This window comes from Microbacterium sp. NC79 (assembly GCF_019061125.1).
Taxonomy (GTDB): Bacteria; Actinomycetota; Actinomycetes; order Actinomycetales; family Microbacteriaceae; genus Microbacterium.
Window position 1 is genome coordinate 1 of record NZ_JAHQYI010000001.1, and the last position, 230,686, is coordinate 230,686.

Here is a 230,686-nt window from a genome sequence, read left to right on the forward strand (position 1 = left end):
TTTTTTTTTTTTTTTTTTTTTTGTGGGGGGGGGGGGGGCCCCCCCCCCCCCCCCCCCCCCCCACTACTCAGCCCTCGACAACACGGGAGTTTGCGTGCTGCGAACCATTGGCAAGAGGATCCTTCTCCTCATACCCACCCTTTTCGGACTAAGCCTTCTACTATTTTTCTGGGTCCGCGCCCTTCCAGGCGGACCAGCCGTTGCCCTTCTCGGTGAGAAGGCAACCCCCGAAGCTGTGGAGCGAATCAATGCGCTCTACGGCTTTGACCGCCCCATCTACGAGCAGTACTTCACCTGGATGGGTCGCCTGTTGCAGGGAGACTTCGGCAACTCGATCGGAACCGGTCGTCCTGTTGTTGAGGAATTTCTCCGTCGCTTCCCTGCGACCATTGAACTTTCCGTCCTCGCCCTGATTTTTGCCGTTGGCATTGGTGTGCCGCTCGGCTACTGGGCGGCTCGCCGCCACGGCAAGATGAGTGATCACGCCGCCGTGATCTTCAGCCTTGTTGGCATCACGATCCCGGTCTTCTTCCTGGCCTTCATGTTGAAGTACGTCTTCGCCGTACAGCTGGGCTGGTTGCCCAGTGATGGCAGACAGAATCCGCGCATCAACGCAACGCACGTCACGGGCTTTTACGTCTGGGATGGCGTCATCACGGGGGAATTTGATGCGGCTTGGGATGCCATATTGCACCTGATTCTGCCGGCGATCGCCCTCGGAACCATTCCGCTCGCCATCATCGTGCGCATCACGCGCGCTTCGGTGCTTGAAGTACAAAACGCCGACTACGTTCGCACGGGGCGCGCGAAGGGTATCGCTACCAGCACCCTGCGTAACCGCTTCATCATGCGCAACGCCATGCTGCCGGTTGTCACCACGATCGGTCTGCAGACGGGCCTGTTGATCTCCGGCGCAGTCTTGACCGAAACGGTGTTCGCCTTCCCTGGCATTGGTTCTTTCCTCGCGAGAGCCATCTTCACGAGAGACTTCCCTGTTTTGCAGGGATTCATCATCTTCATTGCCATCGCGTACGCGCTCATCAACCTGCTGGTTGATATCTCGTACAGCCTGATCGATCCGCGCGTGCGCGTTCAGTAAGGAGGCTCGACATGACTAACGCACTTCCTCCGCACCTGGGCGGCGAGCCCGAGGCATCGACCGGCCTGCCGGAGACCGTTGCCGTTTCCACGTCAGCGAAAGAACGCACAGGCGGCTTCTGGCAAGACACGTTCCGTCGTTTGCGCCACAACCCGGTTGCCTGGATTGGCGCCGCCATCGTCTTGATCTTCGTGATCATCGCGGCTTTGGCTCCGTGGCTGGCTCCGTACCCGGAGACGGCACTGCCGGGCGCGAAGAACATCACGCCCACGCACATCCCCGGCCCTGGTGAGATTCCAGAGTTCCCGCTTGGCCTTGACCGCTTCGGTGGCGACGTGCTCTCCAAACTCATTTGGGGTGCACGTGCGTCGCTGATGATCGGTGTCATTTCGACAGCGTTCGGTCTGCTCGGTGGCCTACTGCTCGGCTTCCTTGCCGGCATGTTCGGCGGCTGGGTTGACAACGTGCTGATGCGCTTCGTTGACATTCTGCTGTCGGTTCCGAACCTGCTGCTGGCTGTTTCGATCGCTGCGATTCTTGGCCAGAGCCAATTCGCCGTGATGATCGCCATCGGTGCCAGCCAAGTGCCGATCTTCGCCCGATTGCTGCGTGCATCCATGCTCCAGCAGCGTTCGAGCGACTACGTGCTGTCAGCGCAGACGCTCGGTCTTGGCCGTGGCCGCATCACGATGAGCCACGTGCTGCCAAACTCCGTCGGACCTGTCATCGTGCAGGGCACGCTGTCGCTCGCGACGGCCGTGATCGACGCCGCCGCGCTGAGCTTCCTCGGTCTCGGTGGCGGTCGCCCAGAGACGGCTGAGTGGGGTCGCATGCTCACCTACGCTCAGGCTGAACTTGCCATCGCGCCACAGCTCGCGTTCTTGCCCGGTATCTGTATCGCCATCACGGCGCTCGGTTTCACCCTGTTCGGTGAATCCTTGCGTGAGGCGATGGACCCCCGCACCCGCGCGCGATAGACGACGAAAGGATGGAACGTATGACGAATCCCCATCACGGAGATGCCGCCAGCCCGCTGCTGATTGTGCGCGATCTTGCGGTCGACTTCCAAACCACCGATGGCGTTGTACACGCCGTTGAAGGCGTCGACATTGAGGTCTACCCGGGTGAAACCGTCGCGATTGTTGGTGAGTCGGGATCGGGTAAATCGACGACGGCGATGGCCGTTATTGGGTTGCTTGCCAAGGGCGGAACCGTTGCCAACGGCAGCATCACATTTGACGGCCGCGAACTGGTCGGGTTGAGCGAAAACGAGCTCCGCAAGGTGCGCGGCAATCAGATCGGCATGGTTCCGCAAGACCCGATGTCGAACCTGAATCCGGTCGCCAAGATCGGAACGCAAATCGCCGAGACGCTGCTCGCGCACGGTCAGGCCACGCGCCACAACGTGAACGAGCGGGTTGTCGAGACGTTGACCGCGGCGGGCCTGCCTGATGCGGAACGGCGTGCGAAGCAGTACCCGCACGAGTTCTCCGGCGGTATGCGCCAGCGCGCACTGATCGCGATCGGTCTTGCTTGCCAGCCGCGTCTGCTCATTGCCGATGAGCCGACCAGCGCCCTCGATGTGACCGTGCAGCGCACAATCCTCGATCAGATTGCGACCATGACGCAGGAGATCGGAACCAGTGTGCTGCTGATTACGCACGACCTCGGGTTGGCGGCAGAACGTGCCGCCCGCGTCGTTGTGATGCACCGCGGACGCGTCGTCGAGCAGGGCCCGGCGCAAGACATTCTGAACAACCCGCAACACCCGTACACGCAGGCGCTCGTGAAGGCCGCCCCGTCGGTTGCAGCCGCGCGGCTCCAGCCGCAGGCTTTTGTCACCGAGCGTCCTGCGGATGCCACAGCTCATGGTTCCGCAGCCGATGGTTCCGCCCCCGAGGCGAAGCCGGTCGACAACATTGTCGAGATTGAGGGTCTGACCAAGGTCTACCCGAAGCGCGGTAGCAAGGAAGACTTCTACGCCGTGAAGGATGTGTCGCTCGCGATTCCGCGCGGCGAGACGGTGGCGATTGTGGGTGAGTCGGGGTCGGGTAAGACCACGACAGCGCGCATGCTGCTGAAGGTGATCGAGCCGACCGCGGGCGTCATGCGCTTTGATGGCCAGGATGTCGCGCAGTTGAAGGGCAAGGAGCTGCGGTCGTTCCGCCAGAAGGTGCAGCCGATTTTCCAAGACCCGTACTCGAGCCTGAATCCGATGTTCACGATCGAGCGCATCATCGCTGAGCCGTTGGAGTTCTATAAGCGCGGTAACGCGTCAGCGCGTCGCACGAAGGTGCGCGAGCTGATGGAGGCCGTGGCGCTGCCGACGTCGATGCTGCACCGCTACCCGTCTGAGCTTTCCGGCGGACAGCGTCAGCGCGTCGCGATCGCGCGGTCGCTGGCGCTGGATCCGGAGCTCATCGTGTGTGATGAGCCGGTATCGGCGCTTGACGTGCTGGTGCAGGATCAGATTCTGACGCTGCTCGGCGACCTGCAGCGTGAGCGCGGCCTCAGCTACCTGTTCATTTCGCACGACCTCGCGGTCGTGCGTTTGATCAGCGACTACGTGTGCGTCATGAAAGACGGCGAACTGGTCGAGGCGGCGTCGTCTGAGGAGATCTTCACCAACCCGCGCGACCCGTACACCCGTCGTCTGTTGGCATCGATCCCCGGCAACGAGCTGAAGATCGCGTCATAGCCCCGGCCTGTTTCGACCCGCGGGGGCCGGAATCTTTTCAGGTTCCGGCGCCCCGCGGGCGTACGGTGAGGGAGACCGGATCTGGCGCCATGCGCCGCCGACTGCGCGTTATGCAACAACGCCGCGCCCCGATGCCCGTAAACATCACGAATCTTGGCGACATAACGTCATTTGCGCGACATAACGTCGCGGTAGCCGCAGCTGCTGGCTACACCAGCCGGAAGCCAGCGCCGCGAACGGTCTCGATGCGATCAGACCCGATCTTCTGTCGTAGGTAGCCGACATACACGTCGGCGACGTTGGATCCCGGGTCAAAGTCGTAACCCCACACGCGGCTCAGCAGCTGTTCGCGGCTGAGCACCTGGCCGGCGTGGCGGATGAACTCCTCGGCGAGGGCAAACTCGCGCGCCGACAGCTCGACCGACGTCTCCCCCACGTGCACCCGTCGCGTGCGCACATCGAGCGTGAGGTCACGGTGCGAAAGCTCCTGCGTCACGACCTGATCCTGGTTCCGCATCCGCAGCCGAATGCGCGCAAGCAGCTCATCGAAGCGGAACGGCTTGCCGAGATAGTCATCGGCGCCCGCTTCGAGGCCTGCCACCGTGTCATGCAGCTCGACGCGTGCGGTGAGCATGATCACCGGAATGCGGTTGCCGGAACCACGCAGCTCGTCAAGAACAGCGAAGCCATCTTTGCCCGGCATATTGATGTCGAGCACCAGCAGATCAAACTCCCCGGTCTGGGCGAGCGCGAGCGCGTCGAAACCGTTCGTCGCGACCTGCGTGGCAAAGCCCGCCGCCCGCAATCCCTTGCTGATGAATCCGGAGATTCGCTCTTCGTCATCGGCGATGAGAATCGACGCCATGGGGAGTCCTTTCGTGATTCGCCTGCGCAATGCGCGGCAAAGACAGGTAGAAGAGGGAGCCGGAACCGGAGGGCGGGTCGGTGACGCCTGCGGTGCCACCATGGGCGCGAGCGATCACGTCGACAATGTTCAGGCCGAGTCCGCTGCCGCCCGATTCGGAGCGGGAGAAGCGTTCAAAGATCGTGTCGCGAATCTCGGGAGGCACACCGGAACCATGATCGCGCACCCAGAGGTACACCGTGTCACCCTGCACCGTGCTGCCGATCTCCAGCTGGCCGCCGCCGTGCGTGACGCCGTTCTGCGCAAGTTGTAGCAACGCCTGCGTGATGCGGGCAGGGTCAACAGGGAAGACAACGTCGGCAATCGGCCCCGCCGAAACCGTTGCCCCGTCAATACCCTCCGCCTTGCGGATGATCTGGTGCATCAGGTCGCCGGCGTCCGTAGCGACGGGAGAAATCGGTGCGGGGCCGTGCAGGCGTGCCGCCGACGCGAGGTCTTGCACGAGCTGAGCCATCCGGTCCAGCTCGTCGATTGCGAGGTTCTGAGTGTCACGCACATCGGCGGGGTCGTTCGGATCCATTACCTCGAGGTAGCCGCGCACGATCGTCATCGGCGTCTTCAGCTCGTGACCAACGTCGCTGACGAGCTGGCGTTGCGAATCCATCGCCGCATCCAGCCGATCCAGCATCGCATTCATGGTTCCGGCCAGCTCAGACACATCATCACTACCGTGCACAGGCAGACGCTCGCTCAGTGACCGCGCCGAAATTTGCTCCGCCGTGCGGCGCATGTGTCGAAGCGGACGCAACAGGCGTCCGGCGACGATCCACGCGGCACCCGCCGTCAGCACCAGAACAATTCCCGCCGTCACGAGGTACAGCACGGCGAGTTCGTTGATCTCCTGAAGCTCGGCGTTGATGTCGTACACCATTACAAACAGCACGGTTTCTGGCGGTGGCGAGCCGGCCAGTGTGATGGGAATTCCGACGTACCGCCACGTCACGCCCTCTTCTGCGTAGGTTCCGCGCCGGGGTTCGTCGGTGATGGTGGCATTGAGGTGGTCGACGAAGCCGGGTGCGGTGAGCAGGTCAACGTCGAGCGGAACGCCCGGAACCAGGGCGGCACGCCCGTCAACAATGCCAGCGGCGCCGGTGTTGTCGTCCGGGCTCATCCGCTGCACGACCGTCTCGAGAGCAGCCGTGGCACTCGGCCACGCCTGCGTGGTTCCGTTGCTCACCGGCCCTTGCCCCACAATGAAGCGCGCCGATTCGAGGTTTGCCTCGAGGCGCTCGTCGACCTGCGCGAGAATCTTGCCGTGCTCAACGACGTACAGGGTCACACCGACCGCGAGCAGCCCGATCGCGGCAACCAGCGTGATCGTTGCCACAATGCGCGTGCGAACGGAGACGATGCGCCGGCGTTTGCCCGGTGTCGCCTCGGTCGTGCTGGTCGCGCCCACACAGCCAGTATGGCGACTTTGTGGCCGGAGATGGGGGCCAGCATAAGAGAGTTCTTATTCTTATCGCGGACTTATCCGGGCATGGTCAACTGGTGTCATGACACACGTGAGTGCCGAAGCTGCGCTGCTGCGCGACGCGCTGGAGATTGACTCTGCGGAGGAGTTCTCACGCGAGCCGCTTGGCAACGGAACCGTGGCCGGCTTTCACGTGCAGGATGGCGATCGCACGGTGGCGCTGTACGTTGACACGTCCGGCATCGCGGTCGAGGCGGAGACGGGGCTTGCGCAAGACGGTGTCGGTCGAATTTGGACGCACCCCGCCGACCCGCACTTGCCTGCCCTTGCCACCGCAGCTTTTGGTTCCGCCGCTCAAACCCTGTTGGCGCGGCTCGGCATTGACGGTGTTGAAGCGCCCGAGATGGTTGCGTACCGGCCAGGGCGTCGTGCAGTGCTGACGGTTATGACCGGTGAGGGGCCGCTGTGGATCAAGATCGTGCGGCCACGCCACGTGGAACGAATCGTCGCGGCGCATCGCGCCCTGCGTGATTCAGGTGTGGCCGTGCCGAAGGTGCGGGCGTGGTCGCCGACTGGGCTGTTGGTGATTGACCAGGCCGAGGGCACTCCCGCGACGCATGCTGACTGGACTCCCGCCGGGCTGGTTGACGCCGTTGAGCGCGTGCGTGTGGCCATCGGCGCGACCCCGACCGATCAGCGCACCCGCAGTGCCGCGCTGACGCGAGTTGATTGGTATGCCGATCGGCTGGCATCGTTGGACGCTGTGTTTGGTGAACGGGCGTCAGCGCTGCGCGCGGTGTTGGCGACGACGCCAGCGTCTCGCGAGACCACGGTGCATGGCGACCTGCACTTCGGACAGCTGTTTATGAACGCGGATGCTTCGGAGATCACCGGTCTCATCGACGTCGACACCCTCGGCCGCGGCGATGCGGCGGAAGACCCGGCAGCATTCGTGTCGCACGCGGTGGCGTCGTGGGCGCTCGCGGTAGATTCTGCGCCGAGTGCCGTGCGGCGTCTGGCCGATCTGGTTGCCACGGCGGGTGAGCGCTGGGGCAGTGACCCCGCGGTGGCCGGGCGCACGGCTGCCCAACTGCTCGGACACACCACGAGTGCCCTCGAGAGCGGGCATCGTGAGCGCGCCGAACGGTTGCTGGTCGAGGCCGAGGCGTGGACGAGTCGCGTAGGAATATAAGAACACTCTCAAGAATGACTTTCGCGCGGCTTACACCGGGCGGGCATGCTGGGTACAGCTCGAACAAGGGGATGAAACGATGGCAGCGAAAAATTGGGTCATGTACGGCGTGAGCGGTGTGCTCGGGCTGGGCGTGCTCGCCGGCGCTGCGTCGCTCGCGGCATCCGCGATGGAACTCCACACCAACGACGGCAACGTCCTTGATGGCGGTGGCGTCGACGCCGGAACCGTTGTCAAGGTTGATAAGAATGGTTCGACGCAGTCTCCGAAGCCGACGCCTTCTGTAACGCCGTCGCCGTCCGTGACACCGACGCCGGGCGCGGGCACGGGCGGTCCGGCCCCCGCTCCCCCCGCACCAGCGCCCCCGGCACCGGCACCCGCGCCCCCGGCGCCCGCGCCGGTTCCAGTCGACCCGGCCAGCCCGATTTCGGTACCGTCCGCCGACAGCGTCGACTAGGTGACAAGACCCCGGTTCGCCGGGGTCTTTTCTTTTGCCGCGAAGCTCCACGGGGGTGGATTTCGATGAATCTCACAGTTTCTTGCATAAGTTTTCACGCCCGTGGGATGTGATAGATCCCCGTGATTCCGCGGAATTTCGGGCCCGATACGCGTCTACCTAAGGTCTCAGATGAAAACTTAAGGCGCGTCTCACGATTACCTATGATCGCGCTTAGACCCAGCGGGGAGAGTGGAATCACACAGCAAGGGACAGGGCCGAAAAGCCCGCAAGCAAGGAGATAGACAATGAACAAGAAGAAGTGGATCGCCTACGGCGTCACGGGCATCGTCGGACTCGGCCTGATCGCCGGCGGCGCCAGCGCAACGGCAGCATCGATGAGCCTGAACGACGATGACGGTCAGCAGATTCCTGGCGTTGACGTTCCCCAGGGCAAGTCGGTTCTCGATGGCGCGGTTTCCCTGCGCGTCACCGACGGTGCGGCTTCGGTTGTCACCGCGATCAGCGCATCGGTATCGGCCACGGTCTCGGCCGCAACGGCCGCATCGGTTGCAACGCCGTCGCCCGTGACCGCCGTTTCGGCCCCGCAGGTTTCCGCCCCGACGGTTGCCTCGCAGGTTTCGGCTCCGACGGTAGCGTCAGCGCCGGCGCCGTCGCCCGTTTCGGCCCCCACGGTTGCTTCGGTCGCGTCCGCACCCGCACCGTCGGTAGTTTCGGCGCCGTCGGCACCGGCACCGGCGCCAGTACCAGCACCAGCACCGTCGCCCGTTTCGGCACCGTCGGTCCCGACCCCGGCATCGGCCCCGTCGGTTCCGTCGGCTGCTTCCAACTGAAACGTCAAAACCGTCACCTTCGGGTGGCGGTTTTGTCGTTAACGCTACAAACCGAAAACCCCGCCGGTATCGATGGCCATCATCACAAGGCCAAACAGCGCATAGGCGAAAAGAATCGGAACCACCAACCACAGCCACCACGGATACCGCGCCTTCAGGCGGCGTCGCTCGTACGCGACGAAGCGACGGTCGGGCGCGAGGGAACTCTCGACTGTCGAAGCGCCACGCGATTCGCGCCAACGCTCCCACTGATCGAGCTTCTCCCCCAGCGCGTTGATCGTGGTTCCGACGGCCTGCCAGCGTTCCGGATCAGCCTCCAACGAGCGCTTCGGTGAGTACAGATAGATCTCGTCGTCGATGATCTCGACGTCCCAATCGTTCGGGCAGTACAGCGAACGTCTCATTGAAGTCGCCCTCGAGGCGCAGCTGTTGTTCGCGATCGAACTGTGCGCCGAGCCGGCCGTTCAAACCGAGGCCATCGTTGCTCTTTGCGTCGAGCACGATGTGCGGCAAGCGCCGATTGAGGCTCAGCGTCACGAAGTCGGTCATCGTGACCGAGCGGTTCTTGCCGGCACCAGTCTCCACCCGCAGCGTGCCGACCATGAGGTTGCGCGCACCCGGTGCCGCAATGACATTGAGGGCATCGAGGCGCCCCGGAACCGTGAATTTCGTACCCGAGCGCAGGCCCTCAGCCCGAACCAGCGGATGAAACTGCAGCCCGTTCGCCTCAGCAAACGGGCGTAGGCGATACCAGCGCCGCGCGGCTTGGCGCCGCAAAACCCACACGCCGAGGGCGATCACCCCGGGGATGCCGAGAATGGCGAGCGCCACCAGTCCGCCGAGCGCCCAGTTGGGCTCATCGTCCATCATCACGACGCCGAGCACGATGCCCAGAGAGCTCGCGATCAGCGCTGATCCGGCATGCAGAACGTGACGCCAACCCGCACCCGGCAATACCCCGCGCGGCACGGTGCGCTTCGCCACCGTCGCGTACGCCCGCACATCACGCCGGTTCAGCCGCGCCGTCAGCGGTGTCGTATCAAACGGAATCTTCAACAACCCCACGATTACCGCCTGCCCCACACGCTACTCAAGTTCCGCTCCGTGCACCTTCCCATGGCTCCGGATAGCCGTCACGAGAGGAGGTAGGTAACGCGAGAGGAGGTGATTTCTCGCATAATCACTTCCCCCGGCGACAGATACCTCCCCCGTGACACAAACCCCGTGGTTCCGTCCCCGAAAACACCAAAAAATGGTTCCGGAACCAGGGGGCTGTGACCGGGGGAAAGTTGCGCCCGCAGAGTTTGCTAGACTGTACAGGTTGTCTGGGCAGACTTATGCCCGGGCACGTGCAACACACCCTCCTGCTGTGGGGAAAGTCCTCACAGCCGTTCAAGTCCGAAGGAGGTGGGACAGTGACGCACCAGTACGAACTCATGGTGATCCTTCACCCGGAGATCGACGAGCGCACGGTAGCCCCCAATCTCGACAAGTTCCTCAAGGTCATCACCGAAGCCGGTGGCACCATTGAGAAGGTCGACATTTGGGGCAAGCGCCGTTTTGCTTACGAAATCCAGAAGAAGAACGAGGGCATCTACGCCGTCGTTAACTTCACCGCTACGAGCGAAGCAACCAACGAGCTCGACCGCCAGCTGAAGCTGAGCGAACTCATCATGCGCACGAAGGTTCTGCGCGCTGAAGAGGCAATTGCTCTCGTTGCTGCCGAGGCTAAGCGCGCCGAAGAGAAGGCCGCTCGCAAGCCCAAGGCCGCTAAGAAGGACGCGTAACGACGATGGCCGGCGAAACCGTCATCACCGTCGTGGGCAACCTCACGGCAGACCCCGAGCTGCGTTACACGCAGAACGGCCTGCCCGTGGCAAACTTCACGATCGCCTCAACTCCGCGTACTTTCGATCGCCAGGCGAACGAATGGAAGGACGGCGATGCGCTGTTCCTGCGTGCGAGTGTATGGCGTGAATTCGCCGAGCACGTCGCTGGATCGCTGACGAAGGGCATGCGCGTTATCGCGTCAGGCCGCCTGCGTCAGCGTTCGTACCAGGACAAAGAAGGCAACAACCGCACCGCAATTGAGCTTGAGGTCGATGAAATCGGCCCCTCGCTGCGCTACGCAACGGCACAGGTAACTCGTGCTGCCAGCGGCGGCGCAGGCGGCGGATCCAACTTCGGCGGCGGCGCACCCCGTCAGCAGGTTGCAGAGGAGCCGTGGGCAACCCCGGGCTCTGCAGGAGCTGACGCGTGGAGCGCACCTGGCGCTTACGGCGACGACACCCCGTTCTGATCTACGCGATCATCACAAACGTTTACTGACAAAGGATAACCATGGCTGGAAAGTCAAGCGGCGATCGCCGCAAGCCGCGGAAGGGCGCTAAGAACGCCGCTCCCGCGAAGGCAATCCGCGTTGGCGTCATTGACTACAAGGACGTCGCAACGCTTCGCAAATTCATCTCGGAGCGCGGGAAGATCCGCGCCCGTCGTATCACCGGCGTTTCGGTACAGGAGCAGCGTCTGATCGCCAAGGCAATCAAGAACGCACGCGAAATGGCGCTCCTGCCTTACGCTGGCGCTGGCCGGTAAGGGGTACGACAATGGCAAAGCTGATTCTGACGCATGAAGTCACCGGGCTCGGAAGCGCCGGCGACGTAATCGAGGTTAAGGACGGGTTCGCTCGTAACTACCTCGTTCCCCAGGGCTTCGCCGTGGCATGGACCAAGGGTGGCGAGAAGCAGGTCACGTCGATCCGTGCCGCTCGTGACGCTCGTGCAATCCACAGCCACGAAGAGGCCGTCGCACTGAAGAACGGTCTTGAGGGCACGAAGGTTCGCCTCACCGTCAAGACGGGTGGCGAAGGCCGCCTCTTCGGTTCGGTCAAGCCCGCCGATGTTGCTGACGCAGTCAAGGCTGCTGGTCTCGGCGACCTCGACAAGCGCAAGATCACCATCCCGACGCCCATCAAGGTCGTCGGCGAGCACACTGCAGTCGTTCGCCTGCAGGACGAGCTCTCGGCAACGATCAAGCTCCAGGTCATCGCAGCCAAGTAAGGCTCGATGATTGGCTGAGGCCGCTCTCCTTCGGGAGGGCGGCCTTTTGCTTTGCCCCGGGAGGGGTTTGGGTTTGCGGTGGGCTTGGGCTTGGGTTTGGTTTGGGCTTGTGACCGCTGTCGGCGAGGTGGCTGACGCGAGGGAAGGTAATTGACGTGGTGGGAGGAGATTTTGCGCATCATCGCCGCCTGCGGTGTCACTTTCCTTCTCTCCCGGCAGTGATGGTTCCGGAACTATGTGCCGGGTAGGCAGGAGCGCCCGCGGAACCAGGTGTACGAGAAGCGGAACCAGGTGTGAGGGTTGGCCTGCCGCCGCGGTCAACCCCTTGTCGCGAGAGCGATAGATTCACGCGACAGCCACACATTCTCGCGAAAATTCTCTGGCAGTCGCGCTGTTTTGTCGCTGTCGCGACACGAGCGCCGGCGAAACTGCGGCCTGAACCCCGCGGAACGATTGGTGTGCGAGCGGGAACCATGGGTGCGAGAAGCGGAACGATGAGCGCCGCGCGATGCTGGCGAGCCTCACGATCGATCTCCCGTCCATCGACCTCGCAGCCATCACGCCCACGCCGTTCTGGCAGAACGGTCTCGACTGGTTCGCGACGCCCGATGATGTGGTTGCTATCCATGCAGCGCTCGCCGCGCTTTCCGACGCCGATGTTGCGGCCGCACTCACGACCAACCCGGGAGTCATCGTCGACGCTGAGGCGTGGCCCGCGGTGGCATACAAGGGCGGATCCTCACTGGGTGTCGTGACCGGCAGCTGGCATGCGGTTGCGGCTGACGGAACCACATTGACGGTGGTCGTGATGGCGGCAGATGACGATGCCGAAGCAGTCGCGCTCCGACAGATCGACCTGTTTTCCCTGATGACCGACATTTTCACGCTCGCGGCCAGCGAGTAACACCCGAACCCCGAATAGCCAACGCGTTAACAACCAACGACTGGCGTGCGATCGGGAAGGAAATTGTAGGGGTTCCATGGGTCGCGCGTATAGGGGATAACAACCACACTTTGTGAGAATTGTCCACCGAATTGTGCACACCCGGGCGCGTCGCTCCACAACCTTAAATGTGAAGTTGAGGGGGATAGATTTGGCGCCCTGTGCACAAAAGAAACACCAGGTCAACGGATCGAAACAAAGAAACGTTAGAAAAGTTATCCCCAGTTATCCCCAGGGGTTATCAACAAAATCGCCCGAGTTCCTCCCAGGCTGTCCACAGAGTTATCCACAGGCTGGGAGGAGGGGCTTTTGACGGCCTGATGAACCGGGCATAGCGTGGAGGCTCAGCCCACTCACCCGTGCGCGCGTGATGCTCTCAGCGCCGCAATGTCGGAGGTTCGTGGTGGACTGCGATCCAGAGAAATCAGCGGCACTCTCTGGATCATTGCGTTGTTGTGCCGCGATGAAAGGGGAGTGCTCCGTGTCGATCGCAGACATCTCGGACGAGCGTATGGGCGGTCGTCGAGAGGCTGAGCGCACACCCCCGCACGACCTTCTGGCAGAACAGTCCACCCTCGGCGGCATGCTTCTGTCAAAAGACGCCGTCGCCGACGTTATTGAGTCACTTCGTGGCACCGACTTCTACGTGCCGAAGCACGAGGTCATTTACGAAGCCATCCTGTCGCTGTACTCGCACGGTGAGCCCACCGATGTCGTTGCCGTCACCGATGAACTGATCAAGACCGGCTCGCTGCAACGCGCCGGCGGTGCCGACTATCTCCACACGCTGACCTCCATTGTTCCGACGGCGGCAAACGCGGGCTATTACGCCGGTATCGTCAGCGAGCGCGCACAGCTGCGTCGATTGGTTGACGCGGGTACCCGCATTGTTCAGCTTGGTTACCAGGGTGAGGGCGATGTCACCGAGCTCGTGAACTCTGCGCAGGCGGAGATTTACAACGTCACGGGCGCACAGACTGCCGAAGACTACGTGCAGCTTGAGGTTGCCGTTGACGCGGCTCTCGAAGAGATTGAAGCGGCCCGTGGCCGCGATGGTTCGATGACGGGCGTGCCGACCGGGTTCCGTGGGCTCGATGAGCTGACGAACGGTCTGCACGGCGGCCAGATGATCGTCGTTGCCGCCCGTCCTGCCATGGGTAAGTCGACGCTCGCGCTTGACTTCGCGCGAGCCGCTTCTATCAAGCACAACATGCCCTCCATCTTCTTCTCGCTGGAAATGGGGCGCGCTGAGATCGCGATGCGTCTGCTGAGCGCCGAGGGTGGCATTCCGCTGCAGTCGATTCGTAAGGGGCAGCTCGACCAGCGCGACTGGACGACCGTTGCAGCCACGCGTGGCCGTATTAGCGAAGCGCCGCTGTACATTGACGACAGCCCGAACATGTCGCTCGTTGAGATTCGCGCGAAATGCCGCCGCCTCAAGCAGCGCGAGGGCCTGCGCATGGTGATCATCGACTACCTCCAGCTCATGTCCAGCGGTAAGCGCGTCGAGTCACGTCAGCAAGAGGTGTCGGAGTTCTCGCGTGCCCTCAAGCTCCTCGCGAAGGAGCTGCAGGTTCCGGTTATCGCGCTCTCGCAGCTGAACCGTGGCCCGGAGCAGCGCCAAGACAAGAAGCCCGCGATCAGCGACCTGCGTGAATCGGGCTCGATTGAGCAGGACGCCGACATGGTGATCCTGCTGCACCGCGAAAACGCCTACGACAAAGACATTCGCCCCGGCGAAGCCGACCTGATCGTGGCCAAGCACCGTAACGGTCCGACGGCGACGATCGAGGTGGCGTTCCAGGGTCACTTCTCGCGCTTCACCGACATGGCAGGCGGCGACCCCGGCTACGGCGGGGGAGCACCCGGCGGCGCTCCGGCACCCTATGGATCCGATGCTCCGCCGCCTTACGACGCTCCACCTCCGTACGACGCCCCCCCGCCGTACGGCGCATAGCGAACTGCCCACCCCCTCGCACCGAGCGGGTGGGCAGTTGCTGTTCCGGCGCCATCATGGTGCGGCCGGTTTCGGAACCGGGGGCTGCGGAACCAGGGGAGCGGGGCAGGAAGAGCCGGATCGGCCGAGAGATTAGGTGCTCGTGACGCTCACGGCCTAAGGTATAGCCGGACGATTGGCCCGAAAGAGCCGGAGGTGATGCACGATGTGTGGTGATAGTCCGCGCGCCATTGCATCGCCGGAGAGCGTCTGAACTCATCTCCGCGAGCAATGGCTGGTTATGGCAATTCTCGCGGCGCTCATCGCGTCGCATGCGAGCGAATCTCGAGGTGAGACATGATGACACTGATCGACAATGCGGTTTATGTAAACGGGCAACGCACGGCTAACCCTGCCGATCTCGACCAAACCTTCGATCTGATGCGTGAACGTCAGGGCATGGCATGGATTGGGCTGTACCGGCCGGATAACGACGAGATTCGACGCCTTTCGGCCGAATTCTCACTGCACGCCCTCGCCGTGGAAGACGCTCTGGCGGGGCATCAGCGCGCCAAGCTTGAGCGATACGGCGACACGCAGTTCGTTGTTCTTCGCCCGGCGCGCTATCTCGATGATGTGGAAGAGGTCGAATTCGGCGAGTTGCACGTTTTCGTTGGGCCGGACTTCGTCGTCACGATCCGTCACGCCGAATCGCCCAACCTCGCCCGGGTGCGCAAGCGCCTGGAAGGAACCCCGGAGCTGCTTGCGATGGGGCCAGCCGCCGTGCTGTACGCCATTCTCGACGAGGTCGTTGACGAGTACGCCCCGGTGATCGCTGGGCTCGAAAACGACATCGACGAAATCGAAGACGAGCTATTTGCTGGTGATGAGAACGTCTCATTGCGCATCTACAAGCTGTTGCGCGAGGTCATCAACTTTCAGCGTGCCACCCAGCCGCTTGTGCTCATTCTCGAGAACCTGCTGCGTGGTTCCGAGCTCTATCAAGAACGTGTTGAACTGCAGCGATCCTTGCGTGACGTGCTCGACCACGTGCTGCGCATTGTGGAGCGTGCCGACGCGTTTCGCGCGATCCTCGAAAACGGTCTGACCGTGCAGGCGGCGCTTGTCGCGCAGCGGCAGAACGAGGAAATGAAGCGCCTCACCGAGCACAGCGTTGCGCAGGCCGAAGACATGAAACGCATCTCGTCGTGGGCTGCCATTCTGTTCGCCCCGACGCTCATCGGCGGCATTTACGGCATGAACTTTGACGAGATGCCTGAGCTGCACTGGGCCTGGGGCTATCCGTTTGCGATCGGCCTGATGGCGGCGCTCGGCGTCGGCCTGTACGTCGTATTCAAGAAGAAACGCTGGCTGTAGCGACGTCGCGAGAGAAGGAAATCGACGCGAGAGAAGGAAACGCGGCGGATATCTTCCTTCTGCCGCGGCATTCTCCTTCTGCCGGAACCACGGGGCGGCGTGTGGGGGCACCGGAACCACGGGGCGGCGTGTGGGGGCACCGGAACCACGGGGCGGCCTGCGGGGAGCCGGAACCGCTGGAATCAACAAGCATGGCCCGCTCTTGATCAAGAGCGGGCCACACGCTGCCCGGTGTCAGTGCTTGGCGTTAGCCTCGATGAAAGCGCGCAATGCCGCTTCGTCGTTGGCGATGTCGGTGGTGCGCTGGGGGAGTGTCAGCAGCGCCTGGTGCTCGGCCGACACGACGGGCGCTTCACCGAGCGCCTCGGTGACGGTCGCGGCGAACTTCTCAGGCAGTGCCGTTTCCAGCACCAGCATCGGCACATCGGGCTCGACGAATGGGGCAGCCACGTACACGCCGTCGGCGGTGTGCGGGTCGATCACAACGCCCGAAGACGCGTGCGTTGCCTGCATCGTGTGCAGACGATTCTGGTGCGTCGAGGTTCCGCTGACGATGCCGTACTCCGCACTAAAGCGAGCCAATTCGCTTGACAGGTCGAAGGTTCCGGTCTCATCCAGTTCGCGCCAGAGCGCTGCCGTGCGCTCGGGATCGCGGCCGACAACTTCGTAGACGAAGCGCTCCAGGTTCGAGGCTTTCGACACATCCATCGACGGGCTCGACGTCGCCGGCGTCGCCTCTGCCGAACGCGGGCGGTAGATGCCGGTGGAGAAGAACTCGTGCAGCACGTTGTTTTCGTTGGTGGCGAGCACGAGCTTGCGGATCGGAACACCCATGCTGCGTGCGTAGTGGCCGGAGAGAATGTTGCCGAAGTTGCCAGACGGAACCGCGAAGGAGACCTCGAAGCCAGCGGGGTCAGCGACGGCATCCGTTGCGCGCAACCACGCCCACACGTAGTACGTGATTTGCGCGGAAATACGGCCAAAGTTGATGGAGTTCACGGCACCAATGTGGTGCGTGCGCTTGAACTCGAGGTCTTGATTGACGAGCTTCACAAGGTGCTGGCAGTCATCGAAGTTGCCCTCGACGGCGAGGTTGTGGATGTTGTCGTCCAGCAGCGAGTACATTTGCGCGCGCTGGAAATCGCTCATGCGACCCTGCGGCGACAGGATGATCGCCGACAGCGTCGAGCGTCCGCGAATCGCATATTCGGCGGCAGAACCGGTGTCGCCCGACGTTGCGCCGATAATATTGAGCACATCGCCGCGCTCGGTCAGCACGTAGTCGAGCGCGCCGCCCAAGAACTGCATGGCGAGGTCTTTGAACGCCAGCGTCGGGCCTTCAGACAGACCGACGAGCGTCATGCCGCCATTAATGGGCTTGAGTGGCACAATCTCAGGCGTGCGAAACTTCTCGTCGTTGTACGATTCGTGCGCAATGCGGGTGAGCTCGGCGGCGGGCACGTCCGTCGCGAACAGGCCGATGATCGTCGCGGCAAGCTCCGGGTACGTGAGTGCACGCAACTCTTCGAGCCGGTCACCGATCTGGGGGAGTGACTGGGGAACGGCGAGACCGCCGTCTGAGGCCAAGCCCTCAATGATGACGTCCTGGTACGGACCCATGGCCGTTCCGCGTGTCGATACGTACTGCACAGCGCCGCCTTCACTCAACGATTTCGGTGCCCTCAGCCTACCGAGTGCCGCCCGGTGCGACGCGCCAGGTTTCAGCCGGTGACGATGGGGGAGCGGACTTAACAGCCGGCCTACTTACTCAGCTCCGGGTTCCGGAGCCCCGCGCGGCGTTGAGCACCTGGTTTCGTGGCGGATTGACGACGGAACCGTCACTTTTGACGTCTCGGATGCTGGCGCCGCTGACGTGCAGGTACCGCCGGGTGGCCCGGCCGCTGAGCCTGTCGTCGATGGCGCCGAAGTCGTATCGTGGGACGCAGAATCTGGAATCCTCGAACTACGCACCTCCGGTGCGGGAACGGTGACCGTCACCCGATGAATCGTCTCGACCGCAACCCCAACGATCCGCCCACGCCGGGCGAAATGCGAGCGCGTCGGATCGGCACGGTCGCGCTTGTGCTCGCTGTCATCGCACTCGTTGTGTCGATCGCGTGGCTGGGCTTTGCGCGGTGGACACTCTTCGTCGGTGGCCCGGGCGCAGAGACGCTTCGCGGCCTGGGCATCGCCCTCATTTCGTTTGGGGTGCTGATGGTGTCATTTGTCGCGATTGTGCTTGCCGTTGCACTCAAAAACACTGTCGTGCAGCGCATTGGCACCGTGGTCGCCGTTATCGCCACGATCAGCGGTGCTGCCGCTCTTCTCGGCGCTTAGCCGTTGGTTCCGAAAAGCGGTGTCTGCTGATTCCGCAATTGCGATGCCCGCTGGTGCCGCGGAACGTATCGCCATACGCGCGCGAACGAAAGCTCAGGCGACGAAGAAGCCCAAGGTTCCGACGCCGTCGATGCTGCCGACGACCGTTTCTCCTCGTTCTACCGGGCCCACGCCCGCGGGCGTGCCGGTCAAAATGATGTCGCCGGGCAACAGCGTGATGGCGTGCGAGAGGGCAGAGATGACTTCGGCGACATTCCAGATCTGCTGGTTGAGGTCGCCGTCTTGGCGAGTGACGCCGTCAACCGCGACGGTGATGCGCCCAGCGGTCGGATGGCCGATTGTCGCGGCGGTGGCGAGGGCGGAGATTGGGGCTGACTCGTCGAACCCCTTGGAGAGGTCCCATGGCCGGCGCAGGGCCTTGGCGTCATCCTGCATGTCGCGGCGCGTGAGGTCGACGGCGACGCCGTAACCCCACACGGCGTCGAGCGCCTGTTCTGGTGTGACTTCTGCGGCTTGTGTGCCAATGGCCACGGCAAGCTCAATCTCGTGGTGCAGGTTCGCCGTCTGCGTCGGGTAGGTGACGGAGGCGACGGAACCAACGGGGCAGGCGACAACGGCTTCTGACGGCTTCATAAAGAAGAACGGCGGCTCGCGGTCGGGGTCGTGTCCCATTTCGCGGGCGTGATCGGCGTAGTTTCGCCCCACGCAGTACACACGACGCACCGGGAATCGGTCGTCTGATCCCATGATGGGAAGCGAATGGGGCTCGGGGGCATCAATCACGAAAGCCATGGCTCCATCTTGGCACCGCTCGGCTACTGGGGTGTTGGGGCGTAGTGTCGCCCGAGCGTCACCGCCCGAACGTGAACTCCACCATGAGTTCGTCGGCGAGGTCTTCGAGCTTGGACTGCAGGCTCTCGGCTTCGGCATCGTCGAGCAGCACGGTCGCGGTCGCCGTGAACAGGTTGCCGCCCGCCATCGGTGCTTCAACGACGTCGCTCGAGAGAGTCTCAATGCTCGCACCCGTGCTGCTGATCACGTCGGTGATCTGGCGCACAATGCCGGGGCGATCCGTGCCAATGAAGTCAATCGTGAGGCGGTTCGTCGACGGAATCGGTGACGAGGTTCCGCGCTGCACGGTGATGGCGAGCTGGTTGCTCTCCAGCGCTGCGGTGAGATCGTCGACCTGATCGTCGGCGACGTCAACGAGCACGATGCCAGCAAACTTACCGCCGAGCTGCGCCATCTCCGACGTTGCCCAGTTGCCGCCGTGCTCTGCAATGATCTCCGACAGGTCGGCCACGAGGCCCGAGCGGTCGTCGCCGATAACAGTCAAAACAAGTGTCGTCACACTCGTGAGTCTAAGGAGAGCGGAACCAAATAGACACCCCCACATTGAGTGTCGGCAGTGCGTGCTAGCGTGAATTCTCCGATCAATGAGGCCCCCGGGAGTCACGAAAATGCAGACGCAACAACAGTTTGAAAGTTCATTGCGCAAGCAGGGTCTCGACGCGCAAGCGGCGGCGGCACTCGCGTCGCGTGGGCTCGAGCTACGCCTCATTCCGACACCCGCGTCGGCCGATGATATTCCGGCAGACCCCACCATTTCAGAGGCTTTCCCCGAACTCGTCGCCGTTGCCGACTGGTTCCGCAGTCTCGCCCGCGGATTCCTGGACGCTGAGCCCGACGAGAAGAATCTGCCTTCGCGATATGGTGCGTCCGTCGCGCGCCGCAATCTTGGCGTGTTTGATGCGGATACCGCGCAGCCGCAGTTGCCGGTCGGAACCTTCGGTTCGTTTGTGACTGAGCTGACGGTTCCGGGTGAAGCGGTTGTTCCGGCATTCGCGATCACGGCCGTTTCGGTTGCCGCCACGCATCGGCGCCGCGGGATTGCGCGCCAGCTGATGGAGGGCGAGTTGCGGGCGGCTGTCGCAGCGGGGCTTCCCGTCGCGGTGCTCACCGTGAGTGAGTCGTCGATCTATCAGCGGTACGGTTTTGCGCCCTCAGCGTCGGCGGCGACGTGGGTGATTGATCGTAAGCGTGCCGGATTCTCGGCGCCAGCGACCGAGGGCCGGGTGGACTACATTTCGCGCGAGCAGTTCCGCGAGCTTGCGCCGGTGCTGCACGAGCGCATTCGGCTGACGTCGCCGGGTGAGATCATCCCGACGCCGATGCACTGGGATCGATTCGCGGGCTTGTTGCCTGGCGGCAAGAACACCGAAGCGCAACGCTTTGTGCAGTACCGCGATGCCGCGGGCGACGTGCAGGGTCTCATCGTGTATTCGCTCCGCGAGCATGCGACCGACTACTCGAAGACGGGTCTCGACGTTTCGTTGCTCATGACCGCGACCGATGACGCGTATGCCGCGATGTGGCGATACCTGTTTGAGCATGACCTCATTGGTGACATCACGCTGGAGTTGCGCAGTGTCGACGAGCCGGTGCGATGGATGCTCGCCGACCAGCGCGCGGCCACGGTCACGGTGGTTGATCACCAGTACGTGCGCATTCTCGATGTTGCCGCGGCCCTGCAGTCGCGCACCTATGGTTCCGCCGGCCGCATTGTTTTTGACGTGACTGATCCGCTGGGTCTTGGCGGCGGGCGCTTCGCGCTTGACGTCAATGACGCGGGGCGCGGTGTGGTGACGCGCGGTGTTGCCGATGAGCCTGACGTCAAGCTGTCGACGGTTGAGCTTTCGGCGCTGTTCATCGGCGGAACCTCGGCGCAGACGCTCGTGTCGGCCGGGCGCCTGTCGGCGTCGGGTATTGACGTTGTGTCGCTGGTCGATGCGATGTTCCGCACACCGACGGAGCCGCGGCTGAGCTTCTGGTACTGAGCCAGCGGTGAGTGAGGGTGCGCAGCGTTCGAGGCGAAACGCACCGGCGCCGGCACGATCGATACGATCCGCCTATCTCAGCTCGTGTCGTTTTGCCCCATGACCTTGGAAACACCCCGCCCGACCGTGCGCGACAATGAGACATGGCTACCTATACGCACGGGCATCATGAGTCGGTTCTTCGGTCGCACAGCAACCGGAACATTGCGAACTCCGCGGCCTACCTGAAGCCGTACCTCGACCCCGGCGCGCGACTTCTTGACGTGGGGGCGGGCCCCGGAACCATCACGATCGACTTTGCGAGTCACGTCGAGCATGTGACGGCTACGGAAGTTGGCGACGCTGAACTTGCCCTCGTGAAGGGTCTCGCCCAGCGCGAGGGTGTGCGGAACATCGACTTTGCGGTCGAGGACGTGCACGCCCTGAGCTTCGCCGATGGCACTTTCGACGTTGTGCACACACACCAGGTGTTGCAACACGTTGCCGACCCGGTGCAGGCCTTGCGTGAGATGAAGCGCGTGACCAAGCCGGGTGGCATCGTCGCCGCTCGCGACGCCGACTATGCCGGATTTCTTTGGTTTCCGCTTGCACCCGAGCTGACCGATTGGCTTCAGCTGTACCGGGATGCAGCTCGCGCCAACGGCGGCGAGCCCGATGCTGGCAGGCGGCTGCTGTCGTGGGCACGCGCCGCAGGCTTCGAAGACGTCAAGGCGAGCGCATCGACCTGGTGTTATGCGACCCCCGAGGAGCGCGAGTGGTGGGGTGGCATGTGGGCTGACCGGATTCTCGAATCTGCGCTCGCTCGTCAGTTGGTCGACAGTGGGGCGGCCGACCGGGCGCGCCTTGAAGGGATCAGTGCTGCGTGGCGCCGATGGGCAGAATCGAGTGACGGGTGGTACCTGATTCCGCACGGTGAGGTGATCTGCCGGGCCTAGAGTTCTGGCCGCGGCGGGCTGTGCCGCACGCATGCGAGCGCGACGACTTCTGCTGCAACGACGGAGCCAAACGCTCGGTTCCGAACGCTCAGGAAACTGTCAGATAACTAGCCTGTGATCTGCCATTTTCCGCCCTGCGATGTCGGAGGTTAGTGAGATGCTTACGGCATGAAAACGACAGGGCAGTCACCGGCATCGCGAGTCCGCGACGCCATCGGTGCGCTGACTCTTGTCATTCGAGATTTCCATGAATCCGAGTGCGTTTCGCTCGTTGAGGATGAAGAGCTGGTGGGTTTGCTGACGGCCGCGGGGGAGGCGCTACGAAGTGCCGAGTCTGTTGTCATTGTTGGTGCTTGCGAGGTACAACAGCGCTCGGCGACGGCAGATGTTGCTGAGCGGCTGTCAACGCGACTCGGGTGCGCGTCGGCCAGCGAGGTAGTGCAGCAAACCACGCGGGTCAGCTCGGCGGTCGCACGTTCGATGTTGCGGGTGGCTGAGGCGACGAAGCGAGCGCGTTCGATTACGACAGGCGAGCTCCTCGAGGCTTCGCTTCCCGCACTGCGGCAGACGATTCTCGACGGCGAAATTGGCGCAGGGGCAGCGGCGAGTGTGGTCGGGGCGATACGCCCTCCGGGCCGTTCGTTCGACCCCGAACTCGTTGCCCTCGCCGACACGGCGCTCGCGGCAGCTGCCCGCGGCTATGAGTTTGACCCCGAGACAGGTGAAACCTCGACCGAGGCGACGATGCCGGCGACGGCTGACACCTTGCGAATGCACGCGAGCGTGTGGGCGAGCGTAATCGATGCCGACGGTGCTGAACCGGTCGAGCATGCGGCGCTCCGTAAGCGTGGTGTCACGCTCGGCGCGGTGAAGGACGGCCTCGTGGAACTCCGCGGCCACCTCCTCCCGGAGGGTGCCGAGCAGATTCAGCGTTTCTTCGACGCGATGGGCATGCCCCGCGACACGAAAGCGTCGCGCGTGAGCTTCCGCCCCAGCGACGAGGTTGAGCGCGACCAGCATGCGCAGACCCGTAGCGACGAGTTTTCCCGCGACGGCAACGCAGATGTAGGCACAGGTGTCGGCGCCGGTGTAGGCGCGGAGCAACGTGCGCGCGATGGTTACTGTGGGTGCGAAGATCCGTCCCGCTGCTCATGCGCACCGCTTGAGGTCGCCGACTCCCGCACCGCGGCGCAAAAGCGACATGACGCGTTCATCACGGCGTTCATGGTTGCCGCAACCAGTGAAGATGCACCCACGATTGGTGGTGCCGCGCCCACGCTCGTCGTGATGGTTGATGATGAAGCCCTGGCGACGGGCAACGGAACCGCATTCCTCCCGTCGACGGCAGCAATGGTTCCGCTGGAAGCAGCCCATCACGCCGGATGCGCCGGAACCACGCAGCGCGTCAGCATCACAGGCGACGGCCGGATCACCCACATTTCCACCGAGAACCGCATCTTTAACGCCCATCAGCGCCGTGCGATCGCGCTACGTGATGGCGGATGCGTCATCCCGGGCTGCACAACCCCGGCCGCATGGTGTGAAATCCACCACGTCAACGAACATGCGCACGGTGGCGCGACTCATACCGATAACGGGGTCATGCTGTGCTGGTTTCACCACCGATACCTGGCGATTTCCGGGTGGACGATACGCATGGCGTCAGGCATCCCCGAAGTGCGTGCCCCGAACTGGATAGACCCCACCGGTCGATGGCGTCGCAGTACGTCCTCAGCGCTCCGACTCACCCGACGCGCGAAGCGGTTCAAGCAAAAACCGCCCGGGGTAAAGCCACCACCGCGGATCACTCCGCAGCAGGATTAGTTTCCCTCCGCGGCAGGAGTAGGTGGTCGGTAGCGTAGCGGGCCTGGCATCCGCGGGCGTGGTGAATGAGGCCAGGCGCGGCATCCGCTGGACAAAACGAACGTGGCCATGCGCGGCATCCGCTGGACGAAGCGAGCGTGGCCAGCGTCGCGAGGCGGCGAGCGTGGAATGATCGAGGGGTGAAGATCATCGCGGCGGCAGACGGTTCGGCACTCGGCAACCCGGGACCAGCCGGCTGGGGATGGTACGTCGACGACCAGCACTGGGCCAGCGGCGGATGGCCGCACGGCACCAACAACATGGGCGAACTCATGGCCGTGCTTGACCTCCTCCAGCAGACGGCGCACCTCGACGCCCCGCTGCACATCCTGTGCGACTCGCAATACGTCATTAACTCGGTCACCAAGTGGATGCCCGGCTGGAAGCGCAACGGCTGGAAGAAAAAAGACGGCAAACCCGTCCTCAACGTCGACCTCATGAAGGCGATTGACGAAGCCATCGCTGGCCGACCCGTCACCTTCGAATGGGTCAAGGGCCACGCCGGCCACCACCTCAACGAAAAGGCAGACGACCTCGCAAATGCGGCCGCCACCGCCTACCAGGCTGGCCGCGCCCCAAACGCTGGCCCTGGATTCCTTGAAACTGCCCCATCGACCGGCGCCGCGGTCCTCGATCAACGCGACGATGCGATGCCAACACGGGCCACGCAACCACTGGCCGCACCGCAACCATCTGCACCGGAACCATCAGCACCAGCTGCAGACATGGTTCCGGCCCCCGAATTCGACCTGTTTTCGCACTTCGACGACCTCGACACGACGGCCCCCGAAGCTCCCAAGCACGCCCCCGAAGCTCCCAAGCACGCCCCCGAAGCTCCCAAGCACGCCCCCGCAGCATCCGAGCACGCCCCCACCACCCCGATCGACACCGTCATCGCCAGTGAACGTGCCCTGCTCGACGCCGACGTCCGTAGCAACCCGAACCGCGTCGCGGCGCTGCTGCACACCCAGTTCCGCGAAATCGGAACCTCGGGTCGCCTCTACACGCGCGATGACGTCCTCGAGCACATCGCGCCGCTTGACCCGCCGGTCGAACTTGACGTGATCAGTGCCGAGCAGATCGATGCGAACACGATCATGCTGCTGTGGCGATCCGTCGGCATCAAACCTGCACTGCGCTCGTCGATCTGGGTGCGCACCACCACCGGCTGGGCGCTGCGATTCCACCAGGCAAGCGCAGCGCCCGAAAGCTAAAGCACCCGAAAGCTAAAGCGCCCGAAAGCTAGAGCACCCGAACGCTAGCTACGCCCCGCGTTCAGTCGCTCAGCGGCAGCGCGAATGTCTGTGATCACGGCCGGCTCTTCAATCGTCGCCGGAATCATGACATCAGCCTTGCCATCCACAATTTCGCGGATCGTCTTGCGCAGCACCTTGCCCGAGCGGGTCTTGGGAAGACGCGGAACCACGACAACGTCGCGGAAAGCGGCAACAGCACCAATGTCGGCACGCACCTGAGCGACAAGTTCCTTTTTCAGGTCTTCCTCGCTTATGTCGACGCCAGCCTTCATCACAACGAAGCCGACAGGCACCTGGCCCTTTAGTTCATCGGCGGCGCCCACAACCGCGCACTCGGCGAGAGCCGCGTGCTCCAGCAGTGACTGCTCCATGGTTCCGGTCGACAAGCGGTGCCCTGCCACGTTGATCACGTCGTCGGCGCGACCCATGACGTAGAGGTAACCCTCATCGTCAAGGAAGCCGCTGTCACCCGTCGCGTAATAGCCGGGGAATGCGTTTGTGTACGACGAAGCGAAGCGCTCGGCGCCCGATTCCCCCGTTCCCCACAGCGTCGACAAGGCGCCGGGAGGCAACGGGAGTTTGATCGCAATGTTGCCCTCTTCGCCGGCAGGCACCGGCTTGCCATCCGAATCCAACACCTCGACGTTGAAGCCCGGAACCGGCACCGAGGGGGAGCCCGGCTTCAGTGGCATCGGGTCGAGGCCCTGGTGGTTGGCGCAGATCGGCCAACCGGTCTCGGTCTGCCACCAGTTGTCCACAACGGGCTTGCCGACGATATCGGAGGCCCACTGCCACGTCTCCGGGTCCAGGCGCTCGCCTGCGAGGAAGAACGTGCGCAGACTCGACAGGTCACGCGTTGCCGCCAGCTCAGCGTTGGGGTCGACGCGGCGAATCGCGCGCAAAGCCGTGGGCGCTGTGAACAGGGCTGAAACCTTGTGCTGCTCAACCACGCGCCAGAACGCACCCGCATCGGGGGTGCCGACGGGCTTGCCCTCATACATAATCGTCGTCGCACCCGCCAGCAGCGGCGCGTACACAATGTAGCTGTGACCAACGACCCAGCCGACATCACTCGCGGTAAACATGACGTCGCCCGGCTGAATGTTGAAGATGTTCTTCATCGACCACGCCAACGCCACGGCGTGCCCGCCATTGTCACGCACCACGCCCTTCGGGATGCCCGTGGTTCCTGAGGTGTACAGCACGTACAGCGGATCAGTCGCGCGCACCGGAATTGCCGGGTACGGCGTCGTCGGAATCGAGCGGCTCGCCCAGTCCCACCACTGCGTACCAGGGGTGGTTCCGTCGTAGTCGGCAGCGGAACCAGGAATCTCTGGGCGGTCTTTCACGACGACCGTCTCGACACGATGTTCCGCCATTTCGACGGCATCACGAATCGTGGGCAGGTACTCGACCACACGGTTCGGCTCGATACCACCAGACGCGGTAATGATCACCTTGGGCTTCGCGTCATCGATGCGAACCTTGAGCTCTTTCGCGGCGAAACCACCAAACACCACCGAGTGCACCGCGCCGAGGCGGGCGCATGCCAGCATGGCGACGACCGCCTGCGGAATCATCGGCATGTAAATGATGACGCGGTCACCCTTGGCAACGCCGGCGTCGGCGAGCACGTGGCTGAACCGCGCGACGCGGCTGAGCAGGTTCTCGTACGTGTATTCACGCACCTTGCCGACGACGGGGGAGTCGTAGATCAGCGCGACCCGGTCGCCGTGCCCGGCCAGCACGTGCCGGTCAAGCGCGTTGTAGCTCGTGTTGAGCTCGCCATCCGGATACCAGCGCCCGTACGGCCCTGATGAGGCATCGAAGGCGCGGGTCGGCTCGCGGTACCAGTCGATGGCCTGCGCTGCCTCCAGCCAATAGGCCTCCGGATCCTGCACGCTGCGGTCGAAAGCGGCGCGGTAAGCGGTTCCTGCTGTCTGCGTTGAACTCATGTCGTTCTCCATCGAACATCCCGTCACGGTTGCAGAGAGTGTCGCACGCTACCCGGTCTACCACGAAGACGAGAGCGGCGAAACTGCCAACTTTCGGCAGTACTCACGCTGCGGAGGATGAGCGGAACCAGGGGGTTGCGTAAGCGCGAATGTGGGTGATTCAGCGCGTAACGTCGCGCGAAAAGCGCCACACGGCCGCACGATTCGTGATGTGATGGTGACATCACCGCAGACCTTCCCTTGGTGGGTGGGAAAGGGCATCGTGTGTGCGCCTCGTGCGCAGCCCGTGATGCTGTGCTCGATGGCGATGTTGTTCGTGTGGAACGACACCGCATTGGGCGCCGGAGTGGGGGGTCGCCGTTTACTCGGCGCCCCACTCCGCAATTTCAGAGACCGTCACACCGCAATAACAGGCGTGAAGCGGCCCGATCACAGACGCCCAGCGCCGACCCCCAGCGCCCTCATGACAAATGCTTCAGCGCTTCGCGCTTCGACAGGCCGCTGAGTTCCGGGTGGGCATCAACAAACGCGCGCACCCAGTGTGCATCGGTCTTGCCGTATTCGCGCAGCGCCCAGCCGATCGCCTTTCGAATGAAGAACTCGGTGTCGTCGATGTTTGATTCGATCGCAATGCTCAGCAGCTCTCGATCGGTGTCGTGCTTGCGACGCAACTGACAGATGATGCTGGCCCGTCGAATCCACACGTCGTCATCCGCACTCCAGATGAGCATCAGTTGAGTGACTTCGACTGGATGAGCGATCAACACCTCGCCAAGACGCGCGGAGACCTCATCAACCAGATCCCACCAGGCGCCGACCCGAATCATCTCCTCGTACAGATCGAGCATGTCCAGGCGCGCCCGCAGCGGCCGCAGCGACAGGATCGTGGTCGCGGCATAGCGCTCCTCCCGATTCGTCGCTTCGCGCCACAGGGTTTGCGCGACCTCCCGCAGCTCATCGGCATCACCAGATCCGCGCGCCGCTTGCTTTGTGAGGGCGCGAACAGTCGGAACCTTGACGCCGAGAAAGGGCATCGCCGACTTCATATACGCCTGCTGTCCGGGCGCGAGGAGCGGGTTGGCGGCATCCCGCAGCGACACTCGAATGGCATCGACAAGCTCGGCGGCAGTCACGGGCTGATTCTAGCTCGCGGCGCGAACGGCGCACCATTAACCGATATCCCGGTCGCGGGGCAGAATGGAGGGGTGTGTGCCGTGCGCTTGATCCCGATCGAAAACGATGTCCAGCCCTACGCCTGGGGAATGCCTGGCGGCGTTTCGCGCGCCCTAGGGTGGCCAGACACGACCGACACTCAGGCGGAGCTGTGGCTGGGCGCGCACCCGAGTTCGCCCTCGCGCCCCGTCTCACCCGAAGCCTTTACTGCGCTTGACACGTGGGAGACGCAGAGCGGAACCACGCTGCCGTACCTGCTGAAGGTCCTGACGGCCTCCAAGCCGTTGTCGTTGCAAGCACACCCCAACCCCGCGCAAGCTGCAGCAGGCTTTGCGCGCGAAGAAGCGGCAGGCATTGACCGCGCCGCGTTCAACCGCAACTACAAAGACCCGTATGCAAAGCCCGAGCTCATCGTTGCCCTCGACGATGGGTTCCAGGCGCTGTGTGGTTTTCGCCCGATCGATCAGACCGCCGAGCGTCTGACGCGCCTCGCCGCAGTTGCTGAGGCTCCGGAACCAATCCTCGCGTTTAGAGATTTGCTGGTCACGCGCGGATTGCGTGAGGCAGTCGCCTTCACGCTTTCCGGTCACGAGAATGTGGCCGCACTTGTCGCCGCGCTGGTCAGCGCTGACGTCGCCGACCCCACGATCGCGCCGGTCATCTCCGTCGTGCAGCTGGCTTTCCCGAACGACAACGGCCTACCGTTCGCCCTGCTCCTCAATCACGTCACGCTCCAGGCAGGCGAGAGCCTCTGGTTGCCTGCGGGCAACGTGCACGCCTATCTGCAGGGCAGCGGCATGGAACTCATGGGTCCGAGCGACAACGTGCTGCGAGGCGGTCTCACCCCGAAGCACGTCGACACGGTCGAGCTCATGAACACCCTCGTTTTTGAAGAGTCGGTCGATCCACGATTGGCGCCCATCGACCTGGCGGCAGGAGTACGCGCGTATCGTCCGTCTACCGTGGCGTCCGGTGAGGGCGTGCCGTTCGAGCTGTGGGAGGTCACCGCCGACGCCCAGATCACCGTGCCCAGTGCCGCGATTTTTGTCGTCACCGATGGCGACTTCACCATCACGCTCGATGGTTCCGATCACCTGCTTGCCCGCGGCACCACGCACTTCCTGTCGGATGCTGCCGACGTCGCCGTCACCGGTTCCGGCCGTCTGTGGGTGGCGACCGCCCGCTAACCGCTCGCGCACAGCAAGGCGCTCCACCCGAACGATAGAATTGCACCATCGCAGGCGCCCGGACGACCGGCCTCGCCTTCATCACCAGCGGACGGCCGCACGAAAGACCCGCATGTCTGTTCTTCGCGCTGTTCTCACTCCCGCAGCCACCGTCAGCCTTCTCCTGGGCTGGATCGGCGTTGTCGCGCTCATGGTATTTTCTGACGCGATCGGTGCCGCAGAACCCCTCATCACGTGGCTCGCGCTCGCCGCGGTTGTCGCCGTCATCCTGGTCGCCGCCTTCGGCGTCGTCGCTCAGGCCGAGGCGCTCGCCCACAAACTCGGTGATCCGTATGGCTCGCTCATCCTGACGATCTCGATCGTGCTGGTTGAGGTGATCCTTATCGCGTCGGTGCTGCTCGGTCCCGGTGAACACGCGACGATCGCGCGGGACTCCGTGATGGCCGTCACGATGATCATCCTGGGCCTCGTCGTCGGTGTCTCACTCCTGATCGCACCGCGCCGTGAAAGCATCGTCAACCGCCCTGGCACCACGAGTTACCTCGTAATGATCATCGCCCTCGCCGCCATTGCCTTCGTGGTTCCGTTCTTCCTTCCGGCCGGCACCTACACCGGTCCGCTCGCGTTCATCGTGGCCGCCGTGGCGATCGTCGGTTACGGCCTGTTCCTGGTTCGCCAGATGGGCCCGCGTGCCGCTGACTACCGCGAGAACGATGCGGCAACCGACGAGCACCGCGACGTTCGCGACGTGGTGCGGAACCACGGGGCTGAGCTGTGGGCGCGCACGCTGCTGCTGATTGCCACCGCGGTTCCGATCGTGATCATGAGCCACGACATGTCGACGCTCATGGACACCGCGTTCACCGAAGCCGGGGCGCCGCTCGCGCTGTCTGGCGTGGTGATCGCCTTCATCGTGTTCACGCCCGAGACCATCACGACGCTGCGGGCGGCTCGCGCTGGCGAGGTTCAGCGCGTCGTCAACCTGTGCCTTGGGGCACTCGTGTCGACGGTGGGTCTCACGATTCCGGTGGTGCTCGTGATTGGGGAAGTTACCGGGTCTACCATCACGCTCGCGCCCGATGCGACGCAGCTCCTGCTCATGATCGCCATGGTGCTCGCGACGATCTTGGCGTTCTGGGGCGGCAAGACCACCCGCGCTCGCGGCGTGGTTCCGGTGCTCCTCTTCGCCGCTTACTTCGCACTCATCACGCTCTGACCCCCGCCCTCACGCATCTCTTCTCCTCGCGGGGGGAGCTGCGGAACCGGAACGTGCGGAGAGCGGAACCAGGACGTGCGGGGAGCGGGGGGAGCGGGAACCAGGACGTGCGGAGTGTGGGAAGCGGAAGCCCGGCAAGCCTTAGTTGGCGCGGAGCGCTTCGACGGGTTCGATCTTGGCGGCGCGGCGGGCCGGATACCATCCAGACGCCCAACCAACGACCGCACCAAGCAACGCGCCGACGATCGCGACGACCGGGTTCACCACGGGCGTCCAGCCCTGCGTTACCGCCACAACGACCACGCCGATGACACCGAGCGCCGCGCCGATTAACCCACCCAGCAGACCGATCACGATCGACTCCACCAAGAACTGCCCGGCGATCTGTCTGCGGGTTGCCCCGAGCGCCCGCCGCAACCCGATTTCACCCGTGCGCTCCATCACGCTGAGCAGCGTCACGTTGGCAATACCGAGACCACCCGCGAGCAACGAAATAGCGCCGAGAATCAGGAAGACGATGTTGATGTCGGCCTGCACGTTGCTGCTCAGGTCGCTCGCGCCCTGGGGCGCTTTCACCTCATACGAGTCTGGCTTTTCCGGGGCGAGCGCGATGGGCGCCTGTTTTGCGACGACGGGGCCGGCACCGTAGTCAATCTTGATCTGCAATTGCGTGGGTGCGACAAGGCGGAAGTCATCCCGCGCCGCGCCCATCGGAATCCACACGGTCTCCAGCAGTGACGCGCGGGAGTCCAGGGCATCGACAATGCCGATCACGCTGTACGCGATGCCGTCAATGAAAATCGACGGCTGGGTCTCGACGCGGGTCACGCCGAGACGCGTTGCCGCGTTCTTACCCAAGACGGCGACGCGATCGCCGCGAGCATCATGCCCCTCGTCAAACATGCGTCCGGTCTGCAACGAGCCACCCAGCACAGAAAGGAGCTCGCTCGATGCGGCCGTCACGCCGGGCGGTGTCTTAGCCGCGATCGAGGGGTCGTTGATCGGAACCGCGGTGACGTCGGTAATGCCCTCAACGTCGGCAGTCAAAGCAGCGCCGGTAACGCCGACAAGCGTCTGCACGCGCGAGGGAGAATCCCACGGCAGCGTGCCCGTCGCGATCGTCGACTGGCCACGGCTCGCTTCACCCGGCGTCACGATCACCTGCGTCGCTGCAGCCGCGTTGAACTGCGTCGCGATCTGGTTTGCCGCCGTCTGCGCAAACGCCAGCGTCGCCACCAACGAACCAATACCGAGCACCGTGCCAAGCGTCGTCATAAACAGACGAGCGGGGCGCGACCCAATATCGGTCGTCGCCTCCACCACGAGGTCTTGGAAGGTAAAGCGATCCGCGCGCTTCACCGGCGTCAGCAACTGCACCGTCGTTTCCAACTCAGCCAATGGTTCCGTGCTTGTGCCCTTCTTGTCGCGCTTGTTGCGCTTAAACGGCCACATCAGTCCAGCTCCGTGAGTCGGCCATCGCGGATTTCAATGCGACGACGAGCACGGTCAGCGACGTGCTGATCGTGCGTGATGATGACGAGCGTCAGGCCATCGGCATTGAGCTCTTCGAACAGCTCCATCACTTCGCCAGACGTGCGCTGGTCGAGGTTTCCGGTGGGCTCATCGGCCAGCAGTAGCTTGGGTCGCGACACGACGGCACGCGCCACGGCAACGCGCTGACGCTCACCACCGGAGAGCGAACCAGGCAAGAAATCGACACGGTGGCTCAGCCCTACGCGATTCAGCGCTTCGCGCGCGAGGCCATCGCGCTCGCGGCGGGGGATGCCGCTGTAGAGCATCGGCATCAGCACGTTATCGAGCACCGTTCGCCTGGGCATGAGGTGAAACGACTGGAAAACGAAACCAATAAAGCGTGCGCGGGCCGCGGCACGGTCGTCTTCTGAGAGGTTGCTCGTCAGGGCGCCGGAGAGCTTGTACTCCCCGACGGTCGGACGATCCAGTAGGCCCAGAATGTTGAGCATCGTGGACTTTCCGGAACCACTGGGCCCGACGATGCCGACGTAGTCACCGGCCTCGATCGTGAGGTTGATGCCCTTCAATGCTTGAACTTCAGGTGGTCCGGGAAAAGACCGGGTGACGTCACGAATCTCGACGACGGGGTCGGTCATGAACCCACCACAACGAGATCGCCCTTTTCGAGCTCACCCTTGATCGGCTTCACCTCGACGTACCCGCCAGCGGCGAGCCCCGTCTCCACGGTCACGAGACGCGTCTCAGCCTTGTCGCCGTCGCGGGGATCCCCAACGGCCACCTCGACGCGGCTTTCACCACCGGGGCCAGCCGTGAGCGCCGACGGCGGAACCGACAGCACGTCGCCCTCTGTCGCGCCGACCGGAATCTGCACGCGCACGTTACTGCCCTGCACCTGCTGAATCTGCTCAGGCGTAAATGGCGCTGGCTCCAACGTCACCGCCCAGCGATCCGTCGCATTCTTGCCAGGCTCAACCTTGGTGATCGTCGCGGTGTGCTCAGAGTCATCAGGCATCGCAAACGTAGCGACGGTTCCGACGGTCAGAAGCTTGCCGTCAGCGGCGGCAACGGAACCAGAAAGCTCGAGGGACGCGCCTGACACTGACATGGCGACGCCCTCGGGGGCGGAACCACGGGCAATGTTGACGGCGTTCACCAGGCGTGGCAGCTGAGTCAGGTAGAGAACTTCGCTTGACGGCAGGTACGGCTGGATGGCCTCGCGGGCATCGGCCAGCGACTCCTGCGCGGAGGTCAGACCCGAACGAGCTGACTCCAGCGCCGCCCACTCATTGGAGGCATCGGGATCGGCAAAGAGTTGGTCGCGGATGAGCTGTTGGAGCGCGAGGTTGTCTTTGGCGCTGGCGACGGCGGAGGCATTGTAGGGGTCAGCCTTCTCGGCATCGTCGACAGCGCGCTGTGCTTCAGCCACCGCGTTGTCAGCCTGCTTAAGCGCTACCGGGTCGACCGTGCCAGACGCGGCGTTGTCGTATGCGGACTGCGCCTGGTTGACGTTGGTCTGGGCATCGGTGACGGCCTGTTGCGCGGCGCGGAAGTTCTCGTCAGCGCCCTCCTCGTTCGGGGGCAACGGATAGCCGACCTGCGCATACAGGGCCGCGATGCCATCAGCGAGCGCTTGGTCGAACACATTGTTGGCGACGTCGCCTGCGGCAATGCCGAGCGACGCCAGCGCCTGCTTGAGCTGGAGAACGTCTGGTCCGGAGACACCAATGCGCAATGTGCGGTAGGAAGGCAGATCTCCTGGCAACACGAAGACCGGGCGTCCTGAAATCTCGGCCACGATCGACAGCGGCTTGAGCTCAGCACCAACAGCCGGAACCTGGCCGGTGACGATGGCTCCACCGCTGAACGATGAGGTGTCCAGTTTGACGTCAACGGAGTCGGCAAAACTGATGTCCGAGCGGATCGTGACGTCGTTGGAGAGCTTGCCATACTCGACCGGAACCGTGATGAGGCCGGGGTCTGGTGCCTTCGCATTGTTGGCGGCGTCAGCAGGTGATGTGATGAAGTGACCGATCAGAAGGCCGCCGATGAGCGCGACGATCGCGATTACGGCGCTGACCCACAGCCCCTTGTTTCCGCGGAAGACGCGGCTCCAGCCTGCGCCCTTCTTCCCCTTACCCGTACCGTCAGCGTCACCGAGGTCGTCGAACTCGAGAACTTCCTGGCGAGGCGCGTCGTCTTCGAGCTCAGCGATGACTGCCGTCTCTTCGTCGGAGCCGTCAGCCCCACCAAGGTCAGAGCTGTCTGTGCGATCCTTCGGGGTCATCCCTTGTCAACCTGTTCTTGAGCTGCGTTGAACTCTTCGAGTTCGTTCTTGTTGTCGGCCATGCGCTAGCAGTCAAGCTGCTGACAGTCCGTTAGCCCTTGTTGGCCTGTTCCTGCGCCGCCTTGAACTCGTCGAGTTCCTTCTTGTTTTCCTTCACGAACTGCTCTTCAAGCTTGAACTGAATCGTCATGCGTGCATCGTTGTAGTTCGTCTTCGAGCGGCACTCCAGGTCTGCAAGAGCGGTCTTGATTTCGCGCTCGCCGATTTCCTGTGCTTCCGGGGACTTCATCGGGTCCGTGCCGGTCTCCCAGTCTTCCTCGGTCATGTTTTCGTAGATCTTGTTGACCTCGTCGTAGAAGCCCTGCTGGGCGTCCATCATCTTGCCGAAATCAAAACCGGCGTCTGCCATGCAGGCGGACCATTTGGCGTCGAGCTCGACGACCTCGGGTGACTCTTCCATCTTCTCGTAGAGCTCGCTCATGCGCGTAGTGAGATCGTCGAACTGCGTGTAGACGTCGTTGGAGGAGCCGTACACCTCGTTGTCGGCGAAGCCCTGGCACCCGTATTGGGTCCAGTCGTACTCAACGGGTTCGTCCGAGTTCATGTCCTCGGCCTCTTCCGGCGTCATCGAATATGACGAACCGTACAGGGCTTCGTAGAAGGCCTCTTGCTCAGAGGGCGACAGGGTGTCCAGGTAGTCCTGGTTGGGGTCAATCCATTCGGACGGCTCCGGCTGGGGCTCTTGCTCCGCTTGCGCGTTGTATGGGTCGTTGATGATGCCGTAGCCGTACTTCTCAACCCATTCCTTCTTGTCTGGTTCCCACTCAACGTCGTCGCCGAAGGAGATCATGGCGCCGGTGTCGGTGGCGGGCGTGTACTCGAACCCTTCGTCGACCATGCACTGCGCAATGAGTTCTTCGCGCTTCGTGTTTTGCGCGTCGAACTCGGCCTGCATTTCTTCTTCGGTCTGGTTCGGGTCGTATCCGGCGTTCCAATATTCAGCGAGCGGGGAGTCCTCCCACTTCAGCCTTCCGTCACCGTCTGTGCCACCAGAGCAGGCAGCAAGGGGGAGTACGAGCGCGGCCGTTGCCGCCGCGGCGAGAAGAAATCGTGTGGTGCGCATGAGTGTGTCCTTGGCTCCGAAGTCAGCGTGCGGCGAGTTCGCACAGTGTCCATCTAACAGGAGTGCGTTCGGTCGCGCCCAAATGTCTCAGCAATGTGGGGGATATTTCCGGGATAGCCCTGAGTGCCCCGCGCCACACCGCAGAACAGGCCCGAAACGGACTGACGCGGTGCCCAGCCATAAGGCCGGGTCACCGCGTCGGTTGATCCCCCACATCCAACTTACGGAGCCTTCTCGCTCTGTGTCTGTCCCCCTTTCGGAGGACATTTTCGGGGGGAGTCCGTCTTTGTCTGCCAGGCGAGCGTTGAGAGAGCGCGCGGGTAGACTGGAACCACCGCGAAATTGTGAGGACACATGCCTGCCGCCAAGATTCCGACGTTCACTGTGCGTCACCTTCAGCTCGCGCGTGCCCTTTTCGCCGCGATGGCTGCGGTGATGATCACGTTTACGAGTGACCACTCCGCAACAATTGGCCTCGCCGCCTTCAGCGGATTCGCCGTTGCCACAGGCCTGGTGTGGGGTCTTTCCGCGTGGCTGGTGTATCCAGCCGGCCGCCGCGCGGTTCCGATTCTGCTCGCCCTCATCAACGGCAGCGCTGGCATCATCGCCTCCTCGCCGATGGCGCGCACCACGACCATGTTCTTTATCGTGGTCATCATTTGGGCGGCGCTTACGGCGATCGTCGAAGGCTGGTGGGCGCTGCACGAGCGTCGGGGCGCCTATGCCGCTGAAGCAAAAGACTCGCTCGGCGTTGCAATCATCACGACCGTTCTTCTCGCCGCGATTGCGCTTATTCAGCCCACATTTGCCCTCGAGTACTTTAACGAGACGATCAATGAGGGCGGCACTCTTACCGGCATCACGATTGCTGTCGGAGTTTTCGGTGGCTATGCAGCCATCATTGCTGTGTTTCTCGGCATTGCCGGGTTCTCACCCAAGAACGACGCGGACGCACCGGACCTTGCGCCTGCGCAGGAGGTTTCGTCATGACCGATAAGAAGACTTCGCGTCGCGAGCTGATGCGCCCGGTTCAGCTGCTTGGCCTGGCATTCGGTGCCGCTCTCTTTGCCGGGTTCATCACCGCCATGTCCTCCGGACTCTTCCAGGGCGAGAACGTCTGGACCCTCACCCTGGTGATGACCGGTTCCACCTTCATCGTGGTGCTGTTGGTGCTGTCGATGTTGTTGCTCGCGGTCAACCCCGACGACGTCAAGAAGCAGATCGACCGTCCGGTGTTGCTCGACAACGACGACAAGTAAGCAGAATTGCGAAACGGGCCGCGTGCATCAGCACGCGGCCCGTTTGCTTGTGGTCTGGCTCAGACGCGAGCCGCGGCAAGTGACGCGGCAATCTCGATGAGCTGGTCTTCCTGACCGCCCACGAGACGACGTCGGCCTGCTTCTCGCAGAATGAGGGCACCAGGAACCTGGTAGCGCTCCGCTTGAATCTGCGCGTGACGCAGGAAGCTGGAGTACACCCCGGCGTAGCCCATCGTCAGTGACATGCGATCCAGCGTGCATTCGGTGTCCATGATGGGACGCACAATGTCTTCAGCCACGTCGATGGCAGCGATCGGGTCAACGCCCGTGCGGTAGCCGAGACGCTCGGCGACCACGGCGAGGGCTTCGGTCGGTGTATTACCTGCACCTGCGCCGAGGCGGCGCGTGCACGCGTCGATCTGTACCGCGCCAGCGCGAACAGCGATGATCGAGTTCGCGACGGCAAGCGCCAGGTTCTCGTGGCCGTGGAAGCCCACCTGCGCGTCGTTGCCGAGCTCAGCCACGAGCGCGCTCACGCGGTCCGAGACCTCTTCGAGTACGAGCGCTCCTGCAGAGTCAACGACGTACACGCACTGGCACCCGGCGTCGGCCATGATGCGGGCCTGCTCGGCAAGCTTTTCGGGCGTCACCGAGTGCGACATCATCAAAAAGCCGACCGTCTCAAGGCCCTTGTCGCGGGCGAGACCGAAATGCTGAATCGATACGTCAGCCTCGGTCGCGTGCGTCGCGATACGTGCGACGCGCGCACCCCGGTCGGCTGCCGCTGAAATGTCGTCCTTTACGCCCAGGCCGGGCAGCATCAGGAAGGCGATCTTCGCCCGCTTCGCGGTCTCCACCGCCGTCGAGATCAGGTCGAGGTCGTACTCGGCGCCAAAGCCGTAGTTGAACGATGAGCCGCCGAGGCCGTCACCGTGGCTTACTTCGATGACGGGCACGCCAGCGGCATCGAGTCCGCCGACGACGTCGCGAACGTTTTGGTGCGTGAAGCGGTGCCGTACGGCGTGCGAACCGTCGCGGAGGGAAGAGTCGGTGATCCGGAAGTCGAGATCAGCGCTAAAGGGCATCAGTTGCTCCGTTCGTCAAGAATGCGCTGGGCGATAGATTCGCCGGCTCGCGTGGCAGCTGCCGTCATGATGTCGAGGTTGCCTGCGTACGGCGGCAGGAAGTCTCCTGCTCCCTCGACCTCGAGGAAGACCGCAACGCGGGCGGGGGAGCGCGTCTCGGCGCTCGCGTCAAAGAACTGTGGTTCGGCACGCAACCGGTAGCCCGGAACATACTCCGCAACTTCGGCCACACGGTCAAGGATCGCCTGGCGAACCGCGTCCTTATCAACGTCGTCAGGCACCTGCGCAAAGACGGTGTCCTGCATCAGCATCGGTGGTTCCGCTGGGTTCATGATGATGATCGCTTTGCCGCGCTGCGCGCCGCCGATCTCCTCGATGCCACGTGACGTGGTGCGGGTGAACTCATCGATGTTGGCGCGCGTGCCTGGGCCAGCGGAGGGAGAAGCCACCGATGCCACGATTTCGGCGTACGGAACCTCGGTGACCGCGCTGATGGCCGCGACGATCGGGATGGTGGCCTGGCCACCGCATGTGATCAGCGAGACGTTCGGTGCGGTGCGGTGCTCGTCAACATTGACAGCCGGAACCACGGCAGGGCCGACGGCAGCGGGGGTGAGATCGACCGCAGCAATACCGTGCTCGGCGTAGCGCGGTGCGTTCTCACGATGCGCGTACGCGCTCGTTGCTTCGAACACGATGTCCGGCTTTTCATCCTGGGCGAGCAGCCAATCAACGCCCTCGGCCGAGACCGTGAGGCCGGCATCGGCGGCGCGGCGCAGACCCTCACTTTCGGGGTCGACGCCGATCATCCACTTGGGTTCGATGAGGGGCGAGCGCAACAACTTGTACAGCAAGTCAGTGCCAATGTTGCCTGACCCGACGATGGCGGCGGTGACCGTCATGAGTGTCCCTTTCCTTCAAACTGAACGGCGATCGAGCCGAGGCCCGCGAACCGTCCGACAACGTTGTCGCCTGGGGCGACGTCAATGGCGCGAGTGCACGAACCGCTGAGCACGACGCTGCCTGCGTCGAGCGTCGTGCCGAACTCGGCGAACTGGCGCACGAGCCAGGCAACGGCACCGGCAGGAGCGCCGATGACATCGGCGGAAGACCCGGTAGCCACCTCGACTCCATTGATCTCCAGTCGCGCCTGGCAGTCGGTGACGAGGGGATCATCGGCGCTGAAGCGCTCGGTGCCGAGCAGCACACCGGCCGACGAGGCGTTGTCGGCGACCGTGTCGAGCAGTCCGATCTTCCAGTCTTCGATACGACTGTCGATGAGCTCAAGGCACGCAACCACGTGATCGGTTGCGGCGATCACATCAGCGGCGGTTGTGTCTGCACCGCTCAGCGGGCGCGCGAGGACGAAAGCGAGCTCGAGCTCAACGCGTGGCTGGATGAAACTATCAAGGCTCACCGGAGCTGAGGCATCAAACATCATGGTGTCGAGCAGGTGACCAAAGTCGGGGGTGTTGACGCCCATCATCTGCTGCATCACGGGAGACGTCAGTCCCAGCTTGTGACCGACGAGACGGGCGCCAGCGTCAACCTGACGCGCGATGTTGATTTGCTGGATCGCGTAGGCGTCGGCGAGTTCAAGCTCAGGCAGGTGGGGTGCGATCGGCGGGATCGGCGTTTGCGTGCTGGCGGCAGCCCACAGGGCGTCGGCCAGGGCGGCGCGATGGTCGGCAGTGATCATGTGCCCATCGTGCAGGGCGAGGATACCCGGGGCGATATCGCGTTCCGGTGACCGGGACGAGGCGGCTGGGCGGTTCGCTACGCGGAACGAATTGCGAAGTGGGCGCCGCCGAGCCGGCGTGAGATCGCGATTGCTGCCATGCGTACGCTGCGTCCAAGCAGTTGTTGATCAACGTGGCCGGTCGGCCCGCTCACGCTGATTGCGGCGCACACCCCGTTGGTGTCAAAGAGTGGTGCCGCAACGCACTCCACACCTTCGACAGCCTCGGAGAGGTCAAAGGCAAGGCCGACTGCCCGAATCTTTCGAAGTGCAGAGCGCAAAAGTGTCGGATCAGCGAGTGAGTGTGGTGTGCGAGCCTCGAGGCCGCCAGAAAAGTACGCGTCCACCACCTCAGGCTCCGAGTACGCGAGGATCGCCTTGCCGACACCCGTGCAGTGCGCGGGGAGCCGCCCGCCGATACGCGAGGGGAGTTTGCCTGCGAACGGGCCGCCCACCTTGTCGAGGTACACCACGTCGCGATCATCCCGCATGCCGACGTGAACGACATAGCGCCCGGCGGAGAGCTGCTGCATGAAGGGGCGCGCAGCCGTGACGATTCGGTTGCGGTCGGCGACGAGCGAACCGAGCTCAAAGATGCCGAGGCCAAGCCGATACCCGCCTTCGCACCGATCAAGCCAACGCGCGGCCAACAGCTGCTGCACAATGCGGTGCGTACTGGAGCGTGGCAGGCGCGTGACCTCGGCAATGTCGGCGAGCGAAAGAGTTGCGGAACCGCGCTGGAAAGCCTCGAGAATGAGCACGACGCGGTCGACCATTGACACCGGTGCGGTTTCGGACATCGTTGTACTCCAGCCAAGCGAGCGTTTGCTCAACTTACTATGCAACGCGCTGAAGCGAAAGTTCTCCTCCGACGAAGTGACAGTTTGCGACGTGGTTCTCGCCGACAATCGTCGGTTCAGGCGCGACTTCTGCGCAGATGTCTTGCGCAAACGGGCAACGGGCGCGGAACCGGCAGCCGCTGGGAACATCGAGGGGCGAAGGCGGCTCACCGACAATCGCGGCCGGTCCAGAATCGTCCGCGTCCACCGTCGGCACTGACGCAATCAGGGCCCGGGTGTAGGGGTGTTGCGGGTTGTCAAAGACCTCAGCGGCGGGGCCTGCCTCGACCACGGTGCCGAGGTACATCACCAGAATGCGATCAGACACGTTGCGCACCACGGCGAGGTCGTGCGCAATGAAGACGATGGAGAGACCGAGCTTAACCTTGAGCTCTTCGAGAAGATTCAGCACTGTCGCACGAAGCGATACGTCGAGCGATGAGATCGGCTCGTCACACACCAGCACGCGTGCGCCCGCCACGAGGGCCCTGGCGATCGCGACGCGCTGGCACTGACCACCGGAGAGTTCGCTGGGCCGACGCGGCCCGTGCACCTCGGGGTCGAGGCCAACGGCGATCAGCATTTCGCGCACCTTTTCGCGACGCTCTGCCTTGGTTCCGATCTTCCAGATGCGCAGCGGCTCTGACACGATCTGTTCAATCGTCCACAGCGGGTGCAACGACGACCGTGGGTCTTGGAAGACCATTTGAATGTCGAGGCGCGCGCGGCGCAGTTCGCTCGCGGTGAGCGTGGCCATATTGGTGCCGCGGTACGTCACGGTGCCGGCGGACGGCCCCGGCATGTGCACGAGCGCGCGGCCCATTGAGCTCTTTCCACAACCCGATTCGCCGACCACACCGATCGTTTCGTCTGCGTGCAATTGGAAGGAGACGCCGTCGACGGCACGAAGTCCGGAATAGTCGACGGCAAGGCCCTGAACATCGAGAACGACGTCGGTCATTCGGAACCTCCGATGAAGGCGAGCGGGTAGTGGCAGCGAGCGAGGTGCTCAGGATCGTCGTGCACAGGCAATAGGTCGGGCTCGATCTCGCGGCAAATGTCGGTGGCAAGAGCGCACCGCGCGGCAAAGCGGCATCCGACCGCGTCGGCGCTTGGCGTCGGCGGAGCGCCGGGAATTGCGGCAAGCGTGACGTGCGTGGGGCCGCTCATCGGCGGTACGGCATCAAGCAACGCGCGCGTATACGGCATTGCGGGGGAAGCGAACAGCGTGCGGGTGGGCGCCTGCTCGACGATGCGTCCGCCGTACATCACGGCAACGCGGTCGGTACGGCTGGCCACCAACGACAGGTCGTGCGTCACCAGGATGACACCCATGGACCGCTCATCGCGCTGCGCGTCAAGCAGATCGAGAATCTGCGCCTGCACCGTGACGTCGAGCGCCGTTGTTGGCTCATCGGCAATCAGCACGCGCGGGTTACCCGCCAGCGCAATCGCGATCATGACGCGCTGGCGCATGCCGCCAGACATCTCATGCGGGTACACATCGAGGCGACGCACCGGGTCGGCAATGCCAACCTGACGCAGCAGATCAGCCGCGCGCTCGCGAGCCTGCGCCTTACTGATCTTCTGGTCGTGTTGGCGAACCGTTTCGGCCACTTGCACGCCGACCTTGCGCACCGGGTTGAGCGATGCGAGCGGATCTTGCAACACGATTGAGATTTGCGAACCCCAGCGCTTACGCATCGCTTTATTGGAGGTTCCAACGACCTCGTCGTTTTCGATGAGAACGGAACCGGTCACCCTGATGGTGGGATCGTCAGAGCTGAGACCCATCATGTTGCGCGACAGCACCGACTTGCCCGAGCCCGACTCGCCGACGAGACCGAGGGCTTCGCCAGCGGCAAGTTCGAGATCCACTCCGCGCACGATCGGCAGGGGCGTGGCACCCGAAACAACGTCGACGCGGACGTCCGTCGCCCGCAACACCACCGTGGTTCCCCTCGTCGTCTGGAGCGTATCAATTGCGGGAGAGGTCATGAACGCTTTCCTCCTCGTTCCAGGCGGTCACCGAGCACGTTGAGTGCCATGACCGTGCAGATCAGGGTGAGCGCGGGGAAAGCGACGATGTACGGCGCCTGCGCGATGAACTGCCTGCCAGACGCGATCATGGTTCCCCAGCTCGCCGCGGGCGGCGGCACGCCGTATCCGAGGAAGCTCAATGAGCCCTCGGCGATCATCAAGATGGCCGCCATGATCAGGCTGTACACCAGCACGGGTTGCAAAATCACCGGAAGGATCGAGCCGAACAGCAGGCGAGGCGTGCGAGCACCGAGCCCCATCGACGCCGTGACAAATTCGCGTTTTGCCCACGTTTGGGTGTGCGCTCGAGCGATTCGGGTGAATGCCGGAACCGTGGCGATGGCGAGGCCGATGACGAGACCCTCGAGGCTCGCGCCACGCACCGCGACGATCACCATGATGAGAATCAGCACGGGGAAGGCGAGCAGAATGTCGGTGAGAACGCCGATGAGGGTATCCACCCACCCGCGGAAGTATCCGGCCAGAATGCCCAGCGTGGTTCCGATCGCCAACCCGCCTGCAATCGCGGACGCCGCCAGCAGGCACGACACCCGCGCGCCGTGCACGAGACGGGAGAGGATGTCGCGGCCCAACTCATCGGTTCCCAGCCAGTGCGCCGCCGACGGCGGCTGCATGTATGCGGTGTAGTCGGCCTCTTCCGGCGACCACAGCGGCAGCACGTCAACCAGGATCGCGGCGAGAACCACAATCATGACCCATGTTGCCGCAATGATTTCGACGGCAGACAGGGTGCGGCGGGTGCGGGTCTTTTCAGCGCGCACCGGAGTCTTAACGAGCATGACGTGCCCTCGGATCGATCAGCGGGTAAAGAAGGTCGGTGACGAGGTTGATCAGCACGTAGACCAGTGCGATGAAGCACACCACACCCTGCACCGTGATGATGTCGGAGTTATTGATCGACTCGACGAGCAAGCGCCCGACACCCGGGATGCCGAAAAGTGTTTCAATGACGACCACGCTGCCGAGCAGGCGGGCAGTGTTGAGGCCAGCGACCGTGGCGAGCGACAGGGAGGACGGCCGCAACGCCTGGCGGAACAGCAGGTTGCCGACGCTCATGCCCTTCGCCTTCGCGGCGAGGATGAAGTCTTGGCTCAGGGTGCGCGACATGTCAGAACGAAGCAGGCGTGCGTAGGCTCCCATCGGTTCGAGGGCAATCGCCATGGCAGGCAGGATCACCGTGAGAAGGTTCGGGCCGAGGCCGTCGCTGAGGGGCGTGAAGCCGGTGGGCGGGAACCAGCCGAGGGTGAGTGAGCCGATGTAGATGAGGCCGAGAGCGAAAACGAACTCGGGGGTCGAAATTGCGAACGATGTGACCGGGGTCAGCACGCGGCCGACAAAAGAGCGGGGGCGGTAGGCGGCGAAGACGGCAGCCGGAACCGCGATAGACAGGGCGATGAGCTGCGCGATGATCATCAGCTCGAGGGAGACCGGAAGGCGCTGCAGGATGGCTTCGCCGACGGGCTGGCTGGTGCGGTAGGAGATACCGAAGTTGCCCTGCAGAACGTCGCCCATCCAGAGGAAGTAGCGCACGATGACGGGCTGATCGAGATTGAGATCACGACGGACCATCTCGATCTGTTCCGGGGTGGCTTGCTCTCCCGCGATGACAGCGGCGGGGTCACCAGGCAGTAGGTCGAGCATCAGCGAAACCAAGAAGGTCACGCCGATCAGCACGATCAGCAGATGTGCGAGGCGGATGAGTGCGCGCTTTGACCGCACCGGGCGAGACTGCGCTCGCTTGGCGGTCATGATCGTCACCGTGTTTTGCGTCACGGACGGCCTTTCTCAGGGTTCGCTGGGCCGGGGAGGTCCCTCCGACCCCGGCCCAGCGAAGGATTACTTACCGCTGACGGTGATGTCTGCGGGGTAGAAAGCGAAGCCACCGAGGTAGCCGTCGCCCATGTCGACGTTCTTGTTCGTCACGATGAACTGCGGCAGCGGGCCGAGCCACGTGACGTAGCCGTTCTCGTTCCAGAGCTTCTGAACGTCACGCAGACCTGCGTTGCGCTCGTCAAGCGTCGGTGCGTTCACACCCGCCTCAAGCGCGGCGTCGAATGCCGGGTCCGACTGCTTGATGACGTTGCGAGCGTTGCCGCTGAAGATCGTGTATCCGAGCGGGTAAAACGACTCGAACGGAACCATCTGCCACATGCCGAGCTGGAATGCACCCGAGTAGAGCGACGGAATGTGCTCAGCAGGGCCGACCAGCTTGATGGTCGAGGTCAGGCCGATCGACTTCAGTACCTGGTCAACGTACTGTGCGTGCGTCTGCTGGAACGTGTTGCCGAGAATTTCGATGTCGACCTTGTTGCCCTCAGCGGCGTATTCCGCGATGAGCGACTTTGCCTTCTCCAGGTCAGGCTTGACCGACGTCGGCTCGCACTGGTCGCCCGCGCCGAACGGAACACAACCGAGGTTGCCGTCCCAGATGTCGGCCGAACCAAACAGCACAGCCTTGGAGTTCTTCGGGTCGAACGCGAGCTGAACGGCCTCACGCACGCGCGGGTCGTCGAGCGGAGCAACCGAGGTGTTCGGCAGCAGTGCGAGACCACCGCGGGCACCGTCCGTCTGCACGGTGAGGTTCTCATCGCTTGCGACCTTCTGGAAGTCGCCCGAGATCGAGGTGATGTCGATCTGCCCGGTCACGAGTGCGTTCTCGCGCGACTGCGGGTCAGGCAGCACCTTGTACTCGAGGGTCTTGATGGCAGGCTCGCCAGCCCAGTAGTCAGGGTTCGCGGTCATCGTGACGTGGTCGTCAGCAACCCATTCCTTGACGATGTACGGGCCGGCACCGATCGGGGCGCGGTTGAAGCCAGCGGCATCTGCTTCCAGAGCGGTGGGAGATCCGATGAGGCCGACAGCACCTGAAACCGTGAACAGGTACGGGAACGAGAAGTTTGCCTTCGACAGCGTGAAGACGACCGTCTTGGCGTCTGCAGCCTCCATCGAGGTGACGTCAGCAAGCAGGTACTTGCTCGACGACGGGGAGTCTTCTGCACTGTGGCGACCAACGTTGTAGATGACGGCCTCAGCGTCGAGCGGGGTGCCGTCGGTGAAGTTCACGCCATCGCGGAGCGTCAGCGTCCAGACCTTACCGTCTTCGCTCGTCATGCCCTCGGCCAGCTGGCCGATAACGTCACCGTTGGTGTCGACGCGCAGCAGCGTGTCAAATACCGGAACCAAACGCTCGCCGTTGGCGGAAGCCGACAGCGGGTTCAGCGGGTCAAAGCCGTCGTGCTCGTAGTTGGAACCAATCGTCAGGGTGTCGACGGTGGCACCAGCGCCAGCGTCTCCACTTTCGGACGGAGCAGTCGTCGCGTTCGGCGTCGTGGTTCCGCCGCACGCCGTGAGCGAAAGCGACACGGCGAGCAACGCTGCTGAGACGAGTCCAATCTTCTTCTTCATTGTTTCTCCTGTGTGATTGCGCTGATGCGCGGTGAGGGTCTTGCTATCGGGTAAAGAATTCGGTGACGAGGCGTTCGAAGTCGGCCTTGCGCTCGATCTGCGCCCAGTGGCCGCAGCGGGAGAACATGTGCAGTTCAATGTCTGGCATGTGGCGGGCAGCGAAGTGCGCCTGCTCGTAAGGCAGCATGCGGTCATCGCGCCCCCACATGATGAGCGTGGGGGTAGCAATCGTCGACGCGCGCTGCCACAGCGGCTGTTGCTGCGCGGCAAATTCGGGGTTGAATACCGAGCCGAAAATCGTCTTTGCCCGTTCGATGGCGCCGGGCTGGAGTGCGTTGGCCATGCGCTCGTCGATGAGGGCGTCGGTGATCGCGGAGTGGTCAGAGACCATGCACTTGACCCACTCGATCATGCCCGCGCGGGTCGGGTTGTCGAGGAATTCGAAAAGACGCTTGGCACCCTCGGACGGGTCCTGGTTGAACAGCGAAATCGCGAGCCCACCCGGCCCCATGAGCGCAATACGGTCGATGCGCTCGGGCGCGAGGGCGGCCGTCTCGGCGGCAACGTAGCCACCCATCGAGTTGCCGACCAGGCTGGCGTTGCGAATGCCCACGGCGTCCATGAACGTGAGGAGCCAGCGAGCGGTGAAGATGGGGTAGATCGCGTCGATCTCGGGCAGGTCGCTCTTGCCGAAGCCCGGCATATCGGGCATGAACACCCGGAAGCTCTGGGAAAGCACCGGCAGGTTGTGCTGGAAGTTTGACCAGCTGGAGACACCGGGGCCGGAACCATGCAGCAGGATGACGGTCGGCAGGGACTCGTCACCGGCAACGTGGTAGGAGAACTCAGCGCCATCAATCGTTACGTTGTGCCGAGTCTCTTCGTAGGTAAGCGTGCTCAAATCCACTCCACATCGTTGGGGTCCTGCCGCCAGTTTGCTGGACGCCCAACCAAGCGACCGCTTTGTGTCCCAGTGAGTGGAATGGCAATGTCCCCGGGCCGCGTGAGCGGGCCGGGGACATCACATGTGGTCGTTACGGCTTGGTGACCGTGGGGTCGAGGTGCGCTGTCTCAACCGAGGGTTTTTCTTTCGCTTGCGCCCGCGCCCACACGAAGAAGCCGATCGCGGTGAAGACCCCGTAGAACAGGTACATAAACGCGGTCGCGAAGTATCCAGCGCTGAACAGCAGGGGAACACCCACAATGTCGACGGCGACCCACACGAGCCAGAACTCCGTCCAGCCCTTCGCCATCGCGAACGTCGCGAGCAGTGAGCCCACGAAGGTCCACGCATCGGCCCACACCGGCTCGTAGGAGCCGAGAGCGGAGAAGAGCGGTGTCAGGGCCACGGTTCCGATCGCCATGAAGGCGATCATGCCGATGCGCACCGGCCAACCCGCCCAGCGCGGAACGATCGCGGTGTCACCTGATCCGCCCTCGCCCTCGCGCTTGGATTGGCGCCAGCGCACCCATCCGTAAATGGAGACGGTAATGAACATGATCTGGCGGCCAGCCTGACCCAAAAGATTGGGCGTCGAGGCCGACGGATCAATGATGCTCGCGATAAACACCGTGAACAGGAGCACGTTGCCGATAATGCCGACGGGCCACGCCCACACCTTGCGGCGCATGGCGCCGAGGGCGGAGAGGAGGCCGAAGATATTGCCGACGACTTCGCGCGTATTCAGCGTCTGCCCACCAGGCAGCGCGATCTGTGAATTGAAGAGGTCAATGAACCATTGCAGGACAGTCACTGTCTTTCCCTTTCGGATAGCCAGGCGTCCGGGGGAAATACGAGTGCCGTCGCGGTCAGCAAAGACCGTACAACAAACGCATTCGTGCTTCTCTCATCCAGACTTTAACTGTCGGTCTCGGAATTTCACCGAGTCAACCTCAGCCTCGAAAGGCCTCGGGTCGCGGACTATCACCGCCGGTTCGGAATTACACCGACCCCGGAGCACGTATGTGTACGACACTATTCTCGCACCATATTCTGTGCCAGCGGCCCGTGTTGCCATTCTCCGGAACATTCCGGCCCGCAGAGATGGTTCCGGAACCACGGTGAAACGAAACGCCCCCGCTGGCAGAACCAGCGGGGGCGTTAGCGAGAGCGGTTAGATCTCGTCGACGAGCTTCTCGGCGAGACCCGTGTAGGTCGCGGGGGTCAGGGCGATCAGACGCGCCTTAGCCTCGTCACCAATCTCCAGGCCCTGCACGAATGCGCGAAGCTCGGCGCCACCGACCTTGTGGCCGCGGGTGAGCTCCTTGAGGAGGGCGTAGGGGTCACTGATCGTCGAGCGACCGGCAACAACCTCGGCACGAACCACCGTCTGGATGGCCTCGCCGAGCACCTCCCAGTTGACGTCGAGGTCGGCAAGCAGCACGTCGCGAGCCAGCAGAATCTCACCAAGGCCGCGGCGCAGGTTGTCGATGGCGAGCAGCGAGTGACCGTAAGCGACGCCGATGTTGCGCTGCGTTGACGAGTCGGTCAGGTCGCGCTGCAGGCGGCTCGTGACGAGCGTCTGTGACAGCGAATTCAGCAGGGCACCCGAGATTTCGAGGTTTGCCTCTGCGTTCTCGAAACGGATCGGGTTGATCTTGTGCGGCATCGTGGACGAGCCGGTGGCACCGGCAACCGGGATCTGAGCGAAGTAGCCGAGCGAGATGTAGGTCCAGATGTCGGTCGCCAGGTTGTGCAGGATGCCGCCGACGTGACGGATCTGGTCGTAGAGCTCGACCTGCCAGTCGTGCGACTCGATCTGCGTGGTCAGGGTGTTGAAGTCCAGTCCAAGCGACTCGACGAACTCGCGAGCAATGCTCGGCCAGTCCTGCGCAGGGTCGGCAGCCAAATGTGCCGACCACGTCCCTGTTGCGCCGGAGAACTTGCCGAGGAACTCGTTCTTCTCGATCTTGTTCGCCACGCGCTCCAGGCGCCACACGAAGACAGCGAGCTCCTTGCCCATGGTCGACGGCGTTGCCGGCTGACCGTGGGTGCGCGAAAGCATCGGGGCATCGGCCTGCTCGCGAGCAAGGTCAGAAAGCTTGGCCATCACCTGGCGAAGCGCAGGCAACCACACGTCGAGCGTTGCACGCTTGACGGTGAGGGCGTACGACAGCGAGTTGATGTCTTCACTCGTGCACGCGAAATGAGTGAGCTCAGCGATCGCGTCAAGGCCGAGCGTCGCCAAACGGTCGCGCACCAGGTATTCGACAGCCTTCACATCGTGACGGGTGACGGCTTCCTTTGCGCCGAGCCAATCAATTTCTTCCTGCCCAAACTCCAGGTAGAGAGCGCGCAACTGCGCCTTGTGATCGTCGCTCAACGGCGACGTACCGAACACCGAGCGGTCGGTGAGGGCGATCAGCCACTCCACCTCGACCTCTACGCGTGCACGATTGAGACCTGCCTCAGAGAGGAAGTCAGACAGCGGGGCGACGGCGGCGCGGTAGCGTCCGTCGAGTGGGCTAAGCGGCTGTGCCGGCAGGGAAGTCAGAGCAATTCTCCCGTGTTCAAGACCGAGGGTCGGATGGCTGGTTCAAGCTGTTGAAACAACGCTTTCACCGCACGTTCAATCATACCCAGCACGTCGTCAAACATTTGTTGCCCGGCGTAGTACGGGTCAGGCACATCGGCGGCGCCGTCTGCATGCGGATCAAACCCGAGCAAAAGCGCGACCTTGTCTTTGTCGCTCTCCTCGGTGGCCCAATTGCGCAGCACGCGTTCGTGCGTGCGATCTAAGGCAACGATGAGGTCGCTGTCGTGGAGTTGCGCTGTCGTGAACTGGCGAGCGCGATGCGTGGTTCCGTCGAATCCGCGTGCCGCTAAAGCGGCCAGAGTGCGGTCATCCGCACGTTCCCCGACGTGCCAATCACCGGTTCCGGCGCTTGAGGACACGATGCGATGCGCGAGCCCCGCCCGCTGCGCATAGTGCCGAAAAACGATCTCAGCCATCGGGGAGCGGCAGATGTTGCCAGTGCACACAAAAACCACGCGAAAGCGAGTGTCGTGCGGGACCATTCCCCCATTCTCTCGATGCCGCGCCGTGATGCAAGCCCAAGTTTCTACTTTTGCTGGGGAGCGGAACCATGCGGAGGGCTCAGCGGAACCAGGTGGCGGGTTGTGAGTCGCGTCCTGCGCCGCTGTGTGCTGGCGAGGACGGCCGTCGTTAAAGGTTCCTCCCCGATTGCCTCTCTCGTCGTGGTTGTCCCCAGGCGGCCGGATTCTTCGTACCGTGGCGCGTACAGCGCGCACGATGGCGGCATGACTTTCACGATCGACCTTTACAACGCCAACAGCGGCTACGTCGTGGCCGCTGCCGATCAACTCGACCTCGCATGTGGCGAGGTGGGGCTCGCAGCGCAGGGCATCGGTACCCTGTTCGATGACACCAGGTGGGATGCGCCATCGTTTCGCGCTGCTGCTGCGCTCATTTTGGAGTTTCATACCCAGGTCGTGCGCCTGCACGCACTCATCGGCGACACCCGTAGCGCTGTGTGGCTGGAGTTTGATCGGGCCGCGATGATGTGGGGTGTGTCATGAGCGACGGCCTGTCGATTTCAGAGGGCGGATACACGGCGGTCTCCTCCGACTCATTGCGTGATGCGGCGAATCGTGCGCTCGCCGTCGCGAACCTGCTGCGTGAGGCGGTGACCTCAGGCAATCGAGCGCACGACAGTCTCGAATGCATGACGGTCAGGTTGCCGGTCGCAGACAGCGTGCTGCAGGCGGTTGGCATGTCGGCAACGGTTGCGCAGCTGATCGAGGTTCTTGCCGCACAGCTGGCGCGCGCCGCCGATGTGTACGAGGCCGTTGAGCTCATGATCGCGGTCGACATGAACGGCATGACTCCCGCGATTGAAAATCGTCTTGCCGCCCTCGAGGCCGCCAGGCCCGGGCTTACCGAATCAGCACTGGCGACGGCGTTCTTGACAGGCGGATTGCGAAACTTTGCGTCGCTGAGTGCGCTCCCGCGCACGGGCAAAGAGGTGTACATCGTTGACCGCAAAATCACTCGCACATCGAATGCGGCGTCGGTAGCGCCCAAGGGTGCCGCTGACCTTGTCAAGACGATTCCGACCGGCGCCGCGCAGATTCGAGTTGACCGGTACAACATGCCGGATGGCTCGCGCCGCTTTGTGGTTTCGGTCTCCGGCACTCGCGCCTTGTTGTCAGAGCTCGACCCGTTCGACATGCACTCCAACGCTGATCTCTATACCGGCAACGATTCGACCTCGGCGGAGGCGGTGCGAAAAGCGCTGGAAGATGCGGGCGTTGAGCCGGAAGATTGGCTGCTGATGAATACGCACTCGCAGGCGGCGATGATCGCCGACCGGCTCGCACCAGACCCGAGCGTCGATCCTGAGATGGTCGTGACATGGGGTAACCCGGGCGAGCGGCCAATGCCAAGCGACGTCGTCAATATTGATATCAAACACGCGAACGACCCGGTTGGCTGGCTTGGCGGCAGCGAGTATCCGATACCGACAGGCGCAGACGGAAGTTTCGAGGTCACCCGCGACACCAACGATGGCAGGCCAGGCTCAGGCGTTTCTGACGCGATGAATGCGCACTTCCTCGATGCCTATGCCGAGACCGGAGCCATGATGGACGCGTCCGATGATCCGCGCATGGATGCGTTGCGTGAGCCGCTCGCTGAGCTCGCCGAGGCGGAGAGTGTGACCACCACCGAATACGTCGTGTGGGAGAAGGATCTGAGGGATGACACCCACGGGCGCAGCATGGCGCCTTTCCCGGAAGGGCAGCGCGGCGCTACCCCCGCACCGAGCCCAGCGGTTGGGCCCCAGCCGGGCGGCCCGCTGTTTGAGTTCACTGATCCGGTGGCCCCTGACCAAATCGGGATTGCGCCACCACCTGAACCGGGCGAGACCCGTTTTCGGTTTGGCGAGGTGCCTGTTTCTCCGCCTGAGCCACCCGTCACGCTCCACGCCGGTGAGGGGTTGCCGCCAAAGGAAGATAACCATGCCGGCCCGTGGCGGCTCTAGAGGCGAGCGTCAGCGCTTCTTCAGCTGCGGGCGCAGGATGATTCCCATCACGAAGTTGATCAGCGAGATCACGACGGCTGCGACGACGCCCCACCAGAAGTGTTCGACCCGAAGGCCCCAGCCCCATGGCGTGGTGATCCACGCGGTGATCCACAGCAGCAGGCCGTTGACCAGGAAGGAGACGAGGCCAAGCGTCAGTAGGTAGATCGGAAAAGCGACAATCTTGATGACCGTGCCGATGACGGTGTTGACGACGGCGAAGACAGCACCAACCGCCAGCAACGTGAGGACGAGCTGCAGGGTCTCGGCTGGCGCGAACGCCACAATAGACACCTTCAGCATCGGCAGGAGGGTGACAACCCACAGGGCAAAGGCGTTGATGGCAACACGAGTAATGAATCGCATAGTGACCAAAGTCTCCCACAGGCCCCAGTGCAGCGGCCAGCGTTCCGTTCGATGAGCGCCCGTGCGCCTGTCGTGCGGACTACTGGGGCGCTGTCACCACGTACGGCTCGCGCCGCAAAATGCGCGTCGTGCGTTCGGTGAGCATCTCATCGGCGCGCGAGTCGTCCGTAAAGATCCACAAGTCTCCCGCCGCAGCGCCAGCCAGAATGATGCGCGCGGCTTCGACGGGCTGCAGCCCGGCTGCGACAAACTCGGCCATCTGATTACGCAACGCGTCACCCGATGGTGCCGCGCTCGCCTCGGGCCGGAAAATCGACGTCGCGACCGAGCCAGGCAACACCGCACACACACTGATCCAGGGGGCGACGACGGCAAGTTCCATATAGAGGCCCTCGGTGAGCGCGAGTACCGCGTGCTTTGTCGCACTGTACGGCGTCATGAGCGGCATCACGCTGAGTGCTCCGACCGAGGCAATATTGACGATTGTGGCCGGCTGTTCTGCGGCAATCATGTCGGGCACGAAGGCGCGCACACCGAAGTAGACGCCGTTGAGATTAACGCCCACTGTCTGTTCCCACCGTTCTGGTGAAATTTCCCACAGCGCGCCCGTCGTCTCGATCCCGGCGTTGTTCACGACCAGCCGCACAGCGCCGAAGGCTGCTCGCGTCTCGTCGGCGAATGCGGCAACGTCGTCCCACCGTGTGACGTCTGTCACCCGGGCGAAAACCTCGGCGCCACCGGCGCGGAGCTCGGCGCTGATGCGATGCAGCCCGGCCTCGTCGATGTCGGCAAGCGCGAGGCGCGCACCTGCCAGCGCTAGTTGGCGTGCCAGCGCTTCGCCGATACCCGACGCAGCTCCGGTAACAACGGCAACGTCACCCGATTCGATCATGGCTTCCTCCTCATTGAGACGCCTTGAGCGTAGAGGCAACAGCGCCGGCGCGCACGGTGCGTTCCGGCTACCGGGCCAATGCGTCCGTTATCGCCGAATGTGACAACGCGATCCCGCACAGTGCACAGACATGCTGACGAGGGAATAGAGGGCGCAATAGACTCGCCCTCGTGACCAACGAAGCTTCTAACTCCGCTCCGGTACGCGTCCGCCCCGAAATTGCCTCGCTCCCGCCCTATAAGCAGGGCAAGCAGGCGGGCGCCGATGCCTTCAAGCTGTCGAGCAACGAGAACCCGTATGAACCGTTGCCCGCCGTGATTGATGCGATCCGCGGTGAGATCACCATCAACCGTTATCCCGATGCGTCTGCTGCCCGCCTGCGTGCGCGCCTCGCTGAGAAGTACGGCGTCACAAGCGACGAGGTGCACGTCGGCTCCGGCAGCGTCGCCCTCATTGCCCAATTGCTCCTCGCCGTCGCCGGCCCCGGTGACGAGGTCATCTACGCGTGGCGTTCATTCGAGGCCTACCCTGGCCTCACGCTCGTTCCGGGCGCGACGAGCGTGCAGGTTCCACTCACCGCCGATTTCGCGCACGACCTCGACGCCATGGCCGCCGCCGTCACAGACAACACCCGCGCCATCATCCTCTGCACGCCGAACAACCCGACAGGCGGAACCATCACAACGGACGCCGTGCGCGAGTTCCTCGCGAAGGTGCCAGGGAATGTGCTCGTCATGCTGGACGAAGCGTACGCCGAGTTCGTCACGTCGCCCGCGGCGGTCGATGGCCTCCGCGACGGTATTCTGACGGAATTCCCCAACGTCGTCGTGTTGCGCACCTTCTCCAAGGCGTATGGCCTGGCCGGTCTCCGCGTCGGCTACGTGATCGGCAACCAGCGCATTCTGGACGCCGCACGTTCGACCGCGATTCCGCTTTCGGTAACAGCGCAGGCCGAGACGGCAGCACTGGTCAGTCTCGACAACGAGGCCCAGCTCATGCAGCGCGTCGCGGTGCTGGTTGAGCGGCGCACCCAGCTGATCGCCGGCCTTCGCGCCGCCGGTCTCATGGTTCCGGACTCCGAAGCCAACTTCGTTTGGCTCGCTTTCGGTGACGACACCATGGCGGCAGCGGCCGCCTTTGAAGCCGGGGGTGTGATTGTGCGCCCGTTCGCTGGTGAGGGTGTGCGCATCTCGATTGGCGAGGCTGAATCTATCGACGTTGTCGTGCATATTGCACGATCCGTTGTAGAAACCCTCCCAGAAGGCCACCCGGTGCGGGGGCTAGCGTAGAACCGTGACCCGAACGAATACACCCGGTCTCGTCCGCGTCCTCGCTGCCGATGGCACGTTTGCGCCGACCCCGGCCGCAGAGCAGTTCCGTCCCGTCATCGACGCGCTGAGCGACAGCGAGCTTGAGCAGTTCTACCGCGAAATGGTTGTCATTCGTGCGTTTGACCGCGAAGCGACCAACCTGCAGCGCCAGGGGCAGCTTGCCCTGTGGCCGCCGAGCTTTGGCCAGGAAGCTGCCCAGGTGGGCTCTGCCATGGCAGCTCGCAGCCAAGACACGCTCTTTCCCTCTTACCGTGAGCATGTTGTCGCGAAGGTTCGCGGCGTCGATGTGATCGACATCATCCGATTGATGCGCGGACTCACGCACGGCGGCTGGAATCCCACCGACCCGAAAAACGGGAAGACTCGCATCTACACGCTCGTGTTGGGCTCGCAGACGCTGCACGCCGCCGGTTACGGCATGGGCCTCGTTTTCGACGGTAAGTGCGGCACGGGCAACGTCGCCACTGATGAGGCCGTCATGGTCTACTACGGCGACGGCTCATCCAGTCAGGGCGATGTGCACGAAGCGATGGTCTTCGCGGCCAGCTACCAGGCACCCACCGTGTTCTTCATGCAGAACAACCAGTGGGCCATCTCCGTTCCGGTCAGCCGTCAGTCGCGCACGCCGCTGCACGAGCGCGCTGCCGGATACATGCCCTCGTTCGAGGTCGACGGCAACGACGTGCTCGCGAGCTACGCGGTATCGCGTTTCGCGCTGGATGAGGCGCGCGCCGGTCGCGGCCCGCAAGCAATTGAAGCCGTGACCTACCGTCGCGGTGCGCACACCACGAGTGATGACCCGACGAAGTACCGCACCAAGGCAGAAGAAGATGCTTGGGCCGAGCGGGATCCGATCAGCCGCATGCGTGCCTTCCTCGGAAACCGTGGAGCGTCGGCGTCATTCTTTGACAATGTCGAGGAGGAAGCGCGTGATTTCAGCGCCGACATCCGTCAGCGCACCCTGGAACTGCCGAACCCGGGGCCGGAACTCATGTTTGACCACGTCTACACCGACGACCACCCGCTCATCGCAGAACAGGCGCAGTGGCTCGCCGAGTATGAGCAGTCGTTCGAAGGAGGTGCAGCATGAGCGGAACCACGATGACCTTTGGTAAGGCATTGAACGCTGGCATGCGCGCCGCAATGCAGAACGACCCGCGCGTGCTGCTGATGGGCGAAGACATTGGCCCACTCGGCGGCGTCTTTCGTGTGACAGAGGGCCTGCAGGCAGAGTTTGGCGAGCAGCGCGTGCTCGATACTCCGCTGGCGGAGTCTGGCATCGTTGGCACCGCGATTGGTCTCGCGATGACCGGGTTCCGACCCGTCATTGAGATTCAGTTCGACGGCTTTGTCTTCCCGGCCTTCGACCAGATCACGTCGCAACTTGCCAAGCTCACCAACCGGCATGAAGGTTCCGTTGCCTTCCCCGTTGTCATCCGTATTCCGTATGGCGGGCACATTGGCGCGGTGGAACACCACCAGGAGAGCCCCGAGGCGTATTTTGCGCACACGCCTGGCCTGCGCGTGATTAGCCCGTCGACACCGAATGATGCGTACTGGATGATTCAAGAGGCCATCGCCTCGAATGACCCGGTGATCTTCATGGAGCCGAAGAGCCGGTACTGGCAAAAGGGCGAGGTTGACCTCGAGTCATCCGCCCTTCCCACGCACTCCAGCCGTCTGGTTCGCCGAGGCACCGATGTCACGCTCGTCGGCCACGGCGCCATGGTCTCGGTGCTGCTGCAGGCCGCAGCGCTCGCCGAATCCGAAGGCATCAGCTGCGAGGTTATTGACCTGCGCTCGCTATCGCCCATCGACTACACGCCGATTCTCGACTCGGTGCGACAGACCGGTCGCATGGTCTACGCGCAAGAAGCGCCAGGCCACGTGTCGGTGGGTAGCGAAGTGGCAGCCACCGTCATGGAACGCGCGTTTTACTCGCTGGAAGCGCCGGTCATTCGCGTCTCAGGCTTTGACACCCCGTTTCCGCCCGCAAAGCTCGAAGGCACCTTCCTGCCCGATCCTGACCGCGTGCTTGAAGCCGTGGACCGCGCGCTCGCGCACTGATGGGAGAAATCATGGCGACTCAGACGTTCAACCTGCCCGATGTCGGTGAAGGTCTCACCGAGGCTGAAATTGTGTCGTGGCGTGTGAAGCCAGGCGACGCGGTATCCGTCAACGACGTGCTCGTTGAGATTGAAACGGCAAAGTCGCTCGTGGAGCTGCCTTCGCCGTTTGCCGGAACCATTGGCGAACTGCTGGTGGCGGAGGGCGTCACGGTCAATGTGGGGGCTCCGATCATCACCGTCACTGATGGTTCCGCCGTGGCGGCGCCCGCGCCCCAGGCGCCAGCGGCCGCTGATGCTGGCGGATCGGTGCTCGTCGGCTACGGAACCACGGGTGAGGTGAAGTCGCGTCGCCGTAAGGTCGTGCAAGACCCGGTGATTTCGACGGCCGGTGTGATTGCCAAGCCGCCGATCCGTAAGCTGGCTCGAGACCTTGGCGTCGACCTGACGCAGGTGGCCGGTACCGGTGCAGCCGGTGAAGTGACGCGTGACGATGTCATGGGGCACGCCTCGCAGGCGAGCGTTTTCCGCAATATCGAAACCCCGGAGTGGGGCGTCGTTCGCGAGCAGACGATTCCGGTCGCTGCCCAGCCGGCGCGGCCCAATGGTTCCGCTGATGATCGCCAGGAGACGATTCCGGTGCGTGGCGTGCGCAAGGTGACGAGCGCCGCCATGGTGCGCTCGGCCTATTCGGCGCCGCACGTCACCGTATGGAAAGACGTTGACGCCTCGCGCACGATGGAGCTCGTCAAGCGACTGAAGGCATCGCCAGACTTCGCAGACGTGCGCGTCTCGCCGCTGCTGATCATGGCTCGCGCCGTTATTTGGGCGGCCCAGCGTACTCCGATGGTGAATGCTGCGTGGGTCGATGGCGACGACGGTGCGTCGATCGTGGTGCGCAACTACGTCAACCTGGGGATCGCTGCCGCGACCCCGCGCGGCCTCGTCGTGCCGAACATTAAAGACGCCCAGGCAATGTCAATGCGTGAACTGGCTCGCGCATTGGAGAAGCTGACGCTGACCGCCCGCGAAGGTAAGACGTCGCCGGCCGAGCAGCAGCATGGCACCATCACGATCACCAACATTGGCGTGTTTGGTATGGATGCCGGAACCCCGATCATTAACCCGGGTGAGGCCGGCATTGTCGCGCTCGGCTCGATAACGCAAAAGCCGTGGGTCGTTGATGGTGAAGTGCGTCCGCGCTGGGTGACGACGGTTTCCGGCTCATTTGACCACCGCGTCATTGACGGCGATGGCATGAGCCGTTTCATCGCCGACGTCGCGTCGATTCTGGAAGAGCCTGCGCTATTGCTCGACTGAGTGCTCCAAAATGAAGGGGGCGTCTCCCGGGCTCAATGCCCAGGAGACGCCCCCTTCATTTTGGTCTTTCGTTCGGTTAGACCGAGGCCGGGACAGCGGCGGTGCTTGCCGTGCTCAGCACGAAGCCCTCGTAGCCCTTGTCTGCGGCAGCCGTGCACTGCGCGGTGTAGTTCGCGAAGCCGCCGAGGTACGGCAGGAAGACGCGCTTCTTGCCTGCGATGTTCGCTCCGGTGTACCAGCTCGGCGCGTTGCCGAACAGCGTGCGGTCACCGACTGCGACAACGTGCGCGGTCCACGCAGCGGCAGCATCGTCGCGAGGCTCGATGCTCGTGTGGCCAGCGGCGGTTGCGTCCGCAATCGCCCGCAGCGCCCACGCGCCCTGCTGCTCGCTCGTGAGAGCCATGTTGCTGAGCACGCTGGGGCTGCCGGGCCCGTTCAGGGTGAACATGTTGGGGAAGCCGGGGACCATCAGGCCAAGCAACGTCTGCGGGCCATCGGCCCACTCCGCCGCAAGTGACCGACCATCGCGGCCAATGGGATTGATCGCTGACAGGGCACCAGTGAGGGCGTCAAAGCCCGTCGCATACACGATGACGTCGTGCTCCCGCATCGCCTCCGCGGTGCGGATGCCGTCAGCGGTGATTTCCGTAATCGGCTCGCGACGCAGGTTCACGAGGTGCACGTGCTCCTCGTTGAACGTTTGGTAGTAGCCCGAGTCGGTGCAGATGCGCTTCGTGCCGATCGCGTGGTCGGTCGGGGTGAGGTCAGAGCGCGTTTGCGGATCGGTCACGATATCGGCCAGACGCGCTTCGAAGTAGACCCTGGCCGCGTCGTTAATGTCTTCGCGAACGGTCTGTTCAGCAAACGCCTTGCCGAACAAGACGCCGCCGCGCTCCCACGCCTCGGCGAACACCGCGTCGCGCTCGTCTTGCGGAACCTCGTCGAACGGAACCGGGTGGCTGTTCCACGGGGAGCCAGCACCGCCTGCCCACGAGATCGCACGACGCTCGGCAAGCGTCGGACGCGACGCTTCCCACTCCTCATCCGTCAGCTCGCGGTTGAACGCAGGAACGCTGTAGTTGGCGCTGCGCTGGTACACGACGACCTCGGCGGCCTGGCGTGCGAAGTGCGGCACCGACTGCACGCCGGAAGAACCGGTTCCGATGACGGCAACACGCTTGCCGGTAAAGTCTGGCGCCTCCTCCGGCCACATTGCGGTGAGGTAAGTTTCGCCTGCGAACGAGTCGCGGCCAGCGATATCGGGCAGGTTGGGGTTCGACAGGCTACCCGTGGCCATGATGAGCCACTGCGCCGAAATCGTGTCGCCCGCGTCTGTCGTGACGCTCCAGCGCTGGGCGGCTTCGTCCCACGCCGCGGCCGTGACCCGCTCATTGAAGCGGTAGTGGCGACGCACATCGAAGCGATCGGCGACGAACTGGAAGTACCGCAGAATCTCGGGCTGCGTGGCGTAGCGCTCACTCCAACGCCACTCGTTTTCCAGCTCCGGGTCGAATGAGTACGAGTAGTCCAGGCTTTCCACGTCGCAGCGCGCACCTGGGTAGCGGTTCCAGTACCAGGTTCCGCCGACCTCCGAGCCGGCTTCGATACCGAGCACGCTGTAGCCAGCGCGGTCGGCGTGAATGGTGCTGTAGACGCCAGCGAAGCCGGCGCCAATAACGAGAACGTCAACGGTGGTGGTCATGAGTGCGCCTCCTGCGCGCCAAAGAAGTTGTTCAGATCGGCCCAAAGAATGCGGCGTGCACTGACTGCCGGGCCAAAGGTGGCATACGTGATGAAGCCGTGAAAGAGGTCGGGGTAGGTGCGCAATGTGACGCGCGTTCCCGCCGATGCGAGAGCCGACGCGAGAGCTGCGCCTTCGCCTGCGAGGGGGTCAAGGCCCGCCGTCACGATGAGCGTGGGGGGAACCTCGTGGTGCTCACCCCGCAACGCGTTAACCCGCGCGTCTTCGCGCAACTCGGGTCTGGTTCCGATGGTCTGCTCCCAGTAGTAGGCGAGCAGTTCTGCCGTGACGAAATATCCCTCAGCGTTGGTGCGATAGGTGTCGGATTCCATCAGCGGATCAAGCATCGGATAGAACAACACCTGCCCAACGACGGGGGAGTTGCCCTGATCGCGCAGTTGGAGCGTGGCACTGGCCGCGATACCGCCACCCGCGCTGTCTCCGGCGAGAATGACGCCGCGCTCTGGCCACTGCTGCGCAGCCCATCGTGCGGAAGTGATCACGTCATCAATGGATTCGAGCGCGGTTACCTCCGGTGCCAGCCGGTACTGCACTGACACCACGATCGACTGCATTTCAGCGCTCCACTCCCGGCAAAACCGGTCGTGGCTGGCAATAGAACCATGCAGGTAACCGCCGCCATGCGCGAAAACGACCACCGCGGTTCCGTCAGCCACCTGGTGTGGGTAGTACACCCGCACCAGCAGATCGGAACCAATGGTGACGTCTTCTGTATGGCTGACGGCGTCGATATTGGTGGCCGGAACCACGCGGGCATCGACAGCGGCACGGGCGTCAAGCGGGCTCATCGCGGTGAGGTTGGGGAATCCTTCGTTGAGGACCGCGAGCATTTGTTGCGTTTCGTTCATCGGTCTCCTTCGACCGTAAGTATGTCTATTTGACATACTGTGAATAGAAATATGCCACGTGAGCGCGACGCGGTCAAGATGGCCGTGCGAAGATGGGCATCGTGGCACCCACAGACGACACCCCCATCGTTGATATTCCACCCACAGGGTGGGCCGCTCTTGGCGTGCTCTCTTTTGGTGGCGAGTTCTCCGGGTATGACGTAAAACGCTGGGCGGAGCAGAGCCTTGCGTTCTTCTACTGGGCACCGTCGCACAGTCAGATTTATGCCGAACTGCGACGGTTGGAAAAGCTCGGGCTCGCCGAATCGCGCGTCGATCAGACGTATGAGGCGCGCTCGCGGCGGCTCTATACGATGACCGAACTTGGTAAGCAGAACATCACGCGCTGGGCCGACGAGTTGCCGCCAGAACCCGTCGTCCTCAAACACCCGCTGATGCTGCGCGTTTGGGCGGCGCACAACGGTGACCGCGGTCGACTGCGCGAGTTACTTGAGGCGCATAAGCGGGAGTCTCTTGAGCGCGCTGAACGGGCAGAACAGCACAGCGCCAACTCAGCGAAGGTGGATGACTGGGAGTATGCGACAATCGCGCTTGAGTGGTCGGCGCGCTATCACCGCGACGAAGCTGCGCGCATTGATTGGTTGCTCCAGCGGCTCGAGCGGGCCACGCCCAGCGCATAGCCTCGCTACACTCCAGGCATGCACAACGTTGCGCGCATCGCGATTTTCGGCCCCGCATCCTGGAACCAACTCGTCGTGCTTGATCGCTTACCCGAACCCGTACCGCACATGCAGTTTGCCGACGAGTACTGGCATACCGTCGGCGGAACCAGCGCGGGTAAGGCGCTTCATCTGACCTCGCTTGGGGCCAACGTCGCGCTGCACGCGCTGATTTCTGACGACGGTGACGGACAGCGCGTTGCTTCAGCCCTGCGCGCGGCTGGTGTCGAGCTGACCGCACATCTGTCAGACGTTACCGAACGGCATCTCAACCTGATGACCCAGGCAGGCGAGCGGGTGTCGCTGTACCTGTCAACGCCCTCGGCCGCATCCGCGCAACAGCAGGCCGACCTGCTTGCGGCGCTGCGTGGTTCCGATCATGCCGTCATCGACCTCACCGAAACTGGGCGCATGCTCATCGGCCAGGTGCGGGATTCTGCGAACCCACCGATCGTGTGGGTCGATCTGCATGACTACGATGGCGCGGCTGAATTTCACGAGCCTTTTGTGCAGAACGCCGACATTGTATTTATGAACGGCGACGCCACTGACGACCCTGAGGCGCTCCTTTTGTCGTGCATTGCGCGGGGCGTGCACTTAGCGGTCTGCACGCTGGGGGCTGCCGGAGCGATCGCCGTGGATTCGAGCGGAACCGTGGTGCGCGTAGCCGCTGCGGACGCTGGCGACATTGTCGACACGAATGGCGCGGGCGATGCCTTTATGGCTGGGTTCATGGTTGCGCATGTGGCGGGTGCCACGTTGGACGCGAGCCTGCACGCGGGTGCGCAACAGGCATGCGTGGCCCTTCAGACGCGGCACCTCCATCCCGCGCTAAACGCGGCGCTCGGGTGAGCAGGCCAGCGCGTGAATCACGTCGCGGCCTCGAGCGCGTTCGGGGCGTTCGCGCGCGACGGTTCGCTTGTGCTCAGAACTGTCCCGACTTCAGCAGCGCGATGGTTCCGGAACCAATGGATGCGCGAGCGGCAGGATTATCGGCGTAGTAGGTGATCAGGTCGGTGAGGACCACCGGATCGCTCGCCAGATCTCGCGATGCCCACGAGAAGCTTCCGGTGTTTGCCAGCACGGTGACGCGCTCGGTGGCGAAGGAGGCGCCGGCAATGCTCGCCCATGGCGCCGAACCACCTGTGCGCGGCAGCGCAAGCGCGACACTTTCTCGGGTGAGGGTGAGTGACGCGCCCGTGGAACCACGCCATGCACGAATGCTCGGAATGATGATGGCGACGGCGATGACGAAGAAGATGGCGGATCCGAAGCGTCCGATGCCCGAGAACACTGCCTCGTCGCTGTCGCCGTAGAGTTCGCCTCGCATGATCAGCCATAGCAAGCTTGCGAACATCACGACGCCGATGGGCGCGAGTACACGCAACAGCGAGCGCGTTGCATCACCGGCGTCGAATGTCACGGCGTCGGCCGTCGCCCCCACCCGCACTCTGAGCGGATGTGTCGCGCGCATCTTGGCGCTAATGATGCCGATGCCCACGCCGATGGTCGCGATCACGCTGACCGCGAAGAGCGCGATCGCCACTGAGCCGACGGCGAACGCGACCGAACCCAACCAGAGACCGACGATGATCACCAGCACGGTGGTCATGATGTAGAGGGGGGTGGTCGAACCTTTCGGCGGTTGCCATCCGCGCCGCCGCGGCACAGCGACCTCAGTACTGATCAGTTCCACAAACCATCCCATGCCTTGCCAATGTTGTGACCAACGTCACCGACGAACTCGGTGGTGTTGTCCCACGCGTCTTCGGCAAAGTCTGTCGTGGCATCCCATCCGTCTCTGAGGCCCGCATCGATCGCTTCACGAACGTCTTGCGGAACCCAGCTCTCGTATGCCCACACGGCACCGGCACCGACCCCAATCGCGATCGCGGCACCAGCCGCAACCGGGACCCACAACGGTGCGGTCAGGCCGGCAGCCGCGATGCCGGCGCCGACGGCAATACCGCCGACGACACCGCCTGCGGTACCGGCGATGACTTCGATACCGACGGAGCTTGGTGACCCATCGCCCTCCAGCGCCTTGATGAAATCGACACCGTCAAGAACCCAGCCGATGCCGGGAACCCACTTTGCAGTCTTGCCGAGGCGGCTGGCCATTTCCTCAACCTCGCTCGCCTGCCAACGCAGTCCGTGCGGGTTCGCCGCTTCCGCGGCAGCGCGCACTGCGGGGTTGCCAGAGCGCAGCTTGCGCACCCAATCGGCTGCTTCGGCGCGTAGGCGTTCGCCCTCCTTTGTCAGGAAGTTGGCGTTTTCTTTCCACAGGTCGCCCTGGTATCCGATGTATTCCTTCGGAATGTCGGCGCTCGCGTCTGTGAGCCCATCAAGAACCGTCTTCAGCGCGCTGTCGGTCGGAATCGTGCCAGCGAAAGTGTCGAGGTTATCGTGAACCCACATCTCAAGTTCGCCCCACCAAGAGCCGACGTCTTCGGCGATGCGGTTGTACGTCTTCACGCGGTCTTGATAGCGCTGCCACGCATCCCAGTGCGGGTCATCGCGCTCGGTGACGACGTAGCTGGTTGGCGGGACGGGGGCGCTGATCGTGTTTCCTGAAACGGAGAGGCCGTCACTTGCTGCCCGATCGCGGTGGCCCGCGAAGTCGTTCTGCATGCGTTCCAGCTGTCCAGCGTACGCGCGCAGCTTTTCGGCACCATCGCGAGCGAACCCACGCAGCTCATCGCTGGCTTCACTAATGTCGATAAGCAGTGAAACGTAGTGGTCTGCTGAGGCGCCGTACCAGTGGGAGCGTACCGACACCGGAATCACAGAGCCGGCGTTCTCGGAATATTCCAACGCTGACCGTAGCGACGGATCAAGAAACTCTGCGGCAGCCTTAACGTCAGATGGCGTGCCAGGAACGAAGGTATCGATGACGCTCATTGGTCGTCTTCCACTTCGTCTGCAAGGCTTTTGATGCTCGCGCTGATGGACTCTTCTGTCTTCGTGGCGTCATTCGCGATGCTACGAGTGAGCGAGCCCAGTGTGCCGTGCACGCGGTAGACCGCATCGACATGGTCGATCAGCTTCGTCAGGATAATGCTGACCGAGTCGGATCCCAGTCCCGCGTCTACGCTGCGGGGTGACTTGTTGAGCGCTTTTTCTGCTTCTGCTTTTACGAGGTCATGCGCTTCGGCATGTTTCTTCATGACCTCAGGGTCCATCGCGATCTCAGTCATGCGATTGCCCCGTCCGCGCGATACATCTCGGGAATCTCGAGGTCGAAGATGACAACGTCGAAGGGCTGCTCCTTCTTGAGTCCTTCGAGCTCTTCAGTGCGCACCACAATCCACGCCTGGTTTGGCCCAGCCAAATCCAGGAGGCGATCGAGCGACGTGTAGGTCAGCAGTGCTGTGCGGCCATCGCGAAGTTCGCGAATCTCGGCAGCCATTTCAGTACCCTCGTTGCGCGTGCGAATCGCGACATAAACGACGGGTGGTACAACGGTTGGATTGGTCATGTTTTGTCCCCTTAACAACGTGAGCCAGGTTTACTGTAAGCGCCAGACATCGCGTCGCGCTGAGAATTCACGGTCGGTGGCGCCTTTGCCAAGTTGATAACGATTCTCATTAGCGTTAAGCTCGAACTCATGCACCGCTCCCTCGCGCTCTCTTTGCTCGCTGTCACTGCGATCACCCTTGCCGGGTGCTCCTCGACTCCTGCAGCGGAGGATGGCCGACTTCAGGTGGTCGCCACGACGAGCGTGTACGGAAGCATCGTTGAAGAAATTGGGGGCGAACATGTTGTTGTCACCTCCTTGATTTCGTCAGCTGCCCAAGACCCACACGAGTATGAGCCTTCATCGAAGGACAAGCTGATCGTCAACCGCGCAGATCTGGTGGTCAGTAACGGTGGCGGCTATGACGCTTTTGTTGGTGGTCTCATTACGAAGGCAGAGCTGCCCGTTATCGAGGCAGTATCGTTCGCGCCGGATTACCCTGGGCAGAGCGCTCACGATGACCACGCGCATGACGACGAGCACGCGCATGACGATCATCAGCATGATGAGGCTGCCGCCCACGATGACTCCACGGCCGACGAACACGAAGGCCATGACCACATCGCGGGGTTCAACGAGCACGTTTGGTATGACCCCGCCGTCGTCGCAGGGCTCGCCGCCGAGGTGGCCGAACGTCTCAGTGCGCTCGACCCCGACAACGCTGCCGACTATGAGCAGAATGCTCTTGCGCTTGGCGCCGACCTTGACGGTCTGTCCGAGGAAATTAAGGCGCTCGCGGCGGCCCAGGACCACACGCACATTCTGGTGACCGAGCCCGTCGCATTGCGACTCACTGACCTGCTGGGAATGCACAATGTCACCCCAGCCGCCTTCCTTGAAGCAGTAGAAGAAGGCCAGGACGTCGCCCCCGCTACGCTCCTGCACACACTGCAGGTGCTGGAAGATGACGACATTGCACTGGTTGTTGCGAATGCTCAGACCGGCGGCAATGAGACCGAACGCATCATCGACGACGCCGAGAAGGCGGGTATCGCGGTGCTGGAATTCTCAGAAGTGCTCCCAGACGGCCACACCTATGTCACCTGGATGAGCGAAAACATCGCCGCCCTCGCCCGAGCCTTGGAGCCCGTCTCGTGAATAACCCGCTGGACATTCGCGGCGGCGCGCTTCGTCGCGATGGCCGCACGCTGTGGGCTGACCTCGATCTGACCGTGCATCCTGGCGAGCTCATCGCTGTTCTCGGTCCGAGCGGCTCAGGCAAGACGAGTCTGGTGCGCGCGATTTTAGGACTCGACAAGCTGAGCGGCGGAACCATTACCGTGCTGGGCGCGCCGGTGGTACGCAAAGGCAATCGCCGCGTTGGATACATTCCGCAGCAGCGCCCGCTCCCACCCGACACATCGCTGCGCGGGCGAGACCTCATCACGCTTGGCGTGACCGGACATCGCTTTGGCTTACCGATTCGACGGAAAGCCGACGCCGAGCGTGTTGAGCGCCTCATTGACGCGGTCGATGCACGAGCATTTGCTGATCGCCCGGTTGGGCAACTCTCCGGCGGCGAGCAACAGCGCCTGCGCGCAGGTCAGGCACTCGCCGATGAACCCGGCCTCCTCCTGTGTGACGAACCACTCACGAGCCTTGACCTTGCCAATCAGCAGGGTCTTGTCGCGCTGGTCGATGACTATCGAAAGCGTACGCAGGCGGGAGTGCTGTTGGTGACGCACGATATCAACCCGGTGCTCGACTCTGTCGATCGCATCCTCTACCTCGCCGGCGGCAAGTTCACGCTCGGTACCCCCGCCGAAGTGCTTAATAGCGCTGTGCTCAGCGATCTCTACGGCGCACCCGTCGAGGTGCTGCGTGCTGGCGGCAGACTCGTTGTCGTGGGGGCCCCAGACGCGGGTGAAGCCCACTGCCATGCCGAAGCCGATGCACACGGAGAAGACCTGTGAACTGGAATGACATTGCCGAGCTGATGTTCGGTGGGGTGCCGTTCTACGGCGAAATCCTCGGCCTGGTCTGGATGTCGCTCGTCGCAGGCGCCGTCCTCGGACTCGTTGGCGGGCTCATTGGCACCTTCGTGATGCAACGCGACATGGCGTTCGCTGTGCACGGTATCAGTGAACTGTCTTTTGCGGGCGCAGCAGCCGCACTCCTCATCGGCGCAGATGTCGTGACCGGCTCGGTTGTTGGTTCCGTCATCGCCGCCGCAATAATCGGGCTCATGGGGGCTAAGGCGCGAGAGCGAAACTCCGTGATCGGTGTGCTGATGCCCTTCGGGCTCGGTCTTGGTGTGCTGTTCTTGAGCCTCTATGACGGCCGCAGCGCGAACCGGTTCAGCCTCCTGACCGGTCAGATCGTGTCGGTGCAGAGCCCGCAGCTCGCGTCGCTTCTCATCATTTCGAGCGTCGTGCTCATCGGTCTTCTGCTGATGTGGCGTCCGCTGCGCTTTGACTCACTCGATCCCCAGTCGGCGGCCGCACGCGGGGTTCCGACCACCGTCGTGTCGCTGGCATTCATGGTGCTGCTTGGACTCATCGTTGCCGTTGCCGTGCACATTGTCGGCGCGCTCCTGGTGATGGCACTCATCGTGACGCCGGCAGCGGCCGCGATGCGCGTGGCCACCGGGCCGATCGCTGTGCCGCTGTTGGCGGCATCGTTCGGCGTCGTTTCCGCCGTCGGTGGCATCCTGCTTGCCGTCATGGGAACCCTTCCGGTGAGCCCGTACATCACCACGGTCAGCTTCCTCATCTACATCGCCTGCCGCGTGGTGGGCGCTCGTCGAGATCGCGTCACACCTGTGGCGTAGCACTCAGGAATCCTCAGTAGGCTCGGATCATGGCTCAACGGAACACGTGGCAGCGCGAACGAGTGCGCGAAGCACTCGCCGACGCGGGCGGTTTTGTGAGCGCGCAGGCGCTCTATGCGGCGCTTCGTGAGGACAACACCGGAATTGGTCTTGCCACCGTTTATCGTGCGTTGGCGTCGCTAGCCTCCAACGGCGATGCCGACTCCCTGCAGAGCCCAGAGGGTGAGTCGTTGTACCGCGCGTGTTCGTCCGCAGGGCACCATCACCACCTGATTTGCCGCCGCTGCGGGCTCACCGTGGAAATCGCCGCGACCGACGTCGAGCAGTGGGCGCGATCGATGGCCGCAGCGCACGGCTTCACCGAGGCGGAACACGTTGTGGACATCTTCGGACTGTGTGCGTCGTGCGGGGCTCCTCGAGAAGGCTCATGACGACAACGCGTTCACGGAGCGCGTCGCGGACGGCAACGCTGATTGGTGTCGGGCTCGCCGTGGTGGCCGCGCTGATTGCGATCGATGTGTGGGCGCCGACGTTATTCAGCATCGACCTCCCTGATCGCGCACAGGACGGTTTGACGCTCGCATTGAGCGTTCTCATCGAGGCGCTACCGTGGGTGATTCTCGGCGTCACGCTGTCGATCGTCGTGCAAGTGTGGCTACCGTCTGGCATGCTCGAGCGGCTTATGCCAAAACGGGCATGGACTCGTCGGATGGCGCTCTCCCTTCTGGGAGTCATCGTTCCGGTCTGTGAATGCGGCAACGTGCCGTTCGCTCGCGGACTCATGATGCGCGGGTTTAGTCCGGCAGACACGCTGACATTCTTGATCGCTGCGCCGATCGTCAACCCCATCGTGATCATCACGACCCACGCCGCATTCGGGTGGGACGGCGGCATCCTTATTGCGCGCCTGCTCGGTGGTTTCGTCGTGGCTAACCTCATCGGATGGGTTTTCTCCCGTCACCCGAACCCTGACGCCCTGCTTACCGAGAAGTTCCTCGCGACGTGCGATGCCGCACACCATGCGCACGCGGCGAAGACGGAACGCACGCTCACGCAGTTCATCATCGAGTTGCGTGCGGTGATGCCTGCGCTCGTCGTCGGTTCCGCGCTCGCCGGTGCCGTTCAAGTGCTTATTCCTCGAGAGGCATTAATAGCGATCGGCTCGAATCCGGTGTTGTCGATCGTCACAATGATGGCGCTCGCAATGATCGTCGCGATCTGTTCAAACGTCGACGCGTTCTTCGCGCTCTCATTTGCCAGCACGTTCTCGTCTGGCTCGATCGTTGCGTTCCTCGTGGTTGGGCCGATTGTTGACGTCAAGATGCTCGCCCTCATGCGCACGACCTTCACGACACGCACTCTCGCGATTATCGTCGCGATCGTGCTGCTCTTCGCCTTCGTGCTGGGAATCGGGGTGAACCTCTTTGTCTAGCGATCGCATGTCGACCGTGGCCTCTCTCGGAACACGCCTGCTCGGTGTGGGGATCACTGCGGCCATCGCTGTTGCGACGATCGTTCTCGCAGCGACAGGAAATCTGGCGCTTTACATCAACCCAGATGGCGCCTGGTTTGCCGTGGGAATGGCGGCCATCGCGTTGATCGGATGTGTCGCGTCATTCGGAATTGGCTTAGGCCGTGAGGCAGAGCATGATCACGATCACGGCGACGCTGCTGCCCGACCAGGGCGACGCCTGATCGGGGCGGTCGTGGGCGCCATTGGCGGAACGATTGCGCTGACCGTTGTTGCCGCTGCGCTGCTATTACCGCCCGCGTCGCTGTCAGCCCAGACCGCAATGGATCGTGACCTGGGAGTGACGCCTCTGTTTGGTGGTGAAGACGTCATCGCCCTCGCAACGACTGGTGACACCGCTACATTTGGCGTCGGCGACTGGGCAAGCGTTTTCGCCACCGCACCGGACTCGAGACTTTACGAGGGGACGACGGTGACGTTGTCGGGGTTTGTGACGCCGTCCAAGGCTGACGGAACGACACAGTTGACCCGCCTCGTCGTCACCCACTGCGTGATTGACGCCCAGCCAGCCAGCATTCCGCTCGTGGAAGTGGCAGATAACGCCGCAACCGGCGAATGGGTCAGTATCGAAGGCGTTGTTGAAGCAAACGCGAGGGGCAACCTGGTGGTGCGCACCATCAGCGTCACCCCGATTGATGAACCGGTGGATCCGTATGAGTACTGACCCAACCGGTCGCCGACGCGATCAGCGTCGCCCCACTACCGGCACGTTCTGGCGCAGGACGATGTCCGTTCTCGGCGTGCTTAGCCTGCTCGCAGGAGTCGGTGCTGTCGCAGCTCTCACGCAGGGGCCGCGACTCACGAAAGTGACCTTTGACGGTGCTGCCGCCATTGAATCGTCCGGCACGCGCCTGACGCTGACAGCCAATCAGGCGCTCAGCGGTATTGATGCGGATGACATCACCGTCACGCCGGCTACCGACTTCACCGTTGATGCGCAGGGCCGCAATATTGGCGTGCGGTTTACCTCGCCGCTGCACGATGACACCACATACACCGTGACTGTTGCTGGGGTCACCGCGGTCGGCGGTGGCGCGGCCGTCACTTTAGAGACCAGCATCACGACCGTGCCCGCATCGATTGTGATGCTACAACGTGAGGGGACAGGCGGTTTCGACATGGTCGTGAGCATGCCGATCGACGGGATGACACGACAGACGATCTTCACCCATGAGCACATTGAAGAGGTGCGCGTGGCGCCTGATGCGCTCGTGATTCTCGTGGAGGAGGATGAGCGAAGCGCGGTCATCGTCACCGATCGCGACGGCACGAACCCGCGGTACGTCACGCTCCCTGGCGACGGCTACGTCACGAGCCTGCAGGTGGCTCAGCGTGGCGGAACCTTTGGCTACCTTTTTACCGATCGTGAGCTGACGGAAACGTCCGGGCGAGCAAGCATTCTGTATACCGCTTCCATCCACGACCCCGCTGCACCTCCCGTCGAGCTGGACTTGGCAAGCACGGACCGCTCGGTCGGGGACTGGATGTTCGTACCTGACGCGCAAGGGATTCTGGCAGTAACGTTCGCTGGCGACCTACTTCTCACCGAATCCGGCAACTCGGCGCTCCTCGGAACCGCATATGCCATTGATGGCATATCGCGTGGAACGTACGAAGCGATCATTGATCGTTCCGGTATCCCGGTCGGCGTGAATCTGCAGACCGGCGTGGAAACACCGATCCAGCTTCCCGCGCTCAGCGGTACCCCAGGGCGAGTCGAACCGGCAAGTGACGGCGGGCAGCTGTGGGCTGTCACGCAGCGCGATGCTGCGGGAATGCCGACGGGGCATGCGATCGAACTCGTCTCCGCCGATGGCTCAGTGCGCCCCGTTATCGAGAATGACAAGACGGAACCGATTCTGCAGTTCTGCGTATCGCCAAGCGGGCAGTACGTCGCCGCTATTGTTGCGCCGAACTACGCCAATAACCCCTACGACACCTACACCCGCCCGATGCCGAAAACACTTACCCGCATCGTTGCGGTGGAGGATGGTTCCGTCATCAGTGAACTCAACGGATTCGATATCTCATGGTGCTCCCGCAGTCAGTTCTAAGGCCAGCGACGCGCGCTGACCTGCTTGGCTATGCCGCCGAGGTCGCGCCGACTCTCCTGGGGGGCGTCCTGCGCGTTACGACGAGCGAGGGTGCGGTGGCGGTGCGCATCACTGAGGTCGAGGCCTATCACGGGCGGGGAACGGGGGATATCGCCGACCCGGGATCCCACGCCCGGATGGGGCGCACTGATCGCAATGCCACCATGTGGGGAGAGCCCGGTCACCTGTATGTCTACCTCAGCCACGGCATTCACTCCTGCGTGAACGTCGCAGCCGGCCCAGAAGGGCGCGGCGACGGCATGCTGTTACGCGCTGGCGAGGTGATTGAGGGGGTGGACCTCGCGCGGCAGCGGCGTAGCCTGCCTGGGCCGGACGGCATGCGAACTCCACGAGATCGGGATCTCGCTCGCGGGCCGGGGAGGCTCGGTCAAGCTGTCGGGCTGCGCCATCCGCGCCACGATGGCATCGACGCCATTACCCATGGGGAGCAGGATGGCGCCATCGCTGAGTTGTTCTTGCGCGCCCAACCGCTGATCGAATTTTCACAGGGACCGCGCGTGGGCGTCGCGGGTGTGGCAGGTACCAGCGCCTTCCCCTGGCGCTTTTGGATCACGGATGATCCAACCGTCTCTCCATTTCGACCTGGCCGCGGCGCAGTCGAGCCGCACCGCGGTTCCGGCGCCGCTGGTTTCATCGCTGACCGTTCCACGTGAAACCATCGCTTGCGCGCGTGCAGAGAACGCCAGATCCCGTGCTAAACTGATCCCTTGTCTGCGGGCACTCCAGCACGCAGTTCGTACATTCCCTTCCTTCTGACTCAGCAATGAGTGGTGGAAAGGCGTGTGCAGACAAGGGATCTTGGGTGAAGCCGTCCGGTTTCACGGTACAGAAGGAGACACCATGGCAGCAGTGTGCCAGGTGACAGGAGCTGTTCCCGGCTTCGGTCACAACATCAGCCACTCGCACCGCCGGACGAAGCGTCGCTTCGACCCGAACGTGCAGAAGAAGACCTACTACGTTGCATCGCTCGGTCGTAAGATCACGCTCAACGTTTCGGCTAAGGGCATCAAGGTTATTGACGCTCGTGGAATTGAGTCGGTCGTTAAGGACCTCCTCGCGAAGGGTGTGAAGCTCTAATGGCGAAGAAGGCTCAGGACGTACGTCCGATCATCAAGATGAAGTCGACGGCTGGCACGGGTTACACCTACGTAACCCGCAAGAACCGTCGCAACAACCCCGACCGTCTGGTGCTGAAGAAGTACGACCCCGTCGTACGCAAGCACGTTGAGTTCCGAGAGGAGCGTTAAGAATGGCTAAGAAGAGCAAGATCGCTAAGAACGAGCAGCGCAAGGTCATCGTTGAGCGCTACGCCGCTAAGCGCCTGGAGCTCAAGAAGGCTCTGGTTGACCCCAACTCGACCGACGAGCAGCGCGAAGCTGCCCGCGTCGGCCTGCAGAAGCTGCCCCGCAACGCTTCGCCGGTTCGCGTTCGCAACCGCGACGTGATCGACGGCCGCCCGCGTGGTCACCTCTCCAAGTTCGGCATCTCCCGTGTTCGCTTCCGCGACATGGCTCACCGCGGTGAGCTTCCGGGTGTGACCAAGTCGAGCTGGTAAGCACTTTTTACAAAAGGGCGTCTCCTTCGGGAGGCGCCCTTTTGGCGTTCCCCGGGTTCAGCCGTGGGCCCCGTGGTTCCGGAGCTCCACGGCTGAACCAGCGGGGGCGGAACCACGGGCTCGGAACTACGGGCCTGGACCACGGACCTGGGGCGGCAATGCAGAAGGCTCCGAGCGCCTGGGCGGCTCGGAGCCTTCTGGGTGCGTCTGGTGTAGACGCAGGCTTACTCGGAGTCGGTCGTCTCTTCGTCGGTCGGCTCGCCTGACTCTTCGACAGCGGGCGTGCCCTGTGCCCACTCGTCGGCGACGAACGGCTCATCGCCCTTGACGACGGCCTTCCAGTTCTCCGGAAGCACGTAGTCCTCGTAGCCGCATTCCTTGAGCTCGGTGTCGAGCTGCAGGGTCAGGCGCTCCTTGCCGGCGTCGCGGGCGTCCTGCGACGTGCCGACGTAGATCTGGCCGTCCTTGGATTCCTTGTTGACGGCGGACGCTGCCGCGCACAGGTGGTAGACGCTGCCACCCTTGGTCCACGTGACCTCGTCTTCGCCGGTGATGGCCTGCACGATGCCGGTCTCGGCGGTGTACTGCTCAACCGATGGTGCGTTCGAGGAGAAGCCGAAGAACCCGGCGACAAGTGCGACGACGATACCGATGGAACCGGCAATTGCCTTCTGCTTGCCGTCCATGTTCTTGTTCGTGAAGATCAGGATGATCAGCGGCAAGAACGCGATGATCGTCATGATCAGGCCGAGCTGGTTTTGCACGAAGAAGCGAACAGTGTCTTTCTTCGAAGCGGGGTCGAGCTTGTTGGCGTTCTTCCACAGGAGGGATCCGGCAATGGCCAGGATGCCGATGACGACAATCATGACGATCAGCAGCCACATCTTGATGGGCACCTGACGGAGCACGTAGAAGATCGTGAATGCTTCGCCGGCGATCGCGAGAATCCACAGCACGAAGGCGAGAATGCGGAAGGTCGTAGCCTTCTTTTTCGCCTCAGCGGTGGGCTTCCAAGTGGCGCCAGACCCCGTGGCCGATGCCTCTGATGATGAGGCGTTCGACGACGCGACGCGAACGACCTTCTTGTTGGACTTGGGCGCTTGGGCCACGGTTACCTCCGAAATGACAATGTCAACCGCCCCTATCATGCCTGATAACCGGGGGTTTCGCGGGGCGCATGGCGGGATCGACGCCGACCGGTTACTTCAATGGGTCTGCGCCAGTCACATCAGTCACATCAGTCACAAAAACCTCAATCTTCACGCGACACGCGATCGAAAATCGTGAAAACTCGCGGAAAAACGGGCGAGTGTCCGATTCCATTGGTACATTCAAGGCGGTTGATTGACCACCTGAAGGGAAACCTCCCTCAGACCACAAGCAAGAACAGGCGGCGAGAGTCGCCGCTGGAGGACAACACATGGCTGACAAGAACATCACCAAGACTGAGCTCGTCGCAAGCATCGCTTCGGCAACCGGTCAGAGCCAGGCTTCGGTGTCGGGTGTTCTCGACGCACTGTTCGCTACGGTTTCTGACGCTGTTGCTAAGGGTGCGAAGGTTTCGATCCCGGGTTGGATCGCGTTTGAGCAGGTCGACACGTCCGCACGCACGGGCCGCAACCCGCAGACCGGTGCTGAGATCAAGATCCCTGCTGGCAAGCGCGTCAAGGTGACCGCTGGTTCCAAGCTCAAGGCAGCTGTCAAGTAATTCAGCTGTCGCAGAGGGTGTCGCATTGCGCGGCACCCTCTGTTGTTTTTTCGCTCGGTACGGAACCTCGGGTTGGGCTTTGGGGAGACGGCCGACTACTCAGGGGCGAGCGCCTAGGCTAGAAGGGTGAAACCGCGCACGTTGCGGGCCCTGGGCCCGGTGATTCTGATCGTCGCGGCTGTCGTCGCTATCGTGATCGGACTTGCTTACGGCGGGGGCGCGGCGCCGCTCGACCTCGGAGACCCTGGTCCCCTCGCGCGTTGGGGTCTGCCGATCGCGAAGATGTTCGTCAACATTTCGCTTGCTGGTGCGCTTGGTGCCCTCGTTATGGCGCTGTTCGCTTTCAAGCCGGGTGATCGTGCTTACGACGTGCTTCTTGACACGGCGTCTTTCTCCGCAGCGGCGTTGACTGTCGCATCCGGTGCGGCGGCATTCTTCAACTTCATCCTGGTGTTCAACCCCCAGGTATCCCTCGGGCCGGACTTCGGGCAGCAGCTGGGGCGCTACCTCACCGACAATCCGCTCGGAACCGCGTGGCTATTGACGGTCATTGGCGCGGCCGTTCTGACGGTCCTGACGTTTGCCTGGCGTTCATGGCTTGCCACGCTGTTCGCCGCGGTGCTCACGGTCGTCGTCGCCATGCCCATGGTCACGCAGGGGCACGCTGGCGACCTCGCCAACCACAATCTCGCCGTCTCCTCGCTCGGCATGCACGTGATCGGCGCGGGCATGTGGATCGGTGGCCTCCTCGCTGTCGTGATCGTACGCCCGCACGTCAAGGCGATCACCACAACATTGCAGCGCTACTCATCGCTAGCCCTAGCGGCGTTCATTGTCGTCGCCGCGAGCGGTGCGGTGCGTGCCTTCACAGGGCTCGGTGACTGGCAGTATTTGTTTTCGCCGTACGGCGTGCTCGTCATCGCGAAGGTCATCGCGCTTCTCATGCTCGGCATTTTTGGGGCGCTGTATCGCACCAAGCTCATCGCGAAGACCGACACGGCAAAGACCGCGAGACCTTTCTGGGCGCTGGTGGCGCTGGAACTTGCCGTGATGGGCATCGCCAGCGGCGTCGCTGCGGCCCTCGCCCGCACCCCCTCACCGGTCGCACTGCTCTCCACTGGCGTGTCACGCACCCCGGCAGAACGACTCTCCAACGCGCCATTGCCGCCAGAGCTCACCCTGCCACGCTGGTTCAGCGAGTGGAACATCGATATTTTGTGGCTCTCCGTCGGTATCGGCGGAATTGTCCTCTACCTGATGGGCGTGTACCGCCTGCACCGTCGCGGTGACCGTTGGCCGATCTACCGCACGGTGTTCTGGATTCTCGGCATGCTGCTGCTGATCTGGGTCACGTGCGGTCCGATTAACGCGTACCAGGCGTACCTGTTCAGCGTGCACATGATGGGGCACATGCTGCTCGCCATGGCGATCCCACTGCTGCTGGTGTTTGGTTCCGCTGTCACCCTGCTGCTTCGCGCGGTCGATAAGCGTCGCGACGGAACCCGCGGTGTCCGTGAGTGGGTGCTGTGGGCAATTCACTCCCCGTACTCGAGGGTCATTACCCACCCGATCGTGGCCGCCGGTATCTTCGTTGGCTCGCTCTGGCTGTTCTACTACTCCGATCTGTTCCGCTGGGCGCTTTACGACCACGTCGGCCACATCTGGATGGTCGCGCACTTCCTGATTTCGGGTTACCTGTTCGTGCTGACCCTCGTCGGAGTTGATCCGATTCCGTTCCGTCTCCCGTACGCGGGCCGGCTCATTACGCTCGTCGCGGTGGCGGCGATGCACGCATTCTTCGGTATGGCCATCATGATGAATGAGGGATTAATGGCGGCGGAGTGGTATGGCTCGATGGGGCGTGCCTGGGGCAATACGCCCATGGACGATCAATACGTCGGTGGCGGTATTGCGTGGTCGATCGGTGAGATTCCAACACTGATCACCGGTATCGTGATCGCCATTCAATGGAGCCGCAGCGACGAGAGGCTGCAGCGCAGCCGCGACCGCCACGCCGATCGCACGGGCGACGCCGAGCTCGAGGAATACAACGCGAAGCTTGCCAAGATGGCTGAGCGTGACGCAGAGCACACGGCGTAACCCGCACACCGTCGTGACCGGTGTGCACGGCCCGCTGTCGTGGTTCCGCTAGTCCAGATCGACGGCGGAGATACTGATGGATGCCTGCCCATCCGGTGTCATGCGGATGGCGCCTCGCATCGTAAATGGTACGTCTTCGACACGCTCCCACGTTGACCCGTCGTACAGTGACTTCATTTCGACCGTCACTGTCGCTACCGCTTCGACCTCGGGAATCCTCCAGTCGGAACCATCGGGTGCGACGGTGATGGCAGGCAGTTGCGAGATAGTCCAGGTGGGGAGATTAGCGATGCGGTTCTGTACCGTCAGCCCGAAGGGGCAGTTTGTCGGTTGCAGCACCTGCTGTGATGCGCACTGGGTGATCAGGAAGTCGTTGACGCGCTCCTGAATCACGTTCACGAATTCTTCCGTCGGCTGGGTCTGCACGACGACAGGCACGGAGGTCAGGGGAACGTCAGCGAGCACTGCGGTGCCGCTTGCGGTTGAAATGGCGGTGTCGACTGCGACGGAGTACAGGCCGGGGGAGAACACCAACATGGGGACGGCGTCGGACGGGAGCGCATCCAGGCCGTCGACAGAGACTTGGCGCTTGTCGACGGTGAAGCCGTTGATGGAATAGGTCATGGAGCCGAAGACGGTGAGATCAATGACACCGAGCGGCGTGCGGGCGAACTTCCAGCCAGGAGCTAAGCCTTCCCAACCGTTTGCCTGCACGGCGAAGGTGGTGGTTCCGTCAACGCCACCTGCCGTATACGACGCGGTCACCAAAACGAGGTCGCCATCGGTGCGCTCTGAGACGATTTCAATGTCTGTCAGGGGTGCGAGGGCGTCGCGGCGCAGCAGCGCATCCGACGCGGACGGATCGATACCGGCTTCTTCAAGCTCGACGGAGTCCACGCTGACGCCAGGGACGACGAGTGCATCGGCCGCACGTCCTTGGCTGAGGAGTGTGAGGTAGTTCTCGACGAACGCGCCGGGGCCATACACGTTTTTGTAGAGCAGGGTGAATCCGAAGAATCCGCCCACGACGAGCAGCACTCCGGCCAGTGACAGGAGTGAGAGATCGCGTACAACTTTGCGTTTCTCGCGTCGTTGCTCTGGCTCCACGAGAACAGTCTAAGGAGCGGTGCCGGTGCAGACGCTGAGCGTTATTACGTCGTGAGATCACGGGAGGGCGCTTGGCTCATGTGCGACCGGGGCAACTACGATGGAATGAAGCGATTCGAAGGACAACAGTGAACCTCCCACCCCTCTCAGCGGAACAAGAAGCTGTGTTCCGTCTGATTGAAGACACGCGTGAGCATGTGTTCGTGACGGGGCGCGCTGGCACAGGCAAGTCGACCCTGTTGCAGTACCTGGCGTGGAACACAGCCAAACAAATCGCGATTTGTGCGCCGACGGGTGTTGCGGCGCTCAACGTCGAGGGCCAAACCATTCACTCCCTCTTTCGCCTGCCCATCGGGCTCATCGCTGACAGCGAGATTGAACAGTCCGATCCCACCCGCAAGATTCTCAACGCGATCGACACGCTCGTCATCGATGAGATTTCGATGGTGAATGCCGACCTCATGGACGGCATGGATCGCGCCCTGCGTCAGGCACGTGGCAAGCGTGGTGAGCCATTCGGCGGCGTGCAGGTGGTGATGTTCGGCGACCCCTACCAGTTGGCTCCCGTGCCGCCGCGCGGCGACGAGCTACGGTACGTCAAGGATCACTACCGCTCGTTCTGGTTCTTTGACGCCCATGTGTGGGCTGGCAAGGCGAGCGACGCTGGCATGCTCGACATCGGCACTCCGGGTGCGCCGCTGCACATCGTCGAGCTCGTCGACATTCACCGTCAGTCAGACGACGGGTTCAAGACCATGCTGAACGCGGTGCGCTATGGCCGCGTCACTGCCGACATCGCTGGCATCCTCAACGCCCAGGGAGCCCGCACGCCGTCTGATGACCCGGAGCACCCGGTCATCACCCTCGCCACCCGCAATGACATCGTCAACAACATCAACCGCCGCCATCTCGCTGCCCTTCCTGGCCGTGAACAGACCGCTGTCGCTGAAATTAACGGCGAGTTTGGGCGAGGTGAGGCAAACTATCCAGCCGATGCCGAACTTAAGCTCAAGATTGGCGCCCAGGTGATGTTCTTGCGCAACGACATCGGGTCGTTCCCTGAGCCGCCGCGGTATGTGAATGGAACCATCGGAACCGTCACGCGCATTTCTGGGGATAGCGTGCGGGTGGACGTGGATGGCGACGAGTTCGACGTTGAACCCACCGTGTGGGAGCGATTCCGCTACGCGTATAACGCCGCAACGAAGCAGCTCAAGCGTGACATCGTGGCGGAGTTCACGCAGTTTCCGCTCCGGCTCGCGTGGGCTGTGACGATTCACAAATCACAGGGCAAGACGTACGACCAGGCGATTATCGACCTGGGTTCTGGAGCCTTCGCACCCGGACAAACATATGTGGCGCTTTCACGCCTGACGAGTCTGGATGGCCTTTACCTGTCGCGGCCGCTCCGCCCCAGTGACATTCGCGTTGACCCCGACGTGCAGCGCTTCATGGCAGGCGTGCGCCGTTCCCAGCAGGCGACAGCCCGCCCCCTCACGACGTAGCGCCATACCGCCTCGCGATGACGCGTTAGGCGGCGACGGTGCGTTCAGTCCAAAGTTCCGCGAAAATGTCGGTGTTGAACTGATAAGCGGCGAGCACCTCGTCAATGATGCGCTCCTTCTCGTCGTCGCTCCAGCCCGCTTCATCGAGCTCGGTGCGGTAGACATCCTTGAATGCGCGGGGGTCGGCGATGTCGCCGAAGAGATAGAAGCCGATGCCGTTGGTCTCGAAGCCGAATTGACGGGCCACGACGCGGCCGATGTAGATGCCGCCTGAGAGGTCGCCGAGGTAGCGGGTGTAGTGGTGCGCGACGTAGCCGCCCCCCCACGTCTTACCAACCTGCTCGATGCGTTCGACGTAGCGCTGCGTGGCAGGCAAAGCGACGATTTCATCGCGCCAGTTGTCTCCGAGGAGAAAAGCGAGGTCAGTTTCGAGCGCCGGAATGCGCGTGAGCTTGTCGCTGATGAAGCGTGCGGCAATCGGGTCGTTGCGCATGCGCTCGGTGGCCTCTTCGAGCGCACGGTAGATGAAGTAGTGCTGCACGACCAGCGCCGTGTAGTCCTCACGGTTGAGCTCGCCCTTCAACAGGCTCGACATGAAGCCCGCGCCTTCGCTGTCGGAGTGCGCGCCGGAAGCACGATCGCGGATGGCGGCGGAGAAGGGAATGAGTTCAGCCATACCTCTATAGTAAGGCCAGCCTTACCTCACAGGTCAGTCGATGTCCTGGGAGGTGCCGATGACTATTCGTGCGGGCGGGGTTCGGCGCCGAGCCGTGCACACGCTTCGTCGTAGAGGGCGACAACCTGCTTGCGTACCTGGGGGCGTTCACTAATGGAGCCACCCGGCCACGCCACCGTGACCTCACGGTCACCTTCGGGGGTCGTCGCCATCCAGATCGCGTGGTCGCCAGTGAATCCGGTCATCACGGCAGCGGTCGCTTCTGGTGCCCCGAACGCGCGCACGATGAGCAGGTTGTCTGCCGTGTGGTCGTCGTTCATGTGGTGCAGCACGCCAGCGATCGCGGCGTCATCAAAGCGAAAGGTCATGGTCACAGCCTATGCTCGGCGAGAAAATGCGCCTACACCGTAGACTCGACGGGTGACTGTACAGGTGAATGCGAAGTCGAGCCGCGCTCGGCGGTGGACCCGCACGATGGTCGTGGCACTCGCAGCAGCGAGTCTCACGCTGAGTGGCTGCACGTCCGACCGTGTCGAGAAGCTCGATACACCGGCCCTCGCTGAGGGCAACCTGCCAGCAGAACTGGTCGCCTCCATGGAGAGTGTGGTCAACACCGCGATCGCCGGCGCGGGTGCGTCAGGTGCCATTGTGGGCGTCTGGGTGCCGTGGAGCGGTTCGTGGGTTGCCGGAGTCGGAACCACGGAGCTGGGCGGATCGAAGCCCATGGACCCTGACATGTCGTTCCGCATTGGCGAAATTACTCGCGCCATGACGTGTGATGCGCTGTACGGCATGGTGGCTGACGGCACCGTTGAGCTGAATGACCCGGTGACGGACTATGTGTCGGGTGTTCCGAACTTGAGTGACGTGACGCTCGATCAGCTCTGTGACTCGACGTCGGGCCTCACCACTATTGCACCGGCCACAAAGGCTCGCATGGTGAGCTCGCCAGAGCGTGAATGGTCTGCACGTGAGCTCGCCAGCTTTGGTCTGGGCCGTGGCGTCATTGCTGCTCCTGGTGAGCGCTTCGTGAACTCCGATACCGGATACCTCCTGCTCGGTCTTGCCTTGGAGCGTGCTTCGGGATTGACCCCGCAGAAGTACCTGGAGAAGTACGTAAACCTGCCGCTCGGCCTGGAGAATACGGCTCTGCCTGGGGATGCCGCTGCTGCGCCGAGCAAGGGTGGCCCTCACGGGTACCTGACGTCGAACGGGCCCGAAGGCTGGCTCTGTGCCTCGCCGACGGACCTCACGAAGATTTCCGCGACGACCGGCTCAACCGATTCAGGTGTTGTCTCCACCATTACTGACCTCGGGCAGTATGGGCTTGCTCTCGCCGAGCAGACTCTTGCGCAGGGTAAGGAGACCGATCGCTTTGACGCGCCTCTTGCCATCGCAGACTCCCTGCCGGCGTGGTCTACGACCATCGGTGGCGTGCAGTTCGCGGACAGCATGGTCGGCTATGCCGGGTCCACCCTCGGATACGCGAGCGCGGTATGGTCTGATCCGGCAACCGGCGTGACCGTTGCTGTCATGGTGAACAACTCGACCAACGGTGCCGGGATTGTGCGTTCGCTTGCCTTCCAGCTCGTCGCGCTCGCGGCGACAGCTCCGGCAGCAGGCAACCAGACGGTTCCGGAGTTTGGAATCCCGTGGACCGCTGAGGCGGAGGCTGCCACCATACAAACCAGCGCAATCTGCCCGATCCCGTAGCGCAAGCCATGCAACGTGACGGCCGCGCCAGTGCGGTCGCTCTTGTCGGCCTGGGCTTGCTGTGCCAAGAAGTCGGTGCCTCTTTCGGCGTTCTGATGTTCGGGCTGACGAATCCGGTCGCCGTGGTCGCGTTTCGCCTCGTGTTTGCCGCGGTGATTCTGCTGATCGTGACGCGCCCACGCGTGCGGTCGTTCACCGGTCACCAGTGGTGCGGCATTGTGCTGCTGGGCGTCGTGCTGACCACGATGAACGTCGCGTTCTATCTCGCGCTCGAGCGGCTTGCACTGGGCGTCACCGTCACGATTGAGGTGCTCGGTCCGCTCGTGCTCGCCGTCGTGATGTCGAAGAAAAAGAGCGCGTGGTTGTGGGCTGGTCTCGCTTTCGTGGGCGTCGCCGCACTTGGTGGCGGCGGGTGGGAGACCCTTGACCCGGTGGGCGTGCTTTTCGCCCTGCTCGCTGGCGCCTCCTGGGCGGGCTACATCCTTGCGGCGGCACGTGTCGGACGTGACGTTCCGGGAGTTTCTGGGCTCGCGCTTGCGATGACCGTAGGCGCGGTGATCGTGCTCCCGGCAGCGCTGGTCATCGATGCACCAGCCTTCATCAACCCGACGATCATTCTGCTGGGCCTCGGCGTCGCCGTCCTCTCTTCTGTCATTCCCTACACGGCCGAACTCCTTGCTCTCCGCAAAATAAGCGAATCGACCTTCTCGGTGCTGATGAGCCTCGGTCCTGCCACCGCGTCGATCGTCGGATTCCTCGTGCTCGGCCAGCACCTCACCGTGCTTGAAATCGCCGGCATCGTGCTGGTCATCGCTGCCAGCATCGGTGCCGTGCTCGCCGCCGGGCGCACCGCGCCACCCGTGGAGCCCATCGCGTAACGAAAAGGCGGCCCCGCACAGTGTGCGGAGCCGCCTTCACAAATATCCCAGGGTTAGCGAACCTTGGTGACCTCAAACTGCATGCGCGGGTGGGCGTAGGCCTCCTGCGATTCGATGAGCTGCAATTCGCGCTGGCCCGAAGCCAGCGTGTTGTTGAGCAGATCCCACACGCTCGACGCGGTGCGGGCCAGGGCTGTCGCCGCCGACCCTGTCTCGCGGTAGTGCGCGGTGAAGAGAGCCGCGGTGACGTCACCAGAACCGTTGGCCTTCATCGGCAGATGCGGCGTCTGCACAATCCATGCGCCGGTCTCATCCGCTGCCAGCATTTCAATGGTTCCGTTCGGGCGATCGGGACGCTCGACGCTCGTGACCAGCACCGTCTTCGGCCCCATCGCAAACGCCTTGTCAACCGAATCGAGGGTCGACTCCAGGGTGTCCGGCTCAGTTTCGGTGAGGAATCCGAGTTCGAACTGGTTCGGCGTGATGATGTCGGCCTGCGGAACCACGCGCTCGCGCAGCAGGACGGGAATAGCGGGTGCGACGAAGCAACCCGACTTTGCATTGCCCATGACGGGGTCGCACGAGTAGACGGCGGAAGGGTTCAGCTTCTTGACACGCGCGACAGCGTCGAGGATGACGTCGCCGATGCCGTCGCTGCCCTGGTAGCCGCTGAGAATCACGTCGATGTCGCACAGGCCGCCGCGCTCTTCGATGCCGGTGATGACCTCACGCACATCATCGGGGCTGATCAGCGGCCCGCGCCAAGCGCCGTATCCGGTGTGATTCGAAAAGTTGACGGTGTAAACGGGGAGAACCTCCACGCCAATCCGCTGCAGGGGAAAGACGGCTGCTGAGTTTCCCACGTGGCCATAGGCGACGGCGGACTGGATGGAGAGTACCTTCATGACAAGCATTCTTGCACTTCGCCCGCGCGCGACACGAAGTTGGCCTAGGCCGAAAGGCAATTCGCGCGTGTCATGTGTCGGCTTTGGCCCGTCACGCACCCAAAAGTGGAGCGATGTTTTCCGCCCACACATCGAATGAGAGTTTGATGATGAGCGCTGCGACGACCACGAGGAACACGATGCGAATGAACTTCGTGCCGCGCGAAATTGCCATGCGTGAGCCGATGTATGAGCCGAGCATGTTGGCGATTCCGATCACGATGCCCAGCATCCAGAGAACGGAACCATGGGGCACGAAGAGGAGGAGGGCGCCGAGGTTGGTGGCAAAGTTGACGATCTTTGCCTTTGCGCTCGCCTGCAGGAAGTCGTAGCCGATGAGCCCGACGAGGCTGATGACGAGGAACGTGCCTGTTCCTGGCCCGATCATGCCGTCGTAGAAGCCGATCACCGCGCCGAGCGCGGTGGCGGACAGAATGTGCTTCTTGCCGTGGAATCGCAGCATCGCCTTCGCGCCCATGGCCGGCTTGAATGCGGTGAACAGCGCGACGCCGATGAGAGCGAGCACAATGATCGGCTTGAACACAGAGGCGGGCAGAATCGTCGCGACGAATGCGCCGACGAAGCTGCCGATGAGTGCGATCACCGCCATGATCGTGGCCGTGCGCATGTCGGGTTTGGCACGCCGGTAATAGGTGATGCTGCTTGTTGCTGTGCCGAAGATCGAGCCGAGCTTATTCGTGGCGAGCGCCTGGACAGGAGTGATCCCCGGGATCAGGAGCATGGCAGGTAACTGCACGAGCCCGCCGCCACCGACAACGGCGTCCACCCACCCGGCAAAGAGCGCAGCGATGATGACGAATGCCAGCACGCCCCATGTCAGCTCGTCGATTCCCAGCACCCTATGAGCGTACTCCCGCACGATGCCAGCAGCCGCCGTCGCTCACGCTCGGCTGGGTGCCGCTCGTCAGCCTCGTCGCGTCATGTGGGACCGTTGCGGGTGGAGCGGGTCTACCGTGGAACCATGAAGACGTACGTGAAGGTCTGTGGCTTGCGCCACCCAGAGGAAGCCGAGGTGGCGCTTCACGCCGGAGCCGATGCGATTGGTGTTGTGTTTAGCCAGAAGAGTCCGCGCCGTGTCAGCATCGACGAGGCGCGCGCGGTGGTCGCAGCCGTTGCCGGGCGCATCGACACTGTCGTGGTCACGAACGACCTCGACGCCGCCGAAGCCGCAACCATCGCCCGCGATATCGGCGCAAGTGTTCTGCAACTTCACGGCGCGTATACGACGGAAGACTTCGCCAGGGCGCGCGCGATTGTGCCGCGCGTGTGGCGTGCGACATCGCTCGGCGAGACGAACGAACTGACAGTTGGCGCATACGGCGATGAAGCGCTCCTTCTCGATGCCCCGCGTCCTGGTTCCGGCGAGCGGTGGGATCTTTCTGCGCTCACCGCTCACCGCCTTTCTGGCCACTGGCTTCTCGCAGGCGGACTCAATCCCGATAACGTCGCCGACGCAATCCTCGACGCGCACCCCTGGGGCGTTGACGTTTCCAGTGGTGTGGAGTCGGCGCCTGGCGTCAAGGATCTCGACAAGATTCGTGCGTTCGTCGCCGCGGCACGCAGAGGCATGTCTGCTGGCGGTGCCCAGTGACTCGCCCCGTGGCCGACCTGCTCGGCATCGACGTACCGATCGTGCTCGGCCCCTTTGGCGGCGTATCGAGCGTCGCGCTGGCTGCTGCGGTAAGCAACGCGGGCGGCCTCGGATCGTATGGACTTTACGGCTACACCGCCGAGCGGATCGCCGACACGGCAGCACAACTTCGCGCCGCGACCGATCGCCCGATCAACCTCAACCTGTGGTGGCCGACAGGCGACGAAGTGACCGTCGACGATGTCGATTGGGACGCAGCTACCGCGGCCGTTGCCCCGTTCTACGCGGAGGCTGGGCTTGACATCCCACCGCGCCCCGACCGCTTTCTGCCGCCGTTTGACGAGCAGCTCGCTGCGCTGGTGGCCGCCCGGCCCGCCGTGGCAAGCTTCGTGTTCGGCGTGCCTGATGCGCCGACGGTTGATGCCCTTCACGCCGTCGGCACCCTGGTCATCGGAACCGCGACGAACGTTGCCGAGGCTCACGCGCTCGCGGCAGGTGGCGTTGACGCGATCATTGCGAGCGGCATGGAAGCAGCCGGACACCGCGTGACATTTATGGGCGCGGCAGAGGATTCCCTCATCGGAACCTTCGCCCTGGTTCCGCAGGTTGTTGACGCCGTTGACGTGCCGGTTTTCGCCGCGGGCGGTGTCGCTGATCGTCGTGGCGTGGCCGCCGCACTCGCGCTTGGCGCTGCGGGTGTTGTCGTGGGAAGCGCGTTCTTGGCGACGGCAGAATCCGTCGTGCCGCCAGCGCATAAAGCGGCGCTGCGCAACGTCACAGAGAGCGGCACCACGCTCACACGCGCCATGAGCGGGCGACTTGCGCGTGGCGTCGAGAATGACGCTGTGCGTCGGCTCGCCGACGCCGGGTACGCGCCATTTCCGGCTCAGAACATGCTGACCGGAGCCTTCCGCCGGATCGCTGCCGAGCAGAACGACGCGTCCAAGCTCTCGTTGTGGGCAGGACAAGCAGCATCGCTTGCTACCGGTGAGACGGCGGCCGACGTGTTCGCGGAGCTGGCTGCCGGGTTCTAGTCTGCTGGGTTCAGCGCGCTCACGCAGTCGGCGGGAGCGTCATGCCTGCGTCGATGCGTGATGCCTCGTCGAGGCGGTGCCACTCGCGGTTGACATAGGCGAGCGGGGTCGAGTTGTCACCGACCTGACGGTTGATGCTGACCTGCAGGGCCTCCGCGGCGATGACGGTTGATCCGCTGGCGTCCATCTGGTTGATGACGCGGCAGCGCACCCATGCGCGCGCACCGGTGAAAGCGGTTTCGCCGGTGGGGAGCTTTTGCCATAGCGAAGTGTCGCCGAAGCGGTCGATGCCCTTTGTGGCCCCGCGTTGCGCAAGTGCGATGTCATCGATGTCGAGCAGGTGCACCACGACCGTGTCGCTCTTCACGATGACGCTCGTCGCCGACGAGACCGTCGTGACCGAGAACATCAGCAGGGGCGGATCGACGTTGACGGAGGCGACGGATGTTGCCGTGAGAGCCACGGGGCCATCGCCGGCGTCGGCAGTAATCAGTGCGACGCCACCCGGGTGCCCACGAAAGACGGCCTTGAAATCATCGGCAGAAACATGGTGCTCGGGGTCGGCGCCGAGCGGAATGGGAGAGGCATTCGTCACCATTCGACCGTACTCCGGCTTTGTGGGCATGGGCTCTGGTGCGCCGTTTTTCGTCATGCAACGCCATCCTCTGTCACAAGGGTGCAGGGATCCGGAGCGCAGGCAAACCGACCCGAGCGATCCAGGCGCTGCACCAATGGTTCCAACGCCCGTCCGATGACGTCGATCTCACCGTCGCTGAGGTGATCGAAAACGGTGGCCCGCACGTAATCGAGGTGTTCGGGAAGCGCGTGAATGAGCGCCTTGCGGCCGTGCTGACTAAGCACCACGTCGACAGCGCGGCCATCACCCACCACGGTCTCCCTCGTGACAAATCCGCGCTCTTCCATGCGACTAATCACCTTCGACAGCCGCGGCAGGTTTGATGACAGGAGCCGCGCGAGCTCTCCCATGCGCATCGTCGAACCGGGCGTCTGTTTGAGTGCGCTGAGCACGCGAAATTCCACGTTGGTGAGGTCGGAGTCAGCACGCAACTGTGCATCGAGCGCCACCGGGAGGAGTTCTGCCACGGCAATCAGCGAGAGCCAGGCGCGGGATTCGCTGTCTGACATGCGGGGGGTGCGACTGGCCATGCCATAAGTCTACCGCCATTTAGTTTCCGAGGAAATTACTATGCTAAGTTGTTTCCTTGGAAACTTTCGCGCGGGGTTGCCGCTCCGCGCGAATAACGAAGAAAGAGAGTCATGCTGATTGCCCTGTGGGTTGTAAACGTTCTGCTTGCTGTCGCGATGCTGGGTGCCGGAACCATGAAGAGCATCAAGTCGCGGGAGGCCCTGCTGGCGGCGGGGATGGGCTGGGTCGAAGATGCGGCTCCGGCTTCGATTAAGGCGATCGGCGCGCTCGAGGTGCTCGGCGCGATCGGTCTCATCGTTCCGCTGGCAACAGCTATCGCCCCGATTCTGACGCCCCTCGCTGCCGTGGGTATCGCGATCGTGATGCTCGGCGCTGTCGCCGTGCACGTGCGCCGGAAGGAACCCGTCATTCCGGCTCTTCCGCTCGCAATCGTTGCGCTCGCGAGCGCCATTCTGGGGTTCATCGCCCTCTAGTTGGTGTCCCGCACTGCGCGCCGAAACTCATTCCATGCCACCATGCACCGCGCCGCCACGTCACCGGTGTGGACGGGGTCGAGGCTCGGCCATGTGGTTCCGGACTCATATCGTTCAGCTGTCGCAGCATCGCCGAGGCAAAATCAACATCACGACGTCCATCAGGGACTCCTCTGGGTGAAGCCAAACGGGTGAATTACAGGGTCACGACAGGAAGATCAGTTTCGACAACCACGCCGTTCTCGACGGTGAGGGTGAGGGCAAGGGGTGTGGCGGCTGGGCTGATGGCGGTGACGAACTCGGAGCCGTTGAAGTGCAGCGAATCGAGATTGCCACACGCCCACCCGGCGCCGAGCTCGCCATCGAGAAGTGCGCGGTGCACGAGGGGGCGACGCTGCCCCTCCGCGTCGTAGTGCGGCGAGAAGGAGCCGGGTACGAATCCCAAGCCCTCCGGCAGAACCTGCAGTATCGGTCCATAGCTGTCCGTGGTTCCGCCATCAAACCAGCAGATGCCGCCGGCAGAGCCGCCGGTGAAGACGAGGTTCTCGTTCGCGGGGTCGTTGAACATGTCGGTGAAGATGTCCCACACGCCCTGGCGGCGCCACACGTCGTACATGTTGGCGGTGTTGCCGCCGCCGACGTGGATAACGTCGAACTCGGTGATCCAGGAGCGTAGGTCATCGCGCTCGCGCGAAAACAGCGGCAAGTGGTGGGGTGCGCACCGGTCAGAATCGTAGGTCTGGTAGAAGCTCAGAATGTAGTCGGGACGGTCGCCCGTTGCGGTGCCGACGAACAGCACGCGAGGGCGGCTCTTACCGGTCAGATTCAGAATGTAGTCGTGGGTGGGATCGTCACGGCGATCCATCATTACTTTGCCGGCACCGGTCGCCACAATATGAGCCATGCCCACAACATATCGGCGCGCTGCGCCGCTTGTACAGGGCGTCTCACCATCCGATACATTCGCCGGATATCAGTGCACAGATTCCCCGTCGATGCGATGGGCCGCGGCCGCGATTCCCCACAACACCAACAACACAACAACCGATACGGCAGCGGCCCAGAGCCCAGCGACGGCAGAAACCACGACCTCGAAGATGAAGCTCGTCACGCCGATGACCAGGAGCGAGACCACGACCAGCGTCGCAATCAACAGCCGATTCGCGACCCGCACGACGCGGTCTTTGATTTGCTTGCCGGAGTTCAGTCGGTGCACCAAGACCGGTGTCAGGCCCAACACGGTTGCGAGTGCGGCGAGCCCGACGAGCACGAGGTAGTGCACGCGAAGGTCGTGGGTGAGGTCTTTGAAGCCGGACTGAAACGCCACCGCCAACAAGAAACCTGACGTGAGCTGGGTGCCCGTCAGCGTCACGCGCAGCTCTTGCAGAATGTCGGTGAAGCGCCGGTCGGCGCGCTGATCTGCGGTCTCGCTGCGGCCTCGAGCCTCCGCGGGGTGTTCAGTGTCGCTGGTCATCTCTCTTTGATAGCAGAACCTGTACGCGCGTGGGTCTTGAATCGTGGCGCGATCAGGCGCACAGTTACGCCGTATCCAACCGAGGAGCGCGCGATGCAAAAGATCATCCCCAACATTTGGTACACCGGCAACGCCGAAGAAGCCGGCACCTATTACGCCGCGATCTTCGACGACACCACGACCGCCGTCACGGCCCGGTACCCCGATGAGGTACCCGATTGGCAGGCCGAGTTCGCGGGCGCACCCCTCGTGGTTGACGTCGCGATCAGCGGCTACCACCTCACCCTCATCAACGCAGGTGGCGAGTTTCACCCCAACCCATCGATTTCGTTCATGCTGAACTTCGACCCGCTCATGTTTGACGGTGATGCGGCGGCAGCCCGCGCCCGCATGGACGCACTGTGGGCGCACCTGACTGAGGGGGGCACCGCCCTCATGGACATCGACGAATACCCGTGGAGCAAGCGCTACGGCTGGATCCAAGATCGTTACGGCGTCAGTTGGCAACTCATGCTGACTGACCCGGACGGCGACCCGCGCCCGTTCGTAATTCCGCAACTCATGTTCTCGGCCGGCGTCGTCGGCAAGTCGCGCGAAGCAGCGACCTTCTACACCGAGCTGTTCGATGACGCTGCGCTCGGCATGATTGCGGAGTATCCGGAACCATCGGGTAACGCTCCCGAAGGAAGCATCATGTTCGGTGAGTTCTGTATCGGGCCGCAGTGGTTCTCGATGATGGACGATGGCGGTGGCGGCGATAACCCGTTCACGCCCGCCGTATCGCTCGAAGTACAGTGCAAAGACCAGGCCGAAATCGACCGGTATTGGGACGCCCTGACCGCCGTTCCGGAAGCGGAACAGTGCGGTTGGCTTGCCGACAAGTGGGGCGTCAGCTGGCAGATCGTGCCCGCCAACATGGGCGAACTCATGCAGCGCCCGAACGCCTATGAACACATGCTCGCGATGAAGAAGATCGTGATCGACGACTTCTAGGCGAAAGAAAAGGGGCCGCCCCGAAGGACGGCCCCCAAACGATCCCTACTCGGCGTCAGGCACGATGGCCCGCGTCGCCTTGCGATCGGCGATGAGCGTTTCCCGCACGATACGGCGCAGCACCTTACCGATCAGAGACTTCGGCAACTCTTCCCACACGACGTAGCTGGTTGGGCGCTTGTACTCGGCGAGGCTCTCGCGCGCGGTTTCGCGTGCGGCTTCCTCATTGAACGTGGCACCCTCTTCCAGGATGATGACCGCGGTGACCACCTCAGCGCCGCCACCGCGCGGAATGCCGATGACCGCAGACTCGGCAACGCCGGGCACAGTGTTCAGCACCTTCTCCACGTCGCTCGGCGACACGTTGAAGCCACCGGTGATAATGATTTCCTTCTTCCGGTCAACCACGGTGACGAAGCCATCAGCGTCCTGCATCACCAGGTCACCTGTACGCAGCCAGCCGCCCTCCAGGAGCGTCGCCGCCGTGTCTTCCGGGCGATTCCAATAACCCTGGAATACCTGCGGACCGGAGATGAGAAGCTCACCCACCTCGCCAAGTACCACCTCGACTGTGGGCTCGTTCGGGTCAACGACCTTGATGTCGGTTGACGGAAACGGAATGCCGATCGTGCCGATCTTGCGGGAGTCAGCATTGAACGGGTTCGCAAGCGCAACCGGGCTTGTTTCCGTCAGGCCGTAGCCCTCATTGAGCATTGAGCCGGCGACATCTTCCCAGCGCTTCACGATGGCTGGCGTCAGAGTCATGGCTCCGGAAATCGAGTACACGACCTCGGAGAGATCCAGATTGCCGTCGCGGGCCACCCGCGCCAACCGGTCAAACATCGGCGGAACGGCGGGGATAAACGTGGGCGGGAACTTCTTGGCAGCCTTTGATACCAGCTCCGGGTCAAACATCGGGAACAGTACGGCGCGCGAACCGGTCTCGACGGAGTAGATGACCGACAACAGCACTCCGAACGAGTGGAACATCGGGAGGAGCCCATAGATGGAGCCCTTGCCCGGCACGAAGTTCGGCATCCAGGCCTTGCCCTGGCGAGCGTTTGCCCAGAGGTTGCCGTGTGTGATGATCGCGCCCTTGGGGCTGCCCGTGGTTCCAGACGTGTACTGAAGGCACGCAACGTCTGTGACGGACGGACGGGGGTGCGATGCGTCTAGGCGACGCGAACGCTCGAGGGCGGCGAAGCTCACCGTTCCTGGCGCGGAGGCGGTGAGCTTAGCGCGTGATTCTTTTGCCTTCGCGATCGGCAGGGAGAGTGCGAGGCGCATGGTCAGCGGCATCGCAGCGGTGATATCGACGGCCACAACGGTTCCGATACCGATCTCTGCGGGCAGCGACTGAATGAGGGGCGCGACCTTGTTCCAAGCGATGACGATTTGAGCGCCATGGTCGCGAAACTGCACCTCAAGTTCGTCGCGCGTGTACAGCGGGTTGTGTTCCACCACGATCGCGCCAAGACGCAGGACGGCGTAGAACGCGATGACGTGCTGCGGGGCGTTGGGCATCACGAGTGCGACGCGGTCGCCTCGTTGGACGCCGAGCGTGCGCAGGCCCTCGGCGACGCGCGCCACGCGGTCACCGAGCTCGCGGTAAGACACTGTCTTGCCGAAGAATGCGATGGCGTCGTTACCCGAGTATTGGGCGACGCGTTCTTCCAGCAGGTCGCTCAGCGAGCCGGTCGGCAGGTCAATGTCGATGGGCGAACCTTCGGCGTAGAACCGGTTCCAATCGCGGTTTTCATTCACATGCATCCTTCCAGGCTACGCCGACAAGTAGAAAAACCCCGTTCTCTCGGCCGGATTCCGGAGAACGGGGTTACGCACTCACGCGGAATGCGTGGGCGTCGGCGGGTCAGAAGGAATCTGACCGCGCGGTTTCGGGTCTTGTTATCGCACGATCGCAGTGGGCGAGGTCAGGTTAACCAGAACCTCGTGGCTCACCGAACCAAGCAGGAATCGTGCCAGCGTGCCGCGGCCGTGGGAACCCACAACCGTGAGGCGTGCTGTTTCTGCGCGGTCTGAAATTGCGTGCGACGGGTATCCGCTTACGACCTCGCGCTTAATCTCAAGGTCTGGATAGTCCTGCGACAGCCCAGCCAGAGCCACCGACTGCATTTCTTCGGTGATCGACTGCATGCTGGCGAGGTAGTTTTCGTTGTCAAGCAACGGCATGTGCGGAACTTGTACGGGAGTCCACACGCTGATCACGACAAGCGGTTCGCCCAGACGGTCGGCTTCCGCTGCGGCAAACTTCAGGGCGGCCTCCGACACCGGAGAGCCGTCGACGCCGACGACGACGCCGCTGCGTTCGTTGTCATCGACGGACGCGCCAACGACAACGGTGGGGCACTGCGCGGCCGCAACGATGCGTACGCCGTGGAGTCCGCGGCGGCGGCCGGAACCATCACCAAAGTCACTGCCGATGACGAGGAGCGCTACACCCTCGGTTGCGTTGGCAATGTGCGTCACCGGGTTGCCCTGACGCACCTCAGTCTCGACGGTGATGCCAGCGCCGCGCAGGCGCTCGGCCTCGCTGACAAGGAAGTGATCCGTCGTAGATACCGCGGCATCCAACAGGCGGCCTTCGCCAACGGCACCGGTCGCACCGCCGACGACGGTGATGAGGTGCAGCGACTGGCGCCGCTGCGTGGCGCGCTGCTCTGCCCACGCTAACGCGCGGCGACCAGCCTCAGAATCGGTGAGGGCGACGACAATCTTGCCAGCCATAATGGTTCCGTTCTCGAAGAGAAGTGCAACACCATCAGACTAGGCAGAGTTTGCGCCCGCGGCCAGAGTTTGCGCCGTGATTAATCTGGAGCTCAGGCGAACATGCGCTCGACGGGCGGTCGTCCGCGGCTGACTCCACGACGCGATGACGTGGTTCCACTCCACTCCGGAGCACCCTCGGCGCCGTCAGCGGTGGATTTGATGATGCCTGGCAGCGCATCAAGGGCGCGGTTGAGGTTGCCCATGTGTGGGTCTTCGCCCGTCAGGGTGCGCAAAATTGCGCGGGCATCAGTGGTGAGGAAGGGCGAGGGCAGGATTGCACGGGTGAACGCGAGATCATCGAGCATGAGCTTGCCGAGAATGGGTAGGCAGTTCTCAACGATCTGCGAGTGGTCAAACGCGAGCGGAGGCGTGGCGTCCAGCGGCGTGCCGTTGGCGAGGTGAGGCACGATCGCCCACATTGCAATCGACAGGCTGGGTCCGCGCGGATCGCGGCTGGGCTCGTCGAAGGTACGCAGCTGTCCGAGGGCCAGCGGGAGTGCGTCAGTCAGCTTGGCAATCGCGCGGTGCGCGGCACCATCGAGGCGCTCGCCCGCGCGCATCGTGACGCCGGGGAGAGCGAGCTCACCCAAATAGGGGTCAGAGTCGCGACGCACGAGGCCCAGGACGATTCGCTCGTCGATGGGGTCATAGCTCAGGCACAGCACATCGACACTGACCACCGATAGGAGGTCTGTCATGGAGTGCTCCTCTCCCTGCCCGAGCGTCGCCAGGCGGAATTTTTCTCACACCTAGAATACTCAATTCCGGTGGAGGAGAACGCGCGAAGCCCGTAGCCTGGCCGCATGCGCGCACATCATTGGATTGCCACAGGCCCGAACGGCCCCGCTGACTTTCGGTTTGTCGAGACCGGGGTGCGTGAACCCGGCCATGGCGAGGTCACGATCACGGTACAGGCCGCAGGTGTCAACCCGGCCGACCTCAAGCATGCGGCAAGGGCGACATCATTTCCGGTGCCGATTGGGTATGAGGTCGCCGGAACCATCACTGCGCTTGGCGAAGGCACTGACATCGCGTCAGGTGGTGGAGCGATCGGAGACGCGGTGCTCGCCTTCCGCGTACAGGGTGGCTGGTCATCGATCATCACGGTGCCTGCCGACCGCGTCTTCGCGCGACCCGCGTCACTTACCGCCATTGAGGCCGCCAACCTTCTCCTGGTGGGGACGACGGCTGCCGAACTGCTTCGCGTGGCGGCGGTGGAACACGGGGAGACCGTTGTTGTTTTCGGGGCGTCAGGTGCGGTCGGGACGGCGCTGCTACAGATCGCGCGCGCTCGCGGCATCCGGGTGATCGGCGTGTGTGGTGAGGGGCGTGGCAACGTCATCACACGGTTTGGCGGGGTTGCCGTTGAGCGCACCTCTTCCGCTGCCGACCTCGCACAACGCATTGCGCTCGCGGCGGGGGATCCGGTAGCCGCGGTATTTGATGCATCTGGGCGAGATGACGATATCGCTACCGCAGTTTTGAGCGCAGGAGATCGCTCCCGCATGGTGACCATCGTTGGATCCGATGCTGCTCGGACCGCAGGCTTTCGAACGATTGCGGGTTCGATGCCGGAGAGTGCCGCTTATCGCGACAGCGTTCGTGCCGACATCATTGCCATGGCAGCCGCGGGCGATGTGATGGTTCCGGTGTCAGAGACGTTCGTACTGCGGGACGCTCGCGAGGCGATAGCCCTCGTCGCTTGCGGTCGTGCTGGCGGAAAGGTCGCCCTGGTACCCGACTCGAACGACGTGTGACACTGGCTCGTGCGGGTAACGTCGATGAGAAGAACGAAAGGCGCACGTGAATCACATCAGCTCTGAAGCCCGCGAACTCATGACCGCATCAACGGAGCCGGTGGTTGTCGTCACCGGGGCCTCAAGTGGAATCGGAGCGGCAACGGTCCAGGATTTGGCCGCCGATCATCTCGTGATTGCGGTGGGGCGTGACGTCGCGCGACTTAACCGCGTCGCGACTGCGTCGCGCGTAGGTGCCGTGGTTCCGCTCGCCGTCGACCTCACGGATGCGGATGCCGTTGCCCTCGCGTTCGCCGACTTGCCCCGAGTGGATGCTCTCGTGAATAATGCGGCGGTGATGTTTCGCACATCTGCAGCGACGCTCACTCCGCATCAGTTTCGCGAAATGCTCGAGGTGAACGTCGTCGCGCCCGCGAACCTCACGCGCATACTGTTGCCAATGCTGACCGCAGCGCGCGGCACAATCGTCTTCACCGGTTCCGGCGCCTCGCGCAACCCGGTTCCGCATCACATCGCCTACGCGTCATCGAAATATGCGCTGCAGGGGTTTGTCGACAGTCTGCGCATGGAGGTTGCCGCGGACGGCGTTCGCGTCGCGACGGTTGCTCCCGGCCCGACCGCGACGGTGGGGGCGTATCGCATGGATGGGCTTCCCGACGATAGCGAAGCAGGCGACCGCATCGACCCGAGCACGGTGGCGCGCTCGATCAGGCACGTCGTTGATGCCCCCGCAGACACGCAGCTCACTGAAGTGTGGGTGCGCCCACGCATCGAGCGCCGCTAGGCGACAGCCCACAGCGCCCGTACCCGCTTGTCGACAGCGTCGCGCCGCTAGCAGGTGGTTTTTGCCTGGATGCGCAGGAAGCGGTTGCCAGTCCAGGTGAGCAGCGTAGGCAAGAATTCGCTATTCCCATAGAGCATGCTGATGTGATCGGCCTCGGGGATGGTGCGGTAGGCGAGTGGCGTTTTTGCGGCGCAGAGCGAGGCAACATAGCCGTTTTGCACGCTCATCTTGATGAGGGGATCGTCGCCCCCCGCGACGATAAGCAGCGGTATGTCGGCGCTCGGTTGGGGAATGTTCTCGCGCAGGCGATCGCCAAGTGGCCCCGTGCGCGGATCGATGCGAAACAGTGAAGGGTCAATAAGTCTGGTCGCTACGACGAGCGCACTTCGCCAGCTACCGGGGCCGTCCAAGCACCGCGATGGCACGTCTCGCGCCGCACTCATAATTCCGGGGCGGAGGTAGTCAGACATTTGCACGTCGTCGTAGTACTGGTCGTAGGCGTGGAGCACAAACGCAGCGAACACCATCCCGCCTGTGACCGAGTCCATGGTGCTGACCAGCGCGGTCAGGTCGCTCACCGGGCTGATCGCGGCAACTCCGCGCACGTCAAGCTGTGGTGCATACTCCGCAGCGATTTGCGACGCAGCCAGTGCCGCGTGTCCACCCTGCGAGTGGCCCCATACGACTGTGGTGCGTGAGATGCGCAGGTCGATCAGTGAGTATGCGGCCCGGGTCGCGTCGAGCACCGCGCGGCCGCTGTCTTCGCTGATGAGATAGGGATGCTCACCCGGTGTGCCGAGACCCACGTAGTCGGGTGCGACGAGTGCCCACCCGTTCTTAATGATGTGTTGCGCCGCAAACATTCCGCCTGAACGGAACATGTCTGGCTGGAGCGAGGGCGCACACGGGCGAGTGATTCCGGTCGTCGAGTGCGCCCAGGTGACAGAAGGGTGGGTCTGATCGTCGTCAGGGGAGATGGCGATCGCACTGGCCACTTCAATGGTTCCGTCACTGGCCTGAGTTGAGTAGAGAAAGCGGAACCCCACAGCGCCCTGCGGGATGCCGTCGGCGAGCGGTTCGTAGTGAATAAGTTTGCCTGGCGCGTCCGGAAGGTTACGCGGTGCGGCGTAGAACGTATCGGTGACGGTCTGTGGCCCGGTCTGCACGATCGTTGCCGCCACCGCAACGACGGCAGCGGTGGCGGTCGCGAGTGCGACGATCGATCGGCCAAAGCGGCGCCAGCCCGTGCGCTTACGTCGCTCTTTGGGAAGCGATTGCCGAGGAAGTGCACGCCAACCGGCGTCGACGCCGGTAATCACGAGCCAGGCTCCGAACACGACAGAGAGCACGACGAGTGAAATATCGCGCCAGAAGAATGCCACCACGCCGAAGAGGACTGTCGCGACGGCGATCGTGGTGCCGGCAATTCTCTCGTCGAGCGGTCGGTCGCCATGCGCCATGACCCAGATGCGGTATCCGCCGAGGGCGACGAGGCCGATGCCGACCAGGACGGTCAGTGCGAGCACCGTGAGCCACTGTGCTTGGAGCACAACAATGCCGACGGAAATCCAGATCGTTGCGGTGACGATGCGCCATCGCACGCTCGCCGCTGTGTGCCACAGTGCGAGCGTCCCCTCGGTGATCGCGCCGACACCGATCACGATGGCGAGGACATCGAGGGAGAGTGTGGGGCGCCCAATGAGAAGGCCACCTGCCGCGATAGCAACACAGGCAATCGCCACGCGCACCTGCCAGGGCAGTTTCGCGAGCGCTTGCGCAATCAGCGCTTCTCGCAGGGCAATCTTCTCTGGCATGGTCTCCTTATTCCACACCACTTCTATGGCAGCCGGGGTCCGGTTTGCGGTGAGTGTCCTGCATACCGGGTTTACGCACCCGAAATGCTTGCAGTGCACAATGGCGAAAGGCCGATTGTGAAACGAGGAGAACGATGACCGACGCAGCAAACCTAAACTTCCGATCCCGTCGCTGGGTGAAGCCCGAAGACCTCAATGCGCACGGAACACTCTTCGGTGGGAGTTTGCTGCGGTGGATTGACGAAGAAGCGGCGATTTACGCCATCATCCAGATCGGTAATCCGCGGGCCGTGACCAAGCTCATTTCCGAGATCGAGTTTGTATCGTCAGCGCGGCAGGGTGATCTCATCGAACTGGGCATGCTTGCGACGGATTTTGGCCGCACCTCCATAACGATGCGCGCCGAGGTGCGCAACATGATCACGAAGGAGCGCATCCTCGCGATCGACCGGATCGTCTTTGTAGGCGTTGACGAAGATGGGCGCCCGCTGCCGCACGGCTATACGAACATCACATATGACCGCGACCGCCTGCCAAAGGCGCAGAGCGGAACCGTCGACGGTTAATTCCGGCAGCTCACTTGCCGAGACGTTAAATTCGGCTGTTTTTGAAAGTCGATTTGGTCGGATGAACAACTGATCCTTCTTTACGGTGGAACTAACCCACTCCACGCACGAGGGATTTGCGCATGACGGCACCGCTGCCGAACACCCCACTCAGCACAGCACGCCTTGCTGCTGAGGCGCGGGCGGTGTACTTCATCTCGGATAGCACGGGTGTGACGGCCGAGACGCTCGGCAATGCTCTTCTCGCGAACTTTCCGGATACCCGCTTTCGGCGGCACACGGTTCCGTTCGTTTCTACCGTTTCTGGAGCGAAGAAGCTTCTGGCGACGCTGACGCGCAGTCGCGAAGCGGGTGAGCATCCGCTCATCTTCACGACCGTGAAGTCTGCCGACGTGCTGGCGGTATTGCACGCGTCGGAGTTTGAGACGATCGACCTGCTTGGCGGGCACTTGCGCGAGCTGGAGTTGGCTCTGGGTACGGCGGCTTCTGTGCGACCAGGCTCGTTTCACGGGCTGGGCGATGCGGAAAGGTACTTCGCGCGCATGCGTGCGGTGGAGTACGCCATTGAGCACGACGATGCACAGAGCTTCCGTGCACTTGACCAGGCCGACGTCATAATCATTGCGCCATCGCGGTGCGGTAAGACGCCCACCACGATGTACCTCGCTCTGCAATACGGTCTGTTGGTGGCGAACTACCCGCTCACTGATGACGATTTTCCGACGGAGACGCTGCCGCCGACCGTCGCCCCCTACGCGAAGAAGTGCTTCGGCCTCACCACGACCCCGTTGCGCCTCAGCCAGGTTCGCCACGAGCGCCGCCCCGACTCGGTCTACGCCTCGCTCGCGCAGTGCACCCTGGAGTTGCGCCGCGCCGAAGACCTCTACCGCCGCAATCGCGTGCCGTTCTTGAACTCTTCAACGAAGTCGGTTGAAGAGATGTCCGCCGTCATCATGCAATCCATGCGCCTACGGGCCTAGTGCACACAACGCGCTAGACCCCATCGCATTAACCCGCTCAACAGGGAGTATTTCCAAATGACCAACGTCTTGTGGTTCAACGAACTCGGAATGAATGACGTCGCACAGGTGGGAGGCAAGAACGCCTCCCTCGGTGAGATGGTTTCGAACCTTTCCGGTGCTGGCGTGAGCGTTCCCCGCGGCTTCGCGACGACCGCCGACGCGTATCGTGCGTTCCTAGCTCATGACGGACTTGTTGACCGCATTCGTGCCGCCGTTGAGGCGCTCGATGTCGCTGACGTCGCTGAGCTGGCACGCGTGGGAGCCACGGTGCGCGAGTGGATCGAGACGCAGGAGCTTCCTGCCGAGCTCGAATCCGACATCCGGTCCGCCTACCAGCAACTCGTCGAGACTGACCCGCAGCCGGACGCTGTCTCGTGGGCCGTGCGCTCCAGCGCCACCGCTGAAGACCTCCCCGATGCGTCCTTCGCCGGCCAGCAGGAGACATTCCTGAACATCAGTGGCATCGACAACATCCTCGCCGCCGTTCGTAGCGTCTTCGCCTCGCTCTACAACGACCGCGCCATTGCTTACCGCGTGCACCACGGTTTTGACCACCACGATGTTGCACTGTCGGTCGGCGTGCAGCGCATGGTGCGCTCTGACATTGGTGCCTCGGGCGTCATGTTCACCGTCGACACCGAGTCTGGCTTCGACGACGCCGTGTTCATCACCAGCTCTTACGGACTCGGCGAAGCCGTCGTGCAGGGCGCAGTCAACCCGGATGAGTTCTACGTCTACAAGCCGGCCCTGCGTGCCAACCGCCCCGCGATTTTGAAGCGCGCGGTAGGCGAGAAGGCCATCAAGATGGTCTACACCGATGCAAAGGAAGCCGGCGCGAGCACGGTCTTCACCGATGTTGACGTTGAAGATCGCGCGCTGTTCTCGATTACGGACGCTGAGATTGAAGACCTCGCTCGCCAGGCCCTGATCATTCAGGATCACTACGGTCGTCCGATGGACATCGAGTGGGGACGCGACGGCCTTGACGGCAAGCTCTACATTCTGCAGGCGCGCCCTGAGACCGTGGTCTCCCGCGTCGACGGCAACGTCACGCGCCGCTTCGTACTTGAAGGGCAGAGCGACGTGCTCTCCACCGGCCGCGCGATTGGTCAGAAGATCGGTGCAGGCAACGTCAACGTGCTCACCTCGATCGACCAGATGGCATCGTTCCAGGCCGGTGACGTGCTTGTCGCCGACATGACCGACCCCGACTGGGAACCGATCATGAAGCTTGCGTCGGCCATCGTCACCAACCGTGGTGGCCGCACCTGCCACGCAGCGATCATCGCGCGTGAGCTCGGCATTCCCGCCGTTGTGGGTACGGGCGATGCCACCGCACAGCTGAAGGTCGGTCAGCCGGTCACGGTCTCCTGCGCCGAGGGCGACACCGGCTTCGTCTACGACGGCATCCTGGCGTTTGAAGAGGTCATCACGCGTCTAGACGAAATGCCTGAGGCGCCCACGAAGATCATGATGAACGTCGGAACCCCGGATCAGGCGTTCTCGTTCTCTAAGATCCCGAACCGTGGTGTCGGTCTCGCTCGCCTCGAGTTCATCATCAACCGCCAGATTGGCATCCACCCGCGCGCCCTGCTCGAACTGGACACCCTGGATGACGAACTGAAGGATGAAATCAACGAGCGTATCGGCGCGTACGCGTCGCCGCGCGAGTACTTCGTCAAGCGCGTTGCCGAGGGCGTCTCGATGATCGGTGCGGCCTTCGCTCCGGAAAAGGTCATCGTGCGCCTCAGCGACTTCAAGTCGAACGAGTACGCCAACCTTCTCGGTGGCGAGCTGTACGAGCCGCACGAAGAAAACCCGATGCTCGGCTACCGCGGCGCTTCGCGCTACATTTCCGAAGACTTCCGTGCCTGCTTCGACATGGAGTGCGAAGCCATCCGGTACGTGCGCGACGAAATGGGTCTCACCAACGTTGAGATCATGGTTCCGTTCGTACGCACCCTCGGCGAAGCGCAGGCCGTCACCGAACTGCTGGCAGCCAACGGTCTGCGTCGCGGCGAGAACGGCCTCCGCATTATCATGATGTGCGAGCTGCCCTCCAACGCTGTGCTGGCAGATGAGTTCCTCGAGTACTTCGACGGTTTCTCGATCGGCTCGAACGACATGACGCAGCTCACGCTGGGCCTTGACCGCGACTCGGGTCTCGTTGCTGCGACGTTCGATGAGCGTGACCCCGCCGTGCGCAAGATGCTGACGATGGCAATCGAGGCGTGCCGCCGCGCAGGCAAGTACGTTGGCATTTGTGGTCAGGGCCCGAGCGATCACCCCGACCTCGCCGACTGGCTCGTCGAGCAGGGCATCGAGTCGATGTCGCTGAACCCCGACACCGTCGTTGACACGTGGCTGCGCCTTGCGCAGCTCGAAACGGCTGCTAAGTAATAAACGAAAAGCCGGGCCAGGCTGACTGATTCAGTCGCCTGGCCCGGCTTTTGCGTTGCTATGCGCGGCTTGCCAACAGCGGGCACTCGAACGGGTCGCGGGCCGCAAGGCCGACCTCATTCAGATACGCAATCACGCGGGCATAGGACTGCCGCAGCGTCGTCTCGGTGTAGGGAACGCCCTCGGTCTTGCAGAACTCCTGCACGATGAGGCGCGTCTGTGCGAGGTAGGGGCGCGCCATCGACGGGAACAGGTGGTGCTCGATCTGATAGTTCAGTCCGCCCATGAGCGACGTTGCCCACCAGCCGCCACGAATATTGCGTGACGTGCGGACCTGCTTGGAGAAGAAGTCGAGGCGCGCGTCGGGAGCGATGATCGGCATGCCCTTGTGGTTGGGGGCGAAGACGCCACCCATGTACACGCCGAAGACGGCCAGCATGACGGCGACAAACGCCAGTGCCTTGCCCAGCGGAAGGAACGCGAAGATCGGACCGAACACGAGCACAGTGCGCACGGCGAGCATGCCGAGCTCGATGAAACGGCCAGGCGTCTTCTGTCGCCGCAAGAGGTGGCGCACGCTGTGCATGTGCAGGTTCAGGCCCTCAAGGGTGAGCAGCGGGAAGAACAGCCAGCCCTGCTTACGCGTGATGAGTTTGCGAAGGCCGGTAGCGGTGCGAGCGTCTTCTTCGAGGAAGGAGATCGTGTCCATCGCGACGTCGGGATCTTTGTGAGCCTGGTTCGGGTTCGCGTGGTGGCGGGTGTGCTTGTTGTCCCACCACGAAAAGCTCATGCCGACAATGGCGATCAGCACACGCGCGAGTCGCAGGTTGGCGGGTCCGCGCGTCAGAATCTGACGGTGGGCCGCCTCGTGCGCGAGGAAAGCCACCTGGGTGAACAAGATGCCAAGGGCAAATGCCGGAACCAGTTGCCACCAGCTGTCGCCGATGAAGACAGCGGCGGTGATGACTCCAGCAAAGCCGATGGCGATGGCAACGCCGACGAGCGCGTAGAACCAGGGCGTGCGCCGCATGAGACCCGACTCGCGGATAATCGCCGCAAGTGCCGTGTAGCTCCGCGTGAGCGGAGGAAAGTCGCCCTGGCGAGCATACGTTTGGCGGATAGGGCCGAGGGTAGGTGCCATTTCGGCAACGGTGGGGGAGATAATCCACGTCATTCCTATTGGCCGAATGCCGAAGCACTCAGGATGAGCAACGATCGAGCGCCGCCGCTTGTGGCCAACCTACCCGCACCCGTATGCCCTTCCGCGTATGTATGTCCCATCCGCATGGACGCCTTCGGGAACTCTCGGGAAAGAAATGTCAGCGCCTGGTACGCCTGTGAATGACACGAAGACGTCGGATTCGGCGGAACCATGCCGGAAACGCCTACACCACGCGTTCGCAGGTTGACTGCCCCGAGATTCGAGGCAAACTCATAGTTCCCATTGAAGGCGAACCGGGTTTGTGAGAAAAACCTCACAGGTGGGAATGGCTACGCGAGCGCAAGTCCCCGCGGAAAATGGCTGATCGCGACGATACTGGAGGAATGGATGCGCTCAATGACTTCGTGCTGACCGCCGGTGACACCCTGTGGACCTGGATCGTGCTTCCGGTTCTCTTGATGTTGGGCCTGTACTTCACCGCACGCTCCGGCATTGTGCAATTCCGCATGATCCCCGACATGTTCCGCACACTGACCGACAAGACACCCCTCGATGAGCACGGTAAGAAGCAGTCGGTCTCGGCCTTTCAGGCCTTCACAATTTCGGCCGCATCACGCGTCGGCGTTGGAAACATTGCGGGTGTCGGCACGGCGATTGCGCTTGCGGGTCCTGGCGCGGTGTTCTGGATGTGGACGATGGCCTTCATCGGTGGTGCCTCCAGCTTCATCGAGTCGACGCTCGGCCAGACCTTCAAGATTCGCGATAAGGACGGCTTCCGTGGCGGCCCCGCTTACTACATGCAGTACGGCTTGGGTAAGCGCTGGATGGGCATTCTGTTTGCCATCATCCTGATTGTCTGTTTCCCCTTCGCGTTCAGCTCGCTGCAGGCCAACACCATCACCGACGCGTTTTCGACAACGGCCGGTGGTGGCGATTGGATGCCGTGGGTTGTCGGTATTGCGCTTGCCATTTTGACGGCGCTCGTCGTTTTCGGCGGTGTCCGCCGCATTGCCTCGGTCACGCAAGCCGTGGTTCCGCTGATGGCCCTCGGATACCTGTTTCTCGGCCTCGTCGTGGTGGGAATGCACATTGACCGCATCCCTGAGGTGTTCGCCTCAATTTTCACCGAGGCGTTCGGGTTCGGTGAAGTCGCTGCCGGAGCGCTGGGCTACATCATCATGACGGGCGTCAAGCGCGGCATGTTCTCCAACGAGGCCGGTCTCGGTTCAGCGCCGAACGCGGGTGCTTCCGCGGCGGTCACGCACCCGGTTAAGCAGGGTCTCGTGCAGACACTGGGCGTGTACTTCGACACCTTCCTGGTGTGCTCGATCACCGCGTTCATCATTCTGGTCGCCACCCCGGATCTGTCTGACGCCGTTGTCGGAATCTCGCTCACCCAGAATGCCCTCACGTCGACACTGGGCTCGTGGGCGAACATCGCGCTCACCGTCATTGTCTTCCTGCTGGCGTTCAGCTCCATCCTTGGCAACTACTACTACGGCGAATCCAACATCGAGTTCATTTCGTCAAACCGCACGGTGCTGACCGTCTACCGGTTGCTCGCTGTCATCGCGATTTTGGTCGGCTCGGTTGCTTCCTCCGACCTGATCTGGAACACGGCCGACGGCATCATGGGGCTGATGGCGCTGGTGAACCTGACCGCGATCGCGTTGCTATCGCCCATCGTTTTCCGTCTCCTGAAGGACTACTCGGCGCAACGCCGAGCAGGCAAGGATCCGGTCTTTACGCGGGACAGGATGCCCGAGGTCAACGGCATCAGCTGCTGGGAGAACGAGCAGTCGGTGACCGGAACCATTCGCGTCATCCCCCAGCAGTAGCGGCTGTTGATCGTCGCACCGGCAGTAAGCTCGAGAGCTATGGCTGCTGGTGCGACGATCTATAACTTCACGGTGAACCTCGCCGACCTTGACCGGTCGGTCTACGAAGAGCTCACGTTGCGCGTCGCGCAGCACCCCTCCGAGACGGGCGCCTACATGCTGACGCGTGTGCTCGCGTACTGCCTTGAATATGAAGAGGGCATCGACTTCACATCGGGTATTGCGTCGGTCGATGAGCCCGCCATTTTGGTGAAGGATCTCACCGGGCGTGTGCTCGCGTGGATCGAGGTGGGCGCTCCTGACGCTTCTCGCCTGCACTTCGGTAGCAAGCTTGCCGAGCGCACGACGCTGTATACCCACCGGGATCCGGCAAAAGTTGTCACAGCGTGGTCGGGTAAGACGATTCACCAGGCAGACAAGATCACGATCCATAGTTTCGACAACGGATTCATCGACGATGCCGTGGGCGCCCTTGAGCGACGCAACACCATGACGGTCTCCGTGACAGAAGGACACCTCTACCTCGACCTGAACGGCCGCAACTTCGAGACGGCGATCCACCAGACTCCCGCTGCCTAGGTTCCGGGTCAGAGAACAAGCCCCGTCTGTGCGCGCCCCCACGCGCGCACAGACGGGACTCACTCATCGCTTACTTGAGCGCGATGAGTTCTCCCTCGTCGGTGAACATGTTGTCCTTCACCATGAGGAATTCAGCGACCGTGCCGGCCGGAACATCAAAGACAACCGGCCCAGCCATCGTGTTGCCTGGATTCACTCCCAGCGCCCACGAAACGTCGGAGTCAAGGTAGATCGGCGCCATCGAGTCGGCGTCGTACTGCTTACCCTCGTTGTCGATCAACGTAACGTAGCTATCGAAGAACGTCTCCGACTTGGTTCCGATGTTCTTCACCGCCAGGTCGACCTGCAAGAACGTGCCCTGTGCATCGTGCGAGAGAGGCGAGCTACCGATGCTGGGGCCGAGATCAGCGGAACCGGTGACAGTGAATTCGAAGGAGCCGAGCGTGACAGGGATGTTCAGGCCCGGAACCGCGGGCTCTGCCGGTGCTTCCGCTGGAGCTTCCGCTGGCGTGCTTTCACCGGTGCTGGACTCGCCGGGGTCGACCGCTCCGGTGTTGGAGCCGGCGGACGTTGACGAGCATCCGGTCAGGACGAGCGCCAGCAGTGCGGCGGAGGTGGCGGCAGTGAGGGTGAGTCGACGCATCATGAGATTCCTTTGTTTGAGGGCCAGGGCCCGAGGTGCTGAATCCATCACATCGACATCGCGGCACCTGCCACCACGACCGAACGCACAGAGTTCGATAGACGAAAGATGGGGTCAATCGCAGACGAAAGGTGGTGAAGCGGTGTCAGTGCCGCGCCATACGATCGAGGCATGACCTTTCCAGATCCGCAGGCACTTCCGGAGCCGTCGCGCTCGTGGTACCGGGTGTCGCGCGAGGTTCTGGTGCTGATCCTCTGTGCCATGGCCGTCATGTCGGTGGCCGGCAAATACGCGACGAACGGGAGCAGCGCTGCCGACGCTTTCGCGCCGTTCGGCTACGCCTCGGCCTTTCCGATGCTTGCCGTTGTGGCGTTGCTGTGGTGGCGCCAACGCTGGCCTGTGCTGATCGCTGCGATAGCGATTGGGGCTTCGCTCGTCTTTCCTACGACTCCCTTCGTAGCGCTGACCGCAATCGCGGGTGCCGTCGCTGTGACAACCGGGCGCACACGCTGGCTCCTGATTGTCGGTGGCTACGTCGTCACCGTTGTCTCGTTGCTGTGGGACGTGTTCTCCACCTCCTCCCTGTTGGCGAGCTTCGTCGACGGCGCTGCCGTCGGTTCCACCGCACGTCTCAGCCTGATTCCCTTTATTCCGCTCCTCGCCGCGCTGCTGACCGCCCCCTTTGCCGGCACCGGTTTCTTGCGGCAGTACCGTCAGGAGCGTGACGAAGCGCGGGCCGGAACCATCACGGCGACGCGCAACGTCGCCGTGATGCATGAGGAGATGGCGCGCGAGCATGAGCGGCAGGAGATCGCGCGCGAACTTCATGACACGCTCGCCGCGCGGCTCAGCGCGGTGTCGCTGCACGCGGGCGCTTTTGAGCTGGCTGCCTCGCAGTCAGGCAGCGATGCGCTCGCGGCAGCCCGTCGCGTGCGAGAAGCAGCGCAGGGCTCGCTTGATGAGCTGCGCGCCGTGGTCGATGTGCTGAAGAACCCGACCGCAGCTCGCCGCGGCACGGGGCTCAGCGATCTGAGCCTGCTCATCGACCGGGTGAGCAGTGATGGTGCCGATGTGCGCGCTCAGATCATGGTTACCGATCCCGCGTCGTGTGATGAGAAGGTCTCGCACGCGCTGTATCGCATTCTGCAGGAGTCGATTTCTAACGCTCGTCGTCATGCTGGTGACGTCGCGATCCGCGTTGATGTGCGCGGCGGCCCACAAACCGGGGTGAGCGCATCAATCACCAATGAGGTGCCCGTTGGGGCCCGCCCGTCTTCGGTCGGTGGCGGCAACGGGCTGGTGGGCATGCACGAACGTGTGGCCGCGATGGCGGGGTCTTTTCAGGCAGGCGAAACGCAGGAGGGCACGTTCCGGGTCTCCGTTTGGATGCCATGGCAACCTCGATAGCCGTCGATATCATCGAACGGTGACTGACCCGATCCGCGTTCTCATCGTCGACGATGATCCTTTTGTGCTGTCCGGCATGGGCATGCTGCTGGCAACCGCAAACGATCTCGCTGTTGTCGGCACGTGCACAGGGGGTGCCGAGGTTGCGGAATCGGTGCGCACGCTCCGGCCCGATGTGGTGCTGTGCGATGTGCGGATGCCTGGGATGGACGGAATCGTCGTCGTGCAAACTCTCCGTGACAGTGGTCCGGTGTTCCTCATGATGACCGCGATGGACGACAACGGAACCGTCTTGCGAGCCATTGAGGCGGGTGCGGCGGGTTTCTTACTTAAGGCCGATGATCCGAGCAGCATCGTGCAGGCCGTGCGAAGCGTTGCGCGCGGAGATACGCCGATGTCGCCGCGGTCTGCCAGCCATCTGGTTGCGTGGGTGCGGGAGGATTCGCAGGCGGCTGGTCGCCGTGACGCGCAGGCGCTGGTGACTCTGCTTGCCCCACGTGAACGCGAAATGGCGGTTGCCGTTGCCCACGGGGCGTCGGACGCGGAGATTGCGCGTCAGCTTCTCGTCGCGGAAAGCACCGTGAAGTCCACGCTGTCAGCTGTACGCACCAAAGTTGGTGCGCGAACGCGCGTCGATCTCGCCGTTATCGCGGTGCGGGCCGGACTTCTCTGAACTCGACGCACAGAACTACGGAGTGGAAGTCGCCAGAATACGGAGATTTTGGATGCGAGCCAACATTGTGACGTAACCTTGGTGTGTTAGAGGCGGCAAGAGCCATCAGCAGTAAAGGGGGCAGAAAATGGTTGGACTTCGCGAACGAAAGAAGCGCGCCACCGAGCAGGCGATTGAGGGCGCCGCTGTTGATATCGCATTCAATGAGGGGATTGATGCGGTCACCGTTGACCGGGTGTGTGACATTGCCATGGTGTCGCGCAGCACGTTCTTCAACTACTACACATCTCGTGAAGAGGCGATCTTTGGTCGTCCGCTTGAGTACGACCGCGAACGTACGAGCGCAATTCTGGAGAAGAACGGTTCTGATCTGATCGTCTCCGCATCGGAGATTGTGATTGACGCTGTTCGCGGTGACGAAAAAGACCCGATCACGAAGCGCCGGCTGCAGCTTTTCCTACGTGAGCCCGGCACGACGACACGGGTATCGTGGGCAAGCCCGACCAGCCGCGAACGCCTTGAAGAGGTCTTGGTGGAATGGCTCGATGAGCACCCTGAGCTTGCGTCGCTTCCGAATCGTGACCACGCCGCTGAGGCCCGTCTCATCGTCGGCTTGTCGGTCATTCTTGGTGATGAAGTGATGCGTGATGTTCGCATTGCCAAGGGTGAGATCAAGATTCGTCCGGAACAGTTCCGTGCCGTGTTGGAGCGCCTCGCCTACGTCGTTCCTGCACATTCCTGAGGCGGATCGCGTTCGCGCGCTAGCGTAGGGGCATGACCTCGTCAGCGCCCCGTAGCCGCGCGCGCGACATGGGGTTGGTGTTTCTCGGCGGCACGCTGGGGACCGCCGCGCGACTGATCGTGATGCTCCTTGTCGGAGACGCTGCTGGATTGGTGACTGTCAATCTCGCTGGTGCTTTTCTGCTCGGAATCGTCACGGCCGTGTTGACGCGGTCGCCCAGCGCCCGCCACCGCCGTGCGCACCTGTTGCTTGGCACGGGTGCGCTCGGCGGCTTTACTACGTATTCGGCCCTGGCGCTGAGCGCGACAGATCTTGCCGGGTTGCTTATGGCGTGCATCGTTGCCATTGCTGGTGTCGCAGCCGCGGCCCTCGGCTTCGGAGTCGGTGGCATCCGCACCCGCTGGCGGCGGTCGTCAGATGGGTGAAGTCGGAATGAACATCGTCACCCTCGTTGTGGCGAGCCTCGCAGGAGGAATTGGCGCGTCGCTGCGTTGGATCATTGACGTCACGATCTCGCGGCGCACCCGGTCGCGATTTCCATGGGGAGTATGGGTCGTGAACGTGTCAGGCTCATTCCTGCTTGGCGTGCTGTCGCCGCTGATTGGTTCCGCACCTCTTGGGGTTGCGATCGGCGCGGGTCTGCTTGGCGGTTACACCACGTTCTCAACGGTCACCGTTGCATCGGTGACCCTCGCTCGTTCCGGTGCGCGACGGCTCGCGGCGATGAACATCGTCGTCACATTCGTCGCCTGTGTTCTCGCATCACTCGGTGGAGTTGCCTGCGGCACGTGGATCGCGGGGCTTTAGTGCGGAGAGCGCTCCCAGCCACGGCCTGATGGCACGTGGAATACTGGGCATTGACTAGTTCGTCACCTCTATCGCTAGGCGTCTCGTGTTTAAACTCGCTGTTCTGAGCCTGAAAAACCGCGCTCTCATTGCCCTCATCACCATCGTTGCGGCAATTTTTGGTTCCATGGCCCTCGTTAATCTCAAGCAGGAGCTCATTCCGTCAATTGAGTTTCCGGCGCTCATGGTCATTACGACGTACCCTGGTGCATCGCCTGAGGTCGTGAATACCGATGTGTCGACGCCCATTGAGACGGCAATTCAGGCCGTTCCTGGGCTGGAGACGACGAGCGCGACAAGCACTACCAACGCGAGCGTCGTGCAGGCGTCGTTTGCGTATGGCACCAACCTGTCCACCGCTGAGCAGAAGATGACGCAGGCGATCAACCGCATCTCATCCCAGCTTCCGGATTCTGCCGACCCGCAGGTGCTTCTGCTGTCGATCGATGACCTGCCAGCCGTGCAGCTTGCCGTGTCTGGTGGCGACGCGCAGACGATCCAGACCCGACTCGAGAACATTGTGGTTCCGGAGCTCGAGAAGATTGATGGCGTCAACCAGGCCGCCATTCTTGGTGCCACGACGAATCGTGTGGTCATCACGCCTGACCAGGCAAAGCTGGCTGCCGCAGGATTCACGCAGCAGGCCATCACGGACGCTCTTGATCAAAACGGCGTGCTCTTCCCCGGCGGTGCGATCACCGAGGGTGACACGACATTGACCGTCCAGACCGGAACCAAGGTGCAGTCGGTGGAGGATGTCGCGGCGCTGCCGCTGGTCGCCACGAACGCCGACCAAATGGCTGCCGGCCCGAAGACGATTGCCGATGTGGCGACGGTGGCGCTCACCGCCGCGGACGCCACCTCGATATCGCGTGTCAACGGCGAGGACGCGCTCACGATTTCGATCACCAAGCTCGGAACCGCAAACACGGTCGAGGTGTCCAAGGCCATCACCTCGTTGCTGCCTGAGCTCGAGTCTCAGCTTGATGGCGGCAAGATCACGGTGATCTTTGACCAGGCTCCGTACATTCAGCAGTCGATCGAAGCACTGGCTCAGGAAGGTCTGCTCGGTCTTGGATTTGCCGTGATCGTCATCCTGATCTTCCTGTTGTCTTTCCGTGCGACGATCGTGACGGCGATTTCCATCCCGACCAGCGTGCTCATTACGCTTTTGGGCCTGCAGGCGATGGAGTACTCGCTCAACATCTTGACGCTGGGTGCACTCACGATGGCGATCGGTCGCGTCGTTGACGACTCCATCGTGGTCATTGAGAACATCAAGCGCCACTACGTTGGCGGCGCCGACAAGATGGCATCGATCATTCTTGCGGTACGTGAGGTGGCCGGTGCCATTACGGCGTCAACGATCACCACTGTTGCGGTGTTCTTGCCGATTGCCCTTGTGGGTGACATGACCGGTGAGTTGTTCCGCCCGTTCGCGATGACCGTGACCATTGCGATGCTGTCGAGTCTGCTGGTCGCGCTCACGATTGTTCCGGTGCTCGCCTACTGGTTCATGAAGCCGGGTAAGGAGCTGCGCGATGCTGATGGCAACCCCATCGACCCCGAGCACCCTGACGCTCCGCCTTCGAAGCTGCAAAAGGCCTACCTGCCGATCTTGACGTGGACGGTGAAGCACTCGGCCGTGACGCTCATTGTGTCGCTGCTGGTTCTCGGTGGCACGTTGTTCTCCGCGCAGTTCATGAAGACGAACTTCCTCGGCGACTCGGGGCAGAACACCATGACGGTGCAGCAGGAAATGCCTGCCGCATCGAGCCTCGCGGTGAAGGATGCCGCTGCCGCACGTGTTGAGAAGGTACTGCGCGACGTGCCAGGCGTCGATACGGTGCTGGCCTCGGTCGGCTCGAGTGGTTCCGCTCTTACCGATGCCTTCACTGGTGGCGCCGCCGGAGCAACGTTCTCGATCACGCTGACGGATGATGCAGACGTGGAGAAGGTGCGCGCAGATATTCAGTCGGGTGTTGCTGAGCTGTCGGATGTCGGCGAAGTGACGATTGCCGCTGCCGCATCGCTGGGTTCAAGTGATATCGCGATTGAGGTCACGGCACCGGATTCCGCGACGCTGGAGAAGGCAACAGCCGCGGTGCAGGACAAGATGACCGGCCTCGACGGTGTCGAGCAGGTGACGAGCAACCTTGCCGCCGCCCAGCCGTACATCGCCGTGCAGGTCGACCGCGAAAAGGCGGCAGCCGTTGGGCTCAGTGAGGTGGTTGTCGGCGGCATGGTGAATGCTGCGATGCAGCCGAAGCCGGCCGGAACCATTGAGATTGACGACGCGTCGGTGACGGTGGTTATCGCGTCGGCTGACCCGCCTGCCACGATTGTGGAACTCGCGGATATGCGGATTCCGTCAGCGCTCGGAATGACGCGTCTTGGCGATATTGCAACCGTCGAGCAGACCGATGGGCCCTCGTCGATTACGACACAAAACGGGCAGCGTACTGCAACGGTGTCAGTGACCCCGCTCGGTGATGACCTATCGACGGCCAGCACCGCGGTTCGTGGCGCACTGGACGAGGTGAAGTTGCCGAAGGGCGCGAGCGCCGGGCTTGGCGGTGTGATTACGCAACAGAACGACGCGTTCACCCAGTTGGGGCTCGCGATGCTGGCCGCCATCTTGATCGTTTACGTGGTGATGGTGGCGACGTTTAAGTCGCTTCGTCAGCCGTTGCTGCTGCTGATCTCGGTTCCGTTTGCGGCAACAGGTGCCATCCTGTTGCAGATCGTTTCGCAGGTTCCGCTCGGCGTTCCGTCGCTCATCGGTGTGCTGATGCTCATCGGTATTGTCGTCACCAACGCGATTGTGCTCGTTGACCTGGTGAACCAGTACCGCAACCGCGGACTGTCGACATATGACGCCACGATCGCCGGATCGTCGATGCGTTTGCGTCCGATTTTGATGACGGCGCTGGCGACGATCTTCGCGCTGGTTCCGATGGCGCTTGGCATCACAGGGCACGGCGGCTTCATTAGCCAGCCGCTTGCGATCGTCGTGATCGGTGGACTCGTATCGTCGACCGTGCTGACGCTGATCGTATTGCCGACGCTCTACAACCTGGTTGAAGGGGCGAAGGAGCGTCGTGCTACGCGTCGTGCTGGCGGGTCTGGTTCTGGTGCTGGCTCTGATGCTGGGCCGGATGATGGACCCGCGGGGCCGCGCCGGACGGGGAGCATTCCGGTTGTTGCTGGGGACGGCGTGGTTGCCGGTGACGGTGCTGGTGCTGGTGCCGGTGCTGGTGCTGGTGCTGGTGCGGGTGGGTCCGTGGACGGGGTCGTGACTCCGCCTCCGACGCGTCGGTCGCTGCGCGCGTAGGCAGGAGGGAACGGACGGCGCACCGGAGACCGCCGGGGGCCGTCCGATTCTGCTCTCTCGAACAAGTTTTCGATGAGATCCCCCTCATGATCGTAGATATATTCTACTAATCGTGAAATCATGGAGACATGACGATCGAACAGCCACCGGATGAGCCCATCGCGGGTTCCGCTCCAGACCTGCCGCCCAGCGAGGCGACAAGCGATGGTGGTGCGATGTCAGCGCTTCCGGCGGAGGCGCCGGCGGTGTCGAGTGAAGTTGCCGCCACCGATGAGATGCCTGGCGGTTTCGCGTTTGCGCTGAGCTCTCTGCGAGAGATTCAGCGGGCACGAGCAGGGCTCGATGCGATGGAGACCGCACTGTACGCGGCAGTTTTTGAGCATGTGGATGCGCTGTCAAAGCAGACGGCCGAGCCTATCGCCGAGCGCGACATGATGATTCGGTCGGCATGTGCCGAGATCGCAGCCGCCCTGCGGCTCAGCGATCGCGCCGTGCAACGTCGAATGTCTGATGCGTATGACGTCTATGTCGGATTTCCGCAGACGTTTGAGGCGCTCCGGACGGGCGCCATCACCGTGCGCCATGTGCAGGAAATTGTGAAGGCGAGTGACGGTCTGCCTGTTGATATGCGGGCCGATTATGAGGTTGCGGCGCTGGAGCGTGCGTTGATCACGACACCGCCCCGGTTGGCCGCGGTACTGCCGAGCGTGGCCAATCAGATTCATGCGCGCAGCATTGCTGAGCGGCATCAGACGGCTCGCAAGCGCCGGGCGGTGACCGTTCGTGATGTCGGAGATGGCATGGCCGAACTCGTGGCCCTCCTGCCCGCGGTTCTTGCTCATGGCATTCATGACCGGCTCACGTCGATCGCGGTCGCTGTCGAAAAGGCTGACCCCGATGATGAGCGTTGCCGTGATGAAATTCGCGCTGACGTCTTCGCCGACATCGCGCTCTCCGGGGCGCCGCTCGCGCACGGCGATGGGCTGAGGGCGATTCGCGCGAACGTGCAGGTCTCGGTTCCGGTCACGACACTGGCGGGAGGGGCTGGCACAGGCGCTGAGCTGATCGGTGTTGGCCCGATGGATGCTGACACGGCACGCACTCTCGCCGGTAATGAACCGGGGTGGGATCGGGTCATGACGCATCCGATTTCAGGAGCGGTGCTGGCTGTTGATCGGTATCGACCCGGTGAAGATTTGCGGCGACGATTGCGGGTCCGTGACGAACACTGTCGCTTTCCCGGTTGTCGTCAGCCGGCCCATCGGTGCGAAGCTGACCACGGCTTGGCTGCCGCGGATGGCGGCAAGACCCATCTCGATAACCTCGCGCTGCTGTGCAAGGGGCACCACACGATGAAGCACGCTGCCCACTGGCAGGTCGTGCATGAGCAGCACGGCGTGTTGCGCTGGACGAGCCCCAACGGAAACACCTACATCGATACCCCGACGCCGGTGCTGCGGTTCTATCCGTCGGAGGGAGCGGCCAGCGGTGACGGAAATTCCGCTGGTGACCGGCCCCCAGGGGACGAGCCGCCTCCGCACATTCCCTGACCTGCGATCTGGTCACCGCTCGTTAACCCCGCTGTGCCACGATGTTCTCGTGCCATTGAAGCGCCAACTCACCCTGTCTGACGCGGTTGCCGTCGGGATGGGCTCCATGATTGGTGCTGGCGTGTTCGCGGTGTGGGGGCCGGCGCTGTCGGTCTCCGGTAACGCCATCCTTGCGGCTCTGGCGATCGCCGCGGTGGTCGCGTTCTGCAACGCCACCGCATCAGCGCAGTTGGCGGCGGCGTATCCGGTATCGGGTGGAACCTATGCCTATGCGCGAGCCGAAATCGGTCCATGGTCGGGTTTCGTCGCCGGCTGGTGCTTCCTCATCGGAAAAGTGGCCAGCTGTGCAGCAATGGCCATGACCTTCGCCGCCTATGCCGCCCCCACCGGCTTCGAGGTTCCGGTCGCCGCTCTCGCCGTCGCGGCCCTCGTCGTCGTCAACTGCTTCGGCGTCACCCGCACCGCGATGCTGACACGCGTCCTCGTTGTCGTCAGCCTGGTCGGACTCGCGGTCGTCGTCGCTGCCGGCGCCACCGCCGTGACCACGAGGCTGACAGCGGAACAATTCCGCTGGTACCCGTATGAAACAGCAGCATCGTCGAATGCTCTGGTCGTCGAACCCCTTACCGATCCGACGCCATGGGGTGTTTTGCAGGGTGCCGCGCTCCTCTTCTTTGCCTTTGCCGGGTACGCCCGCATCGCGACGATGGGCGAAGAAGTCATTGACCCTCGCCGCACGATTCCGCGCGCTATCATCATCGCGTTGTGCGGTGCCGTCGTCGTCTACGCACTCGTTGGGCTCGCGGTGACGCTCACGCTGGGAGCAGATGCCACGACGAGCACCGCCCCGCTCGCTGACGTCCTCACCGCGGCCGGCTGGTCGGCGGCAAGCCCCATCGTCAGGGTCGCCGCGGCAACAGCCTCGCTCGGGGCGCTCCTTGCCCTCCTCACCGGCATCGGTCGCACGACGCTGGCCATGGCGCGAGAATCAGACCTGCCGCGATTCCTCGCTGTTGTTGATGCCCGCTGGAGTGTGCCGCGTCGTGCAGAACTCCTGATTGGCGCCGTCGTGATCGCGATCATTCTCATCGCAGACCTCCGCGGAGCCATCGCATTCTCCTCGTTTGGCGTGCTCATCTACTACCTCATCGCGAACCTCGCCGCCCTCCGACAGCGGGGTGAGGCCCGCCGCTACCCGCACGCGCTGCAGGTCATTGGCGCCATCGGCTGCCTCGTACTCGTCGTGACGTTGCCCGCCGGCGGCATCCTCATCGGCGCCGTCGTCATCCTCGTCGGCCTGATATATCGAGCGATTCGGCTGAATGTGGGTCGCGCGGACGGAGCCCAGGGAGCCTAACTCGCCTCACCCAGACGCGATCGCGCACCCAATCATTGCCCCTGTGTGCCCGCACGATACGTTGTCGGGGCCATGCCCAACACGACGCGAAAATCACGCGTCAGGTGAGCGTGGTCGGCATATCCCAGCTCCGAAGCCAGCGTCGCAAGGTCGGCATCGGGGTCTTCCCGCACGCGTTCCGCCGCTTCCTGTAGCCGCCGTCGACGAATCATTGCCGCCGGGGTGACGCCGACGTAGCGGTGTGCCATGCGCTGCAGTGTCCGCTCTGAAACAGCCAACCGGGAGGCCGCCTCCGCAAGAGTCCGCGCAGGCTCCTCACCCAGGAACACCTCACTGAGTGCATTCGCGTGCAGATCCGCCGCCGACACATTCGACGCTGCCAACCACGCGGCAAAAGCCGTCACCGCTGCCGTACGGCGCGCAGACCCGTCGGCGTCCTCCGCCGTCGACGCGGCACGTGGTTCCGGAACCTGCACAGCAGACGGAACCATTGCTTCCGTCACAGCATGGTGCAGGTCAGGGGCCTGGATGGTGCGAATGCCATCGACAAGCGCCGACGGTGACTCCACGAGCGCGGCCACCGCAGCGGGACGCAAGAGCGCGCCGACCGCCCACCCCGTGCCACTGAGCTCTCGATGGGTTGCTCGCGTTGTCGCGCCGGAGAGCGTCACCTGGTGCGGTTCGATTACAGGATTGAGCGCGGGATACGCCACGATGTCTTGCCGTGACGTGACGCCGGGCGGAAGGTTCCACTCCGGAATCCAGAACCACATCACCAAATGCGCAACGCCGGCAGGTGGCGGCAACCGATGAAACGACGGCAGCCGCGAGGGAAACAGGACCCCGCGCGACGAATCGATCATGCAGAAAGATTATGGCACGCCCCGTGCGCACGGTACGTCCGTCATGCGACGAACTACAGAGCCGTAACCGCTCGAGCCCGAGTCCCCGAGCGAACGCACCCGAGCGCGCGCCCGAAGCGCGCGCCCCGAACCCCCGAGGTTGGCGTAATTCTTCAAGCGTCAGCCCGAAACTTGTGGGTAGCGTGACGACATGACCACTCAAGAGAACGACAACACTCCCCGAATCGGCGTCACCGGCGCTCACACCACGAACGGCCGACCGCACGGATCCAGTACGCTCACGCCATTCCTTGCGATTAGAGGAGCGCGCGAGGCGATCGCCTTCTATCGAGACATCTTCGGCGCCCGTGTTGTTGACTCCACCGAGTTCGGCGGCGTCGTGGTGCACGCCGAATTGGCGTTTGACGATGGCCACCTCCAGATCGGTGAGCCGAGCCCGGAATATCACCTGGTTCCGTCACCCGCAGGCGATGACGACTGCTACTCGATGGGAATTTTCGTGCCCGATGTCGATGACGTCGTTGCCCGTGCGACTGCGGCAGGCGCCGAGGTACGCGAGGCCCCGAGCAACTTCGTCTCGGGTGACCGGTTTGCCAGTATCCGCGATCCGTTCGGTGTGCGCTGGTCGGTCATGAGCCGTGTCGAAGACCTGTCAGAGGAGGAGAGCACCCGTCGAGTCGCCGAATGGGCAGCGTCCATGGGTGGCGAGTAAGCCGAATCTCATTCAGCCGCGTACGTGATCCCCCACTGCGCTTGCCAGTCTTCATCCGGCGCAAGCCAGCGCACGCCCTCACCAGTGTTAAAGGCATTCGCGGGCGCCGTCATCGGTTCTACCGCGATCGCGACATCCCGATCCGCGTATGGCCGCGCGGTATACAGCTGAACGTAACCGAAGTTCGCGTCCTGCCACAGCGTCACCGTGCGCCCGGTGGCATCACGCAGGGTGTGAGCGGCGCGACCCGAGTCATCGCGAGCGAGCCCGGTGTACGCGGTATCCAATTGCAGATCAGCCAGCACGCGCCCTGCCCGCACATCGTTCTCCGCGGTGACGGCAGCCGATCCAACCGGAACCAGGTGGTCATCAACAACGAAGTACGTGGTTCCGCTCGACGTCACCGTGATCTCACTCGCCTGCGCATCGCCGACCGTGAGATACGGGTGCGTGCCGAGCGCGACCGGCGCTGGGCTCGTTCCCACGTTGCGAATCGCATGCGTCACGACGATCCCGTGGTCAACCAGGGCATACGTCACCGAGGTCTGCAGGTGAAACGGATACCCGGTCTGCGGAAACACGTCGGCACGAAGCGTGACCGACTCCGGCCCCTCCGAGATGTCGTACGCCGTGAAGCGCAAGAGCCCGTGACTTGCGTTATTGAGGGCGGGTTCGGAGATCGCGAGCTGGCGCGTCACGTCATTCGCCGACCACACTCCGCCGCGCACCCGATTGGGCCACGGAACCAAAACAACGCCGGAAGCGCCCGGTGCCGCAATACCTGCGGGGAACGACGGAACCACGTCGACGCCGTCGACAGTGAGGTGACGGAGCGCGGCACCCACCTGGGAGATCTGGGCGGTGACGTCGCGGCCATCGTGCGTAGCGCGCAGGAAAATTTGGCGACCGGTGGGATCAAAACTCACCGTCTTATCGTAGGCCGCAGCGCGCTAGCCGCGATGCAACCAGGGGCGCAGCATGCGGGTCACCCACGGCAATACCCAGTACGCCATGATCGGCGTCAACACGAGCGTCGAGATCAGCACGCGCACGGGCATGGGGAGGAGTTCGAATCCCGGCACGAAACCAACGGCCCAGGAGAACAACAGGTTCACGGGGAAGAACCCGAGCCAAATGCTGATCGCCTGCTTCCACCGTGGTGGGGCGGGCGGAATGATCTGGGCGATAGGTCCGGTTGCCGGGTCATTCACGGTGATGCCGAGGGGCGCATCAAACCAGCCTTCAATGCCGGTGCGGCGTTCGGTGCGCACTTCCTTCGCGAACGCGCGGCCGGAATCCAGCCACCAGTTGCGTTGGGACGACTGTTCCCACGCCTCCAGGGTGGTGAGGTCGGTGAAGCGGTAGAGCATGTACCAGAGCTCGCTCTCGGCGCCAGCGCGAACCCAGCCCGAACCTAAGAACCCGTCGAATCCAGCAGCCAGGTCAACGCCTGCTTGCATCCAACTTGTTGCCTCGATCGTGCGGGTGGGATCGATCTGGCGCTCGATCGCGACGGTAATCGGATCAGCATGTGCCATGTCTCCATTTCACACTGTCCAGATGTCGGAAAGGTTACAAACCCCTGCGCGGTAAACCGGCCCAGAGCAAAACGCCCCTAGGCTGACCGCATGCGAGCCACAACGAAGGGCCGGATCGGCGCGGTTGCGCTTGGCATTATCAGCGCCGGCGTCGGATTGCTCCCCTGGTGGATGACCGGCGCCCGACTGCCCCTGCAAAACCTGTGGGGCACCATCACGGTCGACATGCCATTCGCGCTCGTACCGTTCAGCCAGTATTACGTGCCGGCCGTCGCAACATACTTCATCGTCGGAGCAGGTCTTGCTGGCCTGATCACGGGATTCATACCGGCACTGCGGGTACACCGCTGGTGGGTCGTGTTTGGCGTCAGCGGATTACAGGCGCTTGCCTTGGCCCAATCGGCACTCGTCACACTGTTAGGGCTTCGCGGTGACGGCGAATCACAACTGTATTTCGCTGTCATCATCGCTATGCTTGCGCTTGCTCTTACCGTCGCCTTCCTCGCGTGCGTGCTCTGCAGCGGGGGCTTTGGTTCCGGCACGCGCACCGGATTCGCGGGGCGCTGGGCATCTCCCGGATGGCTGATCGGTACGGCCCTCTTTGCCCTCTTCATCGGCGATTGGGTACGGCAACTGGCCTATTCTTTCGCGCCATACGCCGACCACACCACGCTCGCCATGATCACGACGTGGGCCGCACCCGCGGGTATCGGCGTGGCGATCATCCTCGTCGGCGTGCACACCGCAGGCCGCATCATTGCCACGCTCGGTGCGCTCCTGCTCCTGTGGCTGACACCCGCAGCGATCACCGCAGCGAGCTCGGTGCTGGGCTCGCGCGTCGTGCTCAAATTCTGGCAGGACGCCCCGGAATACGCGCTCGGAGTGCTCCGTAGTTACCTCGCTATTCCCGAGCTCGCGCTCAGCCCCCTGGTCGCCGCAGCCGTCATCGCCCTCATCGGGTTGACGCTCCGCTACATTCTGGCGGGGCGCTCGCGGCGGTAATGGTGGCAACGGAACCTGTGCGCGCGACGCGAGTGACGGTTCCGGAACCATCGGCTGGTGGTGCGAGGCTCGAGCGCTGCGAGTGCACACGGTGCATTCTCAGACGCATCCATTAAGCTGGAGTGTCGGCATTGAGGCAACCGCGTCTGCGGGAAGTCTTTATTGTGAGCCTCAGGGGCCGATGATGTGCACCGATCGGTGCGCGGAACATCACAGGAATGGCCCCGGCCGACGTTAGTCCGGGTTGCTCGCCTATGCGCGAGCGCTGTTTTCGTGCGACAACTCAAGGACTAATTCACTTCATGCCGAAGAACCACAAATCGGGCGGCTCACGCGCGCCCAAGAACTACGACCCCCGCTACTCGGAGCGCAAGAAGGCCACGAAGCAGGGCATCGGCCGCTCGCACCGCGGCTACCAGGCTCCGACCGAGGCAGAGGCTCCCCAGAAGTCCCGTTGGTCGGCTGCGGACCGCGCTGGCCGCGACCACGCCCGCGGCATTCAAGACAACGCTGCCGGTCGCCCGTCGCGCGACACCTCGTCACGTTTCGACCGCAACGAGCGGGGCGACCTGCGCGACCGCAACGATGATCGCGGCAACCGCAACGAGCGTTTCGCTGGTAGCCCCCGCGGCGACCGCAATGAGCGCTTCAACGGCGCTGACCGCAATGAGCGCCCGCGCTACAACCGTGATGACCGCGGCGACCGTTACAACCGTGATGACCGCCCCCGTCAGGACCGTGGCGACCGTGATTTCGGCCGCTCGACCCGTCCGGCGCGTGATGGCGAGCGTCCCCGCACCGACCGTGAGCGTCCGGTATTCCGCGACGGCCCGCGCTCGCGCTTCCAGACCGACGACCGTGGCGCACGTGATGGTGAGCGTCGCTTCAACCGTGACGACCGCCCGGCGCACAACCGCACCGACCGTAAGGACCGCCCGGCGTTCCGCGACGACCGTGGCGCACGCGATGGCGAGCGTCGCTTCAACCGCGACGACCGTCCTGCGTACAACCGCGACAACCGCGCATCGTTCAACCGTGACGACCGTGCACCGCGCGACGGCGAGCGCCGTTTTGATCGCTCCGAGCGTCCGTCGTTCAATGGCGGCGAGCGCCCTCGCTACAACCGTGACGAGCGTCCGGCCCGTGGCCGCGATGAGCGTCCGTCCTACAACCGTGACGACCGTCCGGCCCGTGCCGAGCGTCCGTCGTTCAACCGTGATGAGCGTCCGGCCCGCGCCGAGCGTCCGTCGTTCCGTGACGAGCGCCCGGCCCGCGCCGAGCGTCCGTCGTTCCGTGATGAGCGTCCGGCCCGTGCCGAGCGTCCGTCGTTCCGTGACGAGCGCCCCCGCGGCGACCGTTCCGACTGGAACAAGAACGACTCGAAGAAGTCGTTCGACGACCATGAAGACATCGTTCGTGAGCGCCTCGCAGCGAAGGCCGTGTCGGCTGATGACGTTTCGGACATCACGTTCGGTGCGCTTGGCCTCGGCGAAAACATCGTCAACGCGCTGAACGAGCTGGGTGCAGCTAAGCCGTTCCCGATCCAGGCCGCAACGATTCCTGACATCCTGGCTGGCCGCGACACGCTTGGCCGTGGCCGCACGGGTTCAGGTAAGACCATTGCCTTCGGCGCGCCTGTTGTCGAGGCGCTGTTGCGTTCGCGTGCTGGTATCAAGCGCGAGTTTGGCCGCAAGCCGTCCGCGATCATCTTGGCCCCGACGCGTGAACTCGCTCTGCAGATTGACCGCACGATTCAGCCGATCGCACGGAGCGTTGGCCTTTTCACGACGCAGATCTACGGTGGCGTCCCGCAGGGTCGTCAGGTTGGCGCTTTGCAGAAGGGTGTCGACATCATTATCGGCACGCCAGGACGCATCGAAGACCTCATCGAGCAGCGCAAGCTCGACCTCTCCGAGGTGAAGTTTGCCGTTCTTGATGAGGCTGACCACATGTGCGAGCTCGGGTTCCTTGAGCCCGTTCAGCGCATCCTCCGCAAGACGCAGGACGGCAGCCAGAAGCTGCTCTTCTCCGCCACGCTGGACGCCGAGGTCGAAGCACTTGTCAACGAATTCCTCGTGAATCCCGCGGTTTACGAAGTCGCTGGTGAAGATCAGGACTCCGGAACCATTGAGCACCGCGTGCTGGTCGTTGAACACCGGGAGAAGGCCGACATCCTGACGTCACTCGTTGACCGTGCAGGTAAGACTCTGGTCTTTACGCGTACTCGCGCTTACGCCGAAATGTTGACTGAGCAGTTCGAAGACGCCGGAATCCCGGCCGTCGCACTGCACGGTGACCTCAACCAGGCCAAGCGCACACGCAACCTGCAGCGGATGACGTCTGGTCGCGTTGACGTGCTCGTCGCCACCGATGTTGCCGCACGAGGTATCCACGTCGATGACATCGACCTGGTGGTGCAGGCTGACGCGCCTGACGAGTACAAGACGTACATGCACCGTTCGGGTCGCACGGGTCGCGCTGGCAACAGCGGCCGTGTTGTCACGTTGATTCCGCGTCAGCGTCGTCGTCGTATGACCGAACTGCTCGATCGCGCTGAGATCGAAGCACCTTTTGATGAGGCGCGCGCTGGCGACGACGTGATCGACGAGATCACTGGCCGCTCGGCAACGCTTGAGGAAATCACGGCGTAACCAGTCATAACCGGTGGCCCGCTCAGATTCGTCTGGGCGGGCCACCGGTGTGTCCGGGGTGAATGATGACCGCCGCCACGCTCGCCGCGCACGTTCCCCCGCCAGCCCAGCGAGCCCGCTAGCCTAGCGAGTCCCGCCAATTCCGCCCCCCGCCTACTCCGTCCCGCCAACTCCACTCGCAGTCCGTCCGGCTCCTCCGCCTAAAACAGCATCGCTGGCCCCTCGGGCTTCGGCACGAGTCTTCCCGCCTGCCGCACCGCAGACAATCCAGACGGGGTCGCTCCGGACGAGGCCGCCGCGCGGCTCGATCGGCTTCCCCAAACATCGCCCTGGCCCTGGCCTTGCGTTGCGACAAACCTGCCAGCGTCTTCTGAAGCTCTACCCGCACGACCCGGTCGCACGCCGTAGTCGTCATCTTCAAACGCGCTGAGCCCGTGCGCCCGAAGGAGCGGCCGTATCCGTCGCCCGAGCCACTGCCGGTAGGCCTTCGGCGCCGCCGCAGACGTGCCCGGATAAAGCCCAAGATAAGACGACACCAGCTCGGGCCGCTCCCGTGCAACCCATTGCATGAACCATGGCTTCACGCCGGGACGAAGGTGCAGCGCACCCCACGTCACGCCACTCGCTCCCGCGTCTCGAATCTGCGCAAGCGCGGCGTCGAGGCTCTCCAGCGAATCGGTCAGGTGCGGCATGATCGGCATCAAAAACACGCGCACCCGGAACCCCGCATCGACCGCCGCCCGAACCGTCGCCAACCGGGCCGCAGCCGTCGGCGTACCCGGCTCGATGCTGTGTTGCAACGCATCATCAAAAACCGCGATCGACATCGCGATTGACACCGGAACCTCGGTGGACGCATCCGCCAGCAACGGCAGGTCGCGGCGCAGGAGCGTACCCTTTGTGAGAATCGCCAACGGGGTTCCGCTCGCGGCCAGAGCGTCGATGATTCCTGGCATCAGCGCATAGCGTCCCTCCGCACGCTGATACGGGTCGGTGTTGGTGCCAAGATGCACCCGCGCACGTTGCCACTTCGCGTGAGACACCTCGCGACGCAGCACCTCCGCGATATTGACCTTCACGACAACCTGGTTGTCGAAATCGGAACCAGCGTCGAGCTCGAGATACTCGTGCGTTCCGCGCGCAAAGCAATACACGCACCCGTGTGCACAACCGCGATAGGGATTGACGGTCCAGTCGAACATCATCCGTGACGATGACGGTACGCGATTGAGCGCAGACCGAGCCAACACCTCATGAAAGGTGATGCCGGCGAAATCGGGCGTTGTCACTGAGCGCACGAACCCGCTCAGTTGCTCCATACCTGGGAGTGCGTTGTCGTCGACCGTGCCGAGCTGCTGACCATTCCATCGCATACCGTTACTAGAACACGTATACGAATCTCTGTCAACCTCTACTCGAACAAAAAACCTATGAAACGGTCAAGACGACCTTGCCCTGTGGGTGGCCGTTCTCCAGGAGGTCAAACGCGGCTGCGACATCGGAAAGCGCAAACGTTGCCGCAACGTCATAACTGATCGCACCCGCGGCGATGTCTGCGGCGAGATCGGCGAGCACCGCCACGTCTCTCGTCGTCGTGGTCGTCGAAATCGCGCCAAACCGTTCAGCGACCTCATCACCCGCAATCGTGACGAGAGCCTTCGCGCCGGCTGCGGTCGCCGCAGCGAGGGTTTCTTCACCCACGGTGTCATACACAGCGGCGAGCGAATCTTCCCCGAGTGCATCCCGAAGTCGCCCCTCGATCCCAGGGCCATACTCCACGGGAACCACGCCGAGCGCCCGCGCGCGGTCAAAGTTGCGTGCGCTCACCGTCCCCAAGACGCGGAGGCCTCGCCTTACACCCCACTGGGAGACGAGGCTCGCCACCATTCCCGTCGCACCCGAAACCAGGATTGTGCCGCTCGTCGGCAGCGCCAAGGCGTGCACGAGCGCATTCGCAGCGAACGCCGGTGTTGCCAGTGAGCCGGCCTGCGCAAATGACAGTCCCTCAGGCACCCGCACCAGGTTTGCCGCGCGTGCGATGACGAACTCCCGCATCGTGTTCACGCCCCAACCGAACACCGCGTCGCCAACCTGCACCGCGGTTCCGTCCGCAAATACGGCGCCCGCGCCCACCGCAGATACGACACCGGCAACGTCTCCGCCAATGCCGCGGGGAAAAGCCGCATCCCGTGGCGCCCGACCAGACAACACCTTCGCGTCATACGGATTAAGCCCGACAGCGCGTACCTGGATGAGCACGCGTTCGTCAGCGGGAGAGGGAATCGGAACCTCCGCCACCCGGAGAACGGCGGGCGAACCCACCTCGTCATACACCACGGCCTTTTGCAGAGTCGTCATGCTTCGATCATGTCACCGCCAAACGTCCCAGGGAATGGGTACGCTGGCATGTACCCCGTGTCGTCCGAGGACACTGGGCGTGATTCTGAGATAGCAATATGTACCCTCCCCTGCCAGCTGCGCGCCATCATGCGCGGTCTCGGCGCGCCCTGCTCGTCGTCGTCTCCGTCGGCCTTGCGGCAGCCCTCTTCGGCATCGCCATCGGCATGGCGGCACGCTCGTCGGCTCCCGCGGCCACCGCGGCGCTCCAGTCACCGCCGCGCCCCGTTGCTGTCACCAACCTGCCTGTTCCAGAAATCACGGCGGTACCCGCCACCGCGTTCATCTGTTCGATGCCCTCGATGTCAGAGGCCATCGCGACCGCGAACGTATCGAATGTCATTGCTGCGGCCGGAGGCGTGGAGCAGTTTCGCCGTGCGGTCGTTGTCGGTACGCATAAGTGTGTTCTCCCGGATGACCCATCCACGGTCTGGTTCGTCGTGAACAAGGCCCGACCTTTTCCTGACACGTCGTGGCGCCCAGGCGACCTCACCCAGCCCGCCACGCAGGCCGCCGGCTCCCCGCAACTGCGCGCAGAAGCCGCTGCCGCATTCGATGCCCTCGTGACCGCATCGGCCCACGAGGGCGCCGGAACCATTGCGCTCAACAGTGGTTTCCGCTCGTACGACACCCAGGTCGCTTCGTACACGTCCCAGGTTGACGCTGCCGGTCAAACCGAGGCTGATCACCAGAGCGCGCGGCCCGGTCATAGCGAGCATCAAACCGGACTCACCGCTGATGTTGTCGCATGCAGCAACGGGTGCGGAACCCTCGATGATTTCGGCGCGTCACCTCAGGGCGCATGGGTGGTGGAAAACGCCTGGCGCTTCGGGTGGATCACCCGCTATGAAGACGGTTCCACGGGAGTCACCGGTTACACCGCCGAGCCCTGGCACTTGCGTTACATCGGCGTCGAGCTGGCCACGCTGTATCACGAGGGCGGGTTTCACACCCTGGAAGAATTCTTCGGCCTCCCCGCCGCCCCCGACTACATCGGCTGACACCACCGTGGCTGAGGGCGCAGCCTGCGCCGCGGCGGAGAGCCGCCGGGACCATGGCTGACAGCCGCCGGAACCATGGCTGAGGCCCCAGCCGAACGCCTGCGAATCACACACTCCAGCCGCTGTCGCAGGCAAGCGCACGCAAAGAGCGGGTTCGGCCACTGACCGAACCCGCTCGCTTGATGGTGCGAAAGACTTAGCCCTTGGCGAGCTGACGTCCGACGATTTCACGCATGATCTCGTTGGTGCCGCCGTAGATGCGGTGCACGCGTGCGTCGAGGAAGGCGCGTGCGATGTCGTACTCGGTGATGTAGCCGTAGCCACCGTGCAACTGCACGCCCTGGTCGAGAACTTCCCATTCGCGTTCCGTCGCCCAGATCTTGACCTTCGCGGCCTCTTCCGGGGTGAGCTTCTTTTCGCCGTACAGCTCAATCGCGCGGTCAACATATGCCCACAGTGACTCGACGGTGATCTGCATGTCGGCGAGGCGGAAGTACGTGTTCTGGAAGCCGAGGATCGGCTGACCGAAGGCTTCGCGGCTCTTTGCGTAGTCAAGCGTCCACAGGAAGCCAGCCTCGGCTGCGGCAGCGGCGGCCACACCGATCGAGAGGCGCTCAAGCGGCAGGTTGCGCATCAGCTGGATGAAGCCGTGGCCCTCTTCGCCGCCAATGAGGTTCTCTTCTGGCACGAAAACGTCCGAGAACGAAAGCTCTGCCGTGTCGTGGCCGTGGAAGCCCATCTTGTTGAGCTTCTTGCCGTGGTCGAAGCCCTCCATGCCGTTCTCGATGAGAATCAGGGAGAACGCGTCAGGACGGTTGCCCTCACCGGTCTTCACGAACGTGACGACAACGTCAGCCGTTGCGCCAGACGAAATGAACGTCTTCGCGCCGTTGACGATGTAGCCGCCATCGACCTTCTTCGCGGTGGTCTTGATGCCGCGCAGGTCGCTACCGGCGCCGGGCTCGGTCATGGCGAGGGCGCCAAGGATTTCACCCGTCGCCATGCCAGGCAGCCACTTCTGCTTCTGTGCGTCGGTGCCGAAGTGGGCGAGGTACGGAACCGCGAGGTCGTCCTGAATGCCGAAAGCGCCGGCGAGGGAGCCGAGACCCGCGCGGATCGTCTCTTCGTTGACGATCGTGCGGAAGCGGTAGTCCTGCAGCATGCCCGCGCCGCCGAACTCTTCAGGAACCGAGAGGCCAATGATGCCTGACTCGCCAGCGGCGAGCATCGTCTCGCGGTCAACCTGACCGTTCGCTTCCCAGCGCTCACGTGCCTCAATGGTTCCGTAGCGCTTGACGAACTCCTTGACGACGTCGCGGAATGCTTCGTGGTCCTCATCAAAAATCTTGCGGTCCATGACGGATCCTTCCTCAGAAAGCTGTCGCGGCGTCAGCGCCGCATGCCCAGATTCTATGGCGATCGCGCATCGAAAGACAGAGGTATGTGGAATTCCGTCTCAAACTTTATGGAACTCAGTGCCACCCTTTGTGGGCACCCCGCAAATGCTCTCAGATAGCGTTCAGGACCAGGGGTGGCACACGATGAAAATCGCCAAGGTGACGGCAAGAGAAATAGCAACAAACCAGAAATCTCGAGCGCGAAGCGGAACCTCGTGGCGCTCAGTGCGGGTCTCGTGCGCTCCGAAGGCGCGTGAGTCCATCGCCAGGGCAACGCGCTCGGCGTGCCGGATCGCACCGGCCATGAGCGGCAAAACATAGCCCCAGGCTCGAGCGATCGCCGCGAACGGGCCGCGTCCGCCGTGGCGCCCACGCACGCGGTGCGCTGAACGAATGATGGACAGTTCGTGCTTAAAGCGCGGCACGAAACGGTACGCCGCCAGCGCCGTGTAGCCGATGCGGTAAGGCAGCTTCAGGTACTGCACCGCGGCGCGCACGAGGTCGGGACCAGACGTCGTGACACCGGCAATGAGCGAGACCGCGATGAGTGAAGCGAGCCGTAGGGCCGCGGCAACGCCCTGCTCAACCGCACCGGTGGTGACCACAAACGAGCCGATCGTCATGACCGTTGTGCCGCCGACCTGTGATGAGTCCATCCACATGGTCAGGCCGGCGCCCGTCACCAAGATTGCGAGCGGAAACGCGCCGAACAGGGTGATTGCGAGTGCTTTCGTCATTCGCGCACCCGTTAACAGCACAAGGTATGCCACCGCCAGGAATGCGAGTGGCGTATCGATGTCGCGCACAAACAGCAGGGCGATCGCCGGAACCACGGGGGCGGCGAGCTTGCCAAGCGGATTGATGTGGTGCAGATACCGCCAGCGCGGCGCGGCCACCGTCGTGCCGAAAACATCGAGGGAGCCCGTCGTGTACGACGCGGGAGCAGGAACCGTCATGCGTCCGCTCCGGCCCGCACCAGATCGCCTATGCTCCACACGTCGGCGTAATCTGCACGCGACTGCATGGCACGCTGCACGGGCGGAACGCGCAGCCCGGCTGCGACGAGAGCCTCGGGGTGCGCCCACACGTCGCGCGTCGTGCCCGCTGCGATCAATCGGCCCTCGGCGAGCGCGATGGTGTGCGTTGAGTAGTCAGCGACCAGCTGCATGTCGTGCGTTACGACCAGAATCGTGGTTCCGTCGTTGCGCAATTCGCGCAATAGGTCGAGCAGTTCGTGTGCGCGCGCCCGATCCTGCCCAAAGGTGGGTTCGTCGAGCGCCAGGATTCGAGCGCCGGAGAGGAGCGCTGTTCCCACCGAGAGGCGTCGTTTCTGACCGCCTGACAGCAGGAAGGGATGCATGTGTGCTTTGTCGGCCAACCCGAAGCGTTCCAGCATCGCCTCGGTGCGTTCTCGAACTTCGGCCTCTGGGCGTTTGCGAGCGCGCAATTCATAGGCGAGTTCATCGAACACGGTCGACGTCATGAACTGGTGCTCGGGATTTTGAAACACGAAGCCGATGCGATCGGCGATCACGCGGGCGCGCGCTTTTGCCGGGTCAATTCCGGCGATCGACACGGTGCCCTTTGGTGGCCGCACGACGCCGCACATGAGCTGTAACAGGGTGGTCTTTCCCGCACCATTCGCGCCGACGATCGCAGTGAACGATTGCTCGACGATGTCAAGGGACACGTCTGAGAGCACCGCGTTGCCGCCACGCTCAAACGTCAGTCCGCGGACCTGAGCCACCCGTGGAGCGGCGGAACCAGAGACAGCTTCCTGCGCGCTGGTCGCCGCGCGTGCGGGTAGTGCAGCGGCAAGTTCTGTTGCTGTCAACGGCAGGGGCTCAATGGCGAGTCCGTGCGCACGAAGGGCGAGGGCGGCGAGCGTCGCTTCCGGCAACCACACACCCAAGTCGTTGAGCTCTGCCGCCTTCTGGCGCAGAACCTGCTCCGTGGTTCCGTCATGAGCGACACGGCCCTCGTTATCAAGAACCAATACGCGGGTGACAAAGCCCATCGCGGCATCGAGATTGTGCTCGACAAGAATGATCGCCTGCTCGCCGTCGGCAACCAGCTCGGCGAGTGCCGCATAAACCTCATCGATGCCCTGCGGGTCCAGGTTCGCGGTGGGTTCGTCGAGGATGAGCACCTTCGAACCCATCGCGAGCGCGCAGGCTATCGCAAGGCGCTGACGGCCGCCGCCAGAAAGCTCATCGGGGTTCGCGTGGCGCCGAGCCCAGAGACCGACTTTGCGGAGCGCGCGTTCGACGCGGGCGTGAATCTCGGGAATGGGCAGAAGCAGGTTTTCCAGGCCAAATGCGACTTCGTCGTAGACGGATCCGGTGACCAACTGGGCATCAGGGTCTTGGAAAACCATGGCAACATGCGGTGACAATTGCGCCGGAGTTGCCGCCGGTGCCGTCAAACCGTGAATGTGAACCGTTCCGGAGATGTCCGCAGGAATGTCGTGCGGAATGAGGCCATTCAGGGCGAGCGTGAGCGTCGACTTGCCTGCGCCGCTGGGGCCAAGCACCAGCATGACGTCCCCTGGATAAATGTCGAAGCTGACGTTGCTCGGAGCCGGGTGCGGATTGCCTGTGTGCGTGATCGACAAATCGTGCACGCGCATGAGCGGTGTGGTCGACGCAGTTGCTTCGGGCACAAGGATCTCTGAACAGAAAGGAAGGGGACCCTTACACGCTAGTCGCCCGACATGAGAGTCGCCACAACGCGGTGCCTGATTAAATCGTTGCCGTGCTGCGCGAGCGGATGAATTCGGCGCCGAAAGCGGTTAGCTGACGGTGCGGGCGAGGCCCGCTTTGCGCATTGAACGACCGATAAGAACACCGACAAATGTCCAAAACACAGAACCGGCGACGTAGACAAGGACCGAAACCAGCGCAAGGGCAATGCCGAACTTGCTGATGCCAATGCCGAGACCTGCGGTCAGGCCCAACAGGAGGCCAAGCACGGCGCCGCCTGCGAGCATCCACGCCGTGCTCCACTTCTGATAGCGACCGATCGCGGCCCAGCCCTCTTGTGCTCCGCCCATGATGGCGATCGCGGCGACATAGCTCAGGAACCACTGTGGGCTCATGGCGAGGGCAACGAGTGCGGCAAGCAAATGGGTGATGAGAGCGACCCAGCGGGTGCGCAACATTTCTTGCGCCACAATCCCCGGCAGCAGGTGCATGCTCAGGATAAAGCCGTACAGGATCGGCGCGCCCGCGACGACCGGAATCGTCAGATAACCGGCGAGTGCCGAGAGGATCCCGGTTCCGACAGCGATGGCTGCGCAGATCAGCAGGATGCGGGTGGAGAGCGGGGGGCGCGTGGTCACATATACAGCTTACCGAGCGTTCCCAAGATGAGATCTCTCTCATCACCCCTTATGAATCTGCTGATAAAAAGCTAGGTTTGCAGGCGGACTGACTTCTTGGTCGGTCTGTTGTGCTTCGAAGGAGAACGTCTATGGAAGGTCGATTCGGCCTTAAAGCGGGGGCTGTCGTCACATTCGCAGCCTTGATCGCTTGTACGTCCGCAGCCACAACCAGCTTCGCGGCGGAGCCGACGGAGGTGACAATTCCCACGCCGCTGAACCTTGAAGGAGGACGCTATATCGTTCTTCTCGACGAGGATCCGGTCGCAGCCTACGAAGGCGGACAGTCAGGTCTCGCAGCCACGAAGGCAGCAGACGGTGCCAAGCTCGACACCACGACGGACGCCGTTGTCGAGTACTCATCGCACCTCGCAAGCGTTCAGGACGCCATTGCCGCAGACGCAGGAGTGACGATTGACGACAATCTGACCGTCACGCTGAACGGATTTACCGCAAACCTCACCGCAGCGCAGGCAAAGCGACTTGCGGCGACCGATGGTGTCGCCTCGCTCGTTCCTGACGCGATCTTCCACCCGACTGCTGTCCCGTCCACCGAATTCCTCGGTCTGGAAGGCGCAGACGGCGTGTGGGAGACGTACGCTGGTGGCCCGGAAGGCGCTGGGGAAGGCGTCGTTGTGGGCATCATTGACACCGGCATCGCTCCGGAGAACCCCTCATTTGCAGGCAACCCGTTGGGAAACACCCCCGGCGACGCACCGTACCTCGACGGCAACACCGTTGTCTTCGACAAGGCAGATGGCACGCAGTTCCGTGCCGACCGTGTTTCCGGTGACCAGTGGAACGACGGCGACTACTCCACCAAGCTGATCGGTGGCCAGTTCTTCAGCGCGGGTGCCGCAGCTGCTGGCTTCGACTTTGCTTATGACATCCTCTCGCCCCGTGACGGTGGCGGCCACGGCTCGCACACCGCGAGCACCGCTGCAGGTAACCACGATGTGGCTGCCACGGTTGGTGGCCTTGACCTTGGCACCATCTCGGGCGTCGCTCCGGCAGCCAAGATTGCGGCCTACAAGGTTTGCTACGACGGTCCGGACGAGTCGGTAACGTCTGACGACATCTGTGCGGGCTCTGACCTGCTTGCTGCGATTGACAAGGCAGCTCAGGATGGCGTCGACGTCATTAACTTCTCGATCGGTGGCGGCGCGGCAACGACCGTGCTTGACGCCCTCGACATCGCGTTCTTCAACGCAGCAGCATCGGGAATCTTCGTTGCCGCCTCTGCGGGCAACTCCGGCCCCGACTACGTCACCGCTGACCACGCTTCGCCGTGGTACACCACGGTGGCAGCCTCCACGATTCCGACCTACGAAGGTACGGTTCAGGGTCCTGGTGACTTCGAGGCACCTGGTGCTGCGATCACGGTTCCTGCTGGTGGCGTGACGGCCGAGGCCGTTTACGCTGGCGATGTTCTGGCTCCTGGTGTCGACCCGACCGAGGGTGCACTCTGCTACCCAGAAACGCTGGATGGCGCTGCTGTGGCAGGCAAGATTGTCGTCTGTGACCGTGGCGGCAACGCTCGTGTCGAGAAGAGTGAGACGGTCGCTGACGCCGGCGGTGTCGGTATGGTCCTGGTCAACGTTGGTCCGGGTTCGCTCGACACCGACATGCACTCGGTTCCGACCGTTCACATCTCCCACACGTACCGCGACGCGCTTCTTGACTCGATTTCAGCACCCGGTTCGGAGCTCACGCTCCTCCCGGAGAACGTCACCGAGTTCGTCACCCCGGTTCCGCAGGTCGCTGGCTTCTCGAGCCGTGGCCCGATGCTTGCCGACGGCAGCGACATCCTGAAGCCCGACGTGGCAGCTCCCGGCGTGAACATCCTCGCCGCCGTCAACAACATTGAGGGCGCAGAGCCGCAGTGGGGTCTGATGTCCGGTACGTCGATGGCATCACCGCACGTGGCAGGTCTCGCTGCGCTGTACCTGGGTGTACACCCGGAGGCAACGCCAGGCGAGGTTAAGTCCGCGCTCATGACCACCGGTTACGACACGCTGGACGAGTCGGGCGCGATTAACCCCGACCCGTTCGCACAGGGTGCTGGCCAGGTTGACCCGGAGAAGTACTTCCACCCGGGCCTCGTCTACCACAACGGTGTCAGCGACTGGCTTGCCTTCCTTGAGGGCAAGGGCCTCGGCGAATGGGATGATATTGAGCCCATCGACGGTAGCGACCTGAACCTGGCATCGATCTCGATCGGCGCTCTTGCCGGTTCGCAGACGGTCACGCGTACGGTTACGGCCGAGACGGCCGGAACCTACACGGCAACGGTTGATGTCGCAGGCGTGAACGCCGTCGTCGAGCCCGCTAGCATCACGCTGGCCGAGGGTGAGTCGGCAACGTTCACCGTGACGTTCGAAAACGAAACGGCAGCGATTGACGAGTGGGCCACGGGCTTCCTGACCTGGACCAACGGTTCGATCGATGTTCGTTCGCCGATCGCGGTCTACCCGACGGCAGCAGATGCTCCCGCAGACCTGTACGGTCAGGGCATCAACGGAACCATCGACTACACGGTTACCCCGGGTGCCGATGGCGACATGCCGCTGAACGTCTCGGGTCTGACTCCGGTTATCCTGCACGAAGATGCTGACAACCCCGTTCCGGGTCACTCGGGCAACGAGAACTCCGGCGACGAGAACAACGACGTCTTCTTCGTTCTCGAGCTTGCTGAGGACGCAGACGTTGCTCGCTTCGACCTGAACTCGTCTGACGACGCGGGTAGCGACCTCGACCTCGTGGTCTACCACCTGCTGACGGCGGACGCCACGAGTGCAGAGGAAATCTGGCAGAGCGCGACGGCCTCGGCCGACGAGCAGGTCACGGTCGTCAACCCGGCTGCAGGTTTCTACCTCATCCAGGTCAACGTCTACGAAACCACTGGGCCCATGACGTGGGATCTCACCACGGGCGTCGTTGACGGTGCCGACGAGGGTGCGCTCACCGCAACCCCGAACCCGATTGCCGGTGTTCAGGGTGAAGCGGCTCCTGTTGCACTCAACTGGACCGGCCTCACTGCCAACACCCGCTACCTGGGCTTCGTCCAGTACGGTGACTCGGCTGTGAACTCGGTTGTCACGGTTGACTCGGGCCCCGCGGCTCCGGCCAACACCGCAGCTCCCGTGCTTTCGGGCTCCGGCGTTGTCGGTGAAGTGCTCTCGGCAACGACCGGCACGTGGGACCAAGAGGGTCTGACGTTCCAGTTCGAGTGGCTGAAGGACGGCGAGCCGATCCCGGCTGGCGCGGCTCCTGCGGCACTCAGCGAGAGCAACACGTACACCCCGACAGCGGCTGACGTGGGAGCAACCATCTCGGTTCGCGTACATGCCACCGCAGCTGACAACCCCAACGTGGGCTCAGCTGATTCGAACGGCATCGTCGTGACGGCTGCGCCGACCACGAGCCCGACGCCGACGGACCCGACGACGAGCCCGACCACGGCTCCCACCACGCCTCCTGCAGGCGGCGGTGAGCTCCCGGTCACCGGTGCTCCGGACGCAACGGTTCCGCTCCTTGTCGGATTCCTCATCGTGGCACTGGGTGGTGCAGCGTTCTTCATCGGACGCCAGCGCCGCGCACACGCGGAGTAATCCCTAGACAAGAACATCCCCCGGCTGGATTCGTCCAGCCGGGGGATGTTTCTGTGTGTGGAGCGACGCTCCGTGTGGCTCTCGTCGCTTCGCTACGTGAGGTCGCGGTACACGCGTCTGCGTGGCGTGAGGCGTACATTCGGAAGCGGCGGTGCGGGAATCCACTCATCGCCGTGGCCGACGACGTGGCCGTACCGTTCGGTGCGTGCGGCCCAATCTGCTTGTGCCTGCACGATCTCGTCATGGCTGCGCCCGACGAAGTTCCACCACATCACGAGGTCAGCCTCAAACGGCTCGCCGCCGATCAAGAACACGAGGGCGTCCTGCTCCGCGGCGATCACCACGCTCGTGCGATGGATGCCCAGGTACAGCAATTGTTCCGGGGCCAGTGCCGTATCCGGACCGGCGGCAACGATTACTGCCCCCTCCACGACGAGCAGCGCGTGCTCCCATGCGTGCGTGAGTGGAACCTCGACGCTGTGGCCAGCGGGGATCATGATTTCAGCGCCAACGATGGGCGTGTACACCGTTGCGGGCGATTGAACTCCGGCAAGTTTGCCCAACACGACGGTCGCAGCCACCGTCGACGCGGCACCTGAGGCGTTATCGCGCGCCACAAGCGAGACCTCAGGCAGCTCAGTCACCTGCTCAAAGGCGGCCTCACCCCAACGGCGGTCATCGGGCAGCGCGATCCAAAATTGCAGGGCGTCGAGGTCGGTATCTCCGCCACCAAGGGAATACTCCGAGTGCGAAATACCCGCGCCCGCCGTCATGAGGTTCAACGCGCCACGGGTGATGGTGACATCACTACCGATGCTGTCTCGATGACGAATCTCACCCGCGTACGGCCACGTCACGGTTTGCAGCCCCATGTGCGGGTGCGGTTCTACCCGCATCGTGGTGCGTTGGGGGCCAAAGCGGTCCAAAAAGCACCACGCACCAACCATCGGCAGGGCGCGCTGGGGGAGGGCGCGGTGCACGTTCATGCCACGGATGCCGCCGAGCGGAACCTCCCGGGCGTCGTAGAGTTCGACCCGCGGCCCCGTGCACTTCTCGGTGGGCTCGGTGGGCTCGACCTCAGCGTCGAGGCGGGTCATGATTCGTGACGCGGCGGCCACGAGATTGTGAGCCCAGGCACGTCGTGGCCGCGCAGGTACTTCACGACGAAGGGGCAGAGCGGAACCACGGTGTCGCCGCGAGCAGCCGAATCAGCCATCGCGCCGGCAACGAGGGTGGAGCCGAGACCGCGACCGCCAAAGGCCGGGTCAATCTCCGTGTGAGGAAAGAGGAAAGCGCCCTGACGCTCGGTGAACTCGGTAAATCCAGCCACCACATCGTCGACGAGGATTTCGTAGCGGCCTGCCTCCTCATTGCGGCGAACCAGCGTGGTCTCGGTTGTCGTTTCGTCCGTCATGGTGCCTCCATCGAATGATCTGCCCCCATCGTGCCACGCCCACAACGGCCGAGGGCCGGTCCGCACGAAAATGGTGCACACCGGCCCTCGAAGAAATAACTAGTTCTTCTTCGCCTTCTTGAGCGTCTTCTCGTCAACGGGCATCCGCCCGGAAGCACGCAGTTCCTGGTAGTAGGCGCGAGCTTCGTCCTGGCGCTCGGCCTCAATGCCGCTGGCGATGGGCGCACGCAGGTGCTCCTGCTCGTAGCCGAAGGCGTCGACGAGGTCGAGAGCGTGCGGGCGCAGGCGCACCAGGAGGCGCTGAATGTAACGGGAGACGGAACCAGCGCGCTGTGCGGAGAGGCGACCGTTGATGAGGTACCAGGACAGGTGCTTCTCGATCAGCCCGAGACCGAAAAGGTCACGCAGCCACGTCAGCACCTCCTTGGTTCCGTTGTCGGTGACACGCAGGACAGCATCCGTGAATGCTTCCCACTGCAGCAGTTCACCGTGCGCGCGCGCCGCTTCGATGAGGTCAACCTGCACTTCGTTGAACAGGGCGGCAGCGTCGGCCGGTGCCATCTTGCTCGCCGGGCGCAGGCGCATCGCGACATCGGCCACCATGGTCTGCACGCGGTCGCTCAGCAGGTCGTGCTGCTGGTCGGCGCGCAGGCCATTCTCCACCGAGCGGGCGGTGGAACCGAGGTCAGCGACGGTCTGGCCGAGGGCGCGGAGGCCGGCACCGTGGAAAATGCGACCTGCCGTCTGGCCAGCAGCGAAAGCGGCGAGCTGCGCGGCGTCCTTGCCCTTGAACTGCTGGGCGTAGTCCTTCAGGAGGCGCTTGCCGACGAGCTGCAACAGGATGTTGTTGTCGCCCTCAAAAGTCGCATAAATGTCGAGGTCTTGACGAAGGCCGACGAAGCGGTTGCCGAACATGAAGCCGGCGCCACCACAGGCTTCACGTGCCTCCTGGAGGGTGTCAAGACTGTGCCACGTCGACAGCGGCTTGAGCGCGGCTGCCAACGTCTCCAGGTCTTCGCGGTCGTCGTCGCTGCCAGCCTTGCCACTGAAGACGGCATCGAACTTCACCAGGATTTCGTCGTGCGCAATGATCGATGCGTACGTTGTGGCCAGGCGCGTCAGCAGGCGGTGCTGGTGCTTGCCGTAATCCAGGAGCGTGACCTCGTCTGTGCCCGCACCCTGGTCGAACTGGCGGCGCTGGCTGCCGTAAACGATAGCGATGTTCAAGGCCATAGCCGCAGCCCACGACGAGGCGCCGTCGAGCGAAACGCGACCCTGGACGAGCGCGCCGAGCATCGTGAAGAAGCGGCGACCTGGGCTCGCGATCGGGCTTGTGTAGGTGCCGTCGACCGCAACGTCGCCGTACTTGTTGAGCAGGTTGGTACGCGGCACGCGCACGTTGGTGAAGTGCAGGCGGCCGTTGTCGATGCCGTTCAGTCCGCCCTTGAGGCCGTCGTCTTCGCCGCCGACACCGTCAAGGAACGCGCCGTTCTCGTCGCGGATCGGCACGTAGAAGCAGTGCACGCCGTGGTTGACGCCGTTCGTGATGAGCTGCGCAAACACGGTCGCGGCGATGCCGTGCAACGCAGCGTTACCGAGATAGTCCTTCCACGCGCCGCGGAACGGCGTGTGAATCACAAACTCTTCGGTCTCCGGGTCGTATGTTGCCGTGGTTCCGACCGCGGCAACGTCGGAACCATGACCGATCTCCGTCATTGCAAAAGCGCCGGGAATCGAGAGGTCAAGGATTCCTGGCAGCCACTTGTTGTGGTGCTCTTCGGTACCGAGGTGCAGCACGGCAGAACCGAACAGGCCCCACTGCACGCCCGCCTTGATCTGCATGCTGGGGTCACCGGTGAGGAGTTCTTCGAAGGCGGCGATGCTGCCGCCGTGGTTGTCCTGGCCGCCAAAAGCTACCGGGTAGGCGCGCGAGATCGCGTTGTTCTCGACGAGGAGGTGCAGCTGGCTCAGCACACGCTCGCGGTGCTCGTCCATGCCGAGGCTGTCAACGCGCCAGAACGCCGGGTCTTTCATCATGGCGCGCGCCGTCCGGCGCTCGTCAGCCCATGTGCCCATCAGAATGTCGGTCACTGCTGCCACATCGATGCGTGGCTCACCGCTGCGCCCTTCAATGCCGGGGGCGGCGGTGACTTCAGAATTCGTCATGACTCTCCTAGACAGAACGCGGGGAATGACTATGACGGTAGATGCTCCACAACGAAGCGCGCAACCGTTTGGCGACCTTCAACAAGAGGGTCGGGGTTCCGGGCGTGCCGCCATTGTGCTCGCCCCACACCATGGCGCTACTGGGCCGCGGCAATCACCGCGAGCACACCCTCGCCGTACGACTCCTTCTTCTTTGCGCCGATGCCGGTGATGGCATCGAGCGCACCGAGGCTCGTCGGGCGCACGTCGGCAAGCGCGCGAAGCGTCGCATCGCCGAACACGATGTACGCGGGCACACCCTGCTCGAGAGCCTGCTCCGCACGCCACGCGCGCAGTGCTTCGAACAGGTCACGGTCGCCGTCTGCGACCGTGTCGCTCGCCCGGCTCTTGCGCACAGCGGAACCTGACGTGCGTCCCAGCACATCCTTGCGGAGCAGGACGGTGCGCTCGCCGCGGAGCACAGCCGTGCTTGCCTCCGTGATGCCGAGGGTTCCGTAGTCGCCCTGCGCGGCGATGAGATCCTGGGCGAGGAGCTGGCGGACGACGCTGCGCCAATCCGCATCCGTGAGGTCAGCACCCAGCCCGTACGTGGAGAGTTCGTTGTGGCGGTGCTGGCGAATGCGCTCCGTTGACGCCCCGCGCAGGATGTCGATGAGGTGCCCGGCGCCGAACGACTGGTTGCGTTCTCGCTTCAGCCGCACGATCGTTGACAGCAGTTTCTGCGCTGCAATGGTTCCGTCGAAGGTGTCAGGAGTCTCCAAGCAGGTGTCGCAGTTGCCGCAGGGAGCCGACTCTTCGCCGAAGTAGCCGAGCAGATTCTGGCGGCGGCACTGCACGGTTTCGCAGAGCGCGAGCATCGCGTCGAGATGCTGGCCCTGGCGTTGCTTGTGCGCACGGTCGCCATCACCCTGGTCGATAAGGCGGCGCTGCTGCACGACATCGCCCAGGCCGTATGCCATCCACGCGATGCTGGGCTCACCGTCGCGGCCCGCACGCCCTGTCTCCTGGTAGTAGCCCTCGACCGACTTCGGGAGGTCAATGTGCGCGACGAAGCGCACGTCTGGCTTGTCGATGCCCATCCCAAATGCGATGGTCGCAACCATCACGACACCGTCTTCGCGGAGGAAGCGGGACTGGTGGCGGGCACGCATATCGGCAGGGAGGCCAGCGTGATACCCCAGCGCATCGATGCCCTGCGCTCGCAAGAACTCGGCAGTCTGTTCCACCTGTTTGCGGCTGAGTGCGTAGACGATACCCGCCACGCCCTCTGGCTGCGAGCGAATAAAGGAGACGAGTTGTTTGCGTGCGTCGGTCTTCGCGACGATGCGGTACTGAATGTTTGGGCGGTCAAAGCTCGACACAAAGTGTGCGGCCTGATCGAGATGCAGGCGCTGCGTAATTTCGGTGTGCGTTGCGCGCGTTGCGGTCGCCGTGAGCGCCATGCGCGGAACCCCGGGGAACGCATCGCCGAGGTCACCGAGAGCGAGGTAGTCGGGACGGAAGTCGTGCCCCCACTGCGCCACACAGTGCGCCTCATCGATCGCAATCACGCTCAGGGTTCCCTGCGCGATGAGCGCGCGCGTTGTCGGGTTCGACAGGCGCTCGGGGGCGACGTAGAGCAGATCGAGTTCGCCAGCGAGATACGCCTGCTCGGTCTCGGCACGCTGCGCGGCCGACTGCGTCGAGTTGAGGTACGCGGCGCGCACGCCGTTGGCGACAAGCGCGTCCACCTGGTCGTGCATGAGCGCGATAAGTGGCGACACCACGAGCCCGGTGCCCTCGCGCACGAGCGCTGGCACCTGATAACAGACAGATTTTCCGCCGCCCGTAGGCATCAGCACGATCGCGTCGCCGCCAGCAACAACCTGGTCGATCGCGGCCGCCTGGTCACCCCGGAACGCGTCGTAGCCGTATACCGCCCGCAATGCTTCGATTGGCGTCGCATATTGCGAAGCCCGCACGCCGCGAGGCCGCGACGCTACCGGCGCGGGGGCGTAGTCAGCGCGGGGCGGCGGGTAGCCGCCAGCAAAATCCAGCTCGCCAGGAGGTTCCGCATACGGATCAAACGGGACATCATCGTACGGGTCGTACCCGGGCTCGTCATGCGGATCAAACGGCACGTCCGCGTAGGGGTCAGAGGAGCCGCTGGAGAACGAAGATGATCCGGGAGTTGCCACCTGGTCGAGTCTACCGAGCGTGACTTTCCGGAAGGTGCAAGCGAGCCAAGAACTGTGGAGTACCTGCGGGCGCACCGTTTTTGTCGAGGAGCGACACAACGAACACCGTCGCCGTCGTAAGGGGGATCGTCCACGCGGCCGGTTGGGCGAGCACCGCGGCGAGCCACGCGCTATTGAGATTGAGCGCGGTACCGATCATCGCCGCCCCGCAGGCGAGGGCACCGACGACCATGCCGACGATGGCACCCTTCGCCGTCATCCGTGGCCACCACACGCCAAGCAGCATGACAGGAGTCAGGCTCGACGCCGCAAACACAAACACCTGCCCGACGCTGGAGACGAGTCCTTCCGGCACGGTCAGAAACGAAAAACCGAGCGGAACCAGGGCGCAAATGACCGCGGCGAGGCGGAAGGAGCGCACAGAGCCGGTGAACAGATCTTGGCTGACCACGCCGGCAAGCGAAACGATGAGCCCCGATGATGTGGCGAGGAATGCCGCAAACGCACCCGCAACGATCAGTGCGGTGAGCACGTCACCCCACACGCCGCCGATGACGCGCGAAGGCAGTTCCAGCACGACGGTGTCTGCCAGCCCCGGCTTCGCCAGGTCGGGGGCAGCGATCCGGGCGATCAACCCCATCGTCGATGACACCGCATAAAACGCGCCGACCAGCACGATGACCATGACGGTCGCTCGCCGTGCGGACGGCCCATCAGGACTCGTGTAAAACCGCACAAGCACGTGCGGCAGCCCGATGGTTCCGAGCAGTAAAGCCAACATGAGTGACAGCGTTCCGTACAGATCGGCGCCGCCGGGGCCGCGCTCGACCGGAAAGATCAGGTGCGGATCGATTGTCGCCGCGTGATCGCTCAGCGCGATGCACAAGAACGCCACAGGAACGGCAAGCGCCGTGAGTTTGAGCCAGTACTGAAACGCCTGCACAGCGGTCACGGCGCGCATGCCACCGGCCGCGACCACCCCGCCGACGACAATGGCAACCAATACCGCGCCGACCCACAGTGGTAGTCCGGCGACGACCTGCAGGGTGAGGGCGGCACCATGCATTTGCGGCACGATATAGAGCCACCCAATCACCAGCACGACGACGGATGTCACGTGGCGGGCGGCGCGAGACTGCGTGCGAGCCTGAATGAAATCCGGAATCGTGTACGCGCCACTGCGGCGCAGCGGGGCGCCGACAAACAACAACACCAGCAGGTAGCCTGCCGCGTATCCGATGGGAAACCAGAAGCCCTCGGAACCAGACAGTAGTACGAGACCGGCAAGCCCTAAAAAGGTGCCTGCGGAGAGATACTCGCCGCTGATCGCGGAGGCGTTCCAGACGGGCCGCACCGAGCGGGAAGCAACGTAGAAGTCACTCGTGGTGCGAGAAATGCGCAGACCGTACGCGCCGAGAATGATTGTCGCGAGCAGGAGCCCGGCGACGGCACCCAACACCAGGCCGGTGTTCATACGTCGCCCTCGCGCAGGGCGCGGTAACGGTTTTCGTTTTTCGTTGCTCCACGCGCGTAGATGACAGCGAAGATCACGATGAGCGGGTAGTAGCCGTAGGCATGCAGCAGCCACGGCAGCGGCACGTGTGCGATCACGACATCGTTCAGCGCTGGCACCGTGAACAGCACGAGAGTGAAGGCCCCCGCGGTCAGGAGAAACCCGATAAGACAGGTCAGCGCGAGTCTGAGCTGTGCCCGCACGAGACCGCGGGCGTAGAGCGGCTCCGATGTGAGTGGGCGGCGGATCGGAAGCGTCGCCGTGGCAGGCGTCGCCGTCACCCGCACGCGATTCTTCGTCGACATCGTTAGGACCGCAACAGTCGCTCACGCACCGATGCGGTGAGGCGGCGCGACACAGGCAGTTCGATTTCGGCGAGGGTGACGGTGGGCGTATTACCGCTCAGATGCAGGCTTGTGACGGCATCACGATGCACGAGGTACGAGCGATGAATGCGCACGAAACCGGCCGAATGCCACCGCTCCTCAAGCTCAGAAATGGGCGTGCGAATGAGGTGGCTTCCGGAGGCCGTCCACAGCCGTGAATAGTCGCCCTGCGCGTGCACCCAGCGCACGTCGGCTCGGCGAATGAGGCGGGTGTCGGAACCAACGGTGACGGGGATCTTTTCGTCAGCAACGGCGGGAGCGCCGGCAAGATTCGCATCGATCGCGCGGCCGAGCGCAACGGCGAGACGCTCGGCACGCACCGGCTTCAGAACATAGTCAACGGCGGCCACGTCGAACGCCTCGATCGCGCGGGAATCGTCGGCGGTGACGAAGATGACGGCAGGTCGCTGCTGAAACTGCTGTAGCGCACGGGCGAGATCGAGTCCGCTCAGCCCCGGCATGTGAATGTCGAGAAACACCACAGACACGGAGGCTTCGCTGAGCACGCGCAGCGCGGCCGCCCCTGACGAGGCGCGATAGATCTCGCCGACGCGGGCGTCTGCACGAAGAAGTGCCGTCAGCTCATCAAGCGCGGGTGCCTCATCATCGGCGATCAAAATGTCGACTGTCATGTCTTCGTTTCTCGGAACGGATGCGCGCCATCGCGCGACGCTCTCAGGGTACCTGCCTCGCCGCTACTCGAGACCGCGCACCTCGGCGCCGAGCCAGTCTGCGAGTTCGCGAATCTCCTGGCGCACCATGTCATGCTCCTCCGGCTCCCAGGCGTCAAGCTCATGCACAGCCGTGACGACAAGCGTGTCGTCTGCTGTGCGATGCTCGGCGTCGAGCAGCCCAGCGAAGCGATCGCCGATCAGGATCGGATGCGCGAAATACCCAAACCGCCGCTCGGCCTTCGGCTTGAACTGCTCCAACACATAGGTGAAGCCGAAGATCTCCTGCAGACGTGGCCGATCAAACAGCACGCTGTCGTAGGGGTTAAGGAGCGCGACCCGACCACCCGCATCCGTATCAAGTGCCTCAAGCGCCTCCGGGTCGACACGAAATTTCCACGCACTGCCCTGCACCGTCGCCGCAACGCCAGCCATGCCGACGCGGCTCCACGGCGACTTTGCCTTCGCAATCCCCAGTGCCTTGAGCCGCCGATCCGCGAGTGCGCTCGCGGCATCATCAGCGCTCAGCTCGGGCTGAGCCGGATACACGCGTTCGGCGAGGTCCCACACCTTCGTGCGCCCTTCGCGCCGCACGACCGCCACGTCGCCAGCGCGCTGCAGAATCTCCAGCATGCGCGGCACCTGGTTGGGGCCGTACCAGCCAGACTCGGAACGGTGGGCGACGGCCGCGGTATCCGGAATCGCCGATGCAGGCAGCGGACCCTCGGCGCGCAGACGCGCGAGAATCTCGCGGTGAAACACGTGGTTCGCCTCCACCCAATTCCGACTGGATGCGTGCAGGGCCTCAAGGCGCATTTTGGGTCGCATCATGGGCAACACGGAGATCGGCCGAAATGCGCCATCAAACTCGAACAGCAGCCGATCCATCTCGGTGGCCTTGCGCAGCTGCGCTGGCTCGTACGACCAGCCGATCCGCGAAAACAGGATGGTGTGTTCCGCCGGCGCGATCACCTTCGTCGGGTCGATCTTGATCGCGGTGAGTTGCTCGGCAACCTCCACCACATCGCCCGGCTTGTCTGCATCCAACAGTTGTGCACGCACCGCGATGCTGCGGGCTTCGTCGGCGGAAAGGTGCACGGTCACGGCGACACTCTACGCCGCACCAGGCACGCTCGGCAGAGGCCGACTACGGCGCCTCGTGATCGGGCTGCGACTTTGGCACCCGCACCCGCACCATGGTTCCGGCACCCTCATTCGTCTCAATCACGAGACCCGCCTCATCGCCGTACAGCTGACGCAACCGGCGATCGACGTTGCGCATGCCGACATGATCACTCGTCGCGCTCGCCTCCAGCAGGGCCTTCGCTCGATCAGGTGCCATGCCGACGCCGTTGTCTTCCACCGTGATTTCGGTGTGCGTGCCATCATCGACACTCGCGATCGTGACGAGCCCGCCGTCGATGCCTGGTTCCAAACCGTGTTTGACCGCGTTCTCCACGAGCGGCTGCACGCACAGGTACGGGATCACCGTGGCAAGCGTTTCCGGGGAGATCCGCAGTCGCACGCTGAGGCGATCGCCGAAGCGGGCACGCTCGATTTCGAGGTACGAGTGGATAGCCTGCAGCTCTTCCGCGAGCGTCGTGAACTCACCATGCCTGCGGAACGAATAGCGCGTGAAATCGGCAAAGGTCAGCACGAGCTCACGCGCCCGCGCCGGGTCCGTCGTCGTGAACGACGCGATCGCGGTGAGGGCGTTGTAGATAAAGTGCGGGCTGATCTGTGCGCGCAACGCGCGAAGCTCGGCTTCGGCAAGGGCCGCGCGTGACGCCTCCAATTCGCCGAGCTGAAGCTGCGTCGATGCCCACTGGGCGACTTCGCCCGTCGCGCGCACGAGCGGCGCCCGCACCGGGCTCGAGAAGGCGATCACGACGCCCCACACGTCCTCATCGACCAGGATCGGCGCACCGACGGCCTCCCACCCGTGCCGCGATGCATCCTGCCGCGGAAAAACCTGGCGGGCCCGCGCATCGCGCACCGACTGCGCAATACTGCGGGCGGCATCTTCCAGCTCCGGGTGCGTCGGTTCCATCACGACGGAACCATCACTGGCGACGAGTGCGAGAGCTTGCGCACCCAGCATGGTGCGCATGTGGCGTGCGGCGCGAGACATATCGGCGGAATCGCCACCGCGCAGGGCGCGCGCGGCACGGGCGGCCAAATGCAGCGTGCGATACGCGGCACGCTCTTCGTCGCTACCGAGATCGCGAGACCCCTGCGCCAGCCTGCGACTGGCAAGAACGCCCAGTACCACCGCGGCACCCAGCACCGCGCCGATGGCGAAGATCAGGGCATCAGGCATGCTCCGAGCCTACGCGTACCGCCCAGCGCCGACGCCGCATGCAGAGCACAAAAGAGGGGCACGACCCGTGCGGATCGTGCCCCTCTTTTGCGTGCCTAGCAGCAGCGCGGCTCGGCTGCCTGGTCGGCGTAGCGCTTCTTCCAGAACTCGCGTTCTGACATCACGGGTTCACCGGGGTGGGTGCGCTCGTGATGTTCGACATACGTCGCGTACGCGTGGTCGCCCATGAGGTTGGTGACGTACCACTGCACGCTGCGAAGCGCAGAGCCGATTGCCGCTGACACGGTCATCTCAGTGACCCTGCGTCGGCTTCAGCTCAGGAGGAAGTGCTTCCCACTCCTTCTCCAGTGCGCGCTCGGAGGGCGTTGCGATGAATCCGGCAGGAGCGTAGCGACGAGATGCCACCGGCTCGTCCTCCATGTTTTCGCCACCACCGTTACGGATCGCGCGGATCGTTGCGATGACCGCGGTGATCATCACGATGATGGCGGCAACGACGAACACGACAGACAGGGTGCCCTGCACCGCCGTGTTGCGCACGACAGCTTCCATCGCCTCAACCGTCTTCGCGGTTCCAAACTCCGTCTTGCCCTCAGCCAGCGCCTGGCTGAACGCCGCGTTGTTGGCGAAGTATCCGACCGCCGGAACCGGGGAGAAGATCTTGTAGGCAGAGGCGGTGATCGTGACGACAGCGGTGAACGCGAGCGGCAGTGCGATGATCCACAGCCAGCGGAAGTAGCTCTTGCCGCGCTTGGCGACAATGGCCATGACGACCGCGAGGGCGATGGCGGCGAGCAGCTGGTTAGCGATACCGAACAGCGGGAAGAACGTGTTGATGCCGCCGAGCGGGTCGGTCACACCGAGCATCAGGATGACGCCCCAACCGATCACCATGAGGCCGGTGCAGATCCACACGCCAGGACGCCACGAGACATCCTTGAACTTCGGGATCACGGTGCCGATCGAGTCCTGCAGCATGAAGCGTGCAACACGGGTTCCGGCGTCCACAGCGGTGAGGATGAACAGCGCCTCAAACATGATGGCGAAGTGGTACCAGAAGCCCATCATGGCGGTGCCGCCGAGCCACTGCTGCATGATGTGCGCGAGACCCAGAGCCAGAGTCGGCGCGCCACCCGTGCGCGAAACGATGCTCTCTTCGCCGACGTTCGCGGCCGTGGTCGTGAGTACATCGGGCGTGAGGTGCACGCCGGTCATACCGAGGGAGTTGACCCAGGCGACGGCGCCCTCAACGGTTCCGCCTGTCGCGGCAGCCGACGAGTTCATCGCGAAGTAGATGCCCTGATCGATCGAGATCGCGGCAACGAGAGCCATGATCGCAACGAACGATTCCATCAGCATGCCACCGTAACCGATGAAGCGCGTCTGGCGCTCCTTCTCGACGAGCTTCGGCGTGGTTCCGGACGAAATCAGTGCGTGGAAGCCGGAGAGCGCGCCACAGGCGATCGTCACGAACAGGAACGGGAACAGTGTTCCGGAGAACACCGGGCCGATCTCGCCACCGGCAAACTGCGAGAACGCCGGAACCGTGATTTCCGGGCGCACGATGATGATCGCACCGGCAAGCAACACGATGACACCGATCTTCATGAACGTCGACAGGTAGTCACGCGGAGCGAGCAGCAGCCACACCGGGAGGATGGCGGCGATGAAACCGTAGATGATGATGCCGATCGCGATGGCCTCCTTGGGGAGGTGGAACATCGCGTAGCCCCACTCGGTCGACGCGACCCAACCGCCAGCGACAATCGCGGCGATCAGGAGGACGAAGCCGATGATGGAGATTTCGGTGATCTTGCCTGGGCGGATGTAGCGCAGGTACAGGCCCATGAAGATCGCGATCGGGATGGTCATCGAGACCGAGAAGACACCCCACGGGCTCTCGCCAAGCGCGTTCACGACGACGAGGGCGAGGATCGCCACGATGATGATCATGATCAACAGCGACGCGATGATGGCGGCGGTGCCACCGATGCGACCGAGCTCATCGCGAGCCATCTGGCCGATCGTGCGACCGCCACGGCGCATCGAGAAGAACAACACAACGTAGTCCTGGACCGCACCCGCAAGCACCACACCGACAATGATCCAGATGGTTCCGGGGAGGTAGCCCATCTGGGCGGCCAGAATCGGGCCGACGAGCGGGCCGGCGCCAGCAATGGCGGCGAAGTGGTGGCCGTAGAGCACGCGACGGTCGGTCGGAACGTAGTCCTTACCGTCCTGCTTGTATTCGGCTGGAGTTGCTCGCTTGTCGTTCGGGCGCGTGATGTAGCGCTCGATGACCTTCGAGTAGAAGCGGTAACCGATCAGGTAGGTCGCGACAGCGGCGAACACGAACCAGATGGCGTTGACAGTCTCGCCGCGCACCAGCGCGAGCATCACCCAGGAGACACCACCGAGCAGCGCAATGCCAACCCAGATCGCGATCTTTAGGGGCGTCCACTTGGTGTCTTTGGCGTGCTGCTCATCGCTCAGCGATGTCGGCGGCAGGGTCGGATCGGAGGTGATCTCCGGTTCCTCCTGCGCTCGATCGGCAGTAGTGCTGGTCACGGGGGCATTCCTCTCTACGCGTCGTTGCGGAATTCCCTTAGGGTATGGCGGCTCTCAGCGTGCTCTCAGGTGATGAGGATGGGTGGAAACTGTGTGCGACGAGCGGTGGGTCTGATGCGATGAACGGCAGATCAACGGCACGTTCACGGTGCGCGTTACGCTTCAGCAATGAGCAACGCAGCAATCGTGACCGGAGCCGATGATCGCGCGCGCTGCGCGTGGGTGGGAACCGACGCCGAATACCAGCGCTATCACGATGAGGAATGGGGCACACCGCTGCACGGCGATCGCGCCCTCTACGAGAAGATGAGCCTCGAAGGGTTTCAAGCCGGGCTCAGCTGGATCACCATTTTGCGCAAGCGCCCCGCGTTTCGGGAGGCGTTCGCCGGGTTTGACCCCGAGATTGTCGCGCAGTTCAGTGACGCCGACGTCGAAAGGCTGATGCAGAACGCGGGTATCGTGCGAAATCGCCTGAAGATTCAGGCAGCGATGAGCAATGCGCGCCTGGTGCTGGAGATGAAACCAGGGGAGCTTGATGCGCTGATGTGGTCGTTTGCACCCGCTCAGCGAGCGTATCCGCTGACAACGCTTGCCGAGGTTCCGGCCGTCACGCCCGAATCAGAAGCAATGTCACACGCACTGCGCAAGCGCGGCTTCCGGTTCGTGGGGGCAACCACGATGTACGCGCTCATGCAGTCCAGCGGCATGGTTGATGACCACGTTGCGGCGTGCTGGCGCGCACATGCGCCCCGCAGTACAGCATGACCGGGTTAGCGGGTGGGGGCCTGCAGGTGGCGGGCGCCGTGCGACAGCACCTTGACGGTGATGCCACGCTTACGCAGCTCCGCCAGGGTGCGACGCTCTTCGTCGGTGTCGCGGCCCAACGCGTGCAGGCTGGCGATCACGAGAACGTCGCCGGGTACCAGCGTCTCGAAGAAGCGCGCAAGGCGCCCCTCCCACGACTCCAGAATTTCCGGAGCGGGGTGGCGAAAGCCTTCGATCGGCACGCCGAAGCGGGCGAGATCATCGCGCTGCTCGACAACGGAGGGCATGTTGTCGCGGGAAACGACGAGACCAACAAGGCGGGAATCGGCCGGGCGGGCACGCCACCAGTCGCCGTCCTGCTGCATTTCAACAAAGCATTTCGGGCACTCGGCAGCGGTGTGCGGCACAGCGACCGGGCTGGTTTCGGTGTCCTCAACGTTGCTCATGGTTCCTCCCCCCTCCATTCTGCCTGACATTAGTCGGGGTGCACACGACGGCGCAGGCTGAGTTCTTCGGCATCGAGCGCTTCGAGCATGGCCCGCAACGTTGCCGTCGAGTAACGGCCGTCTCTGCGCAGTACCGTGAGGCGCACGCGTTCGGCATCAATCATCACGAGACGCAACTCCAAGACCTCAATCGTGCGTGCACTGGAATCCGCGTCGGGTGCGTCAGACCACCGCTCGCGTGTGCGTTCGACGACGTCTTGATCAAACGGTTTGCCGTCGTGATGGCGCAGATTCGGTGCCGAAATAGCCGCGATGGCGGCCGCCCGCAGCTCGTACCGCAGTGACTCAATTTCACCAGCACGCGACTCGTTTTCGCTCGAGCCGCTCAGCCCGAGCGCCTTCACAATGAGCGACAGCGTGCCGCCTTGAATGACGAGCGTGCCAACCGCCACGAGAAACGCGATGAGCACGAGCAGTGAGCGGTTCGGAGTATCGAGGGGCAGTGTCTGTGCGGCGGCGAGGGTGACCGCGCCGCGCATACCTGCCCACACAAAGACCACGCCTTCACGCCAGCCCATTTGACGGGATTCGTAGTATTCGGCGTCAGCCAGCAACAGGTCAATGCGTCGCGTCCACCTGGCGGTGTCGCGCTGCGGGTTCCGCGCGTGGCTGCCGCGCTTTCGCGTGAGCCGCCTTTGCCGCTCGACTTCTGATGTGTCAGCCCACTCGGTGCGATACTCCTCCAGCTGGGGGCGGATGTGCGCAGATCGTCGCGTGCGTCGAGACAAGAACATGATGACCGGGGCGACGTACGCCGTGCGCACGGCGAGCACAATGGCGCCAGCGATGGCGGCGATGATGGCGGCGTGGCCCAGGCCACTGATGCCTTCACCCGCGTCGTCAATGATGGCGCGCACTTCCAAGCCCATGATCAAGAACACCGCGCCCTCGAGCAGTAGTTCGATGGTGCGCCAATTGACGCGATCGCTGAGGCGCTGTTCGGCGGTGAAGTGTCGGGCAGACCCCTGCCCGGTAACAATGCCGGCAACGACGGCAGCTACGAGGCCGGAGCCGTGCAACTCTTCGGTGGGAATGTAGGCGAGGTAAGGAACCACGAAGCTGAGCGCGGTCGCGGCTGCGGTGGACGGTATCCATGCCCGTACCCGCAGATTAACCCAGCCAACGGTGAGCCCGATCGCAACGGCAATCAGCACCGCCCACGAAAAGTCGCCGATGCCCTGCCACAGGCTAAAGCCACCAGCCGTTGCGGCAATCGCCGTGCGCAACAGCACCAGGGCGGTGGCGTCATTGAGCAGGCTTTCGCCCTCTAACACCGTGACAACGCGTGGTGATATTCCGAGTTTTCGCACGATCGAGGTGGCGACGGCATCGGTGGGAGAGAGGATGGCGCCCAGGGCGATGCCGAGCGGCAGAGACATCCCGGGAACCACCAGGGTGAAAAAGAAACCAAGAATGACCGAGGTGACGATGACGAGCAGGAAGGAGAACCCGCCGATCGCTCCAAAATCTCGCCGAAACTCCATCGCCGGTAGGGATACGGCAGCGCCATAAAGCAGCGGAGGCAGAATACCGATGAGGATGACGCCGGCATCGAGGCGGATATCGGGAACGAACGGGAGAAAGCTCACGCCGAGACCGATGGCGGTCAGAATGAGGGGCCCGGCCACGCCGACTTTCGGGGCAAGCGCGGTGACCATCGCGATAATAATCACGCCGATCACGAAAATCAGGGCGATTTCGATTGGTTCCATGGCACTCCTCGGCACGCTCGGCCGAAGATTCAGCTCATCGCCGAGTCTCGTTCTACTTTAGCGGTGGCTACTGGGGGCGGGCAGCCAATCGCGATACCGTTAGGCATGACCTTTAATCCTGACGCGGATATCAGCGGACACCGCGCACGCAAGTCGGGCCGCGGCGCCAAGGTCGCCGGCGGCGCTGTTGGCGTCGGCGGAATTATTGCGCTCATTCTGGCGCTTGTCACCGGGGGCGACTTTTCTCAGCTCGCACCGATGCTGGGTGGGGGTGGCGACACCCAGGAGCAAGCACAGTCTGGCGAGACCGGCCTGGAGAAGTGCAAGACCGGTGACGACGCCAATACCGACGACGATTGTCGACTCGCTGGGGCAACGCTTGTGCTCGACAGCTTCTGGGAGAAGAACGTCTCCGGCTATACCCCCCCCGACATGGTTGTCGTGGAAGGATCGGCGTCCACTCCGTGTGGCACGGCGTCAAACGCGGCTGGTCCGTTCTATTGCCCGTCCAACCAGACCGTCTACATCGACCCGACCTTCTGGCAGCTGATGCGCGAGCAGTTCGGTGCGAGTGCCGGCGACCTGGCGCAGATTTACGTGCTCGCGCACGAGTGGGGTCACCACGTGCAGTACATCACGGGTGTGATGCAGAAGTACCCGAACAATGGTTCCGGCCCAGACTCCAACGGCGTACGCACCGAGCTGCAGGCCGACTGCTATGCAGGCGCCTGGGTGGCGCACGCCGCTGAGCAGAAAGACGGCAACGGTCAGACCTATATGCTCAAGCCCACCGAAGCAGAGCTTGTTGACGCGCTCAACGCTGCCAGCGCAGTCGGAGACGACAACATCCAGAAGCAGTCAGGTGGCTTTGTGAACCCGGAGAGCTGGACCCACGGTTCCAGCGAGCAGCGCCAGCGCTGGTTCGCAACGGGATATCAGTATGGGGTGAGTGCCTGCACCACGTTCGACGTGAGCGGCAACGACCTGTAAGAGTGTGATCTTGGGGGATCATGAACGACGTATCGCTGAATGACGATCTCTATCCGGAGATTGAACCGTACGAGACCGGAACCATGTTGGTGGGCGATGGCCACCGCATGTACTGGGAGCAAAGCGGCAACCCGGAGGGCAAGCCCGTCGTGTTTGTGCACGGTGGGCCCGGCTCGGGTACCGCGCCATGGCAGCGCCGCTTCTTCGACCCGGAAAAGTACCGCATCATCCTGTTCGACCAGCGCGGGTGCGGCAAATCGACACCGCACGCGAGCGAGGCGAACGCCGACATGCGGTTCAACACCACGTGGCATCTGGTGGCCGACATGGAACTGCTGCGTAAGAACCTCGGTATCACGCAGTGGCAGGTGTTTGGTGGCTCGTGGGGTTCAACCCTCGCGCTCGCTTACGCCGAGACGCACCCCGCTGCGGTGAGCGAACTGGTGCTGCGCGGCATCTTCACGCTGCGCCAACACGAGATCGAGTGGTTCTACGAGGGTGGTGCCGCCGCCGTCTTCCCGGATCTCTGGGAAAAATACGTGGCCGAGATTCCGGTGCTTGAGCGCAACAACTTTGTCGCAGCCTACCGCCGCCGTCTGACCGACCCCGATCCCGCTGTGCACACGCCGGCAGCGATTGCGTGGAGCACGTGGGAGGGCGCGACGACGACGCTGCACCGTGACCCTGATCACGTCGGTGAGATGGAAGTGCCTGAGCGCGCGATCGCCTTTGCCCGCATCGAGAACCACTTCTTCTCCCACGGCGGCTGGTTCAGCGACAACCAACTCATCAACGAGGTTGAGCGCATTCGCGACATCCCGACCGTCATCGTGCAGGGCCGCTACGACATGTGCACGCCCATGATGACCGCGTGGGATCTGCACACCGCTTTTCCCGAAGCCGAGTTCATTGTTGTTCCGGATGCCGGGCATTCAGCGACGGAACCAGGCATCCGTCGCGCGCTGCGTGCGGCCACCGATCGATTCGCGGCATAAGACACACAACACAAAACGCCCGCCCGAGTGCTTGAGCGCTCGCGGCGGGCGTTTCGTGTGACGGCTTAAGAGCGCAGCGCAGCGCCGAGGGTCTTCGTCAGTCGCAACACGTTGTTGTCGATCAGGAACCGCGTGAAGCCCTCAGACACCTCCGCCGACGTCCGCGAGGTGACAAACCACGGCGGCTTGGGCAGAATCGAGAATCGGCTGCGGCCGAGTGAGCGCGGGAACGGACGGAACGGCCCGCGCAGCACCGAGCGCTCGACGTCGTCAAGCAACAGGGCGTTGTGCACAATACCGATGCCGCTACCGACGTCCTCCAGCGTGTGGCCGGGGAAGGCGCCCCATGACAGGGTGGGCGCGACGAACGAGAAGCCGGTCCACCCGTTGATGGCAATGTTGCCGTAGTGGAGCTCTGTGATCGCGCGTTCAAAGCCTTCACCGAGGTTTGCTTGCGTGATGGGGTCGATCAGCACATTGGCGCCGAGCGTGCCTGCGAGTCGCTCATTCGCATACGCGACCGCGTTTTCGACAAACTGCTGACCGGTTCCGTCGACCTCCACGATGCCAAGCACCGGCGAGAAGAACTCGGTGGTCTCCAGCGTTGTCGCGTCGTCGTCTCCATCAATCTCGACCAGCAGGCGCGGGCCATACTGTTCGGCGTCGGGGTAGGCATTTGTCGCGATGGCGCGCTTCGCGTCGCTGTTCGGGTACCACACCGGGCGCTGCGGGGCCTTGGCGTAGGCGCGGCGTACCGCGGCGAGGAAGTCATCCTTCTGCTCCCAGTCGGGCGAGACGATGACGACCTGCCCGGAGATGCAGATGTGGCCGCTGTTTTGCAGGCGCATCGTGACGACGTGTTCGGCCTGGTAATCCAGGTCAGCCTGCGTCCAGGGGCCGGGAACCACGATGATGGGGGCAACACCGCCGAGCTCGCCCGTGATGGGTGTGGTGAGTTGCGGTTGGCCGGTGGCCTTGCGCTTTTGGCCGGCCTCACCCGGGCCCCACACGATGGTGTCAAACGTGACGGCGGAGCCGGTGATGTGCACGTGCGAGAAGCCCTCGTGCGCGGTGAGGTATGCGCCGACGTCACCTGCACCGGTCACGATGCGCACGAAACCGGGTTCGATGAGCGGCTGCAGCGCTTTGCGGAAGACGCCGAGCAGGCTGTCCTGTGTCGGGTTGAGTTTGAGGAGCGCGACGCGGTTAAACGCGATGAGCTCGTACATCACGTCGAGAATCGGGATGGAGGTGACGTTGCCAGCGCCCAAAACGAGGCCGACGCCGCCGCCCTCGGTTGGGGTGAGTTGCGCCAGGCCAGCGGTGCGCTTGGCCTGGTCAACGGTGACGCCGGGCTTAAGCCACACCTCGCCGGTGAAACCGTTCAGCAGCATCGCGTCGATCTTGGTTGCCGGGAACGCGTGCACGGCGACCTGGCCGGTTGGCGTGAGCGATGTGCGCGCGTCTGCGATGGGGCTGTTGCCTGCGACCAGCGCATCGAGTGAACTCTTCAGCGCGTCCAGGCCCGCAAGAGTGGCGTACGGGCCCGCAAGCCACTCCTCGCCTCGCAGCGGGTGCTGGGCATCGAGCCCCTTGGAGGCCGCGGCGGTCAGCGCCCACTCTTCTGCGTGCTTCGCGACAGCGTCGCGCACATGACCAAGCACGGTCGAGCGCTGGCCAACCGTCAGCGTCGACCAGATCTTTCCGCCCATCTCGAGGGCGGCGATGTCGGCGTCGAGCGAGGCGCGAATATCGGCGGCAATCGTGGGTGCCGATGCGGCAGACTTCTTCGTCACCGACTTCTTCGTCTCGGCCTTTTTCGCGGCAGGCTTCTTCGGCTGGGGGGCAGCAGTGGGGCTCATCGCGGTCTCCTTTGAAATCCTGATTACTCTACGGTGGCGACCTGATCGATGTCTGCGCGCGTGAGGCGATAGCGTGCAAGCGACAGCAGGCTGAGGGCGGCGAGGCCCGCCGGAACCAGGGAGAAGCTGACGACGATGCCGATGATGGCGGATGCTGGTTGCGCAACCGACTGGCCAGCGACGCTCGGCACATACTGTGTGATCGCCAAGACCGTGGTGAGTGCGGTGGCGCTCAGGGCGAACCCAATCGTTTCACCCGCTGTCCAGATGCCGCTCAGTGCACCCGCACCATTGGTTCCACTCTCCCGCTCATCATGCGAAATGACGTCGGGAAGCATCGACATGGGCAGAGACTGCATGCCGGCATACGCAACACCTGCGACGCCGACCGGGACATACATCCAGTCGCCTGGAAGCCAGACCGCGATAGAGATTGCTAGGGCGGCGACGATAAAGACGAGCGTCGCAAAGCGGAACGCCACCTGCTTGTTTGTGCGCTTGGCGATGAGGCGCCACACGGGGGCGGCGAGGAGCGCTGGTGCGATGAGCGCGACGAACAAGAACGTCACAGCGTCTTCGCTCTTCATGACCCAGGTTGCGACGTACTGGGCGCCCGCGAGCATGAGGCCGGTGGCGAGCGCCTGCAGGAAAAACGTGAGTAGCAGGACGCGGAACGGTTGGCTGCGGCGCAGTGCACGCACGCCATCGGCGTAGTGGTTCCACAGATTGAGGCGCGGTAGCGGGGATTGTGTGAGCGGTGCTTGGCGCGGTGCGGTGCGGGCCGCGACCCACATGCCGAGACCAACCACGACGCCTGCCACGACGCCCATCAGGAGGTAGCCGGTGATCGGGTCGCCGGTGAGCTTGCGCAGCATCGGCCCGCCAGCACCGAACAGCAGGATTGCGACGGTGAGCACCATGACGCGCCAGGTCAGCAGGCGAGTGCGTTCGTCGTAGCTCTCGGTGAGTTCGGCAGGCAGCGCCAGATACGGAACCTGAAACAGGCTGAATGCGGTGGCAGCGCCGGTGAACGCGATGAGCACCCAGATGGTTCCAACGACGGTGCCCCACGCAGGCGGCGCGGCAAACGTCAGCGCGAACAGCACAGGGAGGGCGATGGCGCCGAGCTTCATGAAGCCGATGCGGGTGCCGTATCGAATGCGCTGACGGTCAGACAGGGCGCCGATGAGCGGATCGATCACCACATCCCACAGCTTGGCAACGGTGATGATGAGCCCGGCGGTTGCGGCAGCGACCCCGAGATTGTCTGTCAGGTAGTACGCAAGGACGAGGCCAGGAAGGGTCGCAAAACCACCGGTTCCGATCGATCCGATCGAATACCGGGCGATCGTGCCAGCGGACAGGCGGGTGGCGGGCGTCGTCTGAGACGGAGCGGCGTTGCTCATCGCGCCAGCATAGGGCACGGAGGCAACGACTGCGCGTCAAATCAGGTTGAGTGAGCGCAGCTTCTGCTCGACGTCGTCGTTCGACGGCTCAACGTGGTGCGTTGCGTCGGGGTATACGACCACCGGAATGTTCATGCGGCCGGAGATTTCGCGCGCGACCTCGGCTGCCGCGGGCTCAGCCTCGAGGTCGACGTAGGTGTACTCGATACCGAGACCGTCGAGCTGCTTTTTGGTGCGGCGGCAGTCGCTGCACCATTCGGCGCCAAACATAGTGATGGTGTCTGCTGCGGGAGTCGTCATAAATTCAGGGTAACCCGGAAAACCGGCTCTGTGGGCTGTCCACCACCTCCCAGAACTCGCACATGATGGGGCATGTTTTGCGTGAATTGCGACCAGGCCGGACTGTTTTGGGATGATCTGACGCACGAGACCGATAACTCCGTTACGGTTACTTACGGCGCGGGCACATCCGTGACGTTTTGGGGAGAGCCGCGGAGTTCAGAAGCGGACACGCAGTTACTCTGGCAAGCGTCGTCGCAGAACCCGATGCGTCAGCGTCATCCACCGAGGTAGAGGAATAGCCGAAGACTTCATGTCAGAAGCCACCGGTGCGGCCCCATTCGCCGCCAGCATTATTGTGCCGACGTACAACGAGGCTGGCAACGTTGCTGAACTCATTTCGCGCGTCTCCTCCGCACTCGTTGGCGTCAACGCTGAGCTGATCATCGTCGATGACAGCAGTGACGAGACCCCCGTGATTGCGCGGGCGCTCGCACCGACCGCTGCGATTGCCGTGCAGGTTATCCACCGCGAGGTCGCCGAAGGCGGCCTCGGTGGCGCGGTCGTCACCGGAATCCGCGCTGCGCACAGCGACGTCTGCATTGTGATGGATGGCGACCTGCAACATCCGCCCGAGAAGATTCCGGAACTCTTGGCTCGCTACGCCGAGGGCGACGCTGATGTAGTGGTCGCATCGCGCTACACGGGAGGCGGAACCGCCAACGGGCTGAGCGACCAGGTTCGCGTCGCCGTTTCGAAGCTCTCCACCATGGTCACCAAGGCAATGTTCCCCGTGCGGTTGCGCGAGTGCACTGACCCGATGACCGGGTTCTTCCTTGTCGACAAAACCGTGATCGACTGGGAGAACCTCAAGCCGCGCGGCTTCAAGATCTTGCTGGAAATTCTCGCCCGCCAACCACTTCGCGTCGCTGAAATCCCGTTCGACTTCCAAGCCCGCCATGCAGGGGAGTCGAAGGCGTCCTTCACGCAGGGGCTCCGGTTCCTGATCCAGCTCACGCAATTGCGGTTCGGTCGAATGTCGATCTTTGCGCTCATCGGTGGCCTCGGTGCCGTCGCGAACGTTCTCATCATGGCGGTGCTGACCGGGTGGGACGTGCCGTATGTGTGGGCGGCCATCGTGGCAAGCGCGCTGACGATCGTCGGCAACTTCCTGCTGATTGAGCTCTTCGTGTTCCGCGATATGAAGGCCGCAGCCGGGCCCATGTGGTTGCGCTTCGCGAAGTCGTTCGCGTTTAACGCGATCGAAGCGATCGTGCGTATCGCGGCACTCTACGTCGTTGTCGAAACGTGGCATGTGTCGAGCGTGCTTGCCACCGCGGTCTTGCTCGCGATCGCTTTTATCGTGCGTTATGTGTTCCACTCCCTCGTGGTTTACAAACCGAGGCGCGACGGCGAGACACAAACCGGGCTGTAAAAAACCGCGCTCGGTGAACGAGCACCCGCGACGCTGCGGCGGAGGTCATGGAAAATCCGCGTGGGCGGATACGCGGCGCACGCCGGATGCCAGTGCGTCCGCGATTGCCATGGTCAGCTGGAAAACGCGGCTGCCACTGCGTCATTTGTGATGACGCCGCCCTGGGTGTTCAGACCGCGTGCCAGAGCGGCATCGTCTGCCGCCGCACGCGCCCACCCCTTGTCGGCGATTGCGGCAACGTACGGCAGTGTTGCGTTCGTGAGCGCGCGGGTTGACGTCTCCGGAACCGCGCCAGGCATGTTGGCGACGCAGTAGTAGAGGGAGTTGTGCACGGTAAAGGTTGGGTCATCGTGGGTGGTCGCGTTGGAGCCTTCGAAGCATCCGCCCTGATCGATGGCAATGTCGACGAGTACCGATCCCTCCTTCATGCCTGCGACCATATCGAGGGTCACGAGCTTTGGTGCGGAGGCGCCGGGGATGAGCACGGAACCAATCACGAGGTCTGCTTTTGACACCTGTTCCGCGATTTCCCACCGGTTGGATGCACGCGTCTGAATCTCACCGTTGAAGCGACGTTCCAAATCGCGCAAGCGCGGAAGCGACACGTCGATCACGGTGACATCCGCCCCCATGCCGAGTGCTTCCGCTGCCGCATGCTCACCGGCCACCCCGCCACCGATGATGACAACCTTCGCCTTCGGGGTTCCGGGGATGCCACCCATCAGAATGCCGCGCCCGCCCGCTGGGCGCATAAGCGAATGCGCGCCAACGATGATTGACAGGCGTCCGGCGACCTCGCTCATCGGGCTCAGCAGGGGGAGGGAGCGGTCGGCCAGTTGCACCGTTTCGTATGCGACGGCCGTCGTCTTCGCGTTGAGGAGCGCCTCAGTCAGTGCCTTGTCTGCTGCAAGGTGCAGGTAGGTGAACAGGGTGAGGTCATCGCGCAGGTACCGGTACTCGCTCGCGATCGGTTCTTTCACCTTGAGCAGGAGCTCGGCTTCGCCCCAGGCGGACTCGGCGTCCGGAACAATCGTCGCGCCGGCAGCCACATAGTCGGCATCGATGTTGCTGGAGCCTGCACCTGCACCCTGTTGCACAAAAACCTGGTGACCGCGATGCACTAAGAGGTCTACACCAGCGGGGGTAATCGCAACGCGGTTCTCGTTGTTCTTGATCTCGGTGGGGATGGCAACCTTCATGGGGTTCTCCTTCGGCGTTGAAGTCGATGCCTTCAGTGTGCGTCAAAAAATTGTGCGCGGTGCGGAATAGAATCGCAGAAAGTTCGGGCTAATAATGCAAACAATGAAGAAGATTCGGCCTTGGCGGTAGCATCGGGCGGTATCCGGCGAAATCGAAGGGGATGTGCTCATTGTGACGAATGATCTTCGGCTTGATGAAGTGGATGCACGCATCGTTGAACTGTTGACCCGCGACGGCCGCATGACGAATGCCGAATTGGCTGCCGACGTTGCCGTCGCGCCCTCCACGATGCACGCCCGAGTCAAGGCGCTCATCGAGCGTGGCGTGATCTCCGGATTCCACGCCAGCATTGACCAGGCGCGCCTCGGCAAGGGGCTCCAAGCGATGGTCGGAGTCACGCTTCGCGCCGGCTCACGACAGGAAAGCATTGTCGCGTTTAGCAACGCGATCCGTCGCCTCCCGCAGGTCATTCAAGTGTTCTTTGTCGGCGGCTCAGACGATTTCCTCGTGCACATTGCCGTCGCCTCCTCCGCTGATGTGCGCACGTTCGTGGTCGAGCACCTGTCGGCGCAGCCCACCGTCGCCTCCACGCGCACCAGCATCATCTTCGACTACCACCGCAACGCCGTGGCTGCCGAGTTCGAGTAGTCGAGCCGTAGGGTGTCGAGTACCCTGATCGCTCGTCGAAAAATTCTCGCCCCTGATTGCCAGGATTCGGGAACATTTCATCCGCTTGTACGTTGCAAGTCAGGATGGAGAGACGTAATGTGTCTCCTTGCCCCTTTTTGCCCACCGGCGGAAAAGGGAGACCTGAATCGGAGAGACAGTGCTCAGAAAACTCCTCATCAGGTACATGAAACCGTACCGGGGCTGGCTCATCGCCGTGCTCTTCTTTCAAGCCGCCGCGGTATTGGCATCGCTGTACCTTCCCAACCTCAATGCCGACATCATTAACGAGGGTGTCGCAAAGGGTGACACTAACTACATCTGGACGCGCGGCGGGTTCATGCTCGCGATCGCGTTCGGTCAGATCGTCGCATCGATCATCGCCACCTTCTTCGCGGCCCGCGCAGCCATGTCTGCCGGTCGCGACATCCGCGGCGACGTGTATACCCGCGTCAGCGACTTCTCGGAGCGTGAGATTTCACACTTCGGCGCTGGATCTCTGATCACCCGCAACACGAACGATGTGCAGCAGGTGCAGATGCTCGCCATGATGGGTGCCACGATGCTCGTGCAGGCACCGCTCATGGCGATCGGCGGCATCATCATGGCGCTGCGCCAAGACGTCGGACTTTCGTGGCTGATCGCGGTCGCGGTGCCCATCCTCCTGGTGTTCGCCCTCTTCATCATCAGCCGCATGGTTCCGGCGTTCCGTCAGTACCAAAAGAAGCTTGACGCCGTAAACCTGGTGCTGCGCGAACAGCTCACCGGTGTGCGCGTGGTGCGCGCGTTCGTGCGCGAGCGCATTGAAGAAGAGCGCTTCCGTGAGGCAAACGACGGCATCCTGGCAATCGGCCGCTGGATCGGTTCGCTCTTTGTCGTACTCTTCCCCGTCGCCATGCTGGTGCTCAACGTCACGATTGTGGGCGTTGTCTGGTTCGGCGGCATCGAGGTCAATAACGGCAACACCAGCTTCGGCACGATCTTCGCGTTTATGCAGTACATCGGCCTCATCCTGATGGGTGTGCTGATGGCCAGCTTCATGACGATGATGATCCCGCGCGCTGCCGTGTCGGCCGACCGTATCGGCGAAGTGCTTGACCACGACTCCACGCTTGCGGCTCCCGCAAACCCGGTGTTCGACTTTCCGGAGCGCGGTGTCGTGCGATTCGACAACGTGACGTTCCAGTACCCGGGTGCGGAAGCCCCCGTCGTGCACAACGTGTCGTTTGAAGCGCGTGCAGGCGAGACCGTCGCGATTGTTGGTTCCACAGGCTCAGGTAAGACGACCGTGGTGTCGCTTCTGCCGCGCCTGTTCGATGTCACCGCTGGGCGCGTGCTCGTGGGCGGCGTCGACGTGCGCGACGCCGACCCGGAGAGCCTGTGGGCCCAGCTCGGCCTGGTTCCGCAGAAATCCTTCCTGTTTAGCGGAACCATCGCCTCGAACCTGCGCTTTGGTCGCGAAGAAGCCACAGACGAAGAGCTGTGGAAGGCGCTGGAGATCGCACAGGGCAAGGACTTCGTCGCCGAAATGCCTGACGGCCTTGAGTCGGCGATTGCCCAGGGCGGAACCAACGTGTCGGGTGGCCAGCGACAGCGCCTCGCGATTGCGCGTGCCCTGGTGCGCCAGCCGGAGATTCTGATCTTCGACGACTCGTTCTCCGCCCTCGACGTGACCACCGATGCGAAACTGCGGCAGGCACTGTGGGCAGCGCTTCCGAACGTCACCAAGATCGTGGTCGCGCAGCGTGTGTCGACCATCACCGATGCTGACCGCATCATCGTGCTGGAAGACGGACAGATCGTGGGTGCCGGAACGCACGCCGAACTATCCGCCACCAACGAGACGTACCGCGAAATCGTCGAATCGCAGCTGGGAGTTGACGCATGAGTGATGTCACGTCGCTGACCGACGCGGAAATCGCGGCGGCAGAGGAAGAAGAAAACGCCAAGCAGATGGAACTCGCCATGCAATCGGGCGAGTGGGCGCAGGGCGGTAAGGCCAAGAACTTCTGGCCGAGCTTCAAGCGCATGATCGGCGTGCTCGCGCCATACAAATGGGCGTTCATCGCGGTGTCGTTGCTTGGCGCCGTCGGCGTTGTGCTGTCGGTGTGGGCACCGACCGTTTTGGGTAACGCAACCAACGTCGTGTTTGAGGGCTTCCTCAACACGCAGTTGGGGTCGCAAGTGCCTGCCGGAACCACGCAAGACGCTTTCGTTGAGATGTTGCGTACCGCAGGTCAGCAGGAGTTCGCGAACACCATCGCGAAGATGAGTGACTTCAACCCCGGTGCAGGCATCGACTTCACGAAGCTGCGCGAAACGATCGTGTTCGTGATGGGGCTGTACGTGTTCTCGGCCATTCTCGGCTGGGTGCAGGGCTACGTCGTCAACATCGTCATGGTGAAGGCGATGTTCCGCCTGCGCGCGCAGATCGAAGAGAAGATCAACCGCCTGCCGCTGTCGTACTTCGACAAGGTGCAGCGTGGTCAGCTGATTTCGCGCGTCACCAACGACGTCGACAACATCACGCAGACGATGCAGCAGGCGCTGTCCAGCGCCATCACATCGATTCTCACCGTGGTGGGCGTGCTCATCATGATGTTCTCGATCTCGTGGTTGCTCGCGCTGGTCGCCCTGGTGTCGCTGCCGCTCATGGCAGTCGTCTTCGGCATCATCGGCCCGCGCTCGCAGAAAGCCTTCAAGGCGCAGTGGGGCAAGGTGGGAGCGTTGAACGCCCGCGTCGAGGAATCCTTCTCGGGTCACGCGCTGGTCAAGGTCTTCGGCCGTGAGCAGGCTCAGATCGCTGCTTTCCAACAGGAGAACGAAGAGCTCTACCAGGCGAGCTTCCGTGCACAGTTCCTCTCCGGCATCATGATGCCTGCGATGACGTTCATCGGTAGCCTCACCTACGTCGGTATCGCCGTTGTGGGTGCACTGCAGGTCGCGGCTGGCAACTTGAACATCGGTAACGTGCAGTCCTTCCTGCAGTACGAGCAGATGTTCACCCAGCCGCTTTCGCAGCTCGGTGGCATGGCGACTGTCGTGCAGTCAGGTACCGCTTCGGCTGAGCGCGTTTTTGAGCTTCTCGATGCTGATGAGCAGGAGCCGGACGCGGAAAACGCCCCGGCCCTTGTTGAAGGTGCGGGTGTGATCGAGTTTGAGAACGTGGCATTTGCGTACACTCCTGACCGTCCGCTGATCAAGAACCTGTCGTTCCGGGTGGAGCCGGGTCAGACGGTTGCGATCGTCGGCCCGACGGGAGCAGGCAAGACCACGCTCGTGAACCTGCTGATGCGTTTTTACGAGCTTGACGGCGGGCGCATCCTGCTTGACGGCCAAGACATCGCCACGCTCACGCGCGATGATGTGCGCTCCCGCACCGGCATGGTGTTGCAGGATCCGTGGCTCTTCTCCGGAACCATTCGCGAAAACATTCGCTATGGCCGCGCGACTGCGACGGACGAGGAAATCGTCGAAGCCGCTGTTGCGACGCGTGTCGACAGGTTCGTGCACTCGCTTCCCGAGGGCTACGACACGGTGCTGGACGAAGATGCCTCCAATGTCTCGGCTGGTGAGCGTCAGCTCATTACGATCGCCCGTGCGTTTGTCGCGCAGCCGACCGTGCTGATCCTCGACGAAGCCACCAGCTCGGTCGACACCCGCACCGAGCTGCTGCTGCAGCACGCGATGGCTGCCCTGCGTGAGGGACGGACGTCGTTCGTGATCGCGCACCGGTTGTCGACGATTCGTGACGCCGACCTCATCCTCGTGATGGAGTCTGGTGACATTGTCGAGCAGGGCAACCACGAGCAGCTCATCGCGCAGCAGGGCGCCTACTGGCGCCTGTACCAGTCGCAGTTCGAGCAGGCTGTTGATGCGGAAACTGCCGAAGAGCAAATGGCGCAGTCGGCGAACCCGACGGAAGCAGTGGAGACACGTGCTGAGGAGGCTGTCGCTGAAGGCGCAACCGACCCTGCGGCTCCCACCGCCTAGCTGTATTGACACGAAACGTCCCGTCCGGAGTTCTTCCGGGCGGGACGTTTCACGTGGAACCCTGCCGCGTCCGCTCTGGTCGTTGAGCGAGCGGAGCGCGTCGAAACGCGCCGCATGTTATGTGGTTGGCTTGACGTATGACCCGCACTGATGACACTGTTGTTGCCGTTCTCCCTCAGTTGGAGCCCTTCCTCCGCGAGTGGATCGATACTCAGCGCGTGATGACGGGGGTGCCCGCCGTACAGGTTGCCGTGCGCCTCGGCTCGGACCTGCTGTTCTCCTACGCCTCCGGTGTGACGGACACGAACACGCGTGAACCCGTTACCACAGCGCACGCCTTCCGCATCGCTTCGCACTCCAAGACCTTCACGGCGACGCTCATCATGCAGCTCGTGGAACGCGGCGAACTGAGCCTCGACGCCACCGTCGGTTCCCTCATCCCGGAACTTGCTGACGCGCCGGTCGCATCACGCACCGTGCGCGCCCTGCTCGGGCACCAGGCCGGTGTCGAGCGTGACGGAACCGACGCGAACTGGTGGCAACGCACCAAGCTATTCCCGAATCGGAATGAACTCATTGCCGAGCTGCAGAGCGAAAGCGTCTACCCGGCTAATACGCACTTCCACTACTCAAACCTCGCCTACAGTCTGTTGGGCTTGATCATTGAGGCCGTCACCGGACGCGACTTCGCCGACGCGGCGCTCGATGTCGTTCCGGTGCTCTCCGCGTTCATGGGCGCACCCGCCACGATCGGGCCAGACCTGGGGCAGGGCGCTGAGGTCGACATCGTGTCAGGCCATGCCGCGCCGCTCGGGTATTGGCGCGATGGTGACACTGAAACCGTGTCGCCCGTCATCGCCCCCGTCGACACGCGCGCGCAGGCGTCAGCGACGGGATTCTGGGCCAACGCTGAGACCATTTCGGCATGGTTGAGCGCACACGCACTCGGCACCGAGCTGTTCCTCAACGACGATTCGAAGCGACTTATGCAGCGCAAGGAATCTACGATCACGAAGAACGGGCTGACGCGCTTTTATGGCCTCGGCTGGATTCAGCGCACGATCGGTACGCGTCACGTTATTGGGCACTCGGGTGGCTTCCCCGGCCACATCACACAGACGTGGGGCGACCCGAAGACGGGCCTCGCCGTCAGCGTGCTGACGAACCGCATTGATGGCAAGGCCAGCGACTGGGCAACCGCCATCATCAATCTGCTTGATGCGGCCGCCCGGGCCGTTACTGACGCCGACGGCGACGACGTCTCAGACGTGAACGGAACCTTCTGGGCGTTGTGGGGTGCGACGAGCATCGTCGCGCTGCCTGGCGTGGCCCTTCAGCTGTCCCCTGCTGCCGTTGACCCCGCTGGCGTTATGACGATCATGCACGGGGACGCCGATGGTGCGCTGCGCGCGGTAGCAGAGGACGGATTCGCCGACGCTGGCGAGATCATGGGCGTTGAACGTGATGATGCCGGGGTCTCGTCGATCACGGTGACCGGCATTACGAGCTGGCGCGAAGAGCTATACGCAGCCAAGCGCGAAGGGCTGCTGAACGGCGCGCTGTAGCGCGCGACACGAAAGCGTGAGGCGGGCTGGATGCGTTCCGGCTCGCCTCGTTCGCGCAACAACCCGGACGCTCGGACGGTTAACGAGCGAAGCGACCGAGACGAAACGCCCTACCTATACCAGGCCCCACAGCTCGAGCGGGTGAGTCAGACGCCACCACGCTGAGGGGCCGGGCAGATCAGACGCCAACACGACCTCGGTGACACGTTCGTTGAGCGGACCGGTCACGGTGAGCGCACCGGCCTTGGCGCCCTTGTCCCACTCGTCGCCAAGGTCGAGCTGTGCGGCGGTGGTGCCGGTCGCGCTGTTCCAGAGGATGAGGGTCGAGTCGGTTGCGGTGCGCAGTTCGGCCTGCGCGCCCCAGGCCGTCGCGACGTTTCCGACGGCGGTGCCTGCTGGCACGGCGTTTGTCGGCGCCAGGGCGACCTCGAGGTCAGCCAGGAGACGGCGCGATTCAGCGTCGCGGGTCTCCGGATCAGCCTGATCGATAACCGATGCTGTCAACCGCACCGTGGTGCCGTCGATCGTGACGTCTTTCGCCGTCAGCAGGTTGAACCCTTCGAGGGAACCCGTCTTCACGCCAATGACGCCAGCGTCAGCCAGCAGGGCGTTGGTATTGGTGACCGGTTCGGCGTTGCCTGGGATCTCCGCAACCGGGGTCGCCACGATCTCAGCGAACACCGGGTGCTGCAGTGCGACCTCGGCGAGGCGGGAGAGGGAACCGGGAACGGCTGCGTTTGCCGGGTTAATTCCGGTGGGTTCGGCGACCGTGATTCCGGTGATCCCGTTGCGGTTCAACCACTCCATAGCCGCAGCGGCATATTCTTCGTCGCTGTTCCAGATTTCCTCAGCGAGGAAGTCGGTGTAGTTGCCTGCTGAGCCCATCAGGATGCCCTGAAGCAGCTGGTACTCGGTGAGGGTGCCATCGACCGGAACGTCGAGAGCCGACTCGTTATTGCGCAGGTAGTCCCAGTACAGGTTGCTGTCGTATTGCGTGAAGTAATACTCAGGGCCTTGCTCGCCAGGAGCGAGGGGGAGCGCTTCGAGAATAACCATGGCGGTAATCACCTTGGTGATGCTCGCCATCGACTCCTGTTCAAACGTGCTCGAAACGCTACCCATACTCTGCACGCCGACACCTGCGGAACCTTGAATGGGCCAGGAGGGGAGCGCGGGGGCTGCTGCCGTTACGGAGACCGGAGTCTTGGTGACGGTGGGTGCAATGTTTGTCAGCGGAAAAAGCAGGGTGGCACCGAGATAACTCGCCGCGAGACCAGCGAGCAGAGCCGCCGGAACGATAACGCGAGCGATGCCACGCTTGAGCGGCTTGCCCTCGAGGAGGTCAAGCGAATCGGGCTCTGGGAAAGCCTGAGTGTGACGGCTCGTCAGCCATTCGGCGGTCACCCACCCCAACACCGGCTTGTCGTCGGTGGGGCGCTGTTCGGGCGCATCAGGTTCGGCGAGTTGAGTCACCCGCCCAATTTACCCTGCCGGGCTGTGAATCCGAGTTCATGGTTATACTCAGATCAACCCCACGGGAGTTCGGTGTGCACCGGGCTGAGAGGAAGCGAAAACGCTTCGACCGTTAAACCTGATCTGGATAATGCCAGCGAAGGAAGGAATTGCATGAATTCGTCTGCCCTTTTGTCTGCGGAAGACCGCGCCCTCACCGCATCGGTGTGGAAGTGGCGCGTTGTCGACATCGTCATGGCGAGCATCATCGCCGTCGCATGTGCGGTGCTCTTTATTGCGTGGAACTTCGCCTACGAGGTTCCGTCTGGCCTCTTGAAGCCGTTGCTTCCCGGCCTGCAGGGACTGCTTGCCGGTCCGTGGCTCATCGCTGGCGTGCTTGCCGGTCTCATTGTGCGCAAGCCAGGAGCCGCACTGTTCGCCGAGGTGGTTGCCGCTTCGATTTCGGCGCTCGCCGGAAACCAGTGGCAAGCACTCACCCTGGTGTCTGGTCTCGTCCAGGGCCTCGGCGCTGAGATTGTCTTCCTGATTGTGCTGTACCGCGTCTACAAGCTGCCGATTGCGATTCTGGCCGGTGCCGCTGCGGGTCTTGGCGCCGGAATCCTGGACCGTTTCCTGTGGTACGGCGCGATGGACAACGCGTTCGCCGTGACCTACATCTCGTCGACCACGATCTCCGGTGCCGTTATCGCCGGTCTCGGCTCGTGGGTCATCATGAAGGGCCTCGGAAAGGCTGGCGCTCTCAGCCGCTTCGCCGCGGGGCGCGAGGTTTCGCAGCGCGTCTAATGGCTGTTCGTCTGCAGGTCGATTCGTGGGCCTGGCGCTACTCCACCCGTAAGAAATGGGCGGTGACAAACGCCACGTTCACGATTGAGCCGGGCGAGCGCGTGCTGCTGCTCGGTGCGAGTGGTTCAGGCAAGTCAACACTGCTGCACGCCTTCGCTGGCGTGCTCGCCGACGATGAGGGGGAATCCCTCGGAACCATGAGCGTTGATGGCGCGCCCGTCGCGTCCCAGCGGGGTCGGGTGGGGCTGGTGCTGCAAGACCCAGACACGCAGGCCGTGCTGTCGCGGGTCGGCGACGATGTCGCGTTTGGCATGGAGAACCTGGGCGTTGCACACGAGGAAATGCGGCCGCGCGTTGACGCCGCCCTCGACGCGGTCGGCCTCGACGTCAACCTTGACCGGTCCACGGCCGCCCTGTCCGGCGGGCAGAAACAACGGCTCGCGCTTGCCGGCGTGTTGGCGATGCAGCCGGGCGCCATCCTCCTGGATGAGCCGACGGCAAACCTGGACCCCGCGGGTGTGCGGGAAGTGCGTGATGCCGTGCTGCGTACGGTGGATCGCACCGGTGCCACGCTCGTGATTGTGGAACACCGCACCGAGGTGTGGCTCGACATTGTGACGCGCGTCATCGTGCTGGGTCCCGACGGTGTGATTGCCGATGGCAGTCCGACAGCCGTGTTGCGCGAGCGTGGTGCCGAGTTGGCTGCTGCCGGCGTATGGGTGCCTGGGCATCCGCCGCAGCACCCCGCCCCCGCCGCGCACGCCAGGGGTGGGGTGCTGCTGGAGGCCGCTGGCCTGCAGGTCGCGCGGGTAAAGAAGCATCCCGTCGCCGGGCCGATCGATCTGTCTGTGCACGCGGGCGAAGTGATCGGGATTGTCGGCCCTAATGGTGCCGGAAAGTCCACCCTCGGGCTGACCCTCGCTGGCCTCATTCCCGCACACGCTGGTTCCGTTCGTGCCAGCGAAGAGCTCGCAGGCATGGCGCAACAGGATCCGTTTCGGTGGACATCCCGCCAACTTCTGACCCGGATCGGAACCGTGCTGCAGGAGCCGGAGCACCAGCTGATTGCGCGGACGGTGCGTGATGAGATCGCGGTCGGCCCGCGTGCGCTGGGTCTTGATGAGGACGAAGTGTCCGCTCGCGTCGACGAGCTGATGGGGCGGCTGCGGCTTTCGCATGTGGCGGGTGCGAACCCCTACACGCTGTCGGGTGGCGAACAGCGCCGCCTGACGGTGGGCGCGATGCTCGCGACCAGGCCTCGGGTGCTGGTGCTGGACGAACCCACATTTGGGCAGGACGCCGTGACGTGGTCTGAGCTTGTTGGGCTGATGGCCATGCTGCGCGATGCCGGGCACTCGCTCGTTGTGGTGACTCACGACGCCGAAGTGTCGCGTGCACTGCATGCCAGGCGCGTGGAGGTGACGGGATGAGCGGTGTGGTGTTGGATTCGCCGCGCACCCGGACCGGCCCGATCGTATCGCGCAGTGCCCTTGCCAAGTTGGGCGGCGCGTTGGCGCTATCGATTCCGCTGGTGCTGACGGTTGATTTGGTCTCCGCCGCGGTCGGACTGCTGTTGGGTCTCGCCATCATTTTGTGGTCGGGGCTGACGCCGCGCGAATTTTTCCTTCGGACGCTGCCGATCTGGATCGCGGCGCCGTCGGTGTTCATTACGGTGTCGCTGTACGGCGTGCCGAGCGGCGCGATTCTGTTCGAGTGGGGCGTGGTGCGCGTCTCAGAAGGATCACTCCACCTTGCCGCGGCGTCCGCACTGCGCCTGTTCGCGGTGGGGTTGCCCTCGATTGCGATGTTTGCGTCGATTGACCCGACTGACCTCGCCGACGGCCTCATTCAGAAGCTGCGCCTGTCGCCGCGCTTCGTGATGGGGGCGCTCGCTGCGATGCGTCTGCTTGGTCTGCTGGCTAACGACGCTCGCTCGCTCGCGCTCGCCCGCCGGGCACGCGGGGTCGCCGATCACGGCCGCATTCGCCGGTTCTTCGGCGCAGCGTTCGCGCTGTTTGTGTTGGCGATTCGGCGCGGAACCACGCTGTCGACCGCCATGGAAGCGCGCGGATTCGGGGTGCCAGGGGTGCGCCGCACTCACGCGCGTGTGGCCCCGTTTGATGGGCGTGATTGGGCGCTGATCGCGGTATGCGCGCTGATTTCGGGCATCGCCGTGGGCGTTGCGGTAGCGACGGGCGCCTGGAACTTCGTCTTCACGATTGCCGCATAGCGTCGGCTTGTCACCGCCGCGATGCGACGTCTTACGTCGCGTTCCACAGATCGCGGTAGTACGCGAGGCGGTCGCGGTCGGGCTCGAGCCCGTATGCCTCGATGAGCAGGTCTTCGTAGCCGGGGCCGTAGTTGTGCACCGTGTTCATGCTGGCCACGGCGATATCGGCCCAGCGGTCACCGATGCCGAGGGCACCGAAGTCCACGTGCGCGATGGGATCACCCGCGGCGTTGAGAAGCGTGTTGGGGGCGCAGGCATCGCCGTGACAAACCACGAGGGCATCGTCGAGCGGGGGCGTTTGCAGGTGCTCGGCAATGACGAGTCCGCGGGCTTCGGCCTCACCGATTCGGCCGTAGGCGTCCCACAGCCAGCGGCACTCTGACAAGGGGAGGGTGTCATGAAGGTGACGAAGCCCGCGCCCGATCGCGGCGACAGCAACCTCCGGGCGAGCGATCCATTCGGGAGCGACAGCCGTGGTTCCGTCAATTCCCTCGGTGACGAGCCATTCGTGCGTGTGGTCGGCGCCGACTTCAACGACGACCGGCACCCGCGTGTATTGCCCAGCCCAGCTCAGGCGCTCTGCCTCGTCGAACAGGGAGACCTCAGGGTCGTGGGGTCCGTACTTAATGAAGCGCGTGGTTCCGTCGCTCGCCACCGCTCGAAAAGTGACACCCCCGATGCCATTGACCCATACCGGGGTAAGAGTAGCGTCGCCTGCCAAGTCGAGAACGGTGGGCGCGATCGGAACGTCGCCGGTGGGAATGCTCACCGTCTCAGGATGCCAGGTGCCGCGGGTCGCGGGGTGCCAAGACCGCGGAACCTGGGCGATCAGCTGTCGAGAATGTCGGCGAGCACGCGGGCGTGATTGTACACCTCGTCGTGCGCGGCGTAGACGAGGGTGACGGTGTCGTGCTCGTGCAGGGTTTCTCGGAGTTCGGCGACCGCGCTCGCGCTGTCGTGTTCGAGCTGATGGCGGTACTGCACGGCGTACGTCTCCCATTCATCGGCGCTCGCGGCATGCCAGGCCTTGCGTAGCTCGGGCGTCGGCGTGACATCCTTCGCCCAAAGATCGATCGCCGCGCGCTCTTTCGAAATGCCGCGCGGCCAGAGGCGGTCAACGAGCACCCGGAAGCCGTCAGTCGGCTCGGCCGCATCGTACGCACGCTTGAGCTGCAGCTTCATATGCTCACTCAACCATTTTTCTTGCGCACCCGACAGGGGAAAAAAGCTGTGGTTCCGGAACCACGGTGCCGCATGCGGAGAGCCTGCGGTATGTAGCGCGGGAGTGTGCGGGTGGTGAGTGTGGTGCCGGACGCGAGATGGCGTGAATATCGTGGAATGATGTGATGTTTCGACAGGTGCATGGCGTCGATTTGTGTCGCACGATGTGCCGATTCGACAGCCCAACGTGCTCGTGGTCCGAGGTGCCGCGTAGGCTGACACCCGGTGTCGTTTCGTGATGGAACGTCGCTGGTTCCTCGTTCCATTGTCGGTACGGGACGCGCTCGCCGTGTGGGGAGAGCGCAGGTTTGATGAGTTCGAAGGAGAGCTATGGATATCGCAGGCGCTAGTGCGCTCGTGACCGGCGGGGCCAGTGGCCTGGGTCTGGCCACGGCGAAGCGGCTGACGGCAGCGGGTGCTGTCGTGACGATTGTTGACCTGGAGTCGTCTCCGGGCGCTGACGTTGCGGCCTCGCTGGGCGGCTACTTTGTGGCCGCAGATGTCACCAACCCTGAGCAGATTGCCGCCGCTGTTGCTGCGGCCGCGACACGCGCACAACTGCGTGTTGTGGTGAACTGTGCGGGCATCGCCCCGCCGGCGAAGGTGCTGGACCGCGATGGCAACCCTGCCTCACTCGCCGACTTTGCAAAGGTCGTGCAGATCAACCTCGTCGGCACCTTTAACGTGCTGTCGCAGGCGGCTGCCGTCATGGCGAAGAACACCGGAACGGATGACCGTGGCGTCATCATCAACACCGCATCTGTCGCGGCTTTTGATGGGCAGATCGGCCAGCCCGCATACGCATCATCGAAGGGTGGCGTGCACGCGATGACGCTGCCGGTCGCTCGTGAATTGGCGCGTCACGGTATCCGCGTGTGCACGATTGCCCCCGGCATCATGGAGACGCCGATGCTCGCCGGTCTTCCGCAGGCGGCACAGGACTCCCTTGGCCAGCAGGTTCCGTACCCCTCGCGTCTCGGACGACCCGATGAATTTGCGGCGCTTGTGGCCCACATTGTTGACAACGACTATCTGAACGGCGAGACAATCCGTCTCGACGGCGCGATCCGAATGGCACCGAAATAATGAGCGAATCCCCCATCCTTCTTTCCGTCGTTGACGGACTCGCGCGCATCACGCTGAACCGCCCTGCGCGCATGAATGCGTTTGATCAGGCCCTGGCGCTCGCCTGGGCAGAAGTGACAGCCGAGGCAACCTCACGCGATGACGTCAAGGCGATTCTCCTTGACGCTGCCGGGCCGTCGTTCTGCGCGGGCGGTGACGTGCTTGCGATGGCGCAAGGCATGGGCGACTTCACGATCCAGGAGCTCGCACACACCATTAATGCCGGAATTCTCGCACTTGTGGAGTCGCCGATTCCGGTGGTTGCTGCCGCACACGGAACCACAGCTGGCGGCGGACTCGGAATTCTCCTTGCGAGCGACTACGTCATCGTTGGAGAGAACTCCAAGATCGGCAGCCTGTACGCCAATGTGGGCCTGACACCGGACCTTTCGGTGACGGCGAGCCTCGCGAAGGCGGTAGGTGAGCGTCGTGCGCTGCAGCTGGTGCTGTCCGATCGGCTGCTGTCAGCGCAGCAGGCGTTGGACTGGGGGCTCGTCGCAGAAGTTGTTGCCCCTGATGAGGTCAAGGTGCGTGCCGAGGAGGTTGCGCAGTCGTGGCTGGCTGGTGCCGCCGGTGCATACGGCCAGGCAAAGCGCCTGATCCGTTCGCAGCCCACCCGCACATTCGCTGAACAACTTTCCGAAGAAGCCCGCACGATCGATGCCGCACTCCACACGCCGGAAGCTCAGGCACGAGTGCAAGCATTCGCCGACCGTTCCGCCCGAAAGGCCAAATAAATGTCACTCGCAGGAAAAACCATCCTGATGTCCGGCGGTAGCCGTGGCATCGGTCTCGCGATCGCGCTGCGCGCGGCCGCTGACGGTGCCAACATTGCGTTGCTCGCCAAGACCGACACCCCGCACCCGTCCCTCGAAGGCACGATTCACACCGCCGCTGAGGCGATTGTCGCTGCCGGAGGGCGCGCGTTGGCGATCGTCGGCGACGTGCGTAATGACGATGACATCGCGCACGCCGTATTGAAGACGCGAGGCGAATTCGGCGGCATCGACATTGTCGTGAACAACGCGAGCGTCATCGACCTGTCCGGCTCGGTTGACCTCGCCGCGAAGAAGTACGACCTCATGCAAGATGTCAACGTGCGCGGAACCTTCATGCTGTCCCGCGCCGCGGTTCCGATTCTGCGCGAGTCCAGCAACCCGCACATTCTCTCGCTGTCGCCACCGCTGAACATTTCGCCCAAGTGGCTCGGAGCGCACACCGCGTACACGATGGCGAAGTACGGAATGACGATGGCAACTCTTGGCTTGGCAGCCGAATTTGCCGCCGACGGTATTGCCGCCAACGCGCTCTGGCCGCGCACGACCATTGCGACCGCAGCGGTGCAGAACCTCCTTGGCGGCGACAAGGTCATGGCCGCCTCCCGCACCCCCGAGATTTACGCTGACGCTGCCTACGCTGTGTTGAATCGCCCGTCTCGTGAGGCCACCGGAAACACCTACCTTGTCGAAGACGTCCTGGCGGAGGAAGGCGTGACGGACTTCTCCGGATACGCCGCCGTGCCCGGCACCCCCGACAACCGGTTGTTCCCGGACATTTTCCTGGACTAAGCACCGGGCGGTTGCGTGGGGCGCTTGGGCTTCCTGCGGAGCCTGTCGCGTGGTTCCGAATCGGGGCTACACCGTTTTGTCGGTGTAGCCCCGATTTTTTGCGCAATGGGCGGCCGTGTCGTGGCGGTAGTCGGCACGGTCGAGAGTCGGTTTTCTGGCGTTGAACTGTGCGCGATGCTCGCGTGCGTATGTCTCCGCTCAGGCTCAACGCTTCGAATATTTGTTCCATGAGAGTTTCATCATCTTAGAACAAATATGCTAGTAGTTGTGGGAGAATGGTCTCATGACGATCGATAGCATCAATGAAGTCCCGGCTGACCCGCCGGGTGCCTTCGTGTTCGCTGTCGATGCATTGCGTGAGATTCAGTCCGCGATGGCGGGGCTCGCTGCGATGGAGATGGCGCTATACGCCGCCGTCTTCGCCCAGGCGGAGAAAATGACGGCCGAGATGCCGTCGCCCGTTGGTGAACGAGAGATGGCGCTCCGCACAGCGAGCGCCGAGATTGGCGCTGCACTGCGAGTGAGTGACCGCACGGTGCAACGTCGCATGTCGCACGCGTGGGATGTCGCGCATATCTTTCCGCAGACCTTTGAGGCGCTGCGCGAGGGGCGCATCACGCCGGCTCACGTCAATGCGATTACTCGAGCGAGCGATGGGCTGCCAGCGGGAGATGCGCACGATAGGTATGAGGCGGCGGCTATCGAGCGTGCCGAGCAACTGTCGCCCGGGCGTCTTGCCGCAGTTCTGCCTGCTGTTGCGGCACAGATTCACGAGTGCGGTCTTGCGGAGCGTCATCAGCGTGCACGGGCGCAACGGCGGGTTGAGGTGCGAGATGTTGACGACGGAATGGCGGAGGTTCTTGCCGTTCTGCCCGCCATCATCGCCCACGGAATGTTTGACCGACTGACGTCGATGGCGAAAGCATGTCAGGCAGTCGATCCCGACGATGAACGGTCTCGCGATGAAATTCGTGCAGATATCCTCGGAGATCTCGTTCTCGGCGGCGGCCCGGTGGCGAGCGGCGACGCGCTGGCGGCGATCACCGCGCGTGTGCAGATTACGGTGCCGGTATTGACGGCAGCAGGCGTCACCGACGTCGGTACTGAACTGATCGGAACCGGGCCCATTGATGCAGAGACGGCGCGGCGATTGGTGGGTCCGGCCGCCGGATGGGATCGCGTGATGACACACCCCGTGAACGGCGCAATTCTGGCCATCGACCGCTACCGTCCCAATGAAGACCTGCGCCGCGCCCTGCGAGTGCGTGACGAGCACTGTCGATTCCCCGGGTGCCGCCAGCCGGCGCACCGATGCGACGCAGACCATAGTCATGCGGCGGCTGACGGAGGCGAAACGTGTCTAGACAATATGGCACTCCTGTGCCCGCGCCACCACGACATGAAGCACGCCGCAGCGTGGATCATCACGCACCTAGGTCGCGGGGTGCTGCGGTGGACGAGCCCCAGCGGGCGCACATATATCGACACACCGACCCCGACACTGCGATTCTTCCCCTCTAACCCCGACCCCGACCCCGGTTCCAGTCCGGGTTCTGGTCACGATTCGGATGCTGGCCCCGATCCGGGGACCCGGGGCGGCACTGGCGCTGGTGCTGATGTCAACGAGGATGCCCTTGCGGGTGCCAACGTGGCTGCCAATGCTGGTGCCAGCGTGGATACCAACACAGAGACCGATGCTGGGGGCGGTGAGAGTGCGAGCCGAGCTGACGCTGCGGCCGAGGCGCGGAAGGCGCATCGCCGGCGTCTCATGATGGGCGAACCACGCGGTGAGGGTTCCGAACTCGAGAGTGCCCCGTTCTGAGTACAGGCGCGCACCTTGAGGCATATCTCTCCCGGCGTCTGGGGGCGGCATACTGGGAGGGCGAGTTCAGCATCGAACGGAGAATGACGTGACGCTTCAGCAGGAAATCATTGCCGCCCTCGGGGTGCAGCCGACTATCGATCCTGGCGCTGAAGTTGAGCGTCGCGTCGAGTTTCTCGCTGACTACCTGCGCACGACCGGCGCGAAGGGTTTCGTGCTGGGCATTTCGGGTGGGCAAGATTCGACGCTCGGAGGACGACTCGCGCAACTCGCGGTTGAGCGCCGCCGCTCAGACGGAGCGGACGCGCAGTTCATCGCCGTCCGCCTGCCCTATAACGTGCAAAAGGATGAAGCCGATGCTCAGGCAGCACTCGACTTCATCAGCGCCGACCGTGAGCTCACCGTCAACATCGCGGCGGGTGTGCAGGGCATCGAAGCCGGAATTGAGGAGTCGGGCGACGAGATCAGCGACTTTCAGCGCGGCAACATCAAGGCGCGCGCCCGCATGGTCGTGCAATTTGCCCTCGCTGGCCAGCACGGCATGATCGTCATCGGAACCGACCACGCCGCCGAAGCGGTCACCGGCTTCTACACAAAGTTTGGCGACGGCGCAGCAGACATCCTGCCGCTCGCCGGCCTTACCAAGCGCCAGGGGCGTGCCATGCTTCTCGAACTCGGCGCTCCCGACCGACTTGCTTACAAGGAGCCCACGGCCGACCTCCTCGACGGAACCCCTGGTCGGCCTGACGAAGACGAACTCGGCCTCTCCTACGTCGATATCGATGACTATCTTGAGGGCCGCGAGATTGCGCCAGAAGTGGCCGCGAAACTCGAGGCAAAGTACCTCGGAAGCCGCCACAAGCGCTCACTCCCGGTCACCCCTGACGACACCTGGTGGCGCAACTAGGCCACCACGGCTTACTTCGCGCATCGCTAGCGCACCAATGCTCGCCTGACGCATCGCACATGCGCCGCTGATACTCGAGTTGCCACGACATCGGGCACCAATCGTGGCGCTTTCAGACATGAGGGTTGCGCCGCGAAATGTTGACGCGGTATAACTTTAGTTGCCGTGTATGGCCGGATGATGTTTTACCGGGGATAGCCGCGCGGCGCATCGTTGTCGTGCGCCATCGATCGTGCGGTCAACACTCTGACGAACCGATCAACAAAGAGGCCAAGAATCGTGAGCGACCCGACAACCACACCGACGCGTCACCGCCGTCGGGCACTCATCGCCGCAGCCCTCAGCCTCGGGCTCGTGATGGCCGCGCTACCTCTCCAACCGACTCCCAGCGCGCACGCGGCTGACGGGTTCCCGCTCGGCCAGGCGCTCATCATTGGGGTCGCCGCCGATAACTTCTCCACGAAAAATGTGAAGGGCATCGGTATCACGCCGAATGAGAAGCAGCCCGGAACCGTCATGATCTCCCGCGCCGACTACAACAATCTCTGCCTTGTCGTCGCTGGCCCGGGTGGTGTCTCCTGGTCCGAATGCACGGGCCGCGCCAACGTGAGCTGGATCATCGAGCCTCTCGACACGGCAACCTCCACCGACGCCGAACAACGCGACAACACGCTCGCCGCCAACAACGTTCGCCCCGGCTCCACGCAGCCGCGCTTCGTGGTTCGTAGCTGGCAGTACCCCGAGTACTGTCTCGCGCGCCCCGACTCCGGGTTCTTCGGTGAGAAGAAGATGTTTGCCCTCGTGAAATGCACCGCGGCCGAGACCGAAAAGAACAAGAGCACCCAGTTCGCGATTCAGAACGACCCCATCCTCGCGGAGTGGGAGTTCCTTCGGGCGCAGATGTTCGCCGGCGCCGTCGCGCTAAGCACCCGCACGAGCGGCGCCAAGAGCAACCTGTGGGTCAAGCCATTCGATGCCAACGACCAGCCGGTCGGCCAAACAGCACTCGCCACCGCAGATGGCTACTTCCTGCCGAGCGCCGTGGCCATCGACCCCGCTCTGTCTGACGCCGTCATTGGCAAGTACATCGTTTCGCAAGACTGCCCTCCAGGCGGGATGTGGTGGAGCGTGCGCAACTCATCCTCCTCGCCAGCGAGCTACGGCATTAGTTCCTCCGCGCAACGCACCGATGACTTCTCCTGGGGGCTCGATGGTTCCATCTCTCTGGAAAAGGAATTCTCGCTCCTCAAGGTGAAGGTCGGCGTCACGATTGGCGCGCACGTGGCGTGGAGCACCAGCCAGAGCCTCACGCGCGCCGACACAACGCAGATGACGATCGCGCCGGAGAAGTACGGATCGATCGTGGTTTCGACATACGGCAGCGTGATCAACGGCAACTGGAAGACCGGAACCGCGTATGACCGCGTCTGGAAGAGCAATGGTTCGTTCTCCATCGCCGAGAAGTCCGCGCAGAGCGTGCCCGAAACGATGCGCGACCTCCTCGAATCCAACGACCGTAAGTCTTGCCTCGCGCAGCCGCGTACAGACATTGAGCCGGGTGCGGCGTTCCGCGTGAACATCCCGGAGCAGCATGCGGCACCGGTCGTGGGTGACACCGTGACGGCAGATGTGACCTTCCGCGTTCCGGTCGACGCCGCTACCAACGCCCTTGACGTGCGCTACCAGTGGTTTGCGGGTGACATGCCGATTGTCGGTCAAAGCGCACCCACACTCGTCGTCACGCCAGACCTGGTTGGCAAGCAGCTCAGCTTCACCGCCTACGAAAACGGTGGAACCCAACGGTACGAAAGCCTGCTCTACTCGTCACAGCAGACGGCGCCGGTCGTCGTCACACCATCGACAGCCCCCACCCACGTGCTCCGCACGTCGGTTCATCTTCCTCTCGCCGAAGGCATTGTCGGTCGCCCCTACGAGCTGGCGATTCGCGACATCGACGGCATTGCCGACGACCTGCACCTGGACGCATCGTCGCTCCCCGCTGGTCTCACGTTCGATACGCACAGTGGAACCATCACGGGTGTTCCGACGCAGGTGGGTGCAACGCTCATCACGCTCCTCGAGGATGACAACCTGCCCATCACGGCCGAGATCGTCATCGACCCAGCGCCCACGGTGTTCCCGATCGAATCCGGCACCGTCGTGCAGGCCGGTGACGCGCTGGTCTGGCCCCTCGTGCTCGAGGCTGCCACCGACGCGACCTACGCCATCGATTTCGTTACCGCAGACGGCCGCGCCACGGCGATTCCGGCGGGACTGAACGTCGTCACGACGGACGCCGGTGTGCCGGTACTGAGCGGAACCCCGACCACCGGTGCCGACATCATCGTGCGTGTCACGGAGCAGAGCCCGCACGCCGCAGGCGACGCGCGCCAGATCGTCAACGACATGCAGCTCATGATTGACGATTCCACCACCCTCGTACACAACGACGGCGACGTCATCGAGCTGCCGCATGGCGAGCACGTCACCGTTCCGCTCGCAGAGATCCTTAACCAGGCAGATGCCGTTGGCGTGCAGGGTGCGCTGCCCGCTGGCCTGGTTTTCGACGCGGAGAGCGGAACCATCGTGGGCACGCCGGAAGCGCCTGGCGCCACCGCGGTTGTCATCACCACCGCGCAGTCAGCACGTTCGGCGACCGTGACGATCGAGGTCTTCGGCGCCCCGCAGATCACCGTCGAACGCATGCCAGACGCGGCGACGTTCGATCCGTCAGACAACGCCGCAGAGTCCACCGACATGGTGTGGCACGCATCCGCCCCAGGTGCTGATGCGATGACTGCCGTGCTGCGCGCAAAGAATGGTTCCGTCATCGACGAATGGATGATCACCACGTCGACGCACGGCGCGGAGCTCGACATTTACCTGGCAGCCCTCCCCGAGCGTGCGGGCGACTACGTGATCGACATCACGGCGACCAACCAGGTCGGTGAAACGCATCACAGCATCGCGGTCACCGTTCAGGGCGCCGATGAGCCGGCCACGCCGACGCCTGAGCCGACGTCTGAGCCGACCCCTGAGCCGACATCCGCATCGGGTGCAGGCGGCGCTCCCAGTGCAGAAACCGGCCTGCCGGTAACCGGAACCTCAGATGCGATGCCCGGGCTGTTGATCGCTGCAGGACTGCTCGCTGTGGGCATGCTTCTCGCCTGGCGTCGGCGCGTACGGGCCTAGCGCTTCCTCCAAAAAACACAAAAGGAGTTGCCCTTAGGTAACGTTTCCACCCGATTCCCGGCCCTCCAGGTTTTGCACAATTCGCCAGGAGTACCGTTAAAGGTTGTAAAACATACGAAACCGAAGGGAATCTCATGAAGCGCCGTGTTTCTGGCATTCTGACCCTCGCCGCCACCGCGGCACTTCTGACCGGTTGCGCGACCACCGCAGCGACCGACGCTCAGGAAACTCCTGCTCCGAAGGAAACGGCTGCGATCGCGGCTTCGTCCTTCGACGCTCCCGTAGCATTCAGCGAATCGTTCGGCACCGCAGACCTGTCTGCACAGGTGTGGTCGGCACTCGTCAACGACGAGACCGTCGCAGGCGCGCTCGGCGCACCTGAGGCTGGCAACGTCTGGGTGAGCGCAACGACCGCTACCAAGGCAGCTGCAACCGACCTCGTCGACACCGACGTTGCTCCGGTGCTGCGTTCCACCTCCGACGAGACGGCTTCGTACATTGCCGTTTCGCCGCGCGAGACCGAGATTCCGCTCGCGACCGCTGGCCAGTCGTACTCGTTCCAGTGGGCCTTCCAGGTTCCTGAGGACAAGGCACTCGCTGAAGACCTCGTGATCTGCCTCGACGACGCAGAGGGCAACGAACTCGGTTGCTCCGCAATCGTCAAGTAATCACTTCTTGACAGCTGGGGTGGGCGGAGAAATCCGCTCACCCCGCTGCTGTTCTCGGGGTCGGAACCATCACGCACGACCCGCGCGGATGGTTCCGCGAACCGCAAGAGCCGGTTCCGCCGCGCACTCCCATCGTCTATACATCCCCTAACCCGTAACCTGGAACCATGAATAACTCTGAGATGACGCCCGTGCGGCAGGTCCGACCCCGCACCGAGGGATGGTCGCAGAAGAAAGACGCCGAAGGGCGTCCGATGCTCCAGTTCGCGAGCCCCAAGCGCGGCAAACCGCCCGTGCACTGGGCGGATCTCACGCCCGAGGAGCGCGTCGCTCGCGTCAAGGAGCTGGGCATGCCCGGTTTCCGTGCCAAGCAGCTCAACACGCACTACTTCACGCATTACACGTCTGACCCGGCGCACATGACCGACCTTCCGGCCGAAAACCGTGAAGAGCTCGTTGCGGGCCTCATGCCGCCGCTGCTCAGCGAAGTGCGTCGCCTCGAAACCGACAACGGTGACACCATCAAGTTCTTGTGGCGTCTGCACGATGGTGCTCTCGTCGAGTCCGTGCTCATGCGTTACGTCGGCCGCATCACGCTGTGCATTTCGTCGCAGGCTGGGTGTGGCATGAACTGCCCGTTCTGCGCGACCGGTCAGGCAGGCCTCACGCGCAACATGTCGGCAGCCGAGATCATCGACCAGGTTGTGCGCGCGAACCGCGCCATCGCCAATGGCGAGCTCGGCGGCAAGCGCCACGACGACCACTCCGAAGAGCGCGTCTCCAACATCGTTTTCATGGGCATGGGTGAACCCCTCGCCAACTACAACCGCGTCATGCAGGCCGTGCGCACATTCGTTGGCAAGCAGCCCGACGGCCTCGGCATGAGCGCTCGCGGCATCACGGTCTCCACCGTCGGCCTGGTTCCGGCGATCAAGAAGCTCGCAGACGAAGACATCCCCGTCACGTTCGCACTGTCGCTACACGCCCCCGACGACGTCCTCCGAGACGAGCTCATCCCGGTGAACTCGCGCTGGAAGGTCGACGAGGCCCTCGACGCCGCCCGCAACTACTTCGACAAGACCGGCCGCCGCGTCTCGATCGAGTATGCGCTGATCAAAGACATGAACGACCACGCGTGGCGTGCCGACCTGCTCGCGCAGAAGCTCAATGAGCGCGGCCGCGGCTGGGTGCACGTGAACCCGATTCCGCTGAACCCGACGCCGGGCTCGGTCTGGACCTCGAGTGAAAAAGACGTGCAGAACGAGTTCGTTCGCCGCCTGAACGACGCCGGCATCCCGACGACCATCCGCGACACCCGCGGCAAGGAAATCGACGGAGCGTGCGGTCAGCTCGTGGCCACGGAAGAAGACAAGGTCGCAGCCGACGCACTGTAGGTGCGGAGAAGGGGCAGTCATCGACCACGCATAAGTCCGGCTCGGCCTTCGTCCAGGCCGCTCGCACCTGTCGCCCAGGCGAACCTTCGTACGCTGGAGGGATGTCCTATTCCGAACACAGGCCCGGACGATTTGGTTCCCAGGGCCAGATCGAGTTCGACGTGACCAACCCGATCGCGGAAGAGCCCCTCTACATTCAAGACCTTCGCGATGCTGAACGCCGCGAAGACGAAGGGGTCGACACCTACGACGCCGACGGACCAACCGACCCCTTTGGTGGAGCAAGCGCCGCTGAAACGCAGGCTGTCCCCGCCATCGAACCCGACTTCGAACCGCTCGTCGTGCCACGCCGCCCGAGCGCAACGGAACCAGATACAGCGGAACCAGAAGCCGTTACGTCCGCAGAGGCGCGCGCCGCTGAGACGGAGTCATTCTCCCTGTTCGATGCCGAACCTGTGGTTCCAGGCTCCAACGACTCCGCAACGCAACCCGTGGTTCCGGCGCTGACAGAAGAAGCCGAAACGGAACCGGTGGTTCCGACGCGGCGTAGCGAAAAGCCGCGCAAGCAGCGCCGTCCGATGCGGCGCCTTGCGATCCTCGGTGGCGCGGACGGCTACGTGCTCGACCAGGTGCCCACGGAAACCGGCCGCTTCGTGCAGATGTTCTTCGTTATCGCTGGCACCGCGCTCATTTCGGGCATTTCGATGCTGTTCGCGCTGACGACGGGCGTGAAGGCGGTCGTGTGGCTCGCCATTCCACTCGCGATCGTGTGGGCGCTCATCATCTTCAACCTCGACCGGTTCTTAACCTCGACCATGAAGTCGTCGACCAAGATCGGCAAGCTCATTGCGCTTGCGCTCCCGCGTGTCATCATGGCCGCGATTATCGGTGTTGTGGTGGCGGAGCCGCTCGTGCTGCAGATCTTCGCGAACGACATCGAACGCGAAGTCAACGCCACCAATATCGTGCAGGCGCAGAGCGACCAGGAAGCCGTCGCGACCGGCCCCGAAAAGCAGGCGCTCGACGCCGCAACGCAGCGCCTTGCCGACCTGGAGAACCAGGCAGCAACGGGTGTCGTCACCGGAACCACGACAGACTCGGCAACGCTCACCGCCGCCCAGGCAAAGGTCGACGGCATTACAACGCAAATGACGACGCAGCAGGGCGTGATCGATCAGGCCCGCGCGATTTATCAGTGTGAACTCACGGGCGTTGGTGTCGGCGAGGTCGAAGGCTGCACCGGCATTTCCGGCGAGGGTGCCAGCTCTGACGCCGCGAAGTCACAGCTCGACCAGGCGCAGGCAACCTACGACGCGCTGGCAGGAGATCTCCGCGCGGCTAACGAAGAGCTCACCACGGCGCAGGAATCGAGCGCAGGAGCCACGAGCGCCAACGAGGATCGCAACCGGGAAGCCGCAAAGGCTCAGTTACCTGCCGCGCAGACGACCTATGACGCCGCACTTGCCGCCTACAACGAGCGTGCTGACGCTGTAGCGTCAGGCAACGCGGGCGCGAGCGGCCTGTTGAGCCAGATCACGGCACTTAACAGTCTCTCTGCGAAAGAGCCCACGCTCGGGTTCGCGCACTGGATGATCGCCGCGCTGTTCTTCATGATTGAACTGCTGCCCGTGCTCGTCAAGGTGCTTACCAGCCACGGTCAGCCTTCGCTGTACGAGGAGACGCTGGAGGCTCGCCGCCAGGTGGAGTCTGACCGGATGCGGGCGAACGCTTTCCGTGATCGGGCGGACATTGCAATCGGAACCACGGCACCAGTGAGCGCATAGCCCGCAAAATCTGAAACCACCACGAGCTCCTCGGCGCGATAAAGCGTTCGGGGAGCTCGTTTTTTCTGGCGGGGACGCCCGCGCCGGATGCTCTCTTGAGCGAACTCTTTTCGATGTCGGAACCCCGAGGTACATTCCTCGTGGAGGTCAGGATGACCGAAGAAGCCAGCGTCACCGACGACGCCGAAAGTCCCGCACCAGCGGCGCCACTGAGTGCCGCTGCGCATGCGCGCATGCGCAGCTTCTACGCGGTCTTGGTCAATACCGCGCTCGCCAACGTCACGTCGAGCTTTTTGTGGTTCGCGCTCGTGTTCTGGGTCTACCTCGAGACGAAGTCACTGCTCGCCTCCGGTGTGATCGGTGGCGCCTACATGCTGCTCGTTGCGGTGTTCGGCATGGTTTTTGGCGCGATCGTTGATCATCTGCGCAAGAAGACCGCGATGATCGTGTCGAGCCTCACGACTCTGACCACATACGCGATCGCAATGGGAATGTTCGCGCTGTTCTCCGAGGCGACGCTGCTCGATTGGCGCGGGCCCTGGTTTTGGATCTTTGTCACGATCGTGCTGGTGGGCAGCGTCGTCGAAAACATGCGCAATATCGCACTGTCCACCACCGTGACCCTGCTGGTTCCGGCCGACCGTCGTGACAAGGCGAACGGGCTGGTGGGCGCGGTGAGCGGCATCGCCTTTCTCGTGACGAGCGTGTTCTCTGGGCTCTCCGTCGGCCTCCTCGGCATGGGCGCCACCATCATGATCGCGGTCAGTGCGACGGCGGTGGCGCTGGTGCACCTGCTGCTGATTTCGATTCCGGAACCAACAAAGGTGAAAAGTGGCGAGGGGCGGGTGAACTTTCGCGGCGCCATCCCGGTCATCATGGCGGTGCCCGGGCTGCTTGCACTGTTGCTATTCACGACCTTCAACAACCTCGTGGGTGGCGTTTTCATGACGCTGATGGACCCGTACGGACTCACCCTCTTCCCCGTCGAAATCTGGGGCATCGTGTTGGGCGTGACCAGCATCGGATTCATCATTGGCGGTGGGTTGGTCGCAAAATTTGGCTTGGGAAAAAACCCGTTGCGCACGCTCCTGCTGGTCAATGTGGGTGTCGCAATCCTCGGGATGACCTTCACCACGCGCGAGTGGGCCTGGCTATACGTCGTGGGGCTGCTCATCTTCATGACCCTGATGCCAGCAGCAGAAGCCGCGGAGCAGACGATCTTGCAGCGGGTGATTCCGTATGAAAAACAGGGCAGAGTGTTCGGGTTCGCGATGACCGTCGAAGTGTCGGCCGCACCCATTACCGCGTTTCTCATCGGCCCCATTGCCGAGTTCATCATCGTGCCGTACATGAATAGCGATGCCGGGCAAGACACGTGGGGTTGGCTTCTCGGCGAGGGGGAAGCGCGCGGCATCGCTCTGGTCTTCGTGATCGCGAGCTTCATCATGCTGATCGCCGTGCTCCTCGCCTTCCTCTCGAAGCCATACCGAAACCTATCGAAGGCGTACGCCGAGACGCCGCCACCCGACCCAGCGACAGCCGCGCCCGACCCAGCGGCGCCGCCACCAGACCCAGCGACAGCCGCGCCCGACCCAGCGGCAGTCGCGCCCGACGGCGAAACTATGCCGGCACTCGCACAAAGCGATAACGTCAGAAAGTGACCGGCCCCCTCCTCATCCCCTCGCCCACGCCGAAGAAGAACCAAACGCGGCTGGGCCTCGTGTTGGCAATTGCCACAGCGCTGAGCTTCGGAACCTCAGGAGCCCTGGCAAAGGGATTCATCGATTCCGGCTGGACTCCCGGTTCCGTCGTGCTTGCCCGCATCTGGATCGCGGCGATCGCACTCGCCATTCCCACGCTCCTCGCGATGCGCGGCAAATGGGCAGTCATGCGCAAAGCCTGGCCGATCGTGCTGCTCTACGGTGCGCTTGCCGTCGCCGCGACACAGCTGTTCTACTTCCAGGCGGTCGTCACCATCGACGTGGGCATCGCGCTGCTGATTGAGTACACGGCGCCTGTGCTTGTCATTGTGTGGGTCTGGCTTCGCTCGCGGGTGCGTCCGTCGGGTGCCACCTTCATTGGCGCCGCCATCGCCCTCCTCGGCCTGGCTGTCATGCTCGACGTCTTCAGCGGCGTATCCGCAGACCCGGCTGGCGTGCTGTGGGCCTTTGGCGCGATGATTGGCGCCGCCGCCTACTTCATTCTGTCGGCACGACAAGACATCGGTATTCCACCGATCGCGCTCGCCGGCTTCGGGCTTTTCGTGGGAGGCGCGGGACTCGGTATAGCCGGGCTCGTCGGCATCCTGCCGCTGAACGCATCCGCCGACCCCGTCACGTATGTCTTTGGTTCCGTGCCGTTCTGGATTCCGCTGCTGGCGCTCGGTCTCGTCTCTGCGGCCATTGCGTATGTGCTCGGCATCGTGTCGACCCGCATGCTGGGCTCGCGCCTGGCATCTTTTGTCGCGCTCAGCGAGGTCGTTGCGGCGGTGCTTTACGGGTGGCTCCTGGTCGGGCAGGTTCCGGGGTTATTCGAGATCATCGGCGGCGCGCTGATCCTCGTCGGCGTCGTTATCGTCAAGCTCGGTGAAAAAGAGGTCGACGCGCTCGCGTAGTTCGCGAGAATGAGCGTTTTGTATACGCTAACGCCCTGAAATTGCGTCACAGCTTGTGATTGCCGGTTTTTTGTATACACTAGCAATCACAAGGAGGTGCCATGCGGGCGAGTGATCGTGCATATGAAACGCTTCTCGGCGAGATTCAATCCGGCGAGCTGGCACCCGGTGCTGTGCTCGGTGAAGTTGAGCAGGCCGCCCGTCTCGGCGTAAGCCGTACCCCCTTGCGCGAAGCCATCGGCCGCCTGGCCGCTGACGGCCTCGTTGCCCAACAGTCGCCGCGCGTCACCGTCGTCACCGACATTGACGCCGACGATATTCGTGAACTCTTCGAAGTGCGCCGCGCGCTCGAAGAAACCGCGGCACGACTGGCTGCGCACCGTGGCGACCATGAGACGTTCGCCGTGCTGGCTACCGCCTTTGAACACACCCATATTGAGGGTGCTGAAGGGCTCGATGACTACTATGCCGTCATTGCGCGCTTTGACGAGCGGCTCGATGCCGCCGTCAACAACGATTACCTGACCGCGGCACTGCGCATGATCCGCACCCACCTGGTGCGCGTGCGTCGCCTCGCCCGCGACAACCCAGCGCGCCTCGTGCAGTCCATTGCCGAACACCGCCTCATTGCTTCGGCGATCGCCTCAGGCGACGCCGACCTCGCAGCGCACGCCACCCACGTGCACCTGCACAACGCCTTAACGAACATCTTGGCGGCCCTCCCGGAGCCTGCTCCGGTCGGGGCCACCAAATCCCTCCAGAAGTAAAGGAAGAAACATGACTGTTCAGCACCACGTGCGCGTCTACAAGAGCGCAGAAGACCTGCCCCGCGAAGAGCAGCTCGCCTGGAAGATCGCTCAGGTTGCGGTTGACCCGGTCGAGGTCGAAGCCGACGTCATCGACATGATCATCAACCGCGTGATCGACAACGCATCGGTCGCCGCCGCTTCCCTCACGCGTGGCCCGATCGTCTCGGCTCGCTCGCAGGCGCTGGACCACCCGGTCTCGCGCGGTGGCGCGGGCGCCAGCATCTTCGGTCTTGACGAAGAGCGCACCAGCCCCGAGTGGGCAGCATGGGCAAACGGCGTTGCCGTTCGTGAGCTCGACTACCACGACACCTTCCTCGCCGCCGAGTACTCGCACCCCGGCGACAACATCCCGCCGATCCTCGCGGTAGCCCAGCACTGTGGCAAGGACGGCCGCGCGCTCGTTCGCGGTATCGCGACCGGTTACGAGATCCAGATGGACCTCGTGCGTGGCATCAGCCTGCACAAGCACAAGATCGACCACGTCGCGCACATCGGCCCGTCGGCATCGGCCGGTATCGGTACGCTTCTCGGCCTCGACGCCGAGACCATCTACCAGGCTGTCGGCCAGGGTCTGCACACCACCACCGCAACGCGCCAGTCGCGTAAGGGTGAAATCTCGACGTGGAAGGCACACGCCCCCGCATTCGCAGGCAAGATGGCCGTCGAGGCTGTTGACCGCGCGATGCGCGGCCAGACGTCGCCGAGCCCCATCTACGAAGGTGAAGACGGTGTCATCGCGTGGATGCTTGACGGCCCCGACGCTTCCTACACGGTTCCGCTGCCCGCCGCAGGCGAAGCAAAGCGCGCGATTCTTGACTCCTACACCAAGGAGCACTCGGCTGAGTACCAGGCTCAGGCGTGGATCGACCTTGCTCGCAAGCTCGGCAACGAGAACCCGGCGCTGCGCGACCCGGCAAACATCGCCTCGATCGTGCTGCACACCAGCCACCACACGCACTACGTGATCGGCTCGGGCGCAAACGACCCGCAGAAGTACGACCCCACGGCTTCGCGCGAGACGCTTGACCACTCGATCCCGTACATCTTCGCGGTCGCACTGCAGGATGGCACGTGGCACCACGTTGACTCCTACGCACCCGAGCGTGCCGGCCGTGCCGACACGGTTGAGCTGTGGAACAAGATCACGACGGCTGAAGACGCTGAGTGGACGCGCCGCTACCACTCGGAAGACCCCGACGAGAAGGCCTTCGGTGGTCGCGTTGAGATCACGCTGACCGACGGTTCGACCGTTGTCGACGAGATCGCTGTTGCTGACGCTCACCCGCTGGGTGCCCGTCCCTTCGCTCGCGCTGACTACATCCGCAAGTTCCGTATCCTTGCTGAGCCGGTTCTCGAAGCTGCTGAGATCGAGCGTTTCCTCGACCTCGCGCAGCGCCTCCCTGAGCTCACCGCTGACGAGTTGCGCGAGCTCAACATCGTCGCGAAGCCGGGCCTGCTTGACGGCATCGAGTCGCCGCGCGGACTGTTCTAAGCCGAATCGGAGAGAGCATCATGCTGTACTCAGAAATCCCCGCAGCGGAGAAGCGTCGCCTTTTCCGTGAGCGGCTCAACTCCGGCGAGTTGCTGCGCTTCCCCGGCGCATTCAACCCGCTGTCTGCCCGCCTCATCGAGCGCAAGGGCTTCGAGGGCGTCTACATTTCCGGTGCCGTGCTGTCGGCAGACCTCGGTCTTCCCGACATCGGCCTCACTACGCTCACGGAGGTGGCAGGCCGCGGCAAGCAGATCGCTCGTATGACCGACCTGCCCACCATCATCGACGCCGACACCGGCTTCGGTGAGCCGATGAACGTGGCACGCACGATCCAGGAGATGGAAGACGCAGGCCTTTCCGGCATGCACATCGAAGACCAGATCAACCCCAAGCGGTGCGGTCACCTCGATGGCAAGGCTGTTGTCGACGAAAGCACCGCGCTCAAGCGCATCCGTGCCGCTGTTGACGCTCGTCGTGACGAGAACTTCCTCATCATGGCGCGCACCGACATCGCGGCTGTCGAAGGCGTGCAGTCAGCGATCGACCGCGCGAAGGCGCTCGTCGACGCGGGTGCTGACGCGATCTTCCCGGAAGCGATGCACAGCCTCGCAGACTTCGAAGCTGTCGTGAACGCCGTTGATGTTCCGGTTCTCGCGAACATGACGGAGTTTGGCAAGAGCGAACTGTTCTCGTCGCAGCAGCTGGCCGATGTCGGTATTCGTATCGTCATCTGGCCGGTCTCGATGCTTCGTATTTCGATGGGTGCGACCGGTCGTGCCCTCGACGAGCTCAACAACGTTGGTCACCTGACTGGCAAGCTGGGCGAGATGCAGCACCGCGCTGACCTCTACGACCTCATCGACTATGAGGCCTACAACCACTTCGACACCAGCGTCTTCAACTTCCAAGTTGAGCGCTAAGCCAAGAAGGAGTAACTCATGACGGATGTTGACATCAAGAAGGGCCTCGCGGGCGTCGTCGTCGACGTGACGAGCGTCTCGAAGGTGAACCCGGAAACCAACAGCCTGCTGTACCGCGGATACCCGGTGCAGGAGCTGGCCGCAACGCAGCCGTTTGAAGCTGTGGCGCACCTGCTGTGGACCGGCAACCTGCCCACCGACGCGGAGCTTGCTGAGCTGCGCGCAACGGAGCGCAAGTATCGCGCCCTGGCTCCCGAAGTAAAGGCAGCGATCGACATTCTGCCGACGAGCGCACACCCGATGGATGAGGTCCGCACCGCGGTCAGCGTTATCGGTGCGCTCGACGCCACGGGTGACGTGATGGACGCTGCCGGAACCCCGGAGCAGAACCAAGAGCGTTCCATTCGCCTGTGGGCTCAGCTGCCTGCCATCGTGGCATACGGTCAGCGTCGTCGCCGTGGTGAAGAGCTCGTCGCCCCGCGCGATGACCTCGACTACTCGGCAAACTTCCTGTGGATGACGTTCGGCGAAGAGCAGGACGAGGTCGTCGTTGACGCCTTCAACCGCTCGATGACGCTGTACGCAGAGCACTCGTTTAACGCATCGACATTTACGTCGCGCGTTATTGCCTCCACGCTGAGCGACCTGTACTCGGCTGTCACCGGTGCCATCGGTGCGCTCAAGGGCCCGCTGCACGGCGGCGCCAATGAGGCCGTTCTGCACATCTTCAACGACATCGGTTCGGCCGAAAACGTGAAGCCGTGGCTGGATCAGGCTCTCGGCGAGAAGCGCAAGATCATGGGCTTCGGTCACCGCGTCTACAAGCGTGGCGACTCGCGTGTTCCCACGATGAAGGCAGCCCTCGACACCCTCGTGGCGCACTACAACCGCCCCGATGTTGCCGAGCTGTACGACGCCCTCGAGAGCGAGTTCGTTGGCCGCAAGGGCATTTACCCGAACCTCGACTACCCGTCGGGTCCGGCGTACAACCTGATCGGTTTTGACACGCTCACGTTCACGCCGCTGTTCGTGGCCGCTCGCGTCACCGGCTGGACCGCGCACATCATGGAGCAGCTTGCTTCGAACGCGCTGATTCGCCCGCTGTCGGAGTACGTCGGCCCGGACGAGCGTCACATTGACGGCTACGTTGCCACCGAAGCGGAGCTTGCAGCAGCAAACCGCGAGGCAGAAGCCGAGTAAGTAGCGACGATAAAAGTGTTGCCCCCACCGCAATTGGTGGGGGCAACACTTTTTCTTGGTCAGGGCGTCAGCTGTGAACCCGACGGCGGCGCAATGCCACGATGAGCAGGCCGCTAGCGACGAGCACAGACGCGCCGAGCGCGAGCCCGTATGGTGCATCGCTACCCGTATTCGCGAGACCACCGCCTGCGCCAGACGAGGTTCCGGATCCGCTACTTGCTGAGCCCGCGGAACCATCCGCAGCGGAGCCAGCGGAGCCAGCGGAGCCGTCAGCGTCCGCATGAGCGTCGGCATCAGCCTCGCCACCGGAGCCTGAGCTGTCGGTGTCAGCATCCGCCTGACCAGGCTCTTCTGCCAAGACGGCGCGACCGAGCGGTGCCGGGCTGACCACCGGGTGCGCGGCGAAGTACGCCACCGTGATGCCGAGATCTGCCTGGCCGGTGTCGACCCGGTTCGTGCCCTCGGCGAAGGTGAAGAAGTTGTCGCCGCCGTTCGCGAGGAACGAGTTGGCCGCCACCGTGTATGTCATGGCCGGATCAATCGGTGCGCCATTCAGCGTCATCGTGACGATGTGCTCGCCGCGCGGAGCATCCTCAACGTACGTGTAGCTGAAGCCCTCCGAAACTCCCAGGTGCAGCTTCGGGCGAGACGCGCCCTCTGGCTGCCACTGCTCTTCGAGCACGCTCTTGATCTGCGCACCCGTCAACGTGACCGTCGTGATCGTGTTGGCGAACGGCTGCACGTTGGCCACGTCACGGTACGTGACGGAACCATCGGTGCCGTACAGCAGGTCAGCGCGCAGGCCCCCGGGGTTCATGAACGCGATATCTGCCACCGGTGCTGCTGGTGCTTCAGACGCCGCACGTGCTTCCAGTGCTGCTACGGGTGTGGTCGCCCACAGCATGACATCGGCGATCAGGTTGCCCATGGGCGACTCGATGCCGCGGTCAGAGCCGTTGTCGCCGCCGCGCAGAATGTCTGCACTGATGGTTCCGACCGTCACGCCGCCCTTCTCTTGGGCGACCTCGGCTGCCGCAGAAACGATGGCAGCGACGTCCTCATCCGCCGGATAGAGCGCAGTGCCCCCGTCTGCGAGGGGCAGCAACGCGCCGGAAATCGACAAGAGCTCCTTCGAAGCCGAGTCGACGGTCACGGAAATCTGTCCGAGCGTCGTGCCGTACTGGTGTGCCTGAATGACCGGGCGCAGCTGACCTTCCGGGTCTTCGATCTCGCAGGAGTAGGCCTGGTGGGTGTGACCAGAAATGATGGCGTCGATACGGCTCGATGCGCCGTTCACGAGCTCACCGTATGCGGTCGTCGTGTCGGTGAGGTCGGCGCAGCTTTCGGTGGCCTGACCGTTGTGCGTCAGCAACACGATGACGTCGGCCGCATCCGCCGCGGTGAGTTCTTCTGCCACGCGATTCGCGGCCTCCAATTCATCGCCGAACGTGACAGCGGCGATACCCGGGGCCGGAACCATTGCCGGGGTCTCGGTGGTGACGGTTCCGATGAAGGCGATGCGCACGCCGTCCACGGTGGAGATGCTGTATTCGTCGAGCGCGGGCTCACCCGTGGCGCGGTCGTACACGTTTGCCCCGAGCGCGTACTGCGGCCCGCCGAAGCGTGGAACGACGCGATCAATGAGATCGTCCATGCCGAGGTCAAACTCGTGGTTTCCGATGGCGGACGCCACCAGCCCTGAGGCGACAAGTGCATCGATCGTGGGGTTGTCATCGTCGATGAACGACGTGAACGTCGACGCGCCGATGTTGTCACCTGCGGAGACAAACAGGGTGTTCGGGTTCTCAGCGGTCAACGTGGAAATCGCGCCAGCAAGCACGGCGGCGCCGGGCTCACCGCTGCCGAGGTTCGCCTCGATGCGGCCGTGGAAGTCGTTGACGTTCACAATCTGCACCTCGGTGAGGCCATCATCAATCGCAAACAGTGTCGTGGTTCCGCTCACCTCGTTTGCGACTGCAAGCACCGGCTCACCGGTCGGTGATGCGCTCGCCGGGATGAACGTGACGCCCTCAGCGCCGAGGTCGCCTGCGGCAGACAGATCGACCTCAGGGTCAACGGAGAAGTCACGGTTGTTGACGTAGGTGACGAATGCCGCGTCGGCAGGGGAGGTGATGTCGTAGACGATGATGCCGCCCACGCGCTCCAGGCCAACGAAAGCGTACGTGCGGTCACCGACGGTGCCAACAGCGACACTCTCCGGCTCTGGACCCTTGTCATCGCTGCGGCCCTCGAAGTTTGCTTCCGTGTGGTTCGAGTTCACGAAGTCGCCGTTGGCGTCGAACGTGATCTGCTCGAACGCGCTCCCCGAGTCGAACACCAGGGTGCCGTCGGTAGTGAAGATCGAGAACGAGCGGCCACCGAACGCATACAGTTCGTCGTAGCAACCCGCCTCGGCGTTGAAGCCGAGTTCGCGCGTGACGTTCAGGCGGCCAAGCTCGGCGTTGCCTGTCAGCCCATCGAAGTTGGCGCACGCCGGGCCATAACCATCGTCCGCGAGATCCTTCACGCGGGAAGGCTCGGCGTAGTCACCCCATTCGCGCGCGTCACCCTCGTTTGCGGTCACCAGGTAGGTGGTTCCGTTCGCCTGGTAGGACGCAATGCCGTCGGGCATGTACATGCCAAACAGGTTGTCGTACGTGCGCTGCTCAAAACGGCCGTCCTTGTCGGACGGGTCGAGCGCGTTCGCTGGGAGTGAGTGATCCTTGAAGCCGAGGGCCGTGATGTCGGTCACGGTCGCGGTCGCAAGGTCGACGGTGGCCAGGGCGTTGGCCTCCTGGAGCGTCACATACGCCGTTGCGCCGTCGATCGTCACGTATTCCGGCTCGAGGTTGCGGCTCACGGCGAAGTCGGCCTCGGGAGTCGGGCCGAAGACACGCACGTCTGCGGGAAGGGCCGCACCCTCGAAAGCGTGAAAGTCAGCGATGCGCACATCGCTCTGCTGTGCGGCACTCACCGTGGCAGGCAAGCTCACGACAGCGACGGAACCTTCCGGATCTGCCGAGAAATCATCGGCCGGCTCGCCTTCGTTGGCCACCACAGCCGTGGTTCCGTCCGCAGACAGCGCGACCATATCGGGGAGTGCGCCGACCGTGACCGAGCCCAGAATCGTCGGCTCGTCCGCGTTCGCGTCGAAGAACAGGATCGTGCCCTGATCGGTCTTGACCGGCGCTTCGAAAGCGATGACGCCGAGGCCATCTGCGCGGACGGCGATGGAGTTGGCGACGCCCGTGCCTTCCACGGAGTACAGGTGCGTCATCGCGGCCGGGTCGTCGGCATCGAGGACCGAGACGGAACCCGCTTGCGCGTTTACGACGAAGAGGCGGCTGTTGTAGGCGGCAACAATTTCCGCGGCGGATTCGTCAAAGACGCCCGTCTCGAACGTGCCGATCGGTGCGAGGGTGATGCGGGCGTCGGTTGACGTGTGCTCGAGGGGGTCGGCGACGATAGCGGCGGTGGCGGGCAGCGGTGCGGTGAGCACCAGCGTGCACGCCACCGCCGCTACCGCGACGGTTCCCGCAGCACGGCGGAGGGGACGCGAAAGCATGAAGTGTTCCTGATCTGTTGGAGATTCGCGGCATGCCGCAGGGCATGCGCAGGACTCCTCCACCGTTGACGCTGCGGGTGTCGTTCGTGTGAACAGCGCGGAAACGGCGGTGAAAAGTTACGCTCCGTCAGGGATTACGCGGTGGCGGCGCGCATGTGCTCCAGGTCATCGAGGTGGTCGTTGAAGCCGCGCAGGGCAACCGTGGGCACTTCGGTCTGCACGACGGCCTGAAGTTCGCGGATGAGAGCGGCGGAACCATCGGGCAGCGCGATCGATGGCAAGGCACGGCCGATGAGCTGCCCCATGGCCTGACCCTGCGTGTGTGCGAAGGAGGCGAGCTCGCGCGGTGCACGCGCCGCGTAGTCGGCGACCAGCGCGCCCTGTTCGATACCCCAGAACCCGTCGGCCATCGCGCTGAACTCACGGTTCGACAGCGTGCCGCTGGTCAGTCGTGCCCAGGCTTCGGCCTTCGCCTCGGGCGTCGGCAATGCAGCGGTCGAGCGGAGTGCGGCGTGCGCACCCGCCGTCGTACGGTCGCGCTCGGCCTCGACCGCAATCGCCGATCCCTGACCGAGTTCGGCGAGACGGGTGACGTACATCCATCGCACCGCGGGGTCGGTGGCGGCATCGAGGCGCTGCTGCAGTTCGACAGGGTCGCTGGCTGCGTGCGCGAAAATGCGCTCGGCGGCTGCGTGCAAGTGGGTCTTCGGTGAATCCAGTACGAGACGGGAAAGCTCCGCGAGCAGGTCGAGGTGCGCCCCGATCGTGTCGACGCTCGAGTGCGCGGCGGCCATGCGCAGGGCGAGTCCGATGGCGCCCTCAAACACGGTGGCGTCCTCTTCATTCACGAGTTGCGTGCGCGCCAGGGTCATGAGGCTCGTGGTCGTGCGGGTGCCGCGCTGCACACCGGCGACCGCGGTCGCCCACAGCAGGCCACGCGTGAGCGAGCGGTCGATCGAGCTCAGCACGCCGTCGAGTGTCTCCTTCGACGCGGCGTCGAGCTCTAGCGCGGCGTACGTCTCATCGAGCGCGTTCGGCAGAACGGCCAGGCCCGCGAAGTCATCAAGGCGCACCGGCGCGTCAGCCAGATCGACGATCTCTTCGCGCACGACGGAACCATCGGTTCCGTAGCCGACAACGGTGAACCGGTGCGGGCGACTTCCGGTGCGCGTCAGCACCGGAACCTCACCGTCACGGGTCACGGTGATGGTGTCAAAGCCCGTCGTGCGCAGCCAGGCGGCAGCCCACGAACGCACATCGCGGTCGGTCGCCGCGTCGAGGGCGTCGAGGAAGTCTGCGAGCGTCGCGGTGCCAAACGGGTGCGCAGACAGGTGCGCGTTGACGCCGCGAAGGAAGTCATCTTCGCCGAGCCAGGTCACGAGCTGGCGCAGCACCGCGTTGCCCTTGGCATACGTGATCATGTCGAAGTTTGCGAAGGCGGTATCGACGTCGACGAGATTTTCGGCGTCTTCCGCAATCGGGTGTGTGGAGCGGCGCGAGTCGGCCGAGTACGCGCTGAGCTTGCGGCCGAGAGCCGCGGCCGTCCACGTGTCGGTGCCGGTTGCGCGTCCGGAGACTTCGTAGCCCATGTAATCGGCGAACGACTCGTTGAGCCACGTGTCTTCCCACCAGGCCATCGTGACGAGGTCGCCAAACCACATGTGCGCCATTTCGTGCGCGATGACCGAGCTCATGGCGTGACGCTGCATCGCGGTCGGCTCTCCCGGGGTGAGCAACTCATCACGGAAGGCCACGCATCCGGGAAACTCCATTGCTCCCCAGTTCAGGCCAGGCGTGAATACCTGCTGGTAGTCCGCGAACGGGTAGGGCTCATCAAACGTGGAGGTGTAGTGCGCAAACGCGCGGGAGGTCACAAATTTGAGGCTGTCAAACTCGCGATCAAGAGCTTCGGCCTGCGAGGCGCGGGCGTGCCAGCCGAACGGTAGCGTGCCGCTGGGTGCGAGCGCGTACGGTTCATCCCACGTTTTGGAGACAAACGGGCCACCGCAGACGAAGAAAATGTAGGTGGAGAAGCGCGGGGTGGGCTGGAAGAACCAGGTGTCACCCTCGCGGCGATCGAACAGGCCGTTGCCGAGCACCGTCCAATGGCTCGGAGCGGTGACCGACACCGTGAACGACGTCTTGATATCGGGCTGGTCAAAGCAGGGGATGACGCGTTGTGCGATGTCCATCGCAGTGAAGCCGCTGACGTAGCGCTCATTGTCTGCGGGATCGATCACGACCGTCATGCCATCACCGTCGGTGACATACGGCATGCGAGCGCGCACCGTCACGGTGTTGTCAGCAGCCAGCTCACTCAGCGTGATGCGGCGACCGTCATACTGCCACGTGGTTCCGCCCGACGTCTCAACGACGAGATCTGTCGCATCGGTTAGCTCCAGAAAGCTCGAAGCACCCGCAGTCGCGCACGCGAATGTGATCGTTGCGACCAGATCGTACCGATCGGTCGGGGTGAGATCGAGATGAACGACAGTGTCGACATCAGAGATCAGAGCGGAACGGGTACGGGCATCAGCAAGCGTGAGAGACACCCTTCGACCGTACTCCTTCGAGCGGCCGCCGTGCCGAGTGCCGTCAGGATTCGCTCTTGCGCACGCGCCGCACGATGGCGGTGATGATGATGATTCCCACGATGCCGCCGAGAACGCCGTACACGGCTGTGACAGGAACGGGCGGCTCAATCGTGGCAGCGCTTGGCGCGCCCGGGGTTGCGGAACCGGGGGCATCGGATTCGGGATCTGCCGACGGCTGGGGTGAAGCGGACGGGTCTGTCGTCGCGGGAGGGGGCGTGGGTTCTGCCTGCGGCGCGCCCTCACCCGCTGTCACCGTGATGGGGATCACGATCGGGGCGAACTCGTCGGTGCCGATCGTCAGATTGTGGACGCCAAGCGGGAAGTCGGCCGGAACGGTCAGCGCGAATCCGGTGTCTCCATAGCGGTCGGCTGCGGGGATATCCGCGACCACGACAGCGCCGTCACCGAGGTTGGCGGTGATGATGCGACCGGTGCGCAGGTCGGAGACCGTCACCTGGAGCGTTTGCCCTTGCGCGATTTCGCCGGAACCGAAGTACACCTCAGCCCAGTCGTACGTTTCGAAGGGCTTCATGGTTCCTGCGGTGTCGAACTGCGCGGCGGAGATCGGCGCCACGGGTGTCGCGCTCGCGGGGGCCGCGCTACCCGTGAGGGGCCCAAGCGCCAAGACCGCCGTCAACGCAAGAAGTGCTGTAACGGGCAGGCGAGGTGTGGCGAAGCGTGGCATGCGAGCTTTCCGACGGTCGTGGTGTTCGCCGCTGAGCATTCAGCGTCGTGCAACCAGAATGCCAGACCGACCTGAACGAATATGACCAGCAACCATGGGCGCGGCACCCGCCACCAACAGGAGAGCCGCGGCGAAGAGCGCGGGGACGCCGAGCGCCGTGCCTGTTGCGGCCAAGTGCGGCCCCGGTGTTGCCGCGGTGTGCGGGGTTTCGGGCAACGATGACGGTGGGGTGGGCTGATTCGTGACAGTGGGTTCCACCGTCGCGGAAGGCTCGGGAGTGGGGGTGATCGACGGTTGCGGTGTCGATGGCGGAACCACAACGGAGCGCCCGAGATCTGCTGGAAGGACGAGTGTGTGGGCGGCGAAGTAGTCGATGGCAGCCTGCAGATCGAGGATGCCGGTGTCGACGCGGCCTGTCTGGGCGGCAAACGTCGTGAAGTTGTCGCCACCCACAGCCAGGAACGAGTTCGCGGCAACAACGTAGGTTCCTGCCGGGTCGATCGGCACGCCGTCCAGCCACATGTCGACAACGTGCGTGCCCCGCGGCGCATCGACAACGTATGTGTAGCTAAAGCCTGCCGAAGTGCCGAGATAGCGTTTGGAGCGCCCCGTCTCCTCGGGTTGCCACTGCTCTTCCAACACGCTCTTCAGCTCCGCACCGGTGAGCTCCACGGTCATCACGGTATTGCCAAACGGGTGCACGTTCGCAAGATCTTTGAACGTCACCGTGCCGTCGACCCCGTAGCGCAGGTCATCGCGCAGACTTCCGGGTGTCTGGAAAGCGATTTGCGCTGGTTGCCCGGCGAACTGCGGCGCGGAGGTCGCGTACAGAATCATGTCGGCGGCAAGATTGCCGAGAGCAGATTCCACGCCACGATCCGACCCGGCGACCCCACCGCGCGTGATGTCTGCACTGATGGTTCCAATCGGGGCACTGCCCAGCGCATCAGCGCGATCGACGGCGGCATCGACAATCGCTGCGACTGCCGGGTCAGCGGCGAAGCGCGGGCTGCCGTCAACCACGAGCGGAATGACATCACCGGTGGCGTCAACAACCTCGTGCGTGACAGCGTCGACGGTGAACGACACCTGGCCGAGGGTGGTGCCGTACTGGTGTGCCTGAATCACGGGGCGGATGGTGCCGTTTGGCCCCGCGATCTCACACGAGTACGCCTGGTGCGTGTGGCCGGAAATGATCGCATCAACGTGTGCAGAGGCTTCGCGAACCACGTGCGCGTACGCCGATGTTCCGGTTTCGAGGTCGGCGCACCCCGATGAGGACTGGCCGTTGTGGGTGAGGAGGACGATGATGTCGGCGGCGTCGGTGCGATCGATCTCCTCGGCGACGCGATTCACCGCGGTGAGTTCATCGCCAAACGTGAGGGTTTCAACTCCGGTGGGCGGAACCATGGAGGGGGTGTCTGTCGTGACGGTTCCGATGAAGGCGACACGCACGCCATCAACAACCTCGACGCGATATTCGTCGAGCGCGGGCTCGTCGGTAAAGCGGTGATAGACGTTCGCGCCAATCGCAAAATGAGAACCACCGAATCGCGGAACCACACGATCCGTGAGATCCGCAAATCCCTGGTCGAACTCATGGTTTCCTACGGCAGAAAGCTGGAGCCCGGCAGCGGTGAGTGCATCAATTGTCGGAGCGTCACGATCGATGAACGAGGGAAAGGTTGACGCGCCAATGTTGTCTCCAGCGGAAACAAAGAGGGTATTGGGTTGCTCGGCCCGCAGCTGGGTGACGGCTCCGGCGAGAACGGCGGCTCCCGCCTCCCCGCTCGCAAAATTCGGCGCAATGCGGCCGTGGAAGTCGTTGATGCTCAGCACCTGAACCGTCGTGGTTGCGGGCTCAGAACTCGCGTGGGCTTGCGTGGGGGTGAGGGCAACGACGAGCAGGATGGCCGCGGGCACCAGCGTTCGAGCGCGGTGGCGAGACAGGAGCGGGCGCATAGGGAGTCCTCGGGTGGCGGTGCGTCGAACGCAAATGACAGACAGTGTTTAAAACACTACTCCGATTCGAAACGCACGCATGGTGGCCCGAGCCTCATGCCATCGCGGGAGCAATGAGCGGGCAAGGGGGTATTCCTTTTACTAGGACATCCATGTAATCTGAGCACAGTGCCAACGAGGGCACGGACAGGGGTGTCACATTGGTACGTCAAATCCCGCATTTTGTAGGCGGAAAGCGCACTGAAGGCACATCGGGTCGTTTCGCCGATGTCTTCGATCCATCAACAGGTGACGTGCAGGCGCATGTCGCCCTCGCAAGCACCGCTGAGGTTTCCGCCGCCATCGACACGGCACAGCGGGCGCAGGTGGCGTGGGCAGCGACCAACCCGCAGGTGCGTGCTCGCGTCATGATGAAGTTCGTCGAACTCATTGCCCGAGATCGCGACGAACTGGCAAGGCTGCTCTCCAGCGAGCACGGCAAGACGTTTGAAGACGCCAAGGGCGACATTCAGCGCGGCGTCGAGGTGATCGAGTTCTGTATCGGAGCCCCGCACCTGCTGAAGGGTGAGTACACCGTGGGTGCAGGCACAGGCATCGACGTGTATTCGATGCGCCAAGCGCTCGGTGTCGTCGCCGCGATTACCCCCTTCAACTTTCCCGCAATGATTCCGCTGTGGAAGATTGGCCCAGCGCTCGCGTGCGGCAACGCGGTGATTCTCAAGCCGTCGGAGCGCGACCCTTCTGTTCCGATTCGGATTGCGGAGCTCTTTCAAGAAGCGGGTCTTCCTGACGGTGTGCTCAACGTGGTCAATGGCGACAAAGAAGCCGTTGATGCGATCCTGCATGACGAGCGGATCGCCGCGGTGGGCTTTGTCGGCTCGACCCCCATCGCGCAGTACATCTACTCCACAGCGACGGCAAACGGCAAGCGTGCGCAGTGCTTTGGCGGTGCCAAAAACCACATGATTGTGATGCCGGACGCTGACCTCGACCAGGTGGCTGATGCACTCATCGGCGCCGGCTATGGTTCCGCAGGCGAACGCTGCATGGCCATCTCGGTTGCCGTTCCGGTCGGGGAGGAGACGGCGAATGCGCTCTCGTCAAAGCTCGCCGAGCGCGTCGCTCATCTGAAGATCGGCCCGGCGCTCGCGGAAGGCATGGATTACGGCCCGCTCATCACTCGCGATGCGGTCGATCGCGTCAGCGGTTACATCCAAACGGGTATCGACGAGGGTGCCATGCTGCTCGCTGATGGTCGCGGCTATCGCGTCGAGGGTTACGAAAACGGTTTCTACCTCGGACCGACCCTGTTCGACCACGTCACCACCGCGATGACGGTGTACCGCGAAGAAGTATTCGGTCCCGTGCTGATCATCGCCCGCGCCGAGTCGTATGAAGAGGCGCTCGCAATGGCAACCGATCACGAGTACGGCAACGGCGTGGCGATCTTCACGCGGGATGGTGACACCGCGCGTGACTTCACGACGCGCGTGCAGGTCGGCATGGTCGGCGTGAACGTGCCGATTCCGGTGCCGATCGCCTATCACACGTTCGGCGGCTGGAAGAAGAGCGGATTCGGCGACCTCAACCAGCACGGCCCCGATTCCTTCCGCTTCTACACCAAGACCAAGATGATCACGAGTCGTTGGCCGTCGGGCATCAAAGAAGGTGCCAGCTTCGTCATTCCCACCATGAATTGAGACCCCATGAGTATGACCACCACGACCGACGAAGAACTGTCGGCCATTCTGGACGCGGTTCGAGATTTTGCGGCATCGGAGCTGGCCCCGCATGCCGCCGAGTGGGATGAGAACGGAACCTTCCCGCGCGACACGCTGCAACGCGCCGGGGCGCTGGGACTCGGCGGCATTTACGTCGCAGAAGATGTGGGCGGAGCCGCGCTCAGCCGCTCAGATGCGGCCGCGATCTTTGAAGCCCTGGCGTACGCTGATCCGACGGTGACGGCATACATGACCATTCACAACATGGTCGGGTGGATGATCGACACATTCGGCAACGATACGCAGCGCCAGGCCTGGCTTCCAAAGCTCACAGCGATGGACATTTTCGGCGCCTATTGCCTGACCGAGCCTGGTGCTGGTTCGGATGCGGCGGCGATCACGACCTCTGCGATCCGTGCGGGGGATGAGTACGTCATTACCGGTGTGAAGCAGTTCATTTCCGGTGCGGGCGAGGCGGGCGTGTACGTCGTGATGGCGCGCACTGGCGAGCCTGGCGCTCGCGGCATTACGGCTTTCTTGGTTCCGGCTGACTCCGCTGGGCTCTCCTTTGGCATTAATGAAAAGAAGATGGGGTGGAAGGCGCAGCCCACTCGTCAGGTGATTCTCGATGAGGTGCGCGTGCCTGCGGCCAACGTGCTCGGCGACGTGGGCGGCGGATTCAAAATCGCGATGCGTGCCCTCAACGGCGGCCGCATCAATATCGCCGCGTGCTCGCTGGGCGGCGCATCGTGGGCGCTTGATCGGGCAGCGTCGTACGTGAAAGAGCGGTTCACATTCGGTGAGCCGTTGGCGGCCCGTTCGACAGTGCAGTTCACGCTCGCCGACATGGCAACCGAGCTGCGCGCCGCACGCGCGCTGGTGCGTGAGGCGGCGCGCGCAATTGATGATGGTTCCGCCGACGCCGCCATGCTGTGTGCGATGGCGAAGCGATTTGCGACAGACGCTGGGTTTAAGGTCGCGAACGACGCGCTGCAGCTGCACGGTGGCTACGGCTATCTCTCGGAGTATGGCATCGAGAAGGTGGTGCGCGACCTGCGCGTGCACCAAATCTTGGAGGGTACGAACGAGATCATGCGCGTCATCATTGGGCGTGAAGTGCTCGAGGGTAAGCGCTAGAACTTCGTGAGCCGAGCGATGACGCTCGGCCGAACCGATGTGAGGAGATTCGCATGACGAACATTGCATTCTTGGGCCTTGGCCACATGGGGCTCCCTATGGCAATCAACCTGCACAGGGCGGGACACACGATCGCGGGCTTTGACGTGGTTCCGGCCGCGATTGACGCGGCACGGGCCGCGGGCCTCACGATTGCCGATTCGGGTGTTGCCGCTTTGCCTGGAGCAGACGTGGTCATCACGATGTTTCCGAGCGGTAAGCACGTTATTGACGCATATTCCGGGCCGGATGGCCTCTTGGCTAACGCCGCACCCGACACGCTCTTCATCGATTGCTCGACCATTTCGGTTGCTGAGGCGCAAGAGGCGCACAACCTCGCAGCGGCAGCCGGGCATCGCAGCCTCGACGCACCGGTATCTGGTGGCGTCGTCGGAGCCGAGAACGGAACCTTGGCATTCATGATTGGCGGAGCGGACGACGTCGTGGCTTCCGCGCGCGAGTTGTTCGAGATCATGGGAGCACGCGTGGTGCACTGCGGTGGCGCCGGACTCGGCCAAGCCGCGAAGGTGTGTAACAACATGATTCTCGCGATCAGCCAGATCGCGGTGTCGGAGGCTTTTGTGCTGGGCGAGCGCTTGGGTCTTACACACAACGCCCTGTACGACGTTGCCGCCCATGCCTCAGGACAGTGCTGGGCGCTCACGACGAACTGCCCGGTTCCGGGCCCGGTTCCGACCAGCCCGGCAAACCGTGAGTACCAGCCGGGCTTTGCCGGCGCACTCATGGCCAAAGATCTGGGGCTTGCGATCGCGGCCATTGAAGCGACAGGTGTGGACGCCCAATTGGGACGGCACGCGCAACAGATGTACGCGGCGTTTGCCGCAGGAGAGGGCGCACACCAAGACTTCTCTGGCATTATCAACACCATCCGCGCGTCTTCTGGCGCGTGAGTTCTGCGAAGTAATCGTGCGAGGACGCGCGTAAGCGGTGCACGGCGACGTGCGCGACTGAGAGGGCACTATGACCGAGTTTGACACCATCCTCACCGAGACCCGTAGCCGCGTAGGCTGGATCACCCTGAACCGCCCGGAAGCGCTCAACGCGTTGAATGCGCAAACCATGCACGACGTCGTTATCGCCGCCGAGCAGTTCGATGCTGATCCGGAGATCGGCGCGATCGTCATCACCGGTGCCGGTCGCGCTTTTGCCGCTGGCGCTGACATCAAGGAGATGGAAGACCGCTCGGGGCTGGAAATGCGACTGGGCAACTACTTCGCAGGCTGGGGGCGTCTCGTTGCGGTACGCAAGCCCGTTATTGCGGCCGTAAACGGTTTCGCTTTGGGCGGCGGATGCGAATTGGCGATGATGTGCGACATCATTCTGGCGGCAGAAACCGCGAAGTTTGGGCAGCCGGAGATTAACCTCGGTGTGATTCCGGGCATGGGCGGATCCCAGCGTCTCGCCCGTGCGATTGGTGCGTACAAGGCCGCTGAGTTGGTGCTGACCGGGCGCATGATTGATGCAGCCGAGGCTGAGCGTGCCGGGCTTGTGTCGCGCGTGGTTGCCGCCGACGCGTTGTTGGATGAAGCGCAAAAGATGGCCGACGTTATTGCGTCGAAGTCGCTCCCGAGCGTCATCGCCGCGAAAGAACTGATTCGCACCTCTCTCGAGTCGCCCCTCGCGGAGGGCCTACGCCACGAGGCCGCGTTGTTTGCTTCGCTGTTTGACACGCGCGATCAGAAAGAGGGCATGGCCGCGTTCCGCGAAAAGCGTCAGCCGAACTTCGAGAACCGCTAGGTTCACCGTCGCGAACCGGCCGTCGCGCGACGTCGGAGGCGTTACCCGGCGTCGATGAACACGCCGCGCATTTGCCACATGAGTCACAAAGCTCCCGACGTGGCGTGAAGAGTTGGGGCGGGTGCACAGCTCGCCGCCCCGAGCGGAGCGAGGTGTGCTGGCGGAACCGTCAGTCCGGGTCGCGGGTGGCTTCGGGGTCGTTCACGAAATCGCCCGAGCCCTCGCGAAAGCGCGCCACAATCGCGACGAGCGCGGTGGTGTCGGCGTGGTTCATGCCGACCCGCTCGAAAACCTCGGAGTTGAGTGAGACGGTGGCCTCTTCGACCACGGCGCGGCCGACGTCCGTCAGGAGCAACATCGCGGCGCGACCGTCAGCTGGATGTTTGACGCGCTCGATGTAGCCGTCCTTCACCAGGCGATCCACCGTGTTGGTGACGCTCGTGGGGTGCACCTGCAGGCGATCGATGGCGCTCGCGAGGGGCAAGCGCCCTGCGCGAGTAAATGCCAGCATCCGCAACATCTCGTAGCGTGCGAACGTCAATTTGTGAGGTTTCAGCGCCGCATCGACGCTGGCTTGCATCAGTTGCTGGGCGCGCATGACACTCGTGACGGCGGTCATTCCGGCGGCCGCATCATCCCATCCGTGCACGTGCCATTGCCGCCGCGCTTCAGCGATCGGATCAACACGATGTGGGTTCTGCCCTGCCATAGGCCAACGCTACCGGGTCAGATCTGGCTTTCCGCGAATCGAAGGAGCGTGTTAGATTCGACCTAACATTTGCTTGGTTGTGCGCAATGTATACATAAATGTCCACTGGGTGGCCTATTGTTCCGATAGCCCACATCGAATGGCTACATTCAAGAGGCGTCTACTAGACTCGCGACGAACGAGGAGGAGCTATCGATGAAGATCATCGTCCTGGTCAAGGAAGTCCCTGACACCTATGGTGACCGTAAGCTAAATCTACAAACTGGTCTGGCAGACCGCGGTGCAAGCGAGGCGGTGCTCGACGAGATTGGCGAACGCGCCCTTGAGGTCGCTCTCTCCTACGCCGATGCGAACGCAGGCACCGATGTCGTCGTGCTGTCGATGTCGCACGATGGTGCTGCGGCAACGATCCGCAAGGGCCTCGCGATGGGTGCGGCAAGCGCCGTACAGATTGCTGATGAGAAGCTTCTCGGCGCCGACCTGCGTCTGACCGCGCAGGTGCTCGCCGCTGCCATTGAGAAGACCGGCTACGACCTTGTCATCGCCGGAAACACGTCGACTGACGGCTCTGGCGGTATGGTTCCGGCAATGATCGCTGAGATCCTCGGTGTCGTTTCTGCCACCGGCCTCAGCACCGTCTCGATCACGGACACCGGTGTCACCGGTACCCGCCCGATCGACGGCGGCTCGCAGACCGTCTCGGCAGCGCTGCCCGCAGTGATCTCGATCTCCGAGGCACTGCCTGACGCACGCTTCCCGAACTTCAAGGGCATCATGGCGGCGAAGAAGAAGCCGTTTGAGACGCTGTCGCTGGCAGATCTGAACGTCGACGCCGATGACCTTTCGCAGGCACACTCCATCATGCTGACGGTCGCCGAGCGCCCGCCGCGTGAAGCCGGCGTCAAGATTGTGGACGAGGGCGACGCAGGCGAGAAGCTTGCTGAGTTCCTGATCCAGAACCGACTGGTGTGAGGACGAGAGCAATGACGAACTACCCCGCAGACTCGATTCTTGTCGTTCTTGAGACGACGACCGCTGGTTCCCTCACGGGTGCCGCTCCCGGACTCCTGGGTGCCGCAGCAGGCGCCGGAACCCCGGTCGCGCTGATCGTGAACGGAACCGCAGACGCCGCTGCTGAAGCCGCCCGCCTGGGCGCCGCACACGTGCTGGTGACCGAAGGCTCCGACGCGCAGGCTCTCAACGTCGCCGCGGTTGACGCTGTCGCGGCCGCCGCCGACGCCGTTCAGCCCGACGCCGTTCTGCTTTCGCACTCGATCGATGGCCGCGACATCGCCGGACGCTTCGCCGTCCGTGCGAACGCTGCGATCGCCGTTGATGCCGTTGGCGTCTCGCGCGACGCCGAGGGCATCGTTGCCGAGCACTCCGTGTACGGTGGCGCGTTTACCTCCTCCTCGGCTGCCACGTTCGGTCCGCTCGTCGTAACCGTACGTCAGGGTGCGGTTGATGCCCGCGGCGAAGAGAAGCCGCTCGCATCCGAGACGCTCGCCGTTACTGCTTCAGGCAAGCCGGCCGCGACGATCGACTCTGTTGCTGAAGAGGTCGTTGAGTCGTCCCGCCCCGAGCTCCGCGGCGCTGCCAAGGTTGTCTCCGGCGGCCGTGGTCTCGGCTCGCAAGAGAAGTTCGTGCTCGTCGAGCAGCTCGCTGACGCCCTGGGCGCCGCCATCGGTGCGTCGCGCGCCGCTGTCGACGCTGGCTACATTCCGCAGTCGCACCAGGTCGGCCAGACCGGCGTTTCGGTGTCGCCGCAGCTGTACGTTGCCCTCGGTATCTCCGGCGCTATCCAGCACCGTGCAGGTATGCAGACGGCGAAGACGATCGTCGCGATCAACAAGGACGGCGAAGCTCCGATCTTCGACATCGCCGACTTCGGCATCGTCGGTGACCTCTTCACCGTGGTGCCGCAGTTGATCACCGCGCTCGAGGCCCGGAAGAAGTAACTATGGCGACCTATAGCCGTTCGATCAGGCGAGGCTTGCCCCGCGTGGCCGGCGGAGACCCCTGGCCCGCCGGGGGCGACGCTCCCGCTGGTGCCGAGGTTCCGGTTGCCGATAGTGCACCCGCCGCTGCTGAGGCTGCCGCCGTTGCTGAGGCTGCCGCGGTTGCTGAGGCTGTCGCGCCCGTCGTTGCGGTAGCGGAACCAGTGGCTCCGGCCGTGGTGGAGGCTCCTGCCGCCGCTCCTGCCGTTGCTGCGTCGATGGCCGCCGCTGGTGGTGCCGCCCTGCGTCGCGGACTCCCGCGTGTTGCCGGGGGAGGCCCCTGGCCGCCCGCTGGCACCGCCCCTGCTGGTGTTGCTCCGGCCGCGCCTGCCGCTGCGTCTCCTGCCGCTGAGGTTCCCGTCGCTGCTGCTGCTGCCGTCCCGGCCGCTGTTGCTGAGGCCCCTGTCGCCGCTCCCGCCGCTGCCACGCCGGCCGCTGCTCCCGCTGTCGTCCAGGGCGACGCTGTCGCCCTGCGCCGCGGACTGCCCCGTGTTGCCGGTGGCGAAGGCTGGCCGCCAGCCGGCTCGGTCGCACGACCCCTGGTCGCCGCACCCGTTGCCGAAACGCCCGCAGCAGCCGAAACCGAAGCCGCACCCGCAGCAGCCGAAACCGAAGCCGCACCCGCAGCAGCGGAGGTTCCGGCAACCGCCGTTGTCTCTGCGAAGGGTTACGACGTCGCGACGCCGTTGCCGTTCAAGCAGACGGTGTTCCCTGGCAAGTACGCGAACGTTCCCGTTGTTAAGCGTGAGTCCAAGCGCTACGGCAAGTTCACCGCAGCCCAGTGGTTCGGCATTGCCGTTCTCGCCGGCGGCGCCCTGCTGGGAGCGGCCGCGATGGCCGTCATCACGGTGCGCCTGCTGCTCAGCCTGCCGTTCATGCAGGACTTCCTGACGGCGTTCCCCGGTGAGTACGACCTGCCTGCGGGCTCGCAGCCGGGCTTCCCGGTGTGGGCGCAGTGGCAGCACTACTTCAACATGTTCCTGATGCTGCTGATCATCCGCACCGGATGGACGGTGCGCACCGATCGCCGCCCGAGCGCCTTCTGGACGCCGAAGCGGTCGGCCGACGGCAAGGGCAAGATCAGCCTCACGCTTTGGCTGCACCAGTCGCTCGACCTGCTGTGGGTCATCAACGGCATTGTGTTCGTTGTGCTGCTGTTCGTCAGTGGTCACTGGGTGCGCATTGTGCCGACGAGTTGGGAAGTCTTCCCGAACGCGCTGTCGGCGATTCTGCAGTACGTATCGCTGGATTGGCCGACCGAACACGGTTGGGTCAACTACAACAGCATTCAGCAACTGATGTACTTCGTCGTGGTCTTCATCGCAGCCCCTGTTGCGATCATCACGGGTGTGCGCATGAGCAACCTGTGGCCGAAGAACGCCGAGAAGCTGAACAAGCTCTACCCGGTTGAGGTGGCGCGTGCGCTGCACCTGCCGACGATGCTGTTCTTTGTGCTGTTCATCATCGTGCACGTGTTCCTCGTGTTCGCCACGGGAGCATTGCGCAACCTGAACCACATGTTCGGTGGCACCGATGAGGTCAGTTGGACCGGCTTCTGGCTGTTCTTCGCAGGTCTGTGCGTCATGGTGGGCGCGTGGTTCGCTGCCCGCCCGCTCGTGATCGCTCCGATCGCGAAGCTGTTCGGAAAGGTCAGCGCCCGCTAAACGTCTGACTGCGTTGCTCTGAGGCCTGCGTCGAATCCTTCGGCGTAGGCCTCAGCGCTTCCGGTGTGAAACATGTCGCGCTCGGGCGGGCGCACGATCGAGCGCGCGCCGGGAAGGTCAAGCGAACCGACGAGGTCACCGCGCCCGCGCACGATCGCGACCGGTCGGCGTGACGTCTTGCCCTTCACCAGGTCGGTGGCGCTCGCCAGTTCGTCTGCGACACACGGCTGGGTCACCACGAGGGGGCGGCCTTCGGCGTCGACGGAACCACGAAGATCTTCAAAAACGTGCACGCCGGCAGCGCCGATGGCTTGGTCGGTTTGACCTTCGCGCCACGCGCGCCCCATGGTGTCGGTGATGAGCACTCCGACCCGCACGCCGAGGCGCGCGCGCAACGCTGCTGCCAGCTGCCGCGCGGAGGCGTCCGGATCCTCCGGGAGCAGCAGGATGGTTCCGTGCGGCGTATTACTGGCGTCCACTCCCGCGGCCGCGGCAATAATGCCAAGGCGGCTCTGCACGATGCGGGTGGTGTGGCCTGATTCTGACGTGCGGGAAGCGACAACGCGCACGGTCTCGCGGGTGATCGCGTCTTCGCGGTCGTCGGCAAGTAACGAGCGCCCCTCCGCCTTTGACACGATCTTGCTCGTCACGACCACAATGTCGCCATCGAGCAGCGGCGTATCTAACGCGGCAATGACAACATCGGCGAGATCCGCGCCCTGCGTGATCTCGCCGATGTTATCGAGCGCCCAAATCTGGAGCATTAGCGAACCAGACGCACCTCGGTCAGGCTCTCACCCAGGAAGGGCTCGGTGTGCTTGGCGCCATCGGCGGTAAAGCCGTTGCGCTGGTAGAACCGGTGAGCGCGAGGGTTGTCCTCGGCTACCCACAGGTAGAGCGGTTGTCCGTCGGGGACGACCGCATTGAACAGTTGTTGTCCGATTCCCGTGCTGTGGTACTCGTGCAGGAGGTAGATGAAGTACAGCTCACGGTCGCGCGGGGCATCTTCGTCACGCGCGGGCCCTGAGCCGGCAAAACCGACAACTTCTCCATCAACGAGTGCGGCACACTGAATGTACTCGGGGCCCTGAGCGGCCCAAGACGTCCAGAGTTCCGCCAGACGCCGCGGTGAAACCTTCTCCAGCGCGGCGGTACTGATCAGGTGATCGTACGTCTCGTGCCACGTGGTCGCGTGTACACGCCCAATAGCCTCGGCGTCGCTCACACGGACGGGACGAACAACGACATTGGTCTGCAGTTCGGCTTCCATGGCCAGACTCTAAACCGAGCGGTGCCAGAACGTGAAATCGGTGACTGTTCTCACACAGCAATTCGCGTCATCTTGCGCAACCCAGATAGCATCAGCCCTCGTGAACGTGATGTGGCGAACGGTGTTGTTCTTCTTGCTGGCCAGGCGTCGAGTGCGCCGCGAAGGCCTCGTCGAACCGCGCGCCGTAACCAGAATTCGACTCACCACGCTGCCCACCGATATCGACATTCTGCGCCACATGAATAACGGCCGTTACCTGTCGCTGTTTGACCTCGGACGCTGGGATCTGCTCGTGCGCACGGGAATGGCTGACGTGATGAAAAAGCAGAACTGGTATGCCGTGGTTTCAGCCGAAACCGTCACGTTTCGCAAGTCCCTTGAGCTGTGGCAGCGCTTTACGGTGGAGTCGCGTCTGCTCGGCCATGACGACCGCGCGATCTACATGGAACACCGCGCGGTGGTGAAGGGTGAGATCTACGCCTCAGTGATTGTGCGCGCCCGCATGTTGAAGCGGGGCGGCGGAACCGTCCCTCACGATGAACTGTTTGCTGCGGTGGGGAAGCCGGAGATGATTCCGGATATCGCCGATTGGGTACACGAATGGGCGGTGGCATCGGCGTTGCCATCAACCCGTCAACCCGCACCGAGCGAGTGGAACGACTAACGCGAGTTTTCGGCGGATGACGCGGACTGGTCGATCTCGTTCTCGAGATCGTCACGAACCGCGGAAAGCTTGTGCAGCGCCCGGTAGAGGTGGCTTTCCACTGTGCGCACCGAGACGAAGAGCTTTTCGGCAATCTGCTTGTTGCGCATGCCCTGCGCCGCAAGCGTCGTAATCTGGCGTTCGCGCGGCGTGAGTGTCGCTTGCGCGGCCGCCACGTTGCGCATCTCGGATTGCAGGAGGCGTTGCCCTGCCTTGACCTGCTTGGCCCAGGCCGGGTCGTCGGCGGCGATCGCGTAGAGATCACGGTTGGATACCCGCGCGCACTCCCAGGCGTGGTTGGCGATGAAGGCGTGCAGCGCCCGATCAAGCGACGTCGGGTCACGGGCGATCACACCGACGACGTGGTCGCGCACGGCGCCGAGGAGGGAGTTCTTGGGTAGCGTCAGCGCAATGAGCTCAGCGACATCGACTTTCGGCTCGCTCTTGTGGACAGTGAGGTCAAGGTAGGCCTCGCCGATCGTGCGAAACGGTGTGTTTGCTGTCGGGTAGGTGTGCCAGCGGGCGGCCAGGCCGTCAGGGCCTCGATGCGCGAGCGTGCTGAGTAGGCGAGACGAACTCAGCGCATGTTCCATGAAGGTTCCGCTCACCAAATGCATCGGAAGCGGTGCCGGATCCCCGCCGAAACGACTGAGCACCCACGCACTCAGATCTGTGCGGGTGAGGCGAGCAAGAAAACGCATGGTTCCCGCGGTGTTGGCCTCATCGCGCTCGATGGTGAGTCTCGTAATGGCCATCCGAATCAGTGCAGGGTGATCATCGATGAGCGCGGCAGCATGCGTGCGGGCATCAATCACGTTCATGAGCGCGGCGGGTGTCGGAGCGCCAAGCGACGCCAGCGTCAACGAACAGAGCAAGAGCGCGTCATCCAGACTTCGCCTCGCCAGGTTGTAGGTCAGCCCGGGCTCGGATTCAGACAGCGTAATGCTCAGAATGTTCTTCACGAACCGCTCAACGCGCGCACCGTCTGCGGTGAGGCTGGCCGTCGCCCCAAGAATAATCAGAGCGCGCAATCGGGTGGCGTCGTGCGCCCCCTGAGGAAGGAGCACCTCGGTTGCCAGCTCATGGGCAAGGTCGAGATTCTGATCCTGCAGTGCCTGTGCGGCTCGGAACACGGTGCGCAGTGCCGAAAGGATGCCAGCGGTCGCGGCAGAACCAACCGGGGCATCCGTGAGGTCGACCGCCCACCTCGTAGCCTCCGTGTCTCGAGTGAGGGGAAGTGACAAGCACTGCACCCATGGCATCGTTACGTCATACGCTTCCGGGGGAAAAGCGCCGCCGCGAATATCGGAGGACAGCGCCTCCAGATCCTCTTCATTGCCACGGGCAATGCCGCGCAACACGGAGACGTCACCCCAGCCAGGCTGTGTCATCAGCTGACGGGCGGCAAATGCCGCACGATCGGTCGCGCCTGAGCGCCGCAAGAGCCACATCGTGACAAACAGGAGCCGGGAGCGGTTGGTCCATGGCACATCAGCGAACAACGGGGGATGTTCGCGCAGCATTGTCGCCACCAGCAGGATCTCGGCTTCGGTACACGTTGTGCCAAGCGCGAGGGATGACATGACGTCGTCGGCCACCAGCACGGCGGCATCATCGAGGGTCGCTGGCGCCGTGAGACGGAGCGCAAGCACAACGGCCTGGTTGATAACGATGGTGTCATCGACGCGGTCAGCGATCGACGTTTCGGTCAGCAGATCAAGAGCGTGCGGGTCAACAAAGCGACGCAACCGTCGCCGGCTGATACCTGGCAGGCCAGCGACCAGCCGCGCGATCGGCAGGAGCGATGGCGGAATCTCGGTGATGGCCTCGTTGGCCACGATGCGGGTGCGTCGCCCGAACACGGCTACTGACGATTCATCAGATTCGGCATAGTCATGCACCAATGCGCGAAGCAGGGGGGCACTGCCTCCACACACCGAGATCATCCAGTTCACTTCGACGGGAGCGAGCTCGAGAGTGTGTTCTGCCGCGATTTCGGCCACGATCGCTCGTGACTGCTCATCCGTCAACGGGGCAAGCACGACTTCCAGCGCTTGTGCTGCCCGCAACCGATGAGCCAACGTGAGTGCCGTGCCGACCTGATCCGTTGACGGGGCAGCGATGAGCACCGTCACAACGCGGTGCGTGATGAGAGCGGTGCACCACCGCTCGATATCCGGGGTCATCATGGCAAGGTCGATCACGATGACGGAACCGGTGGGCACCGTCGCCGGGACAGGTTCAGAAGCCGCGGTGTCGATGACCGATATTTGTGCGGTGCGAAGCTCGGCGACGATCGTTGCAACAACGGTGCGACGATCAAGCAGAATGTCTCCAGAAACGATGACGTGTCGCCCCGAACGGACCGCCGAGAAGGCGCGTTGGATTGCTGAAGGTTCGTCGTTTGCGACTCCCAATGGAGTCCCAAAGTCATCGCGTAACGTCATGTTTCTTCCAGCCCCCGCAGAGAAGAAGGTCGAACGACGGGTGTCGTCCTGACGTAAGTGTATGCATCGATGACCGGCACTGGCGCTATTTGACCTCATCAGCGCACGCAGGTTGGCGGTTTCGCGGGGTGGTGACGCCGGTGGCGAGATGGGCATCCTAGGCTCGAGCTATGGCGGAAGATGCCTCTACCCACATGACGACAGCCTCACACCGAGCAACGCAGCGTGCAGCCACCTGGATCAACGCGGCGGTGCCAAGTGATGACGACGCGCGTGAGAATCGTTTGCGCGCGTTCCTCACTCAGACCGAGGGCCGTGAGTTCACGTTTGGCGCGGTCGACGCGGTGCTTCGTCCCGACAGTCTCAGTGCTGCTGCAGCGCACTTTCATCGTCTCGCGCCATCGGTGCCAGACGAGGTGCCGTGGCGCTTACGATCGGCAATCCGCGCCACAGGTGCGATGGCTCCCGTGCTCCCTCGCCCCGTGGTTCCGGCCGTCCGCCGGGCCATGTGGTCGCTGATCTCTGACATCACGTGCGATGCGCGACCCAAGAAAGTGACGGCGTCGATTCAGGCGGCGTCAGCCAGAGGAGCGCGCCTCGAACTGGCGGTGCCTGCATCTCGCGCCCGCAGCGATGCCGCCGCCGCCGCATATCGACAGCGCGTCATAGAGTTGATGGCACGCGATGACGTCACCGCCATGACGTACCGCCTCGCACATGCCGCCCACCTGTCTGACCTCTGGGACTTTACTGACGTGGTGGATTCGGCGGTCGCCGCGGTGAACGAACTGTACGTTGCCGCCGCCGAGCACGATACGCGCCTCCTACTCGACGTGCGAGAGCTCCGCGAACTGGATCTCGCCATTGCCGTCTTTACCGAGGTGCTCGAGGGTGCCGGAACCACGCTGCAAGCGGGCATGAGCGTGCCTGCTGCGCTGGCTGATAGCCACGACGCTGTGCAGCAGCTTGCCGCGTGGGCGCGGGAGCGCGCGCACGACGGTGCCGCGCCCATCATGATCCGCCTCACCGATGCCGCAGGCTCAAGCGCGGAGCGCGATGAGAACATTCTCAACGGGTGGCCGCAGCCAGCACTGGCCGGCCGCATGGATATTCTTGCGGCGCAGGTGCGCGAGCTTGACGCCCTCTTTGTCGACGACAATGCTGGCGCTGTCGACGTCAGCATCGCGACGCATGACCCGTTTGTCCTTGCCTATGCGGCCGAGCGGGGCACGCCAGAGCGCGCGGTTGAACTGGTTTTGCAGGCGGGTTTCGCGCCGGAGTGGGAGCGTGTGCTTCGTGACGAAGAGCTCGTCACGGTGGCGACGCTGGCTATTGATCCGCGTGACCTCGATGTTGATGCCGTTGCGGAGCGGCTTGCTGCCGCGGCGACGGTCATCGATGAGCTTGCTCGGATCACGGAAGAGGAGATTGACGCACACGGCGCGGAACTCGTGCGTCGTGCGGAGACAAATCCACCGTTGGCGCGCCGAACGCTTGATCGTTCGGCAGAGCTCGGAGACATTGCCCCTGGCGCCCTGTTGCGCCCGATTGCGACCGATTCTGTCGACCTGACACAGGCCGTGATGGGAATCGCGAGTAGCGCGCAGTCGAGCCAGACCCGTGCCCTCGACACCGCCGTTGATGGGCTGTTCTTCGGTGGTACCCCCTTCATCGAAACCGCCGTCTTTTCGGAGCGGGAGACCGATGAGCTCGCATACGGTGCTGCCGGGTTCCGTAACGCACAGACCACGGATCCGTCGCTCGCTGCTAACAGGGAGTGGGCGCGCGCCACGCAACAGCGTGACGCTATCGCTGACGCCGACGCTGACGCCGACGCTGACTCTGGTTCTTGGCAGAGTGCGGCGGATGCCGTCGTGCACATTCGCCACGGACACGGTGAGTGGGAGGGGCTGGCAGCCGCCGACCGCGCGCTCGTATTGGAGCGCGCCGCGCATCACCTGGAAGCACGTCGTAGCGACCTGATTGTCGCGGCTCGTGTCACCGGCATCGCCTTTTCCGATGCTGACCGCGACGTGACATGTGCCGTTGACTTCGCCCGTTATTACGCCGCGACCGTGCGGGAACTTGATGCGGTATCTGGCGCCATTTTCGTGCCTGCAGGAATCACCGTTGCTGCCGGCGGTGCTGCCGACCTCATTGCCTCAGCGGCGGAGGCAACGCTTGCTGCCCTGGCCGCAGGCGGCGCGGTCATTGTGATGGCGCAACCGCATGAGCGGGGCGTCATCGCGCAGCTTGCAGAGGCGCTGTGGCAGGCGGGCGTGCCGCGCGATGCGTTGTGTGTTGCCGCCGGAACCGCGGAGCAGGCGGCGCAGGACGCGACCATCGACAGCATTGTGATGACGGGTTCGGCCACCGAGGTTCATGCCGTCGCGCTGCAACAACCGCCGTTCGGCGTTAACGCGCGCGTGCTCGGCTGTAACACCATGATCATTGCGCCGTCTGCCGACATTGATGAGGCAGCAGCGGCCCTCGTGAAGAGCGCGTTTTCGCGCGAAGGTGCCGCTTTCGAATCGGTCAATCTCGCGATCTTGGCTGGCGGTATCGCACGCTCGGAGCGGCTCGCATCCGCGCTCGTGGAGCTGACCACATCGTGGGCCCAGCAGGCAGAGCGCGCGGCCGACGCCCGTGTTGATCGTGACGAGAAACGTCACATCGCCCTGGACGAGGCGGCGTTGTGGGCCCTGACCACGCTTGAGCCCGGGCAGCGGTGGCTCGTCGAGCCGCGAGAGCTGGCAGACGGAACCTTTACCCCCGGAATCCGGGTGGGGGTTGAATCCGGATCACGATTCGCGAGTGAGCGGTTTGCGGCACCGGTTCTTGGCATCATGAGCGCGGGCGGTATTGGTGCGGCGACCACCCTGGCCAACTCGCTGTCGACGGGTGCCGTCGCCGCTCTCTTCACGACAGACGCGTCTGATGCCGAGCGATGGCTCCGTCACGCTGAGGCGGGATCGCTCCACATCGGCCGCGCCACGATCGATCCCGTCGTGCAACGTCAGCCGTCGGGCGGCTGGCATGGTGCGGCGGTCGGTCAGGCGGCGAAAGCGGGCGGCCCCAACCGCCTCGCGACTCTCGGTGCCTGGCGTCCCACGGCAGGCCGCGCGGCAAGCGGCACACTGCACCTGCGCGGACTTGATTCTCGGGTCACGATGCTGATCGAAGCGGCGCAGTCCGACCTCGAGTTCGACGACTTTGAGTGGGTTCGTCGCGCCGCGCTCTCGGATGCGCTGGCATGGGATCGCGAGTTCGGGCACATTCGCGACGTGACACGTCTCGGCATTGAACGCAACCTGTTCCGCTATCGTCCCAGCACGATTGCGCTGCGTGCGGGGGCAGGAATTCCGGTACGCGAGGTTTTGCGGCTGGTGATTGCCGCCGTACGCGCACAGGCCGAGTTCACGCTCAGTACCGCGGAAGGGCTGCCGACGGGGCTGCGCCGCGCACTGGGTGAGGCGGGCATGACTCTCTTCGTCGAAACAGACGCCGAGTTCGTGCAGAGATTGCTGGTGAGCGGCGTTGCGCGCGTTCGTCTCATCGGCGCGGATGCCGCAGATACCGCCGCACTCGTGCGCGCCGAATCCGTGGTTCCGGTCGCCATATTCGCGCACCAGGCGACAACCGTTGCCCGCGTTGAATTGCTGGCATATTTGCGTGAGCAAACCGTCAGCATCGGAGGCCGTGTCGTCGCGGCATGCGCAGACATCATCTAGCGATGTAAAAAATTCTTGACACGCGCGCGGCGCAGACGTACCTTTTCCATGTCAAGTTTTCTTTACATGGAGGTGTGCTGTGGGCTACCAAGAACGCAACATCTGGGTGCAGACGATCGTCACGGTCATCGCGCTCGCGGTCTACATCCCGTGGACAATCGCGCAACCGAGTACCGACGGCGGCGAGTGGCTGTGGCGCATGTTGTGGGTCATCGGGGGCGGCGTCGCCCTCAGCGTCACCGGCGGCATCGCGTGGCAAATGGCGGTGGGTATCACTCGCGCTGAATCGACCCCGGACGAGCGGGACATTCGGATTAGCCACGCGTCAGAACGCGTGGGCACGTCCTTTCTGGTGATCGCTGGCCTGGTCGCGATCGTGCTGTGCGCGATGGCGGTCTCACCCTTCTGGATTGCTCACACGATCGCTGCCGGCTTCGCGCTGTCGTCGCTGATCGGCGGGCTCGCGGCGCTTGGCATGTATCACGCCGGGATGCCGAGCTGGGCGGAGATGCGCTGATGGTCAAGCCCACCCAGGTCACGAATAACATCAAGGCTCTTCGTGGAGAGCTCACCCAGGCCGAACTCGCCCGTCAGTTGGGGGTTACGCGGCAAACCATCATCGCGATCGAACAGGGCAAGTATTCGCCCACGCTGGAGCTGGCCTTCCGCCTTGCCCGCGTGCTCGGCGCCCCACTCGACGAGGTGTTTCAATACCCCGAGGAGTAAGACATGCGTGCATGGATTCAAGACACATACGGTGACGCGAGCGTGCTGCGGTTGGCGGAGGTTCCGGAACCAGTAGTGCGCGATGACGAGGTGCTGGTCGCCCCGGTCGCGGTGGGCGTCAACAACGGCGACGCCCGCATCATGCGCGGCGAGCCGCTGCTCGTGCGACTGTTCTTTGGACTGCGTCGCCCCAAACAGCAATCGCGTGGCATCGACATCGCCGGCACGGTTGTCTCCCCGAGCAACGGTTTTTCCAGGGGAGACCGGGTCGTCGGTGAGGGCGCAGGCGGCGGATTCGGTGAGCTCGTCGCCATACCTGCGAACCGGCTGGCCCGTGTGCCTGCTGAGGTTGATCTGATCACCGCAGCGGTGGTTCCGGTCGCCGCAGGTACCGCGTGGGCCGCGCTGGAAGCTGCCGGAATCACGCCGGATACTGAGCATGGACGCCGGGTGCTGGTGCTCGGCGCTTCTGGCGGGGTCGCCAGTTACACGATTGGGCTGGCCCTCGGTCGCGGGGCCATCGTCACCGCTATCTGTCGTCCGTCTGCCGTGGAGACAGTGCGGTCATGGGGTGCACAGGACGTCCGCGCACGCGGCAACAATGACCCGCTCGGCGCCGATGAACGGTGGGACGCCATCATCGACATCGCCGGCGATCGCCGGCTGACGGACCTCCGCACGCGGCTCACGCCTGGCGGACGCGCAGCGCTCGTCACCGGCAACGGGTCACGCCTGCTCGGACCGGTCGGCCGCATCATTCGCAGCCTGTTCGTTTCTCGCAAAGCCGCTCGCCTGGTTCCGGTCTCGCAAAAGGCCAACCGCGATGTGCTTGCAGCGTTGTTGGCGCTTGTGGCGACGGGGGATTTGGTTCCGCGGATCACCAGCATCGTTGACTTTGCTGAGGTGCCCGCGGCGCTCGCGGCGGTTGCTAGCGGTGAGGTGATCGGCAAAAGTGTCGTTCGCGTACGGCCGGATGCTGTGCAAAAAAGTGACAAATAGCCTTCCATAACCGTGCACATTGGTGAAAGAATGAGGCACGGCGTGCTCGGATAGTTGGTGTCTTAACGCCCCGCCGAGCCTCAGGACAGCGTCCGCCACCTTTCGACAAAGGGAGCAGAGCGTCCATGACTACGCGTACCCAGCAGATCCGTCACTACCTGATGTGCAAGCCCAGCCACTTCACGGTGAGCTACACCATCAACCCCTGGATGGAACCGGCAAACCCCACCGATACGGCCAAGGCTGTTGAGCAGTGGCAGAAGCTTTACGACCTGTACCGTGAGCTCGGTCACACGGTTGAGCTCATCGAACCGGGCGCAGACCTGCCAGACATGGTCTACACGGCCAACGGCGGCTTCCTCATCGATGGCACCGCGTACGCGCCGAAGTTCCGCTTCACGGAGCGTTCCGGTGAAGAAGCTTTGTTTACCGAGTGGTTCCGGAACCAGGGGTACCACGTCGTCGTACCGCAAGAGACGAACGAGGGGGAGGGCGACTTCCTGCTCGCCGGCGATGTCATTCTTGCCGGCACCGGGTTCCGCTCTACGGGTGAGAGCCACCGCGAGGTTGCTGAGGTCTTTGCGAAGCCGGTTGTGTCGCTGACCCTCGTTGACCCGCGTTTTTACCACCTCGATACCGCGCTCGCGATTCTCGATCCCGTCGTTGAGCCCGGCGCCGAGGTTGGCGTCGCGTACTTGCCGAGCGCTTTCGACAAGGAGAGCCAAGAGAAGCTTGCCGCGATGTTCCCGAACGCGATCCACGTCTCGGACGAAGACGGTGCGGTATTCGGTTTGAACAGCGCCTCCGACGGCAAAAACGTCATCATTTCGCCGCGCGCTACCGGCTTTAAGAAGCAGCTCGAAGAGCGCGGTTACACCCCCATCCTGATCGACCTGTCCGAGCTTTTGCTCGGCGGCGGCGGCATCAAGTGCTGCACGCTGGAGCTGCGAGGAGCAAACTCATGAGCGACAACATGGTGACGACGACCGACGCCAACCTGGCGCACAACTACCACCCGCTGCCCGTCACGATCGCCTCGGGCGAAGGCTCGTGGGTGACTGACATTGAGGGCAAGCGGTATCTTGACCTGCTGTCGGCCTACTCGGCGCTGAACTTCGGGCACGGTCATCCCGCAATTTTGGAGGCAGCGCACACTCAGCTCGACCGCCTCACGCTCACCAGCCGCGCGTTCAACAATGATGTCCTTGGCCCGTTCGCGACGGCCCTCGCGGCGCTGTGCGGCAAAGACATGGTGTTGCCGATGAACACCGGCGCCGAGGCAGTCGAGAGCGGTATCAAGGTTGCCCGCGCCTGGGGATACCGGGTGAAGGGCGTAGCTGCCGATGCCGCCCAAATCATTGTGGCGAACGGCAACTTCCACGGCCGCACCACCACAATCGTGAGCTTCAGCGATGACGAGTCAGCGCGCGCCGGCTTCGGCCCGTTCACTCCCGGCTTCGTGACGGTGCCGTACGGCGACGCGGCGGCGATTGAGGCCGCCATCACACCGAACACCGTGGCCGTGCTGATCGAGCCGATTCAGGGTGAGGCTGGCGTCATCATTCCGCCCGCCGGATACCTGCAGGCGGTGCGCGATGTGACCGCGAAGAACAACGTGCTGTTCATCGCCGACGAAATCCAGTCAGGTCTGGCGCGCGTCGGAACCACGTTTGCATGCGATCGCGAAAACGTGGTTCCGGATGTCTACCTGTTGGGCAAGGCGCTCGGCGGCGGCGTCATGCCGGTGTCGGCGGTCGTTGCAAACAGCGATATTCTCGGCGTGATTCAGCCGGGCGAACACGGTTCCACGTTTGGTGGAAACCCGCTCGCTGCCGCCGTCGGCCACCGCGTTGTTGACATGCTGGCGACGGGCGAGTTTCAGGAGCGTGCGGCTCAGCTGGGTGCGCATTTGGAGCAGATTCTGCAGCCGCTCATCGGCCACGGCGTCACTGAGGTTCGTATCGCGGGGCTGTGGGCTGGTATCGATATCGATCCGGCGCTCGGAACCGGCCGACAGGTCGCCGAGAAGCTGATGGCTCGCGGTGTGCTGGTGAAAGACACTCACGGGCAGACAATTCGCATGGCACCGCCGATTGTGGTGCGTGCAACCGAGCTGGATTGGGCTGTCGAACAGCTCCGTCTCGTGTTGGCGGTGTAGAAAGAAGACATGACGAATCGCAACGACGCGATCGACACGCTGGCTGTACACGCCGGGCGCGACGATCTGGTAGAACTCGGAATCCACGCTCTCCCGATCGATCTGTCGACGACAAACCCCCTGCCCGATATTGAACGCGGTGGCGACTCCTATGAGTCCATGGCCACCGGTGGTCACCCCGATGCCTCCGGCGGCTTCGTTTATCAGCGACTGTGGAACCCAACGGTTGCCCGGTTTGAGCAGGCGCTGGCGGCGCTTGAGCATGGCGAAGCGGCGGTCGCGTTTGGTTCTGGAATGGCAGCGATGACCGCGGCGATTTTGGCGATGGCCGCGGGTGGCAAGCGCCATGTTGTCGCAGTGCGCCCGCTGTACGGCGGCACCGATCACCTGCTCGGCACGGGGCTCCTCGGCACCGAGGTCACCTACGCAGAGCCCGGTGACGTCGCCGATGCGATGCGGGCAGACACCGGGCTCGTCGTTATTGAGAGCCCCGCCAACCCGACGCTGGAGCTCGTCGACATTCGCGCCGTCGCTGATGCCGCGGGCGATGTGCCGCTGCTCGTCGACAACACGTTTGCGACGCCGGTGCTGCAGAACCCGCTGGATCTCGGTGCGGCGATGAGCCTGCACAGCGCCACGAAGTACATCGGCGGTCACGGCGACGTGATTGGCGGTGTCATCGCATGCTCGGAAGAGATCGCGACCAAGCTGCGTTCCACGCGTGCGATCACGGGCGCGTTGATGCACCCGCTGGGCGCGTACCTGTGCCACCGCGGGCTTCAGACGCTCCCGTTGCGTATTCGTGCGCAACAGCAGGGCGCGATTGAACTTGCCGATTGGCTCGAGACGCAGCCCGCCGTGAAGGCTGTGCACTTCGCCGGTCGGGGTGCTCTCGCAAGCCCACTGGTGGGCACCCAGATGCGCGGCCCCGGAGCCATGATCGCTATCGAGCTGGCGGGTGGATACGCTGCGGCGTCGACGGTGGCGGCGGCAGTGCGGTTGTTTACGCACGCGGTTTCGCTCGGCGGCGTTGACTCATTGATTCAGCATCCCGCGGCACTGACGCACCGTCCGGTTCCACCCGAGGCGCGCCCCGCTGCTGACGTCTTGCGTATTTCGGTGGGGCTGGAGTCGATCGAAGACCTCAAGGCTGACCTGGCGCAGGCGTTCGCCCAGGTGTGATTTAGTCCCCGGCCGGTGTGCCGGGGACTAAACCCGTTTAATCATCTCGAGTTCGAGGCCGCCAGGCTCCAGCGGATATGGCACCCACTGCCCGGTTTCAACGAACCCACGTTTGACGTAGGCGGCGATGGCACGGCGATTGTCTTCGTGCACGCTCAACCGCAGCGTGGTTCCGCGCTCGCGCGCCCAATCTTCGACACGATCGAGCATCGCATCGAAAATGCCGTGGCGCCCGCGCGCTCGCGGCGTGACGTAGACGCTCACGAGCGTCGCGCCGTGGTGGCGGTCGAGGAATCCGCCCAAGGTTCCGATCCACCGTCCGGAACCATCGATAGCGGCCAACCGGAGACTGCCGTCGAGCGCGGGGCGAGCGGCGCGCACTTGCCAGGTGGCGTCCGGTTCGGCGAGTGCTGAGGCGAGGGTTTCGAGATACGCGATCGGGGTGTCGCGCAACATTTCAAGGCGGAGCGCCTTGACCTCGCGCCAGTCGTCTTCGACCACAGTGCGCACCGTGAATTCCATCTGATCAGCGTACGGCGTGTTCGAACTCATGCGTTGTCCGCGCGTCATGAGTTGGAAACGATGCAGGCATTAGGCTCCATTTATGGCAGATCTGTTTGACGGTTATGACGCGGTTACCCCGCGAACCACCGTGGGCGGTGTGCCGGCGTTCGATGAGATGTTTGAGAACGGCGACACGACAAAACCCCGCGCCCCCTATGCCGAATTGCATCGCACGCTTGCGGAGATGACGCAGGATGATTTGCGCGGACGCACCGATGCGCTGGCGAAGTCTTATCTTGCGCAGGGCGTGACGTTTGATTTCGCCGGTGAAGAGCGGCCGTTCCCGATTGACGCGGTGCCACGCATCATTCAGTACGACGAATGGTCGCGCATCGAGCAGGGCATCAAACAGCGTGTAAAGGCCCTCGAAGCATTCTTGGATGACGTCTACGGCCGTCAAAACGCGGTGCGCGATGGCGTGATCCCAGCGCGACTGATCGCATCGAGCCAGTATTTCTATCGCCAGGCCGCGGGTATCCCCACCAGCAACGGCGTGCGCATTCACGTTTCCGGCATCGACCTGATTCGCGACGAGCACGGCGAAATGCGCGTGCTCGAAGACAACGTGCGCGTGCCCAGCGGCGTGAGCTACGTGATTTCTAACCGCCGGGTGATGGCGCAGACGCTGCCCGAGCTCTTCGTTTCGATGCGCATTCGCCCGGTGGGAGATTACCCGCACAAACTCCTCGCGTCGCTCCGCGCGGCAGCACCGCACGGCGTCGACGACCCCAACGTTGTTGTGCTGACTCCCGGCGTGTACAACTCGGCATACTTTGAGCACACCCTGCTGGCCCGACTCATGGGTGTCGAGCTCGTGGAGGGGCGCGACCTGTTCTGCGTCGGCGGCAAGGTCTTCATGCGTACGACGCGCGGACCCCGCCGCGTTGACGTTATTTACCGCCGCGTTGACGATGACTTCCTTGATCCGCTGCAGTTCCGGGCCGATTCGATGCTGGGTTCGCCCGGGATTTTGCTGGCCGCCCGCCTCGGCAACGTCACGATCGCAAACGCGATTGGCAATGGTGTTGCCGACGACAAACTGGTCTACACGTACGTGCCCGACCTCATTCGCTACTACCTCGGCGAAGAGCCCCTCCTCAAGAACGTCGACACGTGGCGACTGGAAGAGCCGAACGCGCTGGAAGAGGTACTCGATCGTCTTGACGAACTCGTCGTGAAGCCCGTCGATGGTTCCGGTGGCAAGGGCCTCGTTGTCGGCCCTGACGCCTCGAAGCAAGAGCTCGACGAACTGCGTCAGCGCCTGATCGCCGATCCGCGCGGCTGGATTGCACAGCCGGTCGTGATGCTGTCGACGATTCCGACGCTCGTCGAAGACGGCGTACGTCCGCGTCACGCTGACCTACGCCCATTCGCCGTCAACGACGGCGAGGACGTGTGGGTTCTGCCCGGTGGACTCACCCGCGTCGCGCTGCCCGAGGGGCGTCTTGTCGTGAACTCGAGTCAGGGCGGTGGATCAAAAGACACCTGGATTACCGGCGGCTCAGCCCCGACCGCCACCGAGTATCACGCCGAGGATTCCATCGCGGCGCTCGTGCAGGATCAGGCGTCGGTGCCGACGTCTGAGGCCGTTATGTATGACGACCAGCAGGAGCCGATGCACTCACCGCAGGATGATGGTTCCGACCGCTCATCACAGGACGAACAACAGCAGCAGATGGGAGCATCATGCTGAGTCGTATTGCCGAGAGCCTGTTTTGGATCGGGCGCTACATCGAGCGTGCAGACGGAACGGCCCGCATTCTGGACGTGCACCTCCAGCTGCTGCTGGAAGACCCCTGGATCGACGAACCGACCGCGTGCCGTTCGTTGCTCGGCGTGATGGGATCGGCGCCATCCGACCCCACGATTGAGGTGACTCGTCGTGATGTGTTGGCGACGCTGGCGATCGACCGCACCGCGCCTTCAAGCATTGCGTTCGCGCTGAACGCTGCGCGCGAAAACGCGCGTAGAGCGCGCGAGATTGTCTCGACTGATCTCTGGGAAATTCTCAACACCACGAACGCGGGGATGCCGAAGCGGTTGTATAACGACCGTGCGCACGACTTCTTTCAGTGGGTGCGTGAGCGGTCGGCGTTGGCTGTCGGAACCGTTGACTCGTCTACGAGTCGAGACGAGGCCTGGCAATTCTTTACGCTGGGTCGCGCGATCGAACGCACAGACATGACGGCACGGTTACTTGCGACGCGGTCACTCACCGAAGAATCTGGGCCGAGTTGGACGACGATTCTGCGCTCATGCGGCGCGTACGAAGCGTATGTGCGCACGTACCGCGGCATGCCATCGAGCCGCAACGCGGCGGAATTCCTGCTGCTGGATCGCCTGTTTCCGCGGTCGATCATTTACTCGATTTCGACGGCAGAGAACTGTATGAGCGAGATTGATCCGGGTCGTGATCGGGTGGGCCACTCAAACAGCGTGCTGCGAGCCCTCGGACGCATGCGCAATGATCTCGAATACAGCCCCATTTCGGAAATCCTCGCCGAACTTCCCGAACACATGGAGCGCGTGCAAGCGGTGACCCGCGAAGCATCGAATGCCATTCGCCAGCGATTCTTCCCCACGCAGGCCGAGCCGAGCTGGATCGGAGAGAACTCATGAAGCGCTTGAGGATCGAACACACCACGGGTTTTCGGTATCCGACCGATGCCACAGCCTCGTATAACGAGGCGCGAATGATGCCGATGACGACCGACTCGCAGTTCGTGCTGACCAGTTCGCTCGATATTCAGCCCAACACATCGGTGAATCAATACGTGGACTACTTCGGCACCAGGGTCGCGTCGTTTGATGTGCTTTCCGGTCACAGCGAACTGAACATCACGGCACGCAGCCTTGTTGAGGTTCGTGAGCGGCCGCTGGAGCACCCCGACCTCACATGGGATGATTTGGCGGCCGATGCTGAGCGGTCGGTCGACACGGTGGAGAAGCTGGTGCAGACGCATCGGACCCAGCCGCACGCGGATGTTCGTGCGTTGGCCCGGTCGATCGCCGACACGCACGACAACCCCTCAGAAGCGGCGCTCGCCATCTGTGTCGCGGTGGGCGACGCTGTGCAATACATGTCGGGTGTCACCGGTGTGCAGACAACGGCGGCTGAGGCGTGGGAAGCCCGCAAGGGCGTGTGCCAAGACATGGCACATATTTCGATCGGAGCGCTGCGTTCGGTGGGGATTCCGGCACGTTACGTTTCGGGTTACTTGCACCCGAAACCCAACGCTGAGGTGGGCGAGCCCGTGAAGGGTGAGTCGCACGCCTGGGTGGAGTGGTACGCCAACGGCTGGCGCGGATTTGACCCCACCAACAACATCGAGATTGGTGACCGCCACGTGTTGGTGGGGCGAGGGCGCGACTACAACGACGTTCCACCGTTGCGTGGCGTATTTGCCGGCCCCGCCACGTCACAGCTGTTCGTAACGGTGACCATCACGCGCGAGGCGTAGGCCGCGCGCAGACCCGCTCGTCCGGGTCGTTGAGCGAGGATGCGCAGCACCCGAGCCGAAGCGGTTAGCCGTTCTTGAGGCGTTGAGCGGCGTTTCGTCTTGCTACACTCACGCAACGATCGAGGTGGGGTGCTCGCTTAACGGCCAGGGATGTCTTTACGGGGGAGGCCGATTGGCGTGGTCGCCGCGACCTCATCGCTGAACTCTGCGGGGGCAACGACCGAAATCGGTCGCGTTTGATCCAGCGTGAGTCGGAAGCGACGCTCTTCATGACGGTGGAGACGCCCAGACACGATTAGCCACGTGAGGCCGATCCCGAATGCCAACAGGCCGGCAGCGGCACCAACGCCCACGGCAACGCGCGGGCCAAACTGGTCTGCAACCCAGCCCACAATCGGCGCACCAATCGGGGTTCCGCCCATGATCACTGCCATGTACAGGGCCAGCACACGCCCGCGAAGGGCCGGGTCGGTCGTGGTCTGCACGTAACCGTTGGCGGTCGTCATGATCGTGACGACACAGAAGCCCACAGCGGTGAGCGAGGCCGCGTAACTCCAGTAGCCAGGCATGAAGGCCGACAGCGTCATCGCGAGGGCGAAGAACCCGGCGCCAATGATGACCACGCGAATACGCGCACGGTCGCGGCGGGCCGCGAGCAGCGCACCAGCCAATGATCCAATCGCGAGAATGGAGCTCAACAAACCGAAGCCGTCCGCACCCCTGCCAAACTCCAGAGCCATGGTTGAGGCGTAGATCGGGAAGTTCATGCCGAAAGCGCCGAGCAGGAACACCATCGAGAAGGTGACGATGAGGTCGCTGCGTTTCGCGACATAGCGGAAGCCATCGGCCAGTCGGCCGCCTCCTGCGTTCTTGGCGCGCGGAATCAACTGGTCCATCCGAATGAGGAACAGCGCGATGATCATGGCGATGAACGTTGCTGCGTTGATCAAGAAGACGAGCCCGTTGCCAACGACCACAACAACGATGCCTGCGGCGGCTGGGCCGAGCATACGTGCGGCGTTGAACGACGCGGCGTTCAACGCGACCGCATTAGACGCGTTTTCACGTGACACAAGGTCGGAGACAAACGCCTGGCGAGCCGGATTGTCAAAGGCAGCCACGGTTCCGGTGACAACGGCGAAGACGTACATCATCGGCAAGGTGGCGACATCAAGGATGAGCAGTACGCCCATCGTCGCCCCCAGGAGTGCAAGCAAAACCTGGGTCGTGATGAGGAGGTTCCGGCGATTAAAGCGGTCGGCAACCCATCCGGTTAACCCGACAAGCAGGAGCGGGGGACCGAACTGGAGGGCCATCGTGATGCCCATCGCGGTGGCGTCATTGTCAGTGAGCTGCGTAAGCACAACCCAGCTGATAGCCGTCGCTTGCATCCACGCGCCGATGTTGGAAACGAGCGCACCGATAAACCAGACGCGGTAATTAAACGATGAGAACGAACGGAACATGACACTCATCGGTCGGCCAACTTTCGCATGATGGGTGCTGCATGCAGGAGAATGTCGCGTTCCTGCTCGGTGAGCTCGCTGAACCCATCGTCCAGCCAAGCGTCACGCTTGCGTACGGTTTCTGTGACGACGGTGCGACCGGCCTGGGTCAACGAGATATTGACCTTGCGGCGGTCGCCGACATCCGCAGTGCGGGTCACAAAACCCAGCTCCTCCAGTCCATTCACCGTGCGAGTCATCGACGGCGCCGAAATGCGGTCGCGGTCGGCGAGCTCGGAGAGCGTGTGGTCGCCATACATGCTCAGCACCGCGAGCACGTTGAACTGTGCGTCGCTCATCGAGTCGATCGCGCGGTGTGCGCGCAGACGTCGGGCGAGGCGGAACGTAGCCATGCGGATGCGGGCAGCTGGCGTCGCGTTCTCAGGAATTGGAGGGGTCGCAGCATTCGTCATCAGGATACTTAGCATAGCTTATTAGTCTTGCTAAGTAAATAGTGCAATGGCGCCCGCCCTGCCAGTTCTTTCGAAATGGCAGTATGTTTGTACGAAGCCGAAGAAAGGGAAGCATGACCGTTTCGTCGAATGCAAGCACGGGGGAGCTTTTTCGACTCGTCCAGGCAGGCCACGCATCGTCGCGTGCTGATTTGGCGCGACTCACCGGCCTGTCCGCGTCGACCGTCACCATGCGTGTCGATGAGCTGATGGCGCACGGTTATGTCGAAGAAGCGGGCATCGGGCCGTCCAAAGGAGGCCGTCGACCGCGCGTCCTTGCGGTTAAGGATACGGACACCGTGGTCGCTGCGGCAGACCTTGGCGAAAATCATGTCGTCGTCGTGCTGATGAATCGACGCGGTGACATCGTTGCCGAGGCAAACCGCTCCCTCAGTCTTCTGGCTGGACCGCGCGCGGTCATTACCGAAACGTGGACCATTGCGCAGGAGCTTGCCGCGGGGATGGAACCATCGGTGCGGATTGAAGGCGTGGCTATGAGCCTGCCTGGCCCCGTCGATTCTCGGGATGGACGCTTGCTCGCTCCCACCCGCATGCCCGGCTGGAACGGTGTTGTCGTTTCGCAACTGCTGAGCGAGGTGTCGGGCGTGCCGACGGTCGTTGAGAACGATGCCAACGCGATGGCTGTTGGTGAGTGCATGGAGCGTGGGCCCGCCGTCAGCGACCTTGTCTTTGTCAAGGCGGGGAGCGGAATCGGTTGCGGCATCGTCGGCAATGGGCATTTGCATCGCGGTTTCCGCGGCGTTGCCGGAGACATTAGCCACGTCGCCATTGCGGGTGCGCCTCCTGTCATCTGCTCGTGCGGCCGTGCTGGCTGCCTTGACGTCGTCGCCTCAGGGACCGCCATCGTCGACGCGCTTCGTGAAAGCGGTGTCGAAGTCGAAACTCTCGACGATGTGCTCGCACTGGCGGATAACGCTCACCCCCGTGCCACCGGTCTGCTTCGCGAAGCCGGACAGCGCGTCGGCGAGGTGCTCGCGACCATCATTAACTTCTTTAACCCCCAGGTGCTCGCCATGGGCGGCAAGCTCGCCACGGCCGAGTCTTTCATTGCAGGCGTTCGGCAGGCGATTTACACGCTGTGTTTACCGATGTCGACAGATCAGCTCGAGATCAGCGTTTCCGCGGCCGGTCCGCTGGCCGGTGCGCGCGGCGTCGGTTGGGCGTTGCTGCGCCGACTCCTGGCGCCCAACCGAATTGATCAGGTCATCCGCGGCGATGCAGTTTCTTCGATTTAAAAGTAAGTCACGATAAAACCTCCACATGTTGGAGTAAGTGGCTTTTGGCGCTTATGCTCGTTCTGTGACGACGACGAAGCCCCGCATCGCGATCGCCGGAATGGCCATCGAATCCTCCACGTTCTCTCCGCACCGCGCTGGTGCTCGTGACTTCCAGCGCTTCGAGGGTGACGAACTCATCGACCGCTACACCTCGCTGCGCGAGGGGTCGGCGCGTGACGCGGCCCACTGGATGCCTGTCTATTACGCTCGCTCAATTCCCGGCGGCGCGGTGCTGCGTGAGGTCTATGACGACATCAAGACGCGCATCCTCGACGGACTGCGCGAGCTCGTCGCTGGCGACGGTATCGATGGTCTGTTCTTCGACATCCACGGCGCCATGAGCGTCGTCGGCCTCGACGACGCAGAGGGTGACCTGATCACCGCCATCCGTGAGGTCATCGGCAACGACGTCGTCGTCTCCGCCTCGATGGACCTGCACGGCAACGTGTCGCGCCCGCTCATCGAGCAGACCGACATCATCACGTGCTACCGCCTCGCACCCCACGAAGACACGTGGGAAACCCGCGACCGCGCCATCAAGAACCTTCTCGACGCTCTCATCAGTGGCGTGGTTCCGCGCCGCGCGTACGTGCCTGTTCCGATTCTGCTGCCTGGTGAAAAGACGTCGACTCGCGTCGAGCCGGCCAAGAGCCTGTATGCGCGCATCGACGAGGTAGAGACTCGCGAGGGTATTGTCGACGCTGCGATCTGGATCGGGTACGCGTGGGCTGATGAGCCGCGTTGCCATGGTGTCGTGGTGGTCACCGGAACCGACGATGCTGTCATCGCATCGGCTGCCGAAGAATTGGCGGCTGAGTTCTGGCGCGTGCGCGACGAGTTCGAGTTTGTGGGCCCTCCCGGCACCCTCGACGAAGGTGTTGCCGCGGGGCTGGCATCGCAGACGATCCCGTATTTCATCAGCGACTCTGGGGATAACCCCGGCGCTGGCGGAACGGGCGATGTCACGTGGACCCTCGCGCAGCTGCTCCAGAAGCCGGAGCTCACGTCGCCTGATTCGCCCACCGTTCTCGTCGGTTCGATCTTCGACAAGGGCGCTCTCGACTTCTTGCGTACGCAGGAGATTGGTTCCACTGTGACAGTGGAAGCGGGAGCCCGCGTCGACAGCGGCCCGCACGGCCCCGTCACGATCACCGGTGAGCTCGTCTCGCTGACCGAGGGTGATATCGATGCGGGTGGCGTAGCGGTCATCCGCGTCGGTGGCATCCACGCCATCGTCACGGAGTTCCGTAAGGCCTATCACGCGATCGAAGACTTCACGTCGATCGGGCTTGACCCGATGACTGCCCAGATTGTTGTGACCAAGATTGGCTACCTGGAGCCCACGCTCTACGACGCGCAGCGTGGCTGGACGCTCGCTCTCACGCCAGGTGGCGTCGATCAGGCGCTTGAGCGCCTCGGACACCACCGCATTCAGCGTCCGATGTTCCCCTTCGACACGTTCGAGAACACGCCCGACCTGTCGGCGGAGATCTTCGGTTCGAAGGCCTAAAGCCGCCAGCGGGTTTCCGCTCCCGCGCGCCGCATCCTGGCGGGCGAAAAACGTCGACTGATTCCACACATAAATTAGTCGCCGCGCAACGCCCCTGCAGTGCACCCGCACCTCAGGGGCGTTGTTTTTGGTTCCATTCACCACTTACTTCGAAAATAAAAAAAGTTAGTTACAGAAACGAAACATCAGCGGTCGTTTTGAGTAACTTACTTCGTGCAAACTAAAAAGTGCGTCGAGATTCTTTACTAACCCCTCGATCGCACTGAACAAGGAGGTTTGATGCGCACGGCAGTGATGCGACGTTTCGTCGCTCCCCTGAGCATGATCGCCGCTGCAACTCTGGTTCTCGCTGGATGCACCACGTCTAGCGACAACGCAGGTGGCAACGGTTCAACGACCGAGAAGGACTCGGTTACCTACGCACTTCCCGCCGGTACCGGCCCGAACTGGATCCTTCCGATCTCGAGTCCGGACACGATGGCAACCCACAACGGCGCCATCAAGGCGACGATGTTCCCCCGTCTGTTCTCGTTCAACGGCGCGAGCGGAACCATGGGCTGGGACCAGAAGGCTTCCGCTGCTGAGAGCTACGAGTTCTCCGAAGACAGCCTCTCGCTGACCATCAAGCTCGCTGACCTTACCTGGGCAGACGGCGTACCCGTCACCTCGCGCGACGTTGAGTTCTGGTACAACCTGGTTCGCTTCAACGCTGAGAAGACTGGTGGCTACTCGGAGGGCAACGTCCCCGACAACATCACCGCGTTCGAGACGATCGACGACAAGACGTTCAAGCTGACGTTCGACGCCGTCTACAACCCGGACTTCATGCTGGCCAACCAGCTGTCACTGATCTACCCCATGCCCGCACACGCATGGAACAAGACGAGCGATGACGGCGAGGTCGGCGACTTCGACCGCGAAGAAGCGAGCGCCATCGAGGTGTTCGACTACCTCTTCGCTGAGGCGAAGGACATGAAGACCTACGCGACCAACCCGCTGTGGCAGGTTGTCTCGGGCCCGTACAAGGTCGAGAGCTGGTCGGACTCGG

At 63.4% G+C, this 230,686-nt stretch carries 207 protein-coding genes, 1 pseudogene and 2 riboswitches (1 of these 210 cut by a window edge); of the genes and pseudogenes, 118 read left to right on the plus strand and 90 right to left on the minus strand.

The window, feature by feature from the left end:
* Positions 1-94 precede the first annotated feature (94 nt).
* Genes KTJ77_RS00005 through KTJ77_RS00015 form a run of 3 tightly spaced genes read left to right on the plus strand, consistent with a single transcriptional unit; the run spans position 95 to position 3,797 of the window.
* The gene (locus KTJ77_RS00005; RefSeq protein ID WP_217336486.1) at positions 95-1,099 is read left to right on the plus strand and encodes an ABC transporter permease; all 1,005 of its coding nucleotides are present in this window, start codon (positions 95-97) and stop codon (positions 1,097-1,099) included.
* Between the two features lie 11 nt (positions 1,100-1,110).
* Complete coding sequence (locus KTJ77_RS00010) at positions 1,111-2,076, plus strand: ABC transporter permease (protein WP_217336487.1); 966 nt, start codon at positions 1,111-1,113, stop codon at positions 2,074-2,076.
* A 20-nt stretch (positions 2,077-2,096) separates the two neighbouring features.
* Complete coding sequence (locus KTJ77_RS00015) at positions 2,097-3,797, plus strand: ABC transporter ATP-binding protein (protein WP_217336488.1); 1,701 nt, start codon at positions 2,097-2,099, stop codon at positions 3,795-3,797.
* Between the two features lie 208 nt (positions 3,798-4,005).
* On the opposite strand, the gene KTJ77_RS00020 is transcribed toward KTJ77_RS00015, so the two are convergent.
* Positions 4,006-4,662 (minus strand): response regulator transcription factor, encoded by a 657-nt coding sequence (locus KTJ77_RS00020; RefSeq protein ID WP_217336489.1) that lies wholly within the window; start codon positions 4,660-4,662, stop codon positions 4,006-4,008.
* On the minus strand, positions 4,637-6,121 hold the full coding sequence (locus KTJ77_RS13620; protein WP_217336490.1) for a HAMP domain-containing sensor histidine kinase: 1,485 nt from the start codon (positions 6,119-6,121) through the stop codon (positions 4,637-4,639). Before KTJ77_RS13620 ends, KTJ77_RS00020 begins: the two co-directional genes overlap by 26 nt.
* Positions 6,122-6,218: 97 nt before the next feature.
* Between KTJ77_RS13620 and KTJ77_RS00030 the strand changes: the two genes are divergently transcribed.
* The 3 genes from KTJ77_RS00030 to KTJ77_RS00040 all read left to right on the plus strand — a co-directional run bounded on the left by KTJ77_RS00030 (position 6,219) and on the right by KTJ77_RS00040 (position 8,618).
* Positions 6,219-7,328 carry a phosphotransferase family protein gene (locus tag KTJ77_RS00030; protein WP_217336491.1) on the plus strand — a complete coding sequence of 370 codons (1,110 nt, stop codon included), beginning with the start codon at positions 6,219-6,221 and terminating at the stop codon, positions 7,326-7,328.
* Between the two features lie 79 nt (positions 7,329-7,407).
* A complete protein-coding gene (locus tag KTJ77_RS00035; protein ID WP_217336492.1) occupies positions 7,408-7,785 on the plus strand; it encodes a hypothetical protein in 378 nt (125 codons plus the stop codon).
* A 287-nt stretch (positions 7,786-8,072) separates the two neighbouring features.
* On the plus strand, positions 8,073-8,618 hold the full coding sequence (locus KTJ77_RS00040) for a hypothetical protein (RefSeq protein WP_217336493.1): 546 nt from the start codon (positions 8,073-8,075) through the stop codon (positions 8,616-8,618).
* Between the two features lie 44 nt (positions 8,619-8,662).
* Here the strand turns inward: KTJ77_RS00040 and KTJ77_RS00045 are convergent, their stop codons facing one another.
* Entirely contained in the window at positions 8,663-8,938 is a 276-nt protein-coding gene (locus KTJ77_RS00045) for a TMEM208 family protein (RefSeq protein ID WP_217336494.1), read from the minus strand.
* Positions 8,928-9,683, minus strand: a complete 756-nt coding sequence (locus KTJ77_RS00050; RefSeq protein ID WP_217336495.1) for a hypothetical protein — start codon at positions 9,681-9,683, stop codon at positions 8,928-8,930. Before KTJ77_RS00050 ends, KTJ77_RS00045 begins: the two co-directional genes overlap by 11 nt.
* 350 nt (positions 9,684-10,033) lie before the next feature.
* On the opposite strand from KTJ77_RS00050, the gene rpsF reads away from it, so the two are divergent.
* The 7 genes and pseudogenes from rpsF (at position 10,034) to corA (ending at position 15,933) form a co-directional block, all read left to right on the plus strand.
* Positions 10,034-10,405, plus strand: a complete 372-nt coding sequence (gene rpsF / locus KTJ77_RS00055; protein ID WP_217336496.1) for a 30S ribosomal protein S6 — start codon at positions 10,034-10,036, stop codon at positions 10,403-10,405.
* Positions 10,406-10,410: 5 nt separating this feature from the next.
* The gene (locus KTJ77_RS00060) at positions 10,411-10,917 is read left to right on the plus strand and encodes a single-stranded DNA-binding protein (RefSeq protein WP_217336497.1); all 507 of its coding nucleotides are present in this window, start codon (positions 10,411-10,413) and stop codon (positions 10,915-10,917) included.
* Positions 10,918-10,958: 41 nt separating this feature from the next.
* Positions 10,959-11,213 carry a 30S ribosomal protein S18 gene (gene rpsR / locus KTJ77_RS00065; protein WP_133541417.1) on the plus strand — a complete coding sequence of 85 codons (255 nt, stop codon included), beginning with the start codon at positions 10,959-10,961 and terminating at the stop codon, positions 11,211-11,213.
* Positions 11,214-11,224: 11 nt separating this feature from the next.
* Entirely contained in the window at positions 11,225-11,677 is a 453-nt protein-coding gene (gene rplI, locus KTJ77_RS00070; protein ID WP_217336498.1) for a 50S ribosomal protein L9, read from the plus strand.
* A gap of 508 nt (positions 11,678-12,185) precedes the next feature.
* Complete coding sequence (locus tag KTJ77_RS00075) at positions 12,186-12,581, plus strand: hypothetical protein (RefSeq protein ID WP_217336499.1); 396 nt, start codon at positions 12,186-12,188, stop codon at positions 12,579-12,581.
* 550 nt (positions 12,582-13,131) lie between these two features.
* Positions 13,132-14,454: pseudogene (dnaB, locus tag KTJ77_RS00080) on the plus strand (replicative DNA helicase); the annotation flags it as partial.
* A 462-nt stretch (positions 14,455-14,916) separates the two neighbouring features.
* Positions 14,917-15,933, plus strand: coding sequence for a magnesium/cobalt transporter CorA (gene corA / locus KTJ77_RS00085; RefSeq protein ID WP_217338260.1), 1,017 nt, complete (start codon positions 14,917-14,919; stop codon positions 15,931-15,933).
* A gap of 234 nt (positions 15,934-16,167) precedes the next feature.
* Here the strand turns inward: corA and thrC are convergent, their stop codons facing one another.
* On the minus strand, positions 16,168-17,583 hold the full coding sequence (gene thrC, locus KTJ77_RS00090) for a threonine synthase (protein ID WP_217336500.1): 1,416 nt from the start codon (positions 17,581-17,583) through the stop codon (positions 16,168-16,170).
* Positions 17,584-17,806: 223 nt separating this feature from the next.
* Here thrC and KTJ77_RS13510 point away from each other — a divergent pair, with 223 nt between their 5' ends.
* Positions 17,807-17,938, plus strand: coding sequence for a hypothetical protein (locus tag KTJ77_RS13510; RefSeq protein WP_302180705.1), 132 nt, complete (start codon positions 17,807-17,809; stop codon positions 17,936-17,938).
* Positions 17,935-18,270 (plus strand): hypothetical protein, encoded by a 336-nt coding sequence (locus tag KTJ77_RS00095; protein ID WP_217336501.1) that lies wholly within the window; start codon positions 17,935-17,937, stop codon positions 18,268-18,270. The genes KTJ77_RS13510 and KTJ77_RS00095 overlap by 4 nt, the downstream gene beginning before the upstream one ends.
* Before the next feature lie 93 nt (positions 18,271-18,363).
* On the opposite strand, the gene KTJ77_RS00100 is transcribed toward KTJ77_RS00095, so the two are convergent.
* Positions 18,364-19,062: a fumarylacetoacetate hydrolase family protein gene (locus tag KTJ77_RS00100; protein WP_217336502.1), complete on the minus strand. Its 699-nt coding sequence runs from the start codon at positions 19,060-19,062 to the stop codon at positions 18,364-18,366.
* Positions 19,063-19,120: 58 nt separating this feature from the next.
* Positions 19,121-19,621, minus strand: a complete 501-nt coding sequence (locus KTJ77_RS00105) for an ACT domain-containing protein (protein WP_217336503.1) — start codon at positions 19,619-19,621, stop codon at positions 19,121-19,123.
* Positions 19,622-19,730: 109 nt separating this feature from the next.
* On the opposite strand from KTJ77_RS00105, the gene KTJ77_RS00110 reads away from it, so the two are divergent.
* From KTJ77_RS00110 to KTJ77_RS00125, 4 genes are all read left to right on the plus strand, one after another.
* Positions 19,731-21,107 carry a GNAT family N-acetyltransferase gene (locus KTJ77_RS00110; RefSeq protein ID WP_217336504.1) on the plus strand — a complete coding sequence of 459 codons (1,377 nt, stop codon included), beginning with the start codon at positions 19,731-19,733 and terminating at the stop codon, positions 21,105-21,107.
* Between the two features lie 143 nt (positions 21,108-21,250).
* The gene (locus KTJ77_RS00115) at positions 21,251-22,042 is read left to right on the plus strand and encodes a class I SAM-dependent methyltransferase (RefSeq protein WP_217336505.1); all 792 of its coding nucleotides are present in this window, start codon (positions 21,251-21,253) and stop codon (positions 22,040-22,042) included.
* A 168-nt stretch (positions 22,043-22,210) separates the two neighbouring features.
* A complete protein-coding gene (locus KTJ77_RS00120) occupies positions 22,211-23,866 on the plus strand; it encodes an HNH endonuclease signature motif containing protein (RefSeq protein WP_217336506.1) in 1,656 nt (551 codons plus the stop codon).
* Between the two features lie 179 nt (positions 23,867-24,045).
* Positions 24,046-25,119, plus strand: a complete 1,074-nt coding sequence (locus KTJ77_RS00125; RefSeq protein ID WP_217336507.1) for a ribonuclease HI family protein — start codon at positions 24,046-24,048, stop codon at positions 25,117-25,119.
* A 44-nt stretch (positions 25,120-25,163) separates the two neighbouring features.
* Here KTJ77_RS00125 and KTJ77_RS00130 read toward each other — a convergent pair whose 3' ends face one another.
* On the minus strand, positions 25,164-27,116 hold the full coding sequence (locus KTJ77_RS00130; protein WP_217336508.1) for an AMP-binding protein: 1,953 nt from the start codon (positions 27,114-27,116) through the stop codon (positions 25,164-25,166).
* Positions 27,117-27,577: 461 nt separating this feature from the next.
* On the minus strand, positions 27,578-28,249 hold the full coding sequence (locus tag KTJ77_RS00135) for a DNA alkylation repair protein (protein ID WP_217336509.1): 672 nt from the start codon (positions 28,247-28,249) through the stop codon (positions 27,578-27,580).
* Between the two features lie 81 nt (positions 28,250-28,330).
* Between KTJ77_RS00135 and manA the strand changes: the two genes are divergently transcribed.
* Together manA and KTJ77_RS00145 are read left to right on the plus strand one after the other, a co-directional pair.
* Complete coding sequence (manA, locus tag KTJ77_RS00140; protein WP_217336510.1) at positions 28,331-29,476, plus strand: mannose-6-phosphate isomerase, class I; 1,146 nt, start codon at positions 28,331-28,333, stop codon at positions 29,474-29,476.
* Positions 29,477-29,588: 112 nt separating this feature from the next.
* Positions 29,589-30,692 (plus strand): calcium:proton antiporter, encoded by a 1,104-nt coding sequence (locus KTJ77_RS00145; RefSeq protein WP_217336511.1) that lies wholly within the window; start codon positions 29,589-29,591, stop codon positions 30,690-30,692.
* 141 nt (positions 30,693-30,833) lie between these two features.
* Here the strand turns inward: KTJ77_RS00145 and KTJ77_RS00150 are convergent, their stop codons facing one another.
* The 4 genes from KTJ77_RS00150 to KTJ77_RS00165 form a co-directional block, all read right to left on the minus strand.
* Positions 30,834-32,144: an ABC transporter permease gene (locus tag KTJ77_RS00150; RefSeq protein WP_217336512.1), complete on the minus strand. Its 1,311-nt coding sequence runs from the start codon at positions 32,142-32,144 to the stop codon at positions 30,834-30,836.
* Positions 32,144-32,821: an ABC transporter ATP-binding protein gene (locus KTJ77_RS00155; RefSeq protein WP_217336513.1), complete on the minus strand. Its 678-nt coding sequence runs from the start codon at positions 32,819-32,821 to the stop codon at positions 32,144-32,146. Before KTJ77_RS00155 ends, KTJ77_RS00150 begins: the two co-directional genes overlap by 1 nt.
* Positions 32,818-34,470 carry a hypothetical protein gene (locus KTJ77_RS00160; protein WP_217336514.1) on the minus strand — a complete coding sequence of 551 codons (1,653 nt, stop codon included), beginning with the start codon at positions 34,468-34,470 and terminating at the stop codon, positions 32,818-32,820. The genes KTJ77_RS00155 and KTJ77_RS00160 overlap by 4 nt, the downstream gene beginning before the upstream one ends.
* 91 nt (positions 34,471-34,561) lie before the next feature.
* Entirely contained in the window at positions 34,562-35,593 is a 1,032-nt protein-coding gene (locus KTJ77_RS00165; protein ID WP_217336515.1) for a hypothetical protein, read from the minus strand.
* 354 nt (positions 35,594-35,947) lie between these two features.
* Between KTJ77_RS00165 and KTJ77_RS00170 the strand changes: the two genes are divergently transcribed.
* Together KTJ77_RS00170 and KTJ77_RS00175 are read left to right on the plus strand one after the other, a co-directional pair.
* Entirely contained in the window at positions 35,948-36,583 is a 636-nt protein-coding gene (locus tag KTJ77_RS00170) for an acyl-CoA synthetase (protein WP_217336516.1), read from the plus strand.
* Entirely contained in the window at positions 36,580-36,852 is a 273-nt protein-coding gene (locus tag KTJ77_RS00175) for an amino acid transporter (RefSeq protein ID WP_217336517.1), read from the plus strand. The genes KTJ77_RS00170 and KTJ77_RS00175 overlap by 4 nt, the downstream gene beginning before the upstream one ends.
* 59 nt (positions 36,853-36,911) lie before the next feature.
* On the opposite strand, the gene dmpG is transcribed toward KTJ77_RS00175, so the two are convergent.
* From dmpG to KTJ77_RS00240, 13 genes are all read right to left on the minus strand, one after another.
* Positions 36,912-37,937 (minus strand): 4-hydroxy-2-oxovalerate aldolase, encoded by a 1,026-nt coding sequence (gene dmpG / locus KTJ77_RS00180; RefSeq protein ID WP_217336518.1) that lies wholly within the window; start codon positions 37,935-37,937, stop codon positions 36,912-36,914.
* The gene (locus KTJ77_RS00185; RefSeq protein WP_217336519.1) at positions 37,937-38,839 is read right to left on the minus strand and encodes an acetaldehyde dehydrogenase (acetylating); all 903 of its coding nucleotides are present in this window, start codon (positions 38,837-38,839) and stop codon (positions 37,937-37,939) included. Before KTJ77_RS00185 ends, dmpG begins: the two co-directional genes overlap by 1 nt.
* On the minus strand, positions 38,836-39,636 hold the full coding sequence (locus KTJ77_RS00190; protein ID WP_217336520.1) for a 2-keto-4-pentenoate hydratase: 801 nt from the start codon (positions 39,634-39,636) through the stop codon (positions 38,836-38,838). The genes KTJ77_RS00185 and KTJ77_RS00190 overlap by 4 nt, the downstream gene beginning before the upstream one ends.
* 77 nt (positions 39,637-39,713) lie before the next feature.
* Complete coding sequence (locus tag KTJ77_RS00195) at positions 39,714-40,475, minus strand: IclR family transcriptional regulator (RefSeq protein ID WP_217336521.1); 762 nt, start codon at positions 40,473-40,475, stop codon at positions 39,714-39,716.
* Between the two features lie 37 nt (positions 40,476-40,512).
* Entirely contained in the window at positions 40,513-41,475 is a 963-nt protein-coding gene (locus tag KTJ77_RS00200; RefSeq protein WP_217336522.1) for an ABC transporter ATP-binding protein, read from the minus strand.
* On the minus strand, positions 41,472-42,512 hold the full coding sequence (locus KTJ77_RS00205) for an ABC transporter ATP-binding protein (protein ID WP_217336523.1): 1,041 nt from the start codon (positions 42,510-42,512) through the stop codon (positions 41,472-41,474). The genes KTJ77_RS00200 and KTJ77_RS00205 overlap by 4 nt, the downstream gene beginning before the upstream one ends.
* Entirely contained in the window at positions 42,509-43,354 is an 846-nt protein-coding gene (locus KTJ77_RS00210; RefSeq protein WP_217336524.1) for an ABC transporter permease, read from the minus strand. The genes KTJ77_RS00205 and KTJ77_RS00210 overlap by 4 nt, the downstream gene beginning before the upstream one ends.
* Positions 43,344-44,348, minus strand: a complete 1,005-nt coding sequence (locus KTJ77_RS00215) for an ABC transporter permease (protein WP_217336525.1) — start codon at positions 44,346-44,348, stop codon at positions 43,344-43,346. The genes KTJ77_RS00210 and KTJ77_RS00215 overlap by 11 nt, the downstream gene beginning before the upstream one ends.
* 63 nt (positions 44,349-44,411) lie before the next feature.
* Positions 44,412-45,980 (minus strand): ABC transporter substrate-binding protein, encoded by a 1,569-nt coding sequence (locus tag KTJ77_RS00220; RefSeq protein ID WP_217336526.1) that lies wholly within the window; start codon positions 45,978-45,980, stop codon positions 44,412-44,414.
* 43 nt (positions 45,981-46,023) lie between these two features.
* Positions 46,024-46,881, minus strand: coding sequence for an alpha/beta fold hydrolase (locus KTJ77_RS00225; RefSeq protein ID WP_217336527.1), 858 nt, complete (start codon positions 46,879-46,881; stop codon positions 46,024-46,026).
* Between the two features lie 133 nt (positions 46,882-47,014).
* Positions 47,015-47,734, minus strand: coding sequence for a nicotinamide riboside transporter PnuC (gene pnuC, locus KTJ77_RS00230; protein ID WP_217336528.1), 720 nt, complete (start codon positions 47,732-47,734; stop codon positions 47,015-47,017).
* A gap of 81 nt (positions 47,735-47,815) precedes the next feature.
* Positions 47,816-47,944, minus strand: a riboswitch (FMN riboswitch).
* A 150-nt stretch (positions 47,945-48,094) separates the two neighbouring features.
* Positions 48,095-49,474 (minus strand): adenylosuccinate lyase, encoded by a 1,380-nt coding sequence (gene purB, locus KTJ77_RS00235; protein ID WP_217338261.1) that lies wholly within the window; start codon positions 49,472-49,474, stop codon positions 48,095-48,097.
* Positions 49,471-49,998, minus strand: coding sequence for a low molecular weight protein-tyrosine-phosphatase (locus KTJ77_RS00240; protein ID WP_217336529.1), 528 nt, complete (start codon positions 49,996-49,998; stop codon positions 49,471-49,473). Before KTJ77_RS00240 ends, purB begins: the two co-directional genes overlap by 4 nt.
* A gap of 243 nt (positions 49,999-50,241) precedes the next feature.
* On the opposite strand from KTJ77_RS00240, the gene KTJ77_RS00245 reads away from it, so the two are divergent.
* Positions 50,242-50,520 (plus strand): hypothetical protein, encoded by a 279-nt coding sequence (locus KTJ77_RS00245; protein ID WP_217336530.1) that lies wholly within the window; start codon positions 50,242-50,244, stop codon positions 50,518-50,520.
* The gene (locus tag KTJ77_RS00250; RefSeq protein WP_217336531.1) at positions 50,517-51,983 is read left to right on the plus strand and encodes a hypothetical protein; all 1,467 of its coding nucleotides are present in this window, start codon (positions 50,517-50,519) and stop codon (positions 51,981-51,983) included. Before KTJ77_RS00245 ends, KTJ77_RS00250 begins: the two co-directional genes overlap by 4 nt.
* Positions 51,984-51,992: 9 nt before the next feature.
* On the opposite strand, the gene KTJ77_RS00255 is transcribed toward KTJ77_RS00250, so the two are convergent.
* Positions 51,993-52,388 carry a phage holin family protein gene (locus tag KTJ77_RS00255; RefSeq protein WP_217336532.1) on the minus strand — a complete coding sequence of 132 codons (396 nt, stop codon included), beginning with the start codon at positions 52,386-52,388 and terminating at the stop codon, positions 51,993-51,995.
* Positions 52,389-52,467: 79 nt separating this feature from the next.
* Complete coding sequence (locus KTJ77_RS00260; RefSeq protein WP_217336533.1) at positions 52,468-53,280, minus strand: SDR family NAD(P)-dependent oxidoreductase; 813 nt, start codon at positions 53,278-53,280, stop codon at positions 52,468-52,470.
* A 170-nt stretch (positions 53,281-53,450) separates the two neighbouring features.
* On the opposite strand from KTJ77_RS00260, the gene KTJ77_RS00265 reads away from it, so the two are divergent.
* Genes KTJ77_RS00265 through KTJ77_RS00280 form a run of 4 tightly spaced genes read left to right on the plus strand, consistent with a single transcriptional unit; the run spans position 53,451 to position 57,997 of the window.
* Positions 53,451-54,569, plus strand: a complete 1,119-nt coding sequence (locus tag KTJ77_RS00265) for a histidinol-phosphate transaminase (RefSeq protein WP_217336534.1) — start codon at positions 53,451-53,453, stop codon at positions 54,567-54,569.
* A gap of 4 nt (positions 54,570-54,573) precedes the next feature.
* Positions 54,574-55,701 carry a thiamine pyrophosphate-dependent enzyme gene (locus tag KTJ77_RS00270; RefSeq protein ID WP_217336535.1) on the plus strand — a complete coding sequence of 376 codons (1,128 nt, stop codon included), beginning with the start codon at positions 54,574-54,576 and terminating at the stop codon, positions 55,699-55,701.
* Entirely contained in the window at positions 55,698-56,678 is a 981-nt protein-coding gene (locus KTJ77_RS00275) for an alpha-ketoacid dehydrogenase subunit beta (protein ID WP_254367319.1), read from the plus strand. The genes KTJ77_RS00270 and KTJ77_RS00275 overlap by 4 nt, the downstream gene beginning before the upstream one ends.
* 11 nt (positions 56,679-56,689) lie before the next feature.
* On the plus strand, positions 56,690-57,997 hold the full coding sequence (locus KTJ77_RS00280; RefSeq protein WP_217336536.1) for a dihydrolipoamide acetyltransferase family protein: 1,308 nt from the start codon (positions 56,690-56,692) through the stop codon (positions 57,995-57,997).
* A gap of 76 nt (positions 57,998-58,073) precedes the next feature.
* Here KTJ77_RS00280 and KTJ77_RS00285 read toward each other — a convergent pair whose 3' ends face one another.
* Positions 58,074-59,699, minus strand: a complete 1,626-nt coding sequence (locus tag KTJ77_RS00285) for an NAD(P)/FAD-dependent oxidoreductase (RefSeq protein ID WP_217336537.1) — start codon at positions 59,697-59,699, stop codon at positions 58,074-58,076.
* Positions 59,696-60,607, minus strand: a complete 912-nt coding sequence (locus KTJ77_RS00290) for an alpha/beta hydrolase (RefSeq protein ID WP_217336538.1) — start codon at positions 60,605-60,607, stop codon at positions 59,696-59,698. The genes KTJ77_RS00285 and KTJ77_RS00290 overlap by 4 nt, the downstream gene beginning before the upstream one ends.
* Positions 60,608-60,708: 101 nt before the next feature.
* Between KTJ77_RS00290 and KTJ77_RS00295 the strand changes: the two genes are divergently transcribed.
* Entirely contained in the window at positions 60,709-61,287 is a 579-nt protein-coding gene (locus KTJ77_RS00295; RefSeq protein WP_217336539.1) for a PadR family transcriptional regulator, read from the plus strand.
* An 18-nt stretch (positions 61,288-61,305) separates the two neighbouring features.
* Entirely contained in the window at positions 61,306-62,178 is an 873-nt protein-coding gene (locus KTJ77_RS00300) for a carbohydrate kinase family protein (protein WP_217336540.1), read from the plus strand.
* Between the two features lie 73 nt (positions 62,179-62,251).
* Here KTJ77_RS00300 and KTJ77_RS00305 read toward each other — a convergent pair whose 3' ends face one another.
* From KTJ77_RS00305 to KTJ77_RS00320, 4 genes are read right to left on the minus strand one after another with little or no spacing between them, the layout of a single operon-like run.
* The gene (locus KTJ77_RS00305) at positions 62,252-63,034 is read right to left on the minus strand and encodes a hypothetical protein (RefSeq protein WP_217336541.1); all 783 of its coding nucleotides are present in this window, start codon (positions 63,032-63,034) and stop codon (positions 62,252-62,254) included.
* Positions 63,013-64,227 carry a hypothetical protein gene (locus KTJ77_RS00310; RefSeq protein ID WP_217336542.1) on the minus strand — a complete coding sequence of 405 codons (1,215 nt, stop codon included), beginning with the start codon at positions 64,225-64,227 and terminating at the stop codon, positions 63,013-63,015. The genes KTJ77_RS00305 and KTJ77_RS00310 overlap by 22 nt, the downstream gene beginning before the upstream one ends.
* Entirely contained in the window at positions 64,224-64,523 is a 300-nt protein-coding gene (locus KTJ77_RS00315) for a hypothetical protein (protein WP_217336543.1), read from the minus strand. Before KTJ77_RS00315 ends, KTJ77_RS00310 begins: the two co-directional genes overlap by 4 nt.
* Entirely contained in the window at positions 64,520-64,804 is a 285-nt protein-coding gene (locus tag KTJ77_RS00320) for an SAV_915 family protein (RefSeq protein WP_217336544.1), read from the minus strand. Before KTJ77_RS00320 ends, KTJ77_RS00315 begins: the two co-directional genes overlap by 4 nt.
* A gap of 129 nt (positions 64,805-64,933) precedes the next feature.
* Between KTJ77_RS00320 and KTJ77_RS00325 the strand changes: the two genes are divergently transcribed.
* The 11 genes from KTJ77_RS00325 (at position 64,934) to rpsN (ending at position 72,813) form a co-directional block, all read left to right on the plus strand.
* Positions 64,934-65,941, plus strand: a complete 1,008-nt coding sequence (locus tag KTJ77_RS00325) for a metal ABC transporter solute-binding protein, Zn/Mn family (RefSeq protein WP_217336545.1) — start codon at positions 64,934-64,936, stop codon at positions 65,939-65,941.
* A complete protein-coding gene (locus KTJ77_RS00330) occupies positions 65,938-66,756 on the plus strand; it encodes a metal ABC transporter ATP-binding protein (RefSeq protein ID WP_217336546.1) in 819 nt (272 codons plus the stop codon). Before KTJ77_RS00325 ends, KTJ77_RS00330 begins: the two co-directional genes overlap by 4 nt.
* Positions 66,753-67,613 carry a metal ABC transporter permease gene (locus tag KTJ77_RS00335; RefSeq protein ID WP_217336547.1) on the plus strand — a complete coding sequence of 287 codons (861 nt, stop codon included), beginning with the start codon at positions 66,753-66,755 and terminating at the stop codon, positions 67,611-67,613. Before KTJ77_RS00330 ends, KTJ77_RS00335 begins: the two co-directional genes overlap by 4 nt.
* Before the next feature lie 29 nt (positions 67,614-67,642).
* Entirely contained in the window at positions 67,643-68,044 is a 402-nt protein-coding gene (locus KTJ77_RS00340) for a Fur family transcriptional regulator (protein WP_217336548.1), read from the plus strand.
* Positions 68,041-69,045: a permease gene (locus tag KTJ77_RS00345; protein ID WP_217336549.1), complete on the plus strand. Its 1,005-nt coding sequence runs from the start codon at positions 68,041-68,043 to the stop codon at positions 69,043-69,045. Before KTJ77_RS00340 ends, KTJ77_RS00345 begins: the two co-directional genes overlap by 4 nt.
* Positions 69,046-69,052: 7 nt before the next feature.
* Positions 69,053-69,808 (plus strand): TIGR03943 family protein, encoded by a 756-nt coding sequence (locus tag KTJ77_RS00350; protein WP_217336550.1) that lies wholly within the window; start codon positions 69,053-69,055, stop codon positions 69,806-69,808.
* The gene (locus KTJ77_RS00355) at positions 69,798-71,198 is read left to right on the plus strand and encodes a hypothetical protein (protein ID WP_217336551.1); all 1,401 of its coding nucleotides are present in this window, start codon (positions 69,798-69,800) and stop codon (positions 71,196-71,198) included. Before KTJ77_RS00350 ends, KTJ77_RS00355 begins: the two co-directional genes overlap by 11 nt.
* Positions 71,174-71,911 carry a DNA-3-methyladenine glycosylase gene (locus tag KTJ77_RS00360; protein WP_217336552.1) on the plus strand — a complete coding sequence of 246 codons (738 nt, stop codon included), beginning with the start codon at positions 71,174-71,176 and terminating at the stop codon, positions 71,909-71,911. The genes KTJ77_RS00355 and KTJ77_RS00360 overlap by 25 nt, the downstream gene beginning before the upstream one ends.
* Before the next feature lie 187 nt (positions 71,912-72,098).
* The gene (gene rpmB / locus KTJ77_RS00365; protein WP_147825421.1) at positions 72,099-72,335 is read left to right on the plus strand and encodes a 50S ribosomal protein L28; all 237 of its coding nucleotides are present in this window, start codon (positions 72,099-72,101) and stop codon (positions 72,333-72,335) included.
* A complete protein-coding gene (gene rpmG, locus KTJ77_RS00370; RefSeq protein ID WP_217336553.1) occupies positions 72,335-72,505 on the plus strand; it encodes a 50S ribosomal protein L33 in 171 nt (56 codons plus the stop codon). Before rpmB ends, rpmG begins: the two co-directional genes overlap by 1 nt.
* Positions 72,506-72,507: 2 nt before the next feature.
* Complete coding sequence (gene rpsN / locus KTJ77_RS00375) at positions 72,508-72,813, plus strand: 30S ribosomal protein S14 (RefSeq protein WP_217336554.1); 306 nt, start codon at positions 72,508-72,510, stop codon at positions 72,811-72,813.
* Positions 72,814-73,037: 224 nt separating this feature from the next.
* Here rpsN and KTJ77_RS00380 read toward each other — a convergent pair whose 3' ends face one another.
* Positions 73,038-73,922 (minus strand): hypothetical protein, encoded by an 885-nt coding sequence (locus KTJ77_RS00380; protein WP_217336555.1) that lies wholly within the window; start codon positions 73,920-73,922, stop codon positions 73,038-73,040.
* 311 nt (positions 73,923-74,233) lie between these two features.
* On the opposite strand from KTJ77_RS00380, the gene KTJ77_RS00385 reads away from it, so the two are divergent.
* Positions 74,234-74,521, plus strand: a complete 288-nt coding sequence (locus tag KTJ77_RS00385; protein WP_217336556.1) for an HU family DNA-binding protein — start codon at positions 74,234-74,236, stop codon at positions 74,519-74,521.
* Positions 74,522-74,647: 126 nt separating this feature from the next.
* Positions 74,648-76,621, plus strand: coding sequence for a cytochrome c oxidase assembly protein (locus KTJ77_RS00390; protein WP_217336557.1), 1,974 nt, complete (start codon positions 74,648-74,650; stop codon positions 76,619-76,621).
* A gap of 48 nt (positions 76,622-76,669) precedes the next feature.
* Here KTJ77_RS00390 and KTJ77_RS00395 read toward each other — a convergent pair whose 3' ends face one another.
* Complete coding sequence (locus KTJ77_RS00395; RefSeq protein WP_217336558.1) at positions 76,670-77,728, minus strand: hypothetical protein; 1,059 nt, start codon at positions 77,726-77,728, stop codon at positions 76,670-76,672.
* A gap of 128 nt (positions 77,729-77,856) precedes the next feature.
* Between KTJ77_RS00395 and KTJ77_RS00400 the strand changes: the two genes are divergently transcribed.
* Positions 77,857-79,233 (plus strand): AAA family ATPase, encoded by a 1,377-nt coding sequence (locus KTJ77_RS00400; protein ID WP_217336559.1) that lies wholly within the window; start codon positions 77,857-77,859, stop codon positions 79,231-79,233.
* A gap of 25 nt (positions 79,234-79,258) precedes the next feature.
* On the opposite strand, the gene KTJ77_RS00405 is transcribed toward KTJ77_RS00400, so the two are convergent.
* Positions 79,259-79,909: a heme oxygenase (biliverdin-producing) gene (locus tag KTJ77_RS00405; RefSeq protein WP_217336560.1), complete on the minus strand. Its 651-nt coding sequence runs from the start codon at positions 79,907-79,909 to the stop codon at positions 79,259-79,261.
* Between the two features lie 62 nt (positions 79,910-79,971).
* On the minus strand, positions 79,972-80,277 hold the full coding sequence (locus KTJ77_RS00410; protein ID WP_217336561.1) for a DUF2470 domain-containing protein: 306 nt from the start codon (positions 80,275-80,277) through the stop codon (positions 79,972-79,974).
* A 52-nt stretch (positions 80,278-80,329) separates the two neighbouring features.
* On the opposite strand from KTJ77_RS00410, the gene KTJ77_RS00415 reads away from it, so the two are divergent.
* Complete coding sequence (locus tag KTJ77_RS00415) at positions 80,330-81,622, plus strand: serine hydrolase domain-containing protein (RefSeq protein ID WP_367948781.1); 1,293 nt, start codon at positions 80,330-80,332, stop codon at positions 81,620-81,622.
* Positions 81,623-81,630: 8 nt separating this feature from the next.
* Complete coding sequence (locus KTJ77_RS00420) at positions 81,631-82,500, plus strand: DMT family transporter (RefSeq protein WP_217336562.1); 870 nt, start codon at positions 81,631-81,633, stop codon at positions 82,498-82,500.
* A 53-nt stretch (positions 82,501-82,553) separates the two neighbouring features.
* Here the strand turns inward: KTJ77_RS00420 and pdxY are convergent, their stop codons facing one another.
* Complete coding sequence (gene pdxY / locus KTJ77_RS00425) at positions 82,554-83,405, minus strand: pyridoxal kinase PdxY (protein ID WP_217336563.1); 852 nt, start codon at positions 83,403-83,405, stop codon at positions 82,554-82,556.
* Between the two features lie 91 nt (positions 83,406-83,496).
* Positions 83,497-84,300 (minus strand): TSUP family transporter, encoded by an 804-nt coding sequence (locus KTJ77_RS00430; protein WP_254367438.1) that lies wholly within the window; start codon positions 84,298-84,300, stop codon positions 83,497-83,499.
* Positions 84,301-84,426: 126 nt separating this feature from the next.
* Between KTJ77_RS00430 and KTJ77_RS00435 the strand changes: the two genes are divergently transcribed.
* Together KTJ77_RS00435 and KTJ77_RS00440 are read left to right on the plus strand one after the other, a co-directional pair.
* Positions 84,427-85,056 (plus strand): phosphoribosylanthranilate isomerase, encoded by a 630-nt coding sequence (locus tag KTJ77_RS00435; protein ID WP_217336565.1) that lies wholly within the window; start codon positions 84,427-84,429, stop codon positions 85,054-85,056.
* On the plus strand, positions 85,053-86,090 hold the full coding sequence (locus KTJ77_RS00440) for a DUF561 domain-containing protein (RefSeq protein ID WP_217336566.1): 1,038 nt from the start codon (positions 85,053-85,055) through the stop codon (positions 86,088-86,090). The genes KTJ77_RS00435 and KTJ77_RS00440 overlap by 4 nt, the downstream gene beginning before the upstream one ends.
* A 19-nt stretch (positions 86,091-86,109) precedes the next feature.
* Here KTJ77_RS00440 and KTJ77_RS00445 read toward each other — a convergent pair whose 3' ends face one another.
* Together KTJ77_RS00445 and KTJ77_RS00450 are read right to left on the minus strand one after the other, a co-directional pair.
* Positions 86,110-86,742: a flavin reductase family protein gene (locus KTJ77_RS00445; protein ID WP_254367321.1), complete on the minus strand. Its 633-nt coding sequence runs from the start codon at positions 86,740-86,742 to the stop codon at positions 86,110-86,112.
* Entirely contained in the window at positions 86,739-87,257 is a 519-nt protein-coding gene (locus tag KTJ77_RS00450; RefSeq protein ID WP_217336567.1) for a MarR family winged helix-turn-helix transcriptional regulator, read from the minus strand. The genes KTJ77_RS00445 and KTJ77_RS00450 overlap by 4 nt, the downstream gene beginning before the upstream one ends.
* Before the next feature lie 111 nt (positions 87,258-87,368).
* On the opposite strand from KTJ77_RS00450, the gene KTJ77_RS00455 reads away from it, so the two are divergent.
* Positions 87,369-87,731, plus strand: coding sequence for a DoxX family protein (locus KTJ77_RS00455; protein ID WP_217336568.1), 363 nt, complete (start codon positions 87,369-87,371; stop codon positions 87,729-87,731).
* Between the two features lie 196 nt (positions 87,732-87,927).
* On the opposite strand, the gene KTJ77_RS00460 is transcribed toward KTJ77_RS00455, so the two are convergent.
* The gene (locus KTJ77_RS00460; protein WP_217336569.1) at positions 87,928-88,635 is read right to left on the minus strand and encodes a peptidase E; all 708 of its coding nucleotides are present in this window, start codon (positions 88,633-88,635) and stop codon (positions 87,928-87,930) included.
* Positions 88,636-88,704: 69 nt separating this feature from the next.
* Positions 88,705-89,205, minus strand: a complete 501-nt coding sequence (locus tag KTJ77_RS00465) for a DUF6328 family protein (RefSeq protein WP_217336570.1) — start codon at positions 89,203-89,205, stop codon at positions 88,705-88,707.
* A 93-nt stretch (positions 89,206-89,298) separates the two neighbouring features.
* Here KTJ77_RS00465 and KTJ77_RS00470 point away from each other — a divergent pair, with 93 nt between their 5' ends.
* Positions 89,299-90,198, plus strand: a complete 900-nt coding sequence (locus KTJ77_RS00470) for a VOC family protein (protein ID WP_217336571.1) — start codon at positions 89,299-89,301, stop codon at positions 90,196-90,198.
* 45 nt (positions 90,199-90,243) lie between these two features.
* Here KTJ77_RS00470 and KTJ77_RS00475 read toward each other — a convergent pair whose 3' ends face one another.
* The 3 genes from KTJ77_RS00475 to KTJ77_RS00485 form a co-directional block, all read right to left on the minus strand.
* Complete coding sequence (locus KTJ77_RS00475) at positions 90,244-91,968, minus strand: AMP-binding protein (protein WP_217336572.1); 1,725 nt, start codon at positions 91,966-91,968, stop codon at positions 90,244-90,246.
* 135 nt (positions 91,969-92,103) lie between these two features.
* Entirely contained in the window at positions 92,104-92,943 is an 840-nt protein-coding gene (locus KTJ77_RS00480) for a universal stress protein (protein WP_217336573.1), read from the minus strand.
* A gap of 92 nt (positions 92,944-93,035) precedes the next feature.
* Positions 93,036-93,683, minus strand: coding sequence for a hypothetical protein (locus KTJ77_RS00485; protein ID WP_217336574.1), 648 nt, complete (start codon positions 93,681-93,683; stop codon positions 93,036-93,038).
* 105 nt (positions 93,684-93,788) lie between these two features.
* Between KTJ77_RS00485 and KTJ77_RS00490 the strand changes: the two genes are divergently transcribed.
* Both KTJ77_RS00490 and KTJ77_RS00495 read left to right on the plus strand, forming a co-directional pair.
* Positions 93,789-94,742, plus strand: a complete 954-nt coding sequence (locus tag KTJ77_RS00490) for a zinc-binding dehydrogenase (RefSeq protein WP_217336575.1) — start codon at positions 93,789-93,791, stop codon at positions 94,740-94,742.
* Positions 94,743-94,788: 46 nt separating this feature from the next.
* Positions 94,789-95,526: an SDR family NAD(P)-dependent oxidoreductase gene (locus tag KTJ77_RS00495; protein WP_217336576.1), complete on the plus strand. Its 738-nt coding sequence runs from the start codon at positions 94,789-94,791 to the stop codon at positions 95,524-95,526.
* Positions 95,527-95,573: 47 nt separating this feature from the next.
* Here the strand turns inward: KTJ77_RS00495 and KTJ77_RS00500 are convergent, their stop codons facing one another.
* The gene (locus KTJ77_RS00500; RefSeq protein ID WP_217336577.1) at positions 95,574-97,340 is read right to left on the minus strand and encodes an alpha/beta fold hydrolase; all 1,767 of its coding nucleotides are present in this window, start codon (positions 97,338-97,340) and stop codon (positions 95,574-95,576) included.
* 134 nt (positions 97,341-97,474) lie between these two features.
* Here KTJ77_RS00500 and KTJ77_RS00505 point away from each other — a divergent pair, with 134 nt between their 5' ends.
* The 3 genes from KTJ77_RS00505 to ppsA all read left to right on the plus strand — a co-directional run bounded on the left by KTJ77_RS00505 (position 97,475) and on the right by ppsA (position 101,328).
* The gene (locus KTJ77_RS00505; protein ID WP_217336578.1) at positions 97,475-97,906 is read left to right on the plus strand and encodes an acyl-CoA thioesterase; all 432 of its coding nucleotides are present in this window, start codon (positions 97,475-97,477) and stop codon (positions 97,904-97,906) included.
* A gap of 122 nt (positions 97,907-98,028) precedes the next feature.
* A complete protein-coding gene (locus tag KTJ77_RS00510; protein WP_217336579.1) occupies positions 98,029-98,886 on the plus strand; it encodes a pyruvate, water dikinase regulatory protein in 858 nt (285 codons plus the stop codon).
* 57 nt (positions 98,887-98,943) lie between these two features.
* Positions 98,944-101,328 carry a phosphoenolpyruvate synthase gene (gene ppsA / locus KTJ77_RS00515; RefSeq protein WP_217336580.1) on the plus strand — a complete coding sequence of 795 codons (2,385 nt, stop codon included), beginning with the start codon at positions 98,944-98,946 and terminating at the stop codon, positions 101,326-101,328.
* 58 nt (positions 101,329-101,386) lie between these two features.
* Here the strand turns inward: ppsA and KTJ77_RS00520 are convergent, their stop codons facing one another.
* The gene (locus KTJ77_RS00520; RefSeq protein WP_217336581.1) at positions 101,387-102,502 is read right to left on the minus strand and encodes an acyl-CoA desaturase; all 1,116 of its coding nucleotides are present in this window, start codon (positions 102,500-102,502) and stop codon (positions 101,387-101,389) included.
* Positions 102,503-102,873: 371 nt separating this feature from the next.
* On the opposite strand from KTJ77_RS00520, the gene KTJ77_RS00525 reads away from it, so the two are divergent.
* Positions 102,874-104,328 carry a sodium:alanine symporter family protein gene (locus KTJ77_RS00525; RefSeq protein ID WP_217336582.1) on the plus strand — a complete coding sequence of 485 codons (1,455 nt, stop codon included), beginning with the start codon at positions 102,874-102,876 and terminating at the stop codon, positions 104,326-104,328.
* A gap of 39 nt (positions 104,329-104,367) precedes the next feature.
* Complete coding sequence (locus tag KTJ77_RS00530) at positions 104,368-104,907, plus strand: YaeQ family protein (protein ID WP_217336583.1); 540 nt, start codon at positions 104,368-104,370, stop codon at positions 104,905-104,907.
* Between the two features lie 70 nt (positions 104,908-104,977).
* Here KTJ77_RS00530 and KTJ77_RS00535 read toward each other — a convergent pair whose 3' ends face one another.
* On the minus strand, positions 104,978-105,553 hold the full coding sequence (locus KTJ77_RS00535; protein ID WP_217336584.1) for a DUF4352 domain-containing protein: 576 nt from the start codon (positions 105,551-105,553) through the stop codon (positions 104,978-104,980).
* A 168-nt stretch (positions 105,554-105,721) separates the two neighbouring features.
* On the opposite strand from KTJ77_RS00535, the gene KTJ77_RS00540 reads away from it, so the two are divergent.
* The 8 genes from KTJ77_RS00540 to KTJ77_RS00570 all read left to right on the plus strand — a co-directional run bounded on the left by KTJ77_RS00540 (position 105,722) and on the right by KTJ77_RS00570 (position 115,459).
* The gene (locus KTJ77_RS00540) at positions 105,722-106,957 is read left to right on the plus strand and encodes a sensor histidine kinase (RefSeq protein ID WP_217336585.1); all 1,236 of its coding nucleotides are present in this window, start codon (positions 105,722-105,724) and stop codon (positions 106,955-106,957) included.
* Positions 106,958-106,976: 19 nt separating this feature from the next.
* The gene (locus tag KTJ77_RS13625) at positions 106,977-107,630 is read left to right on the plus strand and encodes a response regulator transcription factor (protein ID WP_217336586.1); all 654 of its coding nucleotides are present in this window, start codon (positions 106,977-106,979) and stop codon (positions 107,628-107,630) included.
* 127 nt (positions 107,631-107,757) lie between these two features.
* Positions 107,758-108,372, plus strand: coding sequence for a TetR/AcrR family transcriptional regulator (locus KTJ77_RS00550; protein WP_217336587.1), 615 nt, complete (start codon positions 107,758-107,760; stop codon positions 108,370-108,372).
* A gap of 32 nt (positions 108,373-108,404) precedes the next feature.
* A complete protein-coding gene (locus KTJ77_RS00555) occupies positions 108,405-108,797 on the plus strand; it encodes a CrcB family protein (RefSeq protein WP_217336588.1) in 393 nt (130 codons plus the stop codon).
* Positions 108,757-109,179 carry a CrcB family protein gene (locus tag KTJ77_RS00560; RefSeq protein ID WP_367948782.1) on the plus strand — a complete coding sequence of 141 codons (423 nt, stop codon included), beginning with the start codon at positions 108,757-108,759 and terminating at the stop codon, positions 109,177-109,179. The genes KTJ77_RS00555 and KTJ77_RS00560 overlap by 41 nt, the downstream gene beginning before the upstream one ends.
* Positions 109,180-109,264: 85 nt before the next feature.
* On the plus strand, positions 109,265-112,552 hold the full coding sequence (locus KTJ77_RS00565) for an efflux RND transporter permease subunit (protein ID WP_217336589.1): 3,288 nt from the start codon (positions 109,265-109,267) through the stop codon (positions 112,550-112,552).
* Between the two features lie 128 nt (positions 112,553-112,680).
* A complete protein-coding gene (locus KTJ77_RS13280; RefSeq protein WP_254367322.1) occupies positions 112,681-114,102 on the plus strand; it encodes an HNH endonuclease signature motif containing protein in 1,422 nt (473 codons plus the stop codon).
* 49 nt (positions 114,103-114,151) lie between these two features.
* Positions 114,152-115,459: an APC family permease gene (locus tag KTJ77_RS00570; protein ID WP_367948783.1), complete on the plus strand. Its 1,308-nt coding sequence runs from the start codon at positions 114,152-114,154 to the stop codon at positions 115,457-115,459.
* Between the two features lie 32 nt (positions 115,460-115,491).
* Here the strand turns inward: KTJ77_RS00570 and KTJ77_RS00575 are convergent, their stop codons facing one another.
* On the minus strand, positions 115,492-116,322 hold the full coding sequence (locus KTJ77_RS00575; protein ID WP_217336591.1) for a helix-turn-helix domain-containing protein: 831 nt from the start codon (positions 116,320-116,322) through the stop codon (positions 115,492-115,494).
* A 190-nt stretch (positions 116,323-116,512) separates the two neighbouring features.
* Between KTJ77_RS00575 and KTJ77_RS00580 the strand changes: the two genes are divergently transcribed.
* A complete protein-coding gene (locus tag KTJ77_RS00580; protein WP_217336592.1) occupies positions 116,513-117,034 on the plus strand; it encodes a glyoxalase/bleomycin resistance/extradiol dioxygenase family protein in 522 nt (173 codons plus the stop codon).
* 8 nt (positions 117,035-117,042) lie between these two features.
* Here KTJ77_RS00580 and KTJ77_RS00585 read toward each other — a convergent pair whose 3' ends face one another.
* Both KTJ77_RS00585 and KTJ77_RS00590 read right to left on the minus strand, forming a co-directional pair.
* Positions 117,043-117,960, minus strand: a complete 918-nt coding sequence (locus KTJ77_RS00585; protein WP_367948784.1) for an aldose 1-epimerase family protein — start codon at positions 117,958-117,960, stop codon at positions 117,043-117,045.
* Positions 117,961-117,984: 24 nt separating this feature from the next.
* Entirely contained in the window at positions 117,985-118,572 is a 588-nt protein-coding gene (locus KTJ77_RS00590; RefSeq protein WP_217336593.1) for an antibiotic biosynthesis monooxygenase, read from the minus strand.
* A 90-nt stretch (positions 118,573-118,662) separates the two neighbouring features.
* On the opposite strand from KTJ77_RS00590, the gene KTJ77_RS00595 reads away from it, so the two are divergent.
* Positions 118,663-119,574, plus strand: coding sequence for a hypothetical protein (locus KTJ77_RS00595; protein WP_217336594.1), 912 nt, complete (start codon positions 118,663-118,665; stop codon positions 119,572-119,574).
* 302 nt (positions 119,575-119,876) lie between these two features.
* A complete protein-coding gene (locus tag KTJ77_RS00600) occupies positions 119,877-122,225 on the plus strand; it encodes a DEAD/DEAH box helicase (RefSeq protein ID WP_217336595.1) in 2,349 nt (782 codons plus the stop codon).
* Between the two features lie 200 nt (positions 122,226-122,425).
* Here the strand turns inward: KTJ77_RS00600 and KTJ77_RS00605 are convergent, their stop codons facing one another.
* On the minus strand, positions 122,426-123,598 hold the full coding sequence (locus KTJ77_RS00605; RefSeq protein ID WP_217336596.1) for an Rv2578c family radical SAM protein: 1,173 nt from the start codon (positions 123,596-123,598) through the stop codon (positions 122,426-122,428).
* A 55-nt stretch (positions 123,599-123,653) separates the two neighbouring features.
* Positions 123,654-124,583 carry a zinc-binding dehydrogenase gene (locus tag KTJ77_RS00610; protein WP_217336597.1) on the minus strand — a complete coding sequence of 310 codons (930 nt, stop codon included), beginning with the start codon at positions 124,581-124,583 and terminating at the stop codon, positions 123,654-123,656.
* Between the two features lie 98 nt (positions 124,584-124,681).
* Here KTJ77_RS00610 and KTJ77_RS00615 point away from each other — a divergent pair, with 98 nt between their 5' ends.
* Positions 124,682-125,623, plus strand: a complete 942-nt coding sequence (locus tag KTJ77_RS00615) for a M15 family metallopeptidase (protein WP_217336598.1) — start codon at positions 124,682-124,684, stop codon at positions 125,621-125,623.
* Positions 125,624-125,819: 196 nt separating this feature from the next.
* On the opposite strand, the gene KTJ77_RS00620 is transcribed toward KTJ77_RS00615, so the two are convergent.
* From KTJ77_RS00620 to KTJ77_RS00635, 4 genes are all read right to left on the minus strand, one after another.
* Positions 125,820-126,980 carry an acyl-CoA dehydrogenase family protein gene (locus KTJ77_RS00620; RefSeq protein ID WP_217336599.1) on the minus strand — a complete coding sequence of 387 codons (1,161 nt, stop codon included), beginning with the start codon at positions 126,978-126,980 and terminating at the stop codon, positions 125,820-125,822.
* A 162-nt stretch (positions 126,981-127,142) separates the two neighbouring features.
* Entirely contained in the window at positions 127,143-127,976 is an 834-nt protein-coding gene (locus tag KTJ77_RS00625) for an energy-coupling factor transporter transmembrane protein EcfT (protein ID WP_217336600.1), read from the minus strand.
* Entirely contained in the window at positions 127,973-129,682 is a 1,710-nt protein-coding gene (locus KTJ77_RS00630; RefSeq protein ID WP_367948785.1) for an ABC transporter ATP-binding protein, read from the minus strand. The genes KTJ77_RS00625 and KTJ77_RS00630 overlap by 4 nt, the downstream gene beginning before the upstream one ends.
* Positions 129,683-129,811: 129 nt before the next feature.
* Entirely contained in the window at positions 129,812-130,360 is a 549-nt protein-coding gene (locus tag KTJ77_RS00635) for an ECF transporter S component (RefSeq protein WP_217336601.1), read from the minus strand.
* A gap of 131 nt (positions 130,361-130,491) precedes the next feature.
* Between KTJ77_RS00635 and KTJ77_RS00640 the strand changes: the two genes are divergently transcribed.
* On the plus strand, positions 130,492-134,010 hold the full coding sequence (locus tag KTJ77_RS00640; RefSeq protein WP_217336602.1) for a S8 family serine peptidase: 3,519 nt from the start codon (positions 130,492-130,494) through the stop codon (positions 134,008-134,010).
* Between the two features lie 92 nt (positions 134,011-134,102).
* Here KTJ77_RS00640 and KTJ77_RS00645 read toward each other — a convergent pair whose 3' ends face one another.
* The 11 genes from KTJ77_RS00645 to KTJ77_RS00695 form a co-directional block, all read right to left on the minus strand.
* Positions 134,103-135,107 (minus strand): pirin family protein, encoded by a 1,005-nt coding sequence (locus KTJ77_RS00645; RefSeq protein WP_217336603.1) that lies wholly within the window; start codon positions 135,105-135,107, stop codon positions 134,103-134,105.
* Complete coding sequence (locus KTJ77_RS00650; protein ID WP_217336604.1) at positions 135,104-135,424, minus strand: GNAT family N-acetyltransferase; 321 nt, start codon at positions 135,422-135,424, stop codon at positions 135,104-135,106. Before KTJ77_RS00650 ends, KTJ77_RS00645 begins: the two co-directional genes overlap by 4 nt.
* 99 nt (positions 135,425-135,523) lie before the next feature.
* Entirely contained in the window at positions 135,524-137,590 is a 2,067-nt protein-coding gene (locus KTJ77_RS00655; RefSeq protein WP_217336605.1) for an acyl-CoA dehydrogenase, read from the minus strand.
* Between the two features lie 137 nt (positions 137,591-137,727).
* Positions 137,728-139,767, minus strand: a complete 2,040-nt coding sequence (gene recQ, locus KTJ77_RS00660; protein ID WP_367948786.1) for a DNA helicase RecQ — start codon at positions 139,765-139,767, stop codon at positions 137,728-137,730.
* A gap of 10 nt (positions 139,768-139,777) precedes the next feature.
* Positions 139,778-141,241: a cation acetate symporter gene (locus KTJ77_RS00665; RefSeq protein ID WP_217336606.1), complete on the minus strand. Its 1,464-nt coding sequence runs from the start codon at positions 141,239-141,241 to the stop codon at positions 139,778-139,780.
* The gene (locus KTJ77_RS00670) at positions 141,238-141,585 is read right to left on the minus strand and encodes a heavy metal transporter (RefSeq protein WP_217336607.1); all 348 of its coding nucleotides are present in this window, start codon (positions 141,583-141,585) and stop codon (positions 141,238-141,240) included. The genes KTJ77_RS00665 and KTJ77_RS00670 overlap by 4 nt, the downstream gene beginning before the upstream one ends.
* Positions 141,586-141,587: 2 nt before the next feature.
* Positions 141,588-142,298 (minus strand): LytTR family DNA-binding domain-containing protein, encoded by a 711-nt coding sequence (locus KTJ77_RS00675; protein ID WP_217336608.1) that lies wholly within the window; start codon positions 142,296-142,298, stop codon positions 141,588-141,590.
* Between the two features lie 63 nt (positions 142,299-142,361).
* The gene (locus KTJ77_RS00680) at positions 142,362-143,441 is read right to left on the minus strand and encodes a crosslink repair DNA glycosylase YcaQ family protein (protein ID WP_367948787.1); all 1,080 of its coding nucleotides are present in this window, start codon (positions 143,439-143,441) and stop codon (positions 142,362-142,364) included.
* A 43-nt stretch (positions 143,442-143,484) separates the two neighbouring features.
* Positions 143,485-144,657, minus strand: a complete 1,173-nt coding sequence (locus tag KTJ77_RS00685) for a sensor histidine kinase (protein WP_217336609.1) — start codon at positions 144,655-144,657, stop codon at positions 143,485-143,487.
* Positions 144,658-144,752: 95 nt separating this feature from the next.
* Positions 144,753-144,947 carry a YbdD/YjiX family protein gene (locus KTJ77_RS00690; protein ID WP_217336610.1) on the minus strand — a complete coding sequence of 65 codons (195 nt, stop codon included), beginning with the start codon at positions 144,945-144,947 and terminating at the stop codon, positions 144,753-144,755.
* Position 144,948: 1 nt separating this feature from the next.
* Positions 144,949-147,225 (minus strand): carbon starvation CstA family protein, encoded by a 2,277-nt coding sequence (locus KTJ77_RS00695; RefSeq protein ID WP_217336611.1) that lies wholly within the window; start codon positions 147,223-147,225, stop codon positions 144,949-144,951.
* 168 nt (positions 147,226-147,393) lie between these two features.
* Here KTJ77_RS00695 and KTJ77_RS00700 point away from each other — a divergent pair, with 168 nt between their 5' ends.
* Complete coding sequence (locus KTJ77_RS00700) at positions 147,394-147,990, plus strand: DNA-3-methyladenine glycosylase I (RefSeq protein ID WP_217336612.1); 597 nt, start codon at positions 147,394-147,396, stop codon at positions 147,988-147,990.
* A 5-nt stretch (positions 147,991-147,995) separates the two neighbouring features.
* Here KTJ77_RS00700 and KTJ77_RS00705 read toward each other — a convergent pair whose 3' ends face one another.
* The gene (locus KTJ77_RS00705) at positions 147,996-148,436 is read right to left on the minus strand and encodes a recombinase family protein (RefSeq protein WP_217336613.1); all 441 of its coding nucleotides are present in this window, start codon (positions 148,434-148,436) and stop codon (positions 147,996-147,998) included.
* Positions 148,437-148,465: 29 nt separating this feature from the next.
* Positions 148,466-150,208, minus strand: coding sequence for a sodium:proton antiporter (locus tag KTJ77_RS00710; RefSeq protein ID WP_217336614.1), 1,743 nt, complete (start codon positions 150,206-150,208; stop codon positions 148,466-148,468).
* A 105-nt stretch (positions 150,209-150,313) separates the two neighbouring features.
* Here KTJ77_RS00710 and KTJ77_RS00715 point away from each other — a divergent pair, with 105 nt between their 5' ends.
* Positions 150,314-151,198, plus strand: a complete 885-nt coding sequence (locus KTJ77_RS00715; protein ID WP_217336615.1) for a neutral zinc metallopeptidase — start codon at positions 150,314-150,316, stop codon at positions 151,196-151,198.
* A 20-nt stretch (positions 151,199-151,218) separates the two neighbouring features.
* Entirely contained in the window at positions 151,219-152,193 is a 975-nt protein-coding gene (gene pip / locus KTJ77_RS00720) for a prolyl aminopeptidase (RefSeq protein ID WP_217336616.1), read from the plus strand.
* Between the two features lie 65 nt (positions 152,194-152,258).
* Here pip and KTJ77_RS00725 read toward each other — a convergent pair whose 3' ends face one another.
* Genes KTJ77_RS00725 through KTJ77_RS00735 form a run of 3 tightly spaced genes read right to left on the minus strand, consistent with a single transcriptional unit; the run spans position 152,259 to position 155,761 of the window.
* Entirely contained in the window at positions 152,259-154,055 is a 1,797-nt protein-coding gene (locus KTJ77_RS00725; protein WP_217336617.1) for an aldehyde dehydrogenase family protein, read from the minus strand.
* Positions 154,056-154,078: 23 nt separating this feature from the next.
* Positions 154,079-155,461, minus strand: a complete 1,383-nt coding sequence (locus KTJ77_RS00730; protein ID WP_217336618.1) for an MFS transporter — start codon at positions 155,459-155,461, stop codon at positions 154,079-154,081.
* Between the two features lie 36 nt (positions 155,462-155,497).
* Positions 155,498-155,761: a glutaredoxin domain-containing protein gene (locus KTJ77_RS00735; protein ID WP_217336619.1), complete on the minus strand. Its 264-nt coding sequence runs from the start codon at positions 155,759-155,761 to the stop codon at positions 155,498-155,500.
* 292 nt (positions 155,762-156,053) lie between these two features.
* Here KTJ77_RS00735 and KTJ77_RS00740 point away from each other — a divergent pair, with 292 nt between their 5' ends.
* Entirely contained in the window at positions 156,054-157,175 is a 1,122-nt protein-coding gene (locus KTJ77_RS00740; protein ID WP_217336620.1) for a glycosyltransferase family 2 protein, read from the plus strand.
* A 113-nt stretch (positions 157,176-157,288) separates the two neighbouring features.
* Here the strand turns inward: KTJ77_RS00740 and ald are convergent, their stop codons facing one another.
* Complete coding sequence (gene ald, locus KTJ77_RS00745; RefSeq protein WP_217336621.1) at positions 157,289-158,374, minus strand: alanine dehydrogenase; 1,086 nt, start codon at positions 158,372-158,374, stop codon at positions 157,289-157,291.
* A gap of 172 nt (positions 158,375-158,546) precedes the next feature.
* Here ald and KTJ77_RS00750 point away from each other — a divergent pair, with 172 nt between their 5' ends.
* The 4 genes from KTJ77_RS00750 (at position 158,547) to KTJ77_RS00765 (ending at position 164,599) form a co-directional block, all read left to right on the plus strand.
* On the plus strand, positions 158,547-159,023 hold the full coding sequence (locus tag KTJ77_RS00750) for an Lrp/AsnC family transcriptional regulator (protein ID WP_217336622.1): 477 nt from the start codon (positions 158,547-158,549) through the stop codon (positions 159,021-159,023).
* Between the two features lie 178 nt (positions 159,024-159,201).
* Positions 159,202-160,929 carry an ABC transporter ATP-binding protein gene (locus tag KTJ77_RS00755; RefSeq protein WP_217336623.1) on the plus strand — a complete coding sequence of 576 codons (1,728 nt, stop codon included), beginning with the start codon at positions 159,202-159,204 and terminating at the stop codon, positions 160,927-160,929.
* Between the two features lie 65 nt (positions 160,930-160,994).
* Positions 160,995-163,034 (plus strand): ABC transporter ATP-binding protein, encoded by a 2,040-nt coding sequence (locus KTJ77_RS00760; protein ID WP_254367450.1) that lies wholly within the window; start codon positions 160,995-160,997, stop codon positions 163,032-163,034.
* Positions 163,035-163,171: 137 nt separating this feature from the next.
* Complete coding sequence (locus KTJ77_RS00765; RefSeq protein WP_217336625.1) at positions 163,172-164,599, plus strand: serine hydrolase; 1,428 nt, start codon at positions 163,172-163,174, stop codon at positions 164,597-164,599.
* A gap of 114 nt (positions 164,600-164,713) precedes the next feature.
* Here the strand turns inward: KTJ77_RS00765 and KTJ77_RS00770 are convergent, their stop codons facing one another.
* On the minus strand, positions 164,714-166,072 hold the full coding sequence (locus KTJ77_RS00770) for a D-alanyl-D-alanine carboxypeptidase (protein WP_217336626.1): 1,359 nt from the start codon (positions 166,070-166,072) through the stop codon (positions 164,714-164,716).
* Between the two features lie 51 nt (positions 166,073-166,123).
* Positions 166,124-166,234, plus strand: a riboswitch (TPP riboswitch).
* Here KTJ77_RS00770 and KTJ77_RS00775 point away from each other — a divergent pair.
* From KTJ77_RS00775 to KTJ77_RS00785, 3 genes are all read left to right on the plus strand, one after another.
* Positions 166,226-166,855: an ECF transporter S component gene (locus KTJ77_RS00775; protein ID WP_217336627.1), complete on the plus strand. Its 630-nt coding sequence runs from the start codon at positions 166,226-166,228 to the stop codon at positions 166,853-166,855. (Overlaps the previous riboswitch by 9 nt.)
* On the plus strand, positions 166,855-168,285 hold the full coding sequence (locus KTJ77_RS00780) for an ABC transporter ATP-binding protein (protein WP_217336628.1): 1,431 nt from the start codon (positions 166,855-166,857) through the stop codon (positions 168,283-168,285). Before KTJ77_RS00775 ends, KTJ77_RS00780 begins: the two co-directional genes overlap by 1 nt.
* Positions 168,282-169,085 carry an energy-coupling factor transporter transmembrane protein EcfT gene (locus tag KTJ77_RS00785; protein ID WP_217336629.1) on the plus strand — a complete coding sequence of 268 codons (804 nt, stop codon included), beginning with the start codon at positions 168,282-168,284 and terminating at the stop codon, positions 169,083-169,085. Before KTJ77_RS00780 ends, KTJ77_RS00785 begins: the two co-directional genes overlap by 4 nt.
* A gap of 31 nt (positions 169,086-169,116) precedes the next feature.
* Here the strand turns inward: KTJ77_RS00785 and KTJ77_RS00790 are convergent, their stop codons facing one another.
* Both KTJ77_RS00790 and KTJ77_RS00795 read right to left on the minus strand, forming a co-directional pair.
* Positions 169,117-169,854, minus strand: a complete 738-nt coding sequence (locus KTJ77_RS00790; protein ID WP_217336630.1) for an aminoglycoside 3'-phosphotransferase — start codon at positions 169,852-169,854, stop codon at positions 169,117-169,119.
* Positions 169,855-169,913: 59 nt separating this feature from the next.
* Positions 169,914-170,267: a DUF488 domain-containing protein gene (locus tag KTJ77_RS00795; protein ID WP_217336631.1), complete on the minus strand. Its 354-nt coding sequence runs from the start codon at positions 170,265-170,267 to the stop codon at positions 169,914-169,916.
* Positions 170,268-170,636: 369 nt separating this feature from the next.
* Here KTJ77_RS00795 and KTJ77_RS00800 point away from each other — a divergent pair, with 369 nt between their 5' ends.
* From KTJ77_RS00800 to KTJ77_RS00870, 15 genes are all read left to right on the plus strand, one after another.
* Positions 170,637-171,392, plus strand: a complete 756-nt coding sequence (locus tag KTJ77_RS00800) for an SDR family NAD(P)-dependent oxidoreductase (RefSeq protein ID WP_217336632.1) — start codon at positions 170,637-170,639, stop codon at positions 171,390-171,392.
* Entirely contained in the window at positions 171,392-172,168 is a 777-nt protein-coding gene (locus tag KTJ77_RS00805) for an enoyl-CoA hydratase/isomerase family protein (RefSeq protein WP_217336633.1), read from the plus strand. Before KTJ77_RS00800 ends, KTJ77_RS00805 begins: the two co-directional genes overlap by 1 nt.
* Positions 172,169-172,999 (plus strand): NAD(P)-dependent oxidoreductase, encoded by an 831-nt coding sequence (locus KTJ77_RS00810; protein ID WP_217336634.1) that lies wholly within the window; start codon positions 172,169-172,171, stop codon positions 172,997-172,999.
* A 283-nt stretch (positions 173,000-173,282) separates the two neighbouring features.
* Complete coding sequence (locus KTJ77_RS00815; protein ID WP_217336635.1) at positions 173,283-174,821, plus strand: HNH endonuclease signature motif containing protein; 1,539 nt, start codon at positions 173,283-173,285, stop codon at positions 174,819-174,821.
* Positions 174,822-174,909: 88 nt separating this feature from the next.
* Positions 174,910-175,728 carry an ammonia-dependent NAD(+) synthetase gene (gene nadE / locus KTJ77_RS00820; RefSeq protein ID WP_217336636.1) on the plus strand — a complete coding sequence of 273 codons (819 nt, stop codon included), beginning with the start codon at positions 174,910-174,912 and terminating at the stop codon, positions 175,726-175,728.
* A 279-nt stretch (positions 175,729-176,007) separates the two neighbouring features.
* Entirely contained in the window at positions 176,008-178,920 is a 2,913-nt protein-coding gene (locus KTJ77_RS13630) for a putative Ig domain-containing protein (protein WP_217336637.1), read from the plus strand.
* Between the two features lie 134 nt (positions 178,921-179,054).
* Positions 179,055-179,588: a hypothetical protein gene (locus KTJ77_RS00830; protein WP_217336638.1), complete on the plus strand. Its 534-nt coding sequence runs from the start codon at positions 179,055-179,057 to the stop codon at positions 179,586-179,588.
* A gap of 167 nt (positions 179,589-179,755) precedes the next feature.
* On the plus strand, positions 179,756-180,982 hold the full coding sequence (gene rlmN / locus KTJ77_RS00835; protein WP_217336639.1) for a 23S rRNA (adenine(2503)-C(2))-methyltransferase RlmN: 1,227 nt from the start codon (positions 179,756-179,758) through the stop codon (positions 180,980-180,982).
* 101 nt (positions 180,983-181,083) lie between these two features.
* Positions 181,084-182,766 (plus strand): DUF4407 domain-containing protein, encoded by a 1,683-nt coding sequence (locus tag KTJ77_RS00840; RefSeq protein ID WP_217336640.1) that lies wholly within the window; start codon positions 181,084-181,086, stop codon positions 182,764-182,766.
* Between the two features lie 233 nt (positions 182,767-182,999).
* A complete protein-coding gene (locus KTJ77_RS00845) occupies positions 183,000-184,427 on the plus strand; it encodes an MFS transporter (RefSeq protein ID WP_217338270.1) in 1,428 nt (475 codons plus the stop codon).
* Positions 184,424-185,380, plus strand: a complete 957-nt coding sequence (locus KTJ77_RS00850; protein ID WP_367948788.1) for a DMT family transporter — start codon at positions 184,424-184,426, stop codon at positions 185,378-185,380. Before KTJ77_RS00845 ends, KTJ77_RS00850 begins: the two co-directional genes overlap by 4 nt.
* Positions 185,381-185,481: 101 nt before the next feature.
* Positions 185,482-186,147 (plus strand): GntR family transcriptional regulator, encoded by a 666-nt coding sequence (locus tag KTJ77_RS00855; RefSeq protein ID WP_217336641.1) that lies wholly within the window; start codon positions 185,482-185,484, stop codon positions 186,145-186,147.
* 10 nt (positions 186,148-186,157) lie between these two features.
* Positions 186,158-187,681 carry an MmgE/PrpD family protein gene (locus KTJ77_RS00860; RefSeq protein ID WP_217336642.1) on the plus strand — a complete coding sequence of 508 codons (1,524 nt, stop codon included), beginning with the start codon at positions 186,158-186,160 and terminating at the stop codon, positions 187,679-187,681.
* 20 nt (positions 187,682-187,701) lie between these two features.
* A complete protein-coding gene (gene prpB / locus KTJ77_RS00865) occupies positions 187,702-188,601 on the plus strand; it encodes a methylisocitrate lyase (protein WP_217336643.1) in 900 nt (299 codons plus the stop codon).
* Between the two features lie 18 nt (positions 188,602-188,619).
* Entirely contained in the window at positions 188,620-189,801 is a 1,182-nt protein-coding gene (locus KTJ77_RS00870; RefSeq protein ID WP_217336644.1) for a bifunctional 2-methylcitrate synthase/citrate synthase, read from the plus strand.
* A gap of 67 nt (positions 189,802-189,868) precedes the next feature.
* Here the strand turns inward: KTJ77_RS00870 and KTJ77_RS00875 are convergent, their stop codons facing one another.
* The 4 genes from KTJ77_RS00875 to KTJ77_RS00890 form a co-directional block, all read right to left on the minus strand.
* Positions 189,869-193,366: a choice-of-anchor I family protein gene (locus tag KTJ77_RS00875; RefSeq protein ID WP_217336645.1), complete on the minus strand. Its 3,498-nt coding sequence runs from the start codon at positions 193,364-193,366 to the stop codon at positions 189,869-189,871.
* Positions 193,367-193,500: 134 nt separating this feature from the next.
* Positions 193,501-195,918: an aminopeptidase N gene (gene pepN / locus KTJ77_RS00880; RefSeq protein ID WP_217336646.1), complete on the minus strand. Its 2,418-nt coding sequence runs from the start codon at positions 195,916-195,918 to the stop codon at positions 193,501-193,503.
* Between the two features lie 43 nt (positions 195,919-195,961).
* Complete coding sequence (locus tag KTJ77_RS00885; RefSeq protein WP_217336647.1) at positions 195,962-196,645, minus strand: hypothetical protein; 684 nt, start codon at positions 196,643-196,645, stop codon at positions 195,962-195,964.
* A gap of 39 nt (positions 196,646-196,684) precedes the next feature.
* The gene (locus KTJ77_RS00890) at positions 196,685-198,607 is read right to left on the minus strand and encodes a bifunctional UDP-sugar hydrolase/5'-nucleotidase (RefSeq protein ID WP_217336648.1); all 1,923 of its coding nucleotides are present in this window, start codon (positions 198,605-198,607) and stop codon (positions 196,685-196,687) included.
* A 200-nt stretch (positions 198,608-198,807) separates the two neighbouring features.
* Between KTJ77_RS00890 and KTJ77_RS00895 the strand changes: the two genes are divergently transcribed.
* From KTJ77_RS00895 to KTJ77_RS00910, 4 genes are all read left to right on the plus strand, one after another.
* Positions 198,808-200,307: a CoA-acylating methylmalonate-semialdehyde dehydrogenase gene (locus KTJ77_RS00895; protein ID WP_217336649.1), complete on the plus strand. Its 1,500-nt coding sequence runs from the start codon at positions 198,808-198,810 to the stop codon at positions 200,305-200,307.
* A 6-nt stretch (positions 200,308-200,313) separates the two neighbouring features.
* Complete coding sequence (locus tag KTJ77_RS00900; protein WP_217336650.1) at positions 200,314-201,465, plus strand: acyl-CoA dehydrogenase family protein; 1,152 nt, start codon at positions 200,314-200,316, stop codon at positions 201,463-201,465.
* 53 nt (positions 201,466-201,518) lie between these two features.
* On the plus strand, positions 201,519-202,415 hold the full coding sequence (mmsB, locus tag KTJ77_RS00905; protein ID WP_217336651.1) for a 3-hydroxyisobutyrate dehydrogenase: 897 nt from the start codon (positions 201,519-201,521) through the stop codon (positions 202,413-202,415).
* A 70-nt stretch (positions 202,416-202,485) separates the two neighbouring features.
* Positions 202,486-203,262, plus strand: a complete 777-nt coding sequence (locus tag KTJ77_RS00910; protein WP_217336652.1) for an enoyl-CoA hydratase-related protein — start codon at positions 202,486-202,488, stop codon at positions 203,260-203,262.
* A 169-nt stretch (positions 203,263-203,431) separates the two neighbouring features.
* Here KTJ77_RS00910 and KTJ77_RS00915 read toward each other — a convergent pair whose 3' ends face one another.
* Positions 203,432-203,971, minus strand: coding sequence for a MarR family winged helix-turn-helix transcriptional regulator (locus KTJ77_RS00915; RefSeq protein WP_217336653.1), 540 nt, complete (start codon positions 203,969-203,971; stop codon positions 203,432-203,434).
* Between the two features lie 195 nt (positions 203,972-204,166).
* On the opposite strand from KTJ77_RS00915, the gene KTJ77_RS00920 reads away from it, so the two are divergent.
* The 3 genes from KTJ77_RS00920 to KTJ77_RS00930 are packed head-to-tail and all read left to right on the plus strand — an operon-like array spanning position 204,167 to position 207,632.
* Entirely contained in the window at positions 204,167-204,943 is a 777-nt protein-coding gene (locus KTJ77_RS00920; RefSeq protein ID WP_217336654.1) for an electron transfer flavoprotein subunit beta/FixA family protein, read from the plus strand.
* 11 nt (positions 204,944-204,954) lie between these two features.
* Complete coding sequence (locus KTJ77_RS00925; protein WP_217336655.1) at positions 204,955-205,929, plus strand: electron transfer flavoprotein subunit alpha/FixB family protein; 975 nt, start codon at positions 204,955-204,957, stop codon at positions 205,927-205,929.
* Between the two features lie 2 nt (positions 205,930-205,931).
* Positions 205,932-207,632 carry a cytochrome b/b6 domain-containing protein gene (locus KTJ77_RS00930; RefSeq protein ID WP_217336656.1) on the plus strand — a complete coding sequence of 567 codons (1,701 nt, stop codon included), beginning with the start codon at positions 205,932-205,934 and terminating at the stop codon, positions 207,630-207,632.
* Here the strand turns inward: KTJ77_RS00930 and cofE are convergent.
* Both cofE and KTJ77_RS00940 read right to left on the minus strand, forming a co-directional pair.
* Positions 207,629-208,396, minus strand: a complete 768-nt coding sequence (cofE, locus tag KTJ77_RS00935; protein ID WP_217336657.1) for a coenzyme F420-0:L-glutamate ligase — start codon at positions 208,394-208,396, stop codon at positions 207,629-207,631. The genes KTJ77_RS00930 and cofE overlap by 4 nt on opposite strands.
* Entirely contained in the window at positions 208,396-208,902 is a 507-nt protein-coding gene (locus KTJ77_RS00940; protein ID WP_217336658.1) for a GNAT family N-acetyltransferase, read from the minus strand. The genes cofE and KTJ77_RS00940 overlap by 1 nt, the downstream gene beginning before the upstream one ends.
* Positions 208,903-209,002: 100 nt before the next feature.
* Between KTJ77_RS00940 and KTJ77_RS00945 the strand changes: the two genes are divergently transcribed.
* Positions 209,003-209,566: an acyl-CoA thioesterase gene (locus tag KTJ77_RS00945; protein WP_217336659.1), complete on the plus strand. Its 564-nt coding sequence runs from the start codon at positions 209,003-209,005 to the stop codon at positions 209,564-209,566.
* Here KTJ77_RS00945 and KTJ77_RS13525 read toward each other — a convergent pair.
* Positions 209,563-212,052, minus strand: coding sequence for a helix-turn-helix transcriptional regulator (locus tag KTJ77_RS13525; protein ID WP_302180707.1), 2,490 nt, complete (start codon positions 212,050-212,052; stop codon positions 209,563-209,565). The two genes, KTJ77_RS00945 and KTJ77_RS13525, sit on opposite strands and share 4 nt — an antisense overlap.
* A 170-nt stretch (positions 212,053-212,222) precedes the next feature.
* On the opposite strand from KTJ77_RS13525, the gene KTJ77_RS00955 reads away from it, so the two are divergent.
* The 7 genes from KTJ77_RS00955 (at position 212,223) to KTJ77_RS00985 (ending at position 220,848) form a co-directional block, all read left to right on the plus strand.
* Positions 212,223-215,783 (plus strand): proline dehydrogenase family protein, encoded by a 3,561-nt coding sequence (locus KTJ77_RS00955; protein WP_217336660.1) that lies wholly within the window; start codon positions 212,223-212,225, stop codon positions 215,781-215,783.
* 79 nt (positions 215,784-215,862) lie between these two features.
* Positions 215,863-216,300 (plus strand): hypothetical protein, encoded by a 438-nt coding sequence (locus KTJ77_RS00960; RefSeq protein ID WP_217338447.1) that lies wholly within the window; start codon positions 215,863-215,865, stop codon positions 216,298-216,300.
* On the plus strand, positions 216,300-216,509 hold the full coding sequence (locus tag KTJ77_RS00965) for a helix-turn-helix transcriptional regulator (RefSeq protein ID WP_254367325.1): 210 nt from the start codon (positions 216,300-216,302) through the stop codon (positions 216,507-216,509). The genes KTJ77_RS00960 and KTJ77_RS00965 overlap by 1 nt, the downstream gene beginning before the upstream one ends.
* Before the next feature lie 3 nt (positions 216,510-216,512).
* Positions 216,513-217,508, plus strand: coding sequence for an NAD(P)-dependent alcohol dehydrogenase (locus KTJ77_RS00970; RefSeq protein ID WP_217336661.1), 996 nt, complete (start codon positions 216,513-216,515; stop codon positions 217,506-217,508).
* Between the two features lie 125 nt (positions 217,509-217,633).
* Entirely contained in the window at positions 217,634-218,473 is an 840-nt protein-coding gene (gene ddaH, locus KTJ77_RS00975; RefSeq protein WP_217336662.1) for a dimethylargininase, read from the plus strand.
* Positions 218,470-219,666, plus strand: a complete 1,197-nt coding sequence (gene rocD, locus KTJ77_RS00980; RefSeq protein WP_217336663.1) for an ornithine--oxo-acid transaminase — start codon at positions 218,470-218,472, stop codon at positions 219,664-219,666. Before ddaH ends, rocD begins: the two co-directional genes overlap by 4 nt.
* Positions 219,667-219,675: 9 nt before the next feature.
* Complete coding sequence (locus KTJ77_RS00985; RefSeq protein ID WP_217336664.1) at positions 219,676-220,848, plus strand: PLP-dependent aspartate aminotransferase family protein; 1,173 nt, start codon at positions 219,676-219,678, stop codon at positions 220,846-220,848.
* Between the two features lie 27 nt (positions 220,849-220,875).
* Here KTJ77_RS00985 and KTJ77_RS00990 read toward each other — a convergent pair whose 3' ends face one another.
* Positions 220,876-221,400, minus strand: coding sequence for an N-acetyltransferase (locus KTJ77_RS00990; protein ID WP_254367326.1), 525 nt, complete (start codon positions 221,398-221,400; stop codon positions 220,876-220,878).
* Between the two features lie 52 nt (positions 221,401-221,452).
* On the opposite strand from KTJ77_RS00990, the gene KTJ77_RS00995 reads away from it, so the two are divergent.
* From KTJ77_RS00995 to KTJ77_RS01005, 3 genes are read left to right on the plus strand one after another with little or no spacing between them, the layout of a single operon-like run.
* Positions 221,453-223,105 carry a circularly permuted type 2 ATP-grasp protein gene (locus KTJ77_RS00995; RefSeq protein ID WP_217336665.1) on the plus strand — a complete coding sequence of 551 codons (1,653 nt, stop codon included), beginning with the start codon at positions 221,453-221,455 and terminating at the stop codon, positions 223,103-223,105.
* Positions 223,099-224,031, plus strand: a complete 933-nt coding sequence (locus KTJ77_RS01000) for an alpha-E domain-containing protein (protein WP_217336666.1) — start codon at positions 223,099-223,101, stop codon at positions 224,029-224,031. Before KTJ77_RS00995 ends, KTJ77_RS01000 begins: the two co-directional genes overlap by 7 nt.
* Positions 224,028-224,873 (plus strand): transglutaminase family protein, encoded by an 846-nt coding sequence (locus tag KTJ77_RS01005; RefSeq protein WP_217336667.1) that lies wholly within the window; start codon positions 224,028-224,030, stop codon positions 224,871-224,873. Before KTJ77_RS01000 ends, KTJ77_RS01005 begins: the two co-directional genes overlap by 4 nt.
* Before the next feature lie 137 nt (positions 224,874-225,010).
* On the opposite strand, the gene KTJ77_RS01010 is transcribed toward KTJ77_RS01005, so the two are convergent.
* Together KTJ77_RS01010 and KTJ77_RS01015 are read right to left on the minus strand one after the other, a co-directional pair.
* The gene (locus tag KTJ77_RS01010) at positions 225,011-226,339 is read right to left on the minus strand and encodes an MFS transporter (protein ID WP_217336668.1); all 1,329 of its coding nucleotides are present in this window, start codon (positions 226,337-226,339) and stop codon (positions 225,011-225,013) included.
* Between the two features lie 5 nt (positions 226,340-226,344).
* On the minus strand, positions 226,345-226,791 hold the full coding sequence (locus KTJ77_RS01015) for a MarR family winged helix-turn-helix transcriptional regulator (RefSeq protein WP_254367327.1): 447 nt from the start codon (positions 226,789-226,791) through the stop codon (positions 226,345-226,347).
* Positions 226,792-226,904: 113 nt separating this feature from the next.
* Here KTJ77_RS01015 and KTJ77_RS01020 point away from each other — a divergent pair, with 113 nt between their 5' ends.
* The 3 genes from KTJ77_RS01020 to KTJ77_RS01030 form a co-directional block, all read left to right on the plus strand.
* Positions 226,905-228,086 carry an ROK family transcriptional regulator gene (locus tag KTJ77_RS01020; RefSeq protein ID WP_217336670.1) on the plus strand — a complete coding sequence of 394 codons (1,182 nt, stop codon included), beginning with the start codon at positions 226,905-226,907 and terminating at the stop codon, positions 228,084-228,086.
* Positions 228,087-228,150: 64 nt separating this feature from the next.
* Positions 228,151-229,638: a M81 family metallopeptidase gene (locus KTJ77_RS01025; protein ID WP_217336671.1), complete on the plus strand. Its 1,488-nt coding sequence runs from the start codon at positions 228,151-228,153 to the stop codon at positions 229,636-229,638.
* Between the two features lie 279 nt (positions 229,639-229,917).
* Positions 229,918-230,686, plus strand: partial view of a peptide ABC transporter substrate-binding protein gene (locus tag KTJ77_RS01030; RefSeq protein WP_254367328.1) — the 5' end (the start) only. It continues 1,049 nt past the right edge of the window; 769 of the gene's 1,818 nt are visible here — the first part of the coding sequence; its start codon is at positions 229,918-229,920; the stop codon falls past the right edge of the window.

Excerpts from the sequence above, each read along its gene's own strand:
- KTJ77_RS00010 (WP_217336487.1), top strand. The coding sequence starts at position 1,111 with ATGACTAACGCACTTCCTCCGCACCTGGGCGGCGAGCCCGAGGCATCG.
- KTJ77_RS00015 (WP_217336488.1), top strand. The coding sequence starts at position 2,097 with ATGACGAATCCCCATCACGGAGATGCCGCCAGCCCGCTGCTGATTGTG.
- KTJ77_RS00020 (WP_217336489.1), bottom strand. The coding sequence starts at position 4,662 with ATGGCGTCGATTCTCATCGCCGATGACGAAGAGCGAATCTCCGGATTC.
- KTJ77_RS00030 (WP_217336491.1), top strand. The coding sequence starts at position 6,219 with ATGACACACGTGAGTGCCGAAGCTGCGCTGCTGCGCGACGCGCTGGAG.
- KTJ77_RS00035 (WP_217336492.1), top strand. The coding sequence starts at position 7,408 with ATGGCAGCGAAAAATTGGGTCATGTACGGCGTGAGCGGTGTGCTCGGG.
- KTJ77_RS00040 (WP_217336493.1), top strand. The coding sequence starts at position 8,073 with ATGAACAAGAAGAAGTGGATCGCCTACGGCGTCACGGGCATCGTCGGA.
- KTJ77_RS00060 (WP_217336497.1), top strand. The coding sequence starts at position 10,411 with ATGGCCGGCGAAACCGTCATCACCGTCGTGGGCAACCTCACGGCAGAC.
- rpsR (WP_133541417.1), top strand. The coding sequence starts at position 10,959 with ATGGCTGGAAAGTCAAGCGGCGATCGCCGCAAGCCGCGGAAGGGCGCT.
- rplI (WP_217336498.1), top strand. The coding sequence starts at position 11,225 with ATGGCAAAGCTGATTCTGACGCATGAAGTCACCGGGCTCGGAAGCGCC.
- KTJ77_RS00075 (WP_217336499.1), top strand. The coding sequence starts at position 12,186 with ATGCTGGCGAGCCTCACGATCGATCTCCCGTCCATCGACCTCGCAGCC.
- corA (WP_217338260.1), top strand. The coding sequence starts at position 14,917 with ATGACACTGATCGACAATGCGGTTTATGTAAACGGGCAACGCACGGCT.
- KTJ77_RS00095 (WP_217336501.1), top strand. The coding sequence starts at position 17,935 with ATGAATCGTCTCGACCGCAACCCCAACGATCCGCCCACGCCGGGCGAA.
- KTJ77_RS00100 (WP_217336502.1), bottom strand. The coding sequence starts at position 19,062 with ATGGCTTTCGTGATTGATGCCCCCGAGCCCCATTCGCTTCCCATCATG.
- KTJ77_RS00110 (WP_217336504.1), top strand. The coding sequence starts at position 19,731 with ATGCAGACGCAACAACAGTTTGAAAGTTCATTGCGCAAGCAGGGTCTC.
- KTJ77_RS00115 (WP_217336505.1), top strand. The coding sequence starts at position 21,251 with ATGGCTACCTATACGCACGGGCATCATGAGTCGGTTCTTCGGTCGCAC.
- KTJ77_RS00120 (WP_217336506.1), top strand. The coding sequence starts at position 22,211 with ATGAAAACGACAGGGCAGTCACCGGCATCGCGAGTCCGCGACGCCATC.
- KTJ77_RS00130 (WP_217336508.1), bottom strand. The coding sequence starts at position 27,116 with ATGAGTTCAACGCAGACAGCAGGAACCGCTTACCGCGCCGCTTTCGAC.
- KTJ77_RS00145 (WP_217336511.1), top strand. The coding sequence starts at position 29,589 with ATGTCTGTTCTTCGCGCTGTTCTCACTCCCGCAGCCACCGTCAGCCTT.
- KTJ77_RS00150 (WP_217336512.1), bottom strand. The coding sequence starts at position 32,144 with ATGTGGCCGTTTAAGCGCAACAAGCGCGACAAGAAGGGCACAAGCACG.
- KTJ77_RS00155 (WP_217336513.1), bottom strand. The coding sequence starts at position 32,821 with ATGACCGACCCCGTCGTCGAGATTCGTGACGTCACCCGGTCTTTTCCC.
- KTJ77_RS00160 (WP_217336514.1), bottom strand. The coding sequence starts at position 34,470 with ATGACCCCGAAGGATCGCACAGACAGCTCTGACCTTGGTGGGGCTGAC.
- KTJ77_RS00165 (WP_217336515.1), bottom strand. The coding sequence starts at position 35,593 with ATGCGCACCACACGATTTCTTCTCGCCGCGGCGGCAACGGCCGCGCTC.
- KTJ77_RS00170 (WP_217336516.1), top strand. The coding sequence starts at position 35,948 with ATGCCTGCCGCCAAGATTCCGACGTTCACTGTGCGTCACCTTCAGCTC.
- KTJ77_RS00175 (WP_217336517.1), top strand. The coding sequence starts at position 36,580 with ATGACCGATAAGAAGACTTCGCGTCGCGAGCTGATGCGCCCGGTTCAG.
- dmpG (WP_217336518.1), bottom strand. The coding sequence starts at position 37,937 with ATGCCCTTTAGCGCTGATCTCGACTTCCGGATCACCGACTCTTCCCTC.
- KTJ77_RS00185 (WP_217336519.1), bottom strand. The coding sequence starts at position 38,839 with ATGACGGTCACCGCCGCCATCGTCGGGTCAGGCAACATTGGCACTGAC.
- KTJ77_RS00190 (WP_217336520.1), bottom strand. The coding sequence starts at position 39,636 with ATGATCACTGCCGACCATCGCGCCGCCCTGGCCGACGCCCTGTGGGCT.
- KTJ77_RS00195 (WP_217336521.1), bottom strand. The coding sequence starts at position 40,475 with ATGTCCGAAACCGCACCGGTGTCAATGGTCGACCGCGTCGTGCTCATT.
- KTJ77_RS00200 (WP_217336522.1), bottom strand. The coding sequence starts at position 41,475 with ATGACCGACGTCGTTCTCGATGTTCAGGGCCTTGCCGTCGACTATTCC.
- KTJ77_RS00205 (WP_217336523.1), bottom strand. The coding sequence starts at position 42,512 with ATGACCTCTCCCGCAATTGATACGCTCCAGACGACGAGGGGAACCACG.
- KTJ77_RS00210 (WP_217336524.1), bottom strand. The coding sequence starts at position 43,354 with ATGCTCGTTAAGACTCCGGTGCGCGCTGAAAAGACCCGCACCCGCCGC.
- KTJ77_RS00220 (WP_217336526.1), bottom strand. The coding sequence starts at position 45,980 with ATGAAGAAGAAGATTGGACTCGTCTCAGCAGCGTTGCTCGCCGTGTCG.
- KTJ77_RS00240 (WP_217336529.1), bottom strand. The coding sequence starts at position 49,998 with ATGGTCCCGCACGACACTCGCTTTCGCGTGGTTTTTGTGTGCACTGGC.
- KTJ77_RS00245 (WP_217336530.1), top strand. The coding sequence starts at position 50,242 with ATGACTTTCACGATCGACCTTTACAACGCCAACAGCGGCTACGTCGTG.
- KTJ77_RS00250 (WP_217336531.1), top strand. The coding sequence starts at position 50,517 with ATGAGCGACGGCCTGTCGATTTCAGAGGGCGGATACACGGCGGTCTCC.
- KTJ77_RS00255 (WP_217336532.1), bottom strand. The coding sequence starts at position 52,388 with ATGCGATTCATTACTCGTGTTGCCATCAACGCCTTTGCCCTGTGGGTT.
- KTJ77_RS00260 (WP_217336533.1), bottom strand. The coding sequence starts at position 53,280 with ATGATCGAATCGGGTGACGTTGCCGTTGTTACCGGAGCTGCGTCGGGT.
- KTJ77_RS00275 (WP_254367319.1), top strand. The coding sequence starts at position 55,698 with ATGAGCGGAACCACGATGACCTTTGGTAAGGCATTGAACGCTGGCATG.
- KTJ77_RS00280 (WP_217336536.1), top strand. The coding sequence starts at position 56,690 with ATGGCGACTCAGACGTTCAACCTGCCCGATGTCGGTGAAGGTCTCACC.
- KTJ77_RS00285 (WP_217336537.1), bottom strand. The coding sequence starts at position 59,699 with ATGACCACCACCGTTGACGTTCTCGTTATTGGCGCCGGCTTCGCTGGC.
- KTJ77_RS00290 (WP_217336538.1), bottom strand. The coding sequence starts at position 60,607 with ATGAACGAAACGCAACAAATGCTCGCGGTCCTCAACGAAGGATTCCCC.
- KTJ77_RS00300 (WP_217336540.1), top strand. The coding sequence starts at position 61,306 with ATGCACAACGTTGCGCGCATCGCGATTTTCGGCCCCGCATCCTGGAAC.
- KTJ77_RS00305 (WP_217336541.1), bottom strand. The coding sequence starts at position 63,034 with ATGGGATGGTTTGTGGAACTGATCAGTACTGAGGTCGCTGTGCCGCGG.
- KTJ77_RS00310 (WP_217336542.1), bottom strand. The coding sequence starts at position 64,227 with ATGAGCGTCATCGATACCTTCGTTCCTGGCACGCCATCTGACGTTAAG.
- KTJ77_RS00315 (WP_217336543.1), bottom strand. The coding sequence starts at position 64,523 with ATGACTGAGATCGCGATGGACCCTGAGGTCATGAAGAAACATGCCGAA.
- KTJ77_RS00320 (WP_217336544.1), bottom strand. The coding sequence starts at position 64,804 with ATGACCAATCCAACCGTTGTACCACCCGTCGTTTATGTCGCGATTCGC.
- KTJ77_RS00325 (WP_217336545.1), top strand. The coding sequence starts at position 64,934 with ATGCACCGCTCCCTCGCGCTCTCTTTGCTCGCTGTCACTGCGATCACC.
- KTJ77_RS00340 (WP_217336548.1), top strand. The coding sequence starts at position 67,643 with ATGGCTCAACGGAACACGTGGCAGCGCGAACGAGTGCGCGAAGCACTC.
- KTJ77_RS00345 (WP_217336549.1), top strand. The coding sequence starts at position 68,041 with ATGACGACAACGCGTTCACGGAGCGCGTCGCGGACGGCAACGCTGATT.
- KTJ77_RS00350 (WP_217336550.1), top strand. The coding sequence starts at position 69,053 with ATGTCGACCGTGGCCTCTCTCGGAACACGCCTGCTCGGTGTGGGGATC.
- KTJ77_RS00355 (WP_217336551.1), top strand. The coding sequence starts at position 69,798 with ATGAGTACTGACCCAACCGGTCGCCGACGCGATCAGCGTCGCCCCACT.
- KTJ77_RS00360 (WP_217336552.1), top strand. The coding sequence starts at position 71,174 with ATGGTGCTCCCGCAGTCAGTTCTAAGGCCAGCGACGCGCGCTGACCTG.
- rpmB (WP_147825421.1), top strand. The coding sequence starts at position 72,099 with ATGGCAGCAGTGTGCCAGGTGACAGGAGCTGTTCCCGGCTTCGGTCAC.
- rpmG (WP_217336553.1), top strand. The coding sequence starts at position 72,335 with ATGGCGAAGAAGGCTCAGGACGTACGTCCGATCATCAAGATGAAGTCG.
- rpsN (WP_217336554.1), top strand. The coding sequence starts at position 72,508 with ATGGCTAAGAAGAGCAAGATCGCTAAGAACGAGCAGCGCAAGGTCATC.
- KTJ77_RS00385 (WP_217336556.1), top strand. The coding sequence starts at position 74,234 with ATGGCTGACAAGAACATCACCAAGACTGAGCTCGTCGCAAGCATCGCT.
- KTJ77_RS00405 (WP_217336560.1), bottom strand. The coding sequence starts at position 79,909 with ATGGCTGAACTCATTCCCTTCTCCGCCGCCATCCGCGATCGTGCTTCC.
- KTJ77_RS00410 (WP_217336561.1), bottom strand. The coding sequence starts at position 80,277 with ATGACCTTTCGCTTTGATGACGCCGCGATCGCTGGCGTGCTGCACCAC.
- KTJ77_RS00420 (WP_217336562.1), top strand. The coding sequence starts at position 81,631 with ATGCAACGTGACGGCCGCGCCAGTGCGGTCGCTCTTGTCGGCCTGGGC.
- pdxY (WP_217336563.1), bottom strand. The coding sequence starts at position 83,405 with ATGAAGGTACTCTCCATCCAGTCCGCCGTCGCCTATGGCCACGTGGGA.
- KTJ77_RS00435 (WP_217336565.1), top strand. The coding sequence starts at position 84,427 with ATGAAGACGTACGTGAAGGTCTGTGGCTTGCGCCACCCAGAGGAAGCC.
- KTJ77_RS00445 (WP_254367321.1), bottom strand. The coding sequence starts at position 86,742 with ATGACGAAAAACGGCGCACCAGAGCCCATGCCCACAAAGCCGGAGTAC.
- KTJ77_RS00450 (WP_217336567.1), bottom strand. The coding sequence starts at position 87,257 with ATGGCCAGTCGCACCCCCCGCATGTCAGACAGCGAATCCCGCGCCTGG.
- KTJ77_RS00455 (WP_217336568.1), top strand. The coding sequence starts at position 87,369 with ATGCTGATTGCCCTGTGGGTTGTAAACGTTCTGCTTGCTGTCGCGATG.
- KTJ77_RS00460 (WP_217336569.1), bottom strand. The coding sequence starts at position 88,635 with ATGGCTCATATTGTGGCGACCGGTGCCGGCAAAGTAATGATGGATCGC.
- KTJ77_RS00465 (WP_217336570.1), bottom strand. The coding sequence starts at position 89,205 with ATGACCAGCGACACTGAACACCCCGCGGAGGCTCGAGGCCGCAGCGAG.
- KTJ77_RS00470 (WP_217336571.1), top strand. The coding sequence starts at position 89,299 with ATGCAAAAGATCATCCCCAACATTTGGTACACCGGCAACGCCGAAGAA.
- KTJ77_RS00475 (WP_217336572.1), bottom strand. The coding sequence starts at position 91,968 with ATGCATGTGAATGAAAACCGCGATTGGAACCGGTTCTACGCCGAAGGT.
- KTJ77_RS00480 (WP_217336573.1), bottom strand. The coding sequence starts at position 92,943 with ATGGCTGGCAAGATTGTCGTCGCCCTCACCGATTCTGAGGCTGGTCGC.
- KTJ77_RS00485 (WP_217336574.1), bottom strand. The coding sequence starts at position 93,683 with ATGACAGACCTCCTATCGGTGGTCAGTGTCGATGTGCTGTGCCTGAGC.
- KTJ77_RS00490 (WP_217336575.1), top strand. The coding sequence starts at position 93,789 with ATGCGCGCACATCATTGGATTGCCACAGGCCCGAACGGCCCCGCTGAC.
- KTJ77_RS00500 (WP_217336577.1), bottom strand. The coding sequence starts at position 97,340 with ATGCCAGAGAAGATTGCCCTGCGAGAAGCGCTGATTGCGCAAGCGCTC.
- KTJ77_RS00505 (WP_217336578.1), top strand. The coding sequence starts at position 97,475 with ATGACCGACGCAGCAAACCTAAACTTCCGATCCCGTCGCTGGGTGAAG.
- KTJ77_RS00510 (WP_217336579.1), top strand. The coding sequence starts at position 98,029 with ATGACGGCACCGCTGCCGAACACCCCACTCAGCACAGCACGCCTTGCT.
- ppsA (WP_217336580.1), top strand. The coding sequence starts at position 98,944 with ATGACCAACGTCTTGTGGTTCAACGAACTCGGAATGAATGACGTCGCA.
- KTJ77_RS00520 (WP_217336581.1), bottom strand. The coding sequence starts at position 102,502 with ATGACGTGGATTATCTCCCCCACCGTTGCCGAAATGGCACCTACCCTC.
- KTJ77_RS00525 (WP_217336582.1), top strand. The coding sequence starts at position 102,874 with ATGGATGCGCTCAATGACTTCGTGCTGACCGCCGGTGACACCCTGTGG.
- KTJ77_RS00530 (WP_217336583.1), top strand. The coding sequence starts at position 104,368 with ATGGCTGCTGGTGCGACGATCTATAACTTCACGGTGAACCTCGCCGAC.
- KTJ77_RS00535 (WP_217336584.1), bottom strand. The coding sequence starts at position 105,553 with ATGATGCGTCGACTCACCCTCACTGCCGCCACCTCCGCCGCACTGCTG.
- KTJ77_RS00540 (WP_217336585.1), top strand. The coding sequence starts at position 105,722 with ATGACCTTTCCAGATCCGCAGGCACTTCCGGAGCCGTCGCGCTCGTGG.
- KTJ77_RS00550 (WP_217336587.1), top strand. The coding sequence starts at position 107,758 with ATGGTTGGACTTCGCGAACGAAAGAAGCGCGCCACCGAGCAGGCGATT.
- KTJ77_RS00555 (WP_217336588.1), top strand. The coding sequence starts at position 108,405 with ATGACCTCGTCAGCGCCCCGTAGCCGCGCGCGCGACATGGGGTTGGTG.
- KTJ77_RS13280 (WP_254367322.1), top strand. The coding sequence starts at position 112,681 with ATGACGATCGAACAGCCACCGGATGAGCCCATCGCGGGTTCCGCTCCA.
- KTJ77_RS00575 (WP_217336591.1), bottom strand. The coding sequence starts at position 116,322 with ATGATCGATTCGTCGCGCGGGGTCCTGTTTCCCTCGCGGCTGCCGTCG.
- KTJ77_RS00580 (WP_217336592.1), top strand. The coding sequence starts at position 116,513 with ATGACCACTCAAGAGAACGACAACACTCCCCGAATCGGCGTCACCGGC.
- KTJ77_RS00590 (WP_217336593.1), bottom strand. The coding sequence starts at position 118,572 with ATGGCACATGCTGATCCGATTACCGTCGCGATCGAGCGCCAGATCGAT.
- KTJ77_RS00595 (WP_217336594.1), top strand. The coding sequence starts at position 118,663 with ATGCGAGCCACAACGAAGGGCCGGATCGGCGCGGTTGCGCTTGGCATT.
- KTJ77_RS00600 (WP_217336595.1), top strand. The coding sequence starts at position 119,877 with ATGCCGAAGAACCACAAATCGGGCGGCTCACGCGCGCCCAAGAACTAC.
- KTJ77_RS00605 (WP_217336596.1), bottom strand. The coding sequence starts at position 123,598 with ATGCGATGGAATGGTCAGCAGCTCGGCACGGTCGACGACAACGCACTC.
- KTJ77_RS00610 (WP_217336597.1), bottom strand. The coding sequence starts at position 124,583 with ATGACGACTCTGCAAAAGGCCGTGGTGTATGACGAGGTGGGTTCGCCC.
- KTJ77_RS00615 (WP_217336598.1), top strand. The coding sequence starts at position 124,682 with ATGTACCCTCCCCTGCCAGCTGCGCGCCATCATGCGCGGTCTCGGCGC.
- KTJ77_RS00620 (WP_217336599.1), bottom strand. The coding sequence starts at position 126,980 with ATGGACCGCAAGATTTTTGATGAGGACCACGAAGCATTCCGCGACGTC.
- KTJ77_RS00625 (WP_217336600.1), bottom strand. The coding sequence starts at position 127,976 with ATGACGGTTCCTGCTCCCGCGTCGTACACGACGGGCTCCCTCGATGTT.
- KTJ77_RS00640 (WP_217336602.1), top strand. The coding sequence starts at position 130,492 with ATGGAAGGTCGATTCGGCCTTAAAGCGGGGGCTGTCGTCACATTCGCA.
- KTJ77_RS00645 (WP_217336603.1), bottom strand. The coding sequence starts at position 135,107 with ATGACCCGCCTCGACGCTGAGGTCGAGCCCACCGAGCCCACCGAGAAG.
- KTJ77_RS00650 (WP_217336604.1), bottom strand. The coding sequence starts at position 135,424 with ATGACGGACGAAACGACAACCGAGACCACGCTGGTTCGCCGCAATGAG.
- KTJ77_RS00655 (WP_217336605.1), bottom strand. The coding sequence starts at position 137,590 with ATGACGAATTCTGAAGTCACCGCCGCCCCCGGCATTGAAGGGCGCAGC.
- KTJ77_RS00665 (WP_217336606.1), bottom strand. The coding sequence starts at position 141,241 with ATGAACACCGGCCTGGTGTTGGGTGCCGTCGCCGGGCTCCTGCTCGCG.
- KTJ77_RS00670 (WP_217336607.1), bottom strand. The coding sequence starts at position 141,585 with ATGTCGACGAAGAATCGCGTGCGGGTGACGGCGACGCCTGCCACGGCG.
- KTJ77_RS00675 (WP_217336608.1), bottom strand. The coding sequence starts at position 142,298 with ATGACAGTCGACATTTTGATCGCCGATGATGAGGCACCCGCGCTTGAT.
- KTJ77_RS00685 (WP_217336609.1), bottom strand. The coding sequence starts at position 144,657 with ATGCCTGATGCCCTGATCTTCGCCATCGGCGCGGTGCTGGGTGCCGCG.
- KTJ77_RS00690 (WP_217336610.1), bottom strand. The coding sequence starts at position 144,947 with ATGACCGTGTCAGCGGCAATCGGCTCTGCGCTTCGCAGCGTGCAGTGG.
- KTJ77_RS00700 (WP_217336612.1), top strand. The coding sequence starts at position 147,394 with ATGAGCAACGCAGCAATCGTGACCGGAGCCGATGATCGCGCGCGCTGC.
- KTJ77_RS00705 (WP_217336613.1), bottom strand. The coding sequence starts at position 148,436 with ATGAGCAACGTTGAGGACACCGAAACCAGCCCGGTCGCTGTGCCGCAC.
- KTJ77_RS00710 (WP_217336614.1), bottom strand. The coding sequence starts at position 150,208 with ATGGAACCAATCGAAATCGCCCTGATTTTCGTGATCGGCGTGATTATT.
- KTJ77_RS00715 (WP_217336615.1), top strand. The coding sequence starts at position 150,314 with ATGACCTTTAATCCTGACGCGGATATCAGCGGACACCGCGCACGCAAG.
- pip (WP_217336616.1), top strand. The coding sequence starts at position 151,219 with ATGAACGACGTATCGCTGAATGACGATCTCTATCCGGAGATTGAACCG.
- KTJ77_RS00725 (WP_217336617.1), bottom strand. The coding sequence starts at position 154,055 with ATGAGCCCCACTGCTGCCCCCCAGCCGAAGAAGCCTGCCGCGAAAAAG.
- KTJ77_RS00730 (WP_217336618.1), bottom strand. The coding sequence starts at position 155,461 with ATGAGCAACGCCGCTCCGTCTCAGACGACGCCCGCCACCCGCCTGTCC.
- KTJ77_RS00735 (WP_217336619.1), bottom strand. The coding sequence starts at position 155,761 with ATGACGACTCCCGCAGCAGACACCATCACTATGTTTGGCGCCGAATGG.
- KTJ77_RS00740 (WP_217336620.1), top strand. The coding sequence starts at position 156,054 with ATGTCAGAAGCCACCGGTGCGGCCCCATTCGCCGCCAGCATTATTGTG.
- ald (WP_217336621.1), bottom strand. The coding sequence starts at position 158,374 with ATGAAGGTTGCCATCCCCACCGAGATCAAGAACAACGAGAACCGCGTT.
- KTJ77_RS00760 (WP_254367450.1), top strand. The coding sequence starts at position 160,995 with ATGGAACTCGCCATGCAATCGGGCGAGTGGGCGCAGGGCGGTAAGGCC.
- KTJ77_RS00765 (WP_217336625.1), top strand. The coding sequence starts at position 163,172 with ATGACCCGCACTGATGACACTGTTGTTGCCGTTCTCCCTCAGTTGGAG.
- KTJ77_RS00775 (WP_217336627.1), top strand. The coding sequence starts at position 166,226 with ATGAATTCGTCTGCCCTTTTGTCTGCGGAAGACCGCGCCCTCACCGCA.
- KTJ77_RS00780 (WP_217336628.1), top strand. The coding sequence starts at position 166,855 with ATGGCTGTTCGTCTGCAGGTCGATTCGTGGGCCTGGCGCTACTCCACC.
- KTJ77_RS00785 (WP_217336629.1), top strand. The coding sequence starts at position 168,282 with ATGAGCGGTGTGGTGTTGGATTCGCCGCGCACCCGGACCGGCCCGATC.
- KTJ77_RS00795 (WP_217336631.1), bottom strand. The coding sequence starts at position 170,267 with ATGAAGCTGCAGCTCAAGCGTGCGTACGATGCGGCCGAGCCGACTGAC.
- KTJ77_RS00800 (WP_217336632.1), top strand. The coding sequence starts at position 170,637 with ATGGATATCGCAGGCGCTAGTGCGCTCGTGACCGGCGGGGCCAGTGGC.
- KTJ77_RS00805 (WP_217336633.1), top strand. The coding sequence starts at position 171,392 with ATGAGCGAATCCCCCATCCTTCTTTCCGTCGTTGACGGACTCGCGCGC.
- KTJ77_RS00810 (WP_217336634.1), top strand. The coding sequence starts at position 172,169 with ATGTCACTCGCAGGAAAAACCATCCTGATGTCCGGCGGTAGCCGTGGC.
- KTJ77_RS00815 (WP_217336635.1), top strand. The coding sequence starts at position 173,283 with ATGACGATCGATAGCATCAATGAAGTCCCGGCTGACCCGCCGGGTGCC.
- KTJ77_RS00830 (WP_217336638.1), top strand. The coding sequence starts at position 179,055 with ATGAAGCGCCGTGTTTCTGGCATTCTGACCCTCGCCGCCACCGCGGCA.
- rlmN (WP_217336639.1), top strand. The coding sequence starts at position 179,756 with ATGAATAACTCTGAGATGACGCCCGTGCGGCAGGTCCGACCCCGCACC.
- KTJ77_RS00840 (WP_217336640.1), top strand. The coding sequence starts at position 181,084 with ATGTCCTATTCCGAACACAGGCCCGGACGATTTGGTTCCCAGGGCCAG.
- KTJ77_RS00845 (WP_217338270.1), top strand. The coding sequence starts at position 183,000 with ATGCGCAGCTTCTACGCGGTCTTGGTCAATACCGCGCTCGCCAACGTC.
- KTJ77_RS00855 (WP_217336641.1), top strand. The coding sequence starts at position 185,482 with ATGCGGGCGAGTGATCGTGCATATGAAACGCTTCTCGGCGAGATTCAA.
- KTJ77_RS00860 (WP_217336642.1), top strand. The coding sequence starts at position 186,158 with ATGACTGTTCAGCACCACGTGCGCGTCTACAAGAGCGCAGAAGACCTG.
- prpB (WP_217336643.1), top strand. The coding sequence starts at position 187,702 with ATGCTGTACTCAGAAATCCCCGCAGCGGAGAAGCGTCGCCTTTTCCGT.
- KTJ77_RS00870 (WP_217336644.1), top strand. The coding sequence starts at position 188,620 with ATGACGGATGTTGACATCAAGAAGGGCCTCGCGGGCGTCGTCGTCGAC.
- KTJ77_RS00875 (WP_217336645.1), bottom strand. The coding sequence starts at position 193,366 with ATGCTTTCGCGTCCCCTCCGCCGTGCTGCGGGAACCGTCGCGGTAGCG.
- KTJ77_RS00885 (WP_217336647.1), bottom strand. The coding sequence starts at position 196,645 with ATGCCACGCTTCGCCACACCTCGCCTGCCCGTTACAGCACTTCTTGCG.
- KTJ77_RS00890 (WP_217336648.1), bottom strand. The coding sequence starts at position 198,607 with ATGCGCCCGCTCCTGTCTCGCCACCGCGCTCGAACGCTGGTGCCCGCG.
- KTJ77_RS00900 (WP_217336650.1), top strand. The coding sequence starts at position 200,314 with ATGAGTATGACCACCACGACCGACGAAGAACTGTCGGCCATTCTGGAC.
- mmsB (WP_217336651.1), top strand. The coding sequence starts at position 201,519 with ATGACGAACATTGCATTCTTGGGCCTTGGCCACATGGGGCTCCCTATG.
- KTJ77_RS00910 (WP_217336652.1), top strand. The coding sequence starts at position 202,486 with ATGACCGAGTTTGACACCATCCTCACCGAGACCCGTAGCCGCGTAGGC.
- KTJ77_RS00915 (WP_217336653.1), bottom strand. The coding sequence starts at position 203,971 with ATGGCAGGGCAGAACCCACATCGTGTTGATCCGATCGCTGAAGCGCGG.
- KTJ77_RS00920 (WP_217336654.1), top strand. The coding sequence starts at position 204,167 with ATGAAGATCATCGTCCTGGTCAAGGAAGTCCCTGACACCTATGGTGAC.
- KTJ77_RS00925 (WP_217336655.1), top strand. The coding sequence starts at position 204,955 with ATGACGAACTACCCCGCAGACTCGATTCTTGTCGTTCTTGAGACGACG.
- KTJ77_RS00930 (WP_217336656.1), top strand. The coding sequence starts at position 205,932 with ATGGCGACCTATAGCCGTTCGATCAGGCGAGGCTTGCCCCGCGTGGCC.
- cofE (WP_217336657.1), bottom strand. The coding sequence starts at position 208,396 with ATGCTCCAGATTTGGGCGCTCGATAACATCGGCGAGATCACGCAGGGC.
- KTJ77_RS00940 (WP_217336658.1), bottom strand. The coding sequence starts at position 208,902 with ATGGAAGCCGAACTGCAGACCAATGTCGTTGTTCGTCCCGTCCGTGTG.
- KTJ77_RS13525 (WP_302180707.1), bottom strand. The coding sequence starts at position 212,052 with ATGACGTTACGCGATGACTTTGGGACTCCATTGGGAGTCGCAAACGAC.
- KTJ77_RS00955 (WP_217336660.1), top strand. The coding sequence starts at position 212,223 with ATGGCGGAAGATGCCTCTACCCACATGACGACAGCCTCACACCGAGCA.
- KTJ77_RS00965 (WP_254367325.1), top strand. The coding sequence starts at position 216,300 with ATGGTCAAGCCCACCCAGGTCACGAATAACATCAAGGCTCTTCGTGGA.
- KTJ77_RS00970 (WP_217336661.1), top strand. The coding sequence starts at position 216,513 with ATGCGTGCATGGATTCAAGACACATACGGTGACGCGAGCGTGCTGCGG.
- ddaH (WP_217336662.1), top strand. The coding sequence starts at position 217,634 with ATGACTACGCGTACCCAGCAGATCCGTCACTACCTGATGTGCAAGCCC.
- rocD (WP_217336663.1), top strand. The coding sequence starts at position 218,470 with ATGAGCGACAACATGGTGACGACGACCGACGCCAACCTGGCGCACAAC.
- KTJ77_RS00985 (WP_217336664.1), top strand. The coding sequence starts at position 219,676 with ATGACGAATCGCAACGACGCGATCGACACGCTGGCTGTACACGCCGGG.
- KTJ77_RS00990 (WP_254367326.1), bottom strand. The coding sequence starts at position 221,400 with ATGAGTTCGAACACGCCGTACGCTGATCAGATGGAATTCACGGTGCGC.
- KTJ77_RS00995 (WP_217336665.1), top strand. The coding sequence starts at position 221,453 with ATGGCAGATCTGTTTGACGGTTATGACGCGGTTACCCCGCGAACCACC.
- KTJ77_RS01000 (WP_217336666.1), top strand. The coding sequence starts at position 223,099 with ATGCTGAGTCGTATTGCCGAGAGCCTGTTTTGGATCGGGCGCTACATC.
- KTJ77_RS01005 (WP_217336667.1), top strand. The coding sequence starts at position 224,028 with ATGAAGCGCTTGAGGATCGAACACACCACGGGTTTTCGGTATCCGACC.
- KTJ77_RS01010 (WP_217336668.1), bottom strand. The coding sequence starts at position 226,339 with ATGTTCCGTTCGTTCTCATCGTTTAATTACCGCGTCTGGTTTATCGGT.
- KTJ77_RS01015 (WP_254367327.1), bottom strand. The coding sequence starts at position 226,791 with ATGACGAATGCTGCGACCCCTCCAATTCCTGAGAACGCGACGCCAGCT.
- KTJ77_RS01020 (WP_217336670.1), top strand. The coding sequence starts at position 226,905 with ATGACCGTTTCGTCGAATGCAAGCACGGGGGAGCTTTTTCGACTCGTC.